The organism is Kitasatospora sp. NBC_00070 (assembly GCF_045041205.1).
Lineage (GTDB): Bacteria > Actinomycetota > Actinomycetes > Streptomycetales > Streptomycetaceae > Kitasatospora.
The window spans coordinates 3,924,376-4,153,699 of record NZ_CP108247.1; the positions used below are offsets into that span (position 1 = coordinate 3,924,376).

Genomic DNA, 229,324 nt, shown 5'->3' on the forward strand with positions numbered 1-229,324 from the left:
GCCGGGGTTGAAGGCGATCGAGATGTCGTCACCTTCGAGGTCGGCCTCCACCCGCTCGGTCGCCTGGGCGTCGTCGCCGGAGCCGGCCTCCAGGGTGAGCACACCCTGCTCGAAGCTCAGCCGGACCGGGGTGTTCCGCTCGGCCACCAGGGAGACGCGCTTCAGCGCCTCCAGGAACGGCTGGGTCTGGATCGCGGCGACCGCGCTGAACTCGGTCGGGAACAGGCTGCGGAACTTCGGGAACTCGCCCTCCAGCAGGCGGGTGGTGGTCCGCCGGCCGGCCCCCTCGAAGCCGATCAGGCCCTCACCGGCGCCGCCGGAGGCGAGCGCGATGGAGACCGTGTCGCCGCTGCCGAGCGACTTCGCGATGTCCTGCAGGGTCTTGGCGGGCACCAGGGCGACCGCCGAGATGTCGGCCTGCTCCGGCTTCCACATCAGCTCGCGGACCGCGAAGCGGTAGCGGTCGGTGGCGGCCAGGGTGATCTTGTCGCCCTCGATCTCCACCCGGACGCCGGTGAGCACCGGCAGGGTGTCGTCCCGGCCGGCCGCGACGGCGGCCTGGCTGACGGCCGAGGCGAAGACCTCGCCGGAGACCGTGCCGGTCGCGGTGGGCATCTGCGGCAGCGACGGGTACTCGTCCACAGGCAGGGTGGGGAGTGTGAACCGCGAGGAGCCGCAGACCACGCTGACCCGCATGCCGTCGGTGGAGATCTCCACCGGCCGGTTGGGCAGGTTGCGCGAGATGTCGTTCAGCAGCCGGCCGGAGACCAGCACCGTGCCCGCCTCCTCGACCTCGGCCGCCAGCTCGACCCGGGCCGAGACCTCGTAGTCGAAGCCGGAGAGGGCCAGGCTGCCGTCCTGCGCCGTCAGCAGCAGGCCGGCCAGCACCGGCACCGGCGGCCGCGCCGGGAGGCTGCGGGCAGCCCAGGCCACCGCCTCCGCGAGGACGTCACGCTCCACCCGGAACTTCACCGGTAACCGCCTCCTGGGTCCTGCTGTTGTCAGCGTCTTGATCGTCTGGCCGGACCGGACCCGCTGGGCTGAGCCCGCTCGGCTCCGGTTGCCGGAGAACAGTCTCTCCTACTCCACCGACAGACGGGGCACACGGGCGGAAGCAACCCGAACAGATGTCGCGATCCGGTTGTCCACAGATTTCGGCCCACCCCACGATTAAGCATGTTCAGGGGTCTATAGGTGTAGTGGTAGTAGTAGGGCTTGTGGATACCGTGGATAACCTCGTTTTCGCAGGTCAGACCCGGTTTTTTGTCCACAGTGCCTGTGGACCCCGAGTGTGGACAACCGGGCCCTGCTGTGGACGACCGAGCGTTACCCACAGGGCACTCTCGGTATCCACAGGTTATCCCCAGGTCCGTCCCCAGATCATGGACCGGTTATCCACGGGCTCCGGTCAACGTCACGTGACGGCTTTCACACCGCCCGGTGAACGGGCAGCCAATGTTGTCGAACTGTGGACGTCGCTGTGGAGAACCTGGGGATAACCGCCCTGGTCCTGGGGACAAGCGGTGGACAACCCATTCGGCCCCCTGGCGGCCCGTCAACTGTCCACAGCCTGTGGATAACTGTTGTGCACAAGTACACAGGGGTCTGACCTGCGTCGAAGAGCGTAGCGGCGCCCGGCCTGTGGAGGAATTCTGGATAACTCGGGGCTCCCCAGGCTGTGGACGGGGAAAAACCACCCGATCCTGTGGATTGCGGCCCTACGGCTCCGAGCTGTTCGAATAGCTGGTCAGTTGTTCGGCGTGGCAGCCGGCCTGGCGGAGCGTCAGTCGGTGGATTACTGCCCGACCGGCGACCGCTCCACACCTGTTTTCGCCCGCCTGGCCCCCGGCCGGCCCGCTCGTCGCGTCCCGGACCCCGGAGCGGGCCGCAGGGCGGCGGGTACGCCGAAGGGGAGCCAGCGGCCGCTGACTCCCCTTCAAGGACCCGGTGGTGCCCCGGGCTCAGCTCTTGATGCGGTTGGTGAGCTCGGTGACCTGGTTGTAGATCGAGCGGCGCTCGGCCATCAGCGAGCGGATCTTCCGGTCCGCGTGCATCACCGTGGTGTGGTCCCGGCCGCCGAACTGGGCGCCGATCTTCGGCAGCGAGAGGTCGGTGAGCTCCCGGCAGAGGTACATCGCGATCTGGCGGGCCGTCACCAGCACCCGGCTGCGGGAGGAACCGCAGAGGTCCTCCACGCCCAGGCCGAAGTACGCGGCCGTCTGCTGCATGATCACCTGCGCGGTGATCTCCGGCCCCGCGTCCTCGTCGCCGCCGGGGATCAGGTCCTTCAGGACGATCCCGGCCAGCTCCAGGTCGACCGGCGCCCGGTTCAGGTTGGCGAACGCGGTGACCCGGATCAGGGCGCCCTCGAGCTCCCGGATGTTCCGGGTGATCCGGGACGCGATGAACTCCAACACGTCGGCGGGAGCGTTCAGTTGCTCCTGGATCGCCTTCTTCCGCAGGATCGCGATCCGGGTCTCCAGCTCCGGCGGGGTGACGTCGGTGATCAGCCCCCACTCGAAGCGGTTGCGGAGCCGGTCCTCCAGGGTGATCAGCTGCTTGGGCGGCCGGTCGGAGGAGAGCACGATCTGCTTGTTGGCGTTGTGCAGGGTGTTGAAGGTGTGGAAGAACTCCTCCTGGGTCGACTCCTTGGACGCCAGGAACTGCACGTCGTCGACCAGCAGGATGTCCATGTCCCGGTACCGCTTGCGGAAGGCGTCGGCCTTCCCGTCCCGGATCGAGTTGATGAACTCGTTGGTGAACTCCTCCGAGCTCACGTACCGGACCCGGGTGCCCGGGAACAGGCTCCGCGAGTAGTGCCCGATCGCGTGCAGCAGGTGGGTCTTGCCCAGACCGGACTCGCCGTAGATGAAGAGCGGGTTGTACGCCTTCGCCGGGGCCTCGGCCACCGCCACCGCGGCGGCGTGCGCGAAGCGGTTGGAGGCGCCGATCACGAAGGTGTCGAACAGGTACTTGGGGTTCAGCCGGGCGGCCGGCTCGTCCTTGCGCGAGCTGCCGCCGGCCGGGGGAGCGCCGGGCGGGGCGGGCACCCCGGGGCTCGGCGTCCGCTCGGCCGGGCCGCCGCGCCCGGGCGGCCCCGACTGCGGCCGGACGTCCGGGAGTTGGGAACCCTGCTCGGACTGCCCGAGCGGCGGCCGGGACGGCACCCGGCGGATCGGGGCACTCCCCGGCTGGGCACCGTAGGCGCCGCCGAACAGATCGTCCTGCCCGCTCTCCCGGCCCGGGTAGCCGGACTCCCAGCCACGGTTCTCCGGCCCGGCCTCGGCGGCCGTCCAGGACGACTGCTGCTCGCCGCCGCCGTACGGCGCCGGGCGCTGCTGGTAGCCGGCGGTGTCGTAGCGGCCGCGCTCGTAGCCCTGCTCGGACGGCGTCTCGTACGGCCGGGAGTAGCCCTCCTGGGGCTGGTAGCCGTCCTGCTGCGACGGGTAGCCGTCCTGGTTCTGGGACGGCCAGCGGCCGGACTCCTGCGGCCGGCCGTCGTACCCGGCGGGCTCCTCGCGGTACGGCGGCCGGGGCGGCCACTCCTCGGCCGGGGCCTGCTCGGCGGACTGCTCCGCCGGGGCCTGCGGCGCGGGCGGCGGCACGGCGTTGGCGTCCACCATCACGGCGATCCGGACCGGTCGGCCGAAGCCCCGGCTCAGTTCCTCGGTCAGCGGCGGCAGCAGCCGGCCCTCGAGCACCTGCTTGGCCCGCTCGTTCGGGGCCGCCAACAGGGCGGTGTCGTGCATCATCCACATCGGCTGGGTGCGCCGCAGCCACATCTTGTCGCTGTCCCCGACGTCCGGGTCGTTGACCAGCCGCTCGACGACCCTCGCCCAGACCGCGACGAGATCGCTGTTGACATCAGCCACTGGTGCACGCTTTCTCGTTCCCCGGAGCGGGGGTCTCAAAGGACTCGGGTACCGGTCCGATCCAGACGAACAAACCCGACAAGTCCTGCAACGGTAGTCAGCCGACTGGGCTGATTCAAGTTGTTGTCCACAGGCTGTGGGTAGGGCGGTCGGGTGACCGGGTCGGATCGGGCGGTGTCGGTGCCGGCCTTGCGGCGCTTGGCCTCTATCATGATCGGACAGCCGTCGTGGGTGATCCGGCGGGCCGGTGACCACCACCCGGTTTGACCCCCCGCACCCGTCCCGCGTACCGTGACCAGGTCGAGTTGTCGATGGCCGCTGCCGCATGTCCGCGGGTCCGCCCGCATCCATAAGGCGCGCAGCACGGGCGCCGTGGATCGCCTCAACCCCCAGCCGACCTGGGATGTTGAGGCCGGATTTCCCATCCAGGGGAGATCACGCGGACGCACGGTGACGGCCAAGCGATTTCCCGTCATCCTACGATTCACCCCAGGAGCCCCCGAGTGAGCAAGCGCACCTTCCAGCCGAACAACCGTCGTCGCGCGAAGACCCACGGCTTCCGGCTGCGGATGCGTACCCGCGCCGGCCGCGCCATCCTGGCGACCCGCCGCGCCAAGGGCCGTACCAACATCTCCGCCTGATTCGCGTCTAAGGGACTGCAGTGCTGCCCTCCGAGAATCGGCTGCGGCGGCGCCAGGACTTCGCGACCGCGGTCAAACGTGGTCGTCGGGCCGGTCGGCCCCTGCTGGTCGTCCATCTCAACAGAGACGGACAGCCAGCGGGACCGACCGACCGGAACAGCGACTCCCGCCCGCACGTCGCCGAGGGGCTTCCTTCGGCGCGTGCGGGTTTCGTCGTGAGCAAGGCCGTCGGTCCGGCGGTCGTGCGCAATCTGGTGAAGCGGCGTCTACGTCATCTGGTACGCGAGCGTCTGTCCGAGCTGCCCGCAGGTAGCCTGATCGTGGTGCGCGCACTGCCCCAGGCCGGGGCGGCCACGTACCGGGATCTCGAACAGGACCTGGACGCGGCGCTACGGCGGTTGCTCCGGGTGGAGCCGACCGGCGGCGCGCCGACGGGAGCAGGGCGATGAAGTATCTGCTGATGGGGCTGATCAGGCTCTACCAGTGGACCATCAGTCCCCTGCTCGGCCCGGTCTGCCGCTACTACCCGTCGTGTTCGCACTACGGGTACGAGGCGGTGCGGTCGCACGGGGCGATCAAGGGCAGCGGGCTGACCGCCTGGCGCATCCTGCGCTGCAACCCCTGGTCCCCCGGTGGGGTCGACCACGTACCGCCGCGCAAGCACCCGGTGTGGCATCGCCGGCTGCGCGATCTGCTGAGCCCCACGAGCGGGACCGCCGAGCCGGAGCCGGTGGCGAAGCCCGATGTCCAAGGAGTCTGACCGGTGACCTTCGGTTTTCTGAGTCCCCTCTACACAGCGGTGTCCTGGATCATCGTCCAGTTCCACTCGCTGTACAGCCACGTCTTCGACCCGAACGGTGGCTGGGCCTGGGGTCTCGCCATCGCCTCGATGGTGGTCGTCATCCGGATCTGCCTGATCCCGCTGTTCGTGAAGCAGATCAAGGCGACCCGGGCCATGCAGGCGATCCAGCCGAAGATGAAGGCCATCCAGGAGCGCTACAAGAACGACAAGCAGCGCCAGTCCGAAGAGATGATGAAGCTGTACAAGGAGGCGGGCACCAACCCGTTCTCCAGCTGCCTCCCCATCATCGTCCAGGCGCCGTTCTTCACCGCGCTCTACGGTGTGCTGGCCTCGGTCGCCAACGACAAGACCATCGGTGTCATCACCCCGACGCTGCTGAACAGCGCCCAGCAGGCGCACATCTTCGGCGCCCCGCTGTCGGCCACCTTCCTGGGCAGCACCGAGATCAGTGTCAAGATCGTCACGGCCGTGATGATCATCCTGATGTCGCTGTCGCAGTTCATCACCCAGCGTCAGCTGATGACGAAGAACATGGACCTCACGGTCAAGACGCCGTTCATGCAGCAGCAGAAGATGATGATGTACATCTTCCCGATCATGTTCGCCGTGATGGGCATCAACTTCCCGGTCGGTGTGCTGGTCTACTGGCTGACCACCAACGTCTGGTCGATGGGTCAGCAGCTGATCGTCATCCGCAACAACCCGACGCCCGGCAGCCAGGCGTGGACCGAGCGGCAGGCCCGCCTGAAGAAGGCCGGCCGGCTGAACCCGGACGGTTCGGTGAAGAAGGCCGGTCTGCTGGCGACGATCTCCGGTGGCGGCGGCAAGAGCGCAGCGGCCGCCAGTGCCGAGGAGGCCGTCCAGGAGGCCGTGCAGGCGCGTCGGCAGCAGCCGAAGAAGCTGACCAAGTCCCAGCGTCAGCAGGGTGTGGGCGGCACGTCCACCGCCGAGGCGGAGAGCGCGGCCGAGGACGCCAAGCCGAGCCTGGAGAAGTCCGCGCCGGCCGACGCGAAGCCCGCCGCGGCCAAGCCGACGGCGGCCAAGGGCGGCGGCCAGCGGCAGCAGCCCAAGCGCACCGGGCAGCCGGGCCAGCGGCCGAAGAAGAAGCCCTGACCGGTCCGGTCCCGGCCGTAACGGCCCACTGATCTTCGTTCTCGGCCCCACCCGAGGGCCCATTCCAGAAGGAGTCCAGCAGTGACGGACGGCACCATCGCCACCGACAGCCCGGCCGCCGACACCCTCGTTGCCCGCCTGGAGCAGGAGGGCGACATCGCGGCCGACTACCTCGAGGGTCTGCTCGACATCGCGGACCTGGACGGCGACATCGACATGGACGTCGAGGGCGACCGGGCCCTGGTCTCCATCGTCGGCGAAGGCAACGACCGCTCGCTGCAGCGGCTGGTCGGCCAGGACGGTGAGGTGCTGGAGGCACTCCAGGAGTTGACCCGGCTGGCCGTGCACCGGGAGACCGGTGAGCGCAGCCGCCTCATGCTGGACATTGCCGGGTTCCGGGCGCGCAAGCGGGCGGAGCTGGCCCAGCTGGGCGCGGAGGCGGCCGAGCAGGCGAAGTCCTCCGGTGAGCAGGTCAAGCTGCGCCCGATGACGCCGTTCGAGCGCAAGGTGGTCCACGACGCGGTGGCCGCGGCGGGGCTGAGCAGCGAGTCGGAGGGCGAGGAGCCCCAGCGTTGCGTGGTCGTGCTGCCGCGCTGACCCGCAGCAGGTCGGTCCGACGACCCCGTCCGCCTGGTGCGGGCGGGGTCGTCGTCCGCTCGGGCCCGGCGGACGGCCGGCCGGGCGGACGGGCTGAACGGGCGTCATGAGTGCGCTGTTTCACGTGAAACGGCTCCTGCGTGACACAGTGGTTGCCAGCGTGGGTGTGGTGCAGACGGTGAGCGGAGAGGCAGAGATGGACACGGACGGCGTGCAGACCGAGGGAACCCCCGAGGAGGGCGGTCCGGGAGGTCTGCCGGAGGCTCCGGCGGTGGCCCGGGAAATCTTCGGGGACCGGTTCCCGATGGCCGTGCGCTACACCGAGCTGCTGGCCACGGCGGGAGTGCAGCGCGGTCTGATCGGTCCGCGGGAGGTGCCCAGGCTCTGGGACCGGCACGTGCTGAACTGCGCGGTGCTGGCCGAGCTGCTGCCGTCCAACGCCTCGCTCTGCGACGTCGGTTCGGGCGCCGGGCTGCCGGGTATCCCGGTGGCGCTGGTCCGCCCGGACGTCTCGGTGACCCTGCTGGAGCCGCTGCTGCGCCGGACCACCTTCCTGGAGGAGGTGATCCGGGAGCTCGGTCTGGAGAACGTCACGGTGGTGCGCGGCCGGGCCGAGGAGATGATCGGCAAGCTCGCGGTGGACATCGTGACCGCCCGCGCGGTGGCCCCGCTGGACCGGCTGGCGGGCTGGGGCCTGCCGCTGCTCCGGCCGTACGGGCAGATGCTGGCCCTCAAGGGCGACACCGCGGAGCAGGAGCTGTCCGACTCGCGGTCGGCGCTGACCAAGCTGGGTGCCGTGAAGTGGTCGGTGCTGGCGGTCGGCGAGGGTCTGCTGGAGACCTCGACCCGGGTGGTCCGGGTGGAGGCGGGGGAGAGCCCCGGCGGGGTCAAGGCGGCGACCCGGCGGGCCCGGGCCGCCCGGGCCGGGCGCGGTGGCCGGCCGGCCGAGACCGGCCGGGGCGGCGCCGGCGGGCGGCGTCGGCGCTGACCCGGTGGCCCCGGGGCGCGGCGAACGGCCCAGTGCACTGACGGAGCGGGTACCCGGACGGGTGCCCGCTCCGGTGCGTCCGGGGCGGTCGGAGTGTCGCACCGTCAGATTTCCGACATTGTGGGCATGGTGTTTCACGTGAAACGTCGCTCACTGCTTTCCGGAATCCTTGGCCGCAGCCGGGCGGTGACTGTTGCCGCTCCGGTTTCACGTGAAACACTGACCCCCATGCAGGACTCGGAGACCATCGACCACGTCGATGACACGCCCATCGCACGGGCCGCCATGGCCGCGGTGGCGGCTGCCGGACGGGCCGGTGAGGGGCTGCCCAGGCCCGCCTCGACCCGGGTGATCGTGGTGGCCAACCAGAAGGGCGGGGTGGGGAAGACCACCACCACCGTCAACCTCGCCGCCGCACTGGCCATGCACGGGCTGCGCGTCCTGGTGGTCGACCTCGACCCGCAGGGGAACGCGTCCACCGCGCTCGGCATCGACCACCACGCCGACGTGCCGTCGATCTACGACGTGCTGGTCGAGGGCAAGCCGCTGGCCGATGTGGTGCAGCCGGTCCGGGACGTGGAGGGGCTGTTCTGCGTGCCCGCCACCATCGACCTGGCCGGCGCCGAGATCGAGCTGGTCTCGCTGGTGGCCCGGGAGAGCAGGCTGCAGCGCGCGATCACCGCGTACGAGCAGCCGCTGGACTACATCCTGATCGACTGTCCGCCCTCGCTCGGGCTGCTGACGGTCAACGCCCTGGTGGCCGGTCAGGAGGTGCTGATCCCGATCCAGTGCGAGTACTACGCGCTGGAGGGGCTGGGCCAGCTGCTGCGGAACGTCGAGCTGGTCCGGGCGCACCTGAACCCGACCCTGCACGTCTCCACCATCCTGCTCACCATGTACGACGCCCGGACCAGGCTGGCCGCGCAGGTGGCCGAGGAGGTCCGGACACACTTCGCCGAGCAGGTGCTGAACACGGCGATCCCGCGTTCGGTGCGGATCTCCGAGGCACCCAGTTACGGGCAGACCGTGCTGACCTACGACCCGGGTTCCACCGGGGCGCTCTCCTACCTGGAGGCCGGGCGGGAACTCGCCCTGCGGGCCGCCGGGTTGGCGGCGGACGGTTCGGCGGCACCCGCGGTGGGGCAGCAGCGCAACGGCGCGGCGGCCCCGATGGCACAGCACGGCAGCACGATGGAGGACAACCGGTGAGTGGTGGGCGCAGGGGCCTGGGGCGCGGGCTCGGAGCACTGATTCCGGCGGCGACGCCGGCCACCGGGGCGACGGTGGCGCCGGCCCGGACGGAGCCGTCGCCGGACCGGACGGCCGGTGCGCTCTCGCCGTCCGCCGTCCCGGTGCTGCCGACCGACCGGGGCACGGTGGCCGCCAAGGTGGCGGCCGAGATCGCCCGGGACCAGTCGGGGCTGCCCCGGCGCGGTGTGCTGGAAGAGGCGCTGGCGCCGGTGGAGGGGGCCCGGTTCGCCGAGCTGCCGCTGGACTCGATCTCGCCGAACCCGCGCCAGCCGCGTGAGGTCTTCGACCAGGACAAGCTGGCCGAGCTGGTCGCCTCCATCAAGGAGGTGGGCCTGCTCCAGCCGGTGGTGGTCCGGCAGACCGGTGCGGACCGCTACGAGCTGATCATGGGCGAGCGGCGTTGGCGGGCCTCCCGGGAGGCCGGTCTCGACCTGATCCCGGCGATCGTCCGGGCCACCGACGACGACAAGCTGCTGCTGGACGCGCTGCTGGAGAACCTGCACCGGGCCGAGCTCAACCCGCTGGAGGAGGCGGCCGCCTACGACCAGCTGCTGCAGGACTTCTCCTGCACCCACGACGTGCTGGCCGACCGGATCGGCCGCTCGCGCTCGCACGTCTCCAACACCCTGCGGCTGCTGAAGCTCTCGCCGACTGTCCAGCGCCGGGTGGCCGCCGGGGTGCTGACGGCGGGTCACGCCCGCGCGCTGCTCGGGGTGCCGGACGCCGAGCGGCAGGACCAGCTGGCCCGCCGGATCATCGCGGAGGGGCTCTCGGTGCGGACCACCGAGGAGATCGTCGCGGTGATGGACAAGGACGAGAAGCCGCAGCGCCCGATCGGGCCGAAGGCGGGCCGGCTGCTCTCGCCGGCCTTCAACGACCTCTCCGAGCGCCTCTCGGACCGCTTCGAGACCCGGGTCAAGGTCGAGGTCTCGCAGCGCAACGGCAAGCTCGGCAAGGGCAAGGTGGTGCTGGAGTTCGCCTCGGTGGAGGACCTGAACCGGATCCTGGACAGCCTGGCGCCGGGGGACGAGGGACTCCGGCTGTCCGGCAGCTGAGGCGGTCCGCGGTGCCGGGTTGCCGGTCCGTTCCGATGGGTGCATGTTTCACGTGAAACATGCACCCATCGTCGTTCGTCGTACGGGGAGAGCCGCTCGGTGCTGACGGTCCGTCGGGGGGCCGTGGAGGAGGGATGAGTCATGGGGCGCAGGATCGCTCCGCTGACCTTGGACAACCTGGGGGATCTTCCGCTGCCCTGCCGCTCCTGTGTGTTCTGGGAGCTGGATCCGGTCAGTGCCAGGGCGGCCGAGGAGAGCGGGAAGCCGGAACTGGAGAAGGAGGGGTGGATCTCGGCCGTCCTGCTGGAGTGGGGCTCCTGCGGCCGGGTGGTCTACGTGGACGAGCTGCCGGTCGGCTACGTGCTCTACGCCCCGGCGGCGTACGTGCCGCGCTCCTCGGCCTTCCCGACCAGTCCGGTCTCGCCGGACGCGGTCCAGCTGATGGTCAGTCGGCTGCTGCCGGGCTACCAGCGGCAGGGGATCGGCCGGGTGCTGGTGCAGACCGTGGTGAAGGACGTGGTCGGCCGGGGGTTCAAGGCGATCGAGGCGATCGGCGCGGCCGGCCGGGACACCCCCAGCTGCCTGCTCCCGGCGGACCACCTGCGGGCGGTCGGCTTCAAGACCGTCCGGCCGCACCACCGGTACCCCCGGTTGCGGCTGGAGGCCCGCACCACGCTGTCCTGGAAGGGCGACGTGGAGGTGGCCCTGGAGCGGTTGCTCGGCGGGGCCAGGGGCGGGGCCCGGCAGGAGCCGGCGCTGCGGCCGTTCTGACGCCAGGTGGTCCCGACGGGCAGACGACGAAGAGAGGGGCCCCGGAGGGGCCCCTCTCTTCGTACGGTGTGCTGCCTGCCGGGACTAGATGTACTCGGCCAGCTCGCGAAGCAGCGCGGCCTTCGGGCGGGCACCGGTGATGCTCTTCACCAGCTCGCCGTTCTGGTACACGTTGAGCGTCGGGATGGAGATCACGCCGTACTGGGCGGCAGTGCCCTGGTTGGCGTCGACGTCGAGCTTCGCGATGGTCAGCTTGTCGCTGTGCTCGGTCGCGATCTCCTCCAGGATCGGGGCGACCTGACGGCACGGGCCGCACCAGGTGGCCCAGAAGTCGACCAGGACGGGCTTGTCGCTCTTGAGGACCTCTGCGTCGAAGGTCGCGTCGGTCACGGTGATGGTGGCGCCGGCCACGGGAGCTCCTAAGGGTCAGAACGAGGTGGTGCTGAGAAGAACAACGGCGGGGGCCGTTCTGTTTCTTGCGGTGCCCCCTGTTTCACCGGACCGGCCCGACGGGGTCGTTCCACGTGAAACAGGGGACGGGCGGAGCTGCGCTGCGGTCAGACCGCGACGACTGCGGCGGCCTGGCTCTCCAGGTCGTCCAGCGCGGCCAGGTAGCGCTCGGCGTCCAGGGCGGCGGAGCAGCCGGTGCCGGCGGCGGTGATCGCCTGGCGGTAGGTGTGGTCGACCACGTCGCCGGCGCCGAACACGCCGGGGATGTTGGTCCGGGTCGAGGGGGCCTCGACGTTGAGGTAGCCCTCGGCGTCCAGGTCCAGCTGGCCGGTGAACAGGTCCGTCCGCGGGTCGTGGCCGATCGCGATGAACAGGCCGGTGACCGGCAGCTCGCGCAGTTCGCCGGTGGTGGTGTCGCGCAGGGTGACACCGGTCAGCTTCGGGTCGCCGTGGATGGCCTCGACCGCGCTGTCCCAGGCGAAGCTGATCTTCGGGTCGGCGAAGGCCCGCTCCTGCATCGCCTTGGAGGCGCGCAGGCTGTCCCGGCGGTGGACGATGGTGACCGACCTGGCGAACCGGGAGAGGAAGGTCGCCTCCTCCAGCGCGGTGTCGCCGCCGCCGACCACGGCGATGTCCTGGTCGCGGAAGAAGAAGCCGTCGCAGGTCGCGCACCAGGAGACGCCGCGACCGGAGAGCTTGTCCTCGTTCGGGAGGCCGAGCTTGCGGTGCTGGGAGCCGGTGGTGACGATCACGGCGCGGGCCCGGTGCACGGTGCCCTCGGAGTCGGTGACGGTCTTGACGTCACCGGTGAGGTCGACCGCGACGATGTCGTCCGGGACCAGCTCGGCGCCGAAGCGCTCGGCCTGGCCGCGCATGTTGTCCATCAGCTCGGGACCCATGATGCCGTCCCGGAACCCGGGGAAGTTCTCGACCTCGGTGGTGTTCATCAGCGCGCCACCGGCGGTGACGGCACCCTCGAAGACCAGCGGCTTGAGGGAGGCTCGGGCGGTGTACAGGGCAGCGGTGTAGCCGGCCGGTCCTGAGCCGATGATGATCACGTTACGGACGTCGCTCACTGCATCTCCTGGTTCGCATCGCGACCCGCGCATTTGCGGGGAGGGCGGTCCTGCTCCGCCGCCCGGGACAACGATTCACCAGTGTCGCTCATTCCCCGGTGCGCTTGCAGCAAGGGCTCGCAGAGTGGTCGTCCGAGTGGGACGGGTCACGCCCGTCTCCTACCCGGCGGGGACGGTGCGGTGCAGGCGCACCCGGCAGTCGGCGGTCACCAGGTAGACGTCGAGCCGGTCGCCGTCGAGCGGGTAGACCAGGGCGGTGACCTGGTCAGGTCCGAACCGGCCGGGGGTGGCGAGCAGCGGGGTGCCGGGGGCGGTCGCCGGGCAGGGGGCGGTGGCCCCGGATCCCGCGCCTGCCACCGTGCCGGACTCTGGGGCGGCACCGGCGCCGAGCGAGGGCTCCTTGTGCGGGGCGTCCGTCGTCTTCGCGGGGGTCGACCCGTCCCGGAGCAGCAGCTGGATCTGACCGGCCAGCTCGGCGTCGTCGGTGAAGACCCGGGCCCCGGCCGCGGCCGGCCGGGCGGCGGCGTCCGTCGTGCCGGTGCCGCCGCCGCTGGTGGTGCCCTGGTGGCCGAGCAGGGTGCCGCCCAGGCCCAGGACGGCGAGGCAGGCGGCGGTCGCCAGCAGCACCCGGCCCCGGCGGTGGAGGCGGCGGCCCGGCCCGGCCGGGCGGTGGGAGAGCGGAGGGGCGGTCCCGAGCGGATCGGCGGCAGGGGTCACCGGGGCGGCGGCCTCGACCGCCAGCGCGGCGTCGATCCGGTCGGCGAACTCGGCCGGCAGCGGGGGGAAGTCCTCCACCGCGCCGAGGAGTTCGCCGACCTCGGCCAGCGCGGCCCAGGTGTCGGCGCACTCCGCGCAGTCGGTCAGGTGGGCCCGCAGCAGCGGTACCTCGGCCGGGTCGACGAGGTCCTCGGCCAGGTCGGCCAGCAGCTCGACGTCGGGGTGGCCGGGCTCGGTCCAGGAGGGGGTCATCGTGGTGTCACGTCTCCTCTCAGGGCCTGGCCGGGGCGTGGCGGTGGTGGGACGGAGCGCGGGCCGTCCTGGTTCCCCGGGGTGCTGCCGGGCGCACCGGTTTCACGTGAAACACCGTCGGGCGACGCCGCCTCCGTCGGTGTTTCACGTGAAACCGTGCGCAGGTGCCGGACCAGCGGCAGCAGTTTGGCCCGCCCCCGGGCGCACCGGCTCTTCACCGTGCCGACCGGTACGCCGAGCAGCTCGGCGGCCTCGGCGACGGCGTACCCCTGCATGTCGACCAGCACCAGGGCGGCCCGCTGCTCGATCGGGAGGGCCGCCAGTGCGGCGGTCACCTCGCGCTGGAGCTCGGCCCGGACCACCACCGTCTCGGTCGCCTCGGCGCTGCCGAGCAGGGCCTCCAGGCCGTGCCGCTCGGGATCCAGCGGGGTGGCCGGCCGGCTGGCGGCCCGGCGGGCCCGGTCCAGGCAGGCGTTCACGACGATCCGGTGCAGCCAGGTGGTGACGGCCGAGCGGCCCTGGAAGGTGTGGGCGGCCCGGAAGGCGGAGACCAGGGCGTCCTGCAGGGCGTCGGCGGCCTCCTCGCGGTCGCCCAGGGTGCGCAGGGCCACCGCCCACAGCCGGTCCCGGTGACGGTGCACCAGGATGCCGAAGGCGTCCGGGTCCCCGGCGGTGTGCCGGGCCAGCAGGGTGGCGTCCGGGATCTGCTCCGTCATGGTCGCCCCCTCCCCGTCAGCTGGTGACCTTCACCTCGGCGATCTTGCCGCGGTACTTCCCGTCGGAGCCATCCTTGGGGACGCCGGTCAGCCAGATCAAGAGGTAGCGGGTGGTGAGTGGCTGAGCCGGAGTCAGTTTCACCGTACTGCCGGTCTCCTGGGCGGCCGGTGCGCCCATGGCCTCCAGGCCCGCCTTGGTGGCCGGGGGAGTGGTCACGGTGTCCTTGGAGGTGGCCCGGAGCTGGACGGTGCTGGGGCCGCCGAGCTGGACCTCCACCGAGCCGACCTGCTGGACCGAGCCCAGGTCGATCAGCAGACCGGTACCCGGGCGGTACTCGCCGCCCAGGTTGTCGTCGTACCCCGAGGTCTGCCAGCCGGTGGCCGGATTGCCGTCGAAGGCCAGTGGGGCCTCGATCAGGTGCTGGTCCTTGTCGTCGCCGAGCGCGTTGAACGGGGTGGCCCCGGCGATCGTGACGGGTTTGGCGGTGGTGCCGCCGGGGGTGGCCGGTGCGCTCTGGCCGGGGGGCGGCTGCACCTGCCCGTCCTCGCTGTTGCGGTCGTGCTTGTTGAACTTGCTGACCAGCTGCCAGGAGGCCATCCCGATGGCGGCCAGCGCGACCACCGAGGCGGTCACCCGGACCAGCCTGCGCAGCCGGGGCCTGCTCGGCCGGGCGGCCGCCGGGGCGATCACGGTGGCAGGGCTGTCGGCGAGCCGGATCTGCGGGCGCTGCTGGTGCGGCCGGGGCTGCGGCCGGGGCGGCGGGGTGAAGGCCGGCGGCGGGGGCGGCTCGGGCTGCCGGATCTTCGGCATCAGCGCGATCGCCTTGGCCAGTTCCTCCGGCGTGGTGATCGGGTCCAGGTGGTGCGGGGGCTGCTCGCACAGGGCCCGGGCGGCGATCTCGGACAGGCCCTTGTGCACGCCCGCCCTGACCTGGTCCGGCGGGACGCAGCCGAGGTCCTTGGGCAGGCCCTGCAGGTCGTACCGGTCCTCGGGGTAGGGCCAGCGGTGGGTCAGCGCCGCGTACAGCAGGGCGCCGATCGCCCGGGTGTCGGTGAGCGCGGCGTCGTCGTCGGGCAGGCCGCGCAGCGCGGCGTCCACCGCGATGCCGTTGATCCGGTACTGGCCGCTCTCGGTGCGCAGCACGCACCTCGGGGTGAGCCGCAGATGGGCCTGGCCGCGCCGGTGGGCGGCCGCGATGGCCTCGGTGACCTGACGGACCATCTGGTACGCGTCGTACGGCTCCAGCGGCCCGTCCGCGAGCAGTTGGGCGAGGTCGGCGGCGCCGGGCAGCCACTCCCGGATCACGTAGACGTGGTCGCCCTCCTGGACCGCGTCGAGGACCTGGACGAAGCGCGGGTCGCCGAGCAGGGCGGCGGACTTGGCGGCGGCCAGCACGCCCCGGGCCCGCTGGTGGCCGGCGGCGAGCAGGTGCACGCCGACCGCGCGGCGGAGCTTCTCGTCCACCGCGCGCCAGCTGCTGAAGAACTCGGACTGGGTGGTGCACTCCTCCAGCCGGTAGCGGTCGGCGATCCGGTCGCCGCTGTGCCGGTCGGGGGCGGGGCGGAGCAGCGGGAGCTCACCGGTCGGCTGGTCCAGGGTGGCGGCCGGGTCGAACTCCGCGTCCTCGTCGGCCTGCTCGGGCTCGGCGTCCCCGGTGTCCTCGGTGCTCCGGTCGTCCCCCGGGGCCGGATCTGCCTCGTCGGCCGGGTCGGACTTCGCCCGGCGCCCGGCGAGTTCGGCGGCGATCTCGGCGGCCGACAGCGGGGCGGTGGCCTCGGTGGCGCTCTCCGCCGCCGGTTCGTCGGCCGGGCTCTCCCCGGCTGTGGCCGGTGCCGTCCCGTCGTCCGTCACGGACGTGTCGACAACCGCCTTGGTGCCATCAGCCACCGTTGTCCTGCCTCCCCTTGTGTCGCCCCGGGTCCCGGAATGCCGGCCGCCCCGCCGGCCTCGGGGGTCGGCAGCGTGCCAGGACAATTGTGCCCACTCTTCCTCCCCTGCTACGACCGTTGGGTGGGCCGACTGGTTGCGTTCCGATTGCGACCGTCCGGCCCGACTCCGGGCGGTGGCACGCGGCCTGAGGGAGCGGAAGATCCCGGCTGACTCCCGGTCAGCGGCCGAGCCGGCTCCGCACCATACTGATCATCGCGTTCAGCTCCTCGATCCGCATCCGGCGGGCGATCAGGGCGAACACCGTGAGCTGCAGCCCGCCCGCGACCAGGACGGTCAGCACCGCGCCCGCCCAGTCGCCGATCAGCCCGGTGAGCAGCTCGTTCAGCAGCAGGCTGACCGCCAGGCCGAGCACCGCGGCGGGCAGCGAGGCGATCGCCAGCCGGATGTAGGTCTTGGCGATCCGGCCGGTGTCCAGGCCGCCGATCTTCGCCTTGAGCCTGGGCACCGCGACCGCGACGCCGACCGCGTACGACAGTCCGTAGCCGAGGGCCATCCCGGTCACCGCCCACTGGGCGGGCAGCACGAACCAGCAGAGCACCGCGGTGGCGGCCTGGCAGAGCGCCACCCAGAGCGTGTTGGAGAACGGCGTCCTGGTGTCCTCGTAGGCGTAGAAGCCGCGCAGCAGCACGTACTGGACCGAGTACGGGATCAGTCCCAGGGCGAAGGCGGAGAGCATGTAGCCGACCGCCGTGGTGCTGTGCGCGACCGAGCCGCCGTTGCCCAGGCCGTAGATCGCGCTGCCGATCACCGGGCCGAGCGCGAGGAACAGGAAGGCGGCGGGCACGATCGCCACCGCCGAGGTACGCAGTCCGTAGGAGAGGTCGTCCCGGACCGCCCCGGCGTCGCCGTCGGCGGCCGAGCGGGACAGCCGGGGGAGCACCGCGCTCATCACCGAGACGGTGATCACGGCCATCGGGAGCTGCCAGATCAGCAGGGCGTTGGAGTAGGCGGCCAGGCCCACCCCGAGGTGGCCGGTCTTCTCGGCGGCCGCACCGGCCGCGGTGGCGAGCTGGGTGATCACCAGGAAGCCGGCCTGGTTGGCGAGCACGAACAGGAAGGTCCACTTGGCCAGCCGGGCCGCCTTGCCGAGCCCGTGGCCGCGCCAGTCGAACCGCGGCCGGAACCGGAACTCGGCGGCCCGCAGGTAGGGGATCATCGCGAGCGCCTGCAGGGCCAGGCCGATCAGGGTGCCCAGGCCGAGCAGCCGGATGCCCTCGGGGGAGATGGTGGCGGGGGTGACCTCGGAGCGCTGGAAGGTGCCGAAGACCCAGATGTACAGGCTGAAGGTGAAGATCACCACGACGTTGTTGAGCACCGGGGTCCACATCATCGCGCCGAACCGGCCCCGGGCGTTCAGGATCTGACCCATCACCACATGGATGCCCATGAAGAAGATGGTCGGCAGGCAGTACCTGGCCAGCGCCACCGTGGTGTCGGCGCTCGCCGGGTCGCGCATCAGCGAGTGCGAGATCAGCTGCACCAGCAGCGGGGCGCCCAGCACGGCGAGGAAGGTGACCCCGGCCAGGCCGGCCATCACCAGGGTGAGCAGCCGGTTGGCGTAGGCGGTGCCGCCGTCCTGGTCCTGCTTCATCGCGCGGACCAGCTGCGGGACGAACACCGCGTTCAGCGCGCCGCCGCCGATCAGGATGTAGAGCAGGGTGGGCAGCGTGTTGGCGGCGTTGTAGGAGTCGCCCATGGTGCCGACGCCGATCGCGGCGGCAATCACCATGGTGCGCAGGAAGCCGGTGCCCCGGGACACCAGGGTGCCGGCGGCCATGATCGCGCTGGAGTTGACCAGGCTGCCGGACCTGCCGCCGCCGGCCGGCTCCGGGCGCTGCTCCGCCACCGGCTCGGGGGACACCGGCTCGGGGGACACCGGCTCGGGGGACACCGGTGCGGGAGACACCGGCCCGGGGGTCGGCGGCAGCTCGGGGCCGCCGATCTCGGCCGCGGAGAGCGGCGGGTCGAACTCGATCGGCGGGACGAACGGGCGCGGCTCCTCGGCCTTCGCCAGCAGGGTGTCCACGCCGACGTACTCGGTGGTCTCGGTGTCCCACGCCCCGCCCGCCCGGGCGGGTTCGGCGGGCTCGGCGGCGCCGCCGGACGCTGCCTCGGCGGCGGCCGCGGCCGGCCAGCGCGGGGTGGGCGCGGTCAGACCGGCGGCCGGTCCGGGCGGCGGCTCCTGGCGCAGCTGGAGGGTCTGCGGGTCGTCCTGGGTGGCCTGCTGCTGCGGCAGCGCCGCGGTCCGCAGGCCGTACGGGTCGGGCCCGACCTCGCTCGGGAACGGGTCGGTGGCGTACGGGTCCTGGGCGTAGGTGTCCGTCAGGTACCAGTCGGCGGGCTGCTCGGCCGCACCGTCCTGGCCCGTGGCGGCGCGACCCTGCTCACGACCCTGTGCTCGCTCCTCGCGCGGCCCGCTCATGCCACCTCATCGATGCTCGGGTAGGGCCGCCCGGAAGGGGCCGCCTCAGTGCCCCACCTTCTCATCACCGGGGGCGTGTTCCTCGGCAGCTGCGCCGGTCTCCTGCGCCGCGCCTCCGTCGGCCGGGGCGCCCTCCTGAGCCTCGCCGCCGTCGTCCTCGGGGGCCGGGGCGCCCTTGCGCCGCTGCTGGGTGAACCGGACGGCGGCCAGCAGCATCAGCACCACGCCGCCGCCGATCACGTACAGCACGCCCGAGGTGACCGAGGTGACCTTGACCGTGAAGACCACCGGCTTCCCGTACGGCTGCGGGTTCGGGCCGGTGGTCATCAGCTGGGCGGTCACCGGCACCGGCCCGTTGTTCTGAGCCTGGGCCGGGAAGCGCAGGGTCAGGCTGGTGGTGCCCTCCAGCACGACGTTCTGCTTGATGCCGACCCTGACCCGGTTCGGCTGACTGGAGGTCAGCTGGACCTGGAGGTTGCCGACCGCCTGGTTGAGGTCGTTCTTGATGCTGACCTGCACCATGCCGTTGTCACCTGCGAGGATGACCGTGCTCTTGGGTGTGAGCTTGACCGCGCCGACCAGGCTGGCCAGGTAGTCCCGCACACCGGTCCGGTAGGACTCGCCGGCCGGCGGCTGGTCCCGCCAGGCGGTGGCCATCGAGCGGATCATCGCGGCGCTGAACGGGCCGCGCACCCGCTGCGGCTGGGTGAGGATGACGAGCAGCTGGTCCAGCTCGCCCTGGAGGTCCATCACCCGGCCGAGGGTGGCGGCGGACAGCTCGCCCGCGCGCAGCTGCTGCGGATAGTCGCCGGGGCCGGCCACGGCGGTGTTCGCCTCCGGGTCGGCCGGGGCGGCGGCCACCGTCCGGAGGTTCACCAGCCGGGCCCAGCCGGCCTGCTGGGCCTGGGTGACCGCCTCGGCCAGCGCGCCGGCCGAACCGGCCGTGAGGTTCCGGGGCGGCAGCACCAGCAGGGTGCGGGCGGTCTCCGGGAGCTGACGGTTGATCACCATGGTCTCGGCCAGGAAGCGCTGGACGGCCGCGGTGCGGGCCTGCGGGGAGGCCAGGTCCGGCTGGAACAGGTCGGAGATCGTGGAGTCGGCGACCACCGCGGTCTGACCGTTGCCGATCGGGCGGGCCGCGCTCGGGGTGTGGTTGAGCGCGGCGTCCGAGATGCTCGCGCTGTTGGCCAGCAGCAGGTTCTCCCCGGCCGCGGCGGCGGTGGCGGCGATCTGCTGGTCCAGGTACCCCTGGTAGGGCCAGGCGACGTCGGACTGCACGTCGGCGGCCAGCCGTCCCTCCGCGGTCACCTCACCGGCCGTCCGGGCCTTGCGGAGGGTGTCGGCCATCCCGTTCAGCCCGGCGCCGTTGTGCGCGATCGAGGCCAGGTCCGGGTCGGCGTACGGCAGCGAGACCACCTGGCTGCCCGCCCCGGCCACGGCGGTGCGGAGCTGCTTCAGCCACTCCGTCGCGGCGTCCGTGCCGACGCCGGGGACGGTGTTGCCCTCCTTGGCGGGCTCCCCGGCCGTGTTCGGCTTCTGCACCCGGTACGGCCGGGTCATCGCGAACACGGTGTCCAGCAGGTCCGGGTCGATCACCCAGGTGAGGCCGGGCAGCTGGCCGCCGGTCTGCACCAGCTGGTGCAGCCGGCCGCCCGGGGCCAGCTCGGTGGCCAGGCTGTCGTCCCGCAGCACCGGTGTCGGGTCGTTGTCCTGCATGGTCTGGGCGACCAGCTCGGGCGCGTGGGTGATCGGCCAGACCACGGCGAGCTCGGTCGGGTGCGGGACGGCCTCGTTCCGGTACGGGAGGTAGCTCCGGGCGATGCCCAGGGTGTGGGCGGCGTCGTCGTCCGGGGTGCCGCCGGCCACGTCCACCGCCAGCTCGTACACCCCGCCCTTGCCGACCTTGAGGTCGGCGACCGACGCCCGGACGATGTACGGGAGGCTCTGGCCCGCCGCCAGCGTGCCCAGGCCGGCCCGACCGGCCGTGATCGCGGTGCCGTCCGCGGAGCCCGGATCGCCGCGCCGGGCGAGCTGGTCGAGCCCGCTGCGGGTGCGCACCGTCGAGCCGGCGGCGGACTGCTGCCGGATGCTCACCGTGACGTCCTTGAGCGGGTCCGGGCCGGAGTTGGTGACCACTCCGGTCACCACCACGGTGCCGCCGTTCTCCGCCACCTTGGGTGCGATCGAGTCGATGGCCACGGTGGCCGGGTACTCGGGGGCGGCGGCGACGAAGCCGGGCGGTGCGGCCGCGGCCGGCAGCACGCCGGTGACCAGGACGGCCCCGAACGCCAGCAGGCCGGAGAGCCGTCTGGCCATCCGGCCCGATCGGTTCCGGGGCACCGTACGCGGACCCGACTGCCGTACCGGCTCAACCACGCGCTTCGACCTCGCCGTTCTGGATCGGGTGGAACTGATGCGGTCCTGGAAGGGGGACCCCGCAGCAGCGGCCGACGGCCCGGGCCGGGATCTCTCCACCGGCATGGTAACGAGGCCGGTGGCGCGGTGGTGTTGCGGGCCGGGGGCTGACGGGGGAAAAGGCCGTGCGGTATCCGGGGGGAGGGCACGTACCCTTGTGAGCCGTGTCCACTGTCAATGAGTCCAGCACCAGTCCGTCCAGCACCGATGCCAGCACCGATGCCCGTGCCGCCGCCCCCGGGCTGAGCGAGGCGCAGGCCCTCGGCCTGCAAGAACTGCTCCGGGTCTCCCCGGTCGCGGACGAGATCGCCGAGCGGTTCCGGGCCGCCGGGCACCGGCTGGCCCTGGTCGGCGGATCGGTCCGGGACGCGCTGCTCGGCCGGCTCGGCAACGACCTCGACTTCACCACCGACGCCCGCCCCGAGCAGGTGCTCAGGCTGGTGAAGGGCTGGGCGGACGCGGTCTGGGACGTCGGCATCGCCTTCGGCACCGTGGGCGCCCGCAAGGACACCGAGGACGGGTCCTTCCTGATCGAGATCACCACCTACCGGAGCGAGGCGTACGACCGCACCTCGCGCAAGCCCGAGGTGACCTACGGCGAGACGATCGAACAGGACCTGGTCCGGCGGGACTTCACCGTCAACGCGATGGCCGTCGACCTGCCCGGCCGCGGCTTCGTCGACCCGCACCACGGGCTGGACGACCTGGAGGCCCGGGTGCTGCGCACCCCCGCCACCCCGGAGGAGTCGTTCTCCGACGACCCGCTGCGGATGATGCGGGCGGCCAGGTTCGCGGCCCAGCTGGACTTCGAGCCCGCCCCCGAGGTGGTCACCGCGATGACCGCGATGGCCGACCGGATCACCATCGTCTCGGCCGAGCGGGTGCAGGCCGAGCTCAACAAGCTGCTGCTGGCCGAGCACCCCGTGAAGGGCCTGCGGCTGCTGGTGGACACCGGTCTGGCCGACCACGTGCTGCCCGAACTGCCCGCACTCCGGCTGGAGAGCGACGAGCACCACCGGCACAAGGACGTCTACGAGCACTCGCTGACCGTGCTGGAGCAGGCCATCGCGCTGGAGCAGGACGGGCCCGACCTGGTGCTGCGGCTGGCCGCGCTGCTGCACGACATCGGCAAGCCGCGGACCCGGCGGTTCGAGTCCGACGGCCGGGTCTCCTTCCACCACCACGAGGTGGTCGGCGCCAAGATGACCCGCAAGCGGATGCGCGACCTCAAGTACTCCAACGACCTCACCGACGAGGTCTCCCGACTGGTCGAGCTGCACCTGCGCTTCCACGGCTACGGCGGCGGCGAGTGGACCGACTCGGCGGTCCGCCGCTACGTCACCGACGCCGGCCCGCTGCTGGAACGGCTGCACAAGCTGACCCGCTCCGACTGCACCACCCGGAACCGGAAGAAGGCCGCCGCCCTCTCCCGGACGTACGACTCGCTGGAGACCCGGATCGCCGAACTCCGGGAGCAGGAGCAGCTGGACGCCATCCGGCCCGCCCTGGACGGCAACCAGATCATGGAGCTGCTCGGCCTCGCACCGGGCCCCCAGGTCGGCCAGGCGTACCGCCACCTGCTCGAACTCCGCCTGGAGAACGGGCCGATGGACCCCGACCAGGCCGAGGCCGCGCTGCGCGCGTGGTGGGCGGAGCAGCAGTAGGAACGCACTGAGGGGGCGTCCGATTCGGACGCCCCCTCAACGCGTGCCGTGCCTACTTGAGGAAGTGCAGGCAGAGCGTGAACTTCCGCGAGCCCTGCTTCTCGGTGTAGAGACCGTCCGCGTCCTGGAACTTGTCGCAGGCCGACTCGTCGATGGTCCCCTCCACCTTGCCGACGATCTTCGCCTCGGCGTCCGGGTCGGTGCAGTCGAGCACCACGACGTCGGGGTTGTTGTCCTCGGTGCCCGCTGCCACGGCGGTGTTCCGGTTGTGCACGCAGTCACCGACCGAGGCGTACGACGGGTCGCCCTTGAGCGAGAACCCGATCGCCAGCGCGACGATCACCGGCAGCAACAGACCCAGGATGGCCGCCCGCTGGAACACCGGCTTGCCCGGGTTCATCGGCTGGCCGGGGGCGCCGGGGATGGGCTCGGCCAGCTTGTTGATCTTCGCCCGCTGCGGGATGTTGATCAGCATGGTGACCGGGTTGATGACCATGGAGGCGATGCCCCACCAGCCCTGCCAGAGGCTCTTGGCCGTCATGTCCCGGTGCGCGGCGATACCGCAGGTCCGGCAGAACGGGCCCTCGAGCTTGAGGAACTTCATGATCACCAGGAAGCCCTGGTGCCCGCGGATGGTGGCCTCCACGGCCGGGGCCGAACCGCAGAAACGGCAGAACGGCCCGGTCGGCAGACCCTGCTGGAACTGCTCGGACGGCTGGGCCGGAATAGCCGGGGCCGGGGCGGCGGGGTCGACGGGCGCAGCGCCGTACGGCACCTGTGGCGAAGGCGGAGTGGGCATGGGATTCCCCCGAGTGTGAATGAGCTGCCAGACGTGAACGGTGCAAGCTATCGGCAGGTCAGCCGCATTCGGTAGCCAGTTCGGCCCGGGTGGGGGAATGGACATCCAACCGTGATCACCGCGCCCGATTTGTCGGATCACAAGATCGTTTGAACAGATGTCGCTTTAGCGAATCCGCTCGATTGAGTGGTCGGAGTCGTCGGGTGTGACTGACTGATGAGTCGTCGCGTTGAGCCGTTCGAGGGGGAGGACGTTCCTTCCTCCGGAACGAGAGGACGCAGCCATGGCTGTGGACGCGGTGTTGTTGGAGTCCCCGACGATGCGGGCGACGGTGAGCGGGCGGGTCGAGGTGCTGGACCGGGTGAAGGCGCTGGCCTTCCTGCCGGACGGGGTGCACGTGACCACCGATGCGGTGGCGCGGTACTTCGGGGTCGGGGAGACCGTGATCAAGGCGGTGGTCCACGACCACCGGCAGGAGCTGGTCGGCAACGGGTACCAGGTGCTGACCGGCAGCGAACTGGGTTACTTCAAGCAACTCAGTGGGATCCAGTCGCGGGCGAGGTCGCTCGCGTTGTTCACCCGCCGGACGGTGCTGAACGTGGCGATGCTGCTGCGGGACAGCGAAACCGCACGTCAGGTGCGGTGCTACCTGCTCGATCTGGAGCAGCAGGCCAGGCGGGAGGTTGTGGACAACCCCGTGGACGGGGTTGTGGACAGCCGGTTCCAGTACCCCGAGGGGTCGGTGGACGCGGCGGTCGCCACGGTGGCCGAGCGGGCGGTCCGGTCGGTGATCGGGACGAGCGTGGTCCCGTTGCTGAACGCGTTGGCGGTGGAGGTCGGCCGGAACGGCCGGAAGATCGACGCGATGGCGGACCGGGTCGACCGGCTGGAGCGGGTGGTGCTGGACGACGAGGAGAAGGAGATCGCCCGTCGGCGGCTGAGGCTGCTCCGGGCGATCGACGACGGTGCCACGGCGGACGAGCTCGACGAGCTGGTCCAGCCGTAGTCCGGTGAGAGAGCCGGAGGTGGGTAATGGAAGTACCCACCTCCGGCTCGTTCGAGGGCCGCTCAGGCCGGGACGGGGGAGCGGCGGGCCGCGCGGGCGTAGAGGGCGGCGGTCAGAGCGTAGAGCAGGGCGACGGTGAGCATCAGGGGGACGGAGCGGCCGTCGAGCGGGAGGACGAGGGCGGTGACGAAGGCCGCGGCGACGAAGGCGAGGTTGAAGAGGACGTCGTAGATGGCGAAGACCCGGCCGCGGTAGGCGTCCTCGACGGACTCCTGGACGACGGTGTCGGCGCAGATCTTGACGGCCTGGGTGACCACGCCGAGCAACAGGGCCGCCACCATGGTGGGGCCGAGCGAGAAGGTCAGGCCGAGGGCGGGGACGAAGACGGCGGCGGAGGCGGCGCAGGTGGTGAGCCAGCCGGCCAGGCCGAGCCGGCGGGTGCACCAGGGGCTGATCACGGCGGCGAGGAAGAAGCCGACGGCGGAGACCGCGACCGCCTGGCCCAGGGTGGCCAGACCGCTCGCGCTGTCGGTGGGGTCGTTGAAGGTGTAGCGGGAGAGCATCAGCAGCACCACGACCAGGATGCCGTAGCAGAACCGGGCGGCCGTGACGGCCGCCAGCGCGTGCGCGGCGGGACGGCAGTCCCGGACCAAGTGGCGTACGCCGTCCGCGAGTTCACGGGCGGTCAGGCCGAGGGCCCGGCGCAGCGGCGGCCGGTCGGGGCGCTGGTCGGGGCCGAGCAGGTCGGGGTCCATCCGCAGTGCGGTCAGGCCGGAGCTCAAGTAGAGCAGGGCAGCGACGGTGACCAGCAGGGCGTCGGCCCGGGGACCGGGCGGCAGCACCAGATGGACCAGGAAGCCCAGGCCGCCGCCGCAGGCCGCCGCGACCGTGCCGAGGGTGGGGGAGAGCGCGTTGGCGGTGACCAGCTGCTCGGGGCGGTCGACCACCCGGGGCAGTGCGGCGGAGAGTCCGGCCAGGATGAACCGGTTGAGCGCGGTGACCAGCAGGGCCGCGCCGAGGAAGAGCCAGTCCGGCACCCGGGCCAGCAGCAGGGCGCCGGTCACCAGCCCGAGCCCGCACCGGGCCAGGTTGCCGAGGTAGAGCACCTGTCGGCGGCGCCAGCGGTCGAGCAGCACGCCGGCGAACGGGCCGATCATCGAGAACGGCAGCAGGAGCACCAGCAGGACCGAGGCGATGTCGGCCGGGCTGGACTGCCGCTCGGGCGAGAAGATCACGTACGAGGCCAGCGAGACCTGGAAGACGCCGTCGGAGAGCTGGGAGAGCACCCGGGCGGTGAGCAGGCGCCGGAAATCGGCAGCCCGGAACAGGCCGGTGAGTGAGTTGCCGCCGTTACCCGTCTGAGCCACCCGCCAAGGGTGCCATGATCGGCGCCGATGTTTCACGTGAAACATGGCCGGACGACGGCCGGGACACCTGACCGGCTCCCGGCCGGGTGCCGACCCGCGGTCAGCGCCGGACAGCCCGAAGGGCCCTGACCACCGGTCAGGGCCCTTCGGGTCGTCAGCTCAGGCGCTTCAGCGCTCGACCTCGCCGCGGATGAACTTCTCCACGTTGTCGCGGGCCTCGTCGTCGAAGTACTGCACCGGCGGGGACTTCATGAAGTACGAGGACGCCGACAGGATCGGGCCACCGATGCCCCGGTCCAGCGCGATCTTCGCGGCCCGGACGGCGTCGATGATGACACCGGCCGAGTTCGGGGAGTCCCAGACCTCGAGCTTGTACTCGAGGTTCAGCGGCACGTCGCCGAAGGCGCGACCCTCGAGGCGGACGTACGCCCACTTGCGGTCGTCGAGCCAGGCGACGTAGTCCGACGGGCCGATGTGGACGTTCTTCGCGCCCAGGTCGCGGTCCCGGACCTGGGAGGTGACGGCGTTGGTCTTCGAGATCTTCTTCGACTCGAGGCGGTCACGCTCGAGCATGTTCTTGAAGTCCATGTTGCCGCCGACGTTCAGCTGCATGGTGCGCTCCAGCAGGACACCGCGGTCCTCGAAGAGCTTCGCCATCACGCGGTGCGTGATGGTCGCGCCGACCTGCGACTTGATGTCGTCGCCGACGATCGGCACGCCGGCCTCGGTGAACTTGTCCGCCCACTCCTTGGTGCCGGCGATGAACACCGGGAGGGCGTTCACGAAGGCGACCTTGGCGTCGATGGCGCACTGGGCGTAGAACTTGGCGGCGTCCTCGGAACCCACGGGCAGGTAGCAGACCAGGACGTCGACCTGGCGGTCCTTCAGGACCTGGACGACGTCGACCGGGGCCTCGTCGGACTGCTCGATGGTCTCGAGGTAGTACTTGCCGAGACCGTCCAGGGTGTGACCACGCTGCACGGTGACGCCGGTCGGCGGCACGTCGCAGATCTTGATGGTGTTGTTCTCGCTGGCGCCGATGGCGTCCGCGAGGTCGAAGCCGACCTTCTTGGCGTCGACGTCGAACGCGGCGACGAACTCCACGTCACGGACGTGGTACTCGCCGAACTGCACGTGCATCAGCCCGGGGACCTTGCCGGCGGGGTCGGCGTCCTTGTAGTACTCGACACCCTGAACCAGCGACGCGGCACAGTTGCCGACGCCCACGATGGCTACGCGAACCGAACCCATTCCGGTTGCTCCCTTTGAATCATGAGACCCACCCGAACGGGCGGTCTCGCTCAACTTCTCTTCTGGTGGGCGCGACGCGCCCAGTCCCCGCCGCACGCACCGGAAGGTGGCGGCGGGTTCAGCGTTCCGTCAGGAACGCCCCGGGCGGTCGTGCGGTGGCCTCGGCGGGTCCGGGGACCCGGCCTCCTGGCCACGGCCGTCCGAAGTACTGGTGTCACCGGGTGCGGCACCGGGCCGCCCGGTGCGGTTGGCCCGCTCGGTCTCGATCAGCTCGTTGAGCCAACGGACCTCGCGCTCCACCGATTCGAGACCGTGCCGCTGCAGTTCGAGCGTGTAGTCGTCGAACCGCTCGCGGGTACGGGCGATCGAGCTGCGCATCCGCTCCAGCCGCTCCTCCAGCCGACTGCGGCGACCCTCCAGGACGCGCATCCGCACGGCCCGGTCGGTCTGACCGAAGAAGGCGAAGTGCACCCCGAAGTGCTCGTCCTCCCAGGCGTCCGGGCCGGAGTCGGCGAGCAGCTCCTCGAAACGCTGCTTGCCCTCGGCGGACAGCCGGTAGACGATCTTCGACCGCTTGCCGTTGAGCGCGGTGGCGGGGACGTACTCCGTGTCGGGGTTGTCCTCGACCAGGAAGCCCTGGGCCACCAGGCTCTTCAGGCAGGGGTAGAGCGTGCCGTAGGAGAACGCGCGGAACGAGCCGAGCAGGACGTTGAGCCGCTTGCGCAGCTCGTAGCCGTGCATCGGTGCGTCGTGCAGCAGGCCGAGGACGGCGAACTCGAGGACTCCCGAGCGTCTGCTCACTGTCGTTCCGCCTCCCTCCGCCGGTATGCCCGTGCGTTATGTCGCTCCGATGTATCGGCTCGATATATCGAGAACAGTAAACCTGGGTCACGGAACGAGCAAGAGCGACTCGGGTGAATGTGATCACAGGATCTCCGTCGGCCGGGTTGAGCCCCTGTCAGGGGCTGTCCGGGGGCGGGTTGGCAACGGGCATGTAATGATCTGGCGCCGTTATGCGGCAGTTGGTACCTGATGCCCGATTAGGTGTGATTTCCAGCTGCGTACTCTGTCGCGTGTGCACGGGCTGTCGGCCGTGCGCGAGGACCGAGGAGTGGCTGGAAGATGAGCGAACACCGTCGGAGGTCGTCCAACCCGGGCGGCGAGGAACCGTCGGGCCGCGAGGCCGACGGCGGCCGACCGTATGCCTACGGCAACCCGCCGGAGGGCGCGCCCTCGTACGGCCGTGGCGGCGAACGCCCCTCCGGGGGGCGGCCCACCGCCCAGCAGCCCCGGCTGACCCGGGCCGAGATGCGCAGGCAGCAGGGCGCCCGTGGCGGCGCCGCCGCCGGTGCCGGTGGCGGCAACGCCCGTCGCGGCGCGGCCGCCGGGGCGACCACGGTCGGGCGGAACGGCAAGCCGGCCAAGAAGCGGTTCATCGACTACCCGCGGTTCGGCAAGACCGGCTTCCGGCGGTGGATCCCGTCCTGGAAGCTGCAGCTGAGCACCCTGCTGCTGTTCTTCGGCGCCGGGGTGGGCGCGGTCGGCGTGGCCTACGCGATGACGCCGATCCCCGACCTGAACAAGGTCGTGGAGAGCCAGAACAACATCTACTACTGGGCCGACGGCAGCGAGATGACCCGCCAGGGCGACACCAACCGACAGGTGGTCGAGCTCGGCGACATCAGCAAGGACCTGCAGAACGCCGCCATCTCGACCGAGAACGCGACCTTCTGGGACGACAGCGGCATCGACCCCAAGGGCATCGCCCGGGCCGTCTACAACATGGCCACCGGTGGTGAGACCCAGGGCGGCTCGACCATCACCCAGCAGTACGTCAAGAACGCCTACCTGAACCAGGACCAGACCCTGAGCCGGAAGGTCCGGGAGCTCTTCATCACCCTCAAGGTGAACCAGGAGGACGGCAAGGACAAGATCCTCACCGGCTACCTGAACACCAGCTGGTTCGGCCGTGGCGCCACCGGCGCGCAGGCCGCCGCGCAGGCGTACTACGGCGTGAACGCCAAGGACCTGAACCTCTGCCAGAGCGCGCTGCTGGCCGGTCTGCTCAAGGGCGCCGCGCTCTACGACCCGGCCACCAGCCCGGCCAACCACGAGCGGGCGGTCAAGCGCTGGAACGAGGTGCTGGACCGGATGGTGACCACCGGCGCCATCACCAAGGAGAAGCGGGCCACCTGCGCCGCCTTCCCCGAGCCGGTCGAGAAGAAGCCCCCGGCCAGCATGAACGGCCAGGTCAGCTACATGGTCGAGCTGGCCAACAAGTACCTGATGAGCAAGGACAAGACCATCACCGAGGCCGCCATCGCCAAGGGCGGCTTCCAGGTGCACACCACCTTCCAGAAGGACAAGGTGGAGGCGCTGAAGAAGGCGGTGGACGACTTCCAGGCGGACACCCTGAAGCCGGACAAGCGCGAGAAGGACAAGTTCGTCCAGATCGGCGCGGCCACCGTGGTGCCCAACGACGGTGCGATCGTGGCGATCTACGGCGGCCCCGGCGTCGAGCAGGGCCACCACACCAACAACGCCGACACCCTCGGCGTCCCGGTCGGCTCGACCTTCAAGCCCTTCGTGCTGGCCGCCGCCATGCAGTACGGCGTGCAGACCGAGACCGGCAACGACGGCAAGCCGAAACGGATCAACGCCGACAGCCGCTACCTGGCCGACGACAAGTCGGAGATCCACAAGCTGGACGGCTCCCCGGTGATCGGCGACGACGGCAAGCCGTACCACCAGAAGAACAGCGGCAGCTCCAACCCGGGGTACGTCTCGCTCCGGGAGGCCATGCGCTACTCCTACAACGTGCCGTTCGTGCAGCTCGGCCAGGACGTCGGCACCAAGCAGGTGGGCACCCTGGTGGAGCAGATGGGCCTGCGCAAGGAGAGCCTGACCGACTCCTCGACCACCACCTTCCCGCTCGGCACCTCCACCCCCAGCGCGATCCGACTGGCCTCCGCCTACTCGGTGTTCGCGGCCCGGGGCATGCAGACCGACCCGTACTCGGTCAGCAAGGTGATCCGCGGCGGCGTGGAGCTGAAGACCTTCGCCAAGCCGACCCCCAAGCCGGTGCTGGAGGAGGTGGTCGCGGACAACGTCACCGACGTGCTGACCACCGTGGCCAAGATCGGCACCGGTGAGAAGACCAACGCGCTCGGTCGGCAGATCGCGGGCAAGACCGGTACCACCGACGGCGGCAAGTCGGCCTGGTGGGTCGGCTACACCCCCTCGCTGGTCACCTCGGTCGGCATGTGGCGCGAGGAGGCGGGCAAGCCCGGCCTGCTCACGCTGGACGGCACCGCGGGCAAGGACGAGGTGCACGGTGGTGACTTCCCGACGGACATCTTCACCCGCTACATGAAGACGATCCTGAACGGTCAGCCGAAGGAGACCTTCCCGAAGCCGGGCGAGATCGGCGAGCAGGTCGACTCCTCGGGTGCCCCGGCCACCGCCTCGGCCTCCGCCACGGCGACCGCGACCACGCCGGTGCCCGACCCGACCACCATCGCGCCGACCGTCCCGTCGCTCTCCCCGAGCGCGCCGACCACGCCGAGCACCACCCCGAGCCCCAACGAGTCCTGCCTGCTGCCGGCGCCGCTCTGCCCGAGCGGTTCGCCGTCCTCGACCAGGACCAAGCCGCCCAAGCCCACCGGCAGCGGGACGGGGACGGGCAGCCCGCCCGCGACCGACCCGGCCAACGGCATCGCGGCCAACCCCGGCCAGAACTGACCCGGACCCGGCTCCACCGGTGGCGGTCCTCCACGGAGGGCCGCCACCGGCGCGTTCGGAACCGGATGGCGGGGGCACCTGCTGCGGAGCCGACCGGTGCGGCATCATGTCCGCCATGACGTCGATCGCTCGGGACGAGAACGGCAGCACGGCCACGGCGCCGGTGGACGATGAGGTGGGCCCGCTGCCGAACACGGTGGTCGTCCCCGCGGACGAGGACCCGGTCTCCGCCGCGGGCAGCGAGCTGTTCGGCGGCCCGCCCGGGCGGCGTGCCCTGCTCGGCGTCAACTGGTGGATCCCGGCCCGCTTCCTGGCCGTCACGGTGATCGTGGTCTGCGTGCTGGGCATGCTGCAGAAGCTGCCCTGCTACGACGGCGGCTGGTTCCGCGGCGCCACCACCCAGTACACCCACGCCTGTTACAGCGACATCCCGCACCTGTACACCTGGCGCGGCTTCGCCACCGGGCTGACCCCGTACGTCGACATGCTGCCGCAGCCCAGCCCGGACATGCAGTACCTCGAGTACCCGGTGCTGACCGGCCTGTTCATGCAGGTGGCCGCCTGGCTGACGCCCGGTGGCGGCTCCACCGAGACCCGTGAGCAGCTGTTCTGGCTGATCAACGCCGGGATGCTGATGGTCTGCGCGGTGGTCGTCGTGGTGGCGCTCACCCGGACCCACCGCCGCCGCCCCTGGGACGCGCTGCTGTTCGCGCTGGCCCCCGCGCTGGCGCTCAACTTCACCATCAACTGGGACCTGCTGGCGGTCGCCTTCTGCGCCGTCGCGATGGCGTACTGGTCCGGCCGCCGCGCGGTCTGGGCCGGTGTCTTCATCGGCCTGGCCACCGCGGCCAAGCTCTACCCGCTGCTGCTGCTCGGCCCGCTGCTGGTGCTCTGCTGGCGGGCCGGCCGCCGGCGTGCCTTCTGGGCGGCCACCGGCGGTGCGGTCGGCGCCTGGCTGCTCGTCAACCTGCCGGTGATGGCGGCCAACTGGAAGGGCTGGGCCACCTTCTACACCTTCAGCCAGACCCGCAAGGAGGACTTCGGCTCGTTCTGGCTGATCCTGATGCAGGACCGCGGCAAGCAGCTGGAGACCCTGAACACCTGGATCGCCGGTCTGCTGGTGCTCAGCTGCCTGGGGATCTGCTGGCTGGCGCTGTCCGCCCCGCGCCGTCCGCGCTTCGCCCAGCTGGCCTTCCTGGTGGTGGCCGCGTTCATCCTGACCAACAAGGTCTACTCACCGCAGTACGTGCTCTGGCTGATCCCGCTCGCCGCGCTGGCCCGGCCGCGCTGGCGGGACTTCCTGATCTGGCAGGCCTGCGAGGTGCTGTACTTCCTCGGCGTCTGGTCCTACCTGGCCTTCACCGGCGACTCCAAGCAGCACGGCATCGGCCAGGACTGGTACCACCTGGCCATCGTGCTGCACCTGCTCGGCACGCTCTACCTGTGCTACCTGGTGGTCCGCGACATCCTCCGGCCGGAGCTGGACCCGGTCCGCCAGGACGGCAGTGACGACCCGTCGGGCGGTGTGCTGGACCACGCCCCGGACGTCTTCGTGCTCGGGCAGGCCCGCCGGCTGCGCGAGGAGGGCAGCTACCAGGAGTACCGGCTGGCCGAGGACGTCGACTGGCTGCCCGAGCAGAGCTCGGTCAAGAACGACTGAGCACCGGCGGGCCGTCCACCACCCGGTCGAAGTGGGTGGTGGTGTGACGGGTGTTCAGCGCCAGCTCGTCGCCGATCACCGGCGGCTTGCCGCCGGCGGGCAGGAACAGGATGCTCACCTGCATGTGCGGCGGCTCGGCGAACCAGAGCTGCCGCCCGCTCCAGGAGTACGGCGAGAGCGTCCGGTTCACGGTGGCCAGGCCCGCCCGGGCCAGACCTTTGGCCCGGGGCACCATCCCGTGCACGTACTTGGGGGCCTCCAGGCCGACCCCGTGCGCGGTGCCGCCGGAGACCACCAGCAGGTGCCCGTCCGAGGGCGCCCGGTGCTGGCGGTAGCCGTACCGGTCGCCCTTGGCCACCGGGGTGACGTCCATGACGGTGGCCCTGGCCTGCAGCGTGGTGGGGTCGCCGAGCCAGAGCCGGGTGCCGATCCTGGACCGGAACACGGTGGCCGGGTACCGCTGCGCCAGCCGGGCCAGGTCGGCCGAGCCGAGGTGGCTCAGGTAGACCGTGCCGGTCGGCAGCCCGGCCGCCGCGATCGCGTCCACCCAGGCCGCCACCTCGGTCACCGGGTCGGACCCGTCCGGCCGGTCCAGCGGCAGGTGCAGCGCGAAGCCCTCCAGGCTCAGCCCCTCGGTCGGCAGCTGGGCCAGCTCGCCGGGCGCGATGCCGTGCCGCCGCATCGAGGTCATGCACTCCACCACCATCCGGGAGCCGGGCGGCAGCGCCCGGACCGCCTCCAGGTGCGCCACCGTGCGGATCACCCCGGCCGGCAGCGGCTCCTCCCCGATCCGGTACGGGGTCAGCACCAGCAGCTCGCCGTCGAAGACCCCGGCCGCCGCCCTGGCCTCGTCGGCGGTGCCGACCGCGAGCAGCCCGGTGCCGAGCCGGCCCGCCTCCTCGGCCAGCCGGGCGTTGCCGAGCCCGTAGCCGTTGCCCTTGGCCACCGGCACCAGGCCGGGGAACTCGGCCAGCACGGACTGCTGGTGGGCCCGCCATCTGGCGGTGTCGAGATACAGCGACAAGGTCATCGGCTTCTCCCCGGGGTGAGACGGTCGGTCAGCGGCGGGACATGTAGATGTCCAGCGCCTTGTGCAGCAGCTTGTTGAGCGGGAAGTCCCACTCGCCGACGTACTCGGCGGCCTGGCCGCCGGTGCCGACCTTGAACTGGATCAGCCCGAACAGGTGGTCGTCCTCGTCCAGCGTGTCGCTGATCCCGCGCAGGTCGTAGATGCTCCCGCCGAGCGCGTAGGAGTCCCGCATCATCCGCCACTGGACCGCGTTGGACGGCTTGACCTCGCGCTTGTGGTTGGCCGAGGCGCCGTAGGAGTACCAGACGTGCTCACCGACCGTCAGCATGGTGGTGGCGGCCAGCGGTTCGCCCTCGTGGTACGCCAGGTAGAGCCGCATCCGGTTCGGGTCCTCGGCGGTGAGCGCCGTCCACATCTGCTGGAAGTAGGAGAGCGGGCGGGGCGTGAAGTGGTCCCGCTCGGCGGTCACCACGTACAGCTTGTGGAAGACCGCGAGGTCCTCGTAGCCGCCCTGGACCACCTCGACGCCGCTCTTCTCGGCCTTCTTGATGTTGCGGCGCCAGAGCTGGTTGAAGCCCTTCTGCACGTCGTCCAGCGAGCGGTTGGCCAGCGGCACCTGGAACACGTACCGGGGCTGCACGTCGCCGAAGCCCGCTCCGCCGTCCTCGCCCTGCAGCCAGCCGGCCTTGCGCAGCCGCTCGGCCAGCTCGAAGGCGCGCGGCTCGTACCAGTCCGGCTCCAGGTCGCGCAGGCGCTTGGCCTGCCGGCCCGCGATCGCCTCCTTGATGGTGGGCGCGTTCCACCGGCGGATCACCACCGGGGGCCCCATCTTCACCGAGAAGGCGCCCTGCGACTTGAGATGCGCCAGCATCGGGTCGAGCCAGCGGCCGAGGTCCCGGTCGAACCAGTCGATCACCGGGCCCTCGGGCAGGTAGGCCAGGTAGCGCTTGAGCTTGGGCAGCTGGCGGTAGAGCACCAGGCCGGCCCCGACCAGCTGATCGGCCTCGTCGATCCAGCCGATGCTCTCGGTGCGCCACTCCGACTTGACGTCGCCCCAGGACGGCACCTGCATGTGGCTCGCGGACGGGCGCGTCCGGATGAAAGCCAGGTGTTCCTCGCGAGTGATCGTCCTCAGGCGCAGGCTCATGCTGGGGTTGCTCCTTCTGGGTCAGCCGGTCCAGGGTGACCCTATCGCCCGAATGGTCCGTTTCTGGCCCGGCTGTCCGCGTCGGTCAGGAGGCAGGATGGCGCCCCCGTCGCAAGGGGTGCACAGGTATGTACGCGACGGGGGCGCCCGAGGTTACGCGGCGCGCGGGGATCGTTCCGGACGAATCAGCGCGCGGGGCCGGTCACGCGCCCCCGTAGAGCCCGCCGTGGGCCATCCCGAGGTAGAAGCCGACCCCGGACATGCCCAGCGACACCATCAGTACGAACCGTTCGGCCGTGGTGACCGAGACGAACTGGCCCCAGAGGGCGATCGCGATGCCGAAGAGCCCGGCCCACGAACTGAGCAGGTGCAGGTTGTGGAAGAACGCCGTGGTGAAGGCCAGCAGGCCGAGCACGGCGGCGATCCCGACCAGCGTGTTCTCCCGCGGGTGCGGGTGCCCGTCGGTGTTGAGGGTGAACGGCGGAGTGCGGCGCACGGTCTGAGCCATTGGAGCCCACCTCCTGGGTGGAAGAGCCGTTCTGTCCAGATTGCGGCGCTTGGGTGCTGGATCACAACCCGTGTGCAGTTTGCCCCTTAAATTTTGTTGGGCCGTACGGGTGCGGGTAGGCTGTGCGGTCTGCACTGGTGTAGTTGTGCCCCCGTCTGCCCTTCACCGGGCTGGGGGCCGGTTGTCAGTGCCGAGGGCTACGTTCTCGGTACGGCACCACCGCATCGGTGCCGACGCTGCACAACCCTCCTGCCACGGAGAGACCGTGGCCGCTGAGTCCAAAGGAGGTGGGTTACCCATGCGTCACTACGAGCTGATGCTCATCCTCGACCCTTCGGTCGAGGAGCGCGCTGTCGCCCCGCTGATCGAGAACTTCCTCAACGTTGTCCGCACCGGTGGCGGCAAGGTCGAGAAGATCGACACCTGGGGTCGTCGTCGCCTGGCGTACGAGATCAACAAGCAGTCCGAGGGCATCTACTCGGTCATCGACCTGAAGGCCACGCCTGAGGTCGTCAAGGAGCTCGACCGCCAGCTCAGCCTGAGCGAGTCGGTTCTGCGGACCAAGGTCCTGCGCCCGGACACCCACTGAGCCACTGCTTGACGCCCTAGGCGTCAGGTGGGCTCACGTTCGCTGTTTCACGTGAAACAGCGGACGAGCACCGCAGAACTTCTTTCCGAGAGGTCACCACCACCATGGCAGGCGAGACCGTCATTACCCTCGTCGGCAATCTCGTCGACGACCCCGAGCTGCGCTTCACCCCGTCGGGTGCGGCGGTCGCGAAGTTCCGTATCGCGTCCACCCCGCGCACCTTCGACCGTCAGACCAACGAGTGGAAGGACGGCGAAAGCCTCTTCCTCACGTGCAACGTCTGGCGTCAGCCGGCGGAGAACGTGGCCGAGTCGCTGCAGCGCGGCATGCGCGTCATCGTGCAGGGCCGACTGCGCCAGCGGTCTTACGAGACCAAGGAAGGCGAGAAGCGGACGGTCTTCGAGGTCGAGGTCGACGAGGTCGGTCCCAGCCTGCGTTCGGCGACCGCCAAGGTCACCCGCGCCAACCGCTCCGGCGGTCCCGGTGGCGGCAGTGGCTTCGGCGGCGGCGGCCAGCAGGCCGGCGGCGGCCAGGGCGGCTCCTGGGGCGGCTCCGGCGGCTCCGGTGGCGGTCAGGGCGGCGGCGGCAACTGGGGTGGAAACTCCGGTGGCGGCCAGTCCGCTCCGTCCGACGACCCGTGGGCTTCCAGCGCTCCGGCCCCTGGTGGGAACCAGGGTGGCGGCGGCGGTTGGGGTGCCCCGGCCGGTGGCGGCTTCTCGGAGGAGCCCCCGTTCTAGAGCGGTGCTACCGGGCCCCCAAGCCCGGAATGCTGACAGATTTCGTAATCACAGGAGCACATGATGGCGAAGCCGCCTGCTCGCAAGCCTAAGAAGAAGGTTTGCGTCTTCTGCAAGGACAAGGTCAACTACGTTGACTACAAGGACACGAACTTGCTCCGCAAGTTCATCTCCGACCGCGGGAAGATCCGCGCCCGCCGGGTCACCGGCAACTGCACCCAGCACCAGCGTGACGTCGCCACGGCCGTGAAGAACAGCCGTGAGATGGCGCTGCTGCCCTACACCTCCACCACGCGCTAAGAGAGGGTGACCGAAGAATGAAGATCATCCTCACTCACGAGGTCCCCGGCCTCGGCAGTGCCGGTGAGGTCGTCGAGGTCAAGGACGGCTACGCCCGCAACTACCTGGTCCCGCGTGGCTTCGCCATCCGCTGGACCAAGGGCGGCCAGAAGGACGTGGACGCGATCCGTCGCGCCCGCAAGATCCACTCGATCCAGACCCTCGAGGCCGCGACCGCGGTCAAGGGTCAGCTCGAGGGCCTTCAGGTCAAGCTGGCCGTTCGGTCCGGCGACGCCGGCCGCCTCTTCGGCTCGGTGACCCAGGCCGACGTCGTGGCTGCCGTCAAGGCTGCCGGCGGCCCGGCCGTGGACAAGCGCGCCGTCGCGATCGGCTCGCCGATCAAGACCGTGGGCACCCACAAGGTCTCGGTCAAGCTGCACGCCGACGTCCAGGCCAACCTCGACGTCGACGTCGTCGCTGCCTGAGTCACGCCGTAGCACGAACGGCCCGGTTCCCCTTCGGGGGAGCCGGGCCGTTTCGCGTTCGGTCTTCGTGTCGGGCCTTCGTGCTCAGGCCCGGACGGCGCCGGTGACCAGCCAGTGCCCGGTCCTGACCCGGAGGCAGAGGAAGGCGGCCCGGCTCAGCATGAACAGGTTCATCGCCCACCAGAGCGCGGCCAGCCCGCCGCCCAGTGCCGGGACCAGCAGGGCCACCGGGGCGAACACCGCGAAGGTGCCCAGGCCAGCCCAGGCCAGGTAGCGACCGTCCCCGGCGCCCATCAGCACCCCGTCCAGCACGAACACCACCCCGGCCACCGGCTCGGTCAGCGCGACCAGCAGCAGGACGTCGGAGAGCTGCTGCCGGACCACCGGGTCGGCGCTGAACAGCGGGACGTACAGCGGACGGGTCAGCACCAGCAGCAGCCCGAGCAGCACCCCCACCAGCAGGCCCCACTCGATCATCCGACGGGTGGCCGCCCGGGTGCCCGGCACGTCGGCGGCGCCCAGGTAGCGGCCGATGATGGCCTGGCCGGCGATCGCGATCGCGTCCAGCACGAAGGCCAGGAACACCCAGATGGTCATGGCGATCTGATGGGCCGCCACCTGGACGTCGCCGAGCGTGGCGGCCACCGCGGTGGCGATCATCAGCACCCCGCGCAGGCTGAGCGTCCGGACCAGCAGCGGGCCGCCGGCCCGGGCGCAGGCGCGGATGCCGGGCAGGTCGGGCCGGAGCCCGGCCCCCTCCCGGCGGGCGCCCCGGACCACCACGAGGACGTACACCGCGGCCATCCCGGTCTGCGCCAGCACGGTGCCCCAGGCCGACCCGGCGACGCCGAGCCCGGCCCCGTACACCAGGGCGAGGTTCAGCAGCAGATTGGCCGCGAAGCCGGCGATCGCCACCCGGAGCGGGGTGCGGGTGTCCTGCAGCCCGCGCAGCACGCCGGTGGCGGCCAGCACCAGCAGCACCGCCGGGATACCGAGGGCGCTGATCCGCAGGTAGCTGACGGCGTATGGGGCCGCGGTCGGCGAGGCGCCGAGCAGGTCCACCGCGAGCGGGGCGAACGGGACGGTGAGCGCCACCACGCCGACCGACAGCAGCAGCGCCAGCCAGATCCCGTCGATGCCCTGCTGGACGGCGGCCCGGCGGTCGCCCGCCCCGATCCGGCGGGCCACCGCCGCGGTGGTCGCGTAGGCCAGGAAGACGAACACGCCGGTGACGGTGGAGAGCACGGCGCCGGCGATGCCGAGGCCGGCCAGCTGGGCGGTGCCGAGGTGGCCGACGATGGCGGAGTCGGCCATCAGGAAGAGCGGTTCGGCGACCAGTGCGCCGAACGCGGGGACCGCCAGTGCGAGGATCTCCCGGTCGTGTCGGCGGCGGGTGACGGCGGCGGGTTTCATGCCAGCAAGGCTACTCATCCACAGGTAATGGGCACAAGAGCTAATGGACTATTACTCGAAACGCTGAGCGACTGGTCGGGTAGGGCTTCCGGGCCGCCGTCCGGGCGGTTGTGTGAAGAATTTCTCATGCACAGCCGGTCGAGGAGATCATCCCAGGTCAGAACTGGTGCGATGAACAGCTGTGCGGGTTGTCCACAGTGGGGTCCACAGAGTTGTGCACAGGATTGCGGGAGTTCTCCACAGGTATGGGCCCGTCGTCCACACGCCCTGTGGATAACCATCTTGGCCGATCGGTACCCGGCGCCTTAGCGTTGGTCGCTCTCGGGCGATTTGTCGGTGCGGTGGCGTAAGAAGGAGGACCACCCCCATTCGCTCCGCCTGGCAACAACTCGCACCACTCGCTGATCGGGGAAGACGCGTGACCGGCCCCCAGTACGACGACCAAGACGCCCCTCCGCCGGAGGACGACTGGCAGCCGTCCGACGACGCCTTCCCGCCGGGCCCGGCGGACTTCCCGGACGGCCCCGGCGACCGTCTCCCGGTCAGCCGGAAGAGCGAGGGCGGCGGCTCCTTCGGCAAGGGTGGCTTCCAGCGCAACGGCAAGCGCAAGGAGTCCAATACGGACTCGGCCGAGGAGCGGGCCGGGTCGGATGCCTTCGAGCGGGTGCCGCCGCAGGACCTCGCGGCCGAGCAGTCCGTGCTCGGCGGCATGCTGCTGTCCAAGGACGCCATCGCCGACGTGGTCGAGGTGCTCAAGCCGCTCGACTACTACCGCCCGGCCCACGAGCTGATCCACAGCGCCATCCTCGACCTCTACGCCCGCGGCGAGCCGGCCGACCCGATCACCGTCGCCAGCGAGCTCACCAAGCGCGGCGAGCTGGTCCGGGTCGGTGGCCCCGGCTACCTGCACACCCTGGTCAACTCCGTCCCGACGGCGGCCAACGCCGAGTACTACGCCCAGATCGTGCACGAGCGCGCGGTGCTCCGCCGCCTGGTCGAGGCCGGCACCCGGATCGCCGGGATGGGCTACGCCGCCGAGGGCGACGTCGACGAGATCGTGAACGCCGCGCAGGCCGAGATCTACGCCGTCACCGAGCAGCGCACCAGCGAGGACTACGCCCCGCTCGCCGACATCATGGAGGGCGCCCTCGACGAGATCGAGGCGATCGGGTCCCGGCAGGGCCAGATGTCCGGCGTCCCCACCGGCTTCGCCGACCTGGACGCGCTCACCAACGGGCTGCACCCGGGCCAGATGATCGTCATCGCGGCCCGTCCCGCGATGGGCAAGTCGACCCTGGCACTGGACTTCTCCCGGGCCTGTTCGATCACCAACGGTCTGCCCAGCGTGATCTTCTCGCTCGAAATGGGGCGCAACGAGATCGCCATGCGACTGCTCTCGGCCGAGGCGCGGGTGGCCCTGCACCACATGCGGTCCGGCAACATGACCGACGACGACTGGACCAGGGTGGCCCGGCGGATGCCGGACGTGACCGCCGCCCCGCTCTACATCGACGACTCGCCCAACCTGTCGATGATGGAGATCCGGGCCAAGTGCCGCCGGCTGAAGCAGCGTCAGGACCTCAAGCTGGTGGTCATCGACTACCTCCAGCTGATGCAGTCGGGTGGCTCCCGCCGGGCCGAGAGCCGGCAGCAGGAGGTCTCCGACATGTCCCGAAACCTCAAGCTGCTGGCCAAGGAGCTCGAAGTCCCGGTCATCGCGCTCTCCCAGCTGAACCGTGGCCCCGAGCAGCGCACCGACAAGAAGCCGATGGTCTCCGACCTCCGCGAGTCCGGCTCGATCGAGCAGGACGCCGACATGGTCATCCTGCTGCACCGTGAGGACGCCTACGAGAAGGAGTCCCCCCGAGCCGGCGAGGCCGACCTGATCGTCGCCAAGCACCGTAACGGCCCCACCGCGACCATCACGGTCGCCTTCCAGGGCCACTACTCCCGCTTCGTCGACATGACCCGGGACGTCACCTGATCCCTGTAGGGTCCGCGATTTCGTGAGCAATATCGGCTGATCATGAGCACTCGACGAGCAATGGCGGTACTGGGTGAGCAATGGCCCAGCATCAGATGCTCTCGCTAACGAGTCCCGAAGTCCGACAGACGAGGGCCACAAGACGTACTGAGGCGGGCACGCCAATGCCCGCCTCAGTCGAGGGTCGATACGCAACCCGTGATCACACACCGAGCGTATGACCCTCACTGCCAGGCCGCCTAGCGGCACCACACGTGAGGAGAACAACATGGCGATTCAGATCACAGCTGTCCGGCTTTCGGGCGGCGACAAGCACGAGCACATCGTCCACCTGTGGTGGACGGATCGGGCTGACGGGAAGGTCGGCGACAACTCGCGGGCCTCGATCGTCGCGTGGATCGAGACCGGCGGAAAGGCCTACACCGACGACGGTCGGGGAAACCGTGCTGACGTTGCCGTCGTCACGCCCAAGCAGGGTGAGAAGTACCTTCGGACTCACGCCGACGGCAAGTGGAGCGACAACCTGCTGGCGCTTCCTCGACGCTAGCCTCGGCCTTTCACGGCGGGCACTGTCCGACGGGTGATCAGAAAAGAGAAAAGTGCTTCTGACCTGCAACGATGGGACTTGTCTAGGGTCCAGTCAGCTGCGTGGAAAGAAGCACTTCTCAGGTGAACAGTATCGGGTCGTATCCGCGTGTTCGCGTCGAGGGCAACGGTCGTGGGGTGGTCTCGCAGTCCGGTGCCGTGCTGCTGGTCGAGACGGCCCGCAAGGTGGGGCTGGATGCGGCGATATCGACGGCGCTGGTGCCGTGGCGCAAGGCGCGTGTGGTCCATGATCCCGGCAAGATCCTGCTGGATGTCGCGCTCGCGGTGGCCCTTGGCGGGGACTGCCTGGCTGATGTCGCGATGCTGCGGGCCGAGCCCGCCGTGTTCGGCCCGGTGGCCTCCGATCCGACCGTCTCCCGTCTGGTCGACACCCTCGCCGCGGCCGGGCCCCGCGCACTCGCGGCGATCCGTCGGGCGCGGGCCGAAGTCCGCGAGCGGGCCTGGCGGTTGGCCGGCGAGGCGGCCCCGGACGCGGGCGGCGAGGTGACCGTGGACATCGACGGAGTGCTGGTCCTCGCGCACTCCGAGAAGCAGGACGCCGCCAAAACCTGGAAGAAGACGTTCGGGCACCACCCACTGTTCGCGTTCGTCGACCACGGCCGCGAGGGGTCCGGGGAACCGGTGGCGGGCCTGCTGAGGCCGGGGAACGCCGGCAGCAACACGGCCGCCGACCACATCGAAGCGGCCCGGACGGCGCTGGCCCAGCTCCCGAAGAAGTACCGGCGCGGACGCCGAACCCTGATCCGCACCGACTCCGCCGGCGGCACCCACGACTTCCTGAACTGGCTCACCACACGCGGCCGGTGGCTGTCCTACTCGGTGGGGATGACCATCACCGGCGGCATCCACCAGGCCGTGCTGAAGATCCCGGCCTCTGCCTGGACCCCCGCAGTCGAACCCGGCGGAGAGATCCGCGACGGCGCCTGGGTCGCCGAACTCGCAGGCGACGTCCTGAGCGGCTGGCCGAAGGGGATGCGGCTGATCGTCCGCAAGGAACGGCCGCACCCCGGCGCGCAGTTGCGCTTCACCGACGCCGACGGCATGCGGCTGACCTGCTTCGCCACCAACACCACCCACGCCCCGATCGCCCGCCTGGAGCTGCGGCACCGCCAGCGGGCCCGCGCCGAGGACCGCATCCGCGCCGCCCGCGACACCGGACTGCGCAACCTGCCCCTCCACCGGTTCGCGCAGAACCAGGTCTGGCTGGAGATCGTCCAGCTCGCACTCGACCTGCTCGCCTGGATGCCCATGCTCGCCCTGACCGGCACCGCCCGCCGCTGGGAACCCAAACGCCTACGGCTGCGGCTGTTCTCCGCCGCCGCCCAGCTCGTCACCACCGGCCGCTGCCGCTACCTCCGCCTGGCCCGCCACTGGCCCTGGACCGACACGATCACCAGCGCGTTCGCACGCCTACACGCCCTGCCAGACCCCGGCTGACCAGCGATAACGCCCCACCCCGACGAGCACTCGACCACTTCCGGAGCTGTGGAACCCGGCGCCCACCCGACGCGACAGCCGGGCCCTCGGCATTTCTACAGGCAGAAAACCCAGCCCGGACAAGCAGAAACGACCCGCCAGCCAAACTGACGAGCCGTCATGCAAGATCGAGGCTAGTGGCGAGCGGGCGGGGCGATCGCATCGCCCCGCCCGACTCGATGATGAGCTGGCTGGGCGGCGGACCCCTGAGCTCCAGTTCAGGGCCCAGGGGTCCGCCACCTGCTGCTGCAGTCAGGCGGTGTGAGCTTCGACAGGAAAGATGGTGAGCAGTATCGACTGATCATGAGCACCAGATGATCAATGTCGATACAGGGTGAGCGACGAGGCGGACCTCCTCGGACAGAAGATGAGCTACTCCGATCTCTCCCGATTTCGGATGCTCGGCTGCTTTTACAGTCGCGCACATGTCCGGACAAGCTGGAGAGAAGCGCCGTCTTGGCGGTGGAGAACCGATCGCCTGGGTCCGCTATGAGGACGGCGGCGTCCTCGCATACGACGTTGCACTCCTCCGGCTGCAGGACCTTCACCATTCCGAGCCGTGGAGGCAGGTCCGCTCCCGGCACGGTGACAAGCACTTCTCTGGTGCCTACGCCTCAACGACCATGGGGAAGTTGGTGGTGCATGAGAGCCGGCTGGAGCTCGCCCGGTTGCTGCTGGCGGACTTCGATCCGTTGGTGCGCCACATCTACGCACAGCCGTTTCGCCTGGTGGCACGGGTCGGAGGGCGGACCCGGCATCACGTCCCGGACTACCTGCTTGTGTCGACGACGGGTACGGCTCGGCTGGTGAACGTGAAGCCGGCGGAGCGCTTGACGGACCCGAAGATTGCGGAGGCGCTGGCCTGGCCTGGTGAGATCGCCGAGCGGCGCGGCTGGGAGTACGAGATCTGGTCGGGGGCCGACGTCGTACTCCTGGCGAACGTCCGCTTCCTGGCTGGGTATCGGCGCCCGGGTGTCGTTCCGCAAGAGGACGTCGACCGGGCCTGGGCGGGCGTGCGCGATGGTGAGCAACTGGCTGACGCTGAGTTGCGGCTGGCGGAGGGCCGCCCGAGGTATCAGGCGAGGCCGTCGTTGCTGGCCTTGCTGTGGTCGGGAAAGTTGACCACTGATCTGACGCGTCCGCTGTCCGGCGAGTCGGTGCTTCGGAGGACGATGTGAGCGGATGGACGACGACCTTGCGCCCGGGCCTGCCGCTGACCTTCGACGGCGAGCAGTTCACTGTTGCCGAGATCGAGGGCCGCAGGGTGCTGCTACAGCAAGTGGGGGTCCTGGGGGAGCCGAAGTGGCGGCAGGTGGACACCGCGATGCTGCTGTCACATCCCACAACCCGCATCCTTCTCGATACGCCGGAGCCGGAGACTGCCGTTGCGACGGTACTGGGCACGCTGAGCGAGGACGAGGACGATGCGCTGACGGTGAAGTACCGGCATGTCCAGGAGGTGCTCACGGGATACCGGCTGGGCTGCGCTGAACTGGCCCTGGAGGGTGAGCCGCGACCCGCATACGCCTCAGGGGTTCCCATGATGCGGCGATATGCGGCGAAGGCCAACGAACTGGGGGTGGGCGAGAGCACGGTCCGCCGATGGGCTGCGTTGGCTGAGTCTGGCCCCGCCGGACTGGTGAAGGAACGTCCCACGACGGACGTGCTGGACCGGGCTGATCCCCGATGGCTCGATGCGGCCCGAGAAGCGGTCGCCCGTTACGTCAAGGCCAGCCGTCCGGTCCGCGACCTGCTACTTCTGGAAATCGAGGAACGACTCGCCGAGAAGCAACGCGACGCCGACAAGAACGGCGAGGACGCCGAGAAAGTCCCCTCACCTGCACGGACCACCGCATACGCGATTTTGCGGGCGCTGGATCGGGGCACGAACGCGTTCACTGGCAGCACGAAGGGGAAGCGATCGATCGCGAACCGCCCGCAGGGCGCCTACGGGAGACTGCGGGCGACCCGTCCGGGTGAGTACGTCATCTTGGATACCAACACCCTGGATGTCTTCGCGATGGAGCCGGTGACCTGCCGCTGGGTGCAGTGCGAGCTCACGATCGCCATGGACCTCTACGACCGCTGCATCACTGGCCTACGGCTGACCCCGGTGTCAACGAAGGCGGTTGACGTGGCTGGCGTGTTGTTCGAGACGGTCCGCCCACACAGCCCAGTCAGGTCCGGAAGTGCGGAGGCTCTGCCGTACTGCGGTATCCCGGCCAACGTGGTGGTCGACCCCCGCAAGCTGGTGGACGCCGCAGTAAACGGTCTGCCGCTGCTGCCAAGCGTCGCGGCGGAGACCATCGTCTTCGACCACGGCAAGATCTACCTGTCGAACCACATCCGCAGCGTCTGCGAGAAGTTCAATATCTCCCTGCAGCCGGCCCGGCCCTACACCCCTACCGACAAGCCGATCGAACGCTGGTTCAGGACCCTGCGTGAGGGACTCCTCGCGGCGCTCCCGGGCTACAAGGGACCGGACGTCCACAGCCGGGGCGAGAAGGTGGAGGAGGAAGCGTTCTTCTTCATCGACGAGCTCGAGGCGATCATTCGCGAATGGATCGTCCTGGTCTATCACCGGCGCCACCACCGCGGGTTGGTGATCCCCGAGTTCCCGAAGCTGAAGCTGAGCCCGCTGGAGATGCTGGAGCACGGCATCAACCGGGCAGGCCCGCTGACCATCCCGATCCGCCCGGACACGGTCTACGAGTTTCTGGAGGAGGCATACGTCACCATCCAGCACTACGGGGTGCAGCACGACACTCTGATCTATAACGGGGACGCCCTCAACGACTTCCGCAACAAGCCCAGTTCAGTGCGCGGGCCGGAAGCAGGAAAGTGGCCCATCGCGATCGATTCCGGAGACGTCACCCAGGTCTACTTCCAGGATCCGCAGGACAAGAGGTGGCACTCGCTCAAGTGGGAGCATGCTGCGGCCATGGACGGCCCGGTCAGCCGCGAGGCCGCTGGCTACGCGCGAAGGCTCGCCACGAAGACCCATCGCTTTCCTGACACCCGGCGCGCCCTGGTCGAGCTGCTGGACCGGTGGGGAGCCGGGCTGACGGCCGGGGCCGCCGAGCGGCGGATGGCCGTGCGCCTCTCCCAACAGCGTCTGCGCCTGCTCGGGCAGGGGCAGGCAACGGACGATGCTGCGGCACTGCCCACGGCCCGGCGAGTTGCAGCGCTTTACGCCGACACCGTTCAGTCGCCGCGGGTCGTGGAGGGCTCCATCGAGCCGGATCCGGCTCTCACCGGGGCGGAGGACCTCGGCGGGGACGACGACGAGGACGAGGAGTGCGACGCTCCATTCCCTGGCGACGATCAGGTGTCGCTGGCGGAGGAAGAAGACTTCTACGCCGACGCCTGGGAGAGCCGGTGAGTACAGAACCGGGGCGGGACTGTTTCGAAGGCGACGACCGGCAGTACTCGCCGACTCGGCTCAAGGGCTTGCTGGACTTCGTCTACGGCGCTGACCGGGCCAAGCCCGAGCACTTGACCAAGGCCGAGAGAACCGCGCTGTCCGCGCAGGACCTGGTGCGCTACGACGATCGGCGTGTGGTCTGGCACGCCAACATCGGCCCGATCAAGACGCCTCAGCTGTTGGAGCTCCACGACGATCTCACCGAGATCGTCGACTCCAACCGGCACGACGGCGACAAGGCCAAGCCCGCCGTCCTGGTGGATGCCTATCCCGGCCTGGGAAAGAGCACCGCAATCCTCGACTACGCCCGCGATTACTATCGCCGCCAGGTCGCCCTGCGAGGCGAGACCACACCTGACGGCCAACGTCGTGTACCGCTCATCTACGTCGCACTGACCGGGAACACCCACATCCGAGGGTTGAACGCCGCCATCTGCCGCTTCTACGGTCTCCCCGACCGCGGTGATGCCGACACGCTCGCCGAACGCGCCAAGGACGCAGTCCTGACGATGAAAACGGCCGTCTTCATCGTCGACGACATCCACTTCCTGGCCCCGTCCCACACCAATGCCAATGCCGTCCGGATGGCCAACCACCTCAAGTTCCTCTCCAACACCTTCCCGGTCACTCTCATTTACGTCGGTGTCGGGGTGCGGCAGCGGGGCATCCTGACAGAGGGACACGCCCCGGAGCAGATGCTGTTCGCGCAGTTCGGACGCCGGACCACGCCGCTGACCCTGCGGCCCTTCCAAGTCGAGGACGAGCAAGGACGACAGGAGTGGCGCCGGCTCCTACTGTCGATCGAGCGTCAACTTGTGCTCTCCGAGCTGTATCCGGGCATGCTCGCCGACAACCTCAGCGACTACCTGTTCGCCCGCTCCAGCGGTCACTTCGCCTCACTCATGGCCTTGATCAACCGCGGCTGCCTGCGAGCCATCCGCACTGGATACGAGCGGCTCGACACCGAACTCATGGACAAGGTGAAGAACGACGCGGCAGCAGAGGACGCCAGACGGGAACTTGTCGCAGCGATCGAGGCCGGATTGCTGACCTCCCGGCCAAAGAACCGGACTCCGCGGAGACGGACCGCCTGATGACCTGGTCACCGGACCGCATGCCGATATTCGTACCGCCGATTCCCGGCGAAGCCCTGGACAGCTGGATCGAGGCCTACGCCTTCCGGCTCAGAATCAACGCCTCAGGCCTGCTGAGTTTTCTCAACCTCAACCGCTCCCAGACCCGCCGCATGGTGGTAGCGCTGACCGAACACGAGCTCGGAGCACTCTCGCGTGCCACCGGGGTAGCGCCGGCGGATCTGACCCGGATGACGCTCAGTCCGCAGGACGGGATCTCCATCGCCATCCGCCCCCAGACACGCGGTCTCGCCCGCTCGCCGACTTGGCGCGGAACCAGCGGCAGCCGGTACTGCCCCTCCTGCCTCCACGAGACAGGAGACCGGTGGCAGTTGAGATGGCGCCTGCCCTGGTCCTTCGCCTGCCGCCAGCACAGCCTGTTGCTTCTCGACACCTGCCCGGCCTGCGAAGCCCGCCCCCTCCCCGCCAGCCGCCATGGACATGCACCCAGCCTCGGGCGAATCCAGTGCACGCACCCACTGGGAGACAGTCCCGCAGTGAGCGTTCCAGGAGGCGGGGCAGTGATAGCGGCACAGGCCCGAATCGACGAGATCCTCGACGCAGGCGACCCCGAGTCCGCGCGCGGAACACTCCACGATCTCTACACCCTCGCCTGGAAAGCCCTAGCCGTCCTCCACTCGAACCGAATGGAACTCCCGGACCTGCTGGGTGACGCACTACGAGAGCTCGACCGTGCACCCATCCTCTTGCTCCACGGCCTAGGTTCCGAGGACGCCGCGACCGCCGCAACCGGCACAGTGATCGCCCTAGCTGCCTACGACGATCAGACACCCGGCAGCAGCGTCGTCCTGAACTGGATCACACAAGGAGACCGGCAGCGCTTCGTCACGGCTACTCCGTCCAACGTCCTCCGCACGTATCGACGCCTCAGCCCGCCGCTGATGTCCCGCGTGCTGGCGTCACTCGACCCGGGTCTGCAACCGCACCACCGGCTCCGCTACGGAACAGCCACTTCAAACCCCGCCATCCCCAAGGCATCACGAGCGGACCTTCGGCGCCGGGCCACCATGATCCCGAAGTTGATGTGGCCTTCCTGGACGATCCGACTTGCCGACAGCACCGCCCCCAACTACCAGCCCTACCCCCAGCGGTGGACGCTCTCGTCACTCCTCCTCGTGGCACGAGCCCCTGTCTCATTCGCCCATCCACACGCATGCGCCATGCTCGGCATCCCCACCAGCAAGAGGGCAGTGCAGATGCTGCTCGGGCCGCAGGACGAAGGGCACAATGCGGTCGTGTCGGCCGTGGCCCAGCTTGCCGCCGGCCTGGACAGCGAAGGCTCCCCCATCAACTATGAGCGCCGCCGGGCTCTCTTCGGAGGACCCGATGCTGCTGTACGGCTCGACAGCGAACTCCATCGGGACCTCTGCAAGCGCCAGGGCTGGAGACCACCGGGCGCGCGCCACCTCCGGCTGCTCGACCTCTACCTTCGCTCTCTCCTGACCGGATCAGACCTGACCAGCCTGGCGGGCAGGAGAATGGACTCTCCCACGGTCTGTACGGGCTGGAACGTGTTGCGATTCCGCATGGATCCCGCCATCCGACAACTCATCGTGCGACAAGCACAGGCGGCGCTCGATGATCAGGGCATCACCAATGAACCCATCTTCTGGGAGCCGCCGGTCGAGTGGGTCACGGGCGTCACGTCGTGGCCTGGGCAGGACTCCGATGGCCTGGACGAGGTCCTACGTCGTATCGAGGGCGCTGATGCTTCCCTCGCCGAGGTCGCGGCAGCAACCGGGCTGAGTTTTGAGAACGTCCGGTTGTACTGCGATGCAACCGGAACAACCTTCCCCGAACTCCCCAGGCAAGACAGGCGGCCGAACGATCCCACGCCGCGGGTCGGAGACCTCGGAGCGGACCGGCTCCGCGAGCTCTATGTGGAACAGCAGCTGTCGATCGCCAAGATCGCCAAACTCATCGGCACCAGCACCAGCGTCGTCCGTGGAGAGCTCACCAGAACTGGTGTCACGCTCCACCAGCAAGGGCGTCGAAGAGAGCACTTCATCGACAGGAAATGGTTCGAGCACGAGTACCTCGGCAGAAGAAGGACCCTTGTCGAGCTGGCAGCCGAGTGCGGAGCGAGCCACTCAACCCTGGCGCGCGCTGCCGCGGGATGGGGTATCCCGCTTCGCCCCCGAGGCGCTCAGCCACGGCTCAAAGTACAGAACCAACCGGAGCCTTGAGTAACGGCCCGTTCGATGTCGGAGCGGAGTGGCATGCTGCGGAGCGCGTGTCCTGATTCGAACGGAGCAGCCACTGATGACCGTCGACTTCCGTGCCGCCTGGTGCGCTACCGACCTCGGCGACTACCGGCTCTGCCGCTACACGTACGAGAGGTACCCCTACGCCAGCCTGCCAACGTTGGACGCAAGCCGCTTCGTTGGAGCGTTTCAGTGGCTCGACGATCCCGGCGACACGGATCCGAACGAGGTTGAGAATCTTCACGAGTTGGAACGCCACCTGGCCGCCGAAGGACTGGCGCTGCCCCAGGACTTCGTTACGTTCTACACCTCATCAAACCTGCGCGGCGCCTTGGACGAGGTATCAGTGACCGGCTGCTGGAGCAGCCTGTCGGAGCCGCTGCCTAGCCCCGTCGAGCCGGGCGCGTTCCTCGTTCGATTCTTCCGAGACCAACAGGACTGCGTTCTCTGGTACCTCTACCTGCGGCCGTCCGGCGAGGTGTTCGTGGTCAACTCCTACCTCGACTACGAATTCGAGTACGAGGCGCGAGACTCCGACGACTACGAGCCGGAGAGCGACTTGGACGACCTCGTCGCCCAGGAAGCTGAGATCCTCTGGTGCGCTCCCTCCTTCGAGTACTTCGCTTACCGGTTCTGGCTCGAGAACCGCCTCTGGAACGTCGTTAATGGAGGGAGCGACGAGGCGATCGACACCGAGATGCAGGAGTATCTGGACCACTACACGGCTCCGAGTTCTTCGTCGAGTAGGCCCGAATATCCTGTTTAGGAAGATTGTTCTGGTGTGATAGGCGCAGCCACCCAGGTGGCATGCGCTCGTGCCGCCACGCCAGCCAGCACTTCTCGCAGGGAGTCTCGGGTGCGTCCCCGAGTCTTCACCGCATGACAGTTCGGGCAGAGCGCAACCATTTGCGACGGGTGGTCGCGCCCTCCATCCGCCAACTTCTCAACGTGATCGACTTCCAATATCGGGCGCCCGTCGTCAGTCAGATCCTCGGGCTGACCCAGGCAATCTGGGTTCTCGCACCGGCCTCCAGACCGGACTAGGACTGCCCTTCGCGCAGCGGCGATTCGGACTCGATGGGACGCACCCACGCCGCCACGGCGTCCACGTGTCTGTTCCTCTCGACGCTCTACTGTCTCCACCAGCCTGCGGTACTTTCGCGCTGCCTCATCATCCTGGAACCGGGAGGAAGGTGCCGATGCCGCTTTTGACTTCCCGTCGCACCGTGAATGACGGAAGCGGCCCTGCGGCACGCCGCCCTGATCACAAACGGGGCACCGCTGGCTGCTGGGCGCCATGGCACCGTTGCTCGCTGGCCGAGGGGCGGCATGGGCCTCAACGCGCTGCGGCTGCGTGGGAACCACCGCCCTTTGAGAGACGGTCGAGCCCGGGCGTGCACGGGACTCCATCGCATGACGGGCCGCGAGTTGTGAGCGGTACGCCTCCTGGGCCTCTCTCCACGTGAGACGCGCGCTGGCAGCGCGACGCGATTCGGCAGACTGCACGTTGGGGGGCTCTGCTGCCCGAAGCCTCGCCCGAAGTCTCAAACGACTTTCGTAGTGCAACACGAGCATCGCCTGGAAATCGCCTCGTGTGATGAGCCGCTGCACCGCCGCCAGCTCGTAGCGGCCCGAGCGAGGCCGGCCACCGCGCTCGTGCTCCAGAAGGTAGATCATGTCCTGTGTCCACCCGTGTGCGAGCAGAGTTCGTTTGAACACCTTCTCGTCGCGTGGGGTGCGCACGATGTCGGTCAGCTGAAGGGAGCGCAACATCGCTCGCTCCCGCTGGGGCAGAGCGGCAGGGATGATCATCTCGTCAGGGTTGAAGCTCACAGCTTGCCCTGAGTAAGCCGGGTGACGGGCCGCCCGCTTTCGGCTTGGCGTACGTCGCTGGCGCCATGTGAGCTCGGCTGGGGCAGAGGCATGCGCAGACCATATGCCCAACCGCCGGTTGGGTGCTTAGTCGATTGAAGCTCGCGGTCGCTGATCATGAAATCGGTCCGATTGCTCATGATCAGGCGACCAGTGGACGACTGCCCTTTGCTCACCGTCGACATCACTGCTGGTCGCGAGGTTGTGATTGCTCATCAGCCAGCGGACCCTACAATCCCGTCCCGGCGGCGCTACCGGCCGGAGTCGAGCCAGGCGTCCCAGTGCGGGGCGATCAGGTCGGCGAGGGCGTCGTAGCCCGCCTCGGCGGGGTGGGCGCCGTCGCCGGTGCGGACTTCGTGGATCCAGGTGGGGTCGGCGGCGAGGGGCTGGTGGACGGGGGCGTAGGGGACGCCTGCGGCGCGGCAGATCCGGGCGAACTCCCGGTCCAGCAGGGCGGTGCGGGCCTGGTGCCCGGGGTCGGCCACCGGTGGTGGGGCGACCACCAGGACGGACCAGCCCTCGGCGGCGGCCTGGTCGAGCAGCCGGCCGAGGTTGGCCGAGGACTCGTCCGGGGTGACCCGGGGACGCCCGTCCTCGTGGGTGGCGTCGTTGACGCCGACGGAGAGGACGACGCGGGGGTCGTCGGCGGGTGCCAGGCGGGGGCCGCACTCGCTCCGGAACCGGGCCAGCACGTCGGCGGAGGTCTGCCGCCGGACCCCGAGGTTGTAGCCGGTGAGCGGCCGCCCGGCGGCGATGGTGCGGGCGGCCAGCCGGCCCGCCCAGCCGAGGAAGCGAGGGTCGCCGAGGCCGGCCACGTAGGAGTCGCCGACGAAGCAGATGCGCAGGTCGTGGGTCATGGCCGTGATGCTGGCAGCGGGCGGGCCCGGGGCGCCCGGGATTCCGCGCCTCGGACACGGCGGCGGCCTCCCGGGCCGTCCCGGGCTCAGAGCGTGACGGTGGCCCGGAAGACGGTGGCGTCGGCGCCGGTCAGCAGGGTCTCGGTGCCCGTCCCCGGCAGGAACGCGGACTGGCCGCGGTCCAGGGTGAGCACCGTGCCGTCGGCGCCGGTGAGTTCGGCACTGCCACTGGTGCAGAGCAGGATCTGCGGGGCCCGGCCGTCGAGCACCCGGGCCACCCCGGTGAGCACGTACCGGGACAGCCGGAACTCGTCGATCGGCACGGGGTAGAGCTCCTCGCCGCCGACGTCGGCGGTCGGCCGCAGCACCTCCGGCGGACCGGCCTGGAAGTCGACCACCCGGAGCAGTTCGGCCGGGTCCACGTGCTTGGGCGTCAGACCGCAGCGCAGCACGTTGTCGGAGTTGGCCATGATCTCCACGCCGGCACCCCGCAGGTACCCGTGCGGCAGGCCGGCCCCCAGGTAGAGCGCCTCGCCCGGCCGGAGCCTGAAGTGGTTCAGCAGCAGGCCGACCAGCAGCCCGGTGTCGCCGGGGAACTCCCGGGCGGCGAAGGCGTATCCGGCGAACTGGCCGGTCGGGTCGTCGGTCGCGGCGGCCCGCTCGATCGCGGCGGCGGTGGCCGCCACCACGGCGGTGGCGTGCTCGCCGGTCATCGAGAGGATGTCGGCCAGCGCGGCGCTCAGCGCCTCCGACTCCGGCTTGCCGCGCAGCAGTTCGACCAGCGGCAGCAGCTCGGGCACCGCCAGCGAGGCCAGCAGCCCGGCTGCCTCGGCCGGTCGGCGGAAGCCGCACAGACCCTCGAACTCGTCCAGCGCGCAGATGAGTTCGGGCTTGTGGTTGGCGTCCCGGTAGTTGCGCTCCGGCGCGTCCAGCGGGATGCCCCGGGCCTCCTCGGCGGCGAAGCCGGCCCGGGCCTGGGCGAGGGTGGGGTGCGCCTGGATGGAGAGCGGCACCCCGGCCGCCAGCACCTTGAACAGGAACGGCAGGGCAGGGCCGAACCTGGCCACCGTCGCGGCGCCCAACTCGCCCTCGGGGTCGGCCCCGATCAGCTCGTCCAGGGCACGCGGACCAGCGCCCCGGTCGACCAGGGACGGGGCGCTCGGGTGGGCGCCCATCCAGAGTTCGGCCTGGGGTTCGCCGGTCGCCTCGACACCCAGCAACGCGGGGATCGTGGTGACCGACCCCCAGGCATAGGGGCGGACGGTGTTGGCGAGCCGGTCCATGGACACGTCCTGTTCGCTCTCGTACGGGAGTTACCCGACCCTAACCGACCCGCCGCGGCGCGGGCGTGCCGGTGGGTCGGTCGGCGGGTGGTCGGGTCCGTCAGGTGCGGATGAGGGTGAGGACGGTGTCGCGGATGGTGGTCATGGTGGTGGGGGTGTCGGCTTCGACGTTGAGGCGGAGGAGGGGTTCGGTGTTGGAGGCGCGGAGGTTGAGCCACCAGGTGGGGGTGGTGATGGTGAGGCCGTCGAGGGTGTCGACCTGGGCGTGGGGGTGGTCGGCGTAGTGGGTGCGGACCTTGGTGGTGGCTGCGTGCTGGTCGGTGACGGTGGAGTTGATCTCGCCGGAGGCGCTGTAGCGGTCGTACTGGGTGGTGAGGGCGGACAGGGGCTGGTCCTGGTGGCCGAGGGCGGCCAGGACGTGGAGGGCGGCGAGCATGCCGGTGTCGGCGCGCCAGAAGTCGCGGAAGTAGTAGTGCGCGGAGTGCTCGCCGCCGAAGACGGCGCCGGTGGTGGCCATCTCCTGCTTGATGAAGGAGTGCCCCACCCGGGTGCGGACGGGGGTGGCGCCGAGTTCGCGGACCACTTCGGGGACGGTGTGGGAGGTGATCAGGTTGTGGATGACCACCGGGTTGGCCTCGCCGTCGGCCTGGGCGCGGGCGATCTCGCGGGCGGCGACCAGCGCGGTGATCGCGGAGGGGGACACCGCGTCGCCGTTCTCGTCGATGACGAAGCAGCGGTCGGCGTCGCCGTCGAAGGCCAGTCCGAGGTCGGCGCCGGTCTCGGTGACCTTGGCCTGCAGGTCGACCAGGTTGGCGGGGTCCAGGGGGTTGGCCTCGTGGTTGGGGAACGTCCCGTCGAGTTCGAAGTACAGCGGGACCAGGTCCAGGGGCAGGCCGGCGAAGACGGTGGGCACGGTGTGGCCGCCCATGCCGTTGCCCGCGTCGACGACCACCTTCAGCGGGCGGATGCCGGTCAGGTCCACCAGGCCCAGCAGGTGCCCGGCGTACCCCTTCAGGGTGTCGCGGGCCGACAGGGTGCCGGGTTCGACGTCCAGGGCGGGGACGGTGACGGTGTCGTCGGCGGCGGTCCAGGACTCCACCAGCTCACGGATCTCGTCCAGGCCGGTGTCCTGCCCCACCGGGGACGCACCCGCCCGGCACAGCTTGATCCCGTTGTACCGCGCCGGGTTGTGGGAGGCGGTGAACATCGCACCGGGCAGGTCCAGGGACCCCGACGCGTAGTACAGCTGGTCGGTGGAGCACAGCCCGATCTCCACCACGTCCGCACCCGACGCCGCCGCACCCAGCGCGAACGCCCGCGACAGCGACGGCGACGACGGCCGCATGTCATGCCCCACCACGATCGCCGACGCACCCACCACCCGCACGAACGCCGCACCCAACGCGAACGACAACGACTCGTCCCACTGATCCGGCACCACACCACGCACGTCGTACGCCTTCACCAGCTGCTTCAAGTCCCGCATCGGTCCGGCACTCCACCCTGCTCGGTGCGGCGGTGCCGCACGTTCTCGGTCACACCGGCGCGGGCAAGGCCCGACCTGCCGGGTGCTCCCACCAGCGCCGGGGCGGGTGGGAGGGCGGGCTAGTCGGACGCGAGCGACCGGTTGCTTCGCGACCCACGGGTGTGCAAGTTGAACAGGAAGACTATCTGTTGAGCGGGTGCAGCACCGCCCTGGCAACGGTCGGGCAGGCTGGTCGTCGTAGCATGCACTATTCCTGTACTTCTTCGTATCCGACGAGCCCGGGCCTCACGGGGTGCGCCTCATGGACCCGGACCAGCGGCCACCAGTGCTCGCTGCTCACCCGCTGTACCCGAAAGGCATCAGAGACGTGACCACGGCTGACCTGGAGAGCTCCTTCGCCGATCTTGGTGAGGTGCTGGTGATCATTCCGACGTACAACGAGGCGGAGAACGTCGAGCGGATCACTGCCCGGGTGCGGGCGGCGGTGCCGGAGGCGCATGTTCTGGTGGCGGACGACAACAGTCCGGACGGTACGGGTGACATCGCGGACAAGCTGGCCGCTGCGGACGGGCAGGTGCATGTGCTGCACCGTCGGGGCAAGGAGGGGCTGGGGGCGGCGTATCTGGCGGGGTTCCGGTGGGGGATCGACCGTGGGTACCAGGTGCTGGTGGAGATGGATGCGGATGGTTCGCACCGGCCGGAGGAGCTGCCGCGGTTGTTGACGGCGTTGCGGGGTGCGGATCTGGTGCTGGGTTCGCGGTGGGTGCCCGGTGGTGAGGTGGTGAACTGGCCGCGTTCGCGGCTGTTGTTGTCGCGTGGTGGTTCGCTGTATTCGCGGTTGATGCTGGATGTGCCGATCAAGGATGTGACGGGTGGGTACCGGGCGTTTCGGCGGGAGACGCTGGAGGGTCTGGGGATGGAGCACGTCGCTTCGGCGGGGTACTGCTTCCAGGTGGATCTGGCGTGGCGGACGGTGAAGGCGGGTTACAAGGTGGCGGAGGTGCCGATCACGTTCGTGGAGCGTGAGCTGGGTGCGTCCAAGATGAGCCGGGGCATCGTGCTGGAGGCCCTGTGGCGGGTCACCGCCTGGGGACTCACCGCCCGCCTCGACAAGCTCACCGGGAAGAAGTAACCGCGGCGTCGGCGGCGCCCGGGACGTGCGTGATCACTCACCTGGGCGCGCCTACCCGGCAATCCCGGCGGTTTCCTCCCAAGCTGGAGCCCTACGGTGCCCGGCCCGGGCCCACCGCGCCGACCAGGGAGCCGATGTGACGCCGTCCCAGCCCGAAGGGACCGCCGGAGCCGAACCGGCCGGTGCGGGGCACCCGGGCCCGGCACCGGCCCCGCTGCGGATCGAGGTCTTCACCGGCCCCGAGACGGCCTTCTTCGCCACCTCCAGCCTGATCATGGGCGAGCGCACCGCGATCCTGGTCGACGCCCAGCTGACCCGGAGCGCGGGCCGGGAGCTGGCCGAGTGGGTGGCGGGCAAGGGCCGCCAGCTGCTCGCGGTGGTGATCACCCATCAGCACCCGGACCACTACTTCGGTGCCGAGGAGGTGCTCCGGCTCTTCCCGAAGGCGCAGCTGCTGGCCGCCCCGCTGGTGGTGGAGGGGATCGTGGCGACCCTGGCCGCCAAGGTGGCCCAGTGGAAGCCGGTGTACGGGGACGACATCCCCGACCACCCGCTGGTGCCCGCCCCGCTGCTGCCGCAGCCGCTGATGATCGACCGTCAGCTGATCCGGGTGCTCAGCCTCGGGCAGGGCGACAGCGCGGGCTCCACCGTGGTGCACGTCCCGGGCAGCCGCACCGTGGTCGCCGGGGACTTCGTCTACAACGGCACCCACGTCTGGACGGCGGACACCGACCCGGCCGAACGCGAGCAGTGGTCGCACAACCTCGCCCGGCTGGCCGACCTCGGCGCCGACCGGGTGATCGCCGGCCACCGGGTGCCCGGGGCGGACGACGACGCGATGCGGGTGCTCACCTTCACCAGCGAGTACCTGCAGGACTTCGACCGGGCGCTGGCCGCCCACCCCGACGACGCCGAGGCCCTGGCCGCGATGGTCAACGAGCGGTACGGCGGGCTGACCCTCCCGGTGATGCTCGAGCTCAGCGCGGCGGCCAACGTGCTCACGCCCGAGGAGCTGTCCAACGGCGACAACGGCATCGTGGACGCGGAGATCGTCGAGGACCCGTGAGCGGGACACCGGCGGGATGACCGCCTACGACGCACTCGTCCTCGCCGGGGGCGCGGCCCGCCGGCTCGGCGGGGTGGACAAGCCGGGCCTGACGGTCGGCGGGCACACCCTGCTCGACCGGGTGCTCGCCGCCTGCCCGGACGCCCGCACGGTGGTGGTGGTCGGCCCCGAGCGGCCGACCGAGCGCGGCGGCGTGCACTGGACCCGGGAGGACCCGCCCGGTGGCGGCCCGGTCGCGGCGGTCGCGGCCGGGCTCGGGCAGCTCACCGCGGACCGGGTGCTGCTGCTCGCGGCGGACCTGCCGTTCCTGGACGGGCGGACCGTAGGACGGCTGCTGGACGCGCTCGCGGAGCACGACGGGGCGCTGCTGGTCGACGCGGCCGGCCGGGACCAGTTGCTGGTGGGCGCCTACCGCACCCCGGCCCTCCGGGGCACCCTGGCCGGGCTCGGCGATCCGGTCGGACTGCCGCTCCGGCACCTGCTCGCCCCGCTCCGCCCGGCCCGGCTGGCGGACCCGGACGGGGTCTCGTACGACTGCGACACCTGGGAGGACCTCGAACTGGCCCGGCTCCGGGACGCATAGCTCCTTGCAGGTGCTCAGCCGTTGACTACCCAGGGGCTCGGGGCTCTGCTGATCTGCGGCTCCGCCGCGTGGGCGAGGAGATCTGGCGTGCGGGTCACTGCGAAAGTGCCTGACCACCTACGCGACGATCACCTTGCAAGGGTCGGCGTCGCAGTTCCCCGAGCCCCTGACCCTTCCGAAGCACCTGCCTAAAAGTCGGCGTCGCCCACGCGGCGGAGCCGCACATCAGCAGAGCCCCGAGCCCCTGCCTTCCGGAGCACCTGCCGTGCGCTCACGGGTGGGGGTGGGGCCGGGTGAGGGAAGCGACGCGCGGTGGTGATGACCCGGAGCGTGGCGGGGGGCGGTCGATCAGGCAGCATGGGGCCATGGAGCGCACGCTGGATGACTGGATCGCCGACGTCGCCACCGAACTGGGCATCGACCTGGAGGTGGACGTGGCCGGGCTGCTGGACCTCGCCCGGGTGGTGGCGCACGGGGTGGCCAGGCCCGCCGCACCGCTGACGGCGTTCCTGGTCGGCTATGCGGCCGCCCAGCAGGGTGGTGGGCCCGCCGAGGTGGCCAAGGCGCAGGCGCGGACGGCGGCGCTGGCCGAACGCTGGGCCGGAGAGCAGGCGTGACCACGGTGGCGGCGGCCGCCACCGTGCAGGGTCTGCACCACTGCGGGTGGCCGCAGGCCCGCCGGGCGGCGCGGCTGGCGGTCCGTCAGCCGCTGCCGGCGGGCGCGCTGGCGCTGGGTGCGGCGCTCGGACAGACCCTGGCGGAGCCGCTGGCGGCGCTCACCGACCTGCCGTCCTTCGACACGTCCGCGATGGACGGCTGGGCGGTGGCCGGGCCGGGGCCGTGGCGGCTGGCGGGGCGGGTGCTGGCGGGGGAGTCGTGCGGCCCGCTGGCCGACGGGGCGGCGGTGCAGATCGCCACGGGGGCGCAGCTGCCACCGGGTGCCACCGGGGTGCTGCGCCGGGAGCACGGCCGGACCGACGGGGTGGTGCTGCACGGGAGGGGCGAGGTGACGCCGGGTCAGGACGTCCGGCCCCGTGGTCAGGAGTGCCGTCGGGGCGAGGCGTTGCTGCCGGCCGGGACGGTGGTGACCCCGGCAGTGCTCGGGCTGGCCGCCGCCTGTGGTTACGACCGGCTGACCGTGCACCGCCGGCCGACCGTCGAACTGCTGCTGCTCGGTGACGAACTGCTGGACTCCGGTCTCCCCGGGGCGGGCCTGGTCCGGGACGCGCTCGGCCCGCTGCTGCCGCCGTGGCTGGCGGCGGCCGGTGCGGAGCTGGTCGGGCAGCGCCGGGTCGGGGACGACTTCGGGCTGCTCCGGGACGTGATCCGGCACTCGTCCGCCGATGTGGTGGTCACCACCGGCGGGACGGCCGCCGGTCCGGTGGACCACCTGCACGAGGCGCTCGCCGCGGCCGGTGCCCGGCTGCTGGTGGACGGTGTGGCGGTCCGTCCTGGCCACCCGATGCTGCTGGCCGAACTGGCGGACGGGCGGCACCTGGTGGGTCTGCCGGGCAATCCGTTGGCGGCCGTCGCGGGCACCGTCACGCTGGCCCTGCCGCTGCTCGGCCGGCTGGCCGGCCGCCCGGGGCCGGAGCTGCGGACCGAGCCGGTGGCCGTCGCGCTGCCCGGCCATCCGGCCGACACCCGGCTGGTCCCGGTGGTCAGGACCGACCGGGGCCTGGTGCCGCTGGCCTTCGACGGCCCGGCGATGCTGCGCGGCCTGGCCCTGGCCGAGGCGCTCGCGGTGGTCCCGCCCGGCGGGGTCCCGGCCGACGGCCGGGCCGAGACCCTGGCCACCCCTTGACGGCGGCTCAGGCCGGTTTGATGGTGATGACGCGGTCGGTGAGCTGCAGGACGGCAGCCTCCGGCTCGGTGTAGTTCAACACCCGCCGCCCCCGCACCACCGCCACCACCAGATCCGCACACTCCCGCGGACTACGCCCCGCCTCCGCCCGGGTCACCGGACGCTCCACCACATCCAACCCGTTCCCGTACGTCAACAGGTCCTCCATCACCGCCCCCGCATGCGGACTCAGCATCGACATCCCCAACAACCGCCCCGCCGAACTCGAACTCGTCACCACCACATCCGCACCACTCTGCCGCAACAACGGCGCGTTCTCGTCCTCCCGCACCGCCGCCACCACCGTCGCCCCCTTGTTCAACTGACGCGCCGTCAACGTCACCAACACCGCCGTGTCATCCCGGCCCGGGGAGACCACCACCCGGGCCGCCCGCCCGAGTTCGGCGCGCAGCAGGGTGTCCGTCCGGGTGGCGTCGCCCTGGACGCCGACCAGGCCGTCCATCGCCGCCTGCTCGATCACCTTCGCCTGGGGGTCGACGATCACGATCTCGGTCCGCGCCACCCCCTGACCCAGCAGGGTCGCCACCGCATGACGCCCCTTCGTCCCGTACCCGATCACGACGGTGTGCTCGCGCACGGTGTCCTTCCACCGGCCGATCCGCCACTGCTGACGGGTCCGCTCGGTCAGCACCTCCAGGGTGGTGCCGACCAGGATGATCAGGAAGACCACCCGCAGCGGTGTGATCACCAGGATGTTGGTCAGCCGGGCCCCGTCGCTGACCGGTGTGATGTCGCCGTACCCCGTGGTGGAGAGCGTGACGGTGGCGTAGTACGCGGCGTCCAGCAGGTCCACCGCGCCGTCGGAGTTGTCGTTGTAGCCGCTGCGGTCCAGCCAGACGATCAGCGTGGTGGCGATCAGCACGCTCAGGGCCAGCACCAGCCGCCGGGAGACCTGGCGCAGCGGCGGCTCCGGCGGCCGGGTCGGCAGCGTGATCCGGCTGCCGGACTCGGCGTCGGGATCAGGGCGTCGACCCAGGCGGTACCGCGAGCGCCCGGGCCCGGAAGGCTGATCGTTCTTCGTCACGTGGACCAGGATGACGGCAGCATCCGTACGGCGGCGACTCCCGGCTGGCGAGTCGTGAGATCGACCGGAGCGGTGAGCGGAACGGCGTCCGTCAGTCCTTCGCCTTCCTGCCGCAGTGCCGGCCGGTGTGCTGGCCTTCGAAATCTGACCGGCCTCGGTATCGTCGCCGGCATCCGCCGTCGTCAACCCGCTGGAGGTCCACCGTGCGCGAGCACACCGTCGTGATCGGGTACGGGACGAAGGGGCGTCATGCGGTGGCGACCCTGTTGGGTCAGGGGGTGGCGCGGACCGAGATCGTGATCGTCGACCCGCTCCGCAAGGTGGTCGACCAGGCCACCCGGGACGGACTGACCGGCGTGATCGGGGACGCGACCCGGACCGACACCCTGCTGCGCGCCGAACTGCCCACCGCCAGTCGGGTGGTGGTCGCGCCGGAGCGGGATGACACGGCGGTGTTGGTGACGTTGACGGCGCGTCAGTTGAACAAGGGGGCGACGGTGGTGGCGGCGGTGCGGGAGGACGAGAACGCGCCGTTGTTGCGGCAGAGTGGTGCGGATGTGGTGGTGACGAGTTCGAGTTCGGCGGGGCGGTTGTTGGGGATGTCGATGCTGAGTCCGCATGCGGGGGCGGTGATGGAGGACCTGTTGACGTACGGGAACGGGTTGGATGTGGTGGAGCGTCCGGTGACCCGGGCGGAGGCGGGGCGTAGTCCGCGGGAGTGTGCGGATCTGGTGGTGGCGGTGGTGCGGGGGCGGCGGGTGTTGAACTACACCGAGCCGGAGGCTGCCGTCCTGCAGCTCACCGACCGCGTCATCACCATCCAGCAGGCGGCCCCGCCGGCCTGAGGCCGCTGCCGCGACCTCCGTGATCGGCCCCGCTCGGGGCAGTACCGTCGGGGTCATGCATGCGATGACGATTCCTCAGCCCGGTGGTCCCGAAGCGCTGGTGTGGGCGGAGGTGCCCGACCCGGTGCCCGCCGCCGGGGAGGTGCTGGTCGAGATCACGGCCAGTGCGGTCAACCGGGCCGACCTGCTGCAGCGGGAGGGCCGCTACGCACCGCCGGCCGGGACCTCGCCGTACCCCGGGCTGGAGTGCTCGGGACGGATCGTCGCCCTCGGGGCCGGGGTGGCCGGCTGGGCGGTCGGCGACCAGGTCTGCGCCCTGCTGGTGGGCGGCGGCTATGCCGAGCTGGTGGCCGTCCCGGTCGGCCAACTGCTGCCCGTGCCGGAGGGGTTGAGCCTGACCGAGGCGGCCGCGCTGCCGGAGGTGGCCTGCACGGTCTGGTCCAACCTGTTCATGGTCGCGCACCTGCGCCCCGCCGAGACGGTGCTGCTGCACGGTGGCGCCAGCGGGATCGGCACGATGGCGATCCAGCTGGCCAAGGCGGTCGGGGCCAGGGTGCTGGTCACCGCCGGGAGTGCGGAGAAGCTGGCCCGCTGCGCCGAGCTCGGTGCGGACGTCGGCATCGACTACCGGAAGCAGGACTTCGTCGAGGAGGTCGCCGCCGCCACCGGTGGGGCCGGGGCGGACGTGATCCTGGACATCATGGGCGCCAAGTACCTGGACCGGAACCTCGACGCGCTGGCGACCAACGGCCGCCTGGTCGTGATCGGGCTGCAGGGCGGGGTGAAGGGCGAGCTGGACCTCTCCAAGCTGCTGGTCAAGCGGGCCGCCGTGGCCGCCACCACGCTGCGGGCCCGGCCGCTGGGCGAGAAGGCGGCGATCGTGGCGGCGGTCCGCGAGCACGTCTGGCCGCTGATCGAGGCGGGGGTGGTGAAGCCGGTGATCGACCGGGTGCTGCCGATGACGGCGGCGGCGGACGCGCACCGCGTGCTGGAGGTGGGCGAGCAGGTCGGCAAGGTGCTGCTCACGCGCTGACCCCGAGGGTCCGCCGTGGCGTCGGCCAGAGGCTGCGGCGGACCCCTGGGTGAGTCCGAAATGCTCTGAATGTCGGAGTGTGTGAGGCTGGTGCGGAGCTGTCCCGCCGCCGTCCGCGTCGTAGCGCGGGCGGCCGTCGGAAGGACCTCCCTCCGTGGCCGCACTTCCGTTCGCGTTCTCAGCACGTCCCGTTCCGGTGGCGGTGCGGTGGCGTACCGCCGTGCTGGCCGGGGTGACGGTCCCGCTGCTGCTGGCCGGGCCGGTCGCGCTGGCGGACCAGCGGGAGCCGGTCGGCCCGCCGCAGGTGGTGGTGGTGCTGCCGTCCGTGCCCTCGGTGGTGATACCCGAGCTCCCGGTGCTGCCCCAGCTCCCCGCCCTGCCTGCCCTGCCGACCGTGCAGCTGCCGGTCCGCCCGGGGACGACCCCGGTGCGGACCGTCCCGGCCAACCCCGCGCGGCCCGAGCACCCGGTGCGCCCCGAGCCGTCGCGGGCGGTCGACCCCTCGCCCGTACCGTCGGTGGCGCCGACGCCCACCCCGACGCCGTCCGTCGTGCCCAGTGCCGGTCCGTCGGCCGGCCCGTCCGCCGAGCCGAGCCCGTTGCCGACGCCCACCCCGACGCCTGCGGCGGAGCCGACGCCGCTGCCGAGCCCGGTGGCCGAGCCGACCCCGGCGGCCGCCGCCGGTCCGGCGGTGCCCGCGCCGCCGGTGGCGCCGGCCCGGCCGCACCAGGAGCCCGTCCTCCAGCCGCCCGCTCCGGCGGCCGCCGCCGTCGAGCAGCTCGCCGCCCCGTCGGCCGCGCGCGTCGCTCCGGCCGCTCCCGTCCTCCCCGCCGGGCCGGCTGCTCCGGCGGCCGAGGCCGGTGACCCGGCGGGCCCGACCGAGCCGTCCGCCGAGACCGGAACCGTCGAGGCGGCCGACCACCGGCCGGCCACGGCCGCCCGGATGGCGACCGGGTTCACCGCCCCGCTGCGCTGGACCGACGCCTCCAACCTGCAACTGCCGCTCGGCGCCGGACTGGCGATGATCGGCTGCGGGCTGGGGCTGGTCGGCCTGCGGCTGCGCCGCCGCTGACACCGGGTCAGCGCGGATCACCGGCGCGGGCGGCCCGGTACCCGGCATGATGGGCGACGAGTTGACCCTCTCCCCGCGTGAAGCATATGAAGGAGCTATGACTAAGCCGATGAACGAACGGTCGCAGTCGGAGGACGCCCCGAAGGTGCTGGTCGTGGGCCCGGACGGGATGCCGATCGGGGCGGTCCCCGGATCCGGCTTCGGCCGGATCGGCGAGGGCGAGGCGATGGAGCCGCGCGAGCTGCCGGTGACCGAGATGGTCGAGCAGCCCGCCAAGGTCATGCGGATCGGCAGCATGATCAAGCAGCTGCTGGAGGAGGTCCGGATGGCCCCCCTCGACGAGGCGAGCCGGGCCCGGCTGAAGGACATCCACGCCAGCTCGATCAAGGAGCTGGAGCTCGGCCTGGCGCCGGAGCTGGTGGAGGAGCTGGAGCGGCTCTCGCTGCCGTTCACCGAGGACACCATCCCGACCGAGGCCGAGCTGCGGATCGCCCAGGCCCAGCTGGTCGGCTGGCTGGAGGGCCTGTTCCACGGCATCCAGACCGCGCTGTTCGCCCAGCAGATGGCCGCCCGGGCCCAGTTGGAGCAGATGCGGCGCGCACTGCCGCCCGGCAGCCACGGCGCCGAACCGGAGTTCGACGAGCCGGCCGAGGGGCGCGGCATCCGTTCGGGGCCGTACCTGTAGAGCTGCTGCGCGGACTTCGTTCCAGCTCGGACACGGCCCCGCCCCGGCACCCGGTGGCGGCGGACCGAGCCGATACCCTGACCCCTGTCGCCGGGCCCCTGCGGGCCGGCGGCCGGGGTCGGTCCGGTTCGGGAACCGGACGGCCGCGCAGCCGGGACACCTCCGCAGCCGGAGGGGGAAGCAGGAGAGCATGAGCGGCGAGGACGGCAGCACGGTCGGGGGCCACTCGCTGGCGGGCGGCCGGTACGTGCTGCGGCACCTGCTCGGCCAGGGTGGGATGGCCTCCGTCCACCTGGCGCACGACACCGTGCTGGACCGCAAGGTGGCGGTGAAGACCCTGCACACCGAGCTGGGCCGGGAGCAGGCGTTCCGGGAGCGGTTCCGCCGGGAGGCGCAGGCGGTCGCCAGGCTCCAGCACACCAACATCGTCTCGGTCTTCGACAGCGGCGAGGACATCGGCCCGGACGGCGCGACCACCCCCTACATCGTGATGGAGTACGTCGAGGGCGAGTCCCTGCGCGACGTGCTGAGCGAGGCGATCGCCCGGCACGGCGCGATGCCCGCCGACCAGGCGCTGAAGATCACCGGGGCGGTGCTGTCCGCACTGGAGGCCTCGCACGACCAGGGCCTGGTACACCGGGACATCAAGCCGGGCAACGTGATGGTCAGCGCCAAGGGCACCGTGAAGGTGATGGACTTCGGCATCGCCCGCGCCCTGCAGTCCGGGGTGACCTCGATGACCCAGACCGGCATGGTGGTCGGTACCCCGCAGTACCTCTCGCCGGAGCAGGCGCTCGGCAAGAGCGTGGACGCCCGCTCGGACCTCTACTCGGTCGGCTGCATGCTGTTCGAGCTGCTCACCGGGCAGCTGCCGTTCGACGGCGACTCGCCCTTCTCGATCGCGTACAAGCACGTGCAGGAGGAGCCGCCCTCGCCGTCCGGGCTGAACCCGGCGGTCCGCCCCGGGGTGGACGCCCTGGTGGCCCGCGCGCTGCGCAAGGACCCGGGGCACCGGTTCCCCACCGCCGAGGCGATGCGGGCCGAGCTGGAGCGGATCGCGGCCGGGGCGCCGGACGCCGGGATGCCGCTGCGCACGGTCACCCCGCTGGTGATCGGCGAGGGTCCGCGCTCGGTGTCGGCCGGCGGCGCGGCCGCGGTCGGGGGTTCGCTGACCGGCTTCCCGCAGGTCGGCGGCGACCTGCGCGGGCCCGCCCCGCAGGTGCACCAGCCCTACCAGCCGTCCACCCCGCCGCCGTACGGGCCGCAGACCCCGCCGCCGGCGTTCGCCCAGCCGTACCCGGGGCCGCACACGCCGGGGCCGTTCCCGCAGCAGCAGGGGTACCCGGTGGCTCAGCCGCAGTACCCTCAGCAGTCGTACGCCGCACCGCGGTTCGCCCCGCAGCCGGCCAAGGGCAACGGGTGCTCGACCGCGCTGGTGGTGGTCGGGGTGATCATCGGGGTGATCCTGCTGGCCTGCGTGATCGTCGCGATCGTGGCGGCCAAGCAGGAGAAGCAGCGGGAGCAGGACACGTACGGTACCGGTGGGTCGGCGGCTTCGAGCCAGTACCTTCCGGACCGGCCGATCTGACCGTCGTACCGGCTCCGCCACGGCACGCCGGACCCGCCGAAGCGGTAGCGTTCCAAGGACGCAACTGACAGGGCGAACGGCCCGGGGCGAGGAGTGATGGCACAGACACAGCAGCCGGGCGACGGCGCGGACGAGACCCCCGACACGCCCGAGGTGCCGGCGGCCACCCCCACGCCCAGCACCGCCGAGACGGCGGAGACGGCTGTCCTGCCCGCCGGCGGCGGCGCCGGCCCGGCGACCCCCGGCCGGGGCACCGCCGCACCGCTCGGCACCGTCGGCGAGGGCCGCTACCGGCTCACCCACCGGCTCGGCCGGGGCGGGATGGCCGAGGTGTTCGCGGCCCAGGACGTCCGGCTGGCCCGGACGGTGGCGGTCAAGCTGCTCCGTACCGAACTCGCCCAGGACGAGACCGCCCGGCTCCGGTTCACCCGCGAGGCGCACTCGGTCGCCTCGCTCAACCATCACTCGATCGTCGCGGTCTACGACACCGGCGAGGAGATCGAGAACGGCGAGTCCACGCCGTACATCGTGATGGAGCTGGTCGAGGGCCGCACCGTCCGCGAACTGCTGGTGGACGAGGAGGCGCCGCCGGTCGACCAGGCGCTGATCATCATCGCCGGGGTGCTGGAGGCGCTCGCCTACAGCCACCGGCACGGCATCGTGCACCGCGACATCAAGCCCGCCAACGTGATCATCACGACCGGCGGCGCGGTCAAGGTGATGGACTTCGGGATCGCCCGCGCGCTCACCGGCGCGGCCAGCACGATGACCCAGACCGGCATGGTGATGGGCACCCCGCAGTACCTCTCGCCCGAGCAGGCGCTCGGCAAGGCGGTCGACCACCGCTCCGACCTGTACGCGGCCGGCTGCATGCTGTACGAACTGCTGGCGCTGCGACCGCCGTTCACCGGCGACACCCCGCTCTCGGTGGTCTACCAGCACGTCCAGGACGCGCCGGTGCCGCCCTCGCAGGCCAACGACCGGGTGCCGGTCGCGCTGGACGCGCTGGTGCTGCGCTCGCTGGCGAAGGACCCGGACGACCGGTTCCAGGACGCGGACGAGTTCCGGGCGCACCTGCAGCACGCACTGCGCGAGATGCACGGTGCGGCGGGTGCCGGGTACGCGGCGGGTGCCGCGGCCGCGGCCGCCGCGGCAGCCGGGCTGGCGGCGGCCGGGTCCGGGAACACCGGGGGATACCCCGGCTACGAGGGGGTCCCGAGCGGGGGCACCGCGATCACCGAGCCGCTCGGTGGGGTCGGGGCGTCCACCGACCCGACGGCCGTGCTCGGCTACCCGGTGGGCTCACCGTTCAAGACGCCCTCGGCGCCGTATCCCGCCGTGGGTGCGGGTGCTGACGACGGGGCGGCGGACGAGGAACCGAAGCGGCGACGGAACCCCTGGCCGGTGGTGGCCGGGGTGCTGCTGGTGCTCGGCGCCGCAGGCATCGGCATCGGGCTGGCACTGAACGGCAACCACGGCACCGGGACGCCGGTCACCCCGGCGACCTCGGACTCCGCCCCGGTCACGCCCAGCCCGTCGGCGGACACCCCGAGCCCGTCGGCCTCCAAGAACACCACCAAGAGCCCGTCGCCGACCCCGACGCCCACCCCCACGCCGTCGCCGACCCCGACGCCCACCCCGACCCCGACGCCCACTCCGACGCCGTCGCCGAGCCCGTCGAAGTCGTCGTCGCCGACGCCCACGCCGACCCCCACCCCGACGCCCACGCCGACCCCCACCCCGCCGGCGAGCAGCCCTCCGGCGGCGGAGCCGAACCAGCTGAACTCCTAGGCAAGCGCTCAACTTTTTGCAGGGCGCTCCGGGTCTACGGTCCAGGGGCTCGGGGGACGGCGACGGTTCGTGGCCGGCGGATATCACTGCGAAAGTGCCTGCCCACCTACGCGACGATCACCTTGTACGAGGTCGGCGTCGCCCACGCGGCTGAGCCGCACATCAGCAGGGCCCCGAGCCCCTGACCGTAGATGCCGAGCCACCTGCCAAAAGTCGGAGGCGCCTGCGCTCAGTTGGTCAGGGCGTCCAGGACCTGTTCGTACTCCTGGCACCACCAGGTGAGTTGGGCGGCCGAGGCGGGGAAGAGCGGGTCGGCGCGGTGGTCGGCGCGTTGGTAGTGCCACTGGAGCATCCAGAGGTCGTTGAGGCGTTCCCACCAGACCCGGTGGGCGGCGGCCGCCAGGTCGGCTGCGGTGGCGGCGCCGGTCGCGCGGTAGGCGCGGGACCAGCGGCGGACCCGGTTGAGGTCGAGGACGCCGGTGGTGCGGTCGTCGAAGAGCAGGGTGGCGGCCCGGACGGCCTCTTCGGCCTGCGGGCGGAGGCCGAGTTTGTCCCAGTCCAGGACGGCGGTCACCCGGCCCTGCCGGTGGAGCAGGTTGAGGCTGTGGAAGTCGCCGTGGGTCCAGCCGGTGGGCGGGGCGGCCTGTGGGGCGGGGCGGCGGTGGCGGTGGGTGTCGAGCAGGTCGAGCCGTTCGGTGAGCCGTCGTACGGCGAGGGTGTCGAAGGGAGCGGGCCCGGCGGCGACGGCCCGGTCGCGGAGGCGGCCGACCAGGCGGGCGGTCTCCTCGGGGTCGGCGGACCGGTGGCCGGCCGGCTGCCGGACGGGGGCGCAGACCCGGGCCAGGGCGCTGTGCAGACGGCCGAGCAGGGCGCCGAGGTCGCCGCCCTCCCGGAGGTCCAGTTCGGTGCCGTGCCGGTGCTCGCCCTCGACCCAGGGGAAGAGCGCGAACAGGCGGCCCTCCCGGCTGGTGCAGGTGCGGCCGTCCCGGGTCCGGACCGGGGGCGCGACCGGCAGCCCGAGCGCCGCCAGCGCGGTGGTCGCGCGGTGCTGGGCGGCCACTACGGGGCGGGTGGAGGTGGCCTGGTCGACGTAGCACTTGAGGAAGAACCGGCCGGCTTCGGTCTCCACCCGGTACCCCCGGTTGAGCAGCCCCTCGGCGACCGGTATGGCGCTGAACCGGGTGAGCCGGTAGGTGCGCAGCACCCCGGCCAGGGTGCGGTCCTGCACCGGGGGACTGAGCGTGCCGATGGGGGGTGCGCTGGTGTCCGGGCGGGCCGGTGCGCACGCGAAGGAGGTGCCGTGGGTCACGTGCCCTGAGCGTAGTGCTTGCCCGCAGGGGTACTTGACACAGTGTCAGCGATCTGCTCTCAGTGGTGGTGGTCCGCCTGGTGCCGCGCGACGTACGCGGCGGCCTGGGTCCGGCGCTCCATGCCCATCTTGGCGAGCAGGCTGGAGACGTAGTTCTTCACGGTCTTCTCGGCCAGGTGGAGCTCGTTGCCGATCTGCCGGTTGGTCATCCCCTCGCCGATCAGGTCGAGGATCCGGCGCTCCTGCTTCGTCAACTGGGCGAGCCGTTCGTCCTCCTTCTCGCCCCCGTCGCGGAGCCGGGCGAGCACCCGGCTGGTGGCGATCGGGTCGAGCAGGGACTTGCCCGCCGCCACGTCGCGGACGGCCGAGAGCAGGTCGGTGCCCCGGATCGCCTTCAGGACGTACCCGGAGGCCCCGGCCATGATGGCGTCGAAGAGCGCCTCGTCGTCCGAGAAGGAGGTGAGCATCAGGCACTTGATCTCGGGGTGCTGGGAGCGCACCTCGCGGCAGACCTCGACCCCGTTGCCGTCCGGCAGCCGGACGTCGAGCACGGCCACGTCCGGTCGCACGGCCGGGATCCGGGTGAGCGCCTCGGCGGCGGTGCCGGCCTCGCCGACCACCTCGATGTCGTCCTCGATCGAGAGCAGCTCGTGCACGCCCCGTCGGACGACCTCATGATCATCGAGCAGGAATACCCTGATTTGTCCGTTTCCAGTCACGGCCAAATGCTCCCATATATACGTACAGAAGACCTATCCTCCGTGCCGACCGGCGGCCGGAAATTGATGCCCGTTACCCCCTTACGCGGAGACTGCTGCCCGGATAGCGTGCGCAGGTGTCCTGACGGCCACGAAATGAGAGCCGCGCCACACCCGCGGCGCTCACGAAACCCGAACAACTAGGACGTCCTAGCGCAGAAGCGCCAAGGGGCTGCGCTGGGTAACGTTCTCGTGAGGGACGCCGTCGGAAAAGGAACACCACCTGCTGAGCAGTCGGTGCGCATACCCACGCGCTCCTGCGAGGCGGTGACCGGACCGGTCACCGGCGACCCCGGGCGGCCGGACAGACCGAGGAGTGAACGTGACCGTCAAAAGCACGACGAGGGCGCGCAAGAAGGCTGCCCCCGCCGTCCCTGACACCCTCTCGCCGGGTTCTTCGGAGAGCCGGCCGGACGCCCAGCCCGAGCTGGTCCAGCTGCTCACGCCGGAAGGCGTCCGGGTCGAGCACCCGGACTTCCCGTTGACCACCACGCCGGAGGAGCTCCGCTCGCTCTACCGGGACCTGGTGCTGGTCCGGCGCTTCGACGCCGAGGCGACCTCGCTGCAGCGCCAGGGCGAGCTCGGCCTGTGGGCCTCGCTGCTCGGCCAGGAGGCGGCCCAGGTCGGTTCCGGACGGGCGATGCGCACCGGGGACTACGCCTTCCCGACCTACCGGGAGCACGGCGTGGCCTGGTGCCGCGACGTCGACCCGCTGAACCTGCTCGGCATGTTCCGCGGCGTGAACCACGGCGGCTGGGACCCGAACGAGAAGAACTTCCACCTCTACACCATCGTGATCGGCGCGCAGACCCTGCACGCCACCGGCTACGCGATGGGCATCACCAAGGACGGCGCCGACGACGCGGTGATCGCGTACTTCGGTGACGGCGCCTCCAGCCAGGGCGACGTGAGCGAGGCGTTCACCTTCGCCTCGGTCTACAACGCGCCGGTGGTGTTCTTCTGTCAGAACAACCAGTGGGCGATCTCCGAGCCCACCACCAACCAGACCCGGATCCCGCTCTACCGCCGCGCCTCCGGCTTCGGCTTCCCGGGTGTCCGGGTGGACGGCAACGACGTGCTGGCCTGCCTCGCGGTGACCCGCTGGGCGCTGGACCACGCCCGCAGCGGCCAGGGCCCGGTGCTGGTGGAGGCGTTCACCTACCGGATGGGCGCGCACACCACCTCGGACGACCCGACCCGTTACCGGGCCACCGAGGAGACCGAGTCCTGGAAGGTCAAGGACCCGATCTCCCGGCTGAAGGCGTACCTGGACGCGGAGGGCCTGGCCGACGAGGCGTTCTTCGCCGGGGTCGAGGCGGAGAGCGAGCAGCTCGGCCTGCGGGTCCGCGAGGGCGTCCGGAACATGCCCGACCCGGACCCGACGCTGATCTTCGACCACGTCTACGCCGAGCCGCACACGCTGGTGGACGAGGAGCGGGCCGAGTACGAGGCGTACGCCGCCTCCTTCGAGGGCGGGGAGAACCACTGATGGCAGGTCAGCTCAGCATCGCCAAGGCGCTCAACGAGGCGCTGCGCAAGTCGCTGGAGAACGACCCGAAGACCTTGCTGATGGGCGAGGACATCGGGAAGCTCGGCGGCGTCTTCCGGATCACCGACGGCCTGCAGAAGGACTTCGGCGAGGACCGGGTGATCGACACCCCGCTCGCCGAGTCCGGCATCGTCGGCACCGCGATCGGCCTGGCGCTGCGCGGCTACCGCCCGGTGGTGGAGATCCAGTTCGACGGCTTCGTCTACCCGGCCTTCGACCAGATCGTCTCCCAGCTGGCCAAGATGCACGCGCGGGCCCTCGGGCACGTCAAGATGCCGGTCACCATCCGGATCCCGTTCGCCGGCGGCATCGGCGCGGTCGAGCACCACAGCGAGTCGCACGAGGCGTACTTCGCCCACACGGCCGGCCTGCGGGTGGTCACCCCCTCCAACGCGCACGACGCGCACTGGATGCTCCGGCAGGCGATCGCCTCGGACGACCCGGTGATCTTCCTGGAGCCGAAGCGCCGATACTGGGACAAGGGCGAGGTCGGCGACTCGGCCGACCTCGGGCTGCACGCCGCGCGGGTGGTCAGGCCCGGTGCCGACGCCACGCTGATCGCGTACGGGCCGATGGTGAAGGTCTGTCAGGAGGCCGCCGCGGCGGCCGAGGAGGACGGCCGCCGGCTCGAGGTGGTCGACCTGCGGTCGATCTCGCCGATCGACTTCGCCACCGTCGAGGAGTCGGTGAAGCGCACCGGCCGGGCGATCGTGGTGCACGAGGCGCCGGTCTTCATGGGCCTGGGCGCCGAGCTCGCGGCCCGGATCACCGAGCGCTGCTTCTACCACCTGGAGGCCCCGGTGCTCCGGGTCGGCGGCTACCACGCCCCGTACCCGCCGTCCCGGGTGGAGGAGTCCTACCTGCCCGACCTGGACCGCGTGCTCGACGCCGTCGACCGCGCCCTGGCGTTCTGAGAAGAGGAGCGAAATGACCACTGAAGTGCGCTCGCTCCGCGAGTTCAAGATGCCGGACGTCGGCGAGGGTCTGACCGAGGCCGAGATCCTGACCTGGTACGTCAAGCCCGGTGACGTGGTGACGGACGGTCAGGTGGTCTGCGAGGTGGAGACCGCGAAGGCGGCGGTCGAGCTGCCGATCCCGTTCAACGGGGTCGTCGAGACGCTGTTCTTCCCGGCCGGTTCGACGGTGGACGTCGGCACCGCGATCATCGCGATCGCGGTGGGGGAAGGGGCCGCTGAGCCCGCTCCCGCCGCCGCCCCGGCGGCAGTGCCGGCCGCCGAGGCGCCGGAGGCCGCGGTGCCCGAGCGCCGCGAGGTGCTGGTCGGGTACGGCCCGCGGACGGGCGGCGCCCAGCGCCGGGCCCGGAAGGCCCCGGCGGCCGCCGCCGTTCCGGCGCCGGTCGTGGTGATCCCCGTGCAGCCCGAACCCGCCTCGGCGGAGCGGCCGTTGGCCAAGCCGCCGGTGCGAAAGCTGGCCAAGGACCTGGGCATCGACCTGCGGACGGTCACCCCGACCGGCCCGGACGGTGTGATCACCCGGGAGGACGTGCACGCCGCGGTCGCCCCCGCCTCCGCTCCCGCGCCGGTGGTCGAGGCCGTGGTGGCCGCGACCCCGCTGCCGGTCGGTGCGGGTGACGTCCGGGTGCCGGTCAAGGGCGTCCGGAAGGCCACCGCGCAGGCCATGGTGGCATCGGCGTTCACCGCGCCGCACGTCACCGAGTTCATCCAGGTCGACGTCTCCCGGACCATGAAGCTGGTCCGGGAGCTCAAGGCGAGCGGCGAACTGGGCGAGGGCGTCCGGGTCAGCCCGCTGCTGCTGGTCGCCCGGGCGCTGCTCACCGCGATCCGGCGGCACCCCGAGATCAACGCCGCCTGGGACGAGGCGAACCAGGAGATCGTGCTCAAGGGCCAGGTCAACCTGGGGATCGCGGCGGCCACCCCGCGCGGTCTGCTGGTGCCCAACATCAAGGACGCCGGGTCCAAGACCCTGCCGCAACTGGCGCTCGCCCTCGGTGAGTTGACCGACGTCGCGCGGCAGGGCAAGACCTCACCGGCCGACCTGTCCGGCGGCACCGTGACGATCACCAACGTCGGCGTCTTCGGCGTCGACACCGGCACCCCGATCCTCAACCCCGGCGAGGCCGCCATCCTGGCCTTCGGCGCGGTCCGGGAGCTGCCGTGGGTGCACAAGGGCAAGGTGGTGCCCCGGCTGGTCACCACCCTGGCGCTCTCCTTCGACCACCGCCTGGTCGACGGCGAGCTGGGCTCCAAGGTGCTGGCCGACACGGCCGCCGTCCTGGAGCGCCCGAAGCGTCTGATCACCTGGGGCTGACGCCCCTTCGGCACACGGACGGGCCCTGCTCCCTCGGGAGCAGGGCCCGTCCGGCGTTTCAGCCCCGGGTGCGACGGGTCCGACGGACCATCAGCAGCACGCCGGTGCCGAGCGCGACCATGGCGGCGGCGGAGGCGAGCAGGAAGGTGTTGGGGGTGGTGCTGCCGGTCTCGGCCAGCTCGGTGGTGGCAGCGGCAGTGGGCGAGACGCTCGGCGTCGGCGCGGCGGCGGGCACGTCCTTGGCGGCGGCGGGCACGGCGGCGGGGGCCTGGGCTGCGGGGGTCTTGGGTGCGGGGGTCTTGGGTGCGGGCGGGCGGACCATGGTCAGTGTGAGCGGCTCGGTGCCCTCGCCGAGGTGGACCTCGACGGACTTCTGCTCGACCGGGGTGCTGCTCTTCAGGCCGAGCCGGAAGAGGAAGCGCTTGGTCTGGCCGGCCGCGAGCGGTCCCCTGCCCGCGGTGACGTCGATGTTGTTGAGGACCGGGTCGCAGCTGTGCCGGAGCGGGAGGCTCTTCCAGCCGCCGTCGACCATCATCTCGACGGTGATGTCCTCGGGGCGGAGGTTGACCTTCCGCAGGTCGTTGGAGACGTCGCCGGACTGCGGGTTCCACAGGGCGGGGCGGGGTGCGATGCTCCGGTAGTCCTCGCCGGTCCCGTTCGACAACTTGAGGCCGAACTCCACCTTGGGCCCACCCACGGTGATCCTGTCGGGCGTCCCCGGGATGATCGTGGTGACCGGCTCGGTGGCGTGGTGCTCCCACGCCTCGGTCGCGGCCGGGGCGGGCTCGTCGCCGCAGGCCCAGGCGGTCGAGGCGGGGAGGACGGTCAGCCCGGCGGTGAGGGCGGCGACGGCGACGAGCGGGACGATCTTCGCGAAACGGTTGATAACGGGCGTGCGCATGACGTGTCTCCCCCAAGGAGCTGAAACTGGCGATGAGTTGGTGAAGGGGCGCCGCCTGCCCGACTTCCGCCGGACCCTGCTCTCCGTGCCTTCAACGGTTAAGACGTGCATCCCGCCCGGGGGTTGCAGGTGGGTTCGGAAATCTTTTTCGAGCACTGTTCGGGCACCCTCCGGGATACTGCCGGGGTGACTGGAACACGGGGGACGACAGCGGCACCGCAGGACACCACCGAGCCTCGGCCGTCGCTGCGCAGGGACGTGTCGGGGCCGGCCCTGCTGGCCGGGCTGGTGTGTGTGGCGGTGTCGTTCTCGGGACCGCTGGTGGTGGTGCTGGCGGCGGCCGAGGCGGGGCACCTGGACCCGGGGCAGACCGCCTCGTGGATCTGGGCGGTGTCGATCGGCAGCGGGCTGAGCTGCCTGCTGCTGAGCTGGTGGACCAGGACCCCGGTGATCGCGGCGTGGTCCACCCCGGGCGCGGCGCTGCTGGTGACCAGCCTGGGGGAGTACCCGTACCGGGAGGCGGTCGGGGCGTTCCTGGTGAGCAGTGTGCTGGTGGCGCTGTTCGGGGTGACCGGGCTGTTCGGGCGGCTGATCCGGGCGATCCCGGTGGGGATCGTGAACGCGATGCTGGCGGGCATCCTGTTCTCGTTCGGGGCCGGGATCTTCACCTCGCTGAAGACCGCCCCGGTGCTGGTGCTGGGCAGCTTCGCGGCCTTCCTGGCCGCCCGCAGGTTCGTGCCCAGGTACGCCGTGCCGGTGGCCCTGCTGACGGGCGGTCTGCTGGCGGCCGTCACGGTCGGACTGCCGCTGCAGTTCGGGGCCGGCGGTCCGGTCCGGCCGGAGCTGACGGTGCCGCAGTTCAGCTGGGCCGCCACGGTCGGGCTCGCGCTGCCGCTCACCATCGTCGCGCTGGCCTCGCAGAACGCGCCCGGTCTCGGCGTGATGCGGGCCTCCGGCTACCAGCCGGACGACCGGCTGCTGATCGGCGCGACCGGCGGGCTCTCGGTGCTGCTGGCCCCGTTCGGTTCGCCGGGGGTCAACCTGGCCGCGATCACCGCCGCGATCTGCACCAGCCCGGAGAGCCACCCCGACCCGCGTCGCCGGTACGTCGCCGGGATGTCCACCGGCGTGCTGTACATCCTGATCGGCAGCTTCGCCGGGGTGCTGGTCAGCCTCTTCACCGGCCTGCCCACCGCGCTGGTCGCGGTGGTCGCGGGCACCGCCCTGCTGGCCTCCTTCCAGGGCAGCCTGACCGGCGCGACGGCCGACGAGCACGGCCGGGACGGCGCGGTGGTGACCTTCCTGGCCACCGCCTCGGGGATGACCCTGTACGGCATCGGCTCGGCGTTCTGGGGCCTGCTGTTCGGTGTCGCGACGCACCTGGTGCTGCAGGCCGGGCGGTCCCGCCGGGGCTGACCCGCAACCGGGGCTGGGCCGGTCGGCCGACCGGCTGCACCGGTCCGGGGAACTTGGCGCACGGGGGGACTGCGGGGGCGGCCGGACCGGGTACGTCTTCGCGACCCCCCACCCGAGCCCCCCGCCGGGTGACCGGAGCAGCGAGGACGAACCCGTATGCCTTCTGGCAATCCTGGCCGTCGTCTGCTCCGCGGTCTGGCCGCCGCCGTCCTGCTGGCCGCGGCCGTCCTGCCCGCCGCGCTGGAGGTGGCCTCCCCGCCGCCGTACGACGTGATCGGCGTCCCGTCCCCGGCCCCGGAACTGGCCCTGCCGCCGCACGTCCTGCGGCAGGCCGGGCTGCGGCCGGACGGGGCCGCCCCGACCGTCGACATACGGCGGACCGGGGCGCCCGCCAACCGGATCACCCTGGTGCTGCTCGGCGACGGCTACACGGCCGAGCAGCAGGAGCTGTTCCGGCAGCAGTCCGACCTGGCCTGGCAGTCGCTGATGGAGATCGAGCCGTTCCGCAGCTACCAGGGCTTCTTCAACATAAGGCGGGTCGAGGTGATCTCCCCCGCGGCCGGGATCGCCGAGGGCGACCAGTCCGGCCGCCGCCCCGGCTCGCCGCTCGGCATGCACTTCTGGTGCGAGGGCACCGCCCGGCTGCTCTGCGCCGACGAGACCGCCACCGCCCGGTACGCCGGGGAGGGCGAGGGGCCGCAGTACCTGATCGCACTGGCCAACTCCAAGGAGTACGGCGGCGCGGGCGGCACCGGGGTGACCACGCTGGCGGGCGGCAACCCGGACGCCGGGCGGATCATCCAGCACGAGATAGGGCACACCGTCGGCGACCTGGGCGACGAGTACGACAGCGCACCGGCCGACGCCGACTACCCCAACCTGTCCACCCAGGACGCCGACGGGATGCGCCGGGACCGGCAGAAGTGGTGGCGCTGGCTGGGCACCGAGTCGCCCGACGGCGGCGGCGTGATCGGCGCGTACCGGAGCGCCAACGGGGTCTACCGGCCGACCGCCGACTCGGTCATGCGCACCCTCGGCGGCAGTTACAACCTGCCCTCCAGGGAGGCCATCATCAAGCAGATCTACCAGCGGGTCGGCCCGACCGACCCGCCGGTCCCGGCGGCCGGCGAGGTGACCGGACGGCCCCGGCTGGCGGTGCGGCCGCTGCCGCTGACCGGGGCGCGCCGGCTCGCGGTGGAGTGGCGGGTGGACGGCCGGGTGGTGGACAGCCCGGCCGAGGACCGGGGCTGGTTGGACACGGCGGGGCTGACCGTCCCGGCCGGACGGACCGTCACGGTCACCGCGACCGTCCGGGACGACACCGACTGGGTCCGCGACGAGGCGTTCCGCGAGCAGCGGATGACCCGGACGGTGAGCTGGCTGCTCAGGGGCTGAACCGGCCCTTCGTGCCCGGATCGTTGCCCGTCCCGGGCCGGCCGTGGTTGACGCGCTGCATAGTCTGTTCGACGTGACCGTGGACCCCGAGACCGCCAGCCCCGCCGCCCTCCGAGCCGTCCCGGGCCAGCGGTCACCCCTGCCGACCACCGCGCTGCCGGTCTCGCCGCCGGGCGGCCGGGCCGCCTGGTTCGCCTGGTGGATCGGGGTCAGCGTCTACGTCCTGGCGGTGATCCACCGCACCAGCCTCGGCGTGGCCGGGATCGACGCCGTCGAACGGTTCGGCATCGGGGCCTCCGCGCTCTCCACCTTCGCGGTGCTCCAGGTGCTGGTCTACGCGGCGATGCAGATACCCGTCGGGCTGCTGGTGGACCGGTTCGGGCCGCGCCGGGTGCTGCTCACCGGCATCCTGCTGCTGAGCCTGGGTCAGCTCGCCTTCGCCTTCTCCACCTCGTTCGGACCGGCGCTGGTCTCCCGGGCGGTGCTCGGCTGCGGGGACGCGATGACCTTCATCAGCGTGCTGCGGGTCTCCGCGCGCTGGTTCCCCGCCGCGAAGAACCCGCTGGTAGCCCAACTCACCGGCCTGGCCGGGATGGGCGGCAACCTGATCACCACCGTGGTGCTCGCCCAGGCCCTGCACCGCGAGGGCTGGACGGCCAGCTTCGCCTTCGTCGCCCTGCTCGGGGTGGGGGTCTTCGCCCTGGTCGCGCTGCTGCTCCGGGAGGCCCCGGCGGGCGTCGCGGTGGTGCCGACGGCCGGGCGGCGGCTCGGGGTCCGTTCGCAGATCCGCGACGCCTGGGGCGAGCCGGGCACCCGGCTCGGCATGTGGGTGCACTTCACCACGGCGTTCCCCGGCGCGGCGTTCGGACTGCTCTGGGGGATGCCCTACCTGGTGGAGGGTCAGGGCATGACCCGGGGCGAGGCGGGCGGCCTGCTCACCGTCCTGGTCGGCAGCAACATGGTCTGCGCGCTGCTGCTCGGACGGCTGCTCTCCCGGTCGGCCCGGGCCCGGATGCCGATCACCCTGACCGTGATCGCCGCCACGGCGGTCAGCTGGGCCGTGGTGCTCGCCTGGCCGGGGGCGCACCCGCCGCTCTGGCTGCTGCTCGTCCTGCTGGTGGTGATGGGCACCAACGGCCCCGCCTCACTGGTCGGCCTCGACTACGCCCGCGCCCACAACCCGCCCGAACGCCTGGGCACCGCCTCCGGCATCGCCAACATGGGCGGCTTCATCGGCACGGTGATCACCCTCTTCGGGGTCGGCCTGCTGCTCGACACCCTGGCGGGGGCGGACGGGGTGCACTCGGCGGAGGCGTACCGGTGGGCGCTGTGCTGGCTGTTCGTACCGCTGGGGGTCGGGACGGGGATGATCCTGCGGTTGCGCCGGCTGGCTTAGGGTTTCCGACCTGCGGAGACGTCGATACCCTCGCTGGAGGCGAGGGTATCGACGGCGCGTCCGGCCGCCACGGCAGCAGGCCGTTGCTCCGCAGGATCTCGTTGAACTCGGGCACCCGGTCCGGAACCTGATCGGCCCGACCTCGCCGTGCACGGTGGCCCGGATGCCGGTGGCTCCTCCGCGCGAGGCGGCCGCAGGTGGACGGGTCACGAGGCGGCGGATCGGGTCGACCAGCTTGAGCTTCTCGCAGCGCGGGATCATCCGGCTGCCCCGGATCCCGACCCGCTCCACGGTCAGGCACTCGAAGTACGGGCCGAACGGCGGCCCGCTGTCCTCCTGACGGCTCGGCACCCGGAACTCCATCTCGCCGTGCCGGCAGTGCACCGTCCCGTCCGAGCGGACGTGGATGCCGGCACCGTCTCCTGGCCGAGTTCGGCGAGGATCTGCACCTGCTGACCGATCGCCTCGCTCAGCGTCTCGGCCATCCGCTGCTGCTGCTTCGGCACGTCGGTGTCACCGCGCCGGATCGACGGGAGCAGGTCGGCGGTGACCCAACGCTGGAACGGCTTGGCCGCAGCCTTGTCCGATCGCATGAGCAGGGTGTAGAGCCCCGCGTCGCTGATCAGGTTGAGCAGCGGGTAGCCCCGCCGGTAGGGCCTCTCACCTGCGCTTTCGCTATTACCCTCATTCCGAATGAGGGTAATAGCGCGGCCGTTCACGGTCCTGCAGTGCTCTTCGCCGACCAGTTTGGCGGTCTGGCTCGGGTTGCCCCGGCCGAGGACCTTGCAGACGTCCGCTGTGACGAACCACGGCTCCCCGTCGATCATCACCACCCGGATCGGCTGCCCCGTGACCGGGAAGCTGGAGCGGACGAGTTCCATGTGCTGTCCGGTGTTGTCGTGCAGGACGGCCCTCCTTCGCGTTCGGGTGCATGGGCTGCCCGGAACAACGAGGCCGTACGGGTGGCATGGTGGTACGAGTCGAACTGGTGGGAGCGTGTGGTGCGCCACCCCGCGTGCGGAGCGGGTGTGCTCCGAACGGGGTGTAACGCGCCGTCAGGGGGTGACCGCGAAGTGGGCCAGGATGCGGGCGCCGAGTTCCCGGTCGCCGTCGACGGTGACCGGGCCGGGGCGGCCGCGGCCGCAGGCGAGGCGGAGGTAGGTCTCCCAGTCGAGGGTGAGGCGGACGTCGGGGGCGAGGCTGACCGTCTCGTCGGCGGTGGCGTGGCCGGTCTCGTCGACCCGGACGGTGCGGAGGAACTCGACCGGGCCGGAGACGTCCAGGGCGAGGGTGGTGCCGGGAGGGGCGCCGACGGCCTTGCCGAGCACCTTGGGGAGGCCGGCCAGCAGGACGTCGCGGGAGATCAGGGCGGCGGGGGAGTCCAGGTTGCCGGGGACGCCGAGCGCCCGGCGGAGGTCCTGCTCGTGCACCCAGACGTCGAAGGTGCGCAGCCGGAGCAGCTCGGTGTACGGCACGTCCCGGGAGAGCGGTCCGGCCGGCCAGCGGACCAGGTCGTCCGGCTCGTGCTTGGAGGTGCGCAGCGCCCGCGAGCGGCGGATGACGGTGTACTCCAGCTCGCCGGTCATCTCGGGCGCGGTGTGGCAGCGCCGCTTGTCGACCGGGAGCTCCATGTAGCGGGCGAACTCGTCGGTGACGTGCCGGAGGTCGCGCGGCAGGGAGTGGATCGGGCGCGGGTCGCCGAGCAGTTCGGACTCCAGCGCGATGATGTGCGAGACGACGTCACGGACCGACCAGCCGGGGCATTCGGTGGCGCGGTTCCAGGCGTCGGTGGGCAGCGGGGCCAGCAACTCGGCTATCGCCTCGATGGACTGGGTCCATGCGTCGATGCAAGCCTGCACGGTCTGGTTCTCCGTCACGGGATTCTCCGGCCCTCCGTCAGCTTCCGTACTGTGCCGCCCTGGAGCGCGAACCCGGGTGTTCCGGCTTCCGGGCGGCGGCGCTAACCGCACGTTACGCTGCCGGGTGACAGCCGGGCAGTGCTTTCGGGTGACGATCGTAGGACTGGTCTCATGGACGGTGGTAGTGTGCGCGCTTCATTGATCCAAATCGACGTCTCGGACGTCGAACCGCCCGCCGAACGGCGGGCCAGGGTAGCCGCGTTGGTCCGTGCCCAGGAGGGCGCCGACCTGGTGGTGCTGCCCGAGTTGTGGCCACTCGGCGGCTTCGCCTACGACGCCTGGTCGGACGGTGCGGAGCCGCTGGACGGGCCGACCGCCGAGGCGATGTCGGCCGCCGCCAGGGCCGCCGGGGTGTGGCTGCATGCCGGTTCGATCGTCGAACGCGATCCGGACGGCCCGATCTACAACACCTCCCTGCTGTTCGCCCCGGACGGGGAGCTGACCACCACTTATCGCAAGATCCACCGCTTCGGTTTCGACAGCGGCGAGGCGATCGCGATGGGGGCCGGGCAGGAGATCGTGGCCACCACCACCGAGCTGGGCACCATCGGCCTGGCCACCTGTTACGACCTGCGCTTCCCGGAGCTGTTCCGGGCCCTGCTGGACGCCGGGGCCGAGCTGCTGCTGATCCCGGCCGCCTGGCCGGAGCGGCGGCGCGAGCACTGGACCCTGCTGGCCCGGGCCCGCGCGGTGGAGGAGCAGGCGTACGTGCTGGCCTGCAACACCGCCGGGACGCACGGCGGGGTCGAGCAGGCCGGGCACAGCATCGTGGTCGACCCGTGGGGCAAGGTGCTGGCCGAGGCCGGCGCGGGCGAACAGGTGCTGACCGTGGACTTCGACCCGGCGGGGGCGGCCAAGGCCCGCTCCGAGTTCCCGGTGCACCGGGACCGGCTGCTCGGTATCCCGGCCCCCGTCCAGCGCTGAGCCGGCCCGGTGCCGCACCGGGCCGCCCCGGTGGCCGGGCGCATGTCCAGGTATGGACACTGATAGGGCTCTTGCGCACCGGGTGGGCGCATTTGAGAAGATGAGCCCTGGTCGTGTTCCTGTCGGACCGGCCGCCGTGCAGTGCCGAGCCCGGAGAGGAGGCTGCCGCCCGGATGTCCAGCCCCACGGCTCCCCCCGGCGACGGCCGCCCGGCGATCCAGCGCAACAGCCTGCGCGAGCAGATCGCCGCCGCGCTGCGCGAGGAGATGATGGCGGGCCGCCTGGCGGCCGGCCGCAACTTCACCGTCAAGGAGATCGCCGAGCTGTACGGCGTCTCCGCCACCCCGGCGCGGGAGGCCCTGGTCGACCTGGCGGCCCAGGGCCTGCTCCGGGCCGAGCACCACCGGGGCTTCACCGTCCCGGAGTTCGACTGGTCGGACTTCGTGGAGATCTTCGAGGCCCGCACCATGCTGACGGACAGCGCCTTCCGGCAGCTCGGCTCCCGGGCCAGCGGCTACGACTGGCGGCGGCTGCCCTCGCTGCGCCGCCGGGCCGAGGCGGCCCAGCGGGCCTCCCGGTCCGGTCAGCTGGACGTGCTGGTCGGCTGCGACCTGCGGTTCTGGCACGAGGCAGGGGCGCTGCTCGACAACAGCCGGGTCTCCGGTTACCTGGGCTGGCTGCGGGTGCAGTCCTGGATGTTCGCCGCCCCGTACCTGCGGTCCGCCGGCGGGCTCGAAGGGGTCTGCTGGGACCGGCACCCGGAGCTGGTGGACCGGATCGAGGCCCGGGACATCCCGGGGGCGCACCAGGTGGTGAACGAGTACAACCTGTTCACCGTCGAGCTGCTGGCCCGGCTGACCGGTCGGCCGCTGGACTCGGTGGCGGTGCTCCCGCTGCTCCGCGAGCCGGTGGCGGCGCCGCAGCCGACGGCTCCGGCCGCCGCGGCGGGCGAGGTCGGGCTCGGTCTGGTGCCGCTGCCCAGGGCCGTCCCGCCGGGCCGTTTCGGCCGTCCGCGACAGCCCCGGGCCGGGGCAGGTACCGAGGAGCCGGTGGCGCAGTAGGGTGGGCTCTTCCCGTGTCCGCCCTCTGAGAGGAAGAGCCGGCCCATGGCCTGCGACCTCTGGCTCGTCCCGCTGGTGGACGTCCTGACGCACAGCCCCGAGAACCCGTTCCGGGACGACCTCGTCCGCTACAACGCGGCCCTGGTCGCGCACGGTCTGCCGGAGGTTCCGGTGTACCGGTACTCGCCGGAGCTCAGCGGCTCGGTGGAGCCGATCGCCGCCTTCGACTACGACTCGCTGCACTTCCTGCGGCGGGCCTACCTGCTGGGCCTGACCGGTTTCGCGATCGAGCCGGTGGACGCGCTCGGCGGCGACTACGAGCAGCTGCTGGAGATGTTCGAGTCGACCGCCGAACAGTCCCACCTGGTCTGGCACTTCGACCACGCCGGGGCGTACGTACCGATCGACTTCCAGCTCCCGCTGGTCGCGGACGAGCTGCTGGCCTCGGGCGGCCCGCTCGGCTCCTCGCACGGGCTGCTGCGCGAACTCCAGGCGGTGGCACCGGTGTTGGGTCTCGACCCGCTGAACCCGCCGGCCCCGACCCGGCCGTTGGCGCCGACCGACCTGGAGCAGACCTTCGAGCCGCCGATCGACGACCAGCACCCGTTCGCCCGGGAGCGGCACGCCTGGGCGGGGCTGTACGCGGCGGCCACCCGGAGCGTCACCCAGGGTTCGATGATCGTCTTCGCCTGAACGGGTGGGGCGAGGGCGCCTGAGCCCGTTGCCGGGGCTGATGCATCGTTTCTGCGCGGGCGCCCGACCGGGCGCCCGCGCGGTGCGCGGTCAGCGCAGCGGGCCCTCCGGCGGACGCTGGCGCGGCATGGTCGGCCGGGCGCCCGGCGGCGGCAGGATCCGGACCTGGGCGCCGGCCCCGCTCTCGGTGCGGCCGCCCCACGGGCCGGGGGACTGGGTGGGCAGCTGGGTCATGGTGGCGCGGAACTCCAGCATCCACTCCGAGGTCTCGCCCCTGACCACGTCCGAGACGTCCTCGCAGAACCGGCGCAGCACGCCGAGGCAGCGCTCGGCCGCCTCGCCCGCGGTGCCCTCGGTGGGGCCGAGTACCTCGCGCACGCACTCCGAGGCCCAGTCGAACTGGAACGCCTCCAGCCGGCGCTGCAGCGCCTGGGCGGTGCTGACGTCCCGCATCCAGCCCGAGGTCTGGCCGAACGCCCGGTCCACCCCGAGGCAGGCGGCGGAGAGCGCCAGGCCGACGTAGCCCCAGCTCGGCGAAGCCCAGGAGACGCCACTGAGCGCGAGCAGCGGGTCGACCGCCCCGCCCACCGCGAACCCGGCCGCGCCGAACCGCAGCAGCCTGGCCCAGCGGCGTTTCCAGACCCGGTCCCGGCGGTACCAGTCGATCGCCTCGACGGCCCGCTCCTCGGACCAGCGGTACAGCTCCTCCAGCCGCTCGGCCGGCTCCCCCCAGTCCCCGAGCGGGAACTGGCGGGCACTCAGATCGGTGCGGCGGCGGGTGGGGGTCCGTGCGGTGGAGGCCGCGACGGGCTGGTCCTCCTCACCGACCTCCTTGCCCCAGGGGCTCTCCTCGGGCTGCATTTCCGGCTGGCTCACCTGTGGGGCTCCCTGTGGCGGGCGGACTGCTGAGGCCCTGGCGGGTACCGGGCCTGACGGTGCGTCGAGCGGTCAGTGTTCCGGACACCGGCCAGATGTGACACTGCGTCGGACGGTCGGCACCGCGAGCGGTGTGGGTCGCCCATGGTGTCGTGCAACGGTGACGGCCGGTGCTCGTCCAACAGCACTTCTTACCGCCAAATGGCTGACCATGTGGCCGCTTCGGCAGCGATCGTTATCGGATTTCACCCCATCAAGCCGAGGTGGGAGAGTTGCGGCGGTCGGTGAGATTTCACCCTTCCGAGCGAGCCCGTCCGGTCCTGTCTCCCTGACCCGGCCGCTCCGCGCGGTCCCACCCCGGGGCGGGAATGGAGCTTCCTCCAACTCCGGCGGCCCGTCGACGGCTCCGGTTGGAGGTTCCGACGGGCCCTGCGACCGACCCGATCCGGCCACCGACTACGCTTCAAGGCGTGAAGGTCCTCGTCATCGGCGGCGGCGCCCGCGAACACGCCCTGTGCCGCTCTCTGTCCCAAGATCCCGCCGTCACCGAGCTGCACTGTGCCCCGGGCAACGCCGGGATCGCACAGGTGGCGACGGTCCACCCGGTCGACCAGCTGGACGGTGCGGCCGTGGCCGCGCTGGCCCGGCGGCTCGGCTCCGACCTGGTCGTGGTCGGCCCGGAGGCCCCGCTGGTCGCGGGCGTCTCCGACGCCGTCCGGGCGGCCGGCATCCCGGTCTTCGGTCCGTCCGGGGAGGCCGCCCAGCTGGAGGGCTCCAAGGCCTTCGCCAAGGACGTGATGGCCGGCGCCGGCGTGCCCACCGCCCGCTCCTACGTCTGCACCACCGAGGCCGAGGCGGCCGAGGCGCTGGACGCCTTCGGCGCCCCGTACGTGGTGAAGGACGACGGCCTGGCGGCCGGCAAGGGCGTGGTGGTCACCGCCGACCGCGCCGAGGCGCTGGCGCACGCGGTCTCCTGCGACCGGGTGGTGATCGAGGAGTACCTGGACGGTCCCGAGGTCTCGCTGTTCGCGATCACCGACGGCGTCACCGTGCTGCCGCTGGTGCCCGCGCAGGACTTCAAGCGCGCGCTGGACGGCGACCAGGGCCCGAACACCGGCGGCATGGGCGCGTACTCGCCGCTGCCGTGGGCGCCCGAGGGCCTGGTGCAGGAGGTCCTGGAGACCGTCCTGCAGCCGACCGTGGACGAGCTGCGGCACCGGGGCACCCCGTTCTCCGGCCTGCTCTACGCCGGTCTGGCGCTCACCTCGCGCGGCACCCGGGTGATCGAGTTCAACGCGCGCTTCGGCGACCCGGAGACCCAGGTGGTGCTGGCCCGGCTGCGCACCCCGCTGGCCGGCGTACTGCTGGCCGCCGCCGAGGGAACCCTCGACACCCTGGAGCCGCTGCGCTGGGACGAGGGCGCCGCGGTCACCGTGGTGATCGCCTCCGAGGGCTACCCGGCCGCCCCGCGCACCGGTGACCCGATCGACGGCCTGGACGCGGTCGAGGCCGAGGGCGCGTACGTACTGCACGCCGGGACGGCGGCCGGTCCGGCCGGCGAGGTGCTCAGCGCCGGTGGCCGGGTGCTCTCGGTCACCGCGGCCGGGGCCGACCTGGCCGAGGCCCGCGAGCTGGCCTACCGGGGGGTCGCCCGGATCTCGCTCAAGGGCGGGCAGCACCGTACCGACATCGCGCTGAAGGCGGCTCAGTAGCCGACCGTCCACCGAGGGCGCTGCGACCGGGGTCATCCCACCGGCCGCAGCGCCCTCCGGCGTTCTCGGGCACCAGTCGCCACACCGGTCGGCGGCAGGATTCCAGTCCTTCGGGTGATCCGGTCGCCATCCGGCTGACGTGACCGGGCCCCGGGTCGTAGGGTGCGCTGGATCGCGTCGGCGGGCCGTCCGCCGGTGCGGCCGCCACCGGGTGTCCGGGCGCGGCCGGGGGGATGCTGTCGGTGGCGCTCGGTTCGGCCGTCGTGTCACCAGGACGGGTGGAAACGGTAGCGATCCGGAACGCCCGCCCACGGGCAGGCGTCAGAACTGTCAGAAGTGCCAAGCACGATGCACAAGCGGGGCCGACGTCCGTCGTCCCCCGTTCGGATACTGATCATTTCGAGTCGGCTCGGGTGCCCGGGTCGTGGCCGACCTCCCGTCACCGGGAGCCGCCGCGATCCGTGGCGGTCGGCTCCGAAGGGGGTGCCGCGCCGTATGGCCGCTGTCGACGCAGCCCGCGCACGTGCCCAGGCCGTGCTCCGGGTCCGTGGGCGGGCCCTGGGGGTCGCCGCGCTGCCCGCCGCCCTAGCGGTGGTGCTGTTCGCGGGCCGGTTCACCGGCCGGATCGGCGCTCCCGGCTCCGCCGACGCGGCGGCCTGGGACGCGGCCCGCTGGGTGGTGGGCGGCATCGCGGTCCTGGTGCTGCTCGGCACCTGGCTGGTGGCCAGGACGTACGCCCGGGCCGAGCCACCGCGCACACCCGCGGTGCCGATCGCCCGCTCCGCCGCCCCCGAGCTCTACCGCCAGATCGGTGAGCTGGCCGAGCGGCTCGGGGTGCCCGCCCCGTCCGGGATCGCGATCACCCCGGACTGCGACAGCTGGCTGGAGGAGGTGCACCGGCCCGGCCGACACCCGGTGGCCCCGGCCGCCCCGGTGGCCGGGGAGGTGCTGTCCGGTGCTCCCGACCGGGCGGTGGGGACAGCGCCGGTGCTGGTGATCGGCTCGCCGTTCCTCTGGTGGATGCGGGCCGGGGAGCTGCGCGCCCTGCTGGCCCCGGTGGTGGCCGGTACGGCCGCCGCCGCGGATCCGGAGATCGCCGCCGCCCGGCGCTTCCTGCGCGGTCTGGACGCCTCGCTCGGCGAGCCCCGGCGCGGGCCCGCCGCCCTGCTGGACCGGATCACCAAGCTGCTGCTCGGCGCCTGCCGGGAGCACTCGGCCGAGCTGGAGCGGGCGGTCGCGGCGGCCGCCTCCGAGCAGGCCAAGTCGGTCGACTACGGCCTGCGGATCGCCGCGCAGGAGCAGGTCGGCCTGGCCTACGCGGGGTGGGACAGGCTGCTCACCCGGGTCGCGCTGCCCGCCTGGCGGCTCGGCCGGCACCCGGCCCACCTGAACGCGGGCGTGGTCGCCGCCCTCACCGAGCTGTCCCGCCGGGACCGGCTGGCCGACGGGTACGAGACCCGGCTCGGCGACCGCCCGGCCTGTGACCTGCTGGAGGAGCCGGGTTCGGTGGACGCGGCCGTCTCGCTGATGGCGGCCGAGGTGCTGTTCGGTGAGCCGTTCGGCACCGCGGGCACCGGCTGGCGGGAGCTGGACTGGGCCGACTACCCGGCCGAGGTGGTCGAGCTCGGCTGGCGCGGTCAGGCCGACGCGCTCCGGGCGGTGCTCGGTGAGGGCGCCCCGGAGCAGGCCGCACCCGCCCTGCACCTGGTGCTGGCCCGGCTCGCGGAGGGGGCCGGCGAGCCCCTGGCCGCAGCACTCGCCGCCCACCTGGCGCGCACCGCGCAGGTCGCGCCCCCTCTGCAAGTGGTCCGCAGCGGGCGGGACTTGCTGGTCGACCACGTCACCGCGCTGGTCTGCCTGGCGGCGGTGGACACCGGTCTCGGCCGCCCCGGGATGGACTGGTTGGACGGCCCGGTGCTGCTGCTGGGCGGCACCCGGCGCCCCGAGTTGGCCGCCCTGGTGGCCGATGCGGTGGAGCAGGGCAAGGACGCACCGCTGCGATCCTGGCTGGAGTCGGCCGGGCTGCGACTGGCCGGCCCGGTCCGGCTCTGACGCCCGGTCGGGTCGCTCCGGAGACGAACAAAATTTCAACAATACTTGTTGCTACGGTGGGGTGACGCAGCGCCAGCACTGTGGTGTGCTGGACCGCACGCACATCCGCTTGGCACATGCCACCGGGGGCCGAGTCGGGCCGGTGCGAGTGTGGGAGGGGCGCGTGGGGACGGAACTCAACCGCCGCTGGGAGTCGGGCACGCTGAAGCACGGTGTCTCGGACCCCTTCGGCCAGGGCCCACTGCCGTGGCTGCGGAGCCCGGACCAGTACGTGGCCGGCATCGAGGGCGCGGTCCCGTGGTACGTCAGCCTGGACGCGCCCGGCCAACTCCCGGCGGGCGTGCCCCGCCCCCGGCCGCCGGTCGGCACCCCGGCCAACTCGGACGACGTGCAGCAGCAGATCAAGGGCTTCGCCTCGGCCGGCGTGATCCGCCCCGGCGGCTCGATCGACCTGCGGGTCACGGTGAACCCGCCGCGCGAGTTCACCGTGGACGTCTACCGGATCGGCCACTACGGCGGCGACGGCGCCCACCATGTGACGTCCAGTCCGCTGATCGCCGGGCTGGCCCAGCCCGCGCCACTGGTGGTCGGCCGCACCGTCTCCTGCCACCACTGGTGGCAGTCCTGGCGGCTGCACGTGCCGACGCACTGGCGCCCCGGCGCGTACGTCGCGGTGCTGACCACCGCCGACAACCTGCACCGCAGTCACATCCCGTTCACCGTGCGGGACTTCGACGAGCAGACGCACCCCGCCGAGCTGCTGCTGGTGATCCCGGACGTCACCTGGCAGGCGTACAACCTGTTCCCCGAGGACGGCCGCCAGGGGGCCAGCCTCTACCACGCCTGGGACGGGCACGGCGGGCTGCTGGGCGAGCAGGAGGCGGCCGTCACGGTCTCCTTCGACCGCCCGCACGCGGGGGCCGGGCTGCCGCTGCACGTCGGCCACGTGTACGACTTCATCCGCTGGGCCGAGCGCTACGGCTACGACCTCGCCTACGCCACCGCGACCGATCTGCACGCCGGCCTGGTCGACCCGTCCCGGCACCGGGCGCTGATCTTCCCCGGCCACGACGAGTACTGGTCCGAGCCGATGCGCCGGACGGTCGAGCGGGCCAGGGACGGCGGCACCTCGCTGGTCTTCCTGTCCGCCAACTCCATGTACTGGCGGGTCGACCTCACCCAGAGCCCGGCCGGGGAGCCCAACCGGCTGCTCAACTGCCGCAAGCGCCAACGGCTGCACCCGGGCCACCCGGCGGCCGGTCCGGCGGGCGGCCAGAGCGCGCTCTGGCGGGACGCCGGCGAGCCGGAGCAGCACCTGCTCGGCGTCCAGTACGCCGGCCGGGTGCCCACCCCCGTGCCGCTGGTGGCCCGGAACACCGGCCACTGGCTCTGGGAGGGCACCGGGCTGGCGGAGGGCGAGGAGCTGGCCGGCCTGGTGGCGGGCGAGGCCGACCGCTATTACCCCAAGGTCGCGTTGCCCGAGCACACCGAGCGTTCCCTGCTCGCGCACTCCCCCTACCGGGACACGGCGGGCCGGATCAGGTACCAGGAGACCTCGCTCTACCGGGCGCCCAGCGGTGCGTACGTGTTCGCCGCCGGCACCTTCGCCTGGTCGCCCGCGCTGGACCGGCCGGGGCACACCGACGAGCGGATCCAGCGGGCCACCGCCAACCTGCTCGACCACCTGTGCAAGGAGGCAGTGGGCCGCCCATGAAAGACTCGGACCCCGGAGCCCCCCTTCTCTGAGGACTGAGACGACCTTGAGCGGATTTGTCACCAAGCCCGAGCCGGTCCAGGTACCTGGTCTGGAACACCTGCACACCGGCAAGGTGCGCGACCTCTACCGGGCCGCCAACGGCGACCTGGTGATGGTGGCCAGCGACCGGACCTCCGCCTTCGACTGGGTGCTGCCGAACGAGATCCCGGACAAGGGCCGGATCCTCACCCAGCTCTCGCTCTGGTGGTTCGAGCGGATCGCCGACATCGTCCCCAACCACGTGATCTCCACCGAGCTCCCGGCCGGGGCGCCCGCCGACTGGAAGGGGCGCACGCTGATCTGCCGCGCCCTGGAGATGGCCCCGGTCGAGTGCGTGGCCCGCGGCTACCTGACCGGCTCCGGCCTGGTGGAGTACCGCGCGGACCGCACGGTCTGCGGCATCGCCCTCCCGGCGGGCCTGGAGGACGGCTCCGAGCTGCCCGCCCCGATCTACACCCCGGCCCTCAAGGCCGAGGTCGGCGAGCACGACGAGAACGTCCCCTACGAGGAGACCGCTCGCCGGCTCGGCGCCGAACTGGCCACCACCCTCCGGCAGACCACCCTCGCGGTGTACGGCCGGGCCCGGGACATCGCCCGCGAGCGCGGCATCATCCTGGCCGACACCAAGTTCGAGTTCGGGCTGCTGGACGGCGAGTTGGTGATCGGCGACGAGGTGCTGACGCCGGACTCCTCGCGCTTCTGGCCCGCCGACCAGTGGGAGCCGGGGCACGCCCAGCCCTCCTTCGACAAGCAGTTCATCCGCGACTGGCTGGCCTCGCCCGAGTCCGGCTGGGACCCCAAGGGCGAGCTCCCGCCGCCGGCGCTGCCCGCCGAGATCGTCGCGGCCTCCCGGGCCAAGTACGTCGAGGCGTACGAGCGGCTCACCGGCAACACCTGGGAGTAGGCGGCCGCGCTGTCGGCAGGCGCCCGAGCATCTACGGTCAGGGGCTCGGGGCTGCGCTCTTGGCAGTGCGTCCAGTTGCACTACCCAGGGGCTCGGGGAACTGCGAGGAGATCTGGCGTGCGGGTCACTGCGAAAGTGCCTGACCCCTTACGCACGGATCACCTTTTCCGAGGCCGGCGTCGCAGAGCCCCGAGCCCCTGGTGGTGCAGCTCGTGCCAGAAGATCGGCGTCGCCCACGCGGTCAGATCCAGCCGTGTTCGCGGGCGATGCGGACCGCTGCATGGCGGTTCTCCGCGCCGAGTTTGGTGGCGGCGGCCGAGAGGTAGTTGCGGACGGTGCCGGCCGAGAGCGAGGCGCGTTCGGCGATCTCGGCGATCGAGGTGCCGTGCGCGGCCAGTTCCAGCACGTCGGTCTCCCGGGGGGTGAGCGGGCTCTCGCCGGCCGCGATGGCGTCGGCGGCCAGCTCCGGGTCGACGTACCGGCCGCCGGACCGGACGGTGCGGATCAGGCCGGCCAGGTCGGCGGCGGAGACGGTCTTCGGCAGGAAGCCCCGGACCCCGACCTCCAGGGCGCGCTTGAGGTAGCCGGGCCGCCCGTGGCCGGTGACGATCATGGTGCGGCAGTCCGGCAGGACCCGCCGCAGCTCGGTGGCCACCTCGATGCCGTCCATCCCGGGCATCTGCAGGTCGAGCACCGCGACGTCGGGGCGGTGCGCCTTGGCCATCGCCAGCGCCTCGGGGCCGGTGGCGGCCTCGGCCACCACGGTGAGGTCGTCCTCGAGGGCGAGCAGCGCGGCCAGTGCGCCCCGGATCAGGTGCTCGTCGTCGGCGAGCAGGATGCGAATGGTCATCCGGCGGAGACCTCCATGGAGAGGGCGGGTGCGGTCAGCGGCAGGTCCACGGTGAGCCGGAACCGGCCGGGCCCGGCCGGGGGCGTGTCGAGTCGGCCACCGTACACGGCGAGCCGTTCGCGCAGGCCGGTCAGGCCGGTGCCGGTGGTGCCGGGCCGACCCTCCGTCACGCCGTCGTTCTCGATCTCCAGCAGGGCCTGGCCGCCGCCGACCCGGAGCCGGATCAGGCAGCTGGTGGCCTCGCTGTGCCGGAGTACGTTGGTGGTGGCCTCGCGGACCGCCCAGCCGAGCACCGACTGTGCGGTGACCGGGAGTTGGTCGACGCTGCCGAGTTCGACCTCGCAGGCCACGTCGGCGGCGCGGAGCACCGAACGGGCGCCGGTGAGTTCGGCGTGCAGGTCGGCGGTGCGGTAGGCCCGGACCACGTCCCGCACCTCGCGCTGGGACTCCTGGGCGATCCGCTGCACCTCGGTCATCTGGTCGGCGGCCTCCGGGCGCCCCCGGCGGGCGAGTTGGGCGGCCAGTTCGCTCTTCAGCGCGATGGTGGTGAGGTTGCGGCCGAGCACGTCGTGCAGGTCACGGGAGAACCGCAGCCGCTCCTCCGCCACCGCCAGCCGGGACTGGGTCTCCCTGGCCCCGTCCAACTCCCAGACCACGCCGGACAGCCAGGCCGAGCAGCGGCAGGTGACGCCGAACAGCAGACAGGACAGGGCGATGCCGGTGAGCACCCCGAGGGCGGTCCCGATCGAGAAGCCGGCCAGCAGCAGGGCGGGCAGCACCAGCACCAGGACGATGCCGCCGAACGCGGCGGACAGCCGGTGCGGCAGGACCACGGTGACCGGGCCGAACCAGAACATCAGCAGCAGCGGGGACATCGACACCCCGGTCATGTCGTCCCCGCCGGTGAGCACCAGCGCCCAGACACCGGCCAGTGCCACCGTGGTGGACACCGCGAGCAGCACCCCGGGGCGGGGGCGGCGGCCGAGGTAGTGGGCCAGCCCGGCCCGCACCAGCAGCAGGGAGAGGACCGTGCCGGTCAGCGCGCCGAGGGCCAGCACCCGCAGGGTGAGCACGGACAGCTTCTCGGCCTGTCCCACGGCGGTGCCCAGTACGGCCAGGGGTTCGACGCCCACCGCGATGTAGAGCGACCAGCGGACGTAGAGCTCGGTCCGCTGCGGCTTGCCCTGGGCGTGCCAGCGGCGCAGCGGGTGGGCCAGTTCCACGGGTTCTCCTCCGGAGGGTTTCGGTGCTGTGGTCTTCCTATCAGTCAGCGCCGGGGCTCCCAACGGAACCAGCGGTCGGTGGCCCAGCCCGCGGCCGCGGTCCAGGCCAGGGCGAGGGCCAGCAGCGGGAGGGCGTCGGACCAGCTGCCGACGAAGTCGGTGGCGGGCGCGGTGCCGTCGGTGCCGAACCAGCCGAGCCGGATCAGCTGTTGGGCCGGGGTGGTGGGCAGCGCCCGGAAGACCGCGGCGAGCTGGTCGGGCATGGTGTCCAGGGGGATCAGCAGGCCGGAGCCGAACTGGCTGAGCAGCAGCACCGGCAGGGTGGTGAGGCCGGCACTCTCGACCGTCCTGGTGATCACGCTGGACAGTGCGGCGAGCCCGACCAGCAGCACGATGCTCAGGGTCAGCCCGGCCAGCACCAGCAGCGGGTTGACCGGCATCGACAGGTCCAGTGCCACGGCCCCGGTGCCGCAGAGCACCACGCTCAGCAGCAGGGCCAGCGCGACCGAGGGGACGGCGGTGCCGGCCAGGATCTCCAGGTCCCGGGCCTCGCCGGTGCGCAGCCGCTTCAGCACCAGCTCGCCGCGCCGGGCGACGTACGCGGCGGTGAGGTTGTAGTAGACGACGAACATCGGGATCAGTCCGAGCAACCCGGTGACCAGCAGGGCGCCGGTCGGGACGCCGGGGTAGTGATCGGCCTGCTGCTTCATCGGTTCGGCCAGTGCGACCACCATCAGCACCGGTAGGGCGAGGGCGGTGAACAGGGCGGTCCGGTTGCGCAGCAGCAGGGTGGTCTCGGCCCGGCCGAGGGAGAGCAGGCGGCTGGTGGCGGTGGTCATCGGACGGCTCCGGTCGGCTCGGTCGCGGGGAGGGCGGCGGGGGTGGACGGGGTGGCGGCGACCGCGAGGAAGGCCTCCTCCAGCGAGGCGCTGCGGGCGTCCAGCGCACCGAGCGGGACCTGGTGCCGGGCGGCCCAGTCGAGCAGCTCGGTGAGGGTGGACTGCAGGGTCGGGGTCCGGACGGTGATCCGGCGGCCCTCGGCGGTGACCTCGGCGCCGGGCAGTGCGGGCAGTGCGGTGGCCTCGAACGGGCCGCTGCGCTCCGGGAGTTCGAAGGCGATCCGGGACGGCCGCCCGGCGATCACCTCGGCCACGGTGCCCTCGGTGACGATCCGGCCGCCGTGCATGATGGCCAGCCGGTCGGCGAGCTCCTCGGCCTCCTCCAGGTAGTGTGTGGTGAGCAGCACGGTGGTGCCCTGGGTGCGGAGTTCGCGGACCAGCCGCCAGGTGGCGGCCCTGGCCTCCGGGTCGAGTCCGGTGCTGGGCTCGTCCAGGAACAGCACCTCGGGGCGGCCGAGCAGGGCCAGCGCCAGGTCGAGCCGCCGGCGTTCGCCGCCGGAGAGCTGCTTGACCCGGACGGTGCGCCGGTGCAGCAGGCCGACCAGGTCGAGCGCCTCGTCCACCGGCCGGGCGCCGGTGGTCATCCCGGCCCAGGCCCGGCCGGTCTCGGCGACGGTCAGTTCGGACGGGAAGCCGCCCTCCTGGAGCATGATCCCGATCCGCGGCCGGACGGCGGCGCGCTCCCGGTACGGGTCGTGGCCGAGCACCCGGATCCGGCCCTCGGTCGGTGCGGCCAGGCCCTCGATCAGTTCCATGGTCGAGGTCTTGCCGGCGCCGTTGGTGCCGAGCAGGGCGAAGAGTTCGCCCCGGCGGACGGTGAGGTCGAGGCCCCGGACGGCGTCGAAGCCGCCCGGCCCGGCCGGGCCGTAGTGCCGGCGCAGGCCGGTGACCTCGATGACGGGTGGCTCGGTGCGGCTGTTGTCCATGTACCGAGCCTCCCGTCCGGGCGGCCCGGTGGGCAGTGCGCGCCGTCACCGGTGGGGGACGCGTTCACACGGGTCGGCGGTGACAAATGTCAGGGGCGGGGCGGCGGAAACGACGAAGGACCCCCTCGAAGAGGGGGTCCTTCCACTGAGCGGACGACGAGATTCGAACTCGCGACCCTCACCTTGGCAAGGTGATGCTCTACCAACTGAGCCACGTCCGCACGATCTTCGGTTGTTTTCACTGCGAGCGGACGACGAGATTCGAACTCGCGACCCTCACCTTGGCAAGGTGATGCTCTACCAACTGAGCCACGTCCGCACGGTGCTTCTTGAAGCACCGGCCGCCGTCCGGTCTCCCGGGCTGGCGACAGAAAGAACTCTACCCCATCGGAACGAGTGGTCGCCCCACCCTTTCCGCCGGGGCGGTCGGGGCGGGGCGACCAGCCGGTCGGACCAGGTCAGTTGGCCTCGGCGAAGGACTCGTAGACGTGCTTGGGAATGCGGCCCCGGGCGGGCAGCTCCATGCCGCGGGACTGGGCCCAGGCGCGCACGGCGGCCGGGTCCGGGGTGAGTGCGGTGCGGCGGAAGGACTTTCCGGCGCGGCTCTGCCGGCGGCCGGCCGCGACGAACGGGGCGAGAGCCTCCCGCAGCTTCTCCGCGTTGTCCAGGGACAGGTCGATCTCGTACGACTTTCCGTCCACACCGAAGTGGACGGTCTCGGCGGCGGCGCCGCCGTCCAGGTCGTCGGAGAGCGTGACAACTACACGCTGAGCCATGGGTGTCGATCCTCTCGGGCAATTCGGCCGCCGGATGCGGGATGCGCCCGTGCGACCCGATGTGCACCAGTCACGCGAGCGCTTACGGGCAGGCAGGAAGCCGCGCTGGATACGCAGCACTCGCCGTCACCGGTGGCCCTATTCTGCACCCAAAGGGGGCCGAAATCGAAGAGTCCTGCTTTCTTTTCCGGATATTCACGTGTGTTCGTCGGCGTGGGATAGCGAGTGATGTGGATGGTCGTTCTGTCCCGTAGTGCCGGTATTCGGGCGTTCCACAAGCGGCTGCGGAATCCGTCGTAAAGGGGGGTGCCCGGAGGGCATGGGGAGGACGGAACCCTTGGGACGTAAGGGGCGTAGGTCTACGCGCGTCGCCTGCTCCGGACCCGGCCCGGCCAGCAAAGTCGCCCGAATGCCCCGGTAGTCTGGAGGTCCCCCGCCTCACGCACCACACCACCGGGAGTGCCAGTGGCTCGCGTCGTAGTCGACGTCATGCTCAAGCCCGAGATCCTCGACCCCCAGGGCCAGGCGGTGCAGCGTGCACTGCCGCGTCTTGGATTCGCCGGGATCGCCGATGTCCGTCAGGGCAAGCGATTCGAACTGGAGCTGGAGGGTCCGGTCGACGACGCCGCGCTCGCCCGGATCCGGGAAGCCGCCGAGACCTTCCTCGCCAACACCGTGATCGAGGACTTCACCGTCCGGATCGAGGAGGAGGGGAAGTGACCACTCGCGTCGGCGTCGTCACTTTCCCCGGTTCCCTCGACGACCGCGACGCCCAGCGCGCGGTCCGGCTGGCCGGCGCCGAGCCGGTCGCCCTCTGGCACCGTGACAAGGATCTCCACCAGGTCGACGCGGTCGTCCTCCCCGGTGGATTCAGTTACGGGGACTATCTGCGCTGCGGCGCGATCTCCCGCTTCTCCCCGGTGATGGCCACCATCATCGAGCAGGCGAAGCTGGGAATGCCGGTCCTCGGTATCTGCAACGGCTTCCAGGTGCTCTGCGAATCGCACCTGCTGCCCGGTGCGCTCACCCGCAACGACTCGCTGCACTTCGTCTGCCGCGACCAGAAGCTGCGGATCGAGAACGCCGGCACCGCCTGGACCCGGGATTACACGGTCGGCCAGGAAATCGTCGTCCCGCTGAAGAACGGCGAGGGCCGCTTCGTCGCGGACCGGCCGGTGCTCGACCAGCTGGAGGCGGAGGGCCGGATCGTGGCCCGCTACCTGGACGTCAACCCGAACGGTTCGTACCGCGACATCGCCGGTATCACCAACGCCGCCGGCAATGTCGTCGGTCTGATGCCGCACCCGGAGCACGCGGTCGAGCCGCTCACCGGCCCGACCACCGAGGGCCTGGGCTTCTTCACTTCCGTCCTCAAGCAGTTGGTGAACGCCTGATGACCCTCGACACCGTCAAGAACGCCGAGCAGACGCCCGAGGCCGACCAGCCCTGGTCCGAACTCGGCCTGAAGGCCGACGAGTACGCCAAGATCCGGGAGATCCTCGGCCGGCGCCCCACCGGCGCCGAGCTGGCGATGTACTCGGTGATGTGGTCGGAGCACTGCTCCTACAAGAGCTCCAAGGTGCACCTCAAGCAGTTCGGCGAGAAGAAGCCGGACAGCGACGCGATGCTGGTCGGCATCGGCGAGAACGCCGGTGTGGTGGACGTCGGTCAGGGTTACGCGGTGACCTTCAAGGTCGAGTCGCACAACCACCCGTCCTACATCGAGCCCTACCAGGGCGCGGCCACCGGCATCGGCGGCATCGTCCGCGACATCCTGGCGATGGGCGCCCGCCCGGTCGCCGTGATGGACCCGCTGCGCTTCGGTGCGGCCGACCACCCGGACACCCGTCGGGTGCTGCCCGGGATCGTGGCCGGCATCGGCGGCTACGGCAACTGCCTGGGCCTGCCGAACATCGGCGGCGAGGTCGTCTTCGACTCCTGCTACCAGGGCAACCCGCTGGTCAACGCGCTCTGCGTGGGCGTCATGAAGCACGAGGACATCCACCTCGCGCAGGCGTCCGGCACCGGCAACAAGGTCATCCTGTACGGAGCCCGGACCGGCGGCGACGGCATCGGCGGTGTCTCGGTGCTGGCCTCCGAGACCTTCGACGCGACCGGCCCGGCCAAGCGCCCGGCCGTCCAGGTCGGTGACCCGTTCCAGGAGAAGCTCCTGATCGAGTCCACCCTGGAGATCTTCGCCGAGAAGCTGGTGCTCGGTATCCAGGACCTCGGCGGTGCCGGACTCTCCTGCGCCACCTCGGAGTTGGCCTCGGCCGGCTCCGGCGGCATGCGGATCGAGCTGGACACCGTGCCGCTGCGCGACAACACGCTCTCTCCTGAGGAGATCCTCATGAGCGAGTCGCAGGAGCGGATGTGCGCGATCGTCGAGCCCGGCAAGGTCGCCCGCTTCCTGGAGATCTGCGAGAAGTGGGACGTCATCGCCACCGTCATCGGTGAGGTGACCGAGGGCGAGCGGCTGGAGATCTTCTGGCACGGCGAGCTGGTGGTCGACGTCCCGCCGCGTTCGGTCGCGCACGACGGCCCGACCTACAACCGCCCGTACGCCCGGCCGAGTTGGCAGGACGCCCTGCAGGCGGACGCGCCGACCGCCGAGCGGCTGCTCCGCCCGTCCACGGGCGAGGAGCTGAAGGCCGCGCTGCTGGCCGTCGCGGGTTCGCCGAACCAGGCCTCCAAGTCCTGGATCACCGACCAGTACGACCGCTACGTGATCGGCAACACCGTGCTGGCCACGCCCGAGGACTCGGGCATGATCCGGATCGACGAGGAGACCAACCTCGGCGTCTCGGTGGCCACCGACGGCAACGGCCGCTTCACCAAGCTGGACCCGTACACCGGCGCCCAGCTGGCGCTGGCCGAGGCGTACCGCAACGTCGCGGCCGGTGGCGCCAAGCCGCTCGCCGTCTCCGACTGCCTCAACTTCGGCTCCCCCGAGGACCCGGACGTGATGTGGCAGTTCGCCGAGGCCACCCGTGGCCTGGCCGACGCCTGTCTGGTCCTCGGTACCCCGGTGACCGGCGGCAACGTCTCGCTGTACAACCAGACCGGCGACACCGCCATCCACCCGACCCCCGTGGTCGCGGTGCTCGGCGTGATCGACGACGTCACCCGGCGGACCCCGATCGGCTTCGCCGAGGAGGGCCAGCTGGTCTACCTGCTCGGCGACACCGCCGACGAACTGGGCGGCTCCGCCTGGTCGCAGGTCGCGCACGACCACCTCGGCGGCCTGCCGCCCAAGGTGGACCTGGAGCGCGAGCGGCTGCTCGGCGACATCCTGATCGCCGCCTCCCGCGACGGCATGATCGACGCCGCGCACGACCTCTCCGACGGCGGCCTGGCCCAGGCCCTGGTGGAGAGCTGCCTCAAGGGCGGCAACGGCGCGCGCCTGATCGTGCCGACCGGCCTGGACCCGTTCGTGTTCCTGTTCTCCGAGTCCGCGGGTCGCGCCATCGTGTCGATCCCGCGCAGCGAGGAGCTCCGGTTCAACGACATGTGCGGCGCCCGGGGCCTGCCGGCCACCCGGATCGGCGTGGTGGACGGTGACTCCCTGGAGATCCAGGGCCAGTTCACCGTCTCGCTGGCCGAGCTGACGGACGCGCACACCGGCGTGATCGAGGCCCTGCTCGCCTGACGGCGTCTCGGCAGCTGAGGGGCGGCCCGGTCGGGCCGCCCCTTCGCTGTACCCTCGCGGAATGGCGAACTCCGCGAACCGTCCCCGTAGTTACGACCCCGCCAAGGTGCGGTCCGCCCTGGCCGGGCAGACCGAGGCGTTGCGCGGTGCGGTGCACGAGCTGTGCGCCCGGCCGGACGCCGCTTCGCTGTTCGACCGGCCGACCGGGCTCGGCGACTGGCGGGTCCGGCAGCTGATCGCGCACCTCGGCTTCTGCCTGGACTGGCTGCCCCGGCACCTCGACGAGCCGGTGCCGGACGGCGCACCGCTCTCGCTGGTGCAGTGGGTCGGGGCGACCAGGACCGCCTCGGCGGCGATCGACGCCGCGGTGCGGGAGCACGCGGAGGGTGCCTTCGCCGGCTCGCCGGCGGAGGTGGCCGAGGAGTTCGACCTCGCCTGCGACCAGCTGCTGGCGGCCCTGGATCGGCCCGAAGTGGCCGACCCCGCACGGCGGTTCGTGATCCGGTTCGGGCCGATCCTGCTGACCGACTTCCTGGTCACCCGGCTGGTCGAGACAGTGGTGCACGCGGACGACCTGGCGGCTGCCCTGGAGCTGGCCGCGTTCCCGCACGACCGGCAGGCGCTGGCCGCCGTCACCAGGCTGCTGGCCGATGCCTTCGCGGATCAAGTCCCGGGCGGTGCGGTCGAGTTGCGGATCCCGCCGTACGCCGTCGTGCAGGCCGTCCCGGGCCCCCGGCACACCCGGGGCACCCCGCCCAACGTGGTGGAGACCGACCCGCTCACCTGGCTCCGCCTGGCCACCGGGCGCACCACCTGGTCGGCGGTCGCGGACACGGCGCTGCACGCCAGCGGTGAGCGGAGCAACCTCGCGGAGTACCTGCCGATCATGGGCTGACTTTTTTGCAGGGCGCTCGGTTGCACTGTCCAGGGGCTCGGGGCTCTGCTGACGTGCGGCTCCGCCGCGTGGGCGAGGAGATCTGGCGGGCGGGTCACTGCGAAAGTGCCTGACCACGCACGGACGGATCACCGTGCAGGGGCCGGCGTCGCCCACGCGGCGGAGCCGCACATCAGCAGAGCCCCGAGCCCCTGACTCCGTAGCGGGCTGAGCACCTGCAAAAGCCGAGCCCCCGGCTACGGGCGGGCAGGGCCCGTGAGGTACTTGCCGGCGTCGTTGTAGGGCCAGGCGTTGGAGACGCAGCCTTCCAGGCCGTAGATCTGCTGCATCATCGCCGGGGCCGGCTGGCCCGGGCCGGGGCAGCCGAGGTGGTTGCGGCCGATCCGGTGGCCGACCTCGTGGTTGATGATCAGGGCCCGGTACTCCTCGATCGGGCCGCTGAACTTCGGTGAACCGGTGTTCCAGCGCTTGATGTTGACCATCACCTGGCGGTTCACGTTGCAGTTCACCTCGCCGCCGGTGTCCAGCCCGGCGGTGGCGCAGATCTTGTCGACCTCCTCCGGCGAGGCGATCTTCACCGTGAAGTCGTAGGTCCCGGTGGCCACCAGCTGGAAGGAGTCCTTCCCGTCGGTGGTCCAACTCCGCTTGTCCGCGAGTATGTTCTGCACCTGCTGGGCGGCGGTCGCGGCGTCGATGCCGATCCCGTCCTCGACCTCGACCTTGTACTTCCGCAGGGTCCCGCCCTTGCCGACCACCGGGCCGTTCGCCTGGACGGTGGTGAAGGTGCCGAGGCCCTTCCCGTCGACCGCCGGGGTCGGGGCGGGCGCGGGCGGCGGCACCTCGGCGGGCGGCGGGGTGGTGGCGGGGGACTCGGCGGCCGGGACCGCCCTGGCCTGGGAGGTGGGGCCGCCGGCCGGCGTCCCGCCGGAGTCACCGGTCAGCTTGTAGGCGGCGGCGCCGCCGAGCACGGTCAGTGCCGCGACCAGCCCCACGGCCAGCACCCGCCGGCGCCGCACCCGCTGCTTCCGCCGCCGTACGTTGGCGGCGCGCCGACGGCTGGGGGCGGGGGAGCTGCTGGGGTTGGGTCGCACTACTGAAGCTCTCTGGTCGGCCGGCAGAACTGACGCACTGTCGATCAGGACGATACCTGTCGCTCGGCCAGTTCCTCCGGCCGGTCACAGGATCTTCGAATCGTCTGCCGTGGTTGACCCGGTCGGTCCGACTGGCAGACTGCAGGTATGAGTATTCACCAGAACCTGCTCGGCGGCCCCGAGCCGACCCGACTGCCGGAGGACGAGCAGCCCTACCGGATGCTGGGCGAGGAGTCGGCCTCGCCGACCCAGGTCGCCGCGGCGTTCCCGACCTTCTCGCTGGCCTGGGCGATGCTGGCCGACGACGCCTACGACGCCGGTCGGGTGGTCGAGTCCTACGCCTACGCCAGGACCGGGTACCACCGTGGTCTGGACTCGCTGCGCCGGGCCGGCTGGAAGGGCCACGGGCCGGTGCCGTGGGACCACCGGGGCAACCGGGGATTCCTGCGCTGCCTGGCCGGGCTGGCCCGGGCCGCCGAGGCGATCCAGGAGACCGAGGAGGCCGAGCGCTGCTGGACCTTCCTCAAGGACAGCAGTGCTGAGGCGTACACCGAGCTCAGGCCGTAGCACCCGGAACGTGACGGAGCCCCCTCGACCGGGAAGAGTCGAGGGGGCTCCGTCGTGCCGAACCGGCGACTACTTGATCCGGGTGCCCGCGGAACGCAGCGCCTGGGTCGCCTCGACCACGCGGGCGGCCATGCCGGCCTCGGCCAGCTTGCCCCAGGTGCGCGGGTCGTAGGTGCTCTTGGTGCCGACCTCGCCGTCGACCTTCAGCACGCCGTTGTAGTTGCGGAACACGTGGTCCACGATCGGGCGGGTGAAGGCGTACTGGGTGTCGGTGTCGAGGTTCATCTTCACGACGCCGTTCTCCAGCGCGGTGGCGATCTCCTCGGGGGTGGAGCCCGAGCCGCCGTGGAAGACGAAGTCGAACGGGTCCTTCTTGCCGTACTGCTTGCCGATCTCGTCCTGGAGCTCGCGCAGCAGCTCCGGCTTCAGCACGACGTTGCCCGGCTTGTACACGCCGTGCACGTTGCCGAACGAGGCGGCCAGCAGGTAGCGGCCCTGCTCGCCCAGGCCGAGCGCCTCGGCGGTGCGGACGGCGTCGTTCACCGTGGTGTAGAGCTCGTCGTTGATCTCGTGCGAGACACCGTCCTCCTCGCCACCGGTCGGGGTGATCTCGACCTCGAGGATGATCTTCGCGGCCCGGGCCTGGGCCAGCAGCTCCTGGCCGATCGCCAGGTTGTCGGCCAGGGTCTCGGCCGAGCCGTCCCACATGTGCGACTGGAAGAGCGGGTTCTGACCGTTCTTCACGCGCTCGGCGGAGATGGCCAGCAGCGGGCGGACGTAGCCGTCCAGCTTGTCCTTGGGGCAGTGGTCGGTGTGCAGCGCGACGGTGATGTCGTACTTGGCGGCCACGATGTGGGCGAACTCGGCGAGCGCGACGGCGCCGGTCACCATGTCCTTGTTGTGCTGGCCACCCAGGAACTCCGCACCACCGGTGGAGATCTGGACGATGCCGTCGCTCTCGGCCTCGGCGAAGCCGCGCAGCGCGGCGTGCAGGGTCTGGGTCGAGGTGACGTTGATGGCCGGGTAGGCGAACTTGCCCGCCTTGGCCCGGTCCAGCATCTCGTTGTAGACCTCGGGAGTTGCGATGGGCATGCGAATCCGCTCCTGTCGGTGCTCGGCGTACGGACGACCTGTCCGACGCTCGGTACGCCTTCGGTACGACGCGCGGTACCGGGAATGCCGACGCGGCTCTGCGGTGCGGCTGGTGGTACCTCGGTTCGACGGAGTCCGCCGCGGTGTGCACTGAGGGTGGGTGCGACCGCGGGCCGGACACCTGTGTCATCTTCCCAGACTCCCGCCCCGGGATCACCCCGCGGCCCGCTGGTTGGGACGGACGGCGCCGGGAGAGGGGTCGAAGGGCCCCGGCGGGGGAGGGACGTTGAGCCCCCGGCAAGGTGGGGGCGCTATCCTGCGCCCGTGGACTACAACCAGCTCGCCGTCAATCTGCTTGACGCCAAAGCCCTTGTCGCATCGGTGGGTGCGATCGGCATTCTGGCGATCATCTTCGCCGAGACCGGCCTGCTGGTCGGGTTCTTCTTCCCGGGCGACTCGCTGCTGATCCTGGCGGGGGTGGCGGCCTCCTCGGCCGCCTCGTCGGTGCTGGGCGAGGGCGCCCAGATGTCGATCGCGCTGCTGCTGATCGGCGCGCCCGTGTGCGCCGTGGCGGGGGCCCAGCTCGGGCACTACTTCGGGGCCAAGGTCGGCCCGCGGATGTTCGACAAGCCGAACTCGAAGATCTTCCGCCGCGAGTACGTGGTCAAGGCGGAGGAGTACTTCGAGAAGTTCGGCCCTGCCAAGGCCGTGGTGCTGGCCCGCTTCATCCCGATCGTCCGGACCTTCCTGAACCCGGTCGCGGGCACCCTGGAGATGCCGGCCAAGACCTTCTTCGTCTGGAACGTGGTCGGCGGGGTGCTGTGGACCGAGTCGATGCTGCTGATCGGCTACTTCACCGGTGACCAGCTCGCGCCGGTGATCGACAAGTACCTGATCCCGGCGATGGCGCTGATCATCCTGGTCTCGGTCTCGCCGATCATCTTCGAGGTGCTGCGCGAGCGGAAGAAGAAGAAGGCCGAGGTCGCCGAGGGCGGCGAGCCGGTCGCCGGCGGCCGGCACCGCAAGGGCTGAGCCCGGACGGATACGACGAAGGGGGCCCCGGGCGGGGCCCCCTTCGGCAGTTCTACGGCGTGACGATCGGGAAGTTCGGGTCCGGGGTGTCCAGCAGGCCGAACAGCCGGGCCAGCGCCTGGGGGTCGCCGGAGCGCTCGATCCCGTCCGGCTGCTGCCCGGCCAGCAGGCCGAGCAGCTGGGGCTTGGTCAGGGTCAGCGTCAGGTCGGCCCCGCCCGCGCCGAGCGACTGCCCGGCCGGGGCACTGCGGTGGGTCAGCGCACCGTTGGAGAGGGTGAGCCGCCAGCCGCGCCCCTCGTCGGTGAGCAGCCAGTCGACGGTGAGCGGGGTGTCCCAGGCGCGCGGCCCGTTCACCCGGACCGCCAGCGAGTCGATCAGCTGATCGACCGTCAGGGCCATCGCCATCTCGGGGTTGGTGGTCTCCAGGTCCACCGTGGCCGGGGTGCCGCGCAGCTCCATCGCGGCGGTCAGGTAGACGTTCCGCCAGGTGCCGTTCTCGGCGCCGAAGCCGAGCCGGTCGTAGACGCCGGCCAGCGCCTCCCGGGCGCCGGTGTGCGCCGGGTCGGCGAAGACCACGTGGTTGAGCAGAGTGGCGGCGAACCGGAGGTCGTCCGCCGCCACGTACTCCTGCGCCCTGGCCACCGTCGCGTCCGGGCCGCCGAGCAGGTCGACGTACCGGGCGCCCTGCTCGGCCGGCGGGTGCGGCCAGAGGTTCGCCGGGTTGCCGTCGTACCAGCCCATGTAGCGCTGGTAGACCGCCTTCACGTTGTGGCTGAGCGAGCCGTAGTAGCCGCGCAGCGACCAGGTCCGCTCCAGGGCCGGCGGCAGGGTGAGCTCCTCGGCGATCTCCGGGCCGGTCAGCCCGCTGTTCAGCAGGCGCAGGCTCTGGTCGTGCAGGTAGGCGTAGAGGTCGCGCTGCCTGGTCAGGTACTCGCCGATCCGCTCCCGGCCCCAGGTCGGCCAGTGGTGCGAGGCGAACGAGACGTCGGTGTCCTCGCCGAACAGCTGCCACGCCTCGTCCAGGTAGTGCGCCCAGACCCGGGCGTCCCGGACCACCGCGCCGCGCAGGGTCAGCACGTTGTGCATGGTGTGGGTGGCGTTCTCGGCCAGGCAGAGGGCGTTGCGCTGCGGGAAGTGGAAGTTCATCTCGGCCGGCGCCTCGGTGCCCGGGGTGAGGTGGAAGACGATCCGGACGCCGTCCACCACCTCCTCCTGACCGGTGGCGGTGATGTCCACGGTGGGCGCGATCAGCGTGATGGTGCCGGTGGAGGTGGTCATCCCGAGGCCGGCCCCGATCTGGCCGTCGGGGGTTTTGGGCAGCCGGGCGCCGTACATGTAGACCGCTCGCCGGGTCATCGCGTTGCCGGCGTACACGTTCTCGCTGACCGCGTGCTCCAGGAAGCCGGCCGGGGCGAGCACCGGCACCGGCCGGTGGCCGTGCGGGAGGACGCCCCGGGCGCCGCCGAAGTGGTCGCCGTGCGAATGGGTGTAGATCAGGCCGGTGACCGGGCGGTCGCCCCGGTTGCGGCGGTACAGCGCCAGCGCGGCGGCGGCGGTCTCGGCGGAGATCAGCGGGTCGATCACGATCACGCCCTGGTCGCCCTCGACCAGGGTCATGTTGGAGAGGTCCAGGCCGCGCACCTGGTAGATCCCCTCGGTGACCTTGAACAGCCCCTGGCGGGAGCTGAGTTGGCCCTGCCGCCAGAGGCTGGGGGTGGCGGTGTCCGGGCAGTCCTTCTGCAGGAAGGAGTACGCGTCGTTGTCCCAGACCACCCGGCCGGTCGGGTCGGTGACGATCGCGGGTTCCAGCGCCTCCAGGAACCCGCGATCGGCGTCGGTGAAGTCCTCGGTGTCTTCGAAGGAAGGAGTCGCCATGGGGCGACCCTGCCATGAAATGTCTGATTCATCACGTTATGACGGTGCCCGGTGTTTCACGTGAAACACCGGGCACCGTCGGGCTGTCGGACCGTCAGCGGCCGCCCGGGACCTCAGAGGCCGAGGTCGTCCAGGGTGTAGGCGGTGACGTACGGCAGGCCGGCCTGCTCGATCGCCGGGGCCGCGCCGCGCTCCACGATCACCGCGACGCCGACCACCTCGGCGCCCGCCTCGCGGAGCGCCTCGACGGCGGTGAGCACCGAGCCGCCGGTGGTGGAGGTGTCCTCGACCGCCAGCACCCGGCGGCCCTTCACGTCCGGGCCCTCGATCCGGCGCTGCAGGCCGTGCGCCTTGCCCGCCTTGCGGACCACGAAGGCGTCCAGCTTCCGGCCGCGCGCGGCGGCGGCGTGCAGCATGGCGGCCGCCACCGGGTCGGCGCCCAGGGTCAGCCCGCCGACCGCGTCGAACTCCAGGTCGGCGGCGGCGTCCAGCATGACCCGGCCGACCAGCGGCGCCGCCTCGGCGTCCAGCGTGATGCGGCGCAGGTCGACGTAGTAGTCGGCCTCCAGCCCGGAGGAGAGGGTGACCTTGCCGTGCACGACGGCCTTGTCCTTGATCTGCGCCAGCAGGGCGTCGCGGTCGTTGCTCATGGGCGTTGAGTCTACGGGGGAGGGGTTCAGCGCTTTCGCAGGGCGCGGACCAGCACCACCGCGCCGCCGATCAGGGCCACTCCGCCGCCGATCATCCAGGGCAGCGCGGTGCGGTCCTGCTGGTGCAGCGGCTCCGGACCGCTCCAGCGGGTCGCGGCCCTGGCCCGGGCGCTGCGGGCGGGCAGCGCGGGCGCGTACCGGCCGCGCGGCGGCGCGTGGTCCACCTCCTCGGCCGACCGGCCGACGATGCTGCGCCGGACCGGCCCGGCGCCGCTGTCGCCGGTCAGGTACTCCAGGCCCGCGTCCTTGATCGGCAGCGGCTCGACCGGCAGCGGCTCGACCGGATCGGTCGGTTCGTCGGCGAACGCGATCAGGTCGGCCAGGTCGTCGTCCAGCTCGGTGGCGAAGCCCGCCGCGTGGTCCTCCAGGTAGAGCACGGTGGCGGCCTCCGGCTCGGCGCCGCTCACCTCGGCCGCCAGGTCGTTGGCGAACCGGTCCAGCAGCCGGCGGCCAGCCGTGCCCAGGGCGACCGCGTCGAACTCGGTCAGCCGCCCGGTGGCGGTCAGGTCGGCGGTGAACCGCAGTGCGCTGCTGCCGTCGTCCGCGCCGGGCTGCACCGAGATCCGCACGGTCGCGGTCACCTCGCCGCTGCCCCGGGACTCCTGGCCCTCGGCCAGGGCGGTCAGCACGCCCTCGCGGCCGTCGATCAGCGAGAGCACGCCCTTGTACGTGATGGTCGAGCCACCGATCCGCAGCCGCAGCCGCCCGGCCAGCTCGTTACCGGCGGCCTCGGCCTCGGTGCTCAGGCCCGGGACGCAGCGCACCAGCAGATCCCGGTCCCGCAGTGCCTGCAGGACGACGGTGGCCGGCAGCTGGACGACAACCTCATGCTCCATGCCTGCGAGCCTACCGACCCGGCCCCCGGACCGAGAGCATCCGGTCAGGTCGATCTGGGCCGGCGCCCGCTCAGTCCAGCAGCCCGCGCGGCTCCGGGACCCGCTCGGGCCGCTGGGCGGCGAGCCGGTCGGCGGTGCCGAGCAGCGTCTCGGTGGTGAGCGAGCGGGTCGGGGCGGTCAGCACCAGCTGCGGCGGCGTACGGGCCGCCAGCACGAAGGTCTCCGGACCGCCGGGCCCGGCGGGGCAGCTCCGCGGGCCGTCGGCGGCGGCGTACGGGACGGTGTGCAGGCCGACCGCGCGGACCGTGGCCTCGGTGGACCAGACGGTGTCGGTGCGCACCACCAGCCGCCCGCCGGGGGCCAGCGCCCGGGCGGCCAGCCCGTAGAACTCCCGGGAGTCGTAGGGGAGTCCGCGCAGGGTGGAGAGCACCACGTCGTACGAGCCCGCGCTGCGCAGCCAGTGCAGCGGCTCGGCGGTCACCAGCCGGACCCTGGCGTCCTCCAGCGAGTGCCGGCTGAGCGCCGAGAGGGCCGCGTCCCGGCGAACCAACTCCGGGACGGCGGAGTCGAGTTCGACCACCGTGACGTCCCGGACGGCGGCCCGCCCGAGCACCTCGCGGAGCGCCATGCCGTCCCCGCCGCCGAGCAGCAGCACCCGGCCGACCGGGCCGCTGCCGAGGGCGGGGTGCACCAGTGCCTCGTGCTCCCGGTACTCGTCGGGGCCGCAGAGCGCCAGCCGCCCGTTCAGGAACAGCTCCAGCGGGGCGACCCGCTGCGGGGGCACCCGGGGCGCGGGCTCGGCACCGGCGGTGGCCCGGTCGGTGTCGGGGGCCTCGGTGGCGGAGCCGGCCAGCACGATCTCCTGGTGCCTGCTCTGGATCGCCAGCCGGACCTGGGCGCCGTACAGCGCGTTCCGGGCGGCCCGTTCGATCACGCCGGTGAAGGCAGCGGCCACCGCGAGCACCACCAGGACCAGGCCGCAGCCGGCCCAGAGCAGCAGCCTGGTCCGCGGCGAGGGCTCGTCCCGGAACAGCCAGAGCACCACGGCGGCGCCGGCCACCGCGTTCACCGCGCCGGTCACCAGCGCCCCGGTGGTCTGGCCGAGCAGTGGCAGCAGCAGGAACGGGAAGGCCAGCCCGCCGATCAGCGCGCCGACGTAGTCGGCGGCGAACAGGTCGGCGGCGGCCCGGCCCGCGTCCTCCCGGCGGATCCGCTGGATCAGCGTCATCAGCAGCGGGATCTCGGCGCCGATCAGCACGCCGATCAGGAAGGTGGTGCCGACCACCCCGGCGGTCGTCACGCCGTACCGGTCCAGCCAGGCCCAGGCCGAGTAGAGCAGCAGCACGGAGAGTCCGCCGGTCAGCGCGAGCGCGCACTCGACCAGGGCGAAGGAGGTGGCGGGGCGGCGGGTGAGCCGCTTGGCCGCCAGCGAGCCGACGCCCATCGCGAACACCATCACCGAGAGCACGACCGAGGTCTGGGTCATCGGGTCGCCGATCAGGTGCCCGCCCAGGGCCACCAGCTCCAGCTCGTACACCAGACCGCAGGCCGCACAGACGAAGGCCGCCAGCAGGACCAGCAGCCGGGCCGGCCTGGCCCGGCCCCGGCCCGGCCACCGGCGGCCGGGGCCGCCCGCCGGGCCGCCGGCCCGGACCGCGCGGGCGCCGATCCCGGCCAGTCCGGCCGGGTCCTCGGTGCTCGGCTGGACGGGTCGGCCCGCCGGATGGTTGATCACGAACAAACGCTAGGCGAGGTGGGTGGCCGACCGCTGCACCCATTCGACGGACAGGGCCGTGCAGTGAATTGACGTTTCATCAACACGGGCTACCGCCACTCGGGTCCGGCTCGGACGGAGTTCCGAATACCGTCAGTGAGGATCGGGTGCAGACCAGCCGGCCCTCCTGGGGGTAGGCGTGCCAGGTCCGCCAGTTCACCCGGCGCTCGTCGCCGCTGGCGACCAGGGCGGTGAACGCGCTCGGGTCGCCCGGGAACACCCCGGCGAGTGCGCTCGGATGGCCCTCAACCAGCGCCAGCAGCTCCTGCGCGCGGGCGGCGAAGACGTGTGGCGGCAGCTCCTCGATCCGGGCCGCGAACTCGTACTCCCAGCCGCCGACCTGCTCGGCCACCCGGGCGGGCAGCGGGGTGCGGCGGCCCGGCAGGCAGGCCACCGTCTCCAGGCACTCGCCGGGGCCCGCCGCCAGGATCACCTGGTGGGAGGCGCCGAGCAGTCTCAGCTGGAGCGTCCCGCCGGAGAGCCGGTCGGTGCCGAGGCGGTCGAGTCTCAGGTCGCGCACCGCGAGTGCGGGCAGCGGATTGCCGCCCAGGCACCAGGCCAGGTCACCGGCCCGGGTGTCCGTGTAGGAGGTCTGCAGTGTGGTGAGCATGCTGGGCTCCGCGTTTCAGCTCCGTGCGCGCCCGCCGTCAGCATCCGGCCCGGCACGGTGGCGGGGCTGTTCGAGGCTGTGCGGTCCCTGGCGCGGCCGACCGTGGAAGGAAGGATTCCGGCTGGAGATTCAGCAGCAGAGAAGCACGAATTCTCCGGGTCCGTCAGGGATTTACCCAGCTTTGCCCGGCATTCACCGTTCCGGTGGCACTCTCCGTCTGGGTGTGATCATCCCGGTGCACGACTCTGTCCGGCGCGCGCCCCTGTCGCCGGGGTATGCGCCGTGTGCGACCGTCGTGCGCCGGGGTACGCCCACCGACCGTCGGGGGTGGCGCGTCCGGTCAGAGCCGCCGGAGCCGGGCCACCGCCTCGGCGAGCACGTCGTCGCGCTTGCAGAAGGCCCAGCGCACCTGGCTGCGGCCGGCCTCGGTGTCGTCGTAGAACACCACGTTCGGAATCGCCACCACCCCGCAGCGCTCCGGCAGCTTGCGGCAGAACTCCAGCCCGTCGGTCTCGCCGAGCGGGGTGATGTCGGTGGTGATGAAGTAGGTGCCCTGTGGCCGGAACACCTCGAAGCCGGCCGCCTCCAACCCCTCGGCCAGCAGGTCCCGCTTGCGCAGGTGGTCGGCCCGCAGGGTGTCGAAGTAGGCGTCGGGCAGCCGCAGCGCGTCGGCGACCGCGTACTGGAACGGCCCCGCGCTGACGAAGGTCAGGTACTGCTTGGCGGTCCGGACGGCGGCCACCAGCTCCGGCGCGCCGGTCACCCAGCCGACCTTCCAGCCGGTGAAGGAGAAGGTCTTGCCGGCCGAGGAGATGTTCACGGTGCGTTCGCGCATGCCCGGCAGGGCGGCGATCGGGTGGTGCGCACCGGCGAACACCAGGTGCTCGTACACCTCGTCGGTGATCACCAGCAGGTCGTGCGCACAGGCGAGTTCGGCGATGCCGCGGAGCTCGTCCGGGGTGAGCACGGTGCCGGTCGGGTTGTGCGGGGTGTTCACCAGCAGCAGCCGGGTGCGCGGGGTGATCAGGGCGCGCAGCTCGTCCAGGTCGGGCCGGAAGCCGGGGGCCCGCAGGGTGAGCGGCACCCGGGTGGCGCCGGCCATCGCGATGCAGGCGGCGTAGGAGTCGTAGAACGGCTCCAGCGCGATCACCTCGTCGCCGGGCTCCAGCAGGGCCAGCAGCGCGGCGGCGATCGCCTCGGTCGCCCCGGCGGTGACCAGCACCTCGGTGTCCGGGTCGTACGACAGCCCGTAGAACCGCTGCTGGTGCTCGGCCACCGCGGCCCGCAGCTCCGGGATGCCGGGGCCGGGCGGGTACTGGTTGCCCCGGCCGTCCAGCACCGCCCGGGCGGCCGCCTCGGCGATCTCGCGCGGGCCGTCGGTGTCCGGGAAGCCCTGGCCCAGGTTGATCGAACCGGTGGCGACGGCCAGTGCGGACATCTCCGCGAAGATCGTCGAACCCATCCCCGCCAGCCTGCGGTTCAGCAGCGGCCTCGTACCCATCCCGGCTCCTCAGTTGGTGGTCGAGGTCATCCTCTGCGGTGGGCCGGGCGGGGGCAAGCACTTCTCCGGACACGCGCGCAGGCCCGCCCCGGACGGGGCGGGCCTGCGGGTGGTGCTGCGGGGGATCAGCTCTCGTCGGTGGGGGCGGCGTCGCCCTCGCCGTTCTCGCTCTCGATCTCCTTCTGGAGGCCGAGGCGCTCGACGATCCACTGCTCGAAGCCGACCGCGGCCTGGGTCCAGTTGGCGGTGGTGGTGACGAAGTAGTCCAGGTTGACGCCGGTGCCGACGATCATCTGGGACTCACCGATGAGGCGGACCACGCCGTCCTCGTGGGTGTGCGTGTAGACCTTCGGCCAGAGGGTCTCGCGGTTCCACTCGTCGATCAGGTCGAGGATCTCGGCCTTGTCCTCGAGCGGGTAGGACCGGTCGTAGAAGGCGCGGACCGCGAAGAGCTCCTTCTGGTCGCCGCGGAACATGTAGTAGACGCGGAAGCCGTCCCACGGCGCGGTGAGGTCGCCCTCGTCGTCCACGACGTGCTTGAGCTGCATCTGGTCCAGCAACTGGGTGACCAGCGCCTGGTCCGGCACCACGATCGGCGGCGGGCCGGAGGGGCCCGGCTGGCCGCCCTGCGGGGCGCCGAACGAGGGGATGGACGACGGGTCGATGCTCATCAGGGGGTCCTCTTCTCAGTGCACAAGGGTGGCTGGCAATGAGGGGCCGCCCTTCCAGGCACCATCCTGCCTCATTCGCGGCCCGGGACACAGGGGGTACCCGGGCCGCGCGGGCGGGGTCAGCGCTTGGCCGGCGGAGCGGTCGGCTGCTCGGCCCGGACGGTCAGCCGGTCGGCGTCCTCGTCCCGCTCCACCAGCACCGTGTCACCGTCGCGGACCTGCCCGGACAGGATCGCCCGGGCCAGCTGGTCGCCGATCGCGGACTGCACCAGCCGGCGCAGCGGCCGGGCCCCGTAGGCCGGGTCGTAGCCGGTCAGCGCGAGCCAGTCGCGGGCCGCCGGGGTGACGTCCAGGGTGAGCCGCCGGTCCGCCAGCCGGCCGGCCAGCAGGCCGACCTGGAGGTCGACGATCCGGCTCAGCTCGGCGGTGCCCAGCGGCTCGAAGACCACGATGTCGTCCAGCCGGTTCAGGAACTCGGGCTTGAACGCCGACCGGACGGTGTCCAGCACCAGCTGCTTCTTCCGCTCCTCCGGGGTGGCCGGGTCGACCAGGTACTGCGAGCCCAGGTTGGAGGTGAGGATCAGGATCGCGTTCCGGAAGTCCACCGTACGGCCCTGACCGTCCGTCAGGCGGCCGTCGTCCAGCACCTGGAGCAGCACGTCGAAGACCTCGGGGTGGGCCTTCTCCACCTCGTCCAGCAGCACCACGCTGTACGGGCGGCGGCGGACCGCCTCGGTGAGCTGGCCGCCCTCCTCGTAGCCGACGTAACCGGGCGGGGCGCCGACCAGCCGGGAGACCGAGTGCTTCTCGCCGTACTCGCTCATGTCGATCCGGACCATCGCCCGCTCGTCGTCGAACAGGAAGTCGGCCAGCGCCTTGGCGAGTTCGGTCTTGCCGACGCCGGTCGGGCCGAGGAAGAGGAACGAACCGGTCGGCCGGTCCGGGTCGGCGATGCCGGAGCGGGTCCGCCGGACGGCGTCCGAGACCGCGGCCACCGCCTCCCGCTGGCCGATCAGCCGGCGGCCCAACTCGTCCTCCATCCGGAGCAGTTTGGCGCTCTCGCCCTCCAGCAGCCGGCCGGCCGGGATGCCCGTCCAGGAGGCCACCACGTCGGCCACGTCGTCCGGGCCGACCTCCTCCTTGACCATCGACTCGCTTGCGTCCTCGTCCTTGGCGTGCTGCTGGGCCTCGGCGAGCTGCTGCTCGGCGGCCGGCACCTCGGCGTACATCAGCTTGGAGGCGCGCTCGAAGTCGCCGTCCCGCTGGGCGCGTTCGAGGGCGCCGTGCAGGTCGTCCAGGCGCTCCTTGAGCTCGCCGACCCGGTTCAGGGACTTCTTCTCCTGCTCCCAGCGGGCGTTCAGCGCGCTCAGCTGCTCCTGCTTGTCGGCCAGGTCGCGGCGCAGCCGGTCCAGCCGGTCCACCGAGGCCGGGTCGGACTCCTTCTCCAGAGCCAGCTCCTCCATCCGCAGCCGGTCCACGGCGCGCTGGAGCTCGTCGATCTCGACCGGGGAGGAGTCGATCTCCATCCGGAGCCGGGAGGCCGCCTCGTCCACCAGGTCGATCGCCTTGTCGGGCAGGAAGCGGGCGGTGATGTAGCGGTTGGACAGGGTGGCGGCGGCGACCAGGGCGGCGTCCGCGATCTGCACCTTGTGGTGCGCCTCGTACCGGCCCTTGAGGCCGCGCAGGATGGCGATGGTGTCCTCGACGGTCGGCTCGCCGACCAGCACCTGCTGGAACCGGCGCTCCAGCGCCGGGTCCTTCTCGATCCGCTCGCGGTATTCGTCCAGCGTGGTGGCGCCGACCATCCGCAGCTCGCCGCGGGCCAGCATCGGCTTGAGCATGTTGCCCGCGTCCATCGCGGAGTCGCCGCCGGCGCCCGCGCCGACCATGGTGTGCAGCTCGTCGATGAAGGTGACCACCTGGCCGTCGCTGGACTTGATGTCGTTCAGCACGGCCTTCAGCCGCTCCTCGAACTCGCCCCGGTACTTCGCCCCGGCGACCATCGCGGAGAGGTCCAGCGAGACCAGCCGCTTGCCGCGCAGCGAGACCGGCACGTCGCCCGCCACGATCCGCTGGGCCAGGCCCTCCACCACGGCGGTCTTGCCGACGCCGGGCTCACCGATCAGCACCGGGTTGTTCTTGGTCCGGCGGGAGAGCACCTGGATCACCCGGCGGATCTCCTGGTCCCGGCCGATCACCGGGTCGAGCTTGCCGTCCCGGGCGGCCTGGGTGAGGTCGGTGCCGTACTTCTCCAGCGCCTTGTAGGTGCCCTCGGGGTCGGCCGAGGTGACCTTGGCGCTGCCCCGGACGTCCTTGAAGGCGGCCAGCAGCGCCTTGGCGGAGGCGCCGTGCTGCTGCAGCAGGTCGGCCACCTGCCCGCCCTCGGTGGCCAGACCGACCAGCAGGTGCTCGGTGGAGAGGTACTGGTCGTCCAGGTCATCGGCGCGCTTGCCGGCCTCGGTCAGCACGGCCATGGTGTCCCGGGCCAGCTGTGGGGCCGAGACGGTGGAGCCCTGCGCGCTGGGCAGGGTGCCGAGCTGCCGCCGGGCGGCGGCCAGCACGGCGGGGACGTCCGCGCCGACCGCTTCGAGCAGCGGGCGGGCGATCCCCTCGGGCTGCTCCAGCAGGGCCAGCAGGATGTGCACCGGCTTGACGTCCGGGTTGCCTGCGGCGCTGGCCTGTCGGATCGCGGCGGACAGGGCGTCCTGGGTCTTGCTGGTGAACTTGCTGGCGTCCACTGCGGGCGGCCTCCTCTATGACAGACGGACTGTGCGACAAGTTGAGTCTACCTCGCTCAACTTCGCCGGGTAAGGGATTCAGTGTTTCCGGGTCAGGCCGAGCAGCTCGCGGGCCGGGCCGGCCGGGCGGTGACCGGCCGGCCAGACCGCCCGCAGCGGCCGGGCCAGGTCCACCTCCACCGGGACCGCGACCAGGCGGCGGGTGGCCAGCTCCTCGGTGACGGCCAGCTCGCTCAGGCAGACCGGCCCGGCGCCGGTCATCGCGGCCGCCTTCAGCGCGGTCGAGGACGCCAGCTCCAGCCGGGGCGTGGTCGCCCCGCCGTACGGGGCCAAGGCCTGCTCCAGCACCTCCCGGGTGCCCGAGCCCGGCTCGCGCAGCACCAGCGGGGTGGCGGCCAGCTCGGCCCCGGTCAGCGGGGTGCGGCGGCGGGCCCACGGGTGGCTCGGGGCGACCACCACCACCAGCCGGTCGGCCGCCACCACCGCGCCGGCCAGCCCGGGCGGCGTGGTCGGGCCCTCCACGAAGCCGAGGTCCGCGTCGCCGGCCAGCACGTGCGAGGCGACGTCCGCCGAGTTCGCGGTCCGCAGGATCACCGAGGTGCCGGGGCTGGCCTGGTGCAGTGCCAGCAGCCAGCCCGGCATCAGGTACTCGGCCACGGTCAGGCTGGCCACCACGGTCAGCCGGGCGTCCCGGTGCCCGCGCAGCGCGTCGATCCCGGCGTCCAGTGCCTGCGCCGCCTCGACCACGTTGCGGGCCCACTCGACCACCACCCGGCCGGTCTCGGTCGGCCGCGAGCCGCGCGGCGAGCGCTCCAGCAGCGGCACCCCGATCTGCCGCTCCATGCCCTTGATCCGGGCGCTGGCGGCGGGCTGACTGACCCCCAGCTCGGCCGCCGCCCGGCCGACGCTGCCCAGTCTGGCCACCGCGAGCAGCAGTTCCAGGGCACCGAGCTCGGGGACACGCGGGGAGAGGGGCATAGGGTCAGGCTATGTGCTCATAGGGCACAGCGCGCTACCGGATGATCGTTCCGGGTCGCAAGGTGGAGGCATGGCCACCCTCACCGCTTCCCGCACCGCCGCATACGGCCTCGACCTGGGCCGACTGGGCCCCAACTGGTACGCCGCCGTGATGGGCACCGCGATCGTCGCCAACGCGGCGGCCGCCCTCCCGGTGCACGTCCCGGGGCTGATCGGCTTCGGCGAGGTCGTCTGGGTGCTCTCCTTCCTCGCCCTGGCGGCGTTGGTGGCCGGCCGCGCGGTGCACCTCACCCGGCACCGGGCCACCGCCCGCGAGCAGCTGCTCGACGAGCCCGCCACCGCCGTCTTCTACGGCTGTCCCCCGATGGCCCTGATCGCGGTCGGCTACGGCACCCTGGCCCTCGGCTCCCGGCTGATCGGCACCGGGCCCGCGGTCGCGATCGACCTGGTGCTGTGGACCGTCGGCACCGGTTACGCCGTTCTGGTGGCGGCCGGCATCCCGTACCTGATGATCACCCGGCACCGGGTCTCCGCCCTCCGGGCCAACCCCACCTGGCTGCTCCCGGTGGTCGCCCCGATGGTCGCCGCCGCGCTCGGCCCCGCCCTGATCCCGCACCTGCCCGCCGCGCTCGGCCCCGCGATGCTGTACGGCTGCTACGCGCTGTTCGGCGCCAGTCTGCTCGGCACCCTGCTGGTGCTGCCGGTGGTCTTCGCCGGGCTGGTGCACAGCAAGCTGCCCGCCCTGGTGCTGACCCCCTCGCTGTTCCTGGTGCTCGGCCCGCTCGGCCAGTCCACCACCGCCGTCAACCAGCTGGCCGACGCCGCGAAAACGGCGGCCCCCGCGCTGGCCGGGCCCGCGCTCGGCTTCGCGGTCCTGTACGGCGTCGCCGCCACCGGCTTCGCGGTGCTCTGGCTCGGGGTGGCGATCACCGCCAACCTGCGGGCGCTGCGGGCCGAGATGCCGTTCGCGATGACCTGGTGGGCCTTCACCTTCCCGGTCGGCACCATGGTCACCGGCACCGCCGGGCTGGCCAGGCACACCGGGTTCGACGGCTTCACCGGGCTGGCCGTCGCGCTCTACCTGCTGCTGGTCGCGGCCTGGGCGGTCGCCCTGGTCCGGACCCTGGCCGGGCTGCTGGACGGCCGGCTGCTCGGCCGGGTACGGGTCGCCTGACCGCCCGTCCGACACCGGGCGGGTCGGCTCCGGCTGCAGGTTCCTGCACTTGCGGGAACATGCAGTCGGACGCCCCTTGTTCACCGGCCGCCCCGCTGTGAGGGTGGAGGCACGCCCAGGTCGCCCGGGCAACCGCAGCTCGGGAACGGCGACTTGTTCCACTACGGGGGTGCACCGGTACGTACGCGTGCCGGTGCAGACGAAGTGGGGCCCCGATCGGATCGCCATGTGTGGTGATGGCCCCGGTCCGGAGTCGGCGAGGCGTTGCTGCTCCGCCTCACCGGAAGTGCTCTGACCGAGCGTGATGTCGACGGGTTCCCCGGGCCTTCGGGCTCGGGGGACGCGTCGGATCCTCCCTGGGAGATCATGGGCTGGACGACCCACGGGTGAGCGACGGCTAGGAGGTGCACCCGTACGTGGCCTCCACCGAGGAACTGCCCGACCAGACCGCCCGCGCGCTCTACCTGTCGATCCTGGCCGACGGCGGCCGGCTGCCGTTCGCCGCCCTCGACGACCTGGACGACACCGACCGCGCCGCCCTGGACCAGCTGGTCAGCTCGGGTCTGGTGCTGCCCAACGCCCTCGACCGGATCTACCTGGCGGTCAGCCCGCGCTCGGTCGGCGAACGGCTCTGCACCGAGCTGCGGTCGACCGCGACCAGGCTGCTGCTCCGCGCCGAGGAACTGCCCGACGAGCTGAGCGGGCTCACCCGGGCGTACGAGTCCGCCCCGCGGGTCGCGCTCGAACCCGACCGGCCCAGCTACCTCGACGGCCGGCAGCAGATCCGGCAGCGGATCGCCGAACTGCTCTCCGAGTGCCGGTTCGAGGTGCTCACCGCCCAGCCGGGCACCCGGCACCCCGAGACGCTGGCGGTGGCCCGCCCGCAGGACCTGGCGCTGCGTCGGCGCGGCATCCGGATGTGCACCGTCTACCAGCCCGGCGCGCTGGCCGAACCGCACACCGTCGACTACGCGGTCGCGCTGTCCGCGCAGGGCTCGGAGCTGCGGATCCTGGACGAGCCCTACCAGCGGATCCTGATCATCGACCGGGCGGTGGCCGTGGTGCCCGCCGCCCCGGACGGCCTCGGCCGGGCCGCCTTCATCTCCGACCCCACCGCGGTCGCCTTCCTGGTCGCCGTCTACCAGCGGGACTGGGACCGGGCCGAGACCGTCGACTGGTCCCGGCTGGGCGGCGCGTCGCAGCTTCCGGCCGCCGCCCACCGGGTCGGCCGGATGCTCGCCACCGGGCTGACCCAGCGCGCGGTCGCCGGCCGGCTCGGCCTGAGCGAGCGGACGGTGGCCGGACACATCGCCAGACTGCGCGAGCAGTACGGTGCGCAGACCCTGTTCCAGCTCGGCTGGCAGATGCGGGGAGGGCGCGGTGACTGAGCCGCGGCTGCCGGACGAGGCCGAACGCGAGCTGTACCTGGAGGTGCTGGCCCAGGGCGGCCGGATCACCCTGGCGATGGCCGCCGGGGTGGACCAGGACGCGCTGGCCGGGCTGCTGGCCGCCGGCCTGCTGGTCGGCAGCGCGCACGGGGCCGGCTACACCGCGGTCAACCCGCGCACCGTCGGCGCCAGGATCAGCGCCGAACTCCGCTCGACCGGCACCAGGTTGCTGGTCGAGGCCGAGGAACTGCCCACCCTGCTGGGTGAGTTGACGAAGGTGTACGAGAGCGCCCCGCGCCGCTCGGTCCGCTCCAGCGTGGTCCGGCACGTGCACGAGGCCGCCGACATCGTGCACCGGATGCGGGAGTTGGAGGGCGGGACCAGGGAGGAGATCCTGCTCGCCCAGCCCGGCGGCCCGCTGCCGCCCGCCCAGCTCGACCGGGCGGTGGCCAGGGCCCGGGACTTCGCGGGCCGCGGCGGCACCGTCCGGGCGCTCTACGAGCCCTCCGTCCGGACCGACCAGCCCACCGTCGGGTACGCCGCCGCGATCGGCGAACTCGGCATGGCGGTCCGGGTGCTGGGCGAGCCGTTCAAGCGGGTGATGATCTTCGACCGGTCGGTCGCGGTGGTCCCCGCGGCCGCCGACCACAGCAGTGCCGCGTTCGTCGAGGACCCGGCCGTGGTGGCCTTCCTGGTCGGTGGCTTCGAGCGGGACTGGGCCCGGGCCGAGCGGGTGAAGTGGAGCGACGCCGACACCTGCGCGGACGAGCGCCCGGTCGACGAGCAGATCGGCCGGCTGCTCGCGGCCGGCCTGACCCAGCGCACCATCGCCACCCGGCTCGGGCTGAGCGAGCGCACCGTCGCCGGGCACATCTCCCGGCTGCGCGAACTCCACGCGGCGGAGACCCTGTTCCAGCTCGGCTGGCTGCTCCGCGGCGGCCGCGGTGCCTGACCTGCCGCTGCCCGGTGAGGCCGAACGCGCGCTCTACGCCGAGGTGCTGGCGCAGGGCGGCCGGGTGCTGTTCCGGGACGTGGCGCACCGGGACGCGGGCACCGTGCTCCGGCTGCTGGAGCTCGGCTTGCTGGTCCACCACGCCGCCGACGCCACCCTCACCGCCGTCAACCCGCGCACCGTCGCCGAACGGCTGGCCGCCGACCTCCGCTCGGCCGGCACCCGGATGCTGGTCAGGGCAGACGAACTCCCGGCGCCGCTGGACGAGTTGGGCCGGGCCTACGATGCGGCGCCGCGCAAGGTCGAGCACTCCGGCGGGGTGCTGCACATCCAGGACATGGAGCAGATCAGGTCCCGGATGCTGCAGCTCGAAGCGGACTGCCAGGAGGAGTGCCTGGCCGCCCAGCCCGGCGGTGCCAAGCCCGCCGAGCACCTCAGCGAGGGGAGGGACCGGCTGCACCGCTTCCTGGACCGGGGCACCACCCTGCGGCTGCTCTACCAGCCGCCCGCCAGGGACCACGGCCCGACCGCCGAGTACGTCGCGGTGCTCAGCGAGTGGGGCGGGCGGGTGCGGGTGCTGGACGAGCCGTTCACCCGGATGCTGATCTTCGACCGGACCACGGCGGTCATCCCGGCGGCGGCCGACAACACCAGGGCCGCCGTGGTCGAGGACCCGGCCGTGGTGGCCTTCCTGGTCAGCGGTTTCGAGCGGGACTGGGAGCGGGCCGAGCGGGTGCACTGGGGGGCCGTCGGCGACGGCGCGCACGAGCAGGTCGGCCGGCTGCTCACCGAGGGGCTGACCCAGCGAAAGATCGCCAGCCGGCTCGGCCTCAGCGAGCGCACGGTGGCCGGGCACATCGCCCGGCTCCGCGAGGTGCACGACGCCGAGACGCTGTTCCAGCTGGGCTGGCAGATGCGGGGCGCCCGTGCTGGTGAGTGAGCCCGAGCGGGCGTTCTACGCCGAGGTGCTGGCCCAGGGCGGGCGGGTGCTGTTCCGCGACGTGGCCGACCAGGACACCGGGACGGTGCTGCGCCTGCTGGGGCTCGGCCTGCTGATCCACCACACCGGCGACGCCACGCTCACCGCGGTCAACCCGCGGACGATCGCCGAGCAGCGCGGTGCCGAACTCCGCACGGTCGGCACCCGGGCGCTCCGGCAGGCCGACGAAGTGCCGGACCTGCTGGCCGAGTTGACCCGGGCGTACGACGCGGTTCCACGCCGGATCGAGAGCACCAGCACGGTGCTGCACATCGAGGACATGGAGGAGATCCGGTCCAGGATCGTCCAGCTCGACGTGGACCGCCGGGACGAGCTGCTGGCCGCGCACCCCGGTGGGGCCAGGCCGATGGACCACGTGCGGGTGGGGATGGACCGGACCCGTCGGTTCGTCGAGGACGGCGGGGTCCTGCACATCCTCTACCAGGACGGCGCCCGGGCGGACGGCCCGACCGCCGAGTACGCGGCGGTGCTGAGCGACTGGGGTGCGCGGGTGCGGGTGCTGGACGAGCCGTTCACCCGGATGCTGATCTACGACCGGACGACGGCCGTCCTCCCGGCGGCCGCGGACAACGCCACCGCCGCCATCGTCGAGGACCCGGCCGTGGTGGCCTTCCTGGTCAGCGGTTTCGAACGGGACTGGGAACGCGCCGAGCGGGTGCCCTGGGGGGCCGACGGCGACGGTGTGCACGAGCAGGTCGGCAGCCTGCTCACCGAGGGGCTGACCCAGCGGAAGATCGCCAGCCGGCTCGGCCTGAGCGAGCGGACCGTGGCGGGCCACATCGCCCGACTGCGGGAGCGGTACGACGCCGAGACACTGTTCCAGCTGGGCTGGCAGATGCGGGGGGCGGAGGTGCCGGGGGGCCGAGCACTCCCGCCACCCGCTCAGCCGGTGGCGACGCCCGGGGCCCAGTAGCCGAAGCCGGAGAGCGGGGGCTCCTGGCGGGGGATGGGGAAGGCCTCGGTCGGCGCGGTCCAGAAGCCCTCGCGGAGCGAGAGGGCCATGCCGGCCCAGTCCAGCGCGGTCTCCACGGTGTGCCGCAGGGCGTCCTGGGACCAGGTGTCGTCGAAGACCAGCGGCAGGACGGGCGCGACCTGCTCGATGGTGGCGATCAGCGGGTTGTGGGTGATGGCCTCGTCGACCAGCAGCACCACCGGCTTGCGGAGCGAGGAGGCCCAGCCGAGCTCCAGGGCGACGCCGGCCGAGAGCGGCGCGCCGACGTAGGCGAACACCAGGTCGGCGGTCTGCAACGCGCGGAAGTCGGAGGGCACCCGGGGCTCCGGCGCGCGGCCGGCCACCGTCCAGGCGTCGCTGTGGTGCGCGCTGTAGACCGCGGCACCGCTCTTCAGCAGGGTGGATCGGAGGGTGGTCAGCCTGGTCCGGCTGGCCAGGGTGACGACGCTGTCGGCCGGTCCGGTCAGCCGCATGAGCGGCGCGGCCAGGAACACCCGAGCGCGCCGACCCTCGGGGGTCTGGGTGGCGCGATTGCGCAGGTAGGGCTCACTCATGTCGACTCCGGGGTCGCCGTTCGGGAAGGTGCACTCCGGGCGGCTGGTTGGTGGCTGCTGGGGGAGGATCAGTTCGGCGGTAAGGCCGGGTAATTTGAATGTGCACCGGCAAGTGTGGTGATCAAGCCGGGGCATCGGGAGCGAACTGATCGTCCATCGGTTGCTCTCTTCGCGTCCACTGCTCCGTGGTGTCATCTCACTGCATGGCAGGCAGATGACGCACCCGAGATGACCAGCCTCTGGTGACATGAAGGCGCATTCTGCGGCATCATGTGGGCGATTGTCTTATTCATTGGTACTTTCTGGATGCCGCAGGGCTTGGGGAGGTTGTAGTCGCATGTCAGGCTTCTACCGTTCGGTGCGCCGCATAGCGGTTTCGTTCGTTGTCGCCCTTGGGGTCTTCGCAGTTGGCGCGCAGGTCGCCGACAGCATTTCTTCGCATGAGCCTGCCAATAGCGTGGCTGTGCGGGTAACCAACGTGGTGACTCTCGAGGACAGCAACTGGACCTGAGCGGGGCGGAATCCGTGATCGGCCACGGGGGACCGATCACTCGAAACCGGGCGTCTCGACCTCTGGTTGTGTCGGGTTGGAGCGGGCCAGGACCCACCCGAGCTGGAACAGCGACTCGACGTGATAGTCCTCGCGCATCTCGGCGATGTGGCGCGCCAAGGTGCGCTCGCTGATTCCGAGACTGCGCGCGATCACGCGGTGGCTGGTTCCCTTCAGCATCAGGTCGATGATCGTCTGCCGGAGCCGGGAGACGACCTGCTGGGGCACCGCGCGGGCGCCGTCGAAGTCGATGGCGCGGCTCCAGTTGCGCTCGAAGACCTCGGCCACGATGTAGCTGATGATCGCCTGGTCATGCACGAAAGCGGCCAGGCTCAGGTCGTCGGCGACCGGGATGATCGCGGTCCGCCGGTCGATCACGAGAATGCGGGTGTACGGCTCGTCGAGCGTCCTGACCTGGGCTCCGGCCTGGGTGACGGCGGCGACGTAATCCCGCGTCGGGGCGTGGTACCGGGTGCTCGGGTGGTAGATCGTGCGGGCCGTCGCGCCCCGGCGCAGCAGCGCCAGGTCGCGGTCGATGCTGCTGGCGAGGGCCTCGGGCGGGCGGGGCCCGCCGGGCTGGGCGGCCAGGAACTCCTCCGAGCAGCTGTTGGTGAGCTGCTGGAGCCGCTGGTTGATCAGCACCTTGCCGCGGACGTACTCGATCGTGCCGCCGGCCTGCTCCGAGGGGTGGAACTCCTCGGTGAGGTCCTTCAGCGCGGCCGGCAGCGCCACCGCGCGGGTGAGCAGGTTGAGCGCCTGCTGCTGCCAGGCGGCCGCCAGCCCCTCCGCCAGTTGCTGCGGATCGACGGCGACGAGCACGTCGGGCCGGTCGGTGTCCGGGACCAGCAGGCCCATGTCCAGCAGCTCCTGCAGGGCCGGCTTCGCGTCCGCCGGAAGATCGCTCGGGGCCAGCTCCTCGTTGGACCGGACCACCGCCCGGTACAGCTCCCTGGCGTCCGCCGACAGGATGCTCAGCCCGCCCGTGGTGAGGCCGGGCTCAGCCGTCTCACTCATCTGCGGCTCCTCGGAGTTGGCTCAGCTGCTGCTGGTCGCGGACACATGGGGTACAGAGGGGATCTTAGGCTTCCGCCGCCTTCTCCGGTCTGCTACGGCGGAAGCGAACCATCGGTATCCGGCACTCTCCCACTGCACGTAAGCCGCCGGTAGCCCCCTGACTGGGGGCACCGGCGGCTCGGGTGGACTGCGGGCAGGGTCAGCGCTTGGGCCGCCAGACCACCAGGGCGCTGGACTGCTGTACCTGCTGGTACGGCACCAGGTCCCGCCGGTACGAGGCGTGCACCGCCGCCTCCCGCTGCTGGAGGGCCGAGGCGGCACCCTCCAGGGAGTCGGCCAGCTCGCCGATCCGGGACTGCAGGGCGGCCACCTGGTTCTCCAGCTCGATGATCCGCTTGATGCCGGCCAGGTTGATGCCCTCGTCCTGGGACAGCCGCTGGACCTCGCGGAGCTGCTGGATGTCCCGGGCGGAGTAGCGGCGGCCGCGGCCGGCCGTGCGGTCGGGACAGACCAGGCCGAGGCGGTCGTACTGGCGCAGGGTCTGCGGGTGCAGGCCGGAGAGCTCGGCGGCGACCGAGATCACGTAGACCGGGGTGTCCTCGGTCAGCACGTAGTGGGTCGCGGCCGGGCGCGGGCGGCCCAGGCCGGGGCCGCCGGGGAGGCCCTCGCCGAGGCCGGGCCCCGGACCGATCGGGGTGTCGGGGGTCATCGGGTCATCACGCTCCCTCTACCGCCTTGAACAGGGCGGCTCGCGGGTCGTCCGAGGCGGTGGCCTCGCGGTACTGCTCCAGGGCCTCCAGGGCTTCGCCCTCGAGGTGCTTGGGGACCACGACCTCCACGGTGACCAGCAGGTCGCCGCGGGTGCCGTCGGTGCGGGTCGCGCCCTTGCCGCGGGCCCGCATGGTCAGGCCGTTGGCACTCCCGGCCGGGAGCTTGAGCTTGACCGAAGGTCCGTTCAGCGTCGGCACCTCGATGGTGCCGCCCAACGCGGCTTCGGGGAAGGTGATGGGCACGGTGACGGTGAGATTGTCCGCCTTCCGGCCGAACACCGGGTGGGCGTCGACGTGCACGGTGACGTAGAGGTCACCGGGCTGGCCGCCGCGCTCGCCCTGGGCGCCCTTGCCCTTGAGCCTGATCCGCTGCCCGTCCTGCACCCCGGCCGGGATCCGGACCTGCATGGTGCGGGCCGAGGAGGCCCGGCCGCTGCCGTGGCAGACCGTGCACGGGTCGTCGACCAGCATGCCGCGGCCCTTGCAGTCCCGGCAGGGCTCGGAGAGCGCGAACGCGCCCTGACCCCGGCTGACCGTGCCGGCCCCGACGCAGGTCGGACAGACCCGGGGGGTGGTGCCGGCCTTGGCACCGGTGCCCGAGCAGACCCGGCAGGCGGCCTGACTGGTCATCCGGAGCGGGACGGTCGCGCCGTCCACCGCCTCCTCGAAGGCGAGCGTCACCTCGGTCTCGACGTCGGCGCCCCGGCGCGGCTGCGGCTGCCGGCCGCCCCGGTTGAACAGGCCGCCGAAGATGTCGCCGACCCCGCCGCCGCCCTGCGGGCTGTTGCCGAACAGGTCGCCGAAGTCGAAGCTGCCGCCCTGCGGGCCGCCGGCCCGGTACCCGCCGTTGCCGAACAGGCTGCGGGCCTCGTCGTACTCCTTGCGGCGCTTGTCGTCCGACAGGACGTCGTACGCCTCGGAGATGTCCTTGAACCGGTCCTCCGCCTTGACGTCACCCTTGTTGGCGTCGGGGTGGAACTCGCGGGCGAGCTTCCGGTAGGTCTTCTTGATCTCGGCGGTGGTGGCGTCCTTGGGCACACCGAGGACCTTGTAGTAGTCCTTCTCCACGTAGTCCTTCGCGCTCATGGCTGCTGCCACCTCCCGGCGTCGTTCGCTGTTGCTCGTTCGGAGACGGCACTGCGGAGCCGCCCGTCGTCCAGGACGACGGACGACTCCGCAGCGCTCGTTCGGTCAGCTCTCGGTGGCACCGTCGGCCTTGTCGGAGTCCGACGAGTCGGCATCCGGCGCGGCCGTGCTCTGGGTGCCCGGCTGGGGCTCCGCCACGGCCACCATCGCCGGGCGGATGATCCGCTCGCCGATCCGGTAGCCGGGCTGGAGGATCTGCACGCAGGTGTCCTCGGTGACGTCCGAGGAGTAGCTGTGCATCAGCGCCTCGTGCAGCGTCGGGTCGAAGGGCTCGCCCTCCTTGCCGAACTGCTGCAGGCCCAGCTTGGCGACCACGGTCTCCAGGTTGTCGGAGACCGACTTGAAGCCACCGGTGACCTCGCCGTGCTCACGGGCCCGGCCGATGTCGTCCAGCACCGGGATCAGGGCCTCCAGGATGTTGGAGACCGCGATCTCGCGGACCGTCAGACGATCCCGCTCGACCCGCTTGCGGTAGTTCTGGTACTCGGCCTGGAGACGCTGCAGGTCACCCGTGCGCTCGGCCAACTCACGCTTCGCAGCAGCGAGTTCGTCGGCACCGGCACCCGCGACGGCCTCCTCGGCGGCCTTCAGCACGGCTTCCTCGGCGGCGGAGTCGTCGCCGGGCTCGCCGCCCTGCGGCTTCTCCGTCATGCCGCACCACCCTTGGGCTTCTCGTCGTCGACGATCTCGGCGTCGACCACGTCGTCGTCCTTGGCGGCACCGGCGGCGTCACCGGCCGGGGCGGCACCCGCGGCGTCGTTCTGCGCGTACAGCGCGGCGCCGAGCTTCTGGGCGGTGGTGGACACCTTCTCGGTGGCCTCGCGGATCGCCGCGATGTCCTCGCCCTTCAGCTTCTCCTTGAGCTCGCCGATCGCGGTCTCGACCTCGGTCTTGACGTCCTCGGGCAGCTTCTCGGTGTTGTCCGCGATGAACTTCTCGGTCGAGTAGACCAGCTGCTCGCCCTGGTTCCGGGTCTCCACGGCCTCGCGGCGCTCGTGGTCCTCGGCCGCGTACTGCTCGGCCTCGCGCATCATCCGCTCGATGTCGTCCTTCGGCAGCGCGGAGCCACCGGTGACGGTCATCCGCTGCTCCTTGCCGGTGCCGAGGTCCTTGGCGCCGACGTGCATGATGCCGTTCGCGTCGATGTCGAAGGTGACCTCGATCTGGGGCAGGCCACGCGGGGCCGGCGGCAGACCGGTCAGCTCGAACATGCCGAGCTTCTTGTTGTACGCCGCGATCTCGCGCTCGCCCTGGTAGACCTGGATCTGCACGGACGGCTGGTTGTCCTCGGCCGTGGTGAAGATCTCGGAGCGCTTGGTCGGGATCGTGGTGTTGCGCTCGATCAGCTTGGTCATGATGCCGCCCTTGGTCTCGATCCCCAGGGACAGCGGGGTGACGTCGAGCAGCAGGACGTCCTTGACCTCACCCTTCAGCACACCGGCCTGCAGCGCGGCGCCGATGGCGACGACCTCGTCCGGGTTGACGCCCTTGTTGGCGTCCTGACCGCCGGTCAGCTCCTTGACGAGCTCCGCGACGGCGGGCATCCGGGTGGAGCCACCGACCAGGACCACGTGGTCGATCTCGGACAGCGCGATGCCGGCGTCCTTGATGACGTTGTGGAACGGGGTCTTGCAGCGCTCCAGCAGGTCGGCGGTCAGCTGCTGGAACTGGGCCCGGGTGAGCTTCTCGTCCAGGTGCAGCGGGCCCTCGGCCGACGCGGTGATGTAGGGCAGGTTGATCGAGGTCTCGGAGGACGAGGACAGCTCGATCTTGGCCTTCTCGGCCGCCTCGCGCAGGCGCTGGAGCGCCATCTTGTCCTTGGAGAGGTCCACGCCGTGACCGGACTGGAAGACCTTGACCAGGTGGTCGACGACCTTCTGGTCCCAGTCGTCGCCACCGAGGTGGTTGTCGCCGTTGGTGGCCTTCACCTCGACGACGCCGTCGCCGATCTCCAGCAGCGAGACGTCGAAGGTGCCGCCGCCGAGGTCGAAGACCAGGATGGTCTGGTCGTCCTTGTCGAGGCCGTAGGCCAGCGCGGCCGCGGTCGGCTCGTTGACGATGCGCAGGACGTTGAGGCCCGCGATCTCACCGGCCTCCTTGGTCGCCTGGCGCTCCGAGTCGGAGAAGTACGCCGGGACGGTGATGACCGCGTCGGTCACCGTCTCGCCCAGGTATGCCTCGGCGTCGCGCTTCAGCTTCTGCAGGATGAAGGCGCTGATCTGCTGGGGGTTGAAGTCCTTGCCGTCCAGGTTGATCTTCCAACCCGTGCCCATGTGGCGCTTCACCGAGCGGATCGTGCGATCCACGTTGGTGACCGCCTGGCGCTTGGCTACCTCGCCGACCAGGATCTCGCCGTTCTTGGCGAAGGCGACGACGGACGGCGTGGTCCGGGCGCCCTCGGCGTTGGTGATGACGGTGGGCTCACCGCCTTCGAGAACGCTGACGACCGAGTTCGTCGTGCCGAGGTCGATGCCGACCGCGCGTGCCATCGTTGGTACCTCCATGAAGAAGTTGAGCTTTACAGGCTCAAGGATGCACGACCCGATCGGGTGCGTCAACAGTCATGAGCCGACCGGGCTCAACTTTACTGCGCGCTTATCCGCAGGGCTCGACCGGACGGGTGAGTATCCCCTTAGTGACTGCCGCCATACCTTGAGCATCTTCTGAATGGGTGTTAACGCGCGGTAGTCTCCGGGCCGTCGGCCCTGAAAGTTACTGATGAGTACACTCGGAGGGTCCGCCACCCGACCCGTTACACCCCAGCCGCTGAGACGGAGAGCCGATGCAGCTAGCAGCGATCGTCATCTCGCTGGTCACCACTGTGATCGGCACCGCGCTCGCCGCCCGCGCGGCCGCGTACATCTACCGGGTGGTGAAGACCGGTGCGCCGGACTCCACCCGTACCGCCAACCCGGTGCAGAGGACGAAGACGGTCGCCGTCGAGTTCCTCGGCCACACCAGGATGAACCGCTGGGGCGTGGTCGGCGTCGCGCACTGGTTCGTCGCGGTCGGCTTCTTCACCCTGGTCTCCACCCTGGTGACCGCCTTCGGCCAGCTCTTCGACGCCGAGTGGGTCATCCCGGTGATCGGGCACTGGCTGCCGTTCGAGATCTTCACCGAGCTGGTCGGCACGCTGACCACGCTGGGCATCGCCACCCTGATCGTGATCCGCCTGCTCAGCCTGCCGGGCCGGGCCGGGCGGAAGTCCCGGTTCGCCGGCTCGATCGCCTGGCAGGCGTTCTACGTCGAGTACACGATCCTCGGCATCGGCCTCTGCATCATGATCCTGCGCGGCCTGGAGGGTGCCCTGGCGGGCGTCGACCACTACGAGGCGGCGTACCTGGTCTCCTACCCGCTGGTGCTGGCCTTCAGGGGCCTGGCGCACGGGACCCTGGAGAACCTGATCTACCTGTTCGCGATGCTGAAGATCTGCATCTCGTTCGCCTGGGCCGCCACGATCGGGATCAACCCCTCGATGGGTGTCGCCTGGCACCGCTTCCTGGCCTTCTTCAACATCTACTTCAAGCGCGAGGAGGACGGCGGCGTCGCCCTCGGCGCGCTCCGTCCGATGACCAGCGGCGGGCAGCCGATCGACTTCGAGGACCCGGCCGACGACGCGAACTTCGGCGTCTCCCAGGTCGAGCACTTCGCCTGGAAGGGCATCCTCGACTTCTCCACCTGCACCGAGTGCGGCCGCTGCCAGTCGCAGTGCCCGGCCTGGAACACCGGCAAGCCGCTCTCCCCGAAGCTGCTGATCATGAGCCTCCGGGAGCACGCCTTCGCCAAGGCGCCGTATCTGCTGGCCGGCGGCGGCAAGGACGCCGAGGGCAACGAGATCGGCACCCCGGAGCAGCTGGCCAACGTGCCGGCCGCCGCGCTGGCCGAGGCCGAGCGCCCGCTGATCGGCACCGCCGAGGAGAACGGCGTCATCGACCCCGACGTGCTGTGGTCCTGCACCACCTGCGGGGCCTGCGTCGAGCAGTGCCCGGTGGACATCGAGCACATCGACCACATCGTCGACATGCGCCGCTACCAGGTGATGATCGAGAGCTCCTTCCCGACCGAGGCCGGGACGATGCTCAAGAACCTGGAGAACAAGGGCAACCCGTGGGGCATGGCCACCAAGGCCAGGCTCGACTGGGTCAAGGAGCTCAAGAAGGAGACCGGCATCGAGGTGCCGGTGATCGGTGAGGACATCGACCCGGCCGAGGTCGAGTACCTCTACTGGGTCGGCTGCGCCGGCGCCCTGGAGGACCGGGCCAAGAAGACCACCAAGGCCTTCGCCGAGCTGCTGCACACCGCGGGCGTGAAGTTCGCCATCCTCGGCAAGGAGGAGACCTGCTCCGGCGACTCCCCGCGCCGGCTCGGCAACGAGTTCCTGTTCCAGATGCTCGGCGCGCAGAACGTCGAGACCCTGAACGCCGCGCTGGAGGACGCCCCGGTCAAGCGGATCGTGGCCACCTGCCCGCACTGCTTCAACACCATCGCCAACGAGTACCCGCAGCTCGGCGGGCACTTCGAGGTGATCCACCACACCCAGCTGCTGCAGCACCTGATCGACGAGGGCCGGCTGCTGCCGGTCAACCCGGTCGAGGGTCTGATCACCTACCACGACCCCTGCTACCTGGGCCGGCACAACAAGGTCTACAGCCCGCCGCGCGAGATCATGGACAAGGTCCCCGGTCTGCGTCAGCAGGAGATGCACCGGCACAAGGAGCGCGGCTTCTGCTGTGGCGCCGGTGGTGCGCGGATGTGGATGGAGGAGCGGATCGGCAAGCGGATCAACACCGAGCGGGTGGACGAGGCGCTGTCGCTGAACCCCGACATCGTCTCCACCGCCTGCCCGTTCTGCCTGGTGATGCTCTCCGACTCGGTGAACGGCAAGAAGAACGAGGGCGCGGCCAAGGAGCACCTCAAGGTGGTCGACGTGGCCCAGCTGCTGCTCGACTCGGTGAAGGCCAAGCCGGCCGAGCCGGAGCCGGTCGAGGCCTGACCGCTCGTCAGCACCGGCCCCGACGCCCCCTGCTGGGGCGTTCGGGGCCGGTTCGCTTTCCGTCAGGTGAACGGTGCGTCGGTATGTGTCGCAACCCCGCTGGAACGGGGTGGCTTTGGAAGCAAATACAGTAGGCCCGGGTGCCCGTGTGTGCGGGTGCCCGGACAGGACAGGTGAGTCGCCCCGGAACAGCCGGTGACGGCAAGGGGCAAGGGGAGAGGCACGGACCATGACCGAGGCGATCATGCTGGTCGGTGGGAAGGGCACGAGGCTGCGGCCGTTGACCACCCACACCCCGAAGCCGATGCTGCCGGTGGCGGGGGTGCCGTTCATCGCGCACCAGCTGGCCCGGGCGGCGGCGGCGGGGGTGACCCGGGTGGTGCTGGCCACGTCCTACCTGGCCGAGGTCTTCGAGGACCACTTCCAGGACGGCAGCCCGTACGGCATCGAACTGGTCTACCTGACCGAGAAGGAGCCGCTGGGCACCGGTGGCGCGATCCGGAACGCCGCCTCCGGCCTGACCTGCGGCCCGGACGAGCCGGTGCTGGTCTTCAACGGCGACATCCTCTCCGGCCTGGACATCGTCGCCCTGCGGGACGGCCACGTGGCCGCCGGGGCGGACGTCACGCTGCACCTGACCCGGGTCGAGGACCCGCGCGCCTTCGGCCTGGTGCCGACCGACGCGCACGGGCGGGTGCTGGAGTTCCTGGAGAAGCCGGAGACGCCCGAGCAGATCGTCACCGACCAGATCAACGCCGGCTGCTACGTCTTCACCCGCTCGGTGATCGACCGGATCCCGGCCGGCCGCGAGGTCTCGGTCGAGCGCGAGACCTTCCCCGAGCTGCTGGAGACCGGTGCGCTGGTCCGCGGCGTGGTGGACACCTCGTACTGGCTCGACCTGGGCACCCCCGGCGCCTTCGTCCGCGGTTCGGCCGACCTGGTGCTCGGCCTGGTCGACTCCCCGGCGGTGCCGGGCCCGACCGGCGAGGCGCTGCTGCTGCCGGGCGCCACGGTGGCCCCGGCCGCCGTGCTCAGCTCCGGCACCGTGGTCTCCGAGGGCGCGGTGGTCGAGGCCGGCGCGATCGTCGAGGGCAGCGTGATCCTGCCGGGCGCGGTGATCGGCCCGGACGCCTACGTGAAGGACTCCATCGTCGGCGCGTACGCCACCGTGGGGGCGCGCAGCTCGCTGGACGGCGCGGTGATCGGCGACGGCGCCACCGTCGAGTCCGACAACGAGCTGCCCAGCGGCATCCGGATCGCCTGCGGCGTGCTGCTCCCGGTCGGTGCCGTCCGCACCACCGCCGGCCCGGGCGGCTGCCCGGCCGGCGAGACCTCGGCGGCGGTCGTGCACGCCCGCTCGGTCGCCGCGCGCTGACCCCGGCTGTGACCCCGTCCGTGACGGGGTCACAGCACTGCTGCAATCCCGCGCCGAAGCCATGATCAACCGACGGGCGGTCAGCTCGAACGGGTACCTTCGACTCGTGGCTGGCAACGGATACGACAACGGCGAGGGCGCCGCCGACCCCCGACGGGGGTGGGCAGCGGCGCCCGGTGGGCAGGACGCGCAGCAGTACCCCGGGGGCGGCCCGGTGGGGGAGCCGGAGTACTTCACCGCACCCCACCCGGGCTACCCGCCGGGGGCTCCCGGTGGTCCTGGGGCTCCGGGTGCTCCCGGGGCGTACGACCCCGACCAGCCGGGGCACACCCGGGCCTTCACGGTCGAGGACGAGCAGTACTACTCGGCCGGCCCCGGCTACCCGGGCGGCCCGGACCACGCCGGCCCGCAGGGGCAGGACAACGTCGCGGTGTACCGGGCCGGCGGTCAGTCCGCCCCGCACCAGGGTGGCCCCCGGCTGGCCTGGAAGGAACTGCTGACAGGGATCTACCGGGCCCCGTCCGCCACCTTCGACCGGATGCGCGACCACCAGGTCTGGCTGCCCGCACTGACCGTCTCGCTGGCCTACGGCGTGCTCGCGGTGCTCGGCATCGGCCTGACCAAGGACGAGGTGGTCAACTCCACCTTCACCGTGGCGCTGACCGCGATCGCCGGTGCGGCGGTCGGCTTCACGCTGGCCGGCGTGATGCTCGGCGCGGTCACCTACGGCCTGGCCCGCCAGCTCGGCGGCGACGGCCCCTGGCAGTCCACCGTCGGCCTGGCCGTCATCATCGGCTGGACCAGCGACGTCCCCCGACTGCTGCTGGCGCTCTTCCTGCCCGCCGACAACCTGGTGGTCCAGGTGCTCGGCTGGGTCACCTGGCTGATCTGCGCGGTGCTGCTGACCACCATGGTGCGCCGGGTGCACGACCTGCCCTGGGGCAAGGCCGCCGGTGCCGCCGCCCTGCAACTGCTCGCTCTGCTGGTGCTGATCAAGCTCCCCACGCTCGGCTGAACCATCTCTTCGTACGGAGCCCTCGCATGACCACCCTCCCCACCACCCACGTCAGCTTCCCCGCCGGGGCGGTGACCGGCGAGTCACCCGTGCTCGCCGTCCACCCGCTCGCCGACGGCCGGTACGCGGTGGTCACCGAGGCGACCCCGTTCCACCCGCTCGACCACACCTGGCCCGACCAGCCCGCCGACCTCGGCACGCTGACCGTGGACGGCGTGGCGCACCCGGTGGTCGACTGCCTGACCGGCGGGCACGGGCCGGCCGGCGAGTTCCTGGTCGGCGCGGACATCCCGGTCCGGCGGGGCGACCCGGAGTGGTCCTGGCTGGTGCTGCACGTGCTGGCCACCGACCCGGGCGCGGTCACCGGCCGGCCGGCCCAGCTGTCGGTCGACGCCGACCGTCGGGCGCTGCTCTCCGCCGCGCACAGCGGCTGCCACCTGCTGGCGCTGGCCCTGAACGCCGCGATCGCGCCGCGCTGGCGCAAGGACCCGGGCCGCTCCGACGCCTTCGGCAGCCCCGACTTCGACAGCCTGGCGATGGCCTCCTCGGTGATGGACACCGAGGCCAGCACCGACACCTACCGGCTCGGCAAGTCGCTCCGGAAGAAGGGCTTCACCGCCGAGGCCACCGAGGAGTTCCCGGCCCTGGCCGACGCCCTGCCGGCCCTCACCGAGGCGGTCAACGCCCAGCTCGCCGCCTGGGTCGCGGCCGACGCCCCGGTCCGGATCGAGGTGCCCGGCCCCGAGCTGACCGCCCGCCGCCAGTGGCACTGCGAGCTCCCGGCCGGTTCCGCCGCCATCGCCTGCGGCGGCACCCACCTGCACCACCTCGGCGAACTGGCCGAGCTCCGCACCGAGTTGACGCTGTCGGAGGACGGCAGCGAGCTGATCGCGGTGACCCGGCCGAAGCGGGCCTGACCGACTGCGCGAAAGGGGGCCGGTCCAGTGGACCGGCCCCCTTTCGCGTGCGCTCGTTACACGTCCGAGCGGTGGAAGTTCAGGTGTGAGCGCGAGGCCGTCGGGCCGCGCTGGCCCATGTACCGCGAGCCGTACCGCTCCGAGCCGTAGGGGAACTCGGCCGGCGAGGACAGCCGGAACAGGCAGAGCTGACCGATCTTCATCCCCGGGTACAGCTTGATCGGCAGCGTCGCCACGTTCGACAGCTCCAGCGTCACGTGACCGCTGAACCCGGGGTCGATGAAGCCCGCCGTCGAGTGGGTCAGCAGCCCGAGCCGCCCGAGGCTCGACTTGCCCTCCAGCCGGGAGGCGATGTCGTCCGGCAGCGTGACCGTCTCGTAGGTCGAGGCCAGCACGAACTCACCCGGGTGCAGGATGAACGCCTCGTCCCCCTCCGGCTCGACCAGCCGGGTCAGGTCCGGCTGCTCCACCGACGGGTCGATGAACGGGTACCGGTGGTTCTCGAACACCCGGAAGTAGCGGTCCAGCCGGACGTCGATACTCGACGGCTGGACCATCGCAGGGTCGAACGGGTCGATCACGACCCGGCCCTTGTCGATTTCGGTACGGATGTCCTTGTCAGAGAGCAGCACGTCCCCGAGGGTACGTGCATGACCACGCCCCGGACGAATCCCGTCCGGGGCACGGTCGAGGCCGATCCGCTGCTCAGGCGCTCAGGCCAGGAACTCCGCCGCCTCCAGCCGCAGCGCCCGCGCCAACTGCACCCCGGACAACTCGCTCACATCCGCCGGCACCGAACTCCGCAACCGCCCGCACTGCGGACACCGGATCAACCGCCCCGGCCCCAGCCGCGCCGCCCCGAGCGTCTGCATCGGAAACGTCGAAGTACTGAACAGGTGCCCCTCGGCACAGCGGACGACAGTGCGCTGCTCCATTGCGATCCCCTTCCCAAACCCGATGACGCCACCACGCCCCAGGGGCCACAAACACCCCGAGCCAGCGTCACATTAGGGGATCTACCGGACATTCACCGCCCCAACTCGCCGCCCCTCACCGGCCCGGCCCAGGTCAGCCTACGGATGGGGTAGAGTGTCAGACGATCGAGCAGTCACTGACGGCTCGTCAGTGCGGGCGTAGTTTAATGGTAGAACATGAGCTTCCCAAGCTTATAGCGCGAGTTCGATTCTCGTCGCCCGCTCCAGCAGTAAAGGCCCAGCTCAGGGACATGATCCCCGAGCCGGGCCTTTCATGTTTCCCGGGTCATTTTCGACCCCGTGCCCCCTGCGTGCCCTAAGCCTTTTCCGTGCCCTTGCCGAGGGACCTGGTGATGGCGGCGTCCATGCCGTCGGCGATCTTCTTGTCCCGCTCGCTGGTGGCGTGTTGGTAGATCAGCGCGGCCCGCACCGAGGCGTGCCCCATCCGGGCCATCAGCTCCTTGAGGCTCGCGCCGGTCGTGGCCGCCAGGGTGTTGCCGGTGTGCCGAAGGTCGTAGAAGCGGAAGCCCGGCATGCCCGCCTTGTCGCGCGCCTTCTTCCAGATCCGCCCGAACGAGGTGCGCCGGAACGGAGCACCTTTCTCGCCGACGAACAGCAGCCCCTGGGCGCCCTTCTCGGCGAACAGCTCCAGGTGCAGCCGGATGTCCGGCAGGACCACGGCGGGGATGGTCACGGTGCGCTTGCCCGCTTCGGACTTGGTGTCGCCCACCACCCGCCGGCCGGTGTTCAGCTCGGGAGCGGCCAGGCGGACCCGGACGGTGCTGGCCACCAGGTCGACGTCCGAGCGCCGCAGTTCGGCGAGTTCCTCCGGGCGGAGCGTGGTGAACGCGGCGAGCAGGACCATGGCCCGCCAGCGTCCGCCGACCAGTTGGGCCAGCTCGTAGACCTGCTCGATCGTGGCGGTACCGCGCTCGTCTGACGACTCCTTGCCCGCGCCCTTGATCCGGCAGGGGTTGCGCTTGATCAGCTCGTCGTCGGCGGCGGTCGCGAGGATCGCTTTCAGCAGCCGGTACGCCTTGGCCGTCGTGATGCGCTTGCCCGAGGCCAGCAGCTGGGCCCGCCAGGTACGGACGCGGGGAGCGGTGATCTCGTCCAGGTCCCAGGCCCCGAAGGTCGGCGCGAGGTGCAGCCGCAGCAGACGGCGGTACAGCTCGTCCGTGGTGGCCATCAGGTCCCGCTCGGTGATCCACGCTTCGGCGTACGTCGTGAAGTTGATTGCCCCGGCGTCTGGGTCGCGCCAGTCCTTGTTGTTGAGCGCAGTCTGAGTAGCAGCCAGCCAGTCATCAGCGTCCCGCTTGGTCTCGAACGTCTCCGGAGCCGGGCGCAGGAGGCCGTCCGGATCGGGGTAGCGGGCTTGGTAGCGCCCGGACGGGAGCTTTCGGATTCGGCCGAACTGCCGGCGCTTGCCTGCCACTTACGCCACCGCCCGCATGGTCCGCCGGGCCTGGCGCGGCTGCACGGTGTTGGCAGAGATGAAGGCAGCCAGGATGGCGGCGGAGACGCGGACATGGCGTCCGACCTTGACGTAGGCGATCCGGCGTTCGGCGATCAGTCGGCGCGGGAAGCGCTCCCCGCTGGTGTCCCAGGTGCCGAGCCGTTCGGCGACCTCCCTGATGGTGAGCAGTTGGTCAGCCATGGGTGGGTTCTCCTTCGGTTCCGGGTGCGGGGGTGAGTGCTTCGGTGAGCCAGCGTTCGCCGGGGGTGAGGCCGACGCCGGCGAACGTCCAGTGGGCGAGGACGAGGGTGGTCGGTTCGGTGTCGTCGCCCGGGGTGGGCAGGGGCGGTGTGTCGCTGGTTGCTTGGGCTTTGCGCCAGGCGGCGCGGGCTTCGCGGAGGGCGCCGAGGGTGGTGGAGTAGCGGCGGGTCTTGGTGGAGAAGTGGCCCCGGAAGCCGAGCATGTGGGCCCAGGCGCGGAGGCGGAGTTCTTTGAGTTCGGGGCGTGCGCCGAGGGTCCAGCAGGTGCGGACGAGGCGGCGGGCGTGCTCGGTGAGGTCGAGGTGGGCGAGTTCGGCGAGGAGCTTGACGGGGCGGTCCAGGGTGCCGGTGGCGGTCTCGGCGCCCTTAGTGGCGTACTTGGCGATGTAGGCGGCGACGGCGCGTTCGGTGAGGGCTGTGCCGGCGGTGAAGTCGGCGGTGCGGATGGGTCGGATGTCGAGCTGCTTGCCGAAGGCGAAGGTGTGGGCGGTGCCGTCGAGGACGGGGCCGGGGATCTCGGTTGCGGTGACGGCGGCGCGGATGGCGTCGGAGAGGAGATCGGGCGTTGCCCAGGCCGGGGGCGGGGTGTCGCCGCCTTCGGGGCCGTCGAGGCGGATGACGGCGTGGAAGTGGACGGCGCCGCGCTTTTGGTACTCGGCGACCTTGGCGAAGGACACACGGCCGTGGTCGCGGAACTCGCGTTGGGTGAGGCCGGCGCGCTTGGCGATCTCCCGGCGCAGGTAGATCGAGAAGCGGGCCCAGATCTTCCCGGCGTGGGCGTTCCAGAGCACGGCGGCGCGGTAGTCGTAGGTGTCCGGGTTGAGCGGCGTTCCCAACTCGGCTGCACCTTCGGTGTGTTGGGTGCCGCAGCGGCACCGGCCGGTGGAGGGGCGGTTGTGGACGGCGCCGAAGCCGGGGGCGGTGAAGGTGGCGAAGACGCGGGGGTGCGCGGTGACGGTGGCGGGGGTGCCTTTGCCGCCGGTGAGTCCGGCGGTGATCAGGTGGTAGGTGTCGCGGCGGTAGGTCTCGGCGCAGGCGGGGCAGCGGGTGGTGCGGCGGTTGTTGCAGCGCACGAGCAGGTGGCCGGCGGCGAGGTCGGTGGAGTTGAGGTGGTGGACGACGGGGCCGATCTCGCCGGTGGCCGTGTTGACGCTGTGTTCGGTGCGGTGGCCGTCGAGGCGGACCGGTCGGCCGCAGCCGCCGAGGCCGGCGAGTTGCCGCATGAGGGCGGGCATGGTGCCGAGTTGGGCGAGGGCGGTCAGGTCGGCGAGCGGTGGCGGGGCGATGGCGGTCATGTGGGTCACCTCCGGTGCGACAGGGGCCCGGAGCCGAGGGTGAGTCGGCTCCGGGGCCGGGCGGTCAGGACTTGTCGGTGGGCTTGGTGTGCTGGTCGGTCCAGGTCTCGGCGCAGACCTTGTGGGCGGGCTTGCCCCGGTCGGAGCGGAGGTTGGTGGGCTTGGCGCAGATGCCGCAGGGCTCCGGGCGCGGGGACCAGTGCTTCTTGTCGGACCAGTCGAAGTGGGCGCCCACCGGGGTCAGGCCCGGGTGAGGGTGCGCCGGGTGGGGGCCGGGAGGGTGCCGGCGCCGTGGCAGGTCGGGCAGTTCACCGGGACGGTGTCGCGGGAGCCGTCGGTGCGGCGGAGGCCGGTGGCGATCGCGACGCTGGCGAAGCCGGAGCAGTCGGAGCAGTGACGGGCCTGGGCGTGGTTGTGCTGGGGCATGATGAAGCTCTCCTTCTGGTCGTGGTCTTGTGCTGCGGGTTCGGGAGGGGCGTGGTCTCCGGGGCGGTGCGATGCTTGGCGGCTTGTGGCCGCCCCGGAGGCCGGTTAGAGCGAGGCGATCAGGAGCGCGGCCGGGAGCAGGCCGAGGGCGATGTGTGCGGCCTGATCGACGTGGGCTGCTCCGCTGGCGGCGCGGAATCCGGTCTGTCCGGTGTGATCCATCCACCAGGCGACGGCACGGCGGCGGTCGATGGCCGAGTGCGACAGGTGGACCCAGGCCAGGCCAGCGGCGACGCCCGAGACGGTCAACGGGGTGTGCAGGACGGCCGCGAGGGTGACCAGCGCCAGCAGGGTAAGGACGGTGTGACTGGCGGCGTGAACCTGGTTGGCGATCCAGCCGGTGAGCGTCCGGTCTGCCTTGTGGGCGGCCTGGTGGTCGGTCTGGGCCGGGTAGTCCGCCAGGTGGTGCGCGGCGAACAGGGCCGCGAAGGCGGCGGCGAACAATGCGGTCGAGTCGGTCATCTCGTTCACAGCCCCAGGGAGTCGGCGCGGACGGCGGCACGGTCGAGCAGGTGGTGAACGTCGGCCTGCCGGGTGGTCGGGGTGTCGTTGTACTCGTCCGGGGAGGTGACGGGCCGTCCGGTGGCGTGCAGGACTTCCATCACCTGGATGCGGGCCCGGCGGGCGGTGTCCGGGGTGCCGTAGCCGTGAGCGAGGACGGCGGCCTGTGCGCCGAGGAGGCAGACCCGGCCGGCGGAGTCCCACAGCGCGCCCTGAACCCAGCCGAAGGTGTTGATGTAGCGCGAGGCGAGGCGGAGGTGATCGGCGATGCTCACCGGGGTCGGCCGGGCCGTGCGGTGCGCGATCCGGTCGAGGAACGTCGGACCGGCCTGCGGGAAGCCGGCGTTCCAGAGCTGCACCGTGCTGCCGAGCGGGCAGACGTACGGGACGAGGACTCGGGCCGGGGCGGGGAAGGTGGCGAGGTACACCTCGATCTCGGCGATCAAGCCGGAGGCGTCCGGGGTGAGCGTGATCGGTGGTGCCAGGAGTGTGCTGGTCATGGCGGGTTGTCCTCTCACTTCTCGGTGACGGCGTTGACGCCGGATCGGGTGGTCTGGTCGATGACGGGGGCGAGGAAGGTGCCGGCGAGGTAGAAGCCGAAGAGGGCGATCAGGGCGGCGACCCACAGGCGGATGCCGAGGAGCTTGATCGCGGCGTAGGCGGCGCCGCCCAGGACGAGGACCAGGGGAAGGGTGATGTTCACGGCGGGTCTCCTGTCAGCGGACGGTGCAGCGGTGGGTGCGGGCGGCGATCTCTGCGGCGGGGCGGGAGTCGTAGTCGGCGGAGAAGCCGCAGCGCGGGGCGGTGCAGACGGCGGTGTGCTTCTCGCGGCCGTGGCCGTCGTAGTACGTGGCGACCTGGACGGGACCGATGCGGATCGTGTTGCGCGGGCGGATCGGGCGGGGCATGGCTGACCTCCTGTCAGGCGAGTTGGGCGGCGATGGCGTCGGCGAACTGCGGCGGGACACCGAGGCGGACGCGCAGGGTCGCCGAGTCGATCGGGGCGCCGGTACGGGTCTGGTGTTCGTCGGCGATCTTGCGGGCGTGCTCGATCAGCGCGGCAGGAACCGCCACGGTCGGGACGACCGGGGACGGTGCGGCCGGGAGCGCGGGAGTCGGCTCGGGAGCTTCGACAGCCTCCGGAACGGGCTCGGCCACCGGGGTGGGCGTAGGTGCGATCTCGGCCTCGTAGAGCGGGAGGTCGGGCTCAGGCTCCGCCGGGGGCGCGGTGGTGGTGGCGGTGTGGGCGAGCAGCGTGCCGCCGAAGAAGGCGAGGGCGGGCCAGCCTGCGACGAGGATTCGCAGCCAGGCCGGGACGTGGTCGAGGTCGAGGAGTCCGGCGGTGGCGACGTTGGCGCCGAGCGATGCGGCCAGAGCGATGGCGAACCAGGTCCAGGCAGCCCGTGCGGGTGAGCCCGAGGCCCGAAGGACGCGCATCCGGTGCCAGGCGGCGACCAGGAGCAGATCGACGGAGACGGGATAGGCCCATGCCTTCCAGCCGTGCTGCCCGGCGGCGTTGGCGAGGTCATGGAGGTGGGCGAAGGACAGCGCGCCGGCGATGGCGGCCTGGACGAGTACGGCGTCCGTGCGGGGCAGTCGCATCGGGCCTTCTCCTTCCGGGAGTTGGGGCGGGGGCCGGGCGGGGCCTGGAGTGGCCGGCCGCCCGGTCCTGGCGCTCTGGGTGGCTAGGCGGCGGCGGTGCCGGAGCCGAGGCAGGTCGGGCACAGGACCTCGACCTCTCCGGCGGGGCGGGTGTTCTTGCCCCGGCCGACGGTGTGGGTCTCGGTGACCCAGCCCTGTCCGGCGCAGGCGGTGCACTTGGGCGGGACGGGCTTGGTGCGGGTGGTCTTCCTGGCGGCCATGGGGCTGGTCCTTCCGGCTTTGGGCATGGCTCGGGTAGGGACTTGGCGTGAGGCGGTCACGCCGGACCGGGTGGGAAGGGTGGGTCAGCCGGTGACGGGGCGGGGCTTGACCAGCGAGGGGCCGCCGACCGGGGGTGCCACGGGCGGGACGTAGGGGCGGAAGGCCGCCAGCGCGGGCAGGACCGGGGCGAGGTGGGCGGTCTCCCGGCAGATCCGGGCAGCGTCCGCGAGGGACAGGTTCGGAGTCCTCATGCGCGACCAGCCGCCGGAGGAGTCACCGGCCACCGCGACGCCGGGCATCTCCGGGGCGATCTGCGTTGCGGCGAGAACCGCCTCGGGCGAGATGTCGCCGAGACCCATCTCGGCGGTCGTCTTGTCGTTGACGCGGTGGACCACGCGGCCGGTGAGCTGAGCGCGGAGCATCGTGGCACCCTTGCCCAGCTCGGAGCCGAACCTTTGGCCGCACACCTCTAGGAACACTCCGGCCGCGCGGCCGAGTTGGGCGAGGCGGATGAGCTGGGTGACCATGTGGTCCCGGCGTTCCTCGTCCTTGCGGGTGGCGACGAGGAACAGTTCGGCGACCTCGTCCACGATCAGCACCAGCGGCACCGGCCGCAGCTTGGCCGGCAGGCCCCAGATGTCCGAGGTGATCTCGTCGTCCGGCACCGAACCGGTGATCCCCTGCTGGTCGCGGATCAGGTCGTAGCGGGTTTCCATCTCGGCAACCAGCTTGTCCAGCAGCGCACTTGCCTTGTCCGGGTCGGTCGCCAGCGCCGACAGCCGGGGAGCGAACGGCGCCTGTTCGACGCCGAGCTTGCAGTCGATCCCCACCAGTGCCACGTCCAGCTTGGCGAGACCGGCGATCAGGTTGCGCATGTAGACCGACTTGCCGGTGAGCGTCGCGCCCAGGGTCAGACAGTGCGGGATGGCCCGGTAGTCGCGGACGAAGGCCGTACCGTCGTCCCGCAGCGCGACTGGGACCAGCAGCTCACCGGCCGGCAGTCGACGCGGCATCCGCACGTTGCGGAGCACGTCGAAGCCGGTCATCCGCAGCTCCACCACGCCGGGCTTGACCGACGCCACGTGGACAGCGTGCACGCCCCAGGCGTGGCGAAGGCGTTCCGCCGAGGCGGCCACGTCCGCCGGTTCCTGCCCCGGTGCCAGCCGCAGGCGGACCCGCAGGCCCGTCGAGGTCGGACGGACGCGGCGGATCTTCGGAGGCACCGGGCGGATCTCCCGCCGGGTGGTCGCCCGGGTGAGCAGGACCCGGAGCCGGGACGGAGCGACCGTGAGGCCGCAGGCGTCCATCGTGCTTCCGTAGGTGGCGGAGAACCGGACCGCCGTGACCGGCAGACCGACCGCCGACCAGTACACCGCCGGAGCCTTGACCCGGGCGTACGCCGCACCACCGGCGACAGCGGCCACAGGACCGCCCACCTCGATCAGCGTCAGCAGCTCGGACACGGCGCTCAGCCCTTCGCCGGAGCCGGGACGAGGGACGTGATGGCCATCGCGCGGAACGAGATGCCGTGCCGCTTCTGGCCGTTGAACTCGTTCTCCCAGTCACGGGCCTTGAGCCCGGTCACCGCCACTGGGTGACCGACCATCAGCCCCTCGGAGATCCCCGTTTCCGGCACGGTCACGGTGTAGAGGTTCGCCTCACCGTCGTCGGCGACGGTCAGACCCACGGTCATCAGCTTCGCGCCGGTCTCCCGGTCGAGGGCGATCTCGCCCGTCTGCTTGTTCACCAGCTTCGGCGCCGGCGGGATGACGACGAACACGAACGCGGTCGAAGTGTCGATCTTGAAGACGGCCATCGTGCAGCTCCTCTAGAAGAGGTTCCCTCATGCACTCATGTACATGAGCTGATGGATAGAAGAGTGCCCGACTCCTGTACATGAGTCAACCCGCCACGAGAAAGAATCTTGTGGCGGGCTGTCAGGGTGATGATCCGTCAGTCGCGAGCCGCAAAGCGGTAGTCAAGAACGAACTGGTCAGCGGCCATGGTGGTGTCGCAGACCTCAACCACGCGGCCTTCGCTGGTGATCGCATCCCGAACCAGGTGGATGACAGGTGAGCCGGGGCTCAGCGCGAGCGCGGAGCTCTCAGCCTTGGTCGCCAATCGGGCGCGCACGGTCTCCGTGAACTCGGCGAGCACGTAGCCGCGTTCCTCCAGGCGGGCGTAGATCCCTCCGCCCCCGGGGTTCTCGGCGAACATCTCGGGGATGTCCTTGACGACGTCCCAGGGCAGGTAGGAGGTGGCTTCCTCGGTGGGTGTCCCGTCTCGGAAGTACCGCCGCTTGCGCGCAAGCACCTTGGTGCCGACCTTGATCCCCAGCCGCTCGGCGATATCGCTCGGAGCGTCCGTCGGCCCTACGAAGAGCACGTTCACCGATGGGATGCCGCCGGATTGCTCCGCCTCAGCCAGGTAAGCCGCCTTGCCGGCAAGCCGGTGGGCGCGGCGGAACCGGTCCGAGGACTTCCGCTGCACCGGAGGGCGAGAGCGGACGTAGGAGCCCCGGCCGTGGTGCGTCTCGATCAACTGCATCGTCCGCAGCTCGGCAATCGCCTTCCGCACTGTGCCGGACGCGACGCCGTACCTTGCCATCAGCTCAGTTTCACTGGGCACCGCTTCGCCGGGTGCCAACGCTCCGGAGCGGATCTGCGTCGCAATGTCGTCCGCGATCTGCAGATACTTCGCCTTGGCCGTAGAGGCCGCTTCACCGCTCGCCATAGTCCTTCTGTTCTCCTATCCTCCTGTACATGAGTAGCAGCCGCCGAGAAGCCCCGTCAACGCCGCTCCACTCCGTGTCGGTGGCCGGCGTGGTGGTCCGTGAGGACGGTCGGGTCCTGGCCATCCGCCGGGCCGACAACGGAACCTGGGAGCCCCCGGGTGGCGTGCTCGAACTCGGCGAGACGGTCGAGGACGGCGTTCGCCGGGAGATCTACGAGGAGACCGGCATCAAGGTCACCGTGGACCGGCTGACCGGGGTCTACAAGAACATGACCCGTGGCATCGTCGCGCTGGTCTTCCGGTGCCACCCCGAGGGCGGGAGCGAGCAGCTCTCGGAGGAGTCGACGGCCGTCGAGTGGCTGACACCTGAGGAGGCCAGCGCCCACATGGGCGAGGTCTTTGCCGTACGGATCACGGATGCACTCCAGGACGACGCTCCCCATGTCCGTTCCCACGATGGGCGAACGTTGACCATGTCGGGGCGTTGAGTAAAAACCTTCTCTACGGGTTCAAGGCGACTCGCTACGCTCGCCGCGCGCGCCCCGGCTCACCGCCGGGCCGACGCTCCTGTCTTCGCCCCGCTCCGGCCCGGCTCCGCCGGCGCGCGTCTGTAGCGAGCACGCACTGAGATCCATAGGACTCAACCACATACCCCGCCCTCTCTCGGAGGGGGAGGCCGGCAGGCGCGAGGGTGCACCGCCGTCGTGGTGAACGTGGTGGGTCGCGGGACGGTCCCCTCCTCGATCGGACACCCAAGGGCGTACCCGGAACCCCCAGGGGCCGCCAAGGCCAGGCGCAAGCGTCACGGACGTGAGCCTTGGCGGCCCCTGGAGAACCCGGGTGCGGCGAAGCTGCCCGATCGAGGAGGGGACCACCCCGCTCAGCCGCCCACATGGGCAAAGAGCCCGCGCGCGACCAGCCCGCAGGCGATCTAGCTTGGAGGTATGCGCGTCGAAGTAGGGGACCTGTTAGTCGTGCGGTTTGCGCCGATCAGTGTTGAGAAGCTGATTGACCAGGCCGAGGACGAGGCTGAAAGCTGCCGCCTGGAAGGCATCCCGATCCTCTACTCGATCTCTACGGTCGCCATCCAGCGCAGCGCTGACGAGGAGCAAGAGGAGAGCTTGCTCCACAGGGTCTGCCGAGAATCCACTGCGGGAGGACGAACGATCTTCGTCACTGCCCAATCGGTCCTTGAGGAAAACGGCTTTGGTGTGCGACGCTCGGAACCTCCCACACATCACCATGACGTGATCTTCGGGATCAATCTGCACGAATCGGACGTTAACCGACTGCACACACTGTTTGAGACAGGGCGGAGGAAGAACCCAGCATGGCCGAAATGACTCAGCCGACGGCAGAGGTGCGGCTGGAGATCGATCTCAACGTGTCCTCTCCTGAAGGCTACGCACGCGTACGGCGCTCCAGGATTCCTGTCGATCTCCAGGTCGGGGAGTCCGTCATCGTGTTTGAGAGCGAGGATCAGCTCTCCGGGCCGGCACAGGTGGCGCGGGTCGACGAGAGTTTCGCGTACTTGGACGTCAAGTGGGATGCCATGGCCCATGACTCGTCCATCAAGCCGATGGCGTCGGCATAGTTTGCGTCCCGTCCGAGGGACGTGCCCTTCGTGTGCCCTAACCAGCGGATGGCAGCGGTAAATCGCGGTCAGTTGAGGGTGGCTGGCGTGCCAGGGCCGATGCCGCTGAGTGGCAGGTAATGGCTGGTCAGAAGCCTTTTACGGGGCCTGAGTTGGTGAGATTCCCAAGCTTATAGCGCGAGTTCGATTCTCGTCGCCCGCTCCACAGTAAAGCCCCAGGTCAACGGCCTGGGGCTTTCGCGTTCTCCGGGCAACTGGGAGATTCCGCAAGCGGTGTGGTCGGAGTCCCACAATGGTGCGCCCGGCCCCGGTCGTGGCCGGCCTAGGGGCTCTTCGGGCGCCTTTGGTGCTTCGCGGCCCTGTATGTGTCCAAGGCCTTCCGAGAGCTGCGCCAGATGCCGTCCGATCCCTGGAACGCTTCCAGGCGGCCGCGTTGGGCCGCCTGTCGCAGGGCGGGCAGCGAGAACTCCGTGTCCACCAGGGCGGCCAGAGGAACCATGCGGGCCGGTCCCGCCACGTTCGGCACGATGAAGCGGTTGAGGTTGTCGTGCATCGCTCGTGCGATCAGCTCTCCGAGGGAGCCGTAGTCGCCGGTGTCGGCCCGTTGCATCGCCGTCAGGTAGGCGTCCCGCTGCCTCTTGAAGATGATCACAGGAGGGTAGCCGAGGCGAACCAGGACCAGGTTGAGAATCAGTCTCCCGGTGCGTCCGTTTCCGTCGATGAACGGGTGGACCTGCTCGAAGTCGTTGTGCACCTTCGCCAGTTCTTCGGGCAGGGGGCGTTCGGGGCCGGCCCCGGAGGTGAGCCGCGTTGCAAGGACGAACACGTCCTCGACCCACTGCTGCACGCGGGCGGGGACGAGTGGCCAGGCCGGTGGTGCCATGCCTGCTGCAAAAGGTCTGATGTCGTGCTCACGGAAGTTTCCTGGGCTCTCCCGGTCCGCCGCGTCGGGGTGAGGCGCCACATCCCACACCGGTGTCAGGGCCGTGTGATGGACCTGGCGGACCTCGGCGACGGTCAGCAGCCTGCCGTCGTGCCATTCCCCGGGGTCGAGCGCCTGCCGGTAGACCCAGCGCGCAGCATCGGCGTAACCCCGGACTTCGTTGTACTCCGCCAGTGGCTTCGCTCCTACGGCTCGCCCTTGATCGAGGAGGGCCTGGACTTCGCGCAGGACCAGGGTGTTGCCTTCCAGGGCTGTCGAGTGGTGGGCCTCCTGATGCCAGATGTCATCCCAGATCGCTTGGGCCTCCCGGGGGTCCGGCAATCCTCCGTACCGCTGGTTCAGCTCGGCGAGGGCGGCGTCCAGCCGCTTGTACACAACCGCCCTGCTGGGGCGACCTCTCCCAGTCATTCGCTGCTCCCCTCGCATGGCCCGTTGGGCAGCCGGGCCCAAAGTTGATAACCCTGGGGCTCAGCCAATTGAACTTGTCAACTCTGGGGGCTCGTGCGGGTCCTCCATCGGCCGGTGGTTCACCGTGTCAGGCGCTACGGGCTGCGGGCGCTCCCTGTATGTGGCCAGGTGAATCGTGGTGCCCCGCTGTTGGCGCAACCAGGGAGTCGGCCGCACGCGGGTCACAGAGTTCACCCCATCGGGTGAGCCATCCGTGGTCGCCGGGTGGTTCGGACGAACTCGCCTTGGGTGTCCCGTAGTTGTCGATGAATTCGGGCCGGCCGGTCGGCTGTGACCTCTGCCACGGCCGAGGCGACGGCCGGAGTTATGTGTCCCGGCCCGTGCCCAGACGCGCTCAGCAACCCGAAGTTGAGGCCCTGTTCCGCGGCCCCGCTCCAAGGGTTCGTGCGCCGCTGATGCGTCGACGGCGCGCCCCTCGGATTCCCTGTCCCCGGCTCTCCGTGACCTCGTCGGCCCGACCCGCCGGGGGTGCCACGGCCGGGGGCTGGTAGGTATGGGGTGTGCGCTTCGACCTCGTGCCCATGCCGCCCGCCGTCCGGGACCGACCTCGGGACGATCGGGGTTACCCGGTGCCCGCCATCACGCCGTGGCAGGACGGGCAGCCGCAGTTCGCGTTGACCGACTACGGCCGCAGTGCCGACTGCGCGCAGCAGCGGCTCTGTTCGGTGTGCAACGTGCTGATGCCGCGCGGGCCGGTGTGGCGGGTGGTCGGGGCGGCCGAGGGGGCCGCGATCGGTGCCGCGCTGGCGGCCGGGCGGCCGTACCGGAATCTGGCCCCGACGCTGGAGGGTCCGGGGCACCGGGCCTGCATGCTGTACGCCTCGATGGTGTGCCCGTACCTGGCCAGGCCCAACGCCCGGCGCGGGCTCACAGCGGAGCAGCCGGACGAGCTGACGGCGCATGTCGTCCGGGGTGCGGTCCGGGGAGAGCTCGGTGCGGTGGTGGGGTACGCGGACTACGAGTTCGCGGTGACCGGGGCGCAGGTGCTGTTCCGGTTCTTCGACGTGATCGAGTACCTGCCGCACGACAACGCGGACGCGCACCTCGGGGAGCTGCGGGCCGAACTCGCCGCAACCGGCCGTGGGCCCGCCCAGCCGACCGGCTGAACGGGCCCACGGGGGCGGCGAGTTGGGCCGAAGGGCTCAGCCGAGCTGGCGGTAGGCCGGCAGGCCGTGGTGGCCGGACACCAGGGTCGGGGCGGCGGAGCCGTTCGCAGGGAGGGTCACGATGCCCGCCGGGGTCCGGGCGGCGACGGTGCGGCCGTCGGGGGACCAGGCCGGCTCGGTGTAGTCCGTGGTGGCGTGCGGGGTGAGGTCCTTGGCGGGGCCGGTCATCTCGTGGCTGTCGGTCCGGAACAGGTGGTCGTGACCGTTCACCGCGCGGACGAAGACGATGTCGTGGCCGTCGGGCGACAGCGTGGGCTCCGAGCCCTTGGCCACCGGGCCGCCCTGCTGGCGCAGGGCCTCGTCGCGGATGAAGACCTCGCCGCTGTCGCTGTTCGCGTAGACGGTACGGCCGTCGGCGCCGCCGCCGGCCGCCCACACGTTGCCGGTCGTCGGGTTCTGCGCGCTGTCCGGGCCCGAGTAGGTGCCGAGTCCCAGCAGCTGCGGCGTACCGCCGACGGTGGTGGCGGGCACGGACTTCAGCCGGGTGACCCCACCCTTGGCGGCGGTGAAGAACAGGTTGTTCTTGGCCGTGTAGTAGCCGTACGGCGAGGCCGCCGAGACCTGCCAGGCCGGGTGCGACCAGGTCTCACCGGCCGGGTGCCGGGCGACGGTGACCCGCGAGCTGCCGTCCGGGTCGGTGACGACCAGGTCACCGGCCCCGTTGACGAACGCGGCCTTGCGACCGTTCGGGGACCAGACCAGGTCGCGGACCTCGGTGCCGAAGTCGACCGTGGTGCCGTTCATCACGACGTACCGGGTGCCGTTGCTGATGGTCAGTCCGTTGCGGGCGGTGCCGTTCAGTACGGCCCGCGGTGCGTCGGCGACGGCCGCGAGGGCGACGGGCGGGGCGCTCGGGGCGCTCGGGGTGGCGGTGGGCGCGCCGGTCGGGTCGGCGCTCGGCGAAGCGGTGGGCGGAGCGGTGGGCGCGGCGGTGGGCGCGGCCGACGGCGCCACGGAAGGAGCGGCGGGCGAACCGGTCGCCGCGGCCGCCGAGTTGGCGGTGGTCGAGGCGCTGCACGAGGTCAGCAGCAGGGTGGTACCGGTGGTCACGGCGATGGCGAGGCTGATGGCGGTGTGGCGGCGGGAGCGAGCGGACATGGCGGTTTCCTCGGGAAACGGTGGGATGGGTGTGGGTTTCGCCCGAGCCTTGCTTCCCCCCGTGGCGTGTCCGCCTGTTCGGTAGCTCGCTGCTCTGTGCGACAGGAGAAGTCTGGCGTACCGGGGGTCCGGGAAGGGTCCGCCTCCTGTCACAGGCGTGCAACCGTGGTCGGTGCCCGACCGATCCGCGCGGTCGGGGCCCTGGGCACACCCGTACCCGGGTACGGGGGAAAACCCCCCTCGACGGCCGGGGGAGCATCGGATGTCGGCGAACTCCGGTGCTCCGTAACGTTCTCTGCATGACGACGAACCAGAACATTCAGTGGATGCAGCAGGGTGGCGCGGCAATGCTCCTGGCGACGGGACTGCCCGCCGAGCTGGCGGAGATGCTCGCCTCGGAGCGCGCGGAGAGCCTGCGGGACCCGCACCTGCGGTGGTTGCAGCAGGGTGGCGCGGCGATGCTGCTGGCGACCGGGGTGCCCGCGAACCTGGAGAAGGTGCTCATCGGGTCGGACGCCGCCGCCGGCCTGCCGGTCGGACGGTAACTCCCCTCTCCATAAGCCGAGTTACCGTCCGACCGGGGCGATGGGAGCAGCCCACCGCCCCGCCCGTTCAGAGGTCGAGCGCGGTGAGGTCGACCCGGCCGAGGCGTTCGGGGTCGATGAGCACGTCGATCGCGACGGCCAGGCCGTCGACCACCGTGAAGGCCATCACCGAGAACAGCTTGCCGTTGACCACGACGGCCACTCCGGCGGCGCCGTTGATCAGGGCGGGCCGGGCGAACGGGGCCAGCTTGCCGAAGGTGACGGCCTGCGAAGCGACCGTCCGTGCGCCTTCCAGGACCACGCTCTGGCGGGGCCGGTTCGGGCCGCCGTCGGAGCGGAGCACCACGTCGGGGTGCAGGACGGCGACCAGGTCGTCGAACCGCCCGTCGCGGGTGGCGGCGAAGAAGGCGTCGACCACCAGGCGCTGACGGCTCAGGTCGGGATCGGGGGCCGGTGCCCGCCCCTGCACCTTGCGGCGCGCACGGCTGGCCAACTGCCGGACCGCCGCACCGGACTTGTCGAGCATCGGGGCGATCTCGTCGAACGGCACGGCGAACATGTCGTGCAGCACGAAGGCGATCCGCTCGTCCGGGCCGAGGGATTCGAGCACCACCAGCAGGGCCAGTCCCACCGAGTCGGCGAGCAGGACCTGCTGCTCCGGGTCGACGCCGCGCTGGTGACTGACCACCGGGTCGGGGATGCGCAACTCCAGTGGGTCCTCCCGGCGTTGCTCGCGGGAGCGCAGCAGGTTCAGACAGACCCGGGCCACCACCGTGGTCAGCCAGCCGCCGAGGTTCTCGATCTCGCCGGCGCCGGTGCGGTCGAGGCGCAGCCAGCCCTCCTGCACCGCGTCGTCGGCCTCGGCGATCGAGCCGAGCATCCGGTAGGCCACCGCGCGCAGGTGCGGCCGGTGCTCCTCGAAACGTCGGGCCAGCTCCGTGCCGTCGTCCACCGCGTCACTTCCCCTCCGGTGGCGGACCCCCGCCGCCCCCGACTGTTCTACCGGGTGCCCGTCGGCGGCGTGACCCCGGCCACCCGGACCGGGACCGGCGGAGTGCGCCGACACCCCCGGCCCGGCTCCCCTGATGGCCGGACCGGGGTTGCTGTCCCGGGCGACTGCCTGTCGCATTGGTCTCAAGGGCTGGAACGAGTGGGCGCAATCGGGCGGCGGGTCTGCCCCGGTGGCGGTCGGCGCGATAGGCTTGGTTCCGTCTGGTCTAGACCACAGCGCGACTCAGAACGGTGGAGCCATGGAAATCGTCATCGTCCCCGATGCCGCAGCCGGCGGCGAGCTCATCGCCTCGGCGATGGCCGAGCTGGTGACGCGGAAGCCCGATGCGCTGCTCGGGGTGGCAACCGGCTCCACGCCGCTGCCGATCTACCAGGCACTGGCCGCCAAGGTCCGCAGCGGGGCGCTCGACGTCTCGCGGGCCCGGGTCTGCCAGCTGGACGAGTACGTCGGCCTGCCGGCCGGCCACCCGGAGTCGTACCGCTCGGTGGTGCTCCGTGAGGTGATCGAGCCGCTCGGGCTGACCGAGGCGTCCTTCTTCGGTCCGGACGGTGCGGCCGAGGACGTCGCCGCCGAGGCGATCGCGTACGACCACGCGCTGGCCGCCGCCGGCGGCGTGGACCTCCAGCTGCTCGGCATCGGCACCGACGGGCACATCGGCTTCAACGAGCCGTGCTCCTCGCTCGCCTCGCGGACCCGGATCAAGACGCTGACCGAGCAGACCCGGGTCGACAACGCGCGCTTCTTCGACAGCCTCGACCAGGTCCCGCACCACGTCATCACCCAGGGCATCGGCACCATCCTGGAGGCCCGCCATCTGGTGCTGCTGGCCACCGGCGAGGCCAAGGCCGACGCCGTCGCCGCCACCGTCGAGGGCCCGCTGTCCGCGCTGGTCCCGGCCTCGGCCCTGCAGCTGCACCCGCACGCCACCGTGGTGGTGGACGAGGCGGCCGCGTCCGGTCTGAAGCTGGCCGACTACTTCCGCGCCACCTACGCGGCGAAGCCGGCCTGGCAGTCCATCTGATCCGCAGCGTCACGGAACGAGCCGCAGACCCCCGGGGGTCTGCGGCTCGTTCCGTTGTCGGCCCGCACGCGGCTTCCCCCACGGAGCGGGGCGGGCGCCGTCGACAGCCCCGACTCTAGGCGGGACGGTTCGCGCCCGACCGTTCCCTGACGCCCTCCTGGCGGCGCCGGCCGCGATCCTGACGCCCCGTTGACACCCGACGGCCCCTGACGGGGTCTAGGGAGCGTATTTGGTTGTGATCAAGTGGAGCTTCGCGTGAGGTCCTTGATCCAGATAATCGAGGCGCGGAGGTGGAGGCCGGCGAGGTAGCTGCCCGGAGTCTTGTCGTAGCGGGTGGCGATGCCGCGCCACGCCTTCATCCTGTTGATCGCGCGCTCGACGGTGTTCCGCTCCTTGTAGAGGTCGGCGTCGTGGCTGACGGGGCGGCCGCCTCCGGAGCCCTTCTTCTTCCGGTTGGCGGCCTGGTCCTTCTTCTCCGGGATGACCGCCTTGATTCGGCGTTTACGCAGGTGGGCGCGGTTTCCGCGGGACGAGTAGGCCTTGTCCCCGGCGACCGCGTCCGGCCGGGTGCGGGGACGGCCGACGGGCCCGCGCACCCGCACCCTCTTCAGAACGGGGATGAACTGCGGGCTGTCCCCGGCCTGTCCGGCGGTCAGGACAAGTGCAAGCGGACGGCATCCGCGGTCCGCGGCGAGATGAATTTTGCTGGTGAGTCCGCCCCGGGACCTGCCGAGCAGGGCGGCCTTCAGTCGGAGTCCGTGCCGACGCCGGATGCGTCTTCGCTCCTCTCGCGCGGGATCGCTTTCGGCCTCCTGCCCGCTTTGTTCTTCGAGGCCGCCCCCTTTGACCTAGCCTTCTCCTCCTCGGCGGCGGCTTTCTCCAGGGCGGTGACGACGTCCCCGTCGAGGTGCATGCCGGCCGCGTCGTGGTGGGCCCGGGCGGTGGTGGAGTCGATGCTGACCAGGGACAGATCTACCTCACCGCGCTTCGCGGCTTCCGCGATCGTGCCCTCCAGCAGGGCCTCGAAGACCCCGGCGTTGCGCCACTGCCGGAAGCGGTTGTGGACGGTCGACCAGGCGCCGAACTCCGTCGGCATCTCCCGCCACTGCCCGCCCGTCTTGAACCGCCAGATCACACCCTCGAACTGCTGCCGCAGCCGCTCGGGGTACGGGCCGTACTCGCCGATCGGCAGGTACGGCTCGATGAACTCCCACTCATCATCAGTCAGTTGAACTCGCGTCACGCAAGACGGTCTACCGGACCGGGCCGTGCCACGAAGGCACATCCCACAGATTGATCACGACTCGATACGCTCCCTAGCGGGTCACGGTGCGCCCGTCCCGGACCACGACCTCGCGGTCGGCGTACGCCGCGACCCGGGCCTCGTGGGTGACCAGCACCACCGCGGCGCCGGACTCCCGGGCGGCGGCCCGGAGCAGCCGGAGCACCCGTTCGCCGTTCAGCGAGTCCAGCGCACCGGTCGGCTCGTCGGCGAAGACCACCTGCGGGCCGGTCACCAGGGCCCGGGCCAGCGCCACCCGCTGGCCCTGGCCGCCGGAGACGTCGGACGGGTGCTGGGCGGCCGTGCCGGTGACCTCCAGCCGCTCCAACCACTCCCGGGCCAGCCGCTCGGCGGGGCGGCGGCGCAGCCCGTTCAGCCGGAGCGGCAGCGCGACGTTCTCCAAGCAGGTCAACTCCGGGACCAGCTGGCCGAACTGGAACAGGAAGCCGAAGTCGCTGCGGCGCAGCGCGCTGCGCCCGGCGTCGGTGAGCCCGGCCAGCGGGGTGCCCCGGTAGGTCACCTCGCCCGCGTCCGGCCGGACGATCCCGGCCAGGCAGTGCAGCAGGGTGGACTTGCCGGAGCCGGAGGCGCCCATCACGGCGACCAGTTCGCCCGCCTCGACGCTCAGCGAGGCGTCGTGCAGCGCGGCGGTGGCGCCGAACGCCTTCGCCAGGCCGGTCCCGCTGAGCAGCGCGGTCGCCGGCGCGGACCGCTGCCCGGTACGGGCCTCGGCCGGGGCCGTCATCGGCCGACCTGCCCGCGCAGTTCGTCCAGCCGGGCCGCCGTCAGCTCCAGCCAGCGCAGGTCCGCCTCCAGGTGGAACAGCGCGTGGTCGCAGATCAGCTGGTCGGCCAGGTCACCGGAGTCCTTGCGCCGGGTCAGCACCCGCATCTGCCGCAGGTGCTCGGTCCGTTGCAGGTCGAGCACCTCCGCCGCCGGGCGCCCGGTCAGCAGCGCGAGTACCACCTTGGCGTACAGGGTGTTCTGCAGGTACGGCTCCGGGCTCTCGGCCCGGGCCAGCCACTCGCCGACGTCGGTCACCCCGGCCTCGGTGATCGCGTACCGCTTCCGCTCGGGGCCGTCCCCCGGCTCGACGCCCTCCACCTCGACCAGCCCGCTCTTCAGCAGTCGGGACAGCGTCGAGTACACCTGCCCGTAGTGCAGCGACCTGGTGCGGCCGAACTGCTCGTCGTAGGCGCGCTTCAGGTCGTAGCCGTGGCGCGGCTGGGACTCCAGGAGGCCGAGGAGGATCTGACCGAGTGACATGGACGGCACTCTACCCAGGGTGTATATCCGGGGTTCATAGTCGGGCACACCGGGCCGCCGGATCGGGGAACGGACCCCGCCCGGCGACGGCGGCAGGCTACGGTGGGGCCGAAGAGCCGGTCGGACCAGGGGGAGTGGCGTGCTCGATCCGCTGTCGATTTCGGCGGTCACCGCGGTGCTGGGCGCCGTCGGTGCCTCGATGGCCAACGAGGCGGGCAGGTGGGCCTGGGAGTCCGTCGGCGGGCTGACCAGGCGGGCGTTCGGGCGGGAGGTGCCGGCCCCGACCGGGGCGGCCGAGCGCGAGCAGCTGGCCGGGCGCCTGGTGGCGCGGGCCCAGGCCGATCCGGCCTTCGCGCTGGAGCTGTCGGCCTGGCTGAACGGCAACGCCGGGGCCGGTACGTACCGTCCCGCGGTGCCCAGGGCGCTGCCCGCCTCGGTGCGGTTCTTCACCGACCGCAGGGAGGCGCTCAAGCAGCTCGACCAGGAGGCGGACCGGAAGCCGGACGGGCGCCCCCGGGTCGCCGTGCTGCACGGCCCCGAAGGCATCGGCACCAGCACCCTCGCGGTGCACTGGGGTGCCCGGGAGATCCGGCGGTTCCCCGACGGGCAGCTCTATCTCGACCTGCGCGGCGGCGCGTTGGGCACCAGCCCGACCCCGACCGCGCTGCTCCGCCGGCTGCTGCTGGACCTGGGGATGCCCGCCGACACCGTCCCGCTCGGCCTGGACGACCGGCTGACCGCCTACCGGACGGCGCTGGCCGACCGGCGCCTGCTGCTGGTGCTCGACCACGCGCAGTCGGCGGCCCAGGTGCTGCCGTTGGTGACCTCGGCGCCCGGCGTGTGCACCGTCGTGGTGGCCCGTCGTCCGCTCACCGGTCTGGACGCGGTCGGTGTGCCGGTCGGCCCGCTGAGCGGGAAGGACGCCACCCGGCTGCTCACCGAACTGGCGGGCCGTCAGGCGGTCGGGGCGGCGAAGGCCACCCTCCCCGCGCTGCTGGCGCGCTGCGCCGGTTCGCCGTTCGCGCTGCGGGCGGCCGCGCCGTACCTGGCCACGGTGCCCGCGCCCCGGGTCGGGGAGGCGGACGCCGCCCAGGTGGCGGTGGAGGACGCGTACGGGCGGCTGTCCCCGGAGGCGGCCCGGCTGTACCGGCTCGGCGGGCTCCGCCCGTGGGCCGCGATCGGCCCTGAACTCGCGCACGCCGTCGGGGAGTTCGCCGATGCCGGGGAGCTGCTCGCCGAGCTGGCCGAGCAGCGGCTGCTGGAACCGCAGCGGGACGGGCGCTACCGGTACCGCCCGATGGTGCGGGCGCACGCCGAGCAGGCCGCCGTCCGGCAGGACGGCCTGGCGGCCGGGGCGGCGGCGGTCCGCCGGGCGGTGGAGTCACTGCTGCACTTCGCGGTCCGGGCGGATCACGCGGCGCTGCCGCAGCGGTGGCACCTCGGCCCGCTGTACCGGGAGTTGGGGCGCGGTGAGTACGAGAGCCCGGGAGCCGCGGTGGCCGCCCTGAGCGGGGAGCTGGGCAACCTGCTGGAGGCGGTCCGGGCCGCCGGGGAGTTCGGCTGGCACGACCTGGTCTGCCAGCTGGTCGAGGCGCTGTGGGCGCTCCAGCTCAAGGCGGCCGGCCACGACCTGCTGCTGCCCGCGCTCCGGGCGGGCGTCCGGTCGGCCGAGGCGTTCGCCCCCGGGACCGACCTGGCCGGCCGGATGCACACCCAACTCTCCTTCGCGCTGGTCGAGTCGAAGAAGTACGACGAGGCCGAGACCGAGCTGATGGCCGCCGCCGAGGCGGACCGGGCGGCCGGGCACCTGCGCGGGCAGGCCACCGCGGTCGAGTCGCTCGGGCTGCTGCGGCTGCGGCAGTGGCGGTTCACCGAGGCGTACGACTGCTTCGAGGAGGCCGACCGGCTGCTCGGCGGGATCACCGAGGGTGACCGCGGCCGGGCCGACGTGCCTCGGGCCCGGGCGCTGCTGCGGCGGCACCGGGGGCGCGCGCTCGCGAGTGAACCGGCCCGGGCGGTCGAGCAGTTGGAGCTGGCGTTGAGCTGGTTCCGGGAGCACGGCGACGACTACAACACCGCCCGGACGCTGACCAACCTGGCCGAGGCCCGGTTGGCCCAGGGGCGCCCGGCGGAGGCGGCGGTGGCGATCGAGGAGGCGCTGGTGCTGCTCGGGCGGGAGAACGCCGCGCTGCACCTGCCGTTCCTGCACGCGCTGCGCGAGCGGGCTAGCGCCTGAGCTCGGTGACCAGCACGGTGTGGCTGGTGCTGCCGGTGCGGACGCCCAGTGGGCCGGGGGCGGGCCGGGCCAGCAGGGCGGAGGCCCAGGCGGCCGGGTCGGCGCCGCCGTCGGTGGTGGTCAACTCGACCAGCAGGCCGTTGCGGTGCCGGGCCACGCAGTGGTGCGGGCCGGTCACGTAGGCGGCCAGCGAGCAGCCGGGGAAGCGGTCGAGCACCTCGGCGGTCCAGTCGGCGGGCGTCCCGAACCGGGGGTCGTCCGGGGCGCCGTACCGGTAGATCAGGTCGGCCAGGTCGAGCACCTCCCGGTCCAGGGTGTCCTCGTGCACCGCGAGGTGGCCCTCGCCCGGGCCGTCCGGCTCGTACTCGGGGGAGACCGTCCGGTGCAGCTCGACCGCGCCGTGCCGGAGCACCCGGGTGCAGACCCGCAACGGGGCGGTGCGCACGGGCGGTTGGTACGGCGGCAGCGGCAGCCGGTCCAGGAGGGCGGGCGTCCCGGGTTCGGGCAGCCCGATCAGGCGGTAGCAGAGCGCCCGGAGCAGCCCGGCCGCCCGGCCGGGGTCGGAGCTGGTCAGCGCGGCCGGGCCGGGGAACGGCCGGTGCTCGGCCCGGAGCCGGTCCAGCTGCGGCAGCAGGGCGGCGTACGGGTCCAACTGCGGTGCCTTGCGGACGAAGTCGGCCACCGGGCTGTCCGGGCCGAGGGTGTCGAGCGAGGCCGCGCCGAGCAGGACGGGAGTGCCGAGCGCGGCGGCGTAGTAGCTGACCGAGCCGAAGTCGCCGAGCACCGCGTCGGCGGCGAGCAGGGCCTGCCGCCAGTCGTGCACCGGGTCGATCAGGGTCAGCCCGGCCCGCTGCGCGGCGTCCAGCCAGAGCCGGATCTGCCCGGGGCCGTGGCCGTGCCAGATGTTCGGGTGCAGCACGGCGGCCACCCGGTACTCGTCGGCCGGGAGTTCCGCGCGCAGCCGGGGCAGCAGCAGCGGGAGCAGGTCCACCGGGCCGCCGTCGCCGAACAGCGCGTTCGGGTTCCAGGTGGAGTTGAGCAGCAGCAACTGCTGTCCGGGGTGGACGCCGAGGGTGCGGCGGAAGCGCTCGCGGAGCGGACGCTCGCTCAGCAGCCGGTCGTAGCAGGGGTCACCGGCGAGGACCGCCGTCGCGGCGGCCGGCGGGCAGGCGGCCGCGAGGCGTTCGACCTGCTCGGGGTGGGAGAGCACCATCGCGTCCACGAACGGGACGCCGGCCTCGTCCAGCAGCAGCGCCGGGTCGAAGCCGAACACGAACGGCTGGCTGGCTGGCTGGCTGGCTGGCTGGCTGGCTGGCTGGCTGGCTGGCGCGAGTATCTTATTGTACCCGACGCCGTGCGAGAGAACGACCAACTTCCCTTGAATACGGTCGAGTTGGCCGCCGAGGCTGGCCGAGATCGCCAGCGCCACCGGGGTGCCGACCGCCTGCTCCCAGGGCAGCAGCGGCACGCCGACCGCGTCGAACAGCTCCGCCAGGCCGGCCTGGAACGGCGAGGAGCCGGTACAGGTGGCCAGCAGCTGCACCCGCAGGTCGTCGCGGAACAGCGGCACCACGTCCAGCAGCCTGGTCGCGGACGTGACGTTGTGCACGACCAGCAGGACCTTGGTACTGCCGCCCCGGGTCGCCCACCGTGCGGCCTCGTCCCCGACCGGGACCCGCACCCACTCACCCCACCGCTCACCCACCCGTTGAACCTACCGTCGGGAGGGTGGGCCCGGCAGGAGTTCGCCGGGTCGGGCCCCGGCCCGGCGGGCGGTCGGCTTGTTGCACACTATGTGCAGGTACTTTTCCCGAGCAGCAGGTAGTGAGGTTGGGTCATGCCGGAGTCCCCGGTGGTGCTGGGCATCGAGTCGTCCTGCGACGAGACCGGCGCCGGTCTGGTGCGCGACGGCGTGCTGCTCGGGCAGGCCGTGGCGTCCAGCATGGACGAGCACGCCAGGTTCGGCGGCGTGGTGCCGGAGATCGCCGCGCGGGCGCATGTGCACGCCGTCGCCCCGGTGGTCACCGAGGCGTTGCGGCGGGCCGGGCTGACCCTGGCCGACGTCGGGGCGGTGGCCGTGACCACCGGGCCCGGTCTGCCCGGGGCGCTCCAGGTCGGGGTGGCCGCCGCGAAGGGCTACGCGTTCGCGCTCGGGGTGCCGCTCCACGGGGTGCACCACCTGGCCGGGCACGTGGCCGCCGCCGGGCTGGCCGGCGGGCCGCTGCCGAACCCCTGCGTGGTGCTGATCGTCTCCGGCGGCCACACCTCGCTGCTGCTGGTCCGCGACCTGGCGCGGGACCCGATCGTGCACCTCGGCGACACCCTGGACGACGCGGCCGGCGAGTGCTTCGACAAGGTGGCCCGGATCCTCGGCCTGCCCTACCCGGGCGGCCCGGCGATCGACCGCGCCGCCCGGACCGGCGACCGGAAGGCGGTCCGCTTCCCGCGACCGCTGACGGGTGCTCAGGACGCCCCGTACGCGTTCTCGTTCTCCGGCCTGAAGACCGCCGCCGCCCGCTGGGTGGAGGCGCAGCAGGCCCCGCACGTACCGGACGCCGCCGCCGCGCTCCAGGAGGCGGTGGCCGACGTGCTGACCCGCAAGGCCGTCCGGGCCTGCACCGACCACGGCATCACCACCCTGGTGGTGGTCGGCGGGGTGGCGGCCAACTCCCGGGTTCGCGAGCTGGCCGAGCGGCGCTGTGCCTCGGCCGGGATCACCCTGCGGGTGCCGCCACCGGGCCTGTGCACCGACAACGGCGCGATGATCGCCGCGATCGGCGACCTGCTGGTCCGGGCCGGCGCCGAACCGGCCCCGCCGGAGCTGTCGGTCGACCCGTCCGCGCCGCTGGAGTCCGCCGCGCTGGTACCGCTGACGGACCGTCGGGCCAGCGCGGCCTGAGCAGTGCCGCTACGGTCGCTGCAAGGCCGGACCCGAGGGGGAGCGATGACCGTCACGCTGGACAGCAGGGAGCTCAACCGGGCCACGCTGGCCCGCCAGCTGCTGCTGGAGCGCTCGGAACTGACGGTGCCCCAGGCGCTGGAGCGGCTGCTCGGACTGCAGGCGCAGACCCCGCAGACCTGGTACGTCGGGCTGTGGACCAGGCTGGCCGGGTACACCCCCGAGGAGACCTCCGGGCTGCTGGCCGAGGGCGGGCTGCTGCGGATCGCGCTGATGCGCGGCACCATCCACCTGGTCACGGTGGAGGACGCGCTCTGGCTGCGCCCGCTGGTGGAGCCGGTGATCGAGCGGGGCACCCGTGGCGCGTTCGGCCGGAAGCTGGTGGGCCTGGACCTTGCCGAGCTGGCCGCCGTCGGCCGCGCCGCGTTCGCCGAACGGGCGTTGACCTTCGCCGAGTTGGGCAAGCTGCTGACCGAGCACTTCCCGGCGTACGACGGGGCGGCGATGGCCCAGACGGTCCGGGCCGTGGTGCCGCTGGTGCAGGTGCCGCCCCGTGGACTGTGGGGCCGCAGCGGCCCGGTGGCGCACCTCCCGGTCGAGCAGTGGCCCGGCCGGGAGCTCGAACCGGCACCCGACGTCGAGCAGTTGGTGCTCCGGCAGCTGGCCGGCTTCGGCCCGTGCACGGTGCGGGACATCCAGCAGTGGAGCGGCCTGACCCGGCTGGCCGAGGTGCTGGACCGGCTCCGCCCGCAGCTGGTGGTGTTCCGGGACGAGCAGGGCCGGGAGCTGTTCGACCTGCCCGACGCGCCCCGCCCGCCCGCCGACACCCCGGCCCCGGTGCGCTACTTGTACGACTTCGACAACCTGCTGCTCTCGCACGCCGACCGCGGCCGGGTGCTCACCGTCGACTTCGCCGACCAGGGCTTCGCCGGCGTCAACGAGATGCCGCGCTCGGTCCTGGTGGACGGCTTCGTGGCCGCCACCTGGCGCCACGCGGCGGCCAAGGGCGAGGCGGTGCTGACGGCCCGCCCGTTCCGGCGGCTCACCCCGGCGGAGCGGGACGGTCTGGTGACCGAGGGCGAGCTGCTGAGCCGTTTCCTGGCCCCGAAGGCCGCCCGTCACGAGGTCCGGATCACCGCACCCGAGCCCGGCTGAGCCGGGCCCGGCCCGGCCGCCGCTCCGGTGGCGGGATGCCGCCCGGCCGGTGAGGGTGGGCGGCGGGGGCCGGTTCGATGGGAGATGACGCATGGTCGAGGTGACCGAACCCTATGCGGTGGGCACGCCGTGCTGGGTGGATCTGAACGCGCGCGACCAGCAGGCCGCACTGGACTTCTACAAGGACCTGTTCGGCTGGCAGGGCGAGATCGGACCGCAGGAGTTCGGCGGGTACGCGATCTGCGCGAAGAACGACAAGCCGGTGGCCGGGATCATGGGTCCGGTGGACGTGGAGCCGGGGCAGCCGCAGGTGCCGTCCAACTGGACCACCTACCTGAGCACCGACGACGCGGACGCCACGCTGACCGCGATCGGCGACAACGGGGGCACCGTACTGCTGCCCGTGATGACCGTCGGCAGCACCGGGAAGATGCTGGTGGCGGCCGACCCGAGCGGCGCGGTGTTCGGGGTCTGGCAACCGCTGGACTTCTTCGGCGCCCAGCTGGTGAACGAGGCCGGCGCGGTGGTCTGGAACGAGCTGCACACCAGCGCCCCCGGCGCGGTGGGCGCGTTCTACGACGCCGTGTTCGGGGCCAGGATCGCCCCGATGGAGCAGATGCCCGAGTACCTGTCGTACAACGTGGCCGGCCGGGGCGTCGCCGGGGTGCTCGACCTGGCGAACGACCCGCCCGGCACGCCGCCGCACTGGCGCACCTACTTCGCCGTGGACGACGTGGACAGCACGGTGGACGCCCTGGTCCGGGCGGGCGGGAACCTGCTGGACCCGCCGACCGACCAGCCCTGGGGCCGGGTCGCCCTGGTCCAGGACCTGGACGGTGCGGTCTTCTCGTTGATCACGCCCGTCCCGATGTGACGGCAGCGGCTTTACCGGGACCGCCCGTTCGCGACGCGCCAGACACGCTGCGAATGGGCGGTTTCGGCGCTCCGGAGGACCAGACTGATAGTCATGCTGGGGCTCCCGGACCATATCGAAGCGTTCCTGTTCGACCTCGACGGCGTACTGACGCAGACCGCCAAGGTGCACGCGGCCGCCTGGAAGGACATGTTCGACACCTTCCTCAGAGCGGAGACCGGCTCCGGGTTCGCCCCGTTCGAGCCGACCGACTACGACGAGTACGTGGACGGCAGGCCGCGGCTGGACGGCACCCGGACCTTCCTGGCCTCGCGCGGCATCACGCTGCCCGAGGGCACCCCTGACGACCCGCCGGGGACCAGGACGGTGCAGGGGCTGAGCAACGCCAAGAACGACACCGTGCTGCGGATGATCCGGGAGCGGGGCGTCCAGCCGTACCCCGGTTCGGTGGCCTACCTGCACCGGCTGCGGGAGCTCGGCCTGCCCCGCGCGGTGGTCTCCTCCAGCGCCAACTGCCGGGACGTGCTGCGCGCGGCCGGGATCGACGACCTGTTCGACGTGGTGATCGACGGGCTGGTGGCGAGCCGGGAGAAGCTGCCCGGCAAGCCCGCCCCGGACACCTACCTGGCCGCGGCCCGGGCGCTCGGCGTCGAACCCGCGCACGCCGCCGTGTTCGAGGACGCCCTGGCGGGCGTCGCCTCCGGCCGGGCTGGCGGCTTCGGCACGGTGGTCGGGGTGAACCGGACCGGGCAGGCCGAGGCGCTCCGGGAGCACGGCGCCGACCTGGTGGTGGACGATCTCGCCGAACTGATCGACGGCCGGCCGGAGGACACCCGATGAGCCCGCAGACCACCTTCAGCGTCGACCCCTGGGGCGTCACCGAGCAGGGCCTCGACCTGGCCGGCCTGGCCAGGTCCGAGTCGGTCTTCGCGCTCTCCAACGGTCACATCGGCCTGCGCGCCAACCTGGACGAGGGCGAGCCGCACGGCCTGCCGGGCACCTATCTGAACGGCGTCTTCGAGCTCCGCCCGCTGCCCTACGCGGAGGGCGGTTACGGCTACCCGGAGTCCGGCCAGAGCGTCATCAACGTCACCAACGGCAAGATCATCCGACTGCTGGTGGACGACGAGCCGTTCGACCTCAGGTACGGCGAACTCCTGCACCACCAGCGGAGGCTGGACTTCCGGGAGGGCCTGCTCCGGCGGGACGCGGAGTGGACCTCGCCGGCCGGCCGGACGGTCAAGGTGTCCTCCACCCGGCTGGTCTCGCTCACCCAGCGGGCGATCGCGGCGGTGGACTACCGGGTGACCGCCGTGGACGGGCCGATCCGGGTGGTGCTGCAGTCCGAACTGGTGGCCAACGAGCAGCTGCCGGGCGGGGGCGAGGCGGACCCCCGGGCCGCCGCCGTGCTGGAGGCCCCGCTGGTGGCCGAGGCCGGGCTGGCCGCCGGCACCAAGGCGGTGCTGGTGCACCGGACCAGGTACAGCGGCCAGCGGGTGGCGGTCGGGATGGACCACCTGATCGAGGGCCCGGACGGCTTCCACGTCACCGCCGAGTGCACCGAGGACCAGGGCCGGATCAGCGTCACCACGGTGCTGCACCCGGGCGAGGAGCTGCGGCTCACCAAGTTCACCGCGTACGGCTGGTCGGCCACCCGCTCGCTGCCCGCCGTCCGGGACCAGGTGGAGGCCGCGCTGACCGCCGCCCGGTACACCGGCTGGAACGGCCTGGTGGCCGAACAGCGGGAGTTCCTCAAGGAGTTCTGGGAGACCAGCGACGTCCAGATCGACGGCGACGTGGAGCTCCAGCAGGCCGTCAGGTTCGCGCTCTTCCACGTGCTCCAGGCCGGCGCCCGGAGTGAGGAACGGGCCATCCCCGCGAAGGGGTTGACCGGCCCCGGCTACGACGGCCACAGCTTCTGGGACACCGAGACCTTCGTGCTCCCGGTGCTCACCTACTGCCTGCCGGACGCGGTCAAGCAGGCCCTCCGCTGGCGGCACACCACCCTCCCGCTGGCCCGCGAACGGGCGGCCCAACTCGGCCTGGCCGGTGCGGTGTTCCCCTGGCGGACGATCCGGGGCGAGGAGTGCTCGGGCTACTGGCCGGCCGGGACGGCCGCGTTCCACATCGGCGCCGACATCGCGGTGGCGGCGGCCCGGTACGTCCGGGCCACCGGCGACGTGGAGTTCGAGCGGGAGTACGGCCTCGAACTGCTGGTGGAGACCGCCCGGATGTGGCGCTCGCTCGGCCACCACGACGCGGCCGGCCGGTTCCGGATCGAGGGCGTCACCGGGCCGGACGAGTACAGCGCGGTGGCCGACAACAACGTCTTCACCAACCTGATGGCGCAGACCAACCTGCGGGCCGCCGCCGAGGCCGCCGCCCGGCACCAGCCGACCGCCGCCGCGCTCGGCGTCGACACCGAGGAGACCGCCGCCTGGCGGGACGCCGCCCGGGCGATGTACGTCCCGTACGACGAGAAGCTCGGGGTGCACCCGCAGGCCGACGGCTTCACCGACCACCAGTTCTGGGACTTCGAGGCCACCCCGCCGGAGAAGTACCCGCTGCTGCTGCACTACCCCTACTTCGACCTGTACCGGAAGCAGGTGGTCAAGCAGGCCGACCTGGTGCTGGCCATGCAGGTGCGCGGCGACGCCTTCACCGACGAGCAGAAGGCCCGCAACTTCGCCTACTACGAGCGCCTGACGGTCCGGGACTCCTCGCTCTCCGCCTGCACCCAGGCGGTGATCGCGGCCGAGGTGGGCCAGCTCGACCTGGCCTACGACTACACCGCCGAAGCCGCCCTGATGGACCTGCACGACCTCGGCGGCAACACCAGGGACGGCCTGCACATGGCCTCGCTGGCCGGGGCCTGCCTGGCCCTGGTGGCCGGCTTCGGCGGCCTGCGGGACAACGCCGAGCACCTGTCGTTCCGGCCCCGGCTGCCCGCCGGGCTGCGGCGGCTCGCCTTCGCGATGAAGACCCGGGGCAACCTGCTGCACGTGGAGATCACCCACGCCCGGACCACCTACACCCTCCGCCGCGGCACCTCGATCACCGTCCTGCACGAGGGCGAACCGCTCCGGATCGAGCCCGGCCGCCCGGCCTCCCGCCCGATGGTCGTCCCGGAGACGCCCGAGCGCTGCCTCCAGCCGCCCGGCCGCGAGCCGGCCCGCCGCCAGCAACAGCCGGGCCCCTCCGTCGGCAGCGGAGCGGAACCGCCGCACCTGGCCGCCGAATAGGCCGACCCCGGCCTGGGGTTGAGCTCTGGGCAGGTGCTCCGGGTCTACGGTCCAGGGGCTCGGGGCTCTGCTGATGTGCGGCTCCGCCGCGTGGGCGAGGAGATCTGGCGTGCGGGTCACTGCGAAAGTGCCTGACCGGCTACGCAACGGTGACCTTGCAAGGGCCGGCGTCGCAGTTCCCCGAGCCCCTGGACTCTTCCGAGCCACCTGCCGACAGTCGAGCCCGTGTCTTCCGAGTGCCAAGAGTGAGAGGTGGAACCGTGGTCAGCGTGGCCGAGCAGATGGTCGAGGTACTCCGGCAGGCCGGGGTGGAGCGGGTCTACGGGGTGGTGGGGGACAGCCTCAACCCCGTGGTGGACGCCATCCGGCGGACGGACGGGATCGAGTGGGTGCACGTCAGGAACGAGGAGGCGGGCGCCTTCGCGGCGGCCGCCGACGCCGAACTGACGGGCCGTCTGGCGGTCTGTGCGGGCTCCTGCGGCCCCGGCAACACCCACCTGGTCCAGGGGCTGTACGACGCCCAGCGCAGCGGTCTCCCGGTGCTCGCGCTGGCCTCGCACATCCCGAGCGCCCAGATCGGCACCGGCTTCTTCCAGGAGACCCACCCGGAGCGGGTGTTCGTGGACTGCAGCAGCTGGTGCGAGATGGTCTCCACCCCGGCCCAGCTGCCGCGCCTGCTCCGGGTCGCGGTGCAGCACGCGCTCGGCGCCCGGGGCGTCTCGACCCTGGTCTTCCCCGGCGACGTGGCCGCGCTGCCCGCCGCGAACCCGACCGGGACCGGCAGCTTCCTGACCGAGCAGGCGGTCGCCGCCCCGCCGTGGTCCCAGGTGCAGGCGCTGGCCGAACGGCTGAACGCGGCCGAGCGGGTCGCGCTGTTCTGCGGCGCGGGGGTCCGCGCGGCGCACGGCGAGGTGATGGAGCTGGCCGGGCGGGTGCTGGCCCCGATCGGGCACTCGCTGCGCGGCAAGGAGTGGATCCAGTACGACAACCCGTACGACGTCGGGATGAGCGGGCTGCTCGGCTACGGCGCCTGCCACGAGGCGCTGCACGAGGCCGACCTGGTGGTGCTGCTGGGTACCGACTTCCCGTACGACTCGTTCCTGCCGGGTGCCAACACCGTCCAGGTCGACCACGACGCGACCCGGCTGGGGCGCCGGACGCCGCTGGAGCTGGCGGTGCACGGGGACGTCGCGGCCACCCTGCGGGCGGTGCTGCCGCTGCTGGAGCAGAAGACCGACCGGTCCTTCCTGGACGGACTGCTGGCCAAGCACTGCAAGGCACTCGAAGAGGTGGTCGGGGCCTACACCAAGAAGATCGAGAAGCACGTCCCGATCCACCCGGAGTACGTCGCCTCGGTGCTGGACGAACTCGCGGCCGAGGACGCGGTGTTCACCGTGGACACCGGGATGAACAACGTCTGGGCGGCCCGCTACCTGTCGCCGAACGGGCGGCGGCGGGTGATCGGTTCGTTCCTGCACGGGTCGATGGCGAACGCGCTGCCGCACGCGATCGGGGCCCAACTGGCCGCGCCGGGGCGGCAGGTGATCTCGATGTCGGGGGACGGCGGGATCGGCATGCTGCTGGGCGAGCTGCTGACCGTGGCGAAGTACCGGCTGCCGGTCAAGATCGTGGTGTTCAACAACGGGGCGCTCGGCATGATCAAGCTGGAGATGCTGGTCAGCGGCTATCCCGAGGCCGAGATCGACAACGGCGACGTGGACTACGCGGCGCTGGCCCGGGCGGTCGGGCTGCCCGCCGAGCGGGTCACCGACCCGGCGAAGGTGCGGGAGGTGCTGGCCGGGGCGCTGGAGCGGCCGGGCCCGGTGCTGGTGGACGTGGTCACCGACCCGAACGCGCTCTCCATCCCGCCGCACATCACCGCCGCCCAGCTGAAGGGTTTCGCGCTGGCGGCCGGGCGGACGGTGCTCTCCGGCGGGGTGGGCCGGATGATCGACCTGGCCCGGAGCAACCTGCGGAACATCCCCCGGCCGTAGCTTTTGCCTCAGAGGCAAACTGCTTGCCGCTGAGGCACGGCGGGTGTGAACTGGGCCCATGAACGTGGACCAGGAGGTCGAGGGCCTCGGCGCCCGACTCCGTGAACACCGCTCGGCCAGCCGGCTCACCCTGGAGGCGGCGGCCGGTCGGGTCGGGCTCTCCCCAGCCTATCTCTCCCGCCTGGAGACCGGTCTGCGGCAGCCCTCGCTGCCGGTCCTGCTCGGCCTGGCCCGGGCCTACGGCACCACCGTCTCCGACCTGCTCGGCGAGCAGCCGGGCGAGCCGGAGCCGGTGATCCGGGGTGGCGTCATCGAGCCGGACCGCGCGGGCGGCTGGGGCTACCGCCGGGCGGGCGCGCCGGGGCGCGCGCTCCAGGCGCTGCACGTCCAGGTGCCGCCCGGACTGCAGGACGCCGTGGTGCGGGTGCACCCGGGGGAGGAGTGGCTGTACGTCACCCGGGGCCGCCTGCGGCTCACCCTCGGGGAGCAGAACCACCTGCTGGACCCGGGCGACTCGGCCCACTTCGACTCGCTCACCCCGCACTGCATCGCGGCCGAGTCGCCCGACGGCGTCGAGCTGCTGTTCCTGCACACCCTGCTCCAGAGCCCCGGCAGCAACCTCTGCCTCGGCAACCCGCACTGAGAAGGGACACCCGTCATGGCCAAGCTCACCACCACCAACGACGCCGGCCGTCGCACGGACCGCCGGGTGCTCAAGCGGGTCCTGATCTACATGGTCGCCACCCACGTCTTCCTGGGGTTCATGGCGCTGCTCTTCGAGATCGGCGGGCGGGCCTGACCCGGCTGACGCCGGGTCAGAGGGTGGCCAGCGTGCAGAGCGCCTCCAGTGCCCCGGGCCAGGCCCGTTCGGGCGGGGTGCCGTAGCCGATCACCAGGGCGGACGGGGCGTCCGGGGCAGGTCCTGCGGAGTCCGCCCGGCAGCCCGACATGGTGTTCAGCGCGAGGCCCAACCAGCCTGCGTGGCGCAGCAGTTCGGCGTCGCTGAGCGACCCGGCGGGCAACTCCAGGACCGCGTGCAGCCCGGCCGCGATCCCGGTCACCCGGACCTCGGGCGCCCGTTCGGCCAGGGTGGCGATCAACTGGTCCCGGCGGCGCCGGTAGTGCAGCCGGCAGCGCCGGACGTGCCGGTCGAAGCCGCCCGAGGTGATCAGCTCGGCCAGCGTCAGCTGGTCCATCACCCCGGACTGCCCGTCGGCCAACTCCTTCTGCCGCATCACCGGTTCGACCAGTGCGGCGGGCAGCACGAGCCAGCCGAGCCGCAGCCCGGGGGCCAGGCTCTTGCTGGCGGTGCCCGCGTAGACCACCCGCTCCGGGTCCAGCGCCTGCATCGCCCCGATCGGCTGCCGGTCGTACCTGAACTCGCCGTCGTAGTCGTCCTCGATCACGACCCCGCCGGTCTCCCGGGCCCAGCTCACCGCCGCCGCCCGGCGGTTGGCCCGCAGCGGTACCCCGGTCGGGAACTGGTGCGCCGAGGTCAGCACCACCGCCCCGGCGTCCAGCCCGCCGAGCAGCTCGGTCCTGGCGCCGCCGCCGTCCAGCGGCAGCGGCACGGTGGCCAGCCCGGCGGCGGTGATCACGGCCTGCTGCGGCGGCAGCCCGTACTCCTCCACCGCGACCGCGCCGACCCCGCGCTCGCGCAGTGCGGCGCAGAGCAGCGCTAGCCCCTGGGTGTAGCCGGCGCAGACCAGGATCCGTTCCGGGTCGGTACGCACCCCGCGCACCCGCGCGAGGTAGTCGGCGAGCGCCCGGCGCAGTTCGATCCGCCCGCGCGGGTCCGAGTACCCGAGCGCCTCGTGCGGTGCCACCGAGAGCGCCCGACGGGCGGCGGCCAGCCAGGCGGTCCGGGGGAAGAGGGCCAGATCCGGCCGACCCGGCATCAGGTCGAACCGCACGGCCGGTGTCCGCTGCGGCGTCCGCGGCGCGGAGGCCGCCGAGGCCGTCCCGCGCTCCGCCACCACCGTCCCCGACCCCTGACGCGCGGTCAGCCAGCCCTCCGCCGTCAGCAGCGCGTACGCCTCCGCCACGGTGTTCCGGGCGATCCCCAGATCCGCCGCCAGCACCCGCGAGGACGGCAGCCTGGTCCCCGCCGCGAGCCGCCCGTCCCGGGCGGCGGCCCGCAGCGCGTCCTCCAGCGCGGCCCGCAGCCCGAGCCCCCGGGCCCGTCCGGCGGAGAGGTCCAGATGCAGGTCGCCACCGAAAGTGGCCCAGGATTCCATCGCCCCAATGAACCATGGGAGCGGGCCGCTGCGCACCTAGGCTGAGGATCATGACGAACGCACCGAAGGACTACGTGGCCGCCCCCGAGCAGCGCTTCTCGATGCCCGAGCTCTCCCCCGAGTGGTACCGGGCGATGATCGCCCTGGACGCCGCCTCCCGCCCGCTGGTGGACCCGGTGATCGGGGAACTGGTGCGGACGCTGGCCTCGTCCATCAACGGCTGTGCCTACTGCCTGGACATGCACACCGCGGACGCCCGGAAGGCCGGCGAGCAGGAGCACCGGCTGTACGCGCTGCCGGCCTGGCGGGAGACGCCGTACTTCACGGCGAAGGAGCGCGCGGCCCTGGCCCTGACCGAGTCGGTCACCCGGCTGAGCGAGGGTCACGTCCCGGACGACGTCTACGAGGAGGCGGCCAAGCAGTTCTCGCCGAACGAGCTCGCCCAGCTGCTCGCGGTGATCATCTCGATCAACTCCTGGAACCGGATCGGCGTCACCTGCCGCCTCAGCCCGGCCCCCAAGCAGAACTGATCCGTTCAGGTCCGAAAATCGCCGGGCCCGCTCCGGGCCGGACTGACAGGGTAGGGGTCATGACGACGACTCAGCAGGCCAAGGCCGACCTTCTGCACGCACTGCACGTCCCCGGCACCCCGCTGGTGCTGGCCAACGTCTGGGACGCGGCGACCGCCCGGCTGGTGGAAGCCACCGGCGCCCCCGCCGTGGCCACCGCCAGCGCCAGCGTCTCCTGGACCAGGGGCGTCCGGGACGGCGGCGGCCTCGACCTGGCCGGAGCGCTGGCCCAGACCGAACTGGTGGTCAGGTCGGTGGACGTCCCGGTGACGGCCGACCTGGAGGACGGCCTGGCCGAGGACGCCGCCGGGGTCGGCCGGACCGTCACCGAGCTGCTCGCGCTCGGCGCGGTCGGCATGAACCTGGAGGACAGCGGGGCGGCCGGGCTGCGTCCGGTCGCCGAGGCGGCCGAGCGGGTCGCGGCGGCCCGGAAGGCCGCCGACGCGGCGGGCGTCCGGCTCTACCTGAACGCCCGCACGGACGTCTTCATCTTCGGCGCCGGCGGCGTCGAGGAGACGGTGGAGCGGTCCCGGGCCTACCTGGCGGCGGGCGCCGACGGCATCTTCGTCCCGGCCCTGTCCGACCCGGCGGTGATCGCCGAACTGCTGGCCGCACTGCCGGGCGTCCGGCTGAACGTCGGCGGCGGCCCCGGCGCACCCACCGTCGCCGAACTCGCCCGGCTCGGCGTCGCCCGGATCAGCCTCGGCCCCGGCCTCGCCAAGGTCGCGTACGCGGCGGTCCGCCGCGCGGCCGAGGAGGTCTACGGCTCCGGCAGCTACCAGGCCCTGACGGGCGGTCTGGAGTACGGCGAACTGAACGCCCTCTTCGACTAACCCCGGGGGACCACCGCGTACGCCCCGCACACCGGCGTCGCGGCGGACGCCTGCTTCCCCAGCAACGGGATCGAGCCGATCTGCTCGACGCAGGTGCCCGCCGCACCCACCGGATGATCCGTACTGAGCTTCCCGCCCATGTTGTTGTCCGCCTGAGCAGCCGGCACAGCAAGGGCCAGCCCGGCCGCGGTGAGGACGGCAAGCGCCGTGATCTTACGCATGGCCGGTCCAACGACCGCCCCGCCGAACAGTTACCTCCCGGCACACGTTCAGCCGCCAGGGGCTCGGGGAACTGCGACGCCGGCCTCGGAAATGGTGATCGTCGCGTAGATGGTCAGGCACTTTCGCAGTGACCCGCACGCCAGATCTCCTCGCAGTTCCCCGAGCCCCTGGGTGGTGCAACTGAACGCCCTGCCAAAGGCCCAACGATCAGCTCGTCCGGACCGTCAAGGTCTTCACGCTGTTGCTGATGAAGGACGCGATCGGCTCCGGTGCCGCCCCGTCCGCGAGGCGGAGTGCGGGGAAGCGCCCGAACAGCTCCCGCAGCGCCGTCTCCGCCTCCAGCCGGGCGAGCCCGGCGCCGAGGCAGAAGTGCGGGCCGTGACCGAGCGAGAGGTGCTTCGCGGGGGTGCGGCCGAGGTCGAACCGGTCGGCGTCCGCGAAGTGCCGCTCGTCGCGGCCGGCCGAGGCGTACGAGGCGATCAGTGCGTCACCCTGACGGATCACCACCTCCCCGACCGCGATGTCCTCGGTCGCGTACCGGAGCGGGAACTGCCCGACCGGCGAGTCGTACCGCAGCGTCTCCTCGACCACCGCGGCCCAGGTGTACGTCCCGTCCAGCACGCCGGCCAGCTGCTCCGGGTGGGCGAGCAGCGCCCGGACCGCGTTGGTGATCAGGTTGAGCGTGGTCTCGTGCCCGGCGACCAGCATCAGCAGCAGGGTGCCGACCAGCTCCTGCTCGGTGAGCCGGTCGTCGTCGGCCCGGGCGGCGATCAGGTCGGTGGTCAGGTCGTCACCGGGCTCGGCCCGCTTGGCCGCCACCACCGAGGCGAGCAGCGCGAACAGGCCCTGCTGCGCGGCGACCGCCGCGGCGGGCGTGGCCGAACTGGAGACCAGGGTGTTGGAGAGCTCGTGCAGCTCGTCCTGCTGCCGGGGCGGCAGGCCGAGGAGTTCGCCGATCACCTGCATCGGGAGCGGGTAGGCGAAGTGCTTCCGCAGGTCGAAGTCGCCTTCCAGCAGCGCCACTTCGTCGAGCAGTCGGACCGCCCTGGCCCGGATCGCGGGGGCCAGCTCGGCGATCCTGCGCGGGGTGAAGGCCTGGGTGACCAGCCCGCGCAGCCGCCGGTGGTCCTCGCCGTCGGCGGTCACCATGCCGGGCACCGTGACGAAGTTGAGCAGCGGCCAGCCCTCCGGCAGGCGCCCCTCCCGGAAGGTGGTCCAGAGCTGGGCGTTCTTGCCCACCCGAGGGTCGTTCAGCAGTGCCTGGAGGGTGTCGTGCTGCGTTATCGCCCAGACCACCACCCCGCCAGGGAGCTCCACCAGGACCGCGGGCCCGGCCGCCCGGAGGAGGACGTTCTCGGCGTGCTGGTCGCCTCCGAAGGGGTCGAGCTCGACGGGGCTGACGGAGGTGTCCATGCGGGCCTTTCGGAGGGGGGAGTGCGGGGCGGGGTGAAGGCGCTGTAGAGCACCGGCAGGGAGACCAGGGCTCGCGACCACGGGGACGGACGCCAGGCCAGTTCGTGCCCGGGGACGGCGAGTTGGAGGTCGGGGAGCCGGTGCAGCAGGGTCTCCACCGCGGTCTCCACGATCAGCCTGGCCGGGTGCTGGGCCGGGCAGACGTGCTTGCCCGCGCCCCAGGCCAGGTGGGCCCGGTTGCCGCCGACGCCGTCCGAGGTGAGCACCGAGGGGTCGGCGTTGGCGGCGGCCAGGCCGAGCACCAGCATGTCGCCGGCGCTGATGTACTGGCCGCCGAGCACGGTGTCGCCGGTGGCCCAGCGGCCGGGGAAGTTCTGGGTCGGCGGGTCCCGCCAGAGCACCTCGTCGAGGGCGTCCGAGACGGTCAGCCGACCACCCGTCAGGGTGGCCCGGAACCGGCGGTCGGTGAGCAGCAGCCGGAGCGTGTTGCCGGTCCAGTTGATGGTGGTCTCGTTGCCCGCCACCATGATCACCACCAGGTGGTGCACCGCCTCCTCGTCGGACAGCCCGGCCTGGTGGGCCAGCAGCCAGGAGGTCAGGTCGGCGGCGGGCCGTTCGCGGCGCTGCCGGACCAGGTCCAGCAGGATCGCCTGGAACTCGGCGTTGGCCCGCACCGACTTGTCGCTGCTGTCCACGAAGTGGCTGATCAGCTCGACGATGTGCGGCCCGGCCGCGGCCGGCAGGCCGATCAGCTGGGTGAACACCATCAGCGGGAGCCGACGGGCGTACTGGGCGATCAGGTCGGCGGTGCCGTCCGGGCCCCAGCTGTCGATCAGGGTGTCCGCCGCGGCCTCGGTGGCCTGCCGGAGCTGCCGGTGGTCGATCCGGGCCAGCGTCTCGGAGACCGCCGCCCGCAGCCGCTGGTGCTCGGCACCGTCCAGGTTGAGCAGGGTCGGCCGCCAGGAGGTCATCGGCAGCAGCCGGGAGTCCGGCTTCAGCCGCCCCTCGGCCGGCACCCGCCAGCGGCGCGAGTCCTTGGAGAACAGCTGCTCGTTCCGGGTGAGTTCGAGCAGCTCCGGGTAGCCGAGCACGAGCCAGGCCTCCACCCCGGGCTCCAGCTCGATCGGCGCCACCGGGCCGTGCTGATCGCGCAGCCGGGCGTACAGGCCGTGCGGGTCGTCGGCCACCGCGGCGCCGTACAGCGGGGTGCCGGCCGGGCCGGGCGGCCGGTGGGCCGGACAGCCGGGCGGCGGGACGGCGGCGGCCGTCTCCGGTGGGGGAGTCGTCATCGCTGGAGCTCCAGTACGGCGGTCGAGTGCAGGTGGTCGACGAAGTCGATCAGGACGTCGTACGAGGCCCGGCGGTCCCGGGCGTCGCACCGGAGGATCGGCACCTCGGGCAGCAGGTCGAGCGCCGCCCTGAGCTCGTCCTCGGGGTGGTCCGGGGTGTCCGGGAAGGTGTTGACGGCCACCGCGAACGGGATCCGCTGCTCCTCCAACTGCCCCAGCACGTCGAAGCTCTCCTCGATCCGCCGGGAGTCCACCAGCGCGATGGCCCCCAGCGCCCCGCGGGACAGGTCCTCCCAGAGCGGCCAGAACCGCTGCTGGCCCGGGGTGCCGAAGAGGTAGAGCGCGAGCCGGGCGTTCAGGGTGATCCGGCCGAAGTCGAGCGCCACCGTGGTGGTGGTCTTGTCGGGCCGTCCGGTCAGGTCGTCCACGTCCGTACCGGCGACCGTCATGGTCTCCTCGGTGCGCAGCGGGGCGATCTCGCTGAGCGAGCCGACCAGGGTGGTCTTGCCGACCCCGAACGGGCCGGTGACCAGGATCTTCACGGCGCTCTGCACGGTGTCCGGCAGATAGGCGGGCCGGGGCTCAGCGGAGCTGGCGGAGACCAAGGAGCACCTCCTCCAGGAGGGTGGCCGGCAGGCGCTCGGCCTGCGGCACGGGGGGACGGACCAGGACGGCGCCGAGGTCCCAGAGATCACCGATCAGCACCTTCACCACACCGAGCGACAGCCGCAGGTGGGCGGCGATCTCGGCGACCGAGAGCAGCTCCTGGCAGATCGTCAGGATCCGCTGCTGCTCCCGGTTCAGACCCACCGGCTCCGGGGTGCTGCCGGGTACGGTGGAGACCAGGCTCTCCAGGGCCAGCACGTTCCGGCTCGGGCGGCTCCGCCCGCCGGTGATCACGTACGGCCGGACCGGGCCGGTCACCGCGTACTCCCGGTCGCGTGCTCCGCCCTGGGCGGGCTGGTCAGGTGGCTGCCGATCCGCTCGACCAGCACCTGCATCTGGTACGCCACCAGGCCCGCGTCCACCGCCTCGCCGGTCACCACCGCGAGGTGCGCCCCGGCGCCGGCCGCCACCACGAACAGGTAGCCGCCGCCGTACTCGACGATGATCTGCCGGGTGCTGCTCTGCGGCCCGCCGAAGCCGTGCGCCACGCCCCTGGCCAGCGACTGCAGGCCGGAGCAGGCGGCGGCCAGGCGCTCGGCGTCGTCCCGGGCGATCCGCTCGCTGCGACCGATCTCGAGCCCGTCGTTGGACACCACGATGGCGTGCTGGACCTCGGGAACGGTGACGATGTCGGCGAGCAGCCAGCCGAGGTCAGGATTCGGGGTCATGGGAGTCTCCGGAGCGCTGGGGTTGGGGGGAGTCGGGGAGCGGGTCCTGCTGGTGCCTGGCGGCCGACCGGCCGCTGGCGGTGCCCGCCTGGAAGAGCGACATGAAGGTCTGCGCCTCCCGGGCCGAGCGCGGCGGCACGGGGGTACCGCCGAAGGTGGAGGTGGTCGGCTCGGCGGCACCGCGCCGGTTGGCCCGGCGGGGCAGCCCGCCCTGACCCGGCCGGGCGGCGGTCGGGCGGTCGGGCAGTGCGGCCCGGCGCTCGGCGGAGGGGGCGGCCGGCGTCGGCAGCGGCTCGGTGAGCAGCGCGGTCGGCAGCAGCACCACCACCCGGACCCCGCCGTAGGGCGAGGGCGCCGAGCTCAGGGTGACCCGGAAGCCGTACTGCTCGGCCAGCCGGCCGACCGCCGCCAGCCCCAGCTGCGGGACCTCGCCGAGCCGGGAGACCTCCAGGCCGGAGCCGCCGGCCAGGGCGGCGGCGGCCTTCTCGATCGCGTGCTCGGGCATCCCGACGCCGCCGTCGTCGATCTCGATCACGACGCCGTTGTGCACCGGCATCAGGGTGACGAACACCTGGGTGCTGGGCGGGGAGTAGCGGGTGGCGTTGTCCAGCAGTTCGGCCACCGCGTGGATCAGCGCCTCGGCGGCCGCGCCGACCACGGCGGTCTCGATCCGGCTGCTGACCACCACCCGCTGGAACGGCAGGATGCGGGACTGCGCCCCGCGCACCACGTCCTCCAGCGCGACCGGCTCGGGCCAGTGCCGGCCGGCCCGGGCGCCGCAGAGCACGGCCAGGGTCTGCGCCAGCCGGGCCTGTTGGGCGGCCGCGTGGTCGGCCCGGAGCAGACCCTCCAGCAGCTCCGGGTCGTCGTGGGTGCGCTCCATCTCGTCCAGCCCGGCCTGCTGGTCGTGCGCCATCACCAGGATCCGGCGGGCCACGCTGAGGAACGCCCGCTGGGTGGAGGCGTTCAGCTCCTGCTCCTGCTGCACGGCGGCGCTCTCGGTGCTCCGGCGCGCGGCCTCGGCGCTGACCTGCTCCCGGAGTTCGGCGTTCGCCCGCTCCTGCTCGGCCAGCCCGGCCCGCAGGGTGCGGCTGACCGCGTGGTACCGGGCGGCGGTCAGGAGAGCGAGAACGGCAATGCCTGCGAGGGCCGCACCGAACCACTGAGTCATCGTCACGCGGCGAATTCTAGGGTGGTGTTCCTACGGAAGTATGAACGGATCTGACGTTCGGTGATCTGATCCGGTCAAAATGTGGGACGAACGTCCTGACGCCCGCTCAGAACCGCAGGTGGGCGGCCGTGTACCGTCAAGTCCGGCTACCGGCAAGTAGTTTCAGTCGGCCGGCCGGGTCCGGTGCAGCAGCAGCAAGGCGACGTCGTCCGGGCGGGAGTGCCGCTCGGTCACGTTCAGGGTGAGCAGGTCGGCCAGCCGCTCCAGCGCGCCGTCCGCCCCGGACCGGCTCGCCCCGCCGCTCCGGCGGCTCCACAGCTCGAGCCCGCCGATCATCCGCTGCACCGAGTCGTCGTAGTCCTCGCCCCGGTCCTCGACCAGGCCGTCCGTGTACACCAGCAGGGTCTCGCCCGGAGCCAGCCGACCCACCGTCAGCGGGTAGTCCCCGTGCGGGTCCACCCCCAGCGGCGGCCCGCCCGGCAGCTCCAGCTCGACCGCCCGGTGCCCGGTGATCCGGACCGGCGGCGGGTGTCCGGCGCGGGCGCCGTCGAGCCGGCCGGTGACCGGATCCAGCGTCAGGTAGAGGCAGGTGGCGAACAGGTCGGTGTCAAGCTCGGCCAGCAGCCGGCTGGTCCTGGCCAGGGTGGCCGCCGGGTCGTGCCCGTCGGTGGCGTACGCCCGCAGCCCGCTGCGGAGCTGGCCCATCACCGCGCTGGCCTCGGCGTTGTGCCCCTGCACGTCGCCGATCACCAGCCCGACCCGGCCCGCCGGCAGCGCGATCAGGTCGTACCAGTCGCCGCCGATCTGCATCCCCTCGGTGCTCGGCAGGTAGCGCGCGGCGGCCGACACCCCGGGCAGCTCCGGCAGGCTGCGCGGCAGCATCGCCCGCTGCAGCTCGGTCGCCCGGTGGTGGTGGATGTCGTACAGCCTGGCCCGTTCCAACGACTGGGCCAGGATGCCCGCGAAGGCCGAGTACATGGTGCGGTCCTCCCGGCTGAAGGCCCGCTCGGTGGCGAAGGTGATCAGGCAGGAGCCGACCTGCCGCCCGGACGCCACCAGCGGCAGCACCGCCCAGGCCGCCGGGGCCAGCGGATTGCCGGTGGCCCGCTGCCCCGGCTCGCTGAACAGCGGGACGGCCCGGGCCAGCGCGGACTGCATCACCCCGGCCGACAGGTCGTGCAGCCGGCTCAGCTCGGTCCGGTACGGGCCGCCGAAGACGGTGTGCGAGACCGGCAGCAGCCGGCCCTCGTCCACCAGGTCGAGCACCAGGCTGGCCGCACCCAGCGCGGGTCTGGCTATGTCGGTCATCGCGGTGGTGACGTCCCGGACGCTGACCGCCCGGGACAGCGTCCTGGTCAGCGCCAGCAGCAGCGCCGACCTGGCGCCCGCGACCGGCCCGTCGGCCGGCCGGGTGCCGGGGTCGGCCGCCTCACCGGTGCGCTGACGGTCGGTCAGCAGGCCGGCCACCCGGACCGGGCGGCCGTGGGTGTCGAGCATCACCTCGCCGTCCTCCTGCACCAGCACCGAGCTCCCGTCGTCCCGCCGGACCCGGTAGCGCAGCCGGTACGGACCGCCGGAGGCGAGCGCCTCGGCCATGCCCGCCTGGAGGTCCGGCAGGTCCTCGGGGTGCACCAGCTTGGCCAGGTCCGGGGCCGGCGCGGTCTCCGCGGCCGGCGGGGCGGTCAGCCCGAACAGCCGGTACGCCCGGGCGTCCCAGGCGGTCTCCCCGGTGACCAGGTCCCGATCGAACGCCCCCGCCCCGGCCGCCAGCGCCGCCAGCGCCAGCACCGGCTGCCCGGACGGCGTCCCGCCGGCCCGGACCCCGGGCGGCAGGTGCGGGTCGACCGCCTGGACGTGGTCGATCAGATGCGAGATCCGGTGCGCGACGGCCTCCGCCAGGGTCTCCAGCACGTCGATGTCCCGGCGCGGCACGGTGCCCCGGTGAGCCAGCGCGAGCGCCAGCGCCCCGATCGCCACCCCGTCCACCAGCAACGGCATGACGGCCAGCGCGACCAGCCCGGTGCCCCGGCCGGCCAGCGTCTTCGGGTAGTCGGCACTGGTCTGCTCCGGGCTGAGCAGCACCGTCTCGCGACGCCGCAACGCGAGCGCGGCGGGCAGGTCGGACGTGGGGTCGACGGTGCTGTAGTGCTCGTGCGCCCACTCCGGCAGGCCGTGCGAGGCCGCGAGCCGGAGCATCCCCTCGGGATCGGTCAGGTACAGCGCCGAACCCTCACCGGTGATCCAGGCCGGTCCCTCCGCCAGGATCGTGCCGAGCAGCTCGGTGGCACTCCCGCTGCGCAGCAGCAGCCGGACACACCGCATCGACGTCCGCGGCCCCTGCACCCGGGTCTCGTCCTCCGGCGGCAGCCATGGCGAGGTCAGGTCCATCGGAAGCCCCGCCCTTCCGCTCGCTCATCTGCCCAAAGTAATGCTGAACATCCTATTTGCTCACCCCCTATTTGGCGGTTTAGCCACAACCGCCCGCTCGGGTCACTGCGCTCCGGGCTCAACCACCAGGGGCTCGGGGAACTGCGACGCCGGCCTCGTAAAGGGTGATCGTCGCGTGGGCGGTCAGGCACTCTCGCAGTGACCCGATCGCCAGATCTCCTCGCCCACGCGGCGGAGCCGCAGATCAGCAGAGCCCCGAGCCCCTGGGTGGTAGACGGCTGAGCACCTGCCAAAGACTGAGCGCCCTGCGAAGGGTCAGCCGCCGGCGCCGAGGCGGCGGAGCACGACGAGGGTGCGGTCGTCGGCGACGTTGCGGGCCACCGTGCCGATCAGTTCCGCCGCCGGGTCGCCGCCGCCGTAGCGGAGCAGCGGCGTCGCGGCCCGCAGCAGCCGGGCGATCCCGTCGTCGATGTCCTCGCCGGGGACCTCGACCAGGCCGTCGCTGTAGAGCAGCAGCGAGTCGCCCAGGTCGAGCCGTCCCTCGGTGGGCGGGTAGGGGGCGCCGGGCAGGATGCCGAGCGCCGGGCCGCCGCCACCGTCGAGCAGCAGCCAGCTGCCGCCCGACTCCCGGCGGTACTGGGCGGCCGGCGGGTGGCCCGCCGTGAAGATCCGGTAGCCGCCGTGCGAGGGGTGCAGGGCGAGGTGGACGGCGGTGGCGAACCCCTCGTCCCAGCCGAGCCGGGCCAGGAAGTCGTTGGCCGTGGGCAGGAAGGACTCGGGCGGTACCGAGCCGAGCAGCATGGCGAAGGCGCCGGAGAGGTGCATCGACCGGGCCGCCGCCCGGCTGCCCTTGCCGGAGACGTCCACCAGCAGGACCTCGAGCAGGTCCCGGTCGGGGCGGTGCGCGGAGAGCACGAAGTCACCGGAGAAGAAGGTGCCGCTGACCGGGGCGAGCGCCTGGTGGAACCGCCAGTCCAGCAGGTGGTCGGGCAGCCGGCCGAGTGCGGTGGTGCGTTCGGAGAGTTCCAGCAGCATCGCGTCGCCCCGGGTGCCGCGCAGGCCGAGCCGGCTGCGGTGGCGGGAGGTCAGCAGCACCACCACGGCCGCCGCGCCGACCACCCAGGCCGAGCCGGGGGTCACCCCGAGCGGTTCGCGCAGCCACCAGCAGGCGGCCAGGCCGACCGCGACCCCGAGCAGCAGGCCGCACTGCCGGCGGGTGTGCAGCAGGAAGCCGCCGAGGATCAGCGGCAGGGCCAGCGCGGAGGGCGGACAGCCGGTGGGGGCGGCGATGGCCAGCAGTGAGAGCAGTCCGACCAGGAGCAGGAGCAGCCCGAGCGCGGCCTTCTCGGCGGTCGGATCGCCGTCCAGCAGCTGACCGGCCCAGCGGCCCGCCGGGCCACGCCGCAGCCGCCCGGTGATCTGCCGGGCCATCGTGGTGACTGCGGGCACCTGACCTCCGCCTGGGCTGACCGTCCGTCAGCTCAATCTAGCGTCAGATGTCCGTTTCATCCCTCTGTCGGCGGCCGGACGGCCTCACTGGCCGTCGCACTCGCCGTACGACTGGCGGGCTCCGGCGGTGACCGGGCGGAGCGAGCGGGCGCCGAGGAGGACCTCCAGGAACCGCCGCGCGGTACTCGGCCCCGGCGCGTCGACGGCGGCCGGAGCGGCCAGGGCCGCGCGCTGGCCGGGGATGCGGGTGGTGGCGGGACGGGCCGTCCGTGCGGTCTGCGTCATCTGCCCACATCCTTCGTGCTGGTGACAGGCGGGGATGCCTGAACCCTGCCAGTGTCGGCCGGTCTTGGCGACGGAACGGTCTCGAAAACCACCCGAACGGATACCGTTCCGCCGAACTGAGGTTTATCCCGCTGCGGGCCACACCCGCAAGCCCTCCACCACTACCCGGATCAGCCGCTGCCGAGTCACCGTCAGGTCCGCCGCCATCCGGAACGCGCCGCCCGCGGCGAGCGAGGCGAAGCCGTGCGCCGTCGAACGGACCGCCCGGGCGGCGTGCACCGACTCGTCGCCGGTCAGGCCGTAGCCGTCCAGGACCGTGATGATCACCCCGACCAGCCGGGCGGCGGCCCGGGTCAGGTCCGGGTCCGGGTCGGGGGCCTGCGGCAGGGCGGCGTACCGGCGCGGGTGCTGCTCGGCGTAGTCCAGGTAGGCGTTCAGCAGGGCGGTCATCGCCTCGTCCCGGCTGCGGCCGACCGCCGAGTCGGCCAGCCGCTCGGCCAGCTCCTCGGTGACCCGGACGGCGATCAGCCGGCGCAGCTCGGTCAGACCGCCGGTGACGTGCTTGTAGAGCGAGGGGGTGGCGACCCCCGCCCGGGCGGCCACGGCGGCCAGGGTGAGGCCGTCGGAGCCCTGGGCGTCGATCAGCTCCAGGGCGTGGTCGACCACGGCGGCGGGGGAGAGTCCGGCCCTCGGCATCAGGCGACCTCGTCCAGGAAGGGGAGCAGGGCGTCGGCGGTGGCCTGCGGGAACTCCGCCATCGGGTAGTGCCCGGCACCGTCGATCATCACCTTACGGGCCTTCAGCGCGACCGCCTGGCGGTCGGCCACCGCGGCCGGGTCCGGGAAGTCCGGGTCCTGGCTGCCCATCAGGACCAGCGCGGGGCAGCGCAGCCCGGCCGCCCAGCCGGTCGGCGCCGAGTCCCCGGTGACGTACCCCCGGGTGGCCTGCTTGCGGCCGGGGGTGCGCAGGGCGGCCACGGCGGCGCTGCGGTACTCGGCGAAGTCGGCGGGCTTCGCGGTCGGGTACGCCTTGCCGAGGTAGCCGCCCCAGACGGCGGGGACGTGCACCAGGGCGAGGCCGAGCACCTTGAGCAGGGCGCGCTGGAGGGCGGTCGGCGGCAGGTTCTCCACGAAGGCGTCGACCAGGGCGATGCCGGCCACCCGCTCGGGGGCCAGGCCGGCGGCCCGCAGCACGGTGGCGCCGGTGTAGGAGTTGCCGACCAGGGCGGCCCGCTCGATGCCCAGGTGGTCCAGCAGGGCCAGGGTGTCCTCGGCGATCGCGGCGGGGGAGTAGTCGCTCCAGGCGATCGAGGACTCGCCGAAACCGCGCAGGTCCAGGGTGACCACCCGGTGGCCGGCCGCGGTGAGCAGCGGGCGCAGGTGCCGGTACACCGTGCGGGAGTCCAGCATGCCGGGGAGCAGGACGACCGGCAGGCCGGTCTCGGTGGCGGTGTCGTCGTAGGCCAGCCGGCCGCCGGGGACGTCCAGGTACTGGGTGGTGAAGGTCTGCGTCATAGCCATAAAGCTAAGGCTAATAGCCTTAGCCGTCAAGTGCCCGTCGGCCCGGGGAGCCGGTGGGATAGCGTGCGGGGCGATCGCACCGCACCGAACCTGAGGGGTCGTCATGCCGTTCATCAACGTCAAGCAGCTGGCCGGTCGGACCGTGGAGCAGCGGGCCGAGATCGCCCGCGAGCTCACCGAGACCTACGTCCGGATCACCGGTGTGAGCCCGGAGGCGGTGACCGTGGTGATCGAGGAGATCCCGCTGGAGAACTGGGCGGCGGGCGGGGAGACCTACGCCGCCAAGCGGGCCGCGGGCTGACCGTCGCTCAGATCCCCTCGACCCGGAACGGGTCGTGCTCGGCGAGCAGCTTGTCGAGCCGGGCCTGGTCGACCCGGGAGGAGATCTGGCCGGCGTCCTGGCGGTCGCGGACCACCTTGGCGAGGGTGAACGCCGCGGTGACCTCGTAGAGCAGGCCGACCGCCAGGAAGCCGCGCATCCAGGGGTCGACCGGCAGGTAGGCGATCCCGATCACCAGGGCGGCGGAGGCCAGGGCGAAGGACAGGACGGCCTGCAGGTAGTAGGCGTTGGTGGTCCGGGGCTGCATCGGAGTGCTCATGTCCCGAGGGTCTCCAACTCCCTTGCCGGGCGCCTGAGTACGGATACTCAACCGGCCGTCGCGCACCGTCACCGAGTAGTCGAGCAAAAGCCGCATTCCGGTCACGGGTCGTCAGAAGAGATGGACTGCACCTCGCTAGCCGCTTGGAATCATGGGCTCCTAGGATTAACGTTTGATAACGCAGCGCGGTCGGCAACGCCGTACCCAGAACGGCACCGTGCGCCGTCGCCTAATCCTCAGGACCCGCCTCGCCGGTGGGTCCGGGAGCCGGGGAACCACCGTTCCTTGGGGTGAATCGACCGAGTCCCGCACCCGGTCGTAGGAGACCTTCCTGCTCCGAACCCGTCAGCTAACCCGGTAGGCGCGAAGGAAGGAAAGGAGCGCGCCTCCGTGGCGTCGACGCACTCCCCGGCACACCCCCGTACCGACTCCGGCAACCAGCTGCTGCTGGACCACCCGGACGCAGCCAGGCACCGGATGCCCCGTCAGCCCCGCTCCGGCGGTCCGCTGATCGGCGTCACCGCGATGACCGCAGCCCTCGGCGCGACGGCCTTCGCCGCCGCCGCCCCGGCCGGTGCGGCCCCGCAGCCGCCCGCCGTCGCGGCCGCCGACTCCGCCGACCAGGACGGGCCGCAGCTGCTCCTCTCGGCCGACCCCGGGCTGGCCCTCGCCGCCCGGATCCAGCTCCAGGCGGACGGGCAGCGCACCGCCGCCGACGAGTCCGCCCGGCTGGCCGCGGCCCAGGAGGCGGAGGCCAAGCGGGCCGCCCAGGCGGCCGAGGCCAAGCGCGCCGAGCAGCGCGGCGCGTTCGCGGCGCCGACCACCAACTACGAGCTGACCGCGCACTACGGCCAGTCCGGCTCGTACTGGTCGCACCTGCACACCGGCCTGGACTTCGCGGCGCCCACCGGCACCCCGGTCACCGCGGTCGGCGCGGGCACCGTCACCTCGGCCGGCTGGTCGGGCGCGTACGGCTACCGGGTGATCGAGACCCTGGGCGACGGCACCGAGATCTGGTACTGCCACCTCTCCTCGATCGTCACCGCCTCCGGCGAGGTCGCCCCCGGCACCGTGCTCGGCAAGGTCGGGGCCACCGGCAACGTCACCGGACCGCACCTGCACCTGGAGGTCCGGCCGGACGGCGCCGCCCCGATCGACCCGCTGGACTGGCTGCGCGAGCGCGGCATCAACCCCTGACGCACCGTCGGAGCCGGGCCCGCCGAGACGGCGGGTCCGGCTCCCTCACTCCTCCGCCGCGGTCCGCTCCGCCTGCTCGGCGAGGTACGCCTCGATCTCCTCGGTGCCCGGCTCCGGGGCCAGGTCCGGGTACTCGTGCACCAGCAGGGCGGGGAGCCCGGGGACGGTCCACTCGCCGATCAGCCGGAGCGCCTCCTCGGCCACTGCGGCCTCGAAGCCGTCGAAGTCGCCGGAGAGCTCGTCCGGCATCGGCAGACCGAGCGCGTTCAGCCCGGCCAGGTTGCGGTAGCTGCGCTGCATCAGCCGGTTCTCCAGCAGCATCCGGGCGCCGTCGGTGGCCATCCCGATCGAGATCAGCCTGGTCCGCCCCCAGCCGCCGTCGGCGTCGATCTCGTCCAGCTCGGTGAGCGCGCCGTACGCCTCGGCCCGCTGCTCCGGCGTCAGGTCCCGGAAGCCGTCCAGCCAGGCCCGGACCGCCGCCTCGTCGGTGGTGTCCACCCCGGCCGCCCGGAGCAGCAGCGTGTACAGCCGGGGCCAGGTGACCAGGTGCGGCTGGCGGAGCAGCCCGCAGAGCAGCTCGCCCTGCCAGTCCACCTCGGCGTGCAGCCGCTCCTGCCGCTTGGCGTTCAGCCGCCGGGCGGCCCGCTGACGGTCGATCAGCAGCCCCACCGCCCGCCCGTACGCGCCGGGGTCGGCGGCCGGCTGGACGTACATGTAGATCCGCTCGTACAGCAGCTGCTCGACCACCGGCGAGCTCAGCTCGGGGTAGCCGTCGTGCATCCGGCCGTCCCCCAGCTCCAGCAGGGCCAGCACCGTCCGGACCGCCTCCACCGGGACGGGTTCGAGCCCCTGGTCGGCCGCCCAGGCGAGCAGGTCGTCGGCACGGGTGCGCGGGCTGAGCCGGAGGTCGTCGTCGTTCACCCTCGTACGGTAGCCGCTGCCCGGGCCGGGAGCCGTCCGTCCCGGACGGGGGTGGGGTAATCCCCACCCCCGGTCCGCCGGGGGACCTCATGTCGCGGACGGCTCCGATCGGGCACCTTTGAGGGGTGGGCAGCGAGCAGGGCAACCAGACCGAGGAGCCGGTGATGACCAGTCAGACCTTCCCGTACGCCGAGCGCAGCAGCAGTGTCGGCAACAGCAGCGGTCGGGTGCGGCCGGGGTTCTGGCGGGCGCCGTTCGCCGCTGCCACCTACCGGGAGGTCGGCTTCGTGCTCGGCTCGCTGCCGATCGCGATCCTGGGCTTCACCTTCGCGGTCACCTTCTTCTCGCTCGGGGTCGGCCTGCTGGTGACCGCGCTCGGGTTCCCGGTGTTCGCCCTGTTCACCTCAGGATCGCGGGGCTTCGCCGCGCTGGAGCGGCACCGGGCCGCCACCCTGCTCGGCACCGAGGTCGCCGCCCCCGCTCCGGTGGCGCAGTCCCGGCCCGGCTTCTGGGGCTCCGTCACCGCCCGGATGGCCGACAAGGCGGGCTGGAAGGCGGCGCTGTACCAGGTGCTGATGCTGCCCTGGAGCATCCTGAGCTTCACCCTGACGGTGACCTTCCTGGTGACCGGCTGGGTGCTCGCGCTCTACCCGGCCTACCACTGGGTGTTCGCCCGCTACACCGACTGGCCGGGCTACCGGGTCTACGACTTCACCACCGACGCCGGGGCGCACCACGAGTACTACCTCACCTCGGCCGGGGACCTCGCGGGCGTCTCGCTGCTCGGCCTGGTGCTGGTCTTCCTGACCCCGGCGCTGATCCGCGGCCTGACCAACCTCTCCCGGGCGGCGGTCAAGGGGCTGTGCGGCAGCCGCTGACCGGATGCGGCCCAGCCGCTCCCGTGCTCCGATGAACAGGCCCGGTACCGCTCCCCGGTACCGGGCCTGACGCATCCCCGGGAGGTCCGGTGCACACCCCCGGCACGCTGATCACCTCGCGTCCGCTGGACGAGTACTGCGGCCTGTTCGGCCTGACCAGGGCCGCGCTGGCTGCGGTGCCCGGGCCGGTGCTGGACTGCCCGGGCGGCGCGGCCGGGCTGACCGCCGAGGCCCGTGAGCTCGGCGTCACGGTGATCGCCACCGATCCGGCGTACGCGGCCCCGCGGCCCGAGCTCACCGCGCTGGCGGTGGCCGGCCGGGACCGGATGGCCGCCTGCCTGGCGGTGGCCCCGGAGCGGCACCTGCCCGCCGGGCAGTTGTGCCCCGAGCGCTACCTGCGCAGCTGGGACCGGGCCCGCCGGCTGTTCGCGGCCGACAGTGCCGCCCGGCCGGAGCGCTACGTGGCCGCCGCGCTGCCCGGACTCCCGTTCGCCGACGGCTCGTTCGCGCTCACCCTGAGCGCCTACCTGCTGTTCGCCTACCCCGAGCTGTTCCCGCCCGAGCGGCAGCTCGCCGGGCTGCTGGAGCTGGTCCGGGTCACCGACCCGGACGGCGAGGTCCGGGTCCACCCGCTGCACGACGGCGCCGGCCGCCCCTGCCCGCACCTGCCGCAGCTGCGCTCGGCGCTGGGCGAGCACCGGGTGGCCAGCGAGATCGTCAGGTTCGCCCGCCCGGGCGACGGCCGGACCCGCCGGGTGCTGGTGCTCAGGAAGGCGCGGCGGTGGGGCTCGGGACCTCGGCGGGGAGCTTCTTGAGGATCTCCTCGCCGACCACCCGGCGGCGGGAGTCCCGCGGCGCGGTCCTGACGTTGCGCAGCTTGTCCTCCACCGCGAAGCGCAGGCTGCGCTTCTCCTCGGGGGTCAGCGGGAGCTGGAGCACCGCCTCCCGGGCGGCCAGCATCGCCTGCAGCAGCTCGAACGCGGACAGGTCGCTGCGGATCGCGCCGATCACCAGCGGCAGGTTCTCGTGGTCCGGCCGCCCCTGGAACAGGGCCAGCGCCTGCACCCGCAGACCCTCGGTCTCGGCCTCGAACAGCTTCCTGACCTCGGCCGGGCTGAAGTTCAGCTCCCGGGCCCGGCGGACGGTCTGGCCGACCGAGTCGGCCAGCGTCTGCCGGTCGGCGGTGGACAGCGCGCGGGCCAGCCGGAGGCGGGTGAGCAGCCAGCCGGAGAGGAAGCCGACCACGGTGAAGTACACCGCGAGCGAGGCCGCGAAGGCCGAGGCGCCGCTGCCGTTGCCGACCACCGGGGCCAGCGCGTCGCCGAGCTGTGCCAGCCGGCGCGGCAGGGTGCCGATCTGGGTCAGCCCGGCGCCCAGCAGGATCTTGGTCAGCCAGTCGGAGACCTGCTCCAGGTTGGTGTTCGGCGCGTAGCTCGCGGTGGACGTGGTGCTCAGGTCGGCGGGTTGGGCCGCCGCACCGCTGGTCAGCAGCCGGGGGATGCCGAACAGGAACCCGACCGCGCCGCCGACCATCATCGAACTGGCCGACACCACCAGGCCGCCGCCGAGCGCCGCCGCCCAGTCCGCGCTGGCCGAGGCGTACAGGCCGAGCCCCAGCAGGCCGGCCCCGACCACGGCGCCGAGCCCGGCCCGCGCCGCCGGTGCCAACTGCCCGTCACGTTCCAGTCCCACCGCACGCCCCTCCCGCCGCCCGAACCGCGCTGCGACTGTAGCGGACCCGTCACGCCCCGGGCAGGCCCCCGGCGCCACCCTCCGCCAACCGGACCCGGAACGTGCCGGTTCGGTGCTGTGCAGCGGCCAGCATCCGGTCCGTCAGATCCGGGTCGAGCCGACGCGCCTCGGCCCAGTCGGCGAGCGCCTCCCGGTGCGCTCCGAGCAGCTGGTGGGTCTGGCCCCGGCGGACCAGGGCCCAGGCGTACGTCGGGCTGAGCTCGATCGCCCGGGAGAAGTCGGCCAGTGCCCGGCCGGGCCGTCCCGCCAGCCGGTGGGTCTCGCCGCGTTCGGCGACCACCCACTGCCAGCCGGGGGAGAGCGTGACGGCCAGGTCCAGATCGGTCAGCGCCGCCTCGAACCGGTCCGCCCTGCGGTGCAGTTCGGCCCGGCGGGTGAGGGCCCACGGCTGGCGCGGGTCCAGTTCGAGCGAGCGGTCCAGGTCGGCCAGTGCCTCGCCGCCCCGGCCGAGCTGGTGCAGCACCCAGCCCCGGCTGGCCCACGGCCAGGCCGCCGCGCCGTTCAGCTCGGTGGCCCGGGTGAGCTCGGCCAGCGCCTCGGCCGGGCGGTCGGCCAGGCGGTGGGTCTCGCCGCGCTCGGCCCGGTGCAGCCAGTCCGCCGGGTCGAGCCCGACGGCCAGGTCGAGGTCGCGCAGGGCCTCCTCGAAGCGGCCCAGGGTGCGCAGCAGCCGACCCCGCTGTACCAGCAACGCGGGCTGCCCGGGCGCCAGTTCGACGGCCCGCTGGTAGTCGGCCAGCGCCTCCGGCAGCTGCTTCAGCGCCCGCAGGCCGACCGCCCGGGACGCGTACGCCCGGGCGGAGCCGGGGTCGAGCGCCAGCGCCGCCGTGCAGTCGGCCACCGCCGCCGGGTGGTCGCCGGCGGCCCCGTACCGGCCGGCCCGGGCCAGGAAGCAGTCCGCCCGGTGCTCGGCGGGCAGTCCCGGCTCGGTCAACAGCAGGGTGAGCAGCGCGAGTTCGGGGTCCTCGTCCAGGCCGCCGAGCCGCTCGCCCCAACGGCCGAGCGGCTCCGCCTCGGTGTCCCGGGCGGCCTGCACCACCACCTGGGCGGCCCGTCGGCAGGCCGAGTCGCCGCTCGCGCAGGCGGCGACCAGCTCCACCAGGGCGGCGGGCAGCGCCTGGTGCGGGTTGGCGCAGAGCCGGTGGTAGGTCTCGCCCAGCCGGTACTCCAGCCAGGTCCCGTCCGCCCAGCGCCCGTCCGGCGGCAGGTCCTGCTCCAGCGCCGCCCGCCAGCGTCCGAACGCCTCGGCCAGCGCGGTGTGCTGCTCGCGCCAGCCGAGCGGTGACCCGGTGCGCTGCAGACGGAGCATCGGGGTCCGCACCACGTCGTGGTAACGGACCCGCCCCGCCTGGTCGTTGACGAACGGCAGGGCGCGCAGCCAGGCGTAGTGGTCGCCCTCGGCCAGCACCTCGTAGACGTCCTGGTCGAGCTGGAGCGGCAGCGCGCAGGCCAGCGCGGCGGCCCGTCGCTCCGGGTCGGTCTCCCAGCGCAGGAACCGCTCCACGGCGGTGCCGGACGGGTCCTGCACCGCCTCGGGACCGGCCGGCCTGGTCTGCGCCAGAGTGTCCAGCAGCACCGGCAGCCCGCCGGCCAGCCGGAGCACCGTCCCGGTCACCCGCTCGTCGGTGATCCCCCGGGCGGTCAGCAGCTGCCGCGCCTCGGTCTCGGTGAACACCTCCAACGGCAGCTCGGCGACCAGGTCCATCGAGTCGGCCCAGACCCGGGGGTCCAGCCGGCGCTGCCCGGCCAGCACCACCAGCACGTTCAGTGGCAGGTCGCCGTACCCGCCGCCGACCAGCAGCTCCCGCAGCCAGCCGTCCAGCACCGGGGCGGTCCGCTCGTAGGTGTCGAAGAACAGCGCCACCCGGGGCAGCCGCCCGGCCAGTTCGGCCAGGTCGGCGAGGAACACCGGGGTCAGCAGCGGGACGGGCGTGAGCACCAGCTGCACGTCGTCGTGGCTGCGCAGCCGCGCACTCAGCAGGCCACGTAGCCGGTCCGCGCCGAGCGCCACCTGCTGCGGGTCGACCGCACCGGCCAGCGCGCCCACCACCGGCACCGCGCCGAGCCCGGCCAGACCGACCTGGGCCGCCAGGGTGCCGGCCACCGAGGGCTCCCCGTCGGACTGCCCCGGCTCGGCGCTCTCCGCCTCGTGCCGCCGCTGCCGGTAGCCGGCCAGCAGCCGGTCGAACCGCTTCAGCGGCCGCCCCTGCCGCTCGCACTGGGCACTGATCGCCGCCATCGCCTCGACCGCGCTGTGCACGTCGTCGTCCAGGTACGCGGTGACCGAGTCGCGCTCCCGGGCGACCGCCTCCAGCTGCCGCAGCAGCGAGGTCTTGCCGACGCCCGCGTTGCCCCGGACGTGGAACAGGAACTGGTACGCCTCGTCGGCCGGGTCGCGGTCCAGGTTCTCCCGGAACGCGGCCAGCTCGGCCCGCCGTCCGACGAACCCGCCGCGCCGCCTGCGCCGGATCAACTCCTGCCGGGACACCCGCTGTTCCGCCATCGCACCCACCCCCGGCGCACCATCATGACGTACCGGCCCCGGACATGCAGACGGCCCGTGGGTTCGCTCCTCGCGGCCGGCCCCCGAAGGGGACGGGCGTCGAGGCACCGGGGATGTCTCCGGTGAACCCACGGGCCGGGTGACTGCTGGGAATTGCCTGCCGCCGGAGGCTGGTACCGGCCTCACTACTGCACAGGCAGGGGCGGCTCTAGCGAGCAGCCACCTCACACATCCTGATGGAACTCAACTCAGGATCACCTCCTTTCAGTGTGCTGCCAACTGTAGGCAGCCCTCCCGGACGGCACAACGGATTTATTCGGTGCGGGTGGTGGTGGGGTGCCCGGGAACGGCAGAAGGCCCGGCAGACGATGTCTGCCGGGCCTTCTGTGCTACTGAGTAGCGGGGACAGGATTTGAACCTGCGACCTCTGGGTTATGAGCCCAGCGAGCTACCGAGCTGCTCCACCCCGCGTCGGTAAACACGACACTACGTGAGTGCCGGGCGAAAGGGAAATCGGTTTCGGTGCGGGTGGTGGTGGGGTGCCCGGGAACGGCAGAAGGCCCGGCAGACGATGTCTGCCGGGCCTTCTGTGCTACTGAGTAGCGGGGACAGGATTTGAACCTGCGACCTCTGGGTTATGAGCCCAGCGAGCTACCGAGCTGCTCCACCCCGCGTCGGTAAACACGACACTACGTGAGTGCCGGGCGAAAGGGAAATCGGTTTCGGTTCAGGCCGGGGAAGGGCGGTGCCGGCCCGCTCTGGCCCGGGTCCTGGCCCAGAACGCGAAGCAGACCAGGGCGGCGAAGCAGGGCACCATCAGCGCGGCGTAGAACAGCAGGAACCCGTTGGTGCCCAGCCCGGCGGCGGCGTTCCAGCCGCCGTGCACCGTCATCGCCAGCAGCAGCCCGACCGGGGCGGCCAGCCGGGCCAGCCAGTGCCGTCCGGTGGTCAGGCTGATCGCGATGCCGAGGCCGGCCAGGGCGGTGAACAGCGGGTGCGCGAACGGCGAGAGCAGGCCGCGCAGCACGAAGGTGTGCACGGTGGAGTCGAAGTCGCGCAGGCTCGGCGCCCCGCCCAGGCCGATGCTGTCCAGCCGGCTCTGCTGGTCGTCGGTGAAGGCCCGCCCGAGGTAGAGCGCGTTCTCGGTGAAGGCGAAGCCGCAGGCCGTCACCCCGCCCAGCACCACCCCGGCGGACAGGGTGCGGGGGCTGGACCTGGCCCGGGTGTGCGTACGGGCCCGGGCCGGGCGCCGGAAGTACGGGAGCCGGCGCAGCCGGGGCCGGCCCGCCGTCGGGCGGTGCGGTCGGCCGGTACGGGCCGCCCGCCGCCCGGTGGCCGGCCGGTGCCGGAGCGGGACCGCGCAGATCCGCTGCACGTGACAGCGGAGCCGGCGGCGGACCGGCAGCAGCAGCATCAGCAGCGCCGCGCCCTTCGCGCTCTCCTCGATCAGCGGGGTGGCGAAGTCGGCGAGCAGCGTCTCGCCCCGGTCGCTGCCCTGACGGGCGATCAGGAAGTCACCGGCCCAGCCGTTGGCCAGGATCGCCACCGTGGTCGCCGCGCAGGCGCCCCAGGCCAGGCAGAACAGGGTGTGCCGGAGCGGCACCCGGGCGGTCTGGTTCAGCCAGGCGAGCGCGCCCAGCACGAACGGGAGCGGCAGCAGCGCCAGCCCGAGCCCGACCAGCAGCCCGGTGGTCCCGGTCTGCCGGTGCACCAGTTGGAGGATCAGCACCCCGCAGCCCGCCAGGGCGAGGGCGGCCAGCGCGGAGGAGAGCGCCGGGTAGCGCAGCGACCGGGCGCGCCGGAGCAGGTCCTCGGCGCGGACGTACGGGTGCCAGGACAGCAACGGGCCCGCCCGCCGCACCCGGGGCCCCGGGATGGTCCGGGTGCCGGCGGTGGTGCGGGTGGGCGGGTCGACGGTGACGGCGCGTTCCCCGGCCGGGGCCGGGGCGTGGGGGTACGGGCCGCCGCTGGGCGGACTGCTCACGCGCACAGGGTAGGGGAACCCCCGGCCCCGACGGGAGGCGTCGGGGCGATCCGCACCGAACGGATCACCCGGTGTGCTAGGGCGCCGGCCGGTCCGGTCCAGGTGCGGTCAGCGGCGGCGGAACAGCAGGTCGTGCACGACGTGGCCCTTGGCGATCCCGGCCCGCTCGAACTTGGTGACCGGCCGCCAGTCCGGGCGCGGCGCGTAGCCGGGGACGCTGCCGGCCGGGTGCTCGGCGGGCTCCAGCCAGCCGGTGCCGTCACCCTCGGGGTGCAGGTTCGTCAGCTCGGGCGAGGCGGAGAGCACGGCCAGCATCTGCTCGGCGTACGGCTCCCAGTCGGTGGCGCAGTGCACCAGCGCGCCGGGCGCCAGTCGGGGCAGCACCAGGTCGAGGAAGGACTCCTGGACCAGCCGGCGCTTGTGGTGCTTCGGCTTCGGCCACGGGTCGGCGAAGTAGACCCGGAGTCCGGCCAGCGAGGCGTCCGGCAGCATGTCGCGGAGCAGGATCACCGCGTCCCCGGCGGCCGGGCGGACGTTGACCGAGTCGGTGCGCTCCAGCAGCTGGAGCAGGTTGCCGTGGCCCGGGGTGTGCACGTCGGCGGCCAGGATGCCCATCGCCGGGTCGGCCGCCGCCATCGCGGCCGTGGTCTCGCCCATCCCGAAGCCGATCTCCAGGGTCACCGGCAGGCCGCCGAACAGCTCCGCCAGGTCCAGCGGGCTGCCGTCGATCGCCAGGCCGTACCGCTCCCACCCCCGGTCCAGCGCGCCCGCCTGGGCGGGGGTCATCCGGCCCCGGCGGGGCTGGAAGCTGCGGATCCGGTGCTCGCGGTGCTGGGCCTCGGTGGCCCGGTGCGGGTACATCGGCGCGGGGTACCCGGCGGGTGCGGCGGACAGGCGCGCGGACGGGGACGGCTGGGGGCTGGGGGCGGTGGCAGTCACAATCGGCCAAGTCTACGGGAGGCCGGTCCGGGGCCGGCGGCCGTCCGCCTCAGCCGCCCGCGGCCAGCGCGGCCAGCCCCCGCCGGGCCACCTCGCGGCCGATCGCGAGCGAGGCGGTGGCCGCCGGGGAGGGGGCGTTCAGCACGTGCACCATCCGCCGGGTCGACCCCGGGTCGGCCGGGTCGAAGCCCGCGAAGGCGAAGTCGTCCAGCAGCGTCCCGTCCGCCGCCACCGCCTGCGCCCGGACCCCGGCGGTGGCCGGGACCAGGTCGGCGGCGGTCACCGCGGGCAGCAGGCGCCGGACCGCGGTGGTGAAGGCCCGCTTGGACAGCGAACGGTGCAACTCGCCCAGCTCGTACCGCCAGTGCCGCCGGGCGATCCGCCAGGTGCCGGGGAACCGGACCGTCTCGGCCAGGTCGCCGAGCCGGACGGTGCGCCAGTCGTAGCCCTCGCGGGCCAGCGCGGGGACGGCGTTCGGCCCGACGTGCACGTCACCGTGGATGCCCCGGGTGAGGTGCACGCCGAGGAAGGGGAAGGCCGGATCGGGCACCGGGTAGACCAGCCCGCGCACCAACTCCCTCCGCTCCTTGGTGAGTTCGTAGTACTCGCCGCGGAAGGGAACGATCCGCACCCCCGGGTCGTCGCCGGCCAGCCGGGCGATCCGGTCGCTGTGCAGGCCCGCGCAGTTCACCAGCACGCCGGTGCGCAGTTCGCGGTCCCCGGCGTGCAGGGTCAGCCCGTCCGGGCGGCGGTGCACGGCCCGCAGCGCGGTGCCGGTGCGCAGCACCGCCCCGGCCTCGGCGGCGAGCGCGGCGTACCGGCGGGCCACGGCGGGGTAGTCGCAGATCCCGGTGGTGCCGATGTGCAGCCCGGCCGGCCCGGTCACCTCGGGCTCGTACTCGGCGATCCCGGCCGGACCGAGCTCGGTGACCGGGATGCCGTTCTCCCGGCCGCGCTCCGCCAAGGCGCGCAGGCGCGGGAGTTCGCCCTCCCCGGTGGCCACGATGAGCTTGCCGGTGACCTCGTACGGGATGCCCTGCTCGCGGCAGAACTCCACCATCTCGGCGGCGCCCGACGTGGCGTACCGCGCCTTGAGCGACCCCGGGCGGTAGTACACCCCGCTGTGGATGACCCCGCTGTTGCGGCCGGTCTGGTGGGCGGCGAAGTCCGGCTCCTTCTCCAGCACCGCCACCCGCACCCCGGGCCCGGCCACCGTCAACGCGTACGCCGTGGACAGCCCGACGATCCCCCCACCGACCACCACGACGTCGAACTCCTCGGCCATGCCCGCTCCTTCGCCGATTCCCAGCTCTCCGGCGATGCTAGTCCCGGTCACCCGCCCGGGTGGGCGGGTGACCGGATCTCACTCCCAGGGCCAGCCGGCGTCGCGGCCGCGTTCCAGCAGCGGGATCAGCCGGAACGCGGCGTCGGTCAGGCCGCCGAAGGTGTGCCGGTTGGGGCCGGACGGGCTGTGGGCGGCGGCGTACCCGGCCAGGTTCCAGGTGTAGACCGGGACGTTGGCCGGGACGGGGGTGAGCGGATCGCCGGACGGTGCCCGCTGCGCCTGCTCGTCGGTCACGATCACCACCCGGTCGTGGTCGCGGTAGTGCGTGCGGACCGCCTCGGCGGTGTCGGTGCCGCCGAGCGAACCGAACCGGTCCAGAACCTTCAGTACGGACTCGCCCCGGTCGACCGTGAGCAGCCGGCTGCCGGTACCGAACTCGACCAGATCGGCGTCGGCGGCCCTGACCTTCAGCGCGGTGCCGAAGATCGCCGCCGAGTCGGCCCGGTTGAGCCGGCTCTGACCGCTCGGCCGGTCGAACATCGACCACGAGCGGTCGACCAGGACCAGCGTCCGTCCGGGCAGCGCTGGCACGTTGGCGAGCGAGTGCCCGAGCGCGAGCTCCAGCGGATGCCCCCAGCGCAGCGACGGTGCGTTGCGGTACGCGGCCAGGTAGCGGAACGGGAACTGCCGTGACCTGGCCACCTCGCCCCGGTCGCTGATCCGTCGGGCGACCTCGGCGGCCACCTCGTCGCTCACGCCCGCCCGGTCGAAGTTGCGCAGGTTGCGGACCAGCGCCATCGGACCCATCGACGGGATGACCGCCTCCCAGACGGCGGCGTCCAGCGGCCCCTGCAGCCAGCCCGCCAGCGCCTCCCAGGTCAGCCCGGCCGTCGCCAGCAGCTCCGCACCGCCCGGGCCGGTGACCAGGGCGCGCCGCTCCGCCACCGGGGTGGCCAGCAACTCGCGGTTGGCGAGCAGCAGTTGGTCCGAGGTCGGGACGACCGCGGTGTCGGGGTGGTGCCGCCGGTCCAGGGCGTACCGGAACAGTTCGTCCTGCCAGGGCTTCTGCGGGTCCGGCGAGGGGTGGGTCAGCTCCAGGACGTCGCCGAAGCGGTAGGCCTTGGAACCGGTGTCGTACTTGAGCAGGGCCCGGCCGTTGTAGAGCCGGCGGGCGGCGTCGGCGACCCCGCGCTTGACCGGCTTGGGGAGTGACCGGCCGTACCGGCCGGTCCAGTAGGCCAGGAACTCGCCCGGCTCGTCCGGGCGTTGCAGCACGGCGTCGATCACCTGCCGGGAGTGGCCGGGCAGCTCGGCGTCGAGCCTGGCCCGGGTGAACTCGGCGGCGCCGACCAGCGCGGTGGTCCGCAGCTGGGCCCCGTACCGCAGCCAGCGGAGCAGCGCGAGGGTCCACTCCGGATCGCTGACGGCGAGTTCGCGGACCAGCCTGGTGTAGCGGTCGTCCCTGGCCTCGGCGCTCTCGTAGAACGAGCGCTGTCCGACCAGGTTGGCGACCGCGAGCAGGAAGAGTTCGGAGCGCGCGTCGCGCAGGTACCCGTGGCCGCCCTCGCCGGTGACCGTCGGCCGGCCGGTGGTGCGCACGGGGGAGGTCGAAGCGGCCTTGGCCGTGCGGACGTTGAACCGGGACATGCCGATGTCTCCCTGCTGGGTGGTGAAGCCGCAGGGAGGCATCGCAGAGCCGCCGGGCGGAGCCGCGGAAAGCTGTTCAGAAGTAGGTGTCCAGAGAACCGAAGCAGCAGAGGCGAAAATCTGGTGCTCTACCGACTGAGCTACCCCACCCGAAGGTGGAAGCGGGACTCGAACCCGCGCCCGCCAGAGCCGAAGTAGCCCCTGCCTGCGCACCTGGACACCAGGAACACTACCCGCGTCCTGCCGCGCGGGCCTTCGAATTAGACGGGGGCGACCAGCACCAGTCGGGCGCGTTCGGTCAACTCGCGGACCCGGCGCTCCTCCTGGAACGGCTCCAGCCGGCGGAGCAGCTCGCGGACGTACTCCCGGCTGCGCTGGGAGGAGATCCGGCCGGCCACCTCGACCGCGCGTTCGCCGGCGGCGACGGCGGCGTCCAGGTCGCCGGCCTCGGCCTCGGCCATCGCGGAGACGAACAGCCGTAAGCCGTGCGAACGCACGTAGCCCTCGGTCGGGCGGGCCAGCGCCTCGCGGGTGAACTGCCGGACCTTGCTGGGCTCGCCGAGGTCGCGGAAGCACTCGGCGGCGTCGGCGGCCAGCCGGTCGTAGGCGTAGAAGTCGATCCAGGGCGGGTCGGAGTCACCGGCGCGGGCCCGCTCCAACGCGCTCTCCGCGGCGGAGAGCGCGGTCGCGCAGGCCGGGGCGTTGCCGTTCCTGGCGTGGGCCCGGGCCTCGACCAGGTGGAAGAAGCTCATCGTCCGGGTGGTCGCCAGGCCCCGGTTCCGCTCCAGCGCGGCCTGGGCCAGGTCGACCGCCTCCTCGGCGAAGCCCCGGTAGCAGGCCTGGAGGCTCATCGAGGCGAGCACGTAGCCGCCGAGCGGCACGTCGGCCGCCGCCCGGGCCAGCCGGAGGGCCTGGATGTAGTAGCGCTGGGCGGCCTCGTGCTGGCCGGTGTCGAAGGCCATCCACCCGGCCAGCCGGGTGAGTTCGGCCGTCGCGCCGAACAGCGCCCGGCCCACCGCGTCGCTGTACGAGCCGAGCAGCAGCGGGGCCGCCTCGACCCGCAGGCACTCCGGCACCATCGACGAACGCCAGTCCCCGCCGCCGTACTTGGAGTCCCAGCGGCGGGCCTCCTGGGCCGCCTCGCGGAGCTTGGCGGCGTCCGAGTGGCCGACCCGGTAGCCGCTCAGGTCGGGCGCGGGCTCGCCCCGGGCCACCGAGCCGTCGGCCGGGGTGATCAGCCAACGGGAGACCGGCGTCGCGTACGCGGCGACCGAGAAGGTGCCCGCCAGGCTGTCGCTCCACCGGCCGCCGCCGGGGCCTCGGCGCAGCTCCAGGTCGACCCGCCAGAGGTCGGTGGCCGACCGGACCGCGGCCGGCACCTCCCGGGGGAAGGCCAGGCCGAGTTCGGGCGCCGGGTCGGTGTCGCCGAGCCCGATCTCGTCCAGCGGCACGGGGCGGCCCAGCTTGCTGCCGATCGCGGTCGCGATCAGGTGCGGCACCGGGCCCTGCGGGATCATGCCCTTGCCGACCCAGCGGGCCACCGAGGTCTTGTCGTAACGCAGCGTCAGGCCGCGCTGGGCGCCCAGGTCGTTGACCCGCCTGGCCAGGCCCGCGTTGCTGATCTGGGCCAAACCGAGAAGCGTGCCGAGCCGTTCGTTCGGCCCTCGTGAGCTGACGGTCATGGTTGCTGCGGCACCCCCTGGCGATGTCCGGCGGTTCTCGGGCGTGGGCGGGTCGGCCCGGCCCGTGGCCGGTGCGTCCGGGCAGTTGGCTTGATCGTGATCGGTACGGCGGCCGACCGCGGGTGGCGGACGGGGTGGCGGGCCCGCTACCGGACCCCGGCGTTCGCCACTGCTGCACCTAGCGTAGTCGTCCGGGTTCCGAGGGTTAAGAGTCCGGATTCCGGATGGCGGGATCGCGTGCCGCTCAACGAATCCCGCGCGGGGTGGCGCGCGGGCGGGTCCGGGCCACCGGGAGCGCGGCGGACCGGTGTGCTCCGGTCCGGTGCAGATGTGCGCCCGGCTGTGCTCCCTGGCCCGATCGGCAGGTCGGCGATTCGCTGGAGGCTGTGGGTCGGCCCGTCGTCGAGGACCCGGCGGGCCGGGGGACACCGCTGCCTACATCCCCGCGGGCGGTGGTGGGGTCCGGGAGGGCATGCGGATGCCCTCCCGGGCTGTGCGATGAGTTTCGGCCATCCGGCGATGTCCATGCCGACCGAACCCCATTCCCCCCACGGCGGCCCGGGCCACGGAGGGGGAGGCCCGGCCCGCCGGCCCCGCTCTGGCACGTGGTGCACCACCAGGGGCTCGGGGAACGGCGACGCCGGCCTCCGGAGCGTGATCGCCGCGTGCATGGTGGTGCACTTTCGCCTGAACCCGCACGTCACGCCGACCTCAACCGCGCCCGGGGTCGACCACTCCCGCACTTTGCACCCGCCCCGTGGTCGGCGTCGCAGTTCCCCGAGCCCCTGGTGTGCTGAGCCACCTGCCACCTGCCACCTTCCACCAGCCCCCGGCTTCCGGGGGTTCTGCCCAACTGCCGGTGTTCGGTGGCACGATGGCCTCCGTACGGCAGGTGTCGCGGCGGAGCGGAGGCACGATGCGGTGGCTCACGGGCTGGTGCCCAGGTGCACCCCTGCCGGGTATCGGGGCGGTCCGCCCGCTGGCCGCCATGACGCTGTGGCCGGGCCCGAGCCCGTTGTGGGCGGTGGGGGACTGGCGGCCGGACGAGATCCGGCTGGTGACGCTGCGCCCCGGAGCGCCCGCCGAGGTGACCACCGGGGCACCGGCGGACGTGGCCGACGAGGCGTCGGACCAGCCGGGCACCGTACGACTGGCCGTGCTCGGCCGCTGCGGTGCGTCGGACCCGGAGCTCGCGGCCGGCCTGGCCACCGCCAGGGGCGGGGCGGTGCGCCACCTCACCACCTGGCCCGGCAGCTACACGGTGGTGCTCCGCACGGGACCTCGCAGCACGGTGCTGCTCACCGACCTGGCCGGGGTGCTGCCGGTCTTCCACACGCCGTGGGCGGGCGGCACGGCGTACGCGACCGCCGCGCTCCCGCTCGCCGACCTGGTCGGTGCCCCGCTGGACACCGGGCACCTGGCCGCCCGGCTGGCCTGCCCGGAGTCGCCCGAGGCGGTCGGTTCGGGCTCGCCGTACCTGGGAGTGCAACGGGTGGCCCCCGGCCATCTGCTCGGGCTGCGGAACGGGCGCGCCCACGTCTCCACCTACGAGCCGGAGCGCGGCGGCGCACCCTTCGAGCGCGAGGAGGCGCCCGCGGTGCGCGAGCTGACCCGCGCGCTGCTGGAGTCGGTCCGCTGCCGGGTGCGCGCCTCCGGCGGCGGCACCGACCGGCCCCGGCTCGGCGTCGACCTCTCGTACGGAACGGCCTCCGCCACCGTCGCGCTGCTCGCCGCCGCCGTACCGATCGCCCCGGCCGCACCGAGCGTCGACCACCCGTCGGCTGACGGCCCGTCGGCTCCCCGGACCGGTGCGGTGAAGGGCTCCTGGGCCCGTCCGGCCGGACCGGCCCCCGCCGGGCCCGAGGTGCTGACCGCCGTGACCCTCCGGGACGCGGCGGAGAGCCCGGCCGGCACCGTGGCGGAACTGCCCAGGCTGCGGCACCTGGTGCTGCCGTCCACCCTTCCGTACGCCGAGCTGGCCGACCCCGGCGCGGGGCTGCCGCCCGGCCCGCTCACCGACGAGCCGGGGACGGCGCTGGTGGCGGCGGCCCGGATCGGCAGCCGGCTGAGCGCGGGCGGTGCGGACCACCTCACCGGCTACGGCGCCCGTCAGGTGCTGGACGGTCACCCGGCCCGGCTGGCCGATCTGGTCCGGGCCGGCCGGGCCCGGCGGCTGGCCGCTCCGGTGGCCGCGCTGACCGGGGCCGAACGGGCGGCGGCCACCGGCGTACTGGACACCCTGCGCACGCCCCTGACGGTCTGGCGCGCCGCCCACCGGCTGGCCCGCGCCCGGTACGCGGAGGCCCTGGACGACGCGGCCGTCCGGCTGACGGTCCGGCACACCCTGGCCGGGCGCAGCCTCGGCGAGGTCTCGGCGGCCGAACTCGCCTGGTGCGTGCCGGGCCCCGCCGCCCGCTGGCTGTCCGACGACGCGCTGTCCGCCGTCGCGCTCCGGCTCCGGCTGGCGGCCCGGGGCCCGGTGCCGGCCGAACCGCCCGGTGCCCGCCGGGCCAGGTACGCACTGCACCGGCACGCGGCCGAGTACCGCACCCTGCTGCACGCCGCCGAGCAGCGCGGGCAGCGGCTGCACGCGCCGTTCCTGGACAACCAGGTGGTGCGCGCGGCCCGGATGCTCCCGATCGAGACCCGGCTCCAGCCCGGCGCCCGGCACGCGCTGCTGCGGGCCGTGCTGACCGGCGCCGCCCGCGCCGACCTGCCGCCGGACTGGGGCCGGGCGGCCCGGCCGGACCGCCAGGGCCCGGACCGGGACGGGCTGCGGCTCGCCGCCGACGGCCTGGCCGAACTGTTCCGCGCGCCCCTGCTGGCCGAGGCCGGGCTGATCGACCTGCCCGCCGTCCGGGCCGCCCTGGCCGAGGCCACCGACCCGGCCGCCGCGCCCCCGCCGGGCACCCTGGCCGGCCTGGCCGAGCTGGTCTCCACCGAGCTCTGGCTCCGCCGCATCCTGGCCCGCCGGCACGGCTCCTGCTGGACCGGGCTGCCCGCCCCGGAGCGGCCGGCCCTGGCCCGTCCGGCCTGAGCGGGGCGACCGCCGCGCGCGCCTGCACCGGCCACCGGCGGCTGACGGGTCATCATGGCAGGGTGTCGAGCTCAGAGAAGGTCGCCGGGCCGGAGACGCCGGTGCCCGAGGTGCTGCCGGTGCTCGGGGAGTCGCCGAGCGCCGATCCGCCCGGAGTGCTGGCGGCCTGCGACGGTTCGGACGGGTCGCTCTGGGCGCTCGACCGGGCGATGGCCGAGGCCGAGCTGTTCGGCCTGCCGCTGTACGTCCTCGCGGTGGTCAACCCGTCCCCGACCGGCTACCCGCCGGGGATGATCGAGCTGGTCCAGGAGAGCATCGAACGCCTGTCGGCCAGCATGGCGGACGGGCTGCGCCGGGCGGTGGCCACCGTCCAGCAGGCCAGGGGCCGCCCGTACCAGGGAGAACTGGCGCTGCACGTGGTGCTCGGCAACGTGATCGAGGTCCTGCTGCGCTGCACCCGGGGCCAGCACACCCTGGTGGTCGGCACCCGGGGCAACGGCGGCTTCAGCCGCCTGCTGCTCGGCTCGGTCAGCACCGCCGCCGTGCACCACGCGGCCTGCCCGGTCCTGGTCGTGCCGGCCCCGCCGGCGCACTGACCTGGGTGTTCGCGGTCACAGCCGCCGACGGCCGGGAATCAGGTCCGGGGGTGCGGGGTTCTCAGGGGCAGTCCCCCCGAGAGCAGGAGAGTCACCGTCATGAAGGTCGAGATCTGGTCGGACGTCGCATGCCCGTGGTGCTTCGTCGGCAAGCGCCGCTTCGAGCAGGCCCTCGACCGGTTCGCCGGCAAGGACGGTGTCGAGGTGGTCTACCGCCCGTACCAGCTGGTGCCGGACGCGCCCGAGACCGCCACCCCGCACCGGGCCTGGCTGGCCGACCGGTACGGGCCGCAGTCGGTGGCGATGGACGCCCGGGTGACCGAGCTCGGCAAGGGCGAGGGCATCGACTTCGACTTCGACACCGCGCTGCACGCCAACACCTTCCTCGGCCACCGGTTGCTGCACCTGGCCGAGAGCGAGTACGGCGCGGCGGTCCAGGGCGTGCTCAAGGAGGCGCTGCTGACCGCGCACTTCAGCCGGGGCGTGGACGTCGGCGACCAAGGGCAGCTCACCGAGATCGCGGTGGCCGCCGGGCTGGACCGGGACCGGGTGACCGGCTACCTGGCCGGTGACGAGGGCGCGGATGCCGTCCGGGCGCAGCTCGCGGAGGGCCGGGAGATCGGCATCACCGCCGTCCCCACCTTCGTCTTCGAGGGCAAGTGGGCGGTCCAGGGCGGCCAGGAGGCGGACACCTTCCTCCGGGTCCTGGAGCAGGTGGCGGCCGAGACCGCGGCCGAGCCCGACGCCCCGCACGGGGACAGCTGCGCGGACGGCGCCTGCGCCGTCTGACCGACCGTCACGGTGCCCCGGACCGCCCAGCGGCCCGGGGCACCGTCACGTCAGAGGCAGCTGAGCCGGGCGTCCGCCCAGTCGGCCAGGTTGATCAGGCCCCAGCCGTCGGCGCTCGAGGTGACGACCAGTCGGATCGAGCGCTGGCCGGTCAGGTCGGCCCGGACCGGGACCGCGGCGTCGCCGGGGCCGACCCGGTCCGAACTCCAGAGCACCCGGCCGTCGCCGCCCTCGACGCTGAACCTGACGGTGCCGACCCGGATCCCGAAGTCGTCCACCCCGGCGTTCGCCCGGAAGGTGGTGCAGGTCCGGTTCAGGTCGATGGTCACCGCGGACGGCGCGTAGACGCTCAGGCCGTGCTGGTACCGGCTGCCGCCGATCGACAGGTCGGAGCGCTGCCAGAGCCAGCTCCCGCCGCGCCGGACGGCGGGGCCCGGCGGTGGGTCACGGTGCGCGCCGTTCGGGCCGAACGGCAGCACGTCGGCCCAGAAGTCGGTCGGCATCATCGGGGGCACCGGCGGCGTGGGGAGCGTGGGCGTCGGGACCGGCGGCGGGGTCGGGACCGGCGGGAGCTCGACCACCGGTGGTGGCGGCGGGGTGGGCGTCGGGGTCGGCTCGGCCGGCGGTTCCGGGGTCGGCGTCGGGGAGGGCACCGGCGCGGGCTTCGGCGCGGGGATGGGCGTCGGCTCCGGGGTCGGGGTGGGGGACGGCTCGGGCTCCGGGGTCGGGGTGGCCTCCGGGGTGGGGCTCGGTGGCTCGGGAGCGGGCAGCGGTGCGGCCGTGGCGCTGACCGCCGGGGCCGCCGCCGGCTGCTTGGGCTCCGGTGCACCGGTCAGCGCGTACGCGGCCACCGCGGCGGCGACCACCGCGATCCCGGCCGCGATCCCGGCCTTGGCCGCCGTACCCAGACCCTCCCCGGCCACCGCCCCGGCACCGCCGGAGGAGGAGCCGGAGGACGCGGCACCGGCACCGGCCAGCGCACCCGCGCCGACCGCCCCGGCACCGACGGCCGCCGCAGCCGCCGTGAAGTACCCGGCCCCGACCCAGAGCAGCACCCCGCCGGGCAGGATCGCCCGCAGCCCGGTGTTGATCTCGGTCAGCTCCAGGTAGGCCGCCGTGCAGCGGTCGCACTCCTGGACGTGCCGCCCGACCTCGGCCGAGGCGCGCTTGCGCAGCGACCCCCGGGCGTAGGAGCCGAGCCGGTTGGCGTACGCCTCGCAGTCGCGCTCCTGACTGCCCGACACATGGGCCTGCAGGAAGGCGGCGGCCAGCCGGTCGCGGGCCCGGTGCGCCTGCACCGCCGTGGCGTTGGCGGTCTTGCCCAGCAGCACCGCCACGGTCTTCGGCGACTCCCGCTCGACCTCGGTGTGCCAGAGCACCACCCGGTCGTCCTCGGGGAGTTCGGCGTACGCCTGCATGACCATCCGCTGGTCGGCCAGCGCCATCGCCCAGGCGTCCGCGCCCGGGTCGGCCAGGTCCAGGTCGATGGTGGCGGCCGAGGTCTGCGCGAACGTGCTGAAGTCGTCCACCAGTTGCTCGCGCCGCTCGCTCCGCGCCCAGGCGGCGGCGACGTTCCGCACGGCGGTCAGCAGGTACGCGCGGACCGCGAACTCCGGTCCCTTGCCCGCCCGGAGCGCCTGCAGGGTGCGGGCGAACACCTCGCCCGCCAGGTCCTCGGCGGTGAAGCTGTCCCGGCAGCAGGTCCGGGCGTAGCGGCGGACCGAGTCGGCGTGCCGCCGGTAGATCTCCTCGTACGCGGTGTCGTCCCCGGCCCGCACCTTGGCCGTCAACTCGGCGTCCGAAGGCGGCCGTTCACCGTCCACCGGATCGGCGGGCGCCGGCACCACCGGCCGGGCGGGCGGCTCGCCCTCGGCCCCGACGAACGCCTCCGGGGTCACCCCGCCGTGTCCGGCGGCCGCCTGGCCGGGCACCCGCCCGGTCAGCGACTCACGGCTCGGCGCGGCCGCCTGGTCCGGCACCTGCCCGGGGGCTCCGAGGCCGTGGCCGTACTCGTTCTGCTCCTCGGCGCTCAACCTGCCCTCCCGGACACCTGGATACGGCGGACCGCAGGGGGCGCGGACATGGCCGGGCGAACGGCGCGCAACGGGACAATGGCTCCAACCACGCCCAAAGCTTGGCATAGTGCAGCCCCGGCGGAAAGCCGCTCCACCCCAGCCCACCCGATCGGGCAACCCCCGGGGACTTCCGGCAGGCCGTCGAGCCCCGTCCGCCGAGTCGGGTGCCGAGAGGTTCAGCCCGCCCGGAGCCCGTTCAGCAGGATCTGCAACAACCGCTCGGCCGGGGCGTCCTGGGGTTGACCTTCGTCGCCCTCGCCCCGCGCCGGCCGCGCATGCACCGGCACCGCCGCCGTCAGCACCAGCACCACGTCCGACACCGTCACCCCCGCCCGCAGCTCGCCGGCCGCCGCCGCGCGAGCGACCAACGCGGCCAGCAGGTGCAGTAACTGGCGGGGATCCGCATCCCAGACCGGCTCCGATCCACGCTGCACCGGCACCTGCGGCAGGTCCGCCGCGTCCCGGAAGGTGGCCAGCTCGTCGGCGTACCGGAACGCCGACGGCGGCAGCAGCCGCCCGGCGCCGGAGCCGACCGCGCGGGACAGGTACCCGGCCAGCGACTCCCACGGCCCGGCGCCGCCGTACAGCGACTCCTTGGCCTGACTGGTCAGCCAGGCGACCTCCTCGGCGGCGATCCGCTGGACCAGGACCTCCTTGCTCGGGAAGCGCCGGTACACCGTGCCGACGCCGACCCCGGCCCGCCGGGCGACCTCCTCCATCGGGGCGCCGTAGCCGATCTCCCCGAACACCTGCCGGGCGGCCCGCAGCACGCTCTCCAGGTTCCGCCGGGCGTCCACCCGCAGCCGCGCAGTGCCTCCCGCGTCGTCCGCCGCAGCCGACGCCGACGCCGGGGCGACCGCCCCGGGAGCGCCGTACGACTCGCGCTGGACCGGGCCGCGCTGCTCCGGCACCACACCGTGGCCGACCGGGCTCTCGCCCGCCGACGATGGCACGGGCAGTCCGAGTAGTTGATCCTGATCTGTCATTCCAACCTCCCCCACAGGTGCCCGGTACCGGGCGCCACAGTTCGGCCGCGACACACCCCCCAGGTGCGCCGCTGCGCCCGATCCCACGGGGCCGTCCCCGGTCGGGCGGCCACTGTGGACCACCCTTCCCCGGTTGGCCCTGCCGCAGTCAGATACCGCTCGGGGCGGACAACGGTCCGGCCCGACGCACAATCCGACCATAGTTCAAGGAAGTTCGCGGCAGAAGTGGACCGAAACCCCACCCTCACGGCAAAACCGGCACTCCGACGGCGGATTCGGCCGCCGCCCCGATCGCGGTCCGGCCGGATCGAACCACCCGATCCGGTACGGCCTGTGGACAAGAAGCCACCCGACAGGGCGTCATGGAGGCGTGAACCAGCTCACACCGGAAGGAGGCGCCCCCATCAGGATCCTGATCGTCGGCGGAGGATGCGCCGGGACCGCCGCCGCACTCCGCCTCCAGCAGCTGCTCAAGGCCCAACTCCGGGACGGCCGGGTGGAGATCACCCTGGTCGAACCGCAGCCCTACCTGACCTACCAGCCCCTGCTGGCGGAGGTGGCGGCGGGCTCGATCGACCCCCGGCACGTGGTCGTCCCGCTCCGCCGGGTGCTGCCGCACTGCCGGGTGCTGACCGCCCGGGTCACCGGGATCGAACACGCCGCCCGCCGGGTCCGGGTGGACGGCGCACGCCGGGGGGAGCGCGCCGAACCGGCCGAACTCCCGTACGACATCCTGGTGGTGGCGCCCGGCTCGGTCTCCCGGACCACCCCCGTGCCCGGCCTGGCCGAGCACGGCTTCGGCTTCGCCACCGTCGGTGAGGCGGTCAGCCTGCGCAACCACGTGCTGGAGCAGCTCGACCTGGCCTCCACCACCCGCGACCCCGCCCTCCGGCAGGCCGCGCTGACCTTCGTCTTCGTCGGTGCCGGCTACGCGGGCGTCGGCGCGCTCGCCGAACTCGAGGACATGGCCAGGTACGCCACCAAGGGCTACCACAACGTGGCGGCCGACGACCTGCGGTGGGTACTGGTCGAGGCCACCGCCCGGATCCTGCCCGAGGAGTCGCCCGAACTCGCGGCGCACACCCTGGCCGAGCTCCGCGACCGCAGCATCGACGTCCGGCTCTCCACCACCCTGGAGTCCGCCACCGACCGGGTGATGAGCCTCTCGGACGGCAGCCGGTTCGCCGCCCGCACCCTGGTCTGGACGGCCGGCGTCCGGCCCGCACCGCTGCTCCGCGACACCGACCTGCCGCTCGACCGGTCCGGCCGGGTCCGCTGCCTGCCCACGCTCCAGGCGGTCGGTCCGGACGGCACCGCACTGCCGGACGTCTGGTCCGCCGGGGACTGCGCGGCCGTCCCCGACGCGGCGGCGGGGTCCGACGCCTACTGCGCGCCGAACGCCCAGCACGCCCTGGCCCAGGCCACCCTGCTGGCCGAGAACCTGGCCGCCGTGCTCGACGGCCGGCCACCCGCCCCGTACCTGCCGGACCGGCTGAGCTGCTCGACCTCGCTCGGTCTCGGCCGGGGCGTCGCGCACACCCGGCGCGGCCAGCTCACCGGCCGCCGCGCCTGGTGGCTGCACCGGGCCCGGCACCTGCGCCGGCTGCCCAGCACCGACCGGCGGATCAGGGTGCTGACGGGCTGGCTGCTGGGCGGCCTGTTCAGCCGGGAGGTGGTCTCGCTCGGGACGGTCGAGCACCCGCGGTCGGAGTTCGAGGCCGGGTTCCGCCAGTGAGGACGGCGCGGGGAGGGCGGCCGGGACGCACGGCAATCGTCGTACGACTTTCGGAATCGAGCCCCGGCCTGACAGGATCAGCCCGTCCGGCTCATCACACCGAGTGTCCTGCCAGGCACACGATGTGATTATCCGTCAGATGATCTTCCCAGGTCTCCCAGCTCGCTGTCCAAAGAAACGGCCGTCGTTTGAACCTCATGCGCTGGAGCGCGCGGCTCGCCGGAGCCCCGTGGCGCGCCGCCCCGCCCACCGCGACCGGCGACCCGTTCACCGTGCCCGGCCCCCGCGAGTCGGGCCGTCCCGGACCACTGCTCGACCTGCGCGAGATCCACGAGCTGTACGACCTGCGCAACGTCCTCGGCCGGCTGCCCGCGCCGGTCGCCGTCACCTACGGACCGCAGCACCAGCTCGGCTACGCCAACCGCGCCTACCGCGAGCTCTTCGGCGAACGCACCAACGGACTGCCCGCCAGTGAGGCGCTCCCCGAGCTGGCCGCGATGGGCGTGCTCCCGCTGATGGACCAGGCACTGCGCAGCGGTCGCCCCCGGAGCGTGAAGTCCCGCTGCATCCTCGGCCTGGGCGGCAACCGCTACTACAACGTCTCCTGCGTCCCGCTCGGCAGCGAGGCCGACCAGGACGCCGGCACGGAGGCGGGCCCACCGATCGGCGTCCTGATCTTCGCCGCCGAGGTCACCGACCAGGTGCAGGCGGCCACCCGGCTCCGCGAGTCCGAGGGCCGCCAGCGCGCCGCCGCCGTCACCCTCCAGCGCAGCCTGCTCCCGCAGAAGCTCGAACAGCCCGACGGCCTGACCGTCGCCGCCACCTACCAGCCCGGCGGGGCCGAGGCGGCGGTCGGCGGCGACTGGTACGACGTCATCGGCCTCGGCGGCGGCCGGACCGCCCTGGTGATCGGGGACGTGATGGGCCGCGGCCTGCGCGCCGCCGCCGTGATGGGCCAGCTCCGTACGGCGGTCCGGGCGTACGCCCGCCTCGACCTCCCGCCGCACGAGGTGATGACCCTGCTCGACGGCCTCGCCATGGAGATCGACGCCAACCAGATCGCCACCTGCACCTACGCCGTCTGGGACCCGGCCCCCAGCACCCTGGTCTACGCCTCGGCCGGCCACCTCCCGCTCCTGCTCCGCTGCCCCGACGGCACGGTCCTGCGCGGTGAGGAGCAGAACGGTCCCCCGCTCGGCACCGGCGACGGCACCCACCTCTCGCACACCCTGCGCCTGCTCCCCGGCACCACCGGCGTCCTCTATACGGACGGCTTGGTCGAACGCCGGGACGAGGACATCGACCAGGGCATCGACCAGCTCGCGCACACCCTGGCCGGCGCGGTGGGAACCCCCGACGTGGTCTGCTCCCGGCTGCTGCGGGCCATGGGCGTCAGCTCCGACCACGACGACGACGTCGCGGTGCTGACCTTCCAGCTGGCGGACGCTCCGGCCGGTGTTGACGTGGGCCCCTCGGAGGTCTAGTGTTCTTCGAGCTGCCTGACAGGGAGAAACGGACGCGCGCTCTGCACGGACGTTCCCGGGGTAGCCGATCTCCTGAAACACCACTTCTCCACTTCTTGAGCTGGATCGTGCTTTTTTGCGACCCAGTGCGAATTGGCGTGTGCACATTTAAGGGATTGCGGCTGGATTCGCTTTGTGGAGCGGGGATCGGCTAAGGTTTGAAACGTCGGACAGGCCGTCAGGTCGGTTACGGCACAAGCTTCTTGAGGATCCGGAAGCGCGGAACGGCCGGTCAGGGAAACCTGATAGAGTCGGAAGCGCCGAAAGGCCGAAGGAAAGAGCGGGTCGGAAACGCCGAACGGCGGACATGATAAGCTCGGAACACGAAAGAACGAAGCGCCCGGAGGGTCCGCCTGATAAGCGGCTCGAAGGAAGTGTCCGTTCCTTGAGAACTCAACAGCGTGCCAAAAGTCAACGCCAGATATGTTGACATCCCCGGCCTCAGATTATTCTGGGGTTGGAGATTCCTTTATGAAGTAAAACACTAGCGAGGACGCAGTGCGCGGGGCCGCCTATTCCGGTGGTTGCCGTGCCGCTCAACGCGAGTGGTTGCAGGATTACCTGCAGACATTCACGGAGAGTTTGATCCTGGCTCAGGACGAACGCTGGCGGCGTGCTTAACACATGCAAGTCGAACGATGAAGCTCTTCGGAGTGGATTAGTGGCGAACGGGTGAGTAACACGTGGGAAATCTGCCCTGCACTCTGGGACAAGCCTTGGAAACGAGGTCTAATACCGGATATGACCTTCCTCTGCATGGGGGTTGGTGGAAAGCTCCGGCGGTGCAGGATGATCCCGCGGCCTATCAGCTTGTTGGTGGGGTAATGGCCTACCAAGGCGACGACGGGTAGCCGGCCTGAGAGGGCGACCGGCCACACTGGGACTGAGACACGGCCCAGACTCCTACGGGAGGCAGCAGTGGGGAATATTGCACAATGGGCGAAAGCCTGATGCAGCGACGCCGCGTGAGGGATGACGGCCTTCGGGTTGTAAACCTCTTTCAGCAGGGAAGAAGCGCAAGTGACGGTACCTGCAGAAGAAGCACCGGCTAACTACGTGCCAGCAGCCGCGGTAATACGTAGGGTGCGAGCGTTGTCCGGAATTATTGGGCGTAAAGAGCTCGTAGGCGGCTTGTCGCGTCGGTTGTGAAAGCCCGGGGCTTAACCCCGGGTCTGCATTCGATACGGGCAGGCTTGAGTGTGGTAGGGGAGATCGGAATTCCTGGTGTAGCGGTGAAATGCGCAGATATCAGGAGGAACACCGGTGGCGAAGGCGGATCTCTGGGCCATTACTGACGCTGAGGAGCGAAAGCGTGGGGAGCGAACAGGATTAGATACCCTGGTAGTCCACGCCGTAAACGTTGGGAACTAGGTGTTGGCGACATTCCACGTCGTCGGTGCCGCAGCTAACGCATTAAGTTCCCCGCCTGGGGAGTACGGCCGCAAGGCTAAAACTCAAAGGAATTGACGGGGGCCCGCACAAGCAGCGGAGCATGTGGCTTAATTCGACGCAACGCGAAGAACCTTACCAAGGCTTGACATATACCGGAAACGGCTAGAGATAGTCGCCCCCTTGTGGTCGGTATACAGGTGGTGCATGGTTGTCGTCAGCTCGTGTCGTGAGATGTTGGGTTAAGTCCCGCAACGAGCGCAACCCTTGTTCTGTGTTGCCAGCATGCCTTTCGGGGTGATGGGGACTCACAGGAGACTGCCGGGGTCAACTCGGAGGAAGGTGGGGACGACGTCAAATCATCATGCCCCTTATGTCTTGGGCTGCACACGTGCTACAATGGTCGGTACAAAGGGCTGCGATGCCGCGAGGCGGAGCGAATCCCAAAAAGCCGGCCTCAGTTCGGATTGGGGTCTGCAACTCGACCCCATGAAGTTGGAGTTGCTAGTAATCGCAGATCAGCATGCTGCGGTGAATACGTTCCCGGGCCTTGTACACACCGCCCGTCACGTCACGAAAGTCGGTAACACCCGAAGCCGGTGGCCTAACCCGTAAGGGGAGGAGCCGTCGAAGGTGGGACCAGCGATTGGGACGAAGTCGTAACAAGGTAGCCGTACCGGAAGGTGCGGCTGGATCACCTCCTTTCTAAGGAGCACATGGCCGGATGTGAGCGAATGTCTCACACGGTTGCTCATGGGTGGAACGTTGACTATTCGGCACACACAGGCGCGTCTCTTAGTACTGCTTCGGCGTGGAAAAGGGTCTGGGTTTGGGTGTGTCGGGCACGTTGTTGGGTCCTGAGGGAACGGCCGTCATGGTCGTTGCTTCAGTGCCGGTCCTACTGGAAGTGCTCTGTATTGAGCATCAAGGTGGGTGTCTGGTCGTTGTTTGAGAACTGCACAGTGGACGCGAGCATCTGTGGCCAAGTTTTTAAGGGCGCACGGTGGATGCCTTGGCACTAGGAACCGATGAAGGACGTGGGAGGCCACGATAGTCCCCGGGGAGCCGTCAACCAGGCTTTGATCCGGGGGTTTCCGAATGGGGAAACCCGGCAGTCGTCATGGGCTGTCACCCGCACCTGAACACATAGGGTGTGTGGAGGGAACGAGGGGAAGTGAAACATCTCAGTACCCTCAGGAAGAGAAAACAACCGTGATTCCGGGAGTAGTGGCGAGCGAAACCGGATGAGGCTAAACCGTTTTGGTGTGAGACCCGGCAGGGGTTGCCAGAGCGGGGTCGTGGGAAAGTTCTTGATCGGTCTGCCGGCCGGTCGGTGAGTCAGAAACCGTATGGATAGTCGAAGGACATGCGAAAGGTCCGGCGTAGAGGGTAAGACCCCCGTAGACGAAATCTGTGCGGCTCACTTGAGCTTCTCCCAAGTAGCACGGAGCCCGAGAAATTCCGTGTGAATCTGGCGGGACCACCCGCTAAGCCTAAATATTCCCTAGTGACCGATAGCGGATAGTACCGTGAGGGAATGGTGAAAAGTACCGCGGGAGCGGAGTGAAATAGTACCTGAAACCGTGTGCCTACAAGCCGTGGGAGCGTCGGACAGTGGGCTTGCCCATTGTCTCGTGACTGCGTGCCTTTTGAAGAATGAGCCTGCGAGTTTGCGGTGTGTAGCGAGGTTAACCCGTGTGGGGTAGCCGTAGCGAAAGCGAGTCCGAATAGGGCGGTTGAGTTGCATGCCCAAGACCCGAAGCGGAGTGATCTAGCCATGGGCAGGTTGAAGCGGAGGTAAGACTTCGTGGAGGACCGAACCCACCAGGGTTGAAAACCTGGGGGATGACCTGTGGTTAGGGGTGAAAGGCCAATCAAACTCCGTGATAGCTGGTTCTCCCCGAAATGCATTTAGGTGCAGCGTCACGTGTTTCTTGCCGGAGGTAGAGCACTGGATAGGCGATGGGCCTCACCGGGTTACTGACCTTAGCCAAACTCCGAATGCCGGTAAGTGAGAGCGTGGCAGTGAGACTGTGGGGGATAAGCTCCATGGTCGAGAGGGAAACAGCCCAGAACACCGACTAAGGTCCCTAAGCGTGTGCTAAGTGGGAAAGGATGTGGAGTCGCAGAGACAACCAGGAGGTTGGCTTAGAAGCAGCCACCCTTGAAAGAGTGCGTAATAGCTCACTGGTCAAGTGATTCCGCGCCGACAATGTAGCGGGGCTCAAGTACACCACCGAAGTCGTGTCATTGCAGCTATAGGGCCAACGCCCGCTGTGATGGGTAGGGGAGCGTCGTGTGCCGGGTGAAGCAGCGGAGGAATCCAGTTGTGGACGGTTCACGAGTGAGAATGCAGGCATGAGTAGCGATACAAGAGTGGGAAACTCTTGCGCCGATTGACCAAGGGTTCCTGGGTCAAGCTGATCTGCCCAGGGTAAGTCGGGACCTAAGGCGAGGCCGACAGGCGTAGTCGATGGACAACGGGTTGATATTCCCGTACCCGCTTTGAAGCGCCAACGTCGAACCTCTGAATGCTAAAGCCGCGAAGCCGGCCTGGAGTCTTCGGACAAAGGGACGTGGTGGAGCCGCTGACCCAACAGGGTAGTAGGTGAGCGATGGGGTGACGCAGGAAGGTAGTCCAGCCCGGGCGGTGGTTGTCCCGGGGTAAGGGTGTAGGCCGAGTGATAGGCAAATCCGTCACTCATTGAGGCTGAGACCTGATGCCGAGCCGATTGTGGTGAAGTGGATGATCCTATGCTGTCGAGAAAAGCCTCTAGCGAGTTTCATGGCGGCCCGTACCCCAAACCGACTCAGGTGGTCAGGTAGAGAATACCGAGGCGTTCGGGTGAACTATGGTTAAGGAACTCGGCAAAATGCCCCCGTAACTTCGGGAGAAGGGGGCCGGAACTGGTGATGGAATTTACTTCCTGAGCTGGGGCCGGCCGCAGAGACCAGCGAGAAGCGACTGTTTACTAAAAACACAGGTCCGTGCGAAGCCGTAAGGCGATGTATACGGACTGACGCCTGCCCGGTGCTGGAACGTTAAGGGGACCGGTTAGTCTAGTTTCGACTAGGCGAAGCTGAGAACTTAAGCGCCAGTAAACGGCGGTGGTAACTATAACCATCCTAAGGTAGCGAAATTCCTTGTCGGGTAAGTTCCGACCTGCACGAATGGCGTAACGACTTCTCGACTGTCTCAACCATAGGCCCGGTGAAATTGCATTACGAGTAAAGATGCTCGTTTCGCGCAGCAGGACGGAAAGACCCCGGGACCTTTACTATAGCTTGATATTGGTGTTCGGTTCGGCTTGTGTAGGATAGGTGGGAGACTTTGAAGCGGCAACGCCAGTTGTTGTGGAGTCGTCGTTGAAATACCACTCTGGTCGTGCTGGATGTCTAACCTGGGTCCGTGATCCGGATCAGGGACAGTGTCTGGTGGGTAGTTTAACTGGGGCGGTTGCCTCCTAAAGAGTAACGGAGGCGCCCAAAGGTTCCCTCAGCCTGGTTGGCAATCAGGTGTTGAGTGTAAGTGCACAAGGGAGCTTGACTGTGAGACCGACGGGTCGAGCAGGGACGAAAGTCGGGACTAGTGATCCGGCGGTGGCTTGTGGAAGCGCCGTCGCTCAACGGATAAAAGGTACCCCGGGGATAACAGGCTGATCTTCCCCAAGAGTCCATATCGACGGGATGGTTTGGCACCTCGATGTCGGCTCGTCGCATCCTGGGGCTGGAGTAGGTCCCAAGGGTTGGGCTGTTCGCCCATTAAAGCGGTACGCGAGCTGGGTTTAGAACGTCGTGAGACAGTTCGGTCCCTATCCGCTGTGCGCGTAGGAATATTGAGAAGGGCTGTCCCTAGTACGAGAGGACCGGGACGGACGAACCTCTGGTGTGCCAGTTGTTCTGCCAAGGGCATGGCTGGTTGGCTACGTTCGGGAGGGATAACCGCTGAAAGCATCTAAGCGGGAAGCCTGCTTCGAGATGAATATTCCCACCTCCTTGAGAGGGTAAGGCTCCCAGTAGACGACTGGGTTGATAGGCCGGATGTGGAAGCCCTGTAAGGGGTGGAGCTGACCGGTACTAATAGGCCGAGGGCTTGTCCTCAGTTGCTCGCGTCCACTGTGTTGTTCTGAAACAACGACCCCACACCGTTTGGTCACGGGTGTGGTGCGGTCATGCAGTTTCATAGTGTTTCGGTGGTCATAGCGTGAGGGAAACGCCCGGTTACATTCCGAACCCGGAAGCTAAGCCTCATAGCGCCGATGGTACTGCAGGGGGGACCCTGTGGGAGAGTAGGACGCCGCCGAACAATCTTTGGTCAGAAAGCCCCTACCCGGGATCGGGTAGGGGCTTTCTGCATTTCCGGACCGGAACGACCAGCCCAACCCGATCCGGGACCTCGGGCCGGCGACTCCGTCGGAGCGGACCCGGCGGACCGTCCGGTTTAGGTTCCTGACGCCGCGTATGGTCGGCCTCATGGAGACGACGAACCCGAGTCAGGACGGTATCCGCAGCACCGAGACCCTCGGTCCGGACGATCTTGCGGCGGCCAGGGCGGTGCTCGCGGCGGCGAGTGTGGAGGACGGGCGGGAGGCGGTGTCCGAGGCGGGGCGGCTGCGGTTGCGGGTGGACAGTGCGCGGCCCGGGGTGACCCATCTGGTGCAGCGTCAGGAGGGCGTGCCCGCGGGGTACGCGCAGCTGGAGGCGGGGGAGGAGCGGACCACGGTGGAGCTGACCGTGCATCCGGACCTCCGGCGGCTCGGGCTCGGGCGGCAGTTGCTGGACGCGACGCTGGCCGAGGCGGATGCGGGCACCGTGGACTTCTGGGCGCACGGCGGTCACCCGGGCGCGGCGCGGCTGGCGGCGGAGTACGGGGCGGAGCTGATCCGGGAGCTGCGGCAGATGCGCCGGCCGGCCGACGAGCAGCTGGCCGAGCCGGTGCTGCCCGAGGGCGTGACGGTGCGGACCTTCCGGCCTGGGCAGGACGACGCGGCCTGGCTGCGGCTGAACGCGCTGGCCTTCTCGCACCACCCCGAGCAGGGCAGCTGGACGGAGCAGGACCTGGCCGAGCGGCTGGCCGAGCCGTGGTTCGACCCGGCCGGCCTGTTCCTGGCCTGGCGGGGGGAGCAGCTGGTCGGCTCGCACTGGACCAAGGTGCACCCGGACGGGCTGGGCGAGGTGTACGTGGTGGCGGTGGACCCGGCGGAGCAGGGCAACGGGCTGGGCCGGGCACTGACCGCGACCGGTCTGCGGCACCTGGCGGAGGACCGGAAGGTCCCGGCCGTACTGCTCTACGTGGACGCCGACAACCCGGCCGCGGTGCGGGTCTACGAACGGCTGGGCTTCACGGTGCACGAGGTGGACCTGATGTACCGCCTGAACACCGCCGACCCGCGCTGAACCGAGCGGCGGCCGAGCGGGAGCCGAGCGGTAGCCGGAAGCAGCCGGGGCCCGTACCGGCCGGTGATCCGGCCCGGACACGGGGTGACCGACTCAGCTTTCCTCCTGGCCATGCGGTGTTTACCGTGGATTAAGTTAACGCCGCAAAGATCACAGGACGACGTCAGCAGTGCCACGCCCCCGGTCGGCCGGAGACCCCTCGGCCGACCGGTCGCCGACCGCCCCGGGCGGTTGGGTTCTGGCGCCTGCCGCCGGGAACCCGGAGAACGTCCTGCTGGAGGAGCTGGAGCCCATGAGCGTCCCCCGTCCCGCCTCCGTCCCGAAGAGCTCGAAGGGCCCGAAGAGTCCAGCCGCGGTCACCGCTGCGGCCACCGCCACCGCCCTGCCGCCGTCGCTGGCGCTGGCCGAGGTCGATCTGGAGGTCGACGGCCAGGAGCTGGAGGAGCTGCCGCAGGGCCGGTTCCTCGACCGTGAGCGCAGCTGGCTGGCGTTCAACGAGCGGGTGCTCGAGCTCGCCGAGGACCCGCAGATCCCGCTGCTGGAGCGGGCCAAGTTCCTGGCCATCTTCGCCAGCAACCTGGACGAGTTCTTCATGGTCCGGGTGGCCGGGCTGAAGCGCCGGATCGCCACCGGGGTGGCCCAGCGGTCGGCCTCCGGGCTGCAGCCGCGCGAGGTGCTGGACCAGATCTGGACCAGGTCCCGCGAGTTGATGGCCCGTCATGCCGCGACCTTCCAGCAGGAGGTGCTGCCGGACCTCGCGACGGAGGGTATCGAGCTGGTCCGCTGGGCCGAGCTGGCGGAGAAGGAGCAGGCCCGCCTGCACACGCTGTTCCGGCAGAAGATCTTCCCGGTGCTGACCCCGCTGGCGGTCGACCCGGCGCACCCGTTCCCGTACATATCGGGCCTGAGCCTGAACCTGGCCGTGGTGGTGCGCAACCCGGTCTCCGGGCACAAGCACTTCGCCCGGGTGAAGGTGCCGCAGTCGCTGGCGCGCTTCCTGGCGGCGGGTGACCAGCGCTACGTCCCGCTGGAGGACGTGATGGGGGCGCACCTGGAGGAGCTCTTCCCGGGGATGGAGGTGTTGGCCCACCACGCGTTCCGGGTGACCCGGAACGAGGATCTCGAGGTGGAGGAGGACGACACCGAGAACATCCTCAAGGCGCTGGAGAAGGAGCTGATGCGGCGTCGGTTCGGCCCGCCGGTGCGGCTGGAGGTGGAGGAGTCGATCGACCCCTACATCCTCGACCTGCTGGTGCGCGAGCTGAACATCACCGACGCCGAGGTCTTCCCGCTGCCGGGCCCGCTGGACCTGACCGGGCTGTTCGGCATCGCCGACCTGGACCGGCCGGAGCTGCGCTACCCGAAGTTCGTGGCGGGCACGGCCCGTGGGCTGATCGAGGTGGAGTCGGCCTCGCAGCCGGACATCTTCGCCGCGATGCGCGAGCGGGACGTGTTGCTGCACCACCCGTACGACAGCTTCTCCACCTCGGTGCTGGCCTTCCTGGAGCAGGCGGCCAACGACCCGGACGTGCTGGCGATCAAGCAGACGCTGTACCGCACCTCGGGCGACTCGCCGATCGTGGACGCGCTGATCGACGCGGCCGAGTCCGGCAAGCAGGTGCTGGTGCTGGTCGAGATCAAGGCGCGCTTCGACGAGCAGGCCAACATCAAGTGGGCCCGCAAGCTGGAGGAGGCGGGCTGCCACGTGGTCTACGGCCTGGTCGGGCTGAAGACGCACTGCAAGCTCTCGCTGGTGGTCCGTCAGGAGGGCGACACGCTGCGGCGGTACGCCCACGTCGGGACGGGCAACTACCACCCGAAGACCGCGCGGCTGTACGAGGACCTGGGGCTGCTCACCGCGGACCCGCAGGTCGGTGCGGACCTGTCGGACCTGTTCAACCGGCTGTCGGGCTACTCGCGCCGGGAGTCCTACCGCCGGCTGCTGACCGCGCCGCGCGGGCTGCGGGACGGGTTGGTGGCGCGGATCCAGCAGGAGATCGCGCACCACCGGGCGGGGCGGCCGGCCTTCGTGAAGATCAAGGTCAACTCGATCGTGGACGAGTCCGTGATCGACGCGCTGTACCGCGCCTCGCAGGCCGGCGTGCCGGTCGACGTCTGGGTGCGCGGGATCTGCGCGGTCCGCCCCGGGGTGGCCGGGCTGAGCGACAACATCCGGGTGCGCAGCATCCTGGGCCGGTTCCTGGAGCACTCCCGGATCTTCGTGTTCGGCAACGGCGGTGAGCCCGAGGTGTGGTTCGGCAGCGCCGACATGATGCACCGGAACCTGGACCGCCGGATCGAGGCGCTGGTGAAGGTGACCGACCCGGCGGCCCGTGCGGAGCTGTCGGGCCTGATCGACCTCGGGATGTCGGACGAGACCGAGTCCTGGCACCTGGGGCCGGACGGCCGCTGGACCAGGCACGCGCAGGACGCCGAAGGGCGGCCGCGTCGGCACGTGCAGGACCTGCTGATCGACTCCAGGCAGCGCCGACGCAAGCTGCCGTAGCAGGAGCTGACAGACAGTCACCATCCCCGGGGCATCGCCACCACAGCGGGGACAGCCCTCGGGGGGACGAGGAATCAGCATGACCGATCTGCCGACGACGACGGAGCGCACCGACCACCCGGCCCCGGCCGGGGAGGTGCTGGCGGGGTACCTGAACGCCCGGGCGGGGGCGTTCCTTCGAGCGCTCCCGCTGGCGGTGGGGGAGGCCGGGTCCCGGACCGGCTCGCTGCCGAGCGCCGGGGGCGGCGGGCAGGGGGTGGCCTCGGGGACGGGGGAGCTGCTGCGGTGCGTGCGCCGGATCGGCGGGGCGCTGCACACCTTCTCGACGGTCTTCGAGCCGGTCTGGGCGCAGGAGACCCGGACGGAGCTGCGCTGGCTGTCGGGGCTGCTGGCGCAGGAGCCGGGGTACGTCCGGCGGTCGGCGCGGCTGCTGGCGGCGCTGGACTCGCTGAGCGAGACGGACCCGGGCCGGCCCGGGATGCTGGCCGGGCACGCCGGTGCGCCGAAGGCCCGGGCCCTGATGGAGCGTCAGCTGACGCTGGCCAGGACCAGGGCGCACACCGCGCTGCTGCAGGAGCTGCGGTCGGCCCGGCTGCACGCGCTGGCGGACCGGATGACGCTGCTGGCGGGGGAGGTGCCGATGCTGCCGGGCGGCGAGGCGGACCTGCGGCCGCGGGTGGCGACCGCGCTGGGGGTGCTGGAGGCGGGGGTGGCGACGCTGCCGCCGGCCCGGGCGCCGTACGGGGGCGAGGGGCTGCACCGGCTCGGGGCGGTGCCGGCCCAGGGTGCGCCGGTGGACGCCGACGCGGTGGTGGCGGCGGACGACGCGCCGTGGCACCGGGTGCGGATCCTGGCGAAGCGGGCCAGGTACGCGCTGGAGGTGTGCGGTGCGGGGCTGTCGGAACTGGACGGGATAGACCGGGTGCTGGACCGTCACCAGGAGGCGGCGGACGCGGCGGTGACGGTCTCGACGGCGGCGCGGACGCCGCGGATCACCCCGGCGACGGCGTACGTGCTCGGGGTGGTGCATGCTGATCAGCGGCTGGAGGTGGAGGCGGCGAGGTACGCCTTCGGCCACCAGTGGCCGACTCTCCAGCATCACGGATGGCACGAATGGGCAAGCTGCTGACCGCACCGGTCCGGGGGACGCGCGGGCGGCCGGCCCGGCACGGGCAGACCATCCTGGCGGCCGGGGCGGTGCTCTGGGTGCCGGGGCCGCCGAAGAAGAGCGGCGTGGGCCGGAAGAAGCCGCGGATCGCACTGATCCACCGGCCGAAGTACGACGACTGGTCGCTGCCGAAGGGGAAGCTGGACCCGGGGGAGGGCTGGCGGGCGGCCGCGCTGCGGGAGGTCAGGGAGGAGACCGGGCTGCGCTGTGTGCTGGGGGTGGAGCTGCCCACCCAGCACTACCTGGCGCAGGGGCGGGCCAAGGAGGTCAGGTACTGGGCGGCGGTGCCGACCGGTGGCTCGTTCACGCCGAACCGCGAGGTGGACCGTTTGAAGTGGCTGTCGCCGCGGAAGGCGAAGGCCCGGCTGACCCACGCCCGGGACCGGGAGCTGGTGGACGCGCTGTTGGCGGCGCTGGGCGACGCGGCGTCCGGGCGGTTCGCGGACGAGTGATCTCGTCGCGCCCTGTCCGTGACGCAACCGTTACTACCGATCGGTGTTTCCCGCCATCCGCTACAGGTTCACTCTCCGTTCACTTGTGACCGCCTGACGCGTCACCTGCCCGGCCTAACTTCGGTAGCACCGGAGGGCCGCACGGGCCCCGGACCACAGCAGAACCCGTACCGCCGTCCCACGTCGGGAGCAGGCAGAGCACGGGTGGTGCCACAGAAAGGGAACCCCTGTGAAGCTCCAGCGGAACGGCCGCTCCAAGGCCCTCGCGATCGGTGCCATGGCGCTCGTTGGCTCGCTGTCGCTCGCGGCTTGCGGCTCGGACGACAACGCCGACCCCAAGGCGTCCGGCTCGGCCGGCCCGTCCGCCGCCGCGATCGCGTGTGGCAAGGCCGGCCAGCTCCTCGGCGCCGGTTCCACCGCGCAGGGCAGCGCCATCGACGTGTGGAAGGTTGCCTACGGCAACGCCTGCACCGGTTCGACGATCACCTACTCGGGCGGCGGCTCGGGCGCGGGTGTCCAGCAGTTCAACCAGGGCAAGGTCGCCTTCGCGGGCACCGACTCGGCCCTGAAGCCGGCCGAGGTCGACGCGTCCAAGGCGGTCTGCAAGACCGGCCAGGGCATCAACCTGCCGCTGGTGGCCGGTCTGATCTCGATCATCTACAACGTGAACGGCGTGGACAACCTGGTCCTCGACGGCCCGACCCTGGCCGCGGTCTTCGACTCGAAGATCACCAAGTGGAACGACCCGGCGATCGCCAAGCTGAACCCGACCGCCAAGCTGCCGGACGCCGACATCCAGACCGTGCACCGTTCGGACGACTCGGGCACCACGGAGAACTTCACCAAGTACCTGTCGAAGGCCTCGGCCGGTGCCTGGACCTACGCGCCGGCCAAGACCTGGGCGGGCAAGGGCGGCCAGTCGGCCAACCTGAGCGCCGGTGTCTCGGCCCAGGTGAAGGCGGTCCCGAACTCGATCAGCTACGCCGAGCTCTCCTACGCCCAGACCAACAACCTGAAGTCGGCCGCCATCGCGACCGGCGCCAGCAAGCCGGTCGAGGCCACCGCCGCCAACGCCGCCACCACCTTCGCCAAGGCGAAGATCGCCGGCACCGGCAGCGACCTGGCGCTGACCCTGGACTACGCGACCAAGGAGGAGGGTTCCTACCCGCTCGTCCTGGTCACGTACGAGGTCGTCTGCGACAAGGGCAACAACGCCGAGACCCTGGAGACCCTGAAGTCCTTCCTCACCTACACGGTGAGCGACGCCGGCCAGCAGGCCATCGCGCCGAAGGGCTACGTCCCGCTCCCCAAGGAGCTCGGTGACAAGGTGAAGGCCGCGGTCACCGCGCTCGCCTAGATCCACCGCACCACCGGCCGGGCGGCCCTCAGTTGAGGGGGGCGGGGCTGCCCGGCCGGATCCACCACCGCACCACAAGTCCGGGGCACCGCCGCCATGGTGCCGCCCTCCGCGGGGCAGCACCACCAGACCGGAGTACACACCATGACTTCATCACCCCCTGCTGCCACGCGCGGCGGGGCACGCCAGCGCCGGGACAGTCGGCGCGGCGACGCCATCTTCTTCAACCTCTCCCGCGGTTCGGGCATCCTGCTGCTGGTCATCATGGCCGCCATCGCCGGGTTCCTGACGTACCGTTCGCTGCTCGCCTTCGGGCACAACGAGGGCAACTTCTTCACCACCTTCGAGTGGATGCCGGACGCTCCCAAGCCGACCTTCGGCATTGCCGTGCTGGTCTTCGGGACCGTCGCGAGCGCGATCGTCGCGATGGTGATCGCGGTTCCGGTCGCCATCGGCGTGGCGCTGTTCATCTCGCACTACGCCCCGCGCCGGATCGCCCAGCCGTTCGCCTACCTGGTGGACCTGCTGGCGGCCGTGCCCAGCATCGTCTACGGCCTCTGGGGCGCGCTCTTCCTGGTGCCGCACCTGCGCGGTCTGACCAGCTGGCTGGACGAGTACCTCGGCTGGACGTACATCCTCGACTCGACCAAGGTCGGGGCCGCCCCGCGTTCCCTGTTCACGGTCGGCATCGTGCTGGCGATCATGATCCTGCCGATCATCACCGCGGTCTCCCGCGAGGTCTTCAAGCAGGCGCCGCGGATGCACGAGGAGGCGGCGCTCGCCCTGGGGGCGACCCGCTGGGAGATGATCCGCACCGCGGTGCTGCCGTTCGGCCGCCCGGGCGTGATCTCCGCCTCGATGCTCGGCCTCGGCCGGGCGCTCGGTGAGACCATCGCGGTCGCCACCGTGCTCTCCGCCAGCCCGCAGCTCTCGCTGCACCTGCTCGACGCGGGCGGCGGGACCTTCGCGCAGAACATCGCGCTCCGTTTCGGCGAGTCCGGCGAGAACGGCCGGAACGCGCTGATGGCCTCCGGCCTCGTCCTGTTCGTGATCACCTTGCTGGTGAACGGCGCCGCTCGCATGATCATCGCGCGCCGCAAGGAATACTCGGGGGCCAACTGATGAGCGCCGTTACCGACACCGTGACCGTGCCGCCGCAGCTGCACCGGGGTCTGACGACCGATCGGCTGCCGAACTGGGCCCCGGCCGGGATCGCCGCCGTCGCGATCGCGCTCGGCGTCCTGATCGGCCTGGTCGGTGACCTGCAGAGCCGGATCCAGTGGGGTCTGATCGCGGGTCTGCTCTTCGTCGGCATCACCTACGGGCTGTCCGCCCGGATCGAGGGCCGTCGGCAGGCCAAGGACCGGCTCGCCACCTCGGTGGTCTGGCTGGCCTTCGTGATGGCCGTCATCCCGCTGGTCGCGCTGGTCTTCTACACCGTCCAGCAGGGCGCCGGTGTGGTGGACGCCTACTTCCTGAACCACTCGATGAAGGGCGTGCTGTTCACCGAGGCGGGTGGTGGTGTCTACCACGCGCTGATCGGCACCCTGGAGCAGGTCGGTCTGGCCACCCTGATGGCGGCCCCGATCGGTCTGCTGACCGCCGTCTACCTGGTGGAGTACGGCCGTGGCCGGCTCGCCAAGGCGGTCACCTTCTTCGTCGACGTCATGACGGGCATCCCGTCGATCGTCGCCGGTCTGTTCATTCTCTCGCTCTGGATCCTGCTCTTCGACTTCGAGTACTCCGGCTTCGCGGGCAGCCTCGCGCTGGCGATCCTGATGATGCCGGTGGTGGTCCGTTCCACCGAGGAGATGCTCAAGCTCGTTCCGAACGAGCTGCGCGAAGCCTCCTACGCACTGGGCGTGCCGAAGTGGAAGACCATCCTGCGGGTGGTCCTGCCGACCGCGATCGGTGGCATCACCACCGGTGTGATGCTGGCGGTCGCCCGTATCACCGGTGAGACCGCGCCCGTGATGATGCTGGTCTTCGGGGCCGACATCATCAACTCGAACCCGTTCGAGGGTCCGCAGCAGTCGTTGCCGCTCTACATCTGGCAGCAGTACCAGACCAACAACGACTTCGGGTACGCCCGCGCCTGGGGCGCCGCACTGGTGCTGATCGCCTTCGTGATGGCGCTCAACCTGGTCGCCCGGGGCATCGCCCGCTGGCGTTCGCCCAAGTCCGGTCACTGACACACCGACTGACGCCCCAGAAGACGAGAGAAGACGAAAGATCATGGCCAAGCGCATCGACGTCAGCGGACTGTCCGCCTACTACGGCACCACCAAGGCCATCGAGGACATCTCGATGACCGTCGAGCCCCGCTCGGTGACGGCCTTCATCGGCCCCTCCGGCTGTGGCAAGTCCACCTTCCTGCGCACCCTGAACCGGATGCACGAGGTGATCCCCGGTGCCCGGGTCGAGGGCAAGGTGCTGCTCGACGACGAGAACCTGTACGGCTCGGCGGTCGACCCGGTCGCCGTCCGCCGCACCGTCGGCATGGTGTTCCAGCGGCCGAACCCCTTCCCCACCATGTCGATCTACGACAACGTGGCGGCCGGGCTCAAGCTGGCCGGCGTGAAGAAGAAGTCGGTGCTGGACGGCGTGGTGGAGAAGTCGCTCCAGGGCGCCAACCTCTGGAACGAGGTCAAGGACCGGCTGAACAAGCCCGGTGCCGGCCTGTCGGGCGGTCAGCAGCAGCGGCTCTGCATCGCCCGCGCGATCGCGGTCGAGCCGCAGGTGCTGCTGATGGACGAGCCCTGCTCGGCCCTGGACCCGATCTCCACCCTCGCCATCGAGGACCTGATCGGTGAGCTCAAGTCGCAGTTCACCATCGTGATCGTCACCCACAACATGCAGCAGGCGGCCCGGGTCTCCGACCGCACCGCCTTCTTCAACCTCGCCGGGGTCGGCCAGCCGGGCAAGCTCGTCGAGCTCGACGACACCCAGCGGATCTTCTCCAACCCGTCCGTCCAGGCCACCGAGGACTACATCTCGGGCCGGTTCGGCTAAGACTGCTTCGCGGCGCTGCATGGCGGTGCCGCCGCGAAGTCGGAGAAGGCCCGCCCCCGTGATGTGGGGGCGGGCCTTCGTCGTGCCGTGACCGGCGGGTCGCGCTAGAAGACCAGGTAGACGGCCCAGTAGATCAGCGCGGCGACCAGGGCGGCGGCCGGCATGGTGATGAACCAGCCCAGCACGATGTTCTTGGCCACGCCCCAACGGACCGCGCGGATCCGCTTGGTGGCCCCCACGCCCATGATCGCCGAGGTGATCACGTGGGTGGTGGAGATCGGCGCCTTGAAGACGAACGACGTGATGTACATGATCGTCGCGGCGGTGGTCTCGGCCGCGAAGCCCTGCGGCGGGTCCAGCTCGATGATCTTGCGGCCGAGGGTCCGCATGATCCGCCAGCCACCGGCGTAGGTGCCCAGCGAGAGCGCCGTGGCACAGGAGATCTTCACCCAGACCGGGATGTCGCTGCCGCTCTGGTGACCGGAGATGGTGAGCGCCATCACCACGATGCCCATGGTCTTCTGGGCGTCCTGCAGACCGTGGGCCAGCGCCATCGCGGCGGCCGAGGCGGTCTGGGCGACCCGGAAGTTGCGCTTGGCCCGGTGCGGGTTGGCCTTCCGGAAGATCCACAGGATCGCCAGCATCACCAGGAAACCGGCCACCAGGCCGATCACCGGCGACAGGAACATCGGAATGATGATCTTGTCCACCACGCCGGACCAGATCACCTTGGTGCCGCCGGCCAGCGCCGCGCCCACCATGCCGCCGAACAGGGCGTGCGAGGAGGACGAGGGCAGCCCGAAGTACCAGGTGACCAGGTTCCAGGTGATCGCGCCGACCAGGGCGGCGAACAGGATGCCCATCCCCTGACGGCCCGTCGGGGTGGCGATCAGGCCCTCGGAGACGGTCTTCGCGACCCCGGTGCCGAGGAAGGCACCGGCCAGGTTCATCACCGCGGCCATCGCCAGCGCGGCGCGCGGGGTGAGGGCCCGGGTGGAGACCGAGGTGGCGATGGCGTTCGCCGAGTCGTGGAAGCCGTTGGTGTACGTGAAGAAGAACGCCACCCCGAGGACGGCGATGAGTGCTGCCGTATCCACGCTGGTCAGGACTCCTTGACGGCGATGGTCTCCACCGTGTTGGCCACGTGCTCGAACGCGTCGGCGGCCTCTTCGAGGACGTCCACGACCTGCTTGAGCTTCAGCACCTCGATCGCCTCGTACTGACCGCTGAACAGGTGGGCGAGCAGCTTCCGGTGGATCTGGTCGGCCTGGTTCTCCAGCCGGTTGATCTCGATCCAGTACTCGGTGAGCTTGGTCATGGTGCGCAGCTTCGGCATCGCCTCGGCGGTCAGCTCGGCAGCCCGGGCGAGCACCTCGATCTGCTGCTCGACGCCCTTGGGCAGGGTCTGGATGTCGTAGAGGACGACCAGGTCGACCGCCTCCTCCATGAAGTCCATGATGTCGTCCAGCGAGGACGCGAGGCTGTAGATGTCCTCGCGGTCGAAGGGCGTGATGAAGGAGGAGTTGAGCTGGTGGAAGACCGCGTGGGTGGTGTCGTCCCCGGCGTGTTCGGCGGCGCGCATGCGCTCGACGATCTCCGCGCGGGCCGACACGTCTGAACCCAGCAGTTCCAGCAGGAGCTTCGATCCCACGACCAGGTTCTCCGCGGCTGCGGCGAACATGTCGTAGAAGCTCGTCTCCTTCGGGGTCAGGCTAAAACGCACGGAAATCTCCGATGTGCGGGGTAGGGACTGAACGATGCTAGGCGCAAGGCGTCAGAAGTGCGCAAACGGGGTGATGTTCACGGAGCCGGAGCATCCGGTTCCGCACTTCGGCACGCGGCGGTGCGGTCGGGGCCGCACACCGGTGTGCGGACGTGAGTCATCAGTCTGACGGAACAGCGGCCCGATTACCCCCCTGTTGCGGTCGGAGATCGGTCGCGCCGCTCGTACGGAGGAACAGACCCGGGCCCCGTGGTGTTGGACACTTGAGCCCTACGGACAGGTGAGCACCGAGACTGAGGCGGACGGGATGACCAGCGTCGGGACACAGGACGCCGAGCTCCAGCAGGAGCCCGGGCACCAGGAGCAGGCCGGGCACGGCCCGCACGGGTACAGCTCGCAGAAGGCCGAGCACCTGAAGCGGCTGCGCCGGATCGAGGGTCAGGTGCGCGGTCTGCAGCGGATGGTCGACGAGGACGTGTACTGCATCGACATCCTGACCCAGGTCTCGGCCAACACCAAGGCGCTGCAGGCGTTCGCGCTCTCGCTGCTGGAGGAGCACCTGCGGCACTGCGTTGCGGCCGCCGCCGAGCAGGGCGGCGCCGAGCTGGACGCGAAGGTGGCCGAGGCCACCGCCGCGATCTCCCGCCTGCTGCGGACCTGACGCCGGCGCGGGTCTGACGCCCGGTCAGCCGGACGCCTCGTCACCCGACCGCAGCACCTCGTCGATCCGCTCGGGGGCCAGCCGCTCGCTCTCGCTGTCGGAGGCGGCGATCATCAGCTCCCCGGTCAGCTCGATCTCGTCCAGGGCGGTCTGGTCGTGACCGCCGCGGGGCCCCGAGGACGCCATCACCCGTTCCACCCCCATGGACCCGTCCGACCGGTGGCGTGCCGCCCCCGACTCCAGCGTAGGGAGCCGGGGCACGCGGCCGCATGGCACGGACGGGCCATCTCTGGCCACCATCCGGGCGGTTACTTCGGCGGGGTGGACGCCGCAGGCCGATCGGGCCGCATGGAGTAGATCTCGGCCGGCGCCGGCTCCGCGGCCTCCACCGGCTTCCCGAACTCGGACAGCGAGAGCACCGAGACCACCTTCACCTGGTCCTTGGGCTGCTTCGACCCGGCCACCCCGGAGAACCCGAACGTCTGCACCACCTTGCGCAGCCGCCCCTGCCCGTCCAGCCAGACCTCGTACGGGATCTCCTTCACCGTGAACGTCCCCGCGGCCATCCGCAGCCCGTCCCCGCCCCGCCCGCCGGTGGCCTCGGCGGCCTTGGCCAGGTCGAGCACCCCCTTGTAGTGCTTGAGCTCCACCCCGCCGACCGACTCGGTGCCGACCAGCTCGGCCTGCTGCGCACCGCGCAGCGCGCCGGCCGCGCTGGCCGGGTCGGTGGCCCCGCTGCTGACCAGGTTGCCGTCCGGGAGCTGGCGGATGTCCAGCTTCACCCACTTGCCCTCGGGGATCTTGGCGCCGCTGTTCTGCAGGTAGACCGTGCCGGGCAGGACCACCTCGGCGATCTTCCCGGTGGTCGCGGCGCCCGGCGGGACGGTGATGTCCAGGCGGCCGATCCGCTTCACGTAGTCGTAGCCGCCGGCGCCGGTGAACACCGCCTTCTTGTCACCCGACTCGGTGGTCAGCTCGGTGACCGCCTGGGCGGAGCCGGTGCGGCCGGTGATGTCGGCCGCGCTGCGGACGGCGGTCAGCGGGTCGGCCGACAGCTGGTCGGCGGAACCACCGGCCGGGTGGCCCGACCCGCTTCCACAGGCGGTCAGAGCGGCGGCGAGCACCGCCACGGCGGTGGCGGTACGAGCGGACTTCTTCACGACAGCGACAACCCCCTCGGGCCTGGGCCCGGCAAGCAGCCACCCCGGATGGGCAGAGCTCTTGCGTGGCAAACGAGTTGACGGCCCCGGGGTTACGGGCGGACCGGCGCACAGTGTTCATTTCGCGCCGGTCGGCGGAGCGGTTACCGTGGCAGGGTGCCCCGCGAGCATCACGTGACGATCGACGAACGCGGCTCCTTTGCCATCGCCCACTGCACCTGCGGCTGGTCCGCCCCCGCCCGCCGCTCCCGGGAACGCTCCCGCAGGGATGCCGAGGCACATGCTGCAGAAGCCAGGGGCTCGGGGCCCTGCTGATGTGCGGCTCCGCCGCGTGGGCGACGCCGACTTTTAGGCAGGTGCTTCGGAAGGGTCAGGGGCTCGGGGAACTGCGACGCCGACCCTTGCAAGGTGATCGTCGCGTAGGTGGTCAGGCACTTTCGCAGTGACCCGAGCGCCAGATCTCCTCGCCCACGCGGCGGAGCCGCACATCAGCAGAGCCCCGAGCCCCTGGACAGTGCAACCGAGCGCCCTGCAGAAAGCTGAGCGCCTACGCCGCGAGGTCGCGTTCGGCGTGGCGGCGGGAGCGGCGGCGGGGTTGGGGGGCCACCAGCAGGGGGCGGAGGGCGGTCCGGGCGAGGGCGTGGCAGAGCGGGACCAGGACGGCCATCGCGAGCGGGGCGAGCAGCAGGACCACCGCGGCCGCCAGCGCGTAGCCGCCGAGCACGTCGGTCGGGTAGTGCACCCCGACGTACAGCCGGGCGAAGCCCTGGAGCAGGGCGAGCCCGGCGGCGACCAGCCCGAGCCGTCGGTTGACCAGGTAGAGGGCGATCGCGAGGCCCATCGACATGGCCGAGTGGTCGCTGACGAAGGAGAGGGTGCCCTCCTTGCCGGCCACCAGGACGTCCAGGTCCGGGTGGTCGACGAACGGGCGGGGCCGGTTCACCAGGGCGGAGATCGGCAGGTTGGCGAGCTCGCAGAGGGCGACCGCCAGCGGGGCCCAGAGCAGGCCGGCGATGGCGACCGGGGCGTCCGGGCGGCGGCGGGCCTGGAGCCAGGCGACCACGCCGATCAGGGCCAGGCCGAGCAGCAGGCCGTACTCGCCGAACCAGGCGACGGTGCCGTCGACCCAGGAGGGTGCGGAGTCGGCCAGCCCGTTCACCGCACGCAGCAGCTCCAGGTCGGGCCCGGTCGTGCCGCCGAGCAGCGTCGACACGCCACACCTCCGTCGGATCCGATTGTTCGCCATCGGTCACAACGCCGGAACCGGGGTATCGGGTTCCGTCTCGACGCGGTGTTATGAAAAATTGACTGACCGTCCACCGCACGGTCACACACCTCTGGTCGGTGCGGTCACTCCCGCCCGGTGCCCTGGCCGCCGCTCGCGATGTCGCCGTCGGCGTTCCTGGTCGGCAGGGCGACCGCGCCGTCGGGGGTGACCCGGGTGGCGCCGAAGTACTTGGCCCGGTCGATGCTGTCGTAGCGGATCACCGCGCCGGTGTGCGGAGCGTTGATCATGGACCCGCCGCCGACGTAGATGCCGACGTGGTCGATCGAGCGCGGGTCGCTCTGGTCGGTGGCGAAGAAGACCAGGTCGCCCGGACGGAGTTGGTCCCGGCTGGGGTGCGGTCCGGAGTTCCACTGGTCGTTGGCGACCCGGGGGAGCTCGATGCCGACGCTGGCGTACGCGGCCTGGGTCAGCCCGGAGCAGTCGAACCGGCCGTCCTGCGAGGCCCATCCGTTGCCGCCCCAGAGGTACGGGGTGCCGAGGGTGCGCTGGGCGTAGTAGATCGCCCCGGCGGACTGGGCGGACAGGGCGAGCGAGCTGCCCGCGACGGGCGCGGTGAAGCTCTGGGCCAGGGACTTGATGCTCCGTACGTAGCCCTGGGTCTCCTTGTACGGCGGGATGCCCTGGTACCTGGTGACCGCGTCGGGGCCGGCGTTGTAGGCGGCCAGCATGTTCGACTGCAGGTCGCCGGGGACCTTGGCGACGAACCTGGCGAGCGCGCAGTCGAAGGTGGCGGCGGAGGCGATCGCGTCCAGCGGGTCCCACGGGTCGGCCTTGCCGTCGCCGCTGCCGTCCCGGCCGTAGCCGGCCCAGGTGTCCGGCATGAACTGGGCCATCCCCTGGGCGCCGACGGGGCTCTTGGCGGTCGGCTTGAAGCCGCTCTCCTGGTAGAGCTGGGCGGCCAGCAGCGGGGGCGACAGCTCCGGGCAGAGCGCGCCCCACTGTTCGATCGGCGCCTGGTAGGCGGCCGGCACCGAACGGCTGGAGAGGGCGAGTTGGTTTCCGGCGGCGGCCGGGGCCCCGCTGGCGGCGTACGTACCGAGCACGATCACGGCGACGAAACCGACGGCGAGCACGCCGACGGCGCCTGTGGCGGCCTTGGCCTTCCCGAGTAGCATCAGCACCGTCCCGACGAGGCGTCAGTTTCCTGTGTCCGAGAAGGCATTGCTCAGCGCAATCATCGCAGATACAAAGAGTGAGCGGTATCATTCGTACGGTGGACATCCTGGCGTACGTGTCCCATCCCCTGCGACCAATCCGCGAGAAGCAGCCAAGTCGGCATCAGATCTGGCCAAGAATGGGTACCGGCCCTTCGCGCAACCCTGGTCCGGGGCCTTGAATTTGCCTGATCGGGCGGTGAGATGGAATGAACCAGAGCAACCTGCTGAGCGACCGGATCGGCTTCCTGGCCGAGGACCCCCCCAAGAAGGCGGGCATCGACACCATCATCGGCGGCATCGCCCCGGACTGGGGCCCGTTCGCCAGTCTCGGCGCCGAGGCCAGGACGATGGTCCAGGTGGTGATGGCGGTCGCCATCCTCTCCTGCCTGGGCATCGCGATCTGGGGTGCCGCCAAGCAGCGGATCGGCGCGACCGCGATGCGGGACACCTTCGGGGCCGAACAGGGCAAGGGGCTGATCGTCGCGGGGCTGACCGGCGTGTTCATCATCGGATCGCTCGGCACTCTGTTCACCATTGTGTACGGCATGGCCATCTGACGATCGGACAGTCCTAACCCCGGTGGTGCGGCCAGGCGGCCGTCGCCGCCGGGCTGTCGCGCATCCCAACCCGTTCGCGCAGCACAGTCAGTCCACGATTGGGCGCCCGCCGGGCTCCCCGTACCAGGAGGGTCGCCGTGCCGGTGTCCGACGACCAGCCGCACACCCGGACGCGGCTGCCGGTCGGCGAGCAGTCCGTCTACCAGTCGACGGGCCGTCAGCCGCGCCCGCTGCGCACCCTGTTGACCGTGCTGCTGGTGGTGGCCCTGCTGGTGGTGGCGATCTCGATCGCGAACCGGGACAAGCCGGACCCGGGCGCCGCCGCCTCGGCCGACCAGGTGACCGCCCCGCCCGCCTCCGCCACCGCACCGACCGGCCAACTCCCGGTCGCCACCGCCTCGAACGGCATCGGCGTCGGGTACCCGCACACCGGCCAGGGCGCCCAGTCCGCCGCCGCCAACTACGCGGTCGCGCTGGGCTCGGTGGAGATGCTCCGGGCGGAGGGGCGGCGCACCGTGCTGGCCACCATCGCGGACGCCTCCAGCCAGGCCGCGCTGACCGCCCGGCTGGACGCCGCGTTCAGCAAGGAGACGCTGGCCCGGCTCGGCCTGGACGACAAGGGGAAGGCGCCGAAGGGGACGACCTTCGTCAGCCGGACGATCCCGGTCGGCACCAGGTCCACCAACTCCGCGGACACCGCCACCGTGGTCGAGGTCTGGTGCACCGGCCTGCTGGGGCTGGCCGGGGCCTCCTCGGTGCGCCCGGTCACCGAGAACTGGTTCACCCTCACCGTCACGATGCGCTGGACGGGAGCCGACTGGAAGTTGACCGACTTCGCCCAGCGGTCCGGTCCGGCCCCGCTGCCCGGCGACCAGCAGGCCGCCACCGCCGAGGAGATCACCGGCGCCGTCCAGGACTTCGGAGGCTTCCGCTATGCCCGTTGACGGTCACCGACTCCGCCGGGCGGCCACGCTGCTCGGTTCGCTCCCGGTCCTGGTGCTGCTGGCCGCCCAGCAGGCGTGGGCCGATCCGGTGGTGCCCTCGCCCACCCCCCGGTGCAACCTGCCGCTGCCGGGCGGCCCCAGCGTCTGTGACGCGCCC

General features: G+C 71.8%; 199 protein-coding genes, 5 tRNA genes, 3 rRNA genes, 6 pseudogenes and 1 riboswitch (2 of these 214 running past the window's edge). Of the genes and pseudogenes, 107 read left to right on the plus strand and 106 right to left on the minus strand.

Annotated elements, in window-relative coordinates; genetic code table 11:
• Positions 1-972, minus strand: partial view of a DNA polymerase III subunit beta gene (gene dnaN / locus OHV05_RS18195; protein WP_403040192.1) — the 5' portion only. 159 nt of this gene lie to the left of the window's left edge; only the first 972 of its 1,131 coding nucleotides appear in the window; it begins with the start codon at positions 970-972; its stop codon lies off the left edge, out of view.
• A gap of 989 nt (positions 973-1,961) precedes the next feature.
• Positions 1,962-3,872 (minus strand): chromosomal replication initiator protein DnaA, encoded by a 1,911-nt coding sequence (dnaA, locus tag OHV05_RS18200; protein ID WP_405018629.1) that lies wholly within the window; start codon positions 3,870-3,872, stop codon positions 1,962-1,964.
• A 503-nt stretch (positions 3,873-4,375) separates the two neighbouring features.
• Between dnaA and rpmH the strand changes: the two genes are divergently transcribed.
• The 9 genes from rpmH to OHV05_RS18245 all read left to right on the plus strand — a co-directional run bounded on the left by rpmH (position 4,376) and on the right by OHV05_RS18245 (position 11,090).
• Entirely contained in the window at positions 4,376-4,513 is a 138-nt protein-coding gene (gene rpmH, locus OHV05_RS18205; RefSeq protein ID WP_035799375.1) for a 50S ribosomal protein L34, read from the plus strand.
• Positions 4,514-4,533: 20 nt separating this feature from the next.
• Positions 4,534-4,962, plus strand: coding sequence for a ribonuclease P protein component (gene rnpA / locus OHV05_RS18210; RefSeq protein ID WP_403040198.1), 429 nt, complete (start codon positions 4,534-4,536; stop codon positions 4,960-4,962).
• Positions 4,959-5,273, plus strand: coding sequence for a membrane protein insertion efficiency factor YidD (gene yidD, locus OHV05_RS18215; protein WP_403040200.1), 315 nt, complete (start codon positions 4,959-4,961; stop codon positions 5,271-5,273). The genes rnpA and yidD overlap by 4 nt, the downstream gene beginning before the upstream one ends.
• Before the next feature lie 3 nt (positions 5,274-5,276).
• Positions 5,277-6,428, plus strand: a complete 1,152-nt coding sequence (gene yidC / locus OHV05_RS18220; RefSeq protein WP_405018630.1) for a membrane protein insertase YidC — start codon at positions 5,277-5,279, stop codon at positions 6,426-6,428.
• A gap of 81 nt (positions 6,429-6,509) precedes the next feature.
• Positions 6,510-7,025, plus strand: a complete 516-nt coding sequence (locus OHV05_RS18225; RefSeq protein ID WP_405018631.1) for a protein jag — start codon at positions 6,510-6,512, stop codon at positions 7,023-7,025.
• Positions 7,026-7,221: 196 nt separating this feature from the next.
• On the plus strand, positions 7,222-8,013 hold the full coding sequence (rsmG, locus tag OHV05_RS18230) for a 16S rRNA (guanine(527)-N(7))-methyltransferase RsmG (protein ID WP_405018632.1): 792 nt from the start codon (positions 7,222-7,224) through the stop codon (positions 8,011-8,013).
• Positions 8,014-8,139: 126 nt separating this feature from the next.
• On the plus strand, positions 8,140-9,222 hold the full coding sequence (locus OHV05_RS18235) for a ParA family protein (RefSeq protein ID WP_405018633.1): 1,083 nt from the start codon (positions 8,140-8,142) through the stop codon (positions 9,220-9,222).
• Positions 9,219-10,319, plus strand: coding sequence for a ParB/RepB/Spo0J family partition protein (locus OHV05_RS18240; protein WP_405018634.1), 1,101 nt, complete (start codon positions 9,219-9,221; stop codon positions 10,317-10,319). Before OHV05_RS18235 ends, OHV05_RS18240 begins: the two co-directional genes overlap by 4 nt.
• Before the next feature lie 141 nt (positions 10,320-10,460).
• On the plus strand, positions 10,461-11,090 hold the full coding sequence (locus OHV05_RS18245; protein ID WP_405018635.1) for a GNAT family N-acetyltransferase: 630 nt from the start codon (positions 10,461-10,463) through the stop codon (positions 11,088-11,090).
• Positions 11,091-11,174: 84 nt separating this feature from the next.
• Here OHV05_RS18245 and trxA read toward each other — a convergent pair whose 3' ends face one another.
• The 7 genes from trxA to OHV05_RS18280 all read right to left on the minus strand — a co-directional run bounded on the left by trxA (position 11,175) and on the right by OHV05_RS18280 (position 20,990).
• Positions 11,175-11,501 carry a thioredoxin gene (gene trxA, locus OHV05_RS18250; protein WP_403040213.1) on the minus strand — a complete coding sequence of 109 codons (327 nt, stop codon included), beginning with the start codon at positions 11,499-11,501 and terminating at the stop codon, positions 11,175-11,177.
• Positions 11,502-11,647: 146 nt separating this feature from the next.
• Positions 11,648-12,616, minus strand: coding sequence for a thioredoxin-disulfide reductase (gene trxB / locus OHV05_RS18255; protein WP_403040215.1), 969 nt, complete (start codon positions 12,614-12,616; stop codon positions 11,648-11,650).
• 159 nt (positions 12,617-12,775) lie between these two features.
• Positions 12,776-13,585, minus strand: coding sequence for a hypothetical protein (locus OHV05_RS18260; RefSeq protein WP_405018636.1), 810 nt, complete (start codon positions 13,583-13,585; stop codon positions 12,776-12,778).
• Complete coding sequence (gene sigM, locus OHV05_RS18265) at positions 13,582-14,301, minus strand: RNA polymerase sigma factor SigM (RefSeq protein WP_405018637.1); 720 nt, start codon at positions 14,299-14,301, stop codon at positions 13,582-13,584. The genes OHV05_RS18260 and sigM overlap by 4 nt, the downstream gene beginning before the upstream one ends.
• 16 nt (positions 14,302-14,317) lie before the next feature.
• A complete protein-coding gene (locus OHV05_RS18270; protein WP_405018638.1) occupies positions 14,318-16,189 on the minus strand; it encodes a protein kinase family protein in 1,872 nt (623 codons plus the stop codon).
• Positions 16,190-16,409: 220 nt separating this feature from the next.
• Entirely contained in the window at positions 16,410-18,674 is a 2,265-nt protein-coding gene (gene murJ, locus OHV05_RS18275) for a murein biosynthesis integral membrane protein MurJ (RefSeq protein ID WP_405018639.1), read from the minus strand.
• Between the two features lie 45 nt (positions 18,675-18,719).
• A complete protein-coding gene (locus OHV05_RS18280; RefSeq protein WP_405018640.1) occupies positions 18,720-20,990 on the minus strand; it encodes a DUF6049 family protein in 2,271 nt (756 codons plus the stop codon).
• Positions 20,991-21,331: 341 nt separating this feature from the next.
• Between OHV05_RS18280 and OHV05_RS18285 the strand changes: the two genes are divergently transcribed.
• Positions 21,332-22,753: a CCA tRNA nucleotidyltransferase gene (locus tag OHV05_RS18285; protein WP_405021490.1), complete on the plus strand. Its 1,422-nt coding sequence runs from the start codon at positions 21,332-21,334 to the stop codon at positions 22,751-22,753.
• Between the two features lie 52 nt (positions 22,754-22,805).
• Here OHV05_RS18285 and OHV05_RS18290 read toward each other — a convergent pair whose 3' ends face one another.
• Positions 22,806-23,552, minus strand: coding sequence for a hypothetical protein (locus OHV05_RS18290; protein WP_405018641.1), 747 nt, complete (start codon positions 23,550-23,552; stop codon positions 22,806-22,808).
• A gap of 283 nt (positions 23,553-23,835) precedes the next feature.
• Here OHV05_RS18290 and OHV05_RS18295 point away from each other — a divergent pair, with 283 nt between their 5' ends.
• The gene (locus OHV05_RS18295) at positions 23,836-24,558 is read left to right on the plus strand and encodes a restriction endonuclease (protein ID WP_405018642.1); all 723 of its coding nucleotides are present in this window, start codon (positions 23,836-23,838) and stop codon (positions 24,556-24,558) included.
• A 62-nt stretch (positions 24,559-24,620) separates the two neighbouring features.
• Here the strand turns inward: OHV05_RS18295 and OHV05_RS18300 are convergent, their stop codons facing one another.
• From OHV05_RS18300 to OHV05_RS18310, 3 genes are all read right to left on the minus strand, one after another.
• A complete protein-coding gene (locus OHV05_RS18300; protein ID WP_405018643.1) occupies positions 24,621-25,925 on the minus strand; it encodes an MFS transporter in 1,305 nt (434 codons plus the stop codon).
• Between the two features lie 168 nt (positions 25,926-26,093).
• Entirely contained in the window at positions 26,094-27,176 is a 1,083-nt protein-coding gene (locus tag OHV05_RS18305; protein ID WP_403040239.1) for an inositol-3-phosphate synthase, read from the minus strand.
• A gap of 129 nt (positions 27,177-27,305) precedes the next feature.
• Positions 27,306-27,977 carry a PadR family transcriptional regulator gene (locus OHV05_RS18310; RefSeq protein ID WP_184916410.1) on the minus strand — a complete coding sequence of 224 codons (672 nt, stop codon included), beginning with the start codon at positions 27,975-27,977 and terminating at the stop codon, positions 27,306-27,308.
• Between the two features lie 321 nt (positions 27,978-28,298).
• Here OHV05_RS18310 and OHV05_RS18315 point away from each other — a divergent pair, with 321 nt between their 5' ends.
• On the plus strand, positions 28,299-30,917 hold the full coding sequence (locus OHV05_RS18315; RefSeq protein ID WP_405018644.1) for a transglycosylase domain-containing protein: 2,619 nt from the start codon (positions 28,299-28,301) through the stop codon (positions 30,915-30,917).
• 115 nt (positions 30,918-31,032) lie between these two features.
• On the plus strand, positions 31,033-32,577 hold the full coding sequence (locus OHV05_RS18320) for a glycosyltransferase family 87 protein (RefSeq protein WP_405018645.1): 1,545 nt from the start codon (positions 31,033-31,035) through the stop codon (positions 32,575-32,577).
• On the opposite strand, the gene OHV05_RS18325 is transcribed toward OHV05_RS18320, so the two are convergent.
• The 3 genes from OHV05_RS18325 to OHV05_RS18335 form a co-directional block, all read right to left on the minus strand.
• Positions 32,564-33,607: an alanine racemase gene (locus OHV05_RS18325; protein ID WP_405018646.1), complete on the minus strand. Its 1,044-nt coding sequence runs from the start codon at positions 33,605-33,607 to the stop codon at positions 32,564-32,566. The two genes, OHV05_RS18320 and OHV05_RS18325, sit on opposite strands and share 14 nt — an antisense overlap.
• Positions 33,608-33,635: 28 nt before the next feature.
• Positions 33,636-34,754, minus strand: coding sequence for a lipid II:glycine glycyltransferase FemX (locus OHV05_RS18330; RefSeq protein WP_405018647.1), 1,119 nt, complete (start codon positions 34,752-34,754; stop codon positions 33,636-33,638).
• A 202-nt stretch (positions 34,755-34,956) separates the two neighbouring features.
• The gene (locus OHV05_RS18335) at positions 34,957-35,262 is read right to left on the minus strand and encodes a hypothetical protein (RefSeq protein WP_405018648.1); all 306 of its coding nucleotides are present in this window, start codon (positions 35,260-35,262) and stop codon (positions 34,957-34,959) included.
• A 298-nt stretch (positions 35,263-35,560) separates the two neighbouring features.
• Here OHV05_RS18335 and rpsF point away from each other — a divergent pair, with 298 nt between their 5' ends.
• The 4 genes from rpsF (at position 35,561) to rplI (ending at position 37,352) form a co-directional block, all read left to right on the plus strand.
• Positions 35,561-35,851, plus strand: coding sequence for a 30S ribosomal protein S6 (rpsF, locus tag OHV05_RS18340; protein ID WP_057228543.1), 291 nt, complete (start codon positions 35,561-35,563; stop codon positions 35,849-35,851).
• Positions 35,852-35,955: 104 nt separating this feature from the next.
• On the plus strand, positions 35,956-36,588 hold the full coding sequence (locus tag OHV05_RS18345) for a single-stranded DNA-binding protein (protein ID WP_403040257.1): 633 nt from the start codon (positions 35,956-35,958) through the stop codon (positions 36,586-36,588).
• 63 nt (positions 36,589-36,651) lie between these two features.
• Positions 36,652-36,888 carry a 30S ribosomal protein S18 gene (gene rpsR, locus OHV05_RS18350; protein WP_030270170.1) on the plus strand — a complete coding sequence of 79 codons (237 nt, stop codon included), beginning with the start codon at positions 36,652-36,654 and terminating at the stop codon, positions 36,886-36,888.
• A 17-nt stretch (positions 36,889-36,905) separates the two neighbouring features.
• On the plus strand, positions 36,906-37,352 hold the full coding sequence (gene rplI / locus OHV05_RS18355) for a 50S ribosomal protein L9 (RefSeq protein WP_403040260.1): 447 nt from the start codon (positions 36,906-36,908) through the stop codon (positions 37,350-37,352).
• Between the two features lie 84 nt (positions 37,353-37,436).
• Here rplI and OHV05_RS18360 read toward each other — a convergent pair whose 3' ends face one another.
• The gene (locus tag OHV05_RS18360) at positions 37,437-38,765 is read right to left on the minus strand and encodes an MATE family efflux transporter (RefSeq protein ID WP_405018649.1); all 1,329 of its coding nucleotides are present in this window, start codon (positions 38,763-38,765) and stop codon (positions 37,437-37,439) included.
• Positions 38,766-39,183: 418 nt separating this feature from the next.
• Here OHV05_RS18360 and dnaB point away from each other — a divergent pair, with 418 nt between their 5' ends.
• The 8 genes from dnaB (at position 39,184) to OHV05_RS18400 (ending at position 50,379) form a co-directional block, all read left to right on the plus strand.
• Positions 39,184-40,749, plus strand: coding sequence for a replicative DNA helicase (gene dnaB, locus OHV05_RS18365; RefSeq protein WP_405018650.1), 1,566 nt, complete (start codon positions 39,184-39,186; stop codon positions 40,747-40,749).
• A gap of 268 nt (positions 40,750-41,017) precedes the next feature.
• On the plus strand, positions 41,018-41,296 hold the full coding sequence (locus OHV05_RS18370) for a DUF3892 domain-containing protein (RefSeq protein WP_405018651.1): 279 nt from the start codon (positions 41,018-41,020) through the stop codon (positions 41,294-41,296).
• A gap of 122 nt (positions 41,297-41,418) precedes the next feature.
• Positions 41,419-42,792 carry an IS1380 family transposase gene (locus tag OHV05_RS18375; protein ID WP_405016188.1) on the plus strand — a complete coding sequence of 458 codons (1,374 nt, stop codon included), beginning with the start codon at positions 41,419-41,421 and terminating at the stop codon, positions 42,790-42,792.
• Between the two features lie 464 nt (positions 42,793-43,256).
• Positions 43,257-44,009, plus strand: coding sequence for a TnsA-like heteromeric transposase endonuclease subunit (locus OHV05_RS18380; protein WP_405018652.1), 753 nt, complete (start codon positions 43,257-43,259; stop codon positions 44,007-44,009).
• Positions 44,006-46,213: an integrase gene (locus OHV05_RS18385; protein WP_405018653.1), complete on the plus strand. Its 2,208-nt coding sequence runs from the start codon at positions 44,006-44,008 to the stop codon at positions 46,211-46,213. Before OHV05_RS18380 ends, OHV05_RS18385 begins: the two co-directional genes overlap by 4 nt.
• Positions 46,210-47,349, plus strand: a complete 1,140-nt coding sequence (locus tag OHV05_RS18390; protein WP_405018654.1) for an ATP-binding protein — start codon at positions 46,210-46,212, stop codon at positions 47,347-47,349. The genes OHV05_RS18385 and OHV05_RS18390 overlap by 4 nt, the downstream gene beginning before the upstream one ends.
• Entirely contained in the window at positions 47,349-49,595 is a 2,247-nt protein-coding gene (locus OHV05_RS18395) for a TniQ family protein (protein WP_405018655.1), read from the plus strand. Before OHV05_RS18390 ends, OHV05_RS18395 begins: the two co-directional genes overlap by 1 nt.
• Positions 49,596-49,671: 76 nt before the next feature.
• A complete protein-coding gene (locus OHV05_RS18400; RefSeq protein WP_405018656.1) occupies positions 49,672-50,379 on the plus strand; it encodes a hypothetical protein in 708 nt (235 codons plus the stop codon).
• On the opposite strand, the gene OHV05_RS18405 is transcribed toward OHV05_RS18400, so the two are convergent.
• The 4 genes from OHV05_RS18405 to OHV05_RS18420 form a co-directional block, all read right to left on the minus strand.
• The gene (locus tag OHV05_RS18405; RefSeq protein WP_405021491.1) at positions 50,376-51,425 is read right to left on the minus strand and encodes an HNH endonuclease; all 1,050 of its coding nucleotides are present in this window, start codon (positions 51,423-51,425) and stop codon (positions 50,376-50,378) included. The two genes, OHV05_RS18400 and OHV05_RS18405, sit on opposite strands and share 4 nt — an antisense overlap.
• A 311-nt stretch (positions 51,426-51,736) precedes the next feature.
• Positions 51,737-52,342 carry a GDSL-type esterase/lipase family protein gene (locus OHV05_RS18410; RefSeq protein WP_405018657.1) on the minus strand — a complete coding sequence of 202 codons (606 nt, stop codon included), beginning with the start codon at positions 52,340-52,342 and terminating at the stop codon, positions 51,737-51,739.
• An 86-nt stretch (positions 52,343-52,428) separates the two neighbouring features.
• Positions 52,429-53,625: a mannose-6-phosphate isomerase, class I gene (gene manA, locus OHV05_RS18415; protein WP_405018658.1), complete on the minus strand. Its 1,197-nt coding sequence runs from the start codon at positions 53,623-53,625 to the stop codon at positions 52,429-52,431.
• A 100-nt stretch (positions 53,626-53,725) separates the two neighbouring features.
• A complete protein-coding gene (locus OHV05_RS18420; protein WP_405018659.1) occupies positions 53,726-55,111 on the minus strand; it encodes a phosphomannomutase/phosphoglucomutase in 1,386 nt (461 codons plus the stop codon).
• 301 nt (positions 55,112-55,412) lie between these two features.
• Here OHV05_RS18420 and OHV05_RS18425 point away from each other — a divergent pair, with 301 nt between their 5' ends.
• The 5 genes and pseudogenes from OHV05_RS18425 to OHV05_RS18445 all read left to right on the plus strand — a co-directional run bounded on the left by OHV05_RS18425 (position 55,413) and on the right by OHV05_RS18445 (position 59,696).
• Positions 55,413-56,243, plus strand: coding sequence for a polyprenol monophosphomannose synthase (locus OHV05_RS18425; RefSeq protein ID WP_405018660.1), 831 nt, complete (start codon positions 55,413-55,415; stop codon positions 56,241-56,243).
• A 136-nt stretch (positions 56,244-56,379) separates the two neighbouring features.
• The gene (locus tag OHV05_RS18430; protein WP_405018661.1) at positions 56,380-57,309 is read left to right on the plus strand and encodes an MBL fold metallo-hydrolase; all 930 of its coding nucleotides are present in this window, start codon (positions 56,380-56,382) and stop codon (positions 57,307-57,309) included.
• A 16-nt stretch (positions 57,310-57,325) separates the two neighbouring features.
• Positions 57,326-57,883: pseudogene (locus OHV05_RS18435) on the plus strand (molybdenum cofactor guanylyltransferase); the annotation flags it as partial.
• 356 nt (positions 57,884-58,239) lie between these two features.
• Positions 58,240-58,509: pseudogene (locus tag OHV05_RS18440) on the plus strand (DUF6457 domain-containing protein); the annotation flags it as partial.
• The gene (locus OHV05_RS18445; protein ID WP_405018662.1) at positions 58,506-59,696 is read left to right on the plus strand and encodes a molybdopterin molybdotransferase MoeA; all 1,191 of its coding nucleotides are present in this window, start codon (positions 58,506-58,508) and stop codon (positions 59,694-59,696) included. The pseudogene OHV05_RS18440 and the gene OHV05_RS18445, both read left to right, overlap by 4 nt.
• A 7-nt stretch (positions 59,697-59,703) precedes the next feature.
• Here OHV05_RS18445 and OHV05_RS18450 read toward each other — a convergent pair whose 3' ends face one another.
• Positions 59,704-60,732 (minus strand): potassium channel family protein, encoded by a 1,029-nt coding sequence (locus OHV05_RS18450; protein WP_405021492.1) that lies wholly within the window; start codon positions 60,730-60,732, stop codon positions 59,704-59,706.
• A 236-nt stretch (positions 60,733-60,968) separates the two neighbouring features.
• On the opposite strand from OHV05_RS18450, the pseudogene OHV05_RS18455 reads away from it, so the two are divergent.
• The 6 genes and pseudogenes from OHV05_RS18455 to OHV05_RS18480 all read left to right on the plus strand — a co-directional run.
• Positions 60,969-61,625, plus strand: a pseudogene (locus OHV05_RS18455) (potassium channel family protein); the annotation flags it as partial.
• Between the two features lie 55 nt (positions 61,626-61,680).
• Complete coding sequence (locus tag OHV05_RS18460; protein WP_405018663.1) at positions 61,681-62,658, plus strand: NAD(P)H-quinone oxidoreductase; 978 nt, start codon at positions 61,681-61,683, stop codon at positions 62,656-62,658.
• 154 nt (positions 62,659-62,812) lie between these two features.
• Positions 62,813-63,730, plus strand: coding sequence for a hypothetical protein (locus OHV05_RS18465; protein ID WP_405018664.1), 918 nt, complete (start codon positions 62,813-62,815; stop codon positions 63,728-63,730).
• Positions 63,731-63,827: 97 nt separating this feature from the next.
• Positions 63,828-64,415, plus strand: coding sequence for a bacterial proteasome activator family protein (locus OHV05_RS18470; protein WP_405018665.1), 588 nt, complete (start codon positions 63,828-63,830; stop codon positions 64,413-64,415).
• A 190-nt stretch (positions 64,416-64,605) separates the two neighbouring features.
• Positions 64,606-65,943, plus strand: a pseudogene (locus OHV05_RS18475) (protein kinase domain-containing protein); the annotation flags it as partial.
• 156 nt (positions 65,944-66,099) lie between these two features.
• Complete coding sequence (locus OHV05_RS18480; protein WP_405018666.1) at positions 66,100-67,794, plus strand: protein kinase domain-containing protein; 1,695 nt, start codon at positions 66,100-66,102, stop codon at positions 67,792-67,794.
• A 229-nt stretch (positions 67,795-68,023) separates the two neighbouring features.
• Here the strand turns inward: OHV05_RS18480 and OHV05_RS18485 are convergent, their stop codons facing one another.
• Positions 68,024-69,103: a phosphotransferase enzyme family protein gene (locus OHV05_RS18485; RefSeq protein ID WP_405018667.1), complete on the minus strand. Its 1,080-nt coding sequence runs from the start codon at positions 69,101-69,103 to the stop codon at positions 68,024-68,026.
• Positions 69,104-69,162: 59 nt separating this feature from the next.
• A complete protein-coding gene (locus OHV05_RS18490; RefSeq protein WP_403043992.1) occupies positions 69,163-69,822 on the minus strand; it encodes a response regulator in 660 nt (219 codons plus the stop codon).
• Between the two features lie 361 nt (positions 69,823-70,183).
• On the opposite strand from OHV05_RS18490, the gene pdhA reads away from it, so the two are divergent.
• The 3 genes from pdhA to OHV05_RS18505 are packed head-to-tail and all read left to right on the plus strand — an operon-like array spanning position 70,184 to position 73,699.
• Positions 70,184-71,350 (plus strand): pyruvate dehydrogenase (acetyl-transferring) E1 component subunit alpha, encoded by a 1,167-nt coding sequence (gene pdhA, locus OHV05_RS18495; RefSeq protein WP_405018668.1) that lies wholly within the window; start codon positions 70,184-70,186, stop codon positions 71,348-71,350.
• Complete coding sequence (locus tag OHV05_RS18500; RefSeq protein ID WP_405018669.1) at positions 71,350-72,324, plus strand: alpha-ketoacid dehydrogenase subunit beta; 975 nt, start codon at positions 71,350-71,352, stop codon at positions 72,322-72,324. Before pdhA ends, OHV05_RS18500 begins: the two co-directional genes overlap by 1 nt.
• A gap of 13 nt (positions 72,325-72,337) precedes the next feature.
• Positions 72,338-73,699, plus strand: a complete 1,362-nt coding sequence (locus OHV05_RS18505) for a dihydrolipoamide acetyltransferase family protein (RefSeq protein WP_405018670.1) — start codon at positions 72,338-72,340, stop codon at positions 73,697-73,699.
• A gap of 58 nt (positions 73,700-73,757) precedes the next feature.
• Here OHV05_RS18505 and OHV05_RS18510 read toward each other — a convergent pair whose 3' ends face one another.
• A complete protein-coding gene (locus OHV05_RS18510) occupies positions 73,758-74,600 on the minus strand; it encodes a hypothetical protein (RefSeq protein WP_405018671.1) in 843 nt (280 codons plus the stop codon).
• Positions 74,601-74,786: 186 nt separating this feature from the next.
• Between OHV05_RS18510 and OHV05_RS18515 the strand changes: the two genes are divergently transcribed.
• The 3 genes from OHV05_RS18515 (at position 74,787) to OHV05_RS18525 (ending at position 78,807) form a co-directional block, all read left to right on the plus strand.
• Positions 74,787-76,016: a benzoate/H(+) symporter BenE family transporter gene (locus tag OHV05_RS18515; RefSeq protein ID WP_405018672.1), complete on the plus strand. Its 1,230-nt coding sequence runs from the start codon at positions 74,787-74,789 to the stop codon at positions 76,014-76,016.
• A 156-nt stretch (positions 76,017-76,172) separates the two neighbouring features.
• Entirely contained in the window at positions 76,173-77,411 is a 1,239-nt protein-coding gene (locus tag OHV05_RS18520) for a M64 family metallopeptidase (RefSeq protein WP_405018673.1), read from the plus strand.
• 73 nt (positions 77,412-77,484) lie between these two features.
• The gene (locus tag OHV05_RS18525) at positions 77,485-78,807 is read left to right on the plus strand and encodes a nitrate/nitrite transporter (RefSeq protein ID WP_405018674.1); all 1,323 of its coding nucleotides are present in this window, start codon (positions 77,485-77,487) and stop codon (positions 78,805-78,807) included.
• A gap of 293 nt (positions 78,808-79,100) precedes the next feature.
• Here the strand turns inward: OHV05_RS18525 and OHV05_RS18530 are convergent, their stop codons facing one another.
• Both OHV05_RS18530 and OHV05_RS18535 read right to left on the minus strand, forming a co-directional pair.
• Positions 79,101-79,688, minus strand: a complete 588-nt coding sequence (locus OHV05_RS18530) for a Bro-N domain-containing protein (protein WP_405018675.1) — start codon at positions 79,686-79,688, stop codon at positions 79,101-79,103.
• A 174-nt stretch (positions 79,689-79,862) separates the two neighbouring features.
• Positions 79,863-80,684, minus strand: a complete 822-nt coding sequence (locus tag OHV05_RS18535) for a maleylpyruvate isomerase family mycothiol-dependent enzyme (RefSeq protein ID WP_405018676.1) — start codon at positions 80,682-80,684, stop codon at positions 79,863-79,865.
• 168 nt (positions 80,685-80,852) lie between these two features.
• Between OHV05_RS18535 and OHV05_RS18540 the strand changes: the two genes are divergently transcribed.
• The 3 genes from OHV05_RS18540 (at position 80,853) to OHV05_RS18550 (ending at position 83,404) form a co-directional block, all read left to right on the plus strand.
• Positions 80,853-81,650 carry a carbon-nitrogen family hydrolase gene (locus tag OHV05_RS18540; RefSeq protein ID WP_403043968.1) on the plus strand — a complete coding sequence of 266 codons (798 nt, stop codon included), beginning with the start codon at positions 80,853-80,855 and terminating at the stop codon, positions 81,648-81,650.
• Positions 81,651-81,823: 173 nt separating this feature from the next.
• Complete coding sequence (locus tag OHV05_RS18545) at positions 81,824-82,711, plus strand: GntR family transcriptional regulator (protein WP_405018677.1); 888 nt, start codon at positions 81,824-81,826, stop codon at positions 82,709-82,711.
• A 45-nt stretch (positions 82,712-82,756) separates the two neighbouring features.
• The gene (locus OHV05_RS18550; RefSeq protein ID WP_405018678.1) at positions 82,757-83,404 is read left to right on the plus strand and encodes a hypothetical protein; all 648 of its coding nucleotides are present in this window, start codon (positions 82,757-82,759) and stop codon (positions 83,402-83,404) included.
• Positions 83,405-83,494: 90 nt separating this feature from the next.
• Here the strand turns inward: OHV05_RS18550 and OHV05_RS18555 are convergent, their stop codons facing one another.
• Positions 83,495-84,280, minus strand: a complete 786-nt coding sequence (locus tag OHV05_RS18555; protein ID WP_405018679.1) for an SLATT domain-containing protein — start codon at positions 84,278-84,280, stop codon at positions 83,495-83,497.
• Positions 84,281-84,750: 470 nt separating this feature from the next.
• Here OHV05_RS18555 and purD point away from each other — a divergent pair, with 470 nt between their 5' ends.
• From purD to OHV05_RS18575, 4 genes are all read left to right on the plus strand, one after another.
• Positions 84,751-85,992: a phosphoribosylamine--glycine ligase gene (purD, locus tag OHV05_RS18560; protein WP_405018680.1), complete on the plus strand. Its 1,242-nt coding sequence runs from the start codon at positions 84,751-84,753 to the stop codon at positions 85,990-85,992.
• A gap of 495 nt (positions 85,993-86,487) precedes the next feature.
• Positions 86,488-88,044 carry a hypothetical protein gene (locus OHV05_RS18565; protein ID WP_405018681.1) on the plus strand — a complete coding sequence of 519 codons (1,557 nt, stop codon included), beginning with the start codon at positions 86,488-86,490 and terminating at the stop codon, positions 88,042-88,044.
• A 163-nt stretch (positions 88,045-88,207) separates the two neighbouring features.
• Positions 88,208-89,758 carry a N,N-dimethylformamidase beta subunit family domain-containing protein gene (locus tag OHV05_RS18570; RefSeq protein ID WP_405018682.1) on the plus strand — a complete coding sequence of 517 codons (1,551 nt, stop codon included), beginning with the start codon at positions 88,208-88,210 and terminating at the stop codon, positions 89,756-89,758.
• A 46-nt stretch (positions 89,759-89,804) separates the two neighbouring features.
• Positions 89,805-90,704, plus strand: a complete 900-nt coding sequence (locus tag OHV05_RS18575) for a phosphoribosylaminoimidazolesuccinocarboxamide synthase (protein WP_405018683.1) — start codon at positions 89,805-89,807, stop codon at positions 90,702-90,704.
• Positions 90,705-90,945: 241 nt separating this feature from the next.
• Here the strand turns inward: OHV05_RS18575 and OHV05_RS18580 are convergent, their stop codons facing one another.
• From OHV05_RS18580 to OHV05_RS18610, 7 genes are all read right to left on the minus strand, one after another.
• A complete protein-coding gene (locus tag OHV05_RS18580) occupies positions 90,946-91,554 on the minus strand; it encodes a response regulator (RefSeq protein ID WP_403043949.1) in 609 nt (202 codons plus the stop codon).
• Positions 91,551-92,777 (minus strand): sensor histidine kinase, encoded by a 1,227-nt coding sequence (locus OHV05_RS18585; RefSeq protein WP_405018684.1) that lies wholly within the window; start codon positions 92,775-92,777, stop codon positions 91,551-91,553. Before OHV05_RS18585 ends, OHV05_RS18580 begins: the two co-directional genes overlap by 4 nt.
• Positions 92,778-92,821: 44 nt before the next feature.
• The gene (locus tag OHV05_RS18590; RefSeq protein WP_405018685.1) at positions 92,822-93,616 is read right to left on the minus strand and encodes an ABC transporter permease; all 795 of its coding nucleotides are present in this window, start codon (positions 93,614-93,616) and stop codon (positions 92,822-92,824) included.
• The gene (locus OHV05_RS18595) at positions 93,613-94,602 is read right to left on the minus strand and encodes an ABC transporter ATP-binding protein (protein ID WP_405018686.1); all 990 of its coding nucleotides are present in this window, start codon (positions 94,600-94,602) and stop codon (positions 93,613-93,615) included. Before OHV05_RS18595 ends, OHV05_RS18590 begins: the two co-directional genes overlap by 4 nt.
• Positions 94,603-94,750: 148 nt before the next feature.
• Positions 94,751-94,823, minus strand: a tRNA-Gly gene (locus tag OHV05_RS18600).
• A gap of 25 nt (positions 94,824-94,848) precedes the next feature.
• Positions 94,849-94,921 (minus strand) — tRNA-Gly (locus tag OHV05_RS18605).
• A gap of 139 nt (positions 94,922-95,060) precedes the next feature.
• On the minus strand, positions 95,061-95,378 hold the full coding sequence (locus tag OHV05_RS18610; protein WP_057230366.1) for an Lsr2 family protein: 318 nt from the start codon (positions 95,376-95,378) through the stop codon (positions 95,061-95,063).
• A gap of 465 nt (positions 95,379-95,843) precedes the next feature.
• Here OHV05_RS18610 and purS point away from each other — a divergent pair, with 465 nt between their 5' ends.
• The 4 genes from purS to OHV05_RS18630 all read left to right on the plus strand — a co-directional run bounded on the left by purS (position 95,844) and on the right by OHV05_RS18630 (position 99,922).
• A complete protein-coding gene (gene purS, locus OHV05_RS18615) occupies positions 95,844-96,098 on the plus strand; it encodes a phosphoribosylformylglycinamidine synthase subunit PurS (RefSeq protein ID WP_238860359.1) in 255 nt (84 codons plus the stop codon).
• Positions 96,095-96,772: a phosphoribosylformylglycinamidine synthase subunit PurQ gene (gene purQ / locus OHV05_RS18620; protein WP_405018687.1), complete on the plus strand. Its 678-nt coding sequence runs from the start codon at positions 96,095-96,097 to the stop codon at positions 96,770-96,772. Before purS ends, purQ begins: the two co-directional genes overlap by 4 nt.
• On the plus strand, positions 96,772-99,027 hold the full coding sequence (gene purL, locus OHV05_RS18625) for a phosphoribosylformylglycinamidine synthase subunit PurL (protein WP_405018688.1): 2,256 nt from the start codon (positions 96,772-96,774) through the stop codon (positions 99,025-99,027). Before purQ ends, purL begins: the two co-directional genes overlap by 1 nt.
• A 61-nt stretch (positions 99,028-99,088) precedes the next feature.
• Positions 99,089-99,922: a sterol carrier family protein gene (locus OHV05_RS18630; RefSeq protein WP_405018689.1), complete on the plus strand. Its 834-nt coding sequence runs from the start codon at positions 99,089-99,091 to the stop codon at positions 99,920-99,922.
• 236 nt (positions 99,923-100,158) lie between these two features.
• On the opposite strand, the gene OHV05_RS18635 is transcribed toward OHV05_RS18630, so the two are convergent.
• Positions 100,159-101,013 carry a DUF3152 domain-containing protein gene (locus OHV05_RS18635; protein WP_403043929.1) on the minus strand — a complete coding sequence of 285 codons (855 nt, stop codon included), beginning with the start codon at positions 101,011-101,013 and terminating at the stop codon, positions 100,159-100,161.
• Between the two features lie 147 nt (positions 101,014-101,160).
• On the opposite strand from OHV05_RS18635, the gene OHV05_RS18640 reads away from it, so the two are divergent.
• Positions 101,161-101,580, plus strand: a complete 420-nt coding sequence (locus tag OHV05_RS18640) for a DUF3151 domain-containing protein (RefSeq protein ID WP_403043927.1) — start codon at positions 101,161-101,163, stop codon at positions 101,578-101,580.
• Between the two features lie 69 nt (positions 101,581-101,649).
• Here the strand turns inward: OHV05_RS18640 and fbaA are convergent, their stop codons facing one another.
• Positions 101,650-102,672, minus strand: coding sequence for a class II fructose-bisphosphate aldolase (gene fbaA, locus OHV05_RS18645; protein WP_405018690.1), 1,023 nt, complete (start codon positions 102,670-102,672; stop codon positions 101,650-101,652).
• Positions 102,673-102,996: 324 nt separating this feature from the next.
• Here fbaA and OHV05_RS18650 point away from each other — a divergent pair, with 324 nt between their 5' ends.
• Entirely contained in the window at positions 102,997-103,704 is a 708-nt protein-coding gene (locus OHV05_RS18650; protein ID WP_405018691.1) for a DedA family protein, read from the plus strand.
• Positions 103,705-103,756: 52 nt separating this feature from the next.
• Here OHV05_RS18650 and OHV05_RS18655 read toward each other — a convergent pair whose 3' ends face one another.
• The 9 genes from OHV05_RS18655 to OHV05_RS18695 form a co-directional block, all read right to left on the minus strand.
• Positions 103,757-105,580 (minus strand): alkyl/aryl-sulfatase, encoded by a 1,824-nt coding sequence (locus OHV05_RS18655; protein WP_405018692.1) that lies wholly within the window; start codon positions 105,578-105,580, stop codon positions 103,757-103,759.
• Between the two features lie 113 nt (positions 105,581-105,693).
• A complete protein-coding gene (pyrE, locus tag OHV05_RS18660) occupies positions 105,694-106,230 on the minus strand; it encodes an orotate phosphoribosyltransferase (RefSeq protein WP_405018693.1) in 537 nt (178 codons plus the stop codon).
• A gap of 26 nt (positions 106,231-106,256) precedes the next feature.
• Positions 106,257-107,126, minus strand: a complete 870-nt coding sequence (locus OHV05_RS18665; RefSeq protein WP_405018694.1) for an SRPBCC domain-containing protein — start codon at positions 107,124-107,126, stop codon at positions 106,257-106,259.
• A 70-nt stretch (positions 107,127-107,196) separates the two neighbouring features.
• Positions 107,197-108,861, minus strand: coding sequence for a spermidine synthase (locus OHV05_RS18670; RefSeq protein ID WP_405018695.1), 1,665 nt, complete (start codon positions 108,859-108,861; stop codon positions 107,197-107,199).
• A 79-nt stretch (positions 108,862-108,940) separates the two neighbouring features.
• A complete protein-coding gene (locus OHV05_RS18675) occupies positions 108,941-109,510 on the minus strand; it encodes a DUF2617 family protein (protein WP_405018696.1) in 570 nt (189 codons plus the stop codon).
• Between the two features lie 340 nt (positions 109,511-109,850).
• Positions 109,851-111,011, minus strand: a complete 1,161-nt coding sequence (locus OHV05_RS18680; RefSeq protein WP_405018697.1) for a pyridoxal phosphate-dependent aminotransferase — start codon at positions 111,009-111,011, stop codon at positions 109,851-109,853.
• A gap of 125 nt (positions 111,012-111,136) precedes the next feature.
• Complete coding sequence (locus OHV05_RS18685; RefSeq protein ID WP_405018698.1) at positions 111,137-111,682, minus strand: YbjN domain-containing protein; 546 nt, start codon at positions 111,680-111,682, stop codon at positions 111,137-111,139.
• Positions 111,683-111,801: 119 nt separating this feature from the next.
• Positions 111,802-114,420: an ATP-dependent chaperone ClpB gene (clpB, locus tag OHV05_RS18690; RefSeq protein WP_405018699.1), complete on the minus strand. Its 2,619-nt coding sequence runs from the start codon at positions 114,418-114,420 to the stop codon at positions 111,802-111,804.
• 78 nt (positions 114,421-114,498) lie between these two features.
• Positions 114,499-115,398 carry a LysR family transcriptional regulator gene (locus tag OHV05_RS18695; protein WP_405018700.1) on the minus strand — a complete coding sequence of 300 codons (900 nt, stop codon included), beginning with the start codon at positions 115,396-115,398 and terminating at the stop codon, positions 114,499-114,501.
• 70 nt (positions 115,399-115,468) lie between these two features.
• Here OHV05_RS18695 and OHV05_RS18700 point away from each other — a divergent pair, with 70 nt between their 5' ends.
• From OHV05_RS18700 to OHV05_RS18720, 5 genes are all read left to right on the plus strand, one after another.
• Positions 115,469-116,572, plus strand: coding sequence for a C4-dicarboxylate ABC transporter (locus OHV05_RS18700; protein ID WP_405018701.1), 1,104 nt, complete (start codon positions 115,469-115,471; stop codon positions 116,570-116,572).
• 416 nt (positions 116,573-116,988) lie between these two features.
• The gene (locus OHV05_RS18705; RefSeq protein ID WP_405018702.1) at positions 116,989-117,960 is read left to right on the plus strand and encodes a LuxR family transcriptional regulator; all 972 of its coding nucleotides are present in this window, start codon (positions 116,989-116,991) and stop codon (positions 117,958-117,960) included.
• Positions 117,953-118,912 (plus strand): LuxR C-terminal-related transcriptional regulator, encoded by a 960-nt coding sequence (locus OHV05_RS18710; protein ID WP_405018703.1) that lies wholly within the window; start codon positions 117,953-117,955, stop codon positions 118,910-118,912. The genes OHV05_RS18705 and OHV05_RS18710 overlap by 8 nt, the downstream gene beginning before the upstream one ends.
• Positions 118,905-119,852, plus strand: coding sequence for a LuxR C-terminal-related transcriptional regulator (locus tag OHV05_RS18715; RefSeq protein WP_405018704.1), 948 nt, complete (start codon positions 118,905-118,907; stop codon positions 119,850-119,852). Before OHV05_RS18710 ends, OHV05_RS18715 begins: the two co-directional genes overlap by 8 nt.
• Complete coding sequence (locus OHV05_RS18720; RefSeq protein WP_405018705.1) at positions 119,845-120,825, plus strand: LuxR C-terminal-related transcriptional regulator; 981 nt, start codon at positions 119,845-119,847, stop codon at positions 120,823-120,825. The genes OHV05_RS18715 and OHV05_RS18720 overlap by 8 nt, the downstream gene beginning before the upstream one ends.
• Here the strand turns inward: OHV05_RS18720 and OHV05_RS18725 are convergent.
• Complete coding sequence (locus tag OHV05_RS18725) at positions 120,795-121,418, minus strand: hypothetical protein (RefSeq protein WP_405018706.1); 624 nt, start codon at positions 121,416-121,418, stop codon at positions 120,795-120,797. The genes OHV05_RS18720 and OHV05_RS18725 overlap by 31 nt on opposite strands.
• Before the next feature lie 337 nt (positions 121,419-121,755).
• Here OHV05_RS18725 and OHV05_RS18730 point away from each other — a divergent pair, with 337 nt between their 5' ends.
• Positions 121,756-121,929, plus strand: coding sequence for a hypothetical protein (locus OHV05_RS18730; RefSeq protein WP_403043885.1), 174 nt, complete (start codon positions 121,756-121,758; stop codon positions 121,927-121,929).
• A gap of 36 nt (positions 121,930-121,965) precedes the next feature.
• Here OHV05_RS18730 and OHV05_RS18735 read toward each other — a convergent pair whose 3' ends face one another.
• The 5 genes from OHV05_RS18735 to dnaK form a co-directional block, all read right to left on the minus strand.
• A complete protein-coding gene (locus tag OHV05_RS18735; protein WP_405018707.1) occupies positions 121,966-122,982 on the minus strand; it encodes a hypothetical protein in 1,017 nt (338 codons plus the stop codon).
• 199 nt (positions 122,983-123,181) lie between these two features.
• On the minus strand, positions 123,182-123,691 hold the full coding sequence (locus OHV05_RS18740; protein ID WP_403043880.1) for a heat shock protein transcriptional repressor HspR: 510 nt from the start codon (positions 123,689-123,691) through the stop codon (positions 123,182-123,184).
• 7 nt (positions 123,692-123,698) lie between these two features.
• Positions 123,699-124,838, minus strand: coding sequence for a molecular chaperone DnaJ (gene dnaJ / locus OHV05_RS18745; protein ID WP_405018708.1), 1,140 nt, complete (start codon positions 124,836-124,838; stop codon positions 123,699-123,701).
• Positions 124,839-124,943: 105 nt separating this feature from the next.
• The gene (grpE, locus tag OHV05_RS18750) at positions 124,944-125,549 is read right to left on the minus strand and encodes a nucleotide exchange factor GrpE (RefSeq protein ID WP_405018709.1); all 606 of its coding nucleotides are present in this window, start codon (positions 125,547-125,549) and stop codon (positions 124,944-124,946) included.
• The gene (gene dnaK / locus OHV05_RS18755) at positions 125,546-127,387 is read right to left on the minus strand and encodes a molecular chaperone DnaK (RefSeq protein WP_403043875.1); all 1,842 of its coding nucleotides are present in this window, start codon (positions 127,385-127,387) and stop codon (positions 125,546-125,548) included. Before dnaK ends, grpE begins: the two co-directional genes overlap by 4 nt.
• A 293-nt stretch (positions 127,388-127,680) precedes the next feature.
• Here dnaK and OHV05_RS18760 point away from each other — a divergent pair, with 293 nt between their 5' ends.
• From OHV05_RS18760 to OHV05_RS18775, 4 genes are all read left to right on the plus strand, one after another.
• Positions 127,681-129,891 (plus strand): (Fe-S)-binding protein, encoded by a 2,211-nt coding sequence (locus tag OHV05_RS18760; RefSeq protein WP_405018710.1) that lies wholly within the window; start codon positions 127,681-127,683, stop codon positions 129,889-129,891.
• 229 nt (positions 129,892-130,120) lie between these two features.
• Complete coding sequence (locus OHV05_RS18765) at positions 130,121-131,266, plus strand: sugar phosphate nucleotidyltransferase (protein WP_405018711.1); 1,146 nt, start codon at positions 130,121-130,123, stop codon at positions 131,264-131,266.
• Positions 131,267-131,372: 106 nt separating this feature from the next.
• On the plus strand, positions 131,373-132,281 hold the full coding sequence (locus OHV05_RS18770; RefSeq protein WP_405018712.1) for a Yip1 family protein: 909 nt from the start codon (positions 131,373-131,375) through the stop codon (positions 132,279-132,281).
• A gap of 26 nt (positions 132,282-132,307) precedes the next feature.
• The gene (locus tag OHV05_RS18775) at positions 132,308-133,198 is read left to right on the plus strand and encodes a metal-dependent hydrolase (protein ID WP_405018713.1); all 891 of its coding nucleotides are present in this window, start codon (positions 132,308-132,310) and stop codon (positions 133,196-133,198) included.
• A 56-nt stretch (positions 133,199-133,254) separates the two neighbouring features.
• Here OHV05_RS18775 and dcd read toward each other — a convergent pair whose 3' ends face one another.
• Both dcd and OHV05_RS18785 read right to left on the minus strand, forming a co-directional pair.
• On the minus strand, positions 133,255-133,830 hold the full coding sequence (dcd, locus tag OHV05_RS18780; protein WP_405018714.1) for a dCTP deaminase: 576 nt from the start codon (positions 133,828-133,830) through the stop codon (positions 133,255-133,257).
• A gap of 81 nt (positions 133,831-133,911) precedes the next feature.
• A complete protein-coding gene (locus OHV05_RS18785; RefSeq protein ID WP_403043861.1) occupies positions 133,912-134,133 on the minus strand; it encodes a hypothetical protein in 222 nt (73 codons plus the stop codon).
• Between the two features lie 192 nt (positions 134,134-134,325).
• Between OHV05_RS18785 and OHV05_RS18790 the strand changes: the two genes are divergently transcribed.
• Positions 134,326-134,399, plus strand: a tRNA-Gly gene (locus OHV05_RS18790).
• A gap of 89 nt (positions 134,400-134,488) precedes the next feature.
• On the opposite strand, the gene OHV05_RS18795 is transcribed toward OHV05_RS18790, so the two are convergent.
• From OHV05_RS18795 to OHV05_RS18860, 14 genes are all read right to left on the minus strand, one after another.
• Positions 134,489-135,607, minus strand: a complete 1,119-nt coding sequence (locus tag OHV05_RS18795) for a tyrosine-type recombinase/integrase (RefSeq protein ID WP_405018715.1) — start codon at positions 135,605-135,607, stop codon at positions 134,489-134,491.
• The gene (locus OHV05_RS18800) at positions 135,608-135,829 is read right to left on the minus strand and encodes an excisionase family DNA-binding protein (RefSeq protein ID WP_405018716.1); all 222 of its coding nucleotides are present in this window, start codon (positions 135,827-135,829) and stop codon (positions 135,608-135,610) included. It abuts the gene before it with no gap.
• Entirely contained in the window at positions 135,822-137,183 is a 1,362-nt protein-coding gene (locus tag OHV05_RS18805) for a replication initiator (protein WP_405018717.1), read from the minus strand. The genes OHV05_RS18800 and OHV05_RS18805 overlap by 8 nt, the downstream gene beginning before the upstream one ends.
• A 64-nt stretch (positions 137,184-137,247) precedes the next feature.
• The gene (locus OHV05_RS18810) at positions 137,248-137,418 is read right to left on the minus strand and encodes a hypothetical protein (RefSeq protein ID WP_405018718.1); all 171 of its coding nucleotides are present in this window, start codon (positions 137,416-137,418) and stop codon (positions 137,248-137,250) included.
• A 5-nt stretch (positions 137,419-137,423) separates the two neighbouring features.
• Positions 137,424-137,609 (minus strand): hypothetical protein, encoded by a 186-nt coding sequence (locus OHV05_RS18815; protein ID WP_405018719.1) that lies wholly within the window; start codon positions 137,607-137,609, stop codon positions 137,424-137,426.
• A gap of 105 nt (positions 137,610-137,714) precedes the next feature.
• Positions 137,715-138,131, minus strand: coding sequence for a DUF3307 domain-containing protein (locus OHV05_RS18820; RefSeq protein ID WP_405021493.1), 417 nt, complete (start codon positions 138,129-138,131; stop codon positions 137,715-137,717).
• A 5-nt stretch (positions 138,132-138,136) separates the two neighbouring features.
• On the minus strand, positions 138,137-138,670 hold the full coding sequence (locus tag OHV05_RS18825) for a hypothetical protein (protein WP_405018720.1): 534 nt from the start codon (positions 138,668-138,670) through the stop codon (positions 138,137-138,139).
• 14 nt (positions 138,671-138,684) lie between these two features.
• A complete protein-coding gene (locus tag OHV05_RS18830) occupies positions 138,685-138,873 on the minus strand; it encodes a hypothetical protein (protein WP_184916013.1) in 189 nt (62 codons plus the stop codon).
• A 13-nt stretch (positions 138,874-138,886) separates the two neighbouring features.
• Positions 138,887-139,078: a mobile element transfer protein gene (locus OHV05_RS18835; RefSeq protein ID WP_405018721.1), complete on the minus strand. Its 192-nt coding sequence runs from the start codon at positions 139,076-139,078 to the stop codon at positions 138,887-138,889.
• A 13-nt stretch (positions 139,079-139,091) separates the two neighbouring features.
• On the minus strand, positions 139,092-139,772 hold the full coding sequence (locus OHV05_RS18840) for a DUF2637 domain-containing protein (RefSeq protein ID WP_405018722.1): 681 nt from the start codon (positions 139,770-139,772) through the stop codon (positions 139,092-139,094).
• Between the two features lie 83 nt (positions 139,773-139,855).
• Positions 139,856-140,032, minus strand: coding sequence for a hypothetical protein (locus OHV05_RS18845; RefSeq protein ID WP_405018723.1), 177 nt, complete (start codon positions 140,030-140,032; stop codon positions 139,856-139,858).
• Between the two features lie 84 nt (positions 140,033-140,116).
• Positions 140,117-141,496 carry an FtsK/SpoIIIE domain-containing protein gene (locus OHV05_RS18850; RefSeq protein ID WP_405018724.1) on the minus strand — a complete coding sequence of 460 codons (1,380 nt, stop codon included), beginning with the start codon at positions 141,494-141,496 and terminating at the stop codon, positions 140,117-140,119.
• Between the two features lie 5 nt (positions 141,497-141,501).
• Positions 141,502-141,849: a hypothetical protein gene (locus tag OHV05_RS18855; RefSeq protein ID WP_405018725.1), complete on the minus strand. Its 348-nt coding sequence runs from the start codon at positions 141,847-141,849 to the stop codon at positions 141,502-141,504.
• A 137-nt stretch (positions 141,850-141,986) separates the two neighbouring features.
• A complete protein-coding gene (locus tag OHV05_RS18860; RefSeq protein WP_405018726.1) occupies positions 141,987-142,766 on the minus strand; it encodes a GntR family transcriptional regulator in 780 nt (259 codons plus the stop codon).
• A 17-nt stretch (positions 142,767-142,783) separates the two neighbouring features.
• Between OHV05_RS18860 and OHV05_RS18865 the strand changes: the two genes are divergently transcribed.
• The 3 genes from OHV05_RS18865 to OHV05_RS18875 all read left to right on the plus strand — a co-directional run bounded on the left by OHV05_RS18865 (position 142,784) and on the right by OHV05_RS18875 (position 144,360).
• On the plus strand, positions 142,784-143,254 hold the full coding sequence (locus tag OHV05_RS18865) for an NUDIX hydrolase (protein WP_057234058.1): 471 nt from the start codon (positions 142,784-142,786) through the stop codon (positions 143,252-143,254).
• A gap of 456 nt (positions 143,255-143,710) precedes the next feature.
• Positions 143,711-144,109, plus strand: a complete 399-nt coding sequence (locus OHV05_RS18870; RefSeq protein ID WP_405018727.1) for a hypothetical protein — start codon at positions 143,711-143,713, stop codon at positions 144,107-144,109.
• A complete protein-coding gene (locus tag OHV05_RS18875; protein ID WP_405018728.1) occupies positions 144,097-144,360 on the plus strand; it encodes a hypothetical protein in 264 nt (87 codons plus the stop codon). The genes OHV05_RS18870 and OHV05_RS18875 overlap by 13 nt, the downstream gene beginning before the upstream one ends.
• 322 nt (positions 144,361-144,682) lie before the next feature.
• On the opposite strand, the gene OHV05_RS18880 is transcribed toward OHV05_RS18875, so the two are convergent.
• The gene (locus OHV05_RS18880) at positions 144,683-145,678 is read right to left on the minus strand and encodes a Fic family protein (RefSeq protein ID WP_405018729.1); all 996 of its coding nucleotides are present in this window, start codon (positions 145,676-145,678) and stop codon (positions 144,683-144,685) included.
• 662 nt (positions 145,679-146,340) lie between these two features.
• Between OHV05_RS18880 and OHV05_RS18885 the strand changes: the two genes are divergently transcribed.
• Positions 146,341-146,877, plus strand: a complete 537-nt coding sequence (locus OHV05_RS18885; protein WP_405018730.1) for a hypothetical protein — start codon at positions 146,341-146,343, stop codon at positions 146,875-146,877.
• 36 nt (positions 146,878-146,913) lie between these two features.
• Here OHV05_RS18885 and OHV05_RS18890 read toward each other — a convergent pair whose 3' ends face one another.
• On the minus strand, positions 146,914-148,035 hold the full coding sequence (locus tag OHV05_RS18890) for a hypothetical protein (RefSeq protein WP_405018731.1): 1,122 nt from the start codon (positions 148,033-148,035) through the stop codon (positions 146,914-146,916).
• A 299-nt stretch (positions 148,036-148,334) separates the two neighbouring features.
• Here OHV05_RS18890 and OHV05_RS18895 point away from each other — a divergent pair, with 299 nt between their 5' ends.
• Positions 148,335-148,580 (plus strand): hypothetical protein, encoded by a 246-nt coding sequence (locus tag OHV05_RS18895; RefSeq protein WP_405018732.1) that lies wholly within the window; start codon positions 148,335-148,337, stop codon positions 148,578-148,580.
• Positions 148,581-148,647: 67 nt separating this feature from the next.
• Here the strand turns inward: OHV05_RS18895 and OHV05_RS18900 are convergent, their stop codons facing one another.
• A complete protein-coding gene (locus OHV05_RS18900) occupies positions 148,648-149,532 on the minus strand; it encodes a sigma-70 family RNA polymerase sigma factor (protein ID WP_405018733.1) in 885 nt (294 codons plus the stop codon).
• A 298-nt stretch (positions 149,533-149,830) separates the two neighbouring features.
• Between OHV05_RS18900 and nagB the strand changes: the two genes are divergently transcribed.
• Complete coding sequence (gene nagB, locus OHV05_RS18905; protein ID WP_405018734.1) at positions 149,831-150,613, plus strand: glucosamine-6-phosphate deaminase; 783 nt, start codon at positions 149,831-149,833, stop codon at positions 150,611-150,613.
• Between the two features lie 239 nt (positions 150,614-150,852).
• Here nagB and OHV05_RS18910 read toward each other — a convergent pair.
• From OHV05_RS18910 to OHV05_RS18920, 3 genes and pseudogenes are all read right to left on the minus strand, one after another.
• Positions 150,853-151,856 (minus strand): annotated as a pseudogene (locus OHV05_RS18910) (IS5 family transposase).
• Positions 151,857-151,929: 73 nt separating this feature from the next.
• On the minus strand, positions 151,930-152,640 hold the full coding sequence (locus tag OHV05_RS18915; protein WP_405018735.1) for an ABC transporter ATP-binding protein: 711 nt from the start codon (positions 152,638-152,640) through the stop codon (positions 151,930-151,932).
• Entirely contained in the window at positions 152,637-153,161 is a 525-nt protein-coding gene (locus OHV05_RS18920; protein WP_403045218.1) for a PadR family transcriptional regulator, read from the minus strand. The genes OHV05_RS18915 and OHV05_RS18920 overlap by 4 nt, the downstream gene beginning before the upstream one ends.
• Before the next feature lie 139 nt (positions 153,162-153,300).
• Here OHV05_RS18920 and OHV05_RS18925 point away from each other — a divergent pair, with 139 nt between their 5' ends.
• Positions 153,301-155,397, plus strand: a complete 2,097-nt coding sequence (locus OHV05_RS18925) for a tetratricopeptide repeat protein (protein WP_405018736.1) — start codon at positions 153,301-153,303, stop codon at positions 155,395-155,397.
• Here the strand turns inward: OHV05_RS18925 and OHV05_RS18930 are convergent.
• Positions 155,387-157,102 carry a hypothetical protein gene (locus OHV05_RS18930; RefSeq protein ID WP_405018737.1) on the minus strand — a complete coding sequence of 572 codons (1,716 nt, stop codon included), beginning with the start codon at positions 157,100-157,102 and terminating at the stop codon, positions 155,387-155,389. The genes OHV05_RS18925 and OHV05_RS18930 overlap by 11 nt on opposite strands.
• Before the next feature lie 132 nt (positions 157,103-157,234).
• Between OHV05_RS18930 and tsaD the strand changes: the two genes are divergently transcribed.
• The 8 genes from tsaD to OHV05_RS18970 all read left to right on the plus strand — a co-directional run bounded on the left by tsaD (position 157,235) and on the right by OHV05_RS18970 (position 166,360).
• Positions 157,235-158,296: a tRNA (adenosine(37)-N6)-threonylcarbamoyltransferase complex transferase subunit TsaD gene (gene tsaD / locus OHV05_RS18935; protein ID WP_405018738.1), complete on the plus strand. Its 1,062-nt coding sequence runs from the start codon at positions 157,235-157,237 to the stop codon at positions 158,294-158,296.
• A gap of 45 nt (positions 158,297-158,341) precedes the next feature.
• The gene (locus tag OHV05_RS18940) at positions 158,342-159,451 is read left to right on the plus strand and encodes a winged helix DNA-binding domain-containing protein (protein WP_405018739.1); all 1,110 of its coding nucleotides are present in this window, start codon (positions 158,342-158,344) and stop codon (positions 159,449-159,451) included.
• 91 nt (positions 159,452-159,542) lie between these two features.
• Positions 159,543-160,325, plus strand: coding sequence for a VOC family protein (locus tag OHV05_RS18945; RefSeq protein ID WP_405018740.1), 783 nt, complete (start codon positions 159,543-159,545; stop codon positions 160,323-160,325).
• A 93-nt stretch (positions 160,326-160,418) separates the two neighbouring features.
• Positions 160,419-161,165, plus strand: coding sequence for an HAD family hydrolase (locus OHV05_RS18950; RefSeq protein ID WP_405018741.1), 747 nt, complete (start codon positions 160,419-160,421; stop codon positions 161,163-161,165).
• Entirely contained in the window at positions 161,162-163,567 is a 2,406-nt protein-coding gene (locus OHV05_RS18955) for a glycoside hydrolase family 65 protein (protein ID WP_405018742.1), read from the plus strand. Before OHV05_RS18950 ends, OHV05_RS18955 begins: the two co-directional genes overlap by 4 nt.
• Before the next feature lie 281 nt (positions 163,568-163,848).
• On the plus strand, positions 163,849-165,561 hold the full coding sequence (locus OHV05_RS18960) for a pyruvate dehydrogenase (protein ID WP_405021494.1): 1,713 nt from the start codon (positions 163,849-163,851) through the stop codon (positions 165,559-165,561).
• 58 nt (positions 165,562-165,619) lie between these two features.
• On the plus strand, positions 165,620-166,204 hold the full coding sequence (locus OHV05_RS18965) for a helix-turn-helix domain-containing protein (RefSeq protein ID WP_405018743.1): 585 nt from the start codon (positions 165,620-165,622) through the stop codon (positions 166,202-166,204).
• A gap of 15 nt (positions 166,205-166,219) precedes the next feature.
• Positions 166,220-166,360 carry a DUF6126 family protein gene (locus tag OHV05_RS18970; protein WP_403045245.1) on the plus strand — a complete coding sequence of 47 codons (141 nt, stop codon included), beginning with the start codon at positions 166,220-166,222 and terminating at the stop codon, positions 166,358-166,360.
• A gap of 16 nt (positions 166,361-166,376) precedes the next feature.
• Here the strand turns inward: OHV05_RS18970 and OHV05_RS18975 are convergent, their stop codons facing one another.
• Positions 166,377-167,798, minus strand: coding sequence for a PLP-dependent aminotransferase family protein (locus OHV05_RS18975; RefSeq protein ID WP_405018744.1), 1,422 nt, complete (start codon positions 167,796-167,798; stop codon positions 166,377-166,379).
• A 50-nt stretch (positions 167,799-167,848) separates the two neighbouring features.
• Between OHV05_RS18975 and OHV05_RS18980 the strand changes: the two genes are divergently transcribed.
• Positions 167,849-168,328 carry a carboxymuconolactone decarboxylase family protein gene (locus OHV05_RS18980; RefSeq protein ID WP_405018745.1) on the plus strand — a complete coding sequence of 160 codons (480 nt, stop codon included), beginning with the start codon at positions 167,849-167,851 and terminating at the stop codon, positions 168,326-168,328.
• A 59-nt stretch (positions 168,329-168,387) separates the two neighbouring features.
• A complete protein-coding gene (locus tag OHV05_RS18985; RefSeq protein WP_405018746.1) occupies positions 168,388-169,200 on the plus strand; it encodes an isocitrate lyase/phosphoenolpyruvate mutase family protein in 813 nt (270 codons plus the stop codon).
• Here the strand turns inward: OHV05_RS18985 and OHV05_RS18990 are convergent.
• The 11 genes from OHV05_RS18990 to OHV05_RS19040 form a co-directional block, all read right to left on the minus strand.
• On the minus strand, positions 169,197-169,421 hold the full coding sequence (locus OHV05_RS18990) for a hypothetical protein (RefSeq protein WP_405018747.1): 225 nt from the start codon (positions 169,419-169,421) through the stop codon (positions 169,197-169,199). The genes OHV05_RS18985 and OHV05_RS18990 overlap by 4 nt on opposite strands.
• 208 nt (positions 169,422-169,629) lie before the next feature.
• Positions 169,630-170,835 (minus strand): cytochrome P450, encoded by a 1,206-nt coding sequence (locus OHV05_RS18995; protein WP_405018748.1) that lies wholly within the window; start codon positions 170,833-170,835, stop codon positions 169,630-169,632.
• Positions 170,836-172,120: 1,285 nt separating this feature from the next.
• Positions 172,121-172,729, minus strand: a complete 609-nt coding sequence (locus OHV05_RS19000) for a GTP-binding protein (protein WP_403045259.1) — start codon at positions 172,727-172,729, stop codon at positions 172,121-172,123.
• On the minus strand, positions 172,707-173,048 hold the full coding sequence (locus tag OHV05_RS19005) for a DUF742 domain-containing protein (protein WP_405018749.1): 342 nt from the start codon (positions 173,046-173,048) through the stop codon (positions 172,707-172,709). Before OHV05_RS19005 ends, OHV05_RS19000 begins: the two co-directional genes overlap by 23 nt.
• Entirely contained in the window at positions 173,045-173,458 is a 414-nt protein-coding gene (locus tag OHV05_RS19010) for a roadblock/LC7 domain-containing protein (protein WP_405018750.1), read from the minus strand. Before OHV05_RS19010 ends, OHV05_RS19005 begins: the two co-directional genes overlap by 4 nt.
• Entirely contained in the window at positions 173,442-174,629 is a 1,188-nt protein-coding gene (locus OHV05_RS19015; protein WP_405021495.1) for an ATP-binding protein, read from the minus strand. The genes OHV05_RS19010 and OHV05_RS19015 overlap by 17 nt, the downstream gene beginning before the upstream one ends.
• A gap of 162 nt (positions 174,630-174,791) precedes the next feature.
• Entirely contained in the window at positions 174,792-177,017 is a 2,226-nt protein-coding gene (locus OHV05_RS19020) for a SpoIIE family protein phosphatase (protein ID WP_405018751.1), read from the minus strand.
• A gap of 315 nt (positions 177,018-177,332) precedes the next feature.
• Positions 177,333-178,466, minus strand: a complete 1,134-nt coding sequence (locus OHV05_RS19025) for a PP2C family protein-serine/threonine phosphatase (protein WP_405018752.1) — start codon at positions 178,464-178,466, stop codon at positions 177,333-177,335.
• A gap of 84 nt (positions 178,467-178,550) precedes the next feature.
• A complete protein-coding gene (locus OHV05_RS19030) occupies positions 178,551-178,751 on the minus strand; it encodes a hypothetical protein (RefSeq protein WP_405018753.1) in 201 nt (66 codons plus the stop codon).
• 123 nt (positions 178,752-178,874) lie between these two features.
• On the minus strand, positions 178,875-179,447 hold the full coding sequence (locus OHV05_RS19035) for a TetR/AcrR family transcriptional regulator (protein WP_405018754.1): 573 nt from the start codon (positions 179,445-179,447) through the stop codon (positions 178,875-178,877).
• On the minus strand, positions 179,447-180,271 hold the full coding sequence (locus OHV05_RS19040) for an alpha/beta fold hydrolase (RefSeq protein ID WP_405018755.1): 825 nt from the start codon (positions 180,269-180,271) through the stop codon (positions 179,447-179,449). The genes OHV05_RS19035 and OHV05_RS19040 overlap by 1 nt, the downstream gene beginning before the upstream one ends.
• A 103-nt stretch (positions 180,272-180,374) precedes the next feature.
• On the opposite strand from OHV05_RS19040, the gene OHV05_RS19045 reads away from it, so the two are divergent.
• Positions 180,375-180,572: a 4-oxalocrotonate tautomerase family protein gene (locus OHV05_RS19045; protein WP_403045279.1), complete on the plus strand. Its 198-nt coding sequence runs from the start codon at positions 180,375-180,377 to the stop codon at positions 180,570-180,572.
• A 7-nt stretch (positions 180,573-180,579) separates the two neighbouring features.
• Here OHV05_RS19045 and OHV05_RS19050 read toward each other — a convergent pair whose 3' ends face one another.
• Positions 180,580-180,870: a YiaA/YiaB family inner membrane protein gene (locus OHV05_RS19050; RefSeq protein WP_405018756.1), complete on the minus strand. Its 291-nt coding sequence runs from the start codon at positions 180,868-180,870 to the stop codon at positions 180,580-180,582.
• 216 nt (positions 180,871-181,086) lie between these two features.
• Positions 181,087-181,248, plus strand: a riboswitch (cyclic di-AMP (ydaO/yuaA leader).
• A gap of 12 nt (positions 181,249-181,260) precedes the next feature.
• Here OHV05_RS19050 and OHV05_RS19055 point away from each other — a divergent pair.
• Positions 181,261-182,067, plus strand: a complete 807-nt coding sequence (locus OHV05_RS19055) for a M23 family metallopeptidase (RefSeq protein WP_405018757.1) — start codon at positions 181,261-181,263, stop codon at positions 182,065-182,067.
• 45 nt (positions 182,068-182,112) lie between these two features.
• Here OHV05_RS19055 and OHV05_RS19060 read toward each other — a convergent pair whose 3' ends face one another.
• Positions 182,113-182,988: a hypothetical protein gene (locus OHV05_RS19060; RefSeq protein WP_405018758.1), complete on the minus strand. Its 876-nt coding sequence runs from the start codon at positions 182,986-182,988 to the stop codon at positions 182,113-182,115.
• Positions 182,989-183,113: 125 nt separating this feature from the next.
• Between OHV05_RS19060 and OHV05_RS19065 the strand changes: the two genes are divergently transcribed.
• Entirely contained in the window at positions 183,114-183,866 is a 753-nt protein-coding gene (locus OHV05_RS19065; RefSeq protein ID WP_405018759.1) for a sensor domain-containing protein, read from the plus strand.
• Between the two features lie 89 nt (positions 183,867-183,955).
• Entirely contained in the window at positions 183,956-184,681 is a 726-nt protein-coding gene (locus tag OHV05_RS19070; RefSeq protein WP_405018760.1) for a hypothetical protein, read from the plus strand.
• Here OHV05_RS19070 and OHV05_RS19075 read toward each other — a convergent pair.
• The 9 genes from OHV05_RS19075 to OHV05_RS19115 form a co-directional block, all read right to left on the minus strand.
• Positions 184,632-185,558 carry a hypothetical protein gene (locus OHV05_RS19075; RefSeq protein ID WP_405018761.1) on the minus strand — a complete coding sequence of 309 codons (927 nt, stop codon included), beginning with the start codon at positions 185,556-185,558 and terminating at the stop codon, positions 184,632-184,634. The genes OHV05_RS19070 and OHV05_RS19075 overlap by 50 nt on opposite strands.
• Positions 185,559-185,607: 49 nt before the next feature.
• Positions 185,608-188,118 (minus strand): tetratricopeptide repeat protein, encoded by a 2,511-nt coding sequence (locus tag OHV05_RS19080; RefSeq protein ID WP_405018762.1) that lies wholly within the window; start codon positions 188,116-188,118, stop codon positions 185,608-185,610.
• A gap of 397 nt (positions 188,119-188,515) precedes the next feature.
• Positions 188,516-188,589: transfer RNA gene (locus OHV05_RS19085), tRNA-Met, on the minus strand.
• 129 nt (positions 188,590-188,718) lie between these two features.
• Positions 188,719-188,792, minus strand: a tRNA-Met gene (locus OHV05_RS19090).
• 53 nt (positions 188,793-188,845) lie between these two features.
• Positions 188,846-190,102, minus strand: coding sequence for a PrsW family intramembrane metalloprotease (locus tag OHV05_RS19095; protein ID WP_405018763.1), 1,257 nt, complete (start codon positions 190,100-190,102; stop codon positions 188,846-188,848).
• 108 nt (positions 190,103-190,210) lie between these two features.
• Complete coding sequence (gene trmB / locus OHV05_RS19100) at positions 190,211-191,041, minus strand: tRNA (guanosine(46)-N7)-methyltransferase TrmB (RefSeq protein WP_405018764.1); 831 nt, start codon at positions 191,039-191,041, stop codon at positions 190,211-190,213.
• 49 nt (positions 191,042-191,090) lie between these two features.
• The gene (gene lhgO / locus OHV05_RS19105; protein ID WP_405018765.1) at positions 191,091-192,326 is read right to left on the minus strand and encodes an L-2-hydroxyglutarate oxidase; all 1,236 of its coding nucleotides are present in this window, start codon (positions 192,324-192,326) and stop codon (positions 191,091-191,093) included.
• A 78-nt stretch (positions 192,327-192,404) separates the two neighbouring features.
• Complete coding sequence (locus tag OHV05_RS19110) at positions 192,405-193,973, minus strand: TROVE domain-containing protein (protein ID WP_405018766.1); 1,569 nt, start codon at positions 193,971-193,973, stop codon at positions 192,405-192,407.
• Positions 193,974-194,233: 260 nt separating this feature from the next.
• The gene (locus OHV05_RS19115) at positions 194,234-195,655 is read right to left on the minus strand and encodes an MFS transporter (RefSeq protein ID WP_403045307.1); all 1,422 of its coding nucleotides are present in this window, start codon (positions 195,653-195,655) and stop codon (positions 194,234-194,236) included.
• A gap of 988 nt (positions 195,656-196,643) precedes the next feature.
• Here OHV05_RS19115 and OHV05_RS19120 point away from each other — a divergent pair.
• From OHV05_RS19120 to OHV05_RS19130, 3 genes are all read left to right on the plus strand, one after another.
• Positions 196,644-198,692: an asparagine synthase-related protein gene (locus tag OHV05_RS19120; protein WP_405018767.1), complete on the plus strand. Its 2,049-nt coding sequence runs from the start codon at positions 196,644-196,646 to the stop codon at positions 198,690-198,692.
• A 62-nt stretch (positions 198,693-198,754) separates the two neighbouring features.
• Positions 198,755-199,288, plus strand: coding sequence for a universal stress protein (locus OHV05_RS19125; RefSeq protein ID WP_403045311.1), 534 nt, complete (start codon positions 198,755-198,757; stop codon positions 199,286-199,288).
• 99 nt (positions 199,289-199,387) lie between these two features.
• Positions 199,388-200,077: a DsbA family oxidoreductase gene (locus OHV05_RS19130; protein ID WP_405018768.1), complete on the plus strand. Its 690-nt coding sequence runs from the start codon at positions 199,388-199,390 to the stop codon at positions 200,075-200,077.
• A gap of 50 nt (positions 200,078-200,127) precedes the next feature.
• Here the strand turns inward: OHV05_RS19130 and OHV05_RS19135 are convergent, their stop codons facing one another.
• Together OHV05_RS19135 and OHV05_RS19140 are read right to left on the minus strand one after the other, a co-directional pair.
• Positions 200,128-202,110 (minus strand): sigma-70 family RNA polymerase sigma factor, encoded by a 1,983-nt coding sequence (locus OHV05_RS19135; protein WP_405018769.1) that lies wholly within the window; start codon positions 202,108-202,110, stop codon positions 200,128-200,130.
• 218 nt (positions 202,111-202,328) lie between these two features.
• Entirely contained in the window at positions 202,329-203,138 is an 810-nt protein-coding gene (locus OHV05_RS19140) for a TetR/AcrR family transcriptional regulator (protein ID WP_405018770.1), read from the minus strand.
• Between the two features lie 370 nt (positions 203,139-203,508).
• Here OHV05_RS19140 and OHV05_RS19145 point away from each other — a divergent pair, with 370 nt between their 5' ends.
• The 13 genes and pseudogenes from OHV05_RS19145 (at position 203,509) to pstB (ending at position 221,677) form a co-directional block, all read left to right on the plus strand.
• On the plus strand, positions 203,509-204,873 hold the full coding sequence (locus OHV05_RS19145) for an NAD(P)/FAD-dependent oxidoreductase (RefSeq protein ID WP_405018771.1): 1,365 nt from the start codon (positions 203,509-203,511) through the stop codon (positions 204,871-204,873).
• A 188-nt stretch (positions 204,874-205,061) separates the two neighbouring features.
• Positions 205,062-206,309, plus strand: a pseudogene (locus OHV05_RS19150) (PP2C family protein-serine/threonine phosphatase); the annotation flags it as partial.
• Between the two features lie 657 nt (positions 206,310-206,966).
• Positions 206,967-208,490: ribosomal RNA gene (locus OHV05_RS19155) — 16S ribosomal RNA — on the plus strand.
• Between the two features lie 275 nt (positions 208,491-208,765).
• Positions 208,766-211,886 (plus strand): 23S ribosomal RNA (locus OHV05_RS19160).
• Between the two features lie 88 nt (positions 211,887-211,974).
• Positions 211,975-212,091 (plus strand): 5S ribosomal RNA (gene rrf, locus OHV05_RS19165).
• The 16S, 23S and 5S rRNA genes sit together here, the layout of an rRNA operon.
• A 167-nt stretch (positions 212,092-212,258) precedes the next feature.
• A complete protein-coding gene (gene mshD / locus OHV05_RS19170; RefSeq protein WP_405018772.1) occupies positions 212,259-213,182 on the plus strand; it encodes a mycothiol synthase in 924 nt (307 codons plus the stop codon).
• A gap of 292 nt (positions 213,183-213,474) precedes the next feature.
• The gene (locus OHV05_RS19175; protein WP_405018773.1) at positions 213,475-215,688 is read left to right on the plus strand and encodes an RNA degradosome polyphosphate kinase; all 2,214 of its coding nucleotides are present in this window, start codon (positions 213,475-213,477) and stop codon (positions 215,686-215,688) included.
• A gap of 79 nt (positions 215,689-215,767) precedes the next feature.
• Positions 215,768-216,817, plus strand: coding sequence for a CHAD domain-containing protein (locus tag OHV05_RS19180; protein ID WP_405018774.1), 1,050 nt, complete (start codon positions 215,768-215,770; stop codon positions 216,815-216,817).
• On the plus strand, positions 216,802-217,308 hold the full coding sequence (locus OHV05_RS19185) for an NUDIX hydrolase (protein WP_405018775.1): 507 nt from the start codon (positions 216,802-216,804) through the stop codon (positions 217,306-217,308). The genes OHV05_RS19180 and OHV05_RS19185 overlap by 16 nt, the downstream gene beginning before the upstream one ends.
• A 229-nt stretch (positions 217,309-217,537) precedes the next feature.
• Positions 217,538-218,665, plus strand: coding sequence for a phosphate ABC transporter substrate-binding protein PstS (pstS, locus tag OHV05_RS19190; protein WP_405018776.1), 1,128 nt, complete (start codon positions 217,538-217,540; stop codon positions 218,663-218,665).
• A 144-nt stretch (positions 218,666-218,809) separates the two neighbouring features.
• Positions 218,810-219,787: a phosphate ABC transporter permease subunit PstC gene (pstC, locus tag OHV05_RS19195; protein WP_405018777.1), complete on the plus strand. Its 978-nt coding sequence runs from the start codon at positions 218,810-218,812 to the stop codon at positions 219,785-219,787.
• A complete protein-coding gene (pstA, locus tag OHV05_RS19200) occupies positions 219,787-220,857 on the plus strand; it encodes a phosphate ABC transporter permease PstA (RefSeq protein WP_405018778.1) in 1,071 nt (356 codons plus the stop codon). The genes pstC and pstA overlap by 1 nt, the downstream gene beginning before the upstream one ends.
• A gap of 43 nt (positions 220,858-220,900) precedes the next feature.
• Positions 220,901-221,677, plus strand: coding sequence for a phosphate ABC transporter ATP-binding protein PstB (pstB, locus tag OHV05_RS19205; RefSeq protein ID WP_403036916.1), 777 nt, complete (start codon positions 220,901-220,903; stop codon positions 221,675-221,677).
• A gap of 104 nt (positions 221,678-221,781) precedes the next feature.
• On the opposite strand, the gene OHV05_RS19210 is transcribed toward pstB, so the two are convergent.
• Together OHV05_RS19210 and OHV05_RS19215 are read right to left on the minus strand one after the other, a co-directional pair.
• Positions 221,782-222,774 carry an anion permease gene (locus tag OHV05_RS19210; RefSeq protein WP_403036919.1) on the minus strand — a complete coding sequence of 331 codons (993 nt, stop codon included), beginning with the start codon at positions 222,772-222,774 and terminating at the stop codon, positions 221,782-221,784.
• Positions 222,775-222,779: 5 nt separating this feature from the next.
• Entirely contained in the window at positions 222,780-223,400 is a 621-nt protein-coding gene (locus OHV05_RS19215; protein WP_057227898.1) for a DUF47 domain-containing protein, read from the minus strand.
• 307 nt (positions 223,401-223,707) lie between these two features.
• On the opposite strand from OHV05_RS19215, the gene OHV05_RS19220 reads away from it, so the two are divergent.
• Positions 223,708-224,061, plus strand: coding sequence for a metal-sensitive transcriptional regulator (locus OHV05_RS19220; protein ID WP_403037414.1), 354 nt, complete (start codon positions 223,708-223,710; stop codon positions 224,059-224,061).
• Positions 224,062-224,085: 24 nt separating this feature from the next.
• Here the strand turns inward: OHV05_RS19220 and OHV05_RS19225 are convergent, their stop codons facing one another.
• The 4 genes from OHV05_RS19225 to OHV05_RS19240 all read right to left on the minus strand — a co-directional run bounded on the left by OHV05_RS19225 (position 224,086) and on the right by OHV05_RS19240 (position 227,624).
• Positions 224,086-224,265, minus strand: coding sequence for a hypothetical protein (locus OHV05_RS19225; protein WP_405018779.1), 180 nt, complete (start codon positions 224,263-224,265; stop codon positions 224,086-224,088).
• A 104-nt stretch (positions 224,266-224,369) separates the two neighbouring features.
• Positions 224,370-225,221, minus strand: a complete 852-nt coding sequence (locus tag OHV05_RS19230) for a hypothetical protein (protein WP_405018780.1) — start codon at positions 225,219-225,221, stop codon at positions 224,370-224,372.
• A gap of 547 nt (positions 225,222-225,768) precedes the next feature.
• Positions 225,769-226,434 carry a phosphatase PAP2 family protein gene (locus OHV05_RS19235; RefSeq protein WP_405018781.1) on the minus strand — a complete coding sequence of 222 codons (666 nt, stop codon included), beginning with the start codon at positions 226,432-226,434 and terminating at the stop codon, positions 225,769-225,771.
• A gap of 137 nt (positions 226,435-226,571) precedes the next feature.
• Entirely contained in the window at positions 226,572-227,624 is a 1,053-nt protein-coding gene (locus OHV05_RS19240) for an NlpC/P60 family protein (protein WP_405018782.1), read from the minus strand.
• A gap of 248 nt (positions 227,625-227,872) precedes the next feature.
• On the opposite strand from OHV05_RS19240, the gene OHV05_RS19245 reads away from it, so the two are divergent.
• The 3 genes from OHV05_RS19245 to OHV05_RS19255 all read left to right on the plus strand — a co-directional run.
• A complete protein-coding gene (locus OHV05_RS19245; protein WP_403036934.1) occupies positions 227,873-228,223 on the plus strand; it encodes a hypothetical protein in 351 nt (116 codons plus the stop codon).
• A 137-nt stretch (positions 228,224-228,360) separates the two neighbouring features.
• Entirely contained in the window at positions 228,361-229,167 is an 807-nt protein-coding gene (locus OHV05_RS19250) for a hypothetical protein (RefSeq protein ID WP_405018783.1), read from the plus strand.
• Positions 229,157-229,324, plus strand: partial view of a hypothetical protein gene (locus OHV05_RS19255; RefSeq protein WP_405018784.1) — the 5' portion only. Its footprint extends 1,074 nt past the window's final position; 168 of the gene's 1,242 nt are visible here — the first part of the coding sequence; it begins with the start codon at positions 229,157-229,159; its stop codon lies off the right edge, out of view. The genes OHV05_RS19250 and OHV05_RS19255 overlap by 11 nt, the downstream gene beginning before the upstream one ends.

Coding starts and splice junctions, on each gene's coding strand:
- manA (WP_405018658.1), bottom strand. CDS start 53,625: ATGGACCGGCTCGCCAACACCGTCCGCCCCTATGCCTGGGGGTCGGTC.
- OHV05_RS18785 (WP_403043861.1), bottom strand. CDS start 134,133: ATGGAGCAGCGCACTGTCGTCCGCTGTGCCGAGGGGCACCTGTTCAGT.
- OHV05_RS18330 (WP_405018647.1), bottom strand. CDS start 34,754: ATGAGCCTGCGCCTGAGGACGATCACTCGCGAGGAACACCTGGCTTTC.
- OHV05_RS18740 (WP_403043880.1), bottom strand. CDS start 123,691: ATGACCCCCGACACCCCGATCGGTCCGGGGCCCGGCCTCGGCGAGGGC.
- OHV05_RS18965 (WP_405018743.1), top strand. CDS start 165,620: ATGAACGTGGACCAGGAGGTCGAGGGCCTCGGCGCCCGACTCCGTGAA.
- OHV05_RS18500 (WP_405018669.1), top strand. CDS start 71,350: ATGGCAGGTCAGCTCAGCATCGCCAAGGCGCTCAACGAGGCGCTGCGC.
- pstB (WP_403036916.1), top strand. CDS start 220,901: ATGGCCAAGCGCATCGACGTCAGCGGACTGTCCGCCTACTACGGCACC.
- OHV05_RS18665 (WP_405018694.1), bottom strand. CDS start 107,126: ATGGAGCATGAGGTTGTCGTCCAGCTGCCGGCCACCGTCGTCCTGCAG.
- OHV05_RS18760 (WP_405018710.1), top strand. CDS start 127,681: ATGCAGCTAGCAGCGATCGTCATCTCGCTGGTCACCACTGTGATCGGC.
- OHV05_RS18845 (WP_405018723.1), bottom strand. CDS start 140,032: ATGGCCGCCAGGAAGACCACCCGCACCAAGCCCGTCCCGCCCAAGTGC.
- OHV05_RS18895 (WP_405018732.1), top strand. CDS start 148,335: ATGACGACGAACCAGAACATTCAGTGGATGCAGCAGGGTGGCGCGGCA.
- OHV05_RS19180 (WP_405018774.1), top strand. CDS start 215,768: ATGACCGATCTGCCGACGACGACGGAGCGCACCGACCACCCGGCCCCG.
- yidD (WP_403040200.1), top strand. CDS start 4,959: ATGAAGTATCTGCTGATGGGGCTGATCAGGCTCTACCAGTGGACCATC.
- rsmG (WP_405018632.1), top strand. CDS start 7,222: ATGGACACGGACGGCGTGCAGACCGAGGGAACCCCCGAGGAGGGCGGT.
- rpsR (WP_030270170.1), top strand. CDS start 36,652: ATGGCGAAGCCGCCTGCTCGCAAGCCTAAGAAGAAGGTTTGCGTCTTC.
- OHV05_RS18460 (WP_405018663.1), top strand. CDS start 61,681: ATGCATGCGATGACGATTCCTCAGCCCGGTGGTCCCGAAGCGCTGGTG.
- OHV05_RS19010 (WP_405018750.1), bottom strand. CDS start 173,458: ATGACCCCGAATCCTGACCTCGGCTGGCTGCTCGCCGACATCGTCACC.
- OHV05_RS19110 (WP_405018766.1), bottom strand. CDS start 193,973: ATGTCCCGGTTCAACGTCCGCACGGCCAAGGCCGCTTCGACCTCCCCC.
- OHV05_RS18800 (WP_405018716.1), bottom strand. CDS start 135,829: ATGGCTGACCAACTGCTCACCATCAGGGAGGTCGCCGAACGGCTCGGC.
- OHV05_RS18370 (WP_405018651.1), top strand. CDS start 41,018: ATGGCGATTCAGATCACAGCTGTCCGGCTTTCGGGCGGCGACAAGCAC.
- OHV05_RS18940 (WP_405018739.1), top strand. CDS start 158,342: ATGACCGTCACGCTGGACAGCAGGGAGCTCAACCGGGCCACGCTGGCC.
- OHV05_RS18920 (WP_403045218.1), bottom strand. CDS start 153,161: ATGTCACTCGGTCAGATCCTCCTCGGCCTCCTGGAGTCCCAGCCGCGC.
- OHV05_RS18580 (WP_403043949.1), bottom strand. CDS start 91,554: ATGACCATTCGCATCCTGCTCGCCGACGACGAGCACCTGATCCGGGGC.
- OHV05_RS18950 (WP_405018741.1), top strand. CDS start 160,419: ATGCTGGGGCTCCCGGACCATATCGAAGCGTTCCTGTTCGACCTCGAC.
- OHV05_RS18305 (WP_403040239.1), bottom strand. CDS start 27,176: ATGGGTTCGGTTCGCGTAGCCATCGTGGGCGTCGGCAACTGTGCCGCG.
- OHV05_RS18315 (WP_405018644.1), top strand. CDS start 28,299: ATGAGCGAACACCGTCGGAGGTCGTCCAACCCGGGCGGCGAGGAACCG.
- pstC (WP_405018777.1), top strand. CDS start 218,810: ATGACTTCATCACCCCCTGCTGCCACGCGCGGCGGGGCACGCCAGCGC.
- OHV05_RS18345 (WP_403040257.1), top strand. CDS start 35,956: ATGGCAGGCGAGACCGTCATTACCCTCGTCGGCAATCTCGTCGACGAC.
- OHV05_RS18640 (WP_403043927.1), top strand. CDS start 101,161: ATGAGTATTCACCAGAACCTGCTCGGCGGCCCCGAGCCGACCCGACTG.
- OHV05_RS19035 (WP_405018754.1), bottom strand. CDS start 179,447: ATGCCGAGGGCCGGACTCTCCCCCGCCGCCGTGGTCGACCACGCCCTG.
- OHV05_RS18680 (WP_405018697.1), bottom strand. CDS start 111,011: ATGGGTACGAGGCCGCTGCTGAACCGCAGGCTGGCGGGGATGGGTTCG.
- OHV05_RS18840 (WP_405018722.1), bottom strand. CDS start 139,772: ATGCGACTGCCCCGCACGGACGCCGTACTCGTCCAGGCCGCCATCGCC.
- OHV05_RS19185 (WP_405018775.1), top strand. CDS start 216,802: ATGGGCAAGCTGCTGACCGCACCGGTCCGGGGGACGCGCGGGCGGCCG.
- OHV05_RS18590 (WP_405018685.1), bottom strand. CDS start 93,616: ATGACCACCGCCACCAGCCGCCTGCTCTCCCTCGGCCGGGCCGAGACC.
- OHV05_RS18915 (WP_405018735.1), bottom strand. CDS start 152,640: ATGACGGCCCCGGCCGAGGCCCGTACCGGGCAGCGGTCCGCGCCGGCG.
- tsaD (WP_405018738.1), top strand. CDS start 157,235: ATGCCGGAGTCCCCGGTGGTGCTGGGCATCGAGTCGTCCTGCGACGAG.
- OHV05_RS19015 (WP_405021495.1), bottom strand. CDS start 174,629: ATGACTCAGTGGTTCGGTGCGGCCCTCGCAGGCATTGCCGTTCTCGCT.
- OHV05_RS18995 (WP_405018748.1), bottom strand. CDS start 170,835: ATGGACACCTCCGTCAGCCCCGTCGAGCTCGACCCCTTCGGAGGCGAC.
- OHV05_RS18775 (WP_405018713.1), top strand. CDS start 132,308: ATGACCACCCTCCCCACCACCCACGTCAGCTTCCCCGCCGGGGCGGTG.
- OHV05_RS18695 (WP_405018700.1), bottom strand. CDS start 115,398: ATGCCCCTCTCCCCGCGTGTCCCCGAGCTCGGTGCCCTGGAACTGCTG.
- OHV05_RS18990 (WP_405018747.1), bottom strand. CDS start 169,421: ATGCGTAAGATCACGGCGCTTGCCGTCCTCACCGCGGCCGGGCTGGCC.
- OHV05_RS18410 (WP_405018657.1), bottom strand. CDS start 52,342: ATGACCCACGACCTGCGCATCTGCTTCGTCGGCGACTCCTACGTGGCC.
- OHV05_RS19245 (WP_403036934.1), top strand. CDS start 227,873: ATGAACCAGAGCAACCTGCTGAGCGACCGGATCGGCTTCCTGGCCGAG.
- OHV05_RS19030 (WP_405018753.1), bottom strand. CDS start 178,751: ATGACGCAGACCGCACGGACGGCCCGTCCCGCCACCACCCGCATCCCC.
- OHV05_RS18510 (WP_405018671.1), bottom strand. CDS start 74,600: ATGCGCACGCCCGTTATCAACCGTTTCGCGAAGATCGTCCCGCTCGTC.
- OHV05_RS18505 (WP_405018670.1), top strand. CDS start 72,338: ATGACCACTGAAGTGCGCTCGCTCCGCGAGTTCAAGATGCCGGACGTC.
- pstA (WP_405018778.1), top strand. CDS start 219,787: ATGAGCGCCGTTACCGACACCGTGACCGTGCCGCCGCAGCTGCACCGG.
- OHV05_RS18805 (WP_405018717.1), bottom strand. CDS start 137,183: ATGACCGCCATCGCCCCGCCACCGCTCGCCGACCTGACCGCCCTCGCC.
- murJ (WP_405018639.1), bottom strand. CDS start 18,674: ATGAGCGGGCCGCGCGAGGAGCGAGCACAGGGTCGTGAGCAGGGTCGC.
- OHV05_RS18870 (WP_405018727.1), top strand. CDS start 143,711: ATGCGCGTCGAAGTAGGGGACCTGTTAGTCGTGCGGTTTGCGCCGATC.
- purL (WP_405018688.1), top strand. CDS start 96,772: ATGACCCTCGACACCGTCAAGAACGCCGAGCAGACGCCCGAGGCCGAC.
- pyrE (WP_405018693.1), bottom strand. CDS start 106,230: ATGAGCAACGACCGCGACGCCCTGCTGGCGCAGATCAAGGACAAGGCC.
- OHV05_RS18295 (WP_405018642.1), top strand. CDS start 23,836: ATGGCTGTGGACGCGGTGTTGTTGGAGTCCCCGACGATGCGGGCGACG.
- OHV05_RS19115 (WP_403045307.1), bottom strand. CDS start 195,655: ATGACCGTCAGCTCACGAGGGCCGAACGAACGGCTCGGCACGCTTCTC.
- OHV05_RS18825 (WP_405018720.1), bottom strand. CDS start 138,670: ATGACCAGCACACTCCTGGCACCACCGATCACGCTCACCCCGGACGCC.
- OHV05_RS18405 (WP_405021491.1), bottom strand. CDS start 51,425: ATGATCATCCCTGCCGCTCTGCCCCAGCGGGAGCGAGCGATGTTGCGC.
- OHV05_RS18260 (WP_405018636.1), bottom strand. CDS start 13,585: ATGACCCCCTCCTGGACCGAGCCCGGCCACCCCGACGTCGAGCTGCTG.
- OHV05_RS18960 (WP_405021494.1), top strand. CDS start 163,849: ATGGTCGAGGTACTCCGGCAGGCCGGGGTGGAGCGGGTCTACGGGGTG.
- OHV05_RS18380 (WP_405018652.1), top strand. CDS start 43,257: ATGTCCGGACAAGCTGGAGAGAAGCGCCGTCTTGGCGGTGGAGAACCG.
- OHV05_RS19040 (WP_405018755.1), bottom strand. CDS start 180,271: ATGGCTATGACGCAGACCTTCACCACCCAGTACCTGGACGTCCCCGGC.
- OHV05_RS18875 (WP_405018728.1), top strand. CDS start 144,097: ATGGCCGAAATGACTCAGCCGACGGCAGAGGTGCGGCTGGAGATCGAT.
- OHV05_RS18835 (WP_405018721.1), bottom strand. CDS start 139,078: ATGCCCCGCCCGATCCGCCCGCGCAACACGATCCGCATCGGTCCCGTC.
- fbaA (WP_405018690.1), bottom strand. CDS start 102,672: ATGCCCATCGCAACTCCCGAGGTCTACAACGAGATGCTGGACCGGGCC.
- OHV05_RS18420 (WP_405018659.1), bottom strand. CDS start 55,111: ATGCGGGACTTGAAGCAGCTGGTGAAGGCGTACGACGTGCGTGGTGTG.
- OHV05_RS18970 (WP_403045245.1), top strand. CDS start 166,220: ATGGCCAAGCTCACCACCACCAACGACGCCGGCCGTCGCACGGACCGC.
- OHV05_RS19045 (WP_403045279.1), top strand. CDS start 180,375: ATGCCGTTCATCAACGTCAAGCAGCTGGCCGGTCGGACCGTGGAGCAG.
- OHV05_RS18545 (WP_405018677.1), top strand. CDS start 81,824: ATGTCCAGCCCCACGGCTCCCCCCGGCGACGGCCGCCCGGCGATCCAG.
- OHV05_RS18325 (WP_405018646.1), bottom strand. CDS start 33,607: ATGACCTTGTCGCTGTATCTCGACACCGCCAGATGGCGGGCCCACCAG.
- dnaJ (WP_405018708.1), bottom strand. CDS start 124,838: ATGAGCGCGAAGGACTACGTGGAGAAGGACTACTACAAGGTCCTCGGT.
- OHV05_RS18980 (WP_405018745.1), top strand. CDS start 167,849: ATGACGAACGCACCGAAGGACTACGTGGCCGCCCCCGAGCAGCGCTTC.
- OHV05_RS18610 (WP_057230366.1), bottom strand. CDS start 95,378: ATGGCTCAGCGTGTAGTTGTCACGCTCTCCGACGACCTGGACGGCGGC.
- OHV05_RS18335 (WP_405018648.1), bottom strand. CDS start 35,262: ATGGCTCAGACCGTGCGCCGCACTCCGCCGTTCACCCTCAACACCGAC.
- OHV05_RS18425 (WP_405018660.1), top strand. CDS start 55,413: ATGGACCCGGACCAGCGGCCACCAGTGCTCGCTGCTCACCCGCTGTAC.
- OHV05_RS18400 (WP_405018656.1), top strand. CDS start 49,672: ATGACCGTCGACTTCCGTGCCGCCTGGTGCGCTACCGACCTCGGCGAC.
- OHV05_RS19175 (WP_405018773.1), top strand. CDS start 213,475: ATGAGCGTCCCCCGTCCCGCCTCCGTCCCGAAGAGCTCGAAGGGCCCG.
- OHV05_RS19225 (WP_405018779.1), bottom strand. CDS start 224,265: ATGGGGGTGGAACGGGTGATGGCGTCCTCGGGGCCCCGCGGCGGTCAC.
- OHV05_RS18945 (WP_405018740.1), top strand. CDS start 159,543: ATGGTCGAGGTGACCGAACCCTATGCGGTGGGCACGCCGTGCTGGGTG.
- OHV05_RS19120 (WP_405018767.1), top strand. CDS start 196,644: ATGACGCTGTGGCCGGGCCCGAGCCCGTTGTGGGCGGTGGGGGACTGG.
- nagB (WP_405018734.1), top strand. CDS start 149,831: ATGGAAATCGTCATCGTCCCCGATGCCGCAGCCGGCGGCGAGCTCATC.
- OHV05_RS18815 (WP_405018719.1), bottom strand. CDS start 137,609: ATGCCCCAGCACAACCACGCCCAGGCCCGTCACTGCTCCGACTGCTCC.
- OHV05_RS18855 (WP_405018725.1), bottom strand. CDS start 141,849: ATGGCCGTCTTCAAGATCGACACTTCGACCGCGTTCGTGTTCGTCGTC.
- OHV05_RS18765 (WP_405018711.1), top strand. CDS start 130,121: ATGACCGAGGCGATCATGCTGGTCGGTGGGAAGGGCACGAGGCTGCGG.
- OHV05_RS18235 (WP_405018633.1), top strand. CDS start 8,140: ATGGTGTTTCACGTGAAACGTCGCTCACTGCTTTCCGGAATCCTTGGC.
- OHV05_RS18550 (WP_405018678.1), top strand. CDS start 82,757: ATGGCCTGCGACCTCTGGCTCGTCCCGCTGGTGGACGTCCTGACGCAC.
- OHV05_RS18565 (WP_405018681.1), top strand. CDS start 86,488: ATGGCCGCTGTCGACGCAGCCCGCGCACGTGCCCAGGCCGTGCTCCGG.
- OHV05_RS18520 (WP_405018673.1), top strand. CDS start 76,173: ATGCCTTCTGGCAATCCTGGCCGTCGTCTGCTCCGCGGTCTGGCCGCC.
- OHV05_RS18675 (WP_405018696.1), bottom strand. CDS start 109,510: ATGCTCACCACACTGCAGACCTCCTACACGGACACCCGGGCCGGTGAC.
- OHV05_RS18595 (WP_405018686.1), bottom strand. CDS start 94,602: ATGGACAACAGCCGCACCGAGCCACCCGTCATCGAGGTCACCGGCCTG.
- OHV05_RS18985 (WP_405018746.1), top strand. CDS start 168,388: ATGACGACGACTCAGCAGGCCAAGGCCGACCTTCTGCACGCACTGCAC.
- OHV05_RS19220 (WP_403037414.1), top strand. CDS start 223,708: ATGACCAGCGTCGGGACACAGGACGCCGAGCTCCAGCAGGAGCCCGGG.
- OHV05_RS19020 (WP_405018751.1), bottom strand. CDS start 177,017: ATGGACCTGACCTCGCCATGGCTGCCGCCGGAGGACGAGACCCGGGTG.
- OHV05_RS18630 (WP_405018689.1), top strand. CDS start 99,089: ATGGCGAACTCCGCGAACCGTCCCCGTAGTTACGACCCCGCCAAGGTG.
- OHV05_RS18360 (WP_405018649.1), bottom strand. CDS start 38,765: ATGAAACCCGCCGCCGTCACCCGCCGCCGACACGACCGGGAGATCCTC.
- OHV05_RS18655 (WP_405018692.1), bottom strand. CDS start 105,580: ATGGCGACTCCTTCCTTCGAAGACACCGAGGACTTCACCGACGCCGAT.
- OHV05_RS18480 (WP_405018666.1), top strand. CDS start 66,100: ATGGCACAGACACAGCAGCCGGGCGACGGCGCGGACGAGACCCCCGAC.
- OHV05_RS18735 (WP_405018707.1), bottom strand. CDS start 122,982: ATGAGTGAGACGGCTGAGCCCGGCCTCACCACGGGCGGGCTGAGCATC.
- dnaK (WP_403043875.1), bottom strand. CDS start 127,387: ATGGCACGCGCGGTCGGCATCGACCTCGGCACGACGAACTCGGTCGTC.
- OHV05_RS18470 (WP_405018665.1), top strand. CDS start 63,828: ATGACTAAGCCGATGAACGAACGGTCGCAGTCGGAGGACGCCCCGAAG.
- rpsF (WP_057228543.1), top strand. CDS start 35,561: ATGCGTCACTACGAGCTGATGCTCATCCTCGACCCTTCGGTCGAGGAG.
- OHV05_RS18725 (WP_405018706.1), bottom strand. CDS start 121,418: ATGAGTGAGCCCTACCTGCGCAATCGCGCCACCCAGACCCCCGAGGGT.
- OHV05_RS18530 (WP_405018675.1), bottom strand. CDS start 79,688: ATGGAACTCGTCCGCTCCAGCTTCCCGGTCACGGGGCAGCCGATCCGG.
- mshD (WP_405018772.1), top strand. CDS start 212,259: ATGGAGACGACGAACCCGAGTCAGGACGGTATCCGCAGCACCGAGACC.
- OHV05_RS18955 (WP_405018742.1), top strand. CDS start 161,162: ATGAGCCCGCAGACCACCTTCAGCGTCGACCCCTGGGGCGTCACCGAG.
- rplI (WP_403040260.1), top strand. CDS start 36,906: ATGAAGATCATCCTCACTCACGAGGTCCCCGGCCTCGGCAGTGCCGGT.
- OHV05_RS19050 (WP_405018756.1), bottom strand. CDS start 180,870: ATGAGCACTCCGATGCAGCCCCGGACCACCAACGCCTACTACCTGCAG.
- OHV05_RS19240 (WP_405018782.1), bottom strand. CDS start 227,624: ATGCTACTCGGGAAGGCCAAGGCCGCCACAGGCGCCGTCGGCGTGCTC.
- OHV05_RS18280 (WP_405018640.1), bottom strand. CDS start 20,990: ATGGCCAGACGGCTCTCCGGCCTGCTGGCGTTCGGGGCCGTCCTGGTC.
- OHV05_RS18685 (WP_405018698.1), bottom strand. CDS start 111,682: ATGAGCATCGACCCGTCGTCCATCCCCTCGTTCGGCGCCCCGCAGGGC.
- OHV05_RS18975 (WP_405018744.1), bottom strand. CDS start 167,798: ATGGAATCCTGGGCCACTTTCGGTGGCGACCTGCATCTGGACCTCTCC.
- OHV05_RS18245 (WP_405018635.1), top strand. CDS start 10,461: ATGGGGCGCAGGATCGCTCCGCTGACCTTGGACAACCTGGGGGATCTT.
- OHV05_RS18395 (WP_405018655.1), top strand. CDS start 47,349: ATGACCTGGTCACCGGACCGCATGCCGATATTCGTACCGCCGATTCCC.
- OHV05_RS18700 (WP_405018701.1), top strand. CDS start 115,469: ATGGCCACCCTCACCGCTTCCCGCACCGCCGCATACGGCCTCGACCTG.
- OHV05_RS18730 (WP_403043885.1), top strand. CDS start 121,756: ATGTCAGGCTTCTACCGTTCGGTGCGCCGCATAGCGGTTTCGTTCGTT.
- sigM (WP_405018637.1), bottom strand. CDS start 14,301: ATGACGGAGCAGATCCCGGACGCCACCCTGCTGGCCCGGCACACCGCC.
- OHV05_RS18290 (WP_405018641.1), bottom strand. CDS start 23,552: ATGCCCACTCCGCCTTCGCCACAGGTGCCGTACGGCGCTGCGCCCGTC.
- OHV05_RS18320 (WP_405018645.1), top strand. CDS start 31,033: ATGACGTCGATCGCTCGGGACGAGAACGGCAGCACGGCCACGGCGCCG.
- OHV05_RS19080 (WP_405018762.1), bottom strand. CDS start 188,118: ATGGCGGAACAGCGGGTGTCCCGGCAGGAGTTGATCCGGCGCAGGCGG.
- OHV05_RS18890 (WP_405018731.1), bottom strand. CDS start 148,035: ATGTCCGCTCGCTCCCGCCGCCACACCGCCATCAGCCTCGCCATCGCC.
- OHV05_RS18820 (WP_405021493.1), bottom strand. CDS start 138,131: ATGACCGACTCGACCGCATTGTTCGCCGCCGCCTTCGCGGCCCTGTTC.
- OHV05_RS18860 (WP_405018726.1), bottom strand. CDS start 142,766: ATGGCGAGCGGTGAAGCGGCCTCTACGGCCAAGGCGAAGTATCTGCAG.
- OHV05_RS19130 (WP_405018768.1), top strand. CDS start 199,388: ATGAAGGTCGAGATCTGGTCGGACGTCGCATGCCCGTGGTGCTTCGTC.
- grpE (WP_405018709.1), bottom strand. CDS start 125,549: ATGACGGAGAAGCCGCAGGGCGGCGAGCCCGGCGACGACTCCGCCGCC.
- lhgO (WP_405018765.1), bottom strand. CDS start 192,326: ATGGCCGAGGAGTTCGACGTCGTGGTGGTCGGTGGGGGGATCGTCGGG.
- OHV05_RS19140 (WP_405018770.1), bottom strand. CDS start 203,138: ATGACAGATCAGGATCAACTACTCGGACTGCCCGTGCCATCGTCGGCG.